190 protein-coding genes and 2 tRNA genes (1 of these 192 running past the window's edge) are annotated in these 210,403 nt (G+C 60.7%); 85 read left to right on the forward strand and 107 right to left on the reverse strand.

The annotated features are described in order from the left end of the window. Positions 1–394, forward strand: partial view of an ABC transporter substrate-binding protein gene (locus tag BUC04_RS05995; protein ID WP_067659297.1) — the end only. It extends 452 nt beyond the left edge of the window; the window shows 394 of its 846 coding nt (coding positions 453–846); its start codon lies beyond the left edge, outside the window; its stop codon occupies positions 392–394. A 60-nt stretch (positions 395–454) separates the two neighbouring features. On the opposite strand, the gene dbpA is transcribed toward BUC04_RS05995, so the two are convergent. The 3 genes from dbpA to BUC04_RS06010 form a co-directional block, all read right to left on the reverse strand. Then, positions 455–1,843: an ATP-dependent RNA helicase DbpA gene (gene dbpA / locus BUC04_RS06000; protein ID WP_067659300.1), complete on the reverse strand. Its 1,389-nt coding sequence runs from the start codon at positions 1,841–1,843 to the stop codon at positions 455–457. Between the two features lie 184 nt (positions 1,844–2,027). Then, on the reverse strand, positions 2,028–2,768 hold the full coding sequence (locus BUC04_RS06005) for a hypothetical protein (RefSeq protein WP_143165551.1): 741 nt from the start codon (positions 2,766–2,768) through the stop codon (positions 2,028–2,030). Positions 2,769–2,957: 189 nt separating this feature from the next. Continuing rightward, the gene (locus tag BUC04_RS06010; RefSeq protein ID WP_067659305.1) at positions 2,958–3,863 is read right to left on the reverse strand and encodes a LysR family transcriptional regulator; all 906 of its coding nucleotides are present in this window, start codon (positions 3,861–3,863) and stop codon (positions 2,958–2,960) included. Positions 3,864–3,963: 100 nt separating this feature from the next. Here BUC04_RS06010 and BUC04_RS06015 point away from each other — a divergent pair, with 100 nt between their 5' ends. Continuing rightward, positions 3,964–4,728 (forward strand): type 1 glutamine amidotransferase domain-containing protein, encoded by a 765-nt coding sequence (locus BUC04_RS06015; RefSeq protein ID WP_082766649.1) that lies wholly within the window; start codon positions 3,964–3,966, stop codon positions 4,726–4,728. Positions 4,729–4,832: 104 nt separating this feature from the next. Here BUC04_RS06015 and BUC04_RS06020 read toward each other — a convergent pair whose 3' ends face one another. Then, entirely contained in the window at positions 4,833–5,144 is a 312-nt protein-coding gene (locus BUC04_RS06020) for a hypothetical protein (RefSeq protein ID WP_073325643.1), read from the reverse strand. Between the two features lie 125 nt (positions 5,145–5,269). On the opposite strand from BUC04_RS06020, the gene BUC04_RS06025 reads away from it, so the two are divergent. Continuing rightward, a complete protein-coding gene (locus BUC04_RS06025) occupies positions 5,270–5,764 on the forward strand; it encodes a GFA family protein (RefSeq protein WP_067659309.1) in 495 nt (164 codons plus the stop codon). Between the two features lie 90 nt (positions 5,765–5,854). Here the strand turns inward: BUC04_RS06025 and BUC04_RS06030 are convergent, their stop codons facing one another. Beyond that, on the reverse strand, positions 5,855–6,916 hold the full coding sequence (locus tag BUC04_RS06030; RefSeq protein ID WP_067659311.1) for a linear amide C-N hydrolase: 1,062 nt from the start codon (positions 6,914–6,916) through the stop codon (positions 5,855–5,857). 161 nt (positions 6,917–7,077) lie between these two features. Here BUC04_RS06030 and BUC04_RS06035 point away from each other — a divergent pair, with 161 nt between their 5' ends. The 11 genes from BUC04_RS06035 to BUC04_RS06080 all read left to right on the forward strand — a co-directional run bounded on the left by BUC04_RS06035 (position 7,078) and on the right by BUC04_RS06080 (position 22,651). Further along, complete coding sequence (locus tag BUC04_RS06035) at positions 7,078–7,968, forward strand: LysR family transcriptional regulator (RefSeq protein ID WP_067659314.1); 891 nt, start codon at positions 7,078–7,080, stop codon at positions 7,966–7,968. A 443-nt stretch (positions 7,969–8,411) separates the two neighbouring features. Next, the gene (locus BUC04_RS23550) at positions 8,412–9,008 is read left to right on the forward strand and encodes a hypothetical protein (protein ID WP_143165552.1); all 597 of its coding nucleotides are present in this window, start codon (positions 8,412–8,414) and stop codon (positions 9,006–9,008) included. Between the two features lie 3 nt (positions 9,009–9,011). Beyond that, positions 9,012–10,565: a P-loop ATPase, Sll1717 family gene (locus BUC04_RS23555; protein WP_143165553.1), complete on the forward strand. Its 1,554-nt coding sequence runs from the start codon at positions 9,012–9,014 to the stop codon at positions 10,563–10,565. 452 nt (positions 10,566–11,017) lie between these two features. Then, a complete protein-coding gene (locus BUC04_RS06045) occupies positions 11,018–12,109 on the forward strand; it encodes an efflux RND transporter periplasmic adaptor subunit (protein WP_067659321.1) in 1,092 nt (363 codons plus the stop codon). After that, positions 12,106–15,288, forward strand: a complete 3,183-nt coding sequence (locus BUC04_RS06050; protein ID WP_067659324.1) for an efflux RND transporter permease subunit — start codon at positions 12,106–12,108, stop codon at positions 15,286–15,288. Before BUC04_RS06045 ends, BUC04_RS06050 begins: the two co-directional genes overlap by 4 nt. Before the next feature lie 71 nt (positions 15,289–15,359). Further along, positions 15,360–15,596, forward strand: coding sequence for a hypothetical protein (locus tag BUC04_RS06055; RefSeq protein ID WP_067659327.1), 237 nt, complete (start codon positions 15,360–15,362; stop codon positions 15,594–15,596). A 107-nt stretch (positions 15,597–15,703) separates the two neighbouring features. Next, complete coding sequence (locus BUC04_RS06060; RefSeq protein WP_067659330.1) at positions 15,704–16,009, forward strand: hypothetical protein; 306 nt, start codon at positions 15,704–15,706, stop codon at positions 16,007–16,009. Positions 16,010–16,043: 34 nt separating this feature from the next. Continuing rightward, positions 16,044–16,889 (forward strand): DUF6498-containing protein, encoded by an 846-nt coding sequence (locus BUC04_RS06065; RefSeq protein ID WP_067659334.1) that lies wholly within the window; start codon positions 16,044–16,046, stop codon positions 16,887–16,889. Between the two features lie 247 nt (positions 16,890–17,136). Beyond that, a complete protein-coding gene (locus tag BUC04_RS06070; RefSeq protein ID WP_067659337.1) occupies positions 17,137–19,074 on the forward strand; it encodes a S9 family peptidase in 1,938 nt (645 codons plus the stop codon). Positions 19,075–19,299: 225 nt separating this feature from the next. Further along, complete coding sequence (locus tag BUC04_RS06075) at positions 19,300–19,689, forward strand: hypothetical protein (protein ID WP_067659340.1); 390 nt, start codon at positions 19,300–19,302, stop codon at positions 19,687–19,689. Positions 19,690–19,981: 292 nt separating this feature from the next. Then, complete coding sequence (locus tag BUC04_RS06080) at positions 19,982–22,651, forward strand: FG-GAP repeat domain-containing protein (RefSeq protein WP_067659343.1); 2,670 nt, start codon at positions 19,982–19,984, stop codon at positions 22,649–22,651. Between the two features lie 463 nt (positions 22,652–23,114). Here BUC04_RS06080 and BUC04_RS06085 read toward each other — a convergent pair whose 3' ends face one another. The 4 genes from BUC04_RS06085 to BUC04_RS06100 all read right to left on the reverse strand — a co-directional run bounded on the left by BUC04_RS06085 (position 23,115) and on the right by BUC04_RS06100 (position 28,139). Next, the gene (locus BUC04_RS06085; RefSeq protein WP_073325648.1) at positions 23,115–24,359 is read right to left on the reverse strand and encodes a hypothetical protein; all 1,245 of its coding nucleotides are present in this window, start codon (positions 24,357–24,359) and stop codon (positions 23,115–23,117) included. Continuing rightward, on the reverse strand, positions 24,359–26,647 hold the full coding sequence (locus tag BUC04_RS06090; RefSeq protein ID WP_073325708.1) for a putative bifunctional diguanylate cyclase/phosphodiesterase: 2,289 nt from the start codon (positions 26,645–26,647) through the stop codon (positions 24,359–24,361). Before BUC04_RS06090 ends, BUC04_RS06085 begins: the two co-directional genes overlap by 1 nt. A 46-nt stretch (positions 26,648–26,693) precedes the next feature. Continuing rightward, positions 26,694–27,341, reverse strand: a complete 648-nt coding sequence (locus BUC04_RS06095; protein ID WP_159437658.1) for a methylamine utilization protein — start codon at positions 27,339–27,341, stop codon at positions 26,694–26,696. A gap of 459 nt (positions 27,342–27,800) precedes the next feature. Further along, a complete protein-coding gene (locus BUC04_RS06100) occupies positions 27,801–28,139 on the reverse strand; it encodes a hypothetical protein (protein WP_234977353.1) in 339 nt (112 codons plus the stop codon). Positions 28,140–28,555: 416 nt separating this feature from the next. On the opposite strand from BUC04_RS06100, the gene BUC04_RS06105 reads away from it, so the two are divergent. Beyond that, a complete protein-coding gene (locus tag BUC04_RS06105; protein WP_067659397.1) occupies positions 28,556–29,995 on the forward strand; it encodes a YfcC family protein in 1,440 nt (479 codons plus the stop codon). A 101-nt stretch (positions 29,996–30,096) separates the two neighbouring features. Here the strand turns inward: BUC04_RS06105 and ablB are convergent, their stop codons facing one another. From ablB to BUC04_RS06120, 3 genes are read right to left on the reverse strand one after another with little or no spacing between them, the layout of a single operon-like run. Then, complete coding sequence (gene ablB, locus BUC04_RS06110; protein WP_234977356.1) at positions 30,097–30,969, reverse strand: putative beta-lysine N-acetyltransferase; 873 nt, start codon at positions 30,967–30,969, stop codon at positions 30,097–30,099. Then, positions 30,966–32,405: a sodium:solute symporter family protein gene (locus tag BUC04_RS06115; protein ID WP_067659358.1), complete on the reverse strand. Its 1,440-nt coding sequence runs from the start codon at positions 32,403–32,405 to the stop codon at positions 30,966–30,968. The genes ablB and BUC04_RS06115 overlap by 4 nt, the downstream gene beginning before the upstream one ends. Before the next feature lie 8 nt (positions 32,406–32,413). Next, the gene (locus BUC04_RS06120) at positions 32,414–33,616 is read right to left on the reverse strand and encodes a KamA family radical SAM protein (RefSeq protein ID WP_067659361.1); all 1,203 of its coding nucleotides are present in this window, start codon (positions 33,614–33,616) and stop codon (positions 32,414–32,416) included. A 473-nt stretch (positions 33,617–34,089) separates the two neighbouring features. On the opposite strand from BUC04_RS06120, the gene BUC04_RS06125 reads away from it, so the two are divergent. The 3 genes from BUC04_RS06125 (at position 34,090) to BUC04_RS06135 (ending at position 36,493) form a co-directional block, all read left to right on the forward strand. Then, positions 34,090–34,566 carry a MarR family winged helix-turn-helix transcriptional regulator gene (locus BUC04_RS06125; protein ID WP_067659364.1) on the forward strand — a complete coding sequence of 159 codons (477 nt, stop codon included), beginning with the start codon at positions 34,090–34,092 and terminating at the stop codon, positions 34,564–34,566. Positions 34,567–34,849: 283 nt separating this feature from the next. Beyond that, positions 34,850–35,389 (forward strand): DnaT-like ssDNA-binding domain-containing protein, encoded by a 540-nt coding sequence (locus BUC04_RS06130; protein WP_143165555.1) that lies wholly within the window; start codon positions 34,850–34,852, stop codon positions 35,387–35,389. A gap of 54 nt (positions 35,390–35,443) precedes the next feature. Next, a complete protein-coding gene (locus BUC04_RS06135) occupies positions 35,444–36,493 on the forward strand; it encodes an ATP-binding protein (protein WP_067659370.1) in 1,050 nt (349 codons plus the stop codon). Positions 36,494–36,611: 118 nt separating this feature from the next. Here the strand turns inward: BUC04_RS06135 and BUC04_RS06140 are convergent, their stop codons facing one another. Both BUC04_RS06140 and BUC04_RS06145 read right to left on the reverse strand, forming a co-directional pair. Then, the gene (locus BUC04_RS06140; RefSeq protein ID WP_143165556.1) at positions 36,612–37,415 is read right to left on the reverse strand and encodes a hypothetical protein; all 804 of its coding nucleotides are present in this window, start codon (positions 37,413–37,415) and stop codon (positions 36,612–36,614) included. A 41-nt stretch (positions 37,416–37,456) separates the two neighbouring features. Further along, positions 37,457–38,176, reverse strand: coding sequence for a transposase (locus BUC04_RS06145; protein WP_073325650.1), 720 nt, complete (start codon positions 38,174–38,176; stop codon positions 37,457–37,459). Between the two features lie 518 nt (positions 38,177–38,694). Here BUC04_RS06145 and BUC04_RS06150 point away from each other — a divergent pair. After that, positions 38,695–39,111, forward strand: a complete 417-nt coding sequence (locus BUC04_RS06150; protein WP_067666211.1) for a hypothetical protein — start codon at positions 38,695–38,697, stop codon at positions 39,109–39,111. Between the two features lie 136 nt (positions 39,112–39,247). Here the strand turns inward: BUC04_RS06150 and BUC04_RS06155 are convergent, their stop codons facing one another. Next, positions 39,248–39,460, reverse strand: a complete 213-nt coding sequence (locus BUC04_RS06155) for a transposase (protein ID WP_200804665.1) — start codon at positions 39,458–39,460, stop codon at positions 39,248–39,250. A gap of 250 nt (positions 39,461–39,710) precedes the next feature. Here BUC04_RS06155 and BUC04_RS06160 point away from each other — a divergent pair, with 250 nt between their 5' ends. The 3 genes from BUC04_RS06160 to BUC04_RS23560 all read left to right on the forward strand — a co-directional run bounded on the left by BUC04_RS06160 (position 39,711) and on the right by BUC04_RS23560 (position 42,035). Continuing rightward, positions 39,711–39,890, forward strand: a complete 180-nt coding sequence (locus BUC04_RS06160) for a hypothetical protein (protein ID WP_067662891.1) — start codon at positions 39,711–39,713, stop codon at positions 39,888–39,890. 374 nt (positions 39,891–40,264) lie between these two features. Next, complete coding sequence (locus BUC04_RS06165) at positions 40,265–41,419, forward strand: AAA family ATPase (protein ID WP_073325652.1); 1,155 nt, start codon at positions 40,265–40,267, stop codon at positions 41,417–41,419. A gap of 1 nt (position 41,420) precedes the next feature. Continuing rightward, positions 41,421–42,035: a hypothetical protein gene (locus BUC04_RS23560; RefSeq protein ID WP_143165557.1), complete on the forward strand. Its 615-nt coding sequence runs from the start codon at positions 41,421–41,423 to the stop codon at positions 42,033–42,035. A gap of 406 nt (positions 42,036–42,441) precedes the next feature. Here BUC04_RS23560 and guaA read toward each other — a convergent pair whose 3' ends face one another. Together guaA and guaB are read right to left on the reverse strand one after the other, a co-directional pair. Next, the gene (guaA, locus tag BUC04_RS06170; protein ID WP_067662892.1) at positions 42,442–44,016 is read right to left on the reverse strand and encodes a glutamine-hydrolyzing GMP synthase; all 1,575 of its coding nucleotides are present in this window, start codon (positions 44,014–44,016) and stop codon (positions 42,442–42,444) included. 95 nt (positions 44,017–44,111) lie between these two features. After that, the gene (gene guaB / locus BUC04_RS06175) at positions 44,112–45,575 is read right to left on the reverse strand and encodes an IMP dehydrogenase (protein ID WP_067662898.1); all 1,464 of its coding nucleotides are present in this window, start codon (positions 45,573–45,575) and stop codon (positions 44,112–44,114) included. Between the two features lie 360 nt (positions 45,576–45,935). Here guaB and BUC04_RS06180 point away from each other — a divergent pair, with 360 nt between their 5' ends. The 3 genes from BUC04_RS06180 to xseA all read left to right on the forward strand — a co-directional run bounded on the left by BUC04_RS06180 (position 45,936) and on the right by xseA (position 48,467). Further along, complete coding sequence (locus BUC04_RS06180; RefSeq protein WP_067662901.1) at positions 45,936–46,304, forward strand: hypothetical protein; 369 nt, start codon at positions 45,936–45,938, stop codon at positions 46,302–46,304. A 48-nt stretch (positions 46,305–46,352) separates the two neighbouring features. Further along, positions 46,353–46,991: a hypothetical protein gene (locus tag BUC04_RS06185; RefSeq protein ID WP_067662904.1), complete on the forward strand. Its 639-nt coding sequence runs from the start codon at positions 46,353–46,355 to the stop codon at positions 46,989–46,991. 129 nt (positions 46,992–47,120) lie between these two features. Further along, positions 47,121–48,467 (forward strand): exodeoxyribonuclease VII large subunit, encoded by a 1,347-nt coding sequence (gene xseA / locus BUC04_RS06190; RefSeq protein ID WP_067662906.1) that lies wholly within the window; start codon positions 47,121–47,123, stop codon positions 48,465–48,467. A 184-nt stretch (positions 48,468–48,651) separates the two neighbouring features. On the opposite strand, the gene BUC04_RS06195 is transcribed toward xseA, so the two are convergent. The 10 genes from BUC04_RS06195 to BUC04_RS06240 all read right to left on the reverse strand — a co-directional run bounded on the left by BUC04_RS06195 (position 48,652) and on the right by BUC04_RS06240 (position 60,396). Then, a complete protein-coding gene (locus tag BUC04_RS06195) occupies positions 48,652–50,037 on the reverse strand; it encodes an FAD-binding oxidoreductase (protein WP_067662909.1) in 1,386 nt (461 codons plus the stop codon). Positions 50,038–50,165: 128 nt separating this feature from the next. Then, on the reverse strand, positions 50,166–51,296 hold the full coding sequence (locus BUC04_RS06200; RefSeq protein WP_067662912.1) for a GGDEF domain-containing protein: 1,131 nt from the start codon (positions 51,294–51,296) through the stop codon (positions 50,166–50,168). A 315-nt stretch (positions 51,297–51,611) separates the two neighbouring features. Then, on the reverse strand, positions 51,612–53,096 hold the full coding sequence (gene der, locus BUC04_RS06205) for a ribosome biogenesis GTPase Der (RefSeq protein WP_067662915.1): 1,485 nt from the start codon (positions 53,094–53,096) through the stop codon (positions 51,612–51,614). Between the two features lie 70 nt (positions 53,097–53,166). Further along, complete coding sequence (bamB, locus tag BUC04_RS06210; protein ID WP_067662918.1) at positions 53,167–54,354, reverse strand: outer membrane protein assembly factor BamB; 1,188 nt, start codon at positions 54,352–54,354, stop codon at positions 53,167–53,169. A gap of 12 nt (positions 54,355–54,366) precedes the next feature. Further along, positions 54,367–54,987 carry a YfgM family protein gene (locus BUC04_RS06215; protein WP_067662920.1) on the reverse strand — a complete coding sequence of 207 codons (621 nt, stop codon included), beginning with the start codon at positions 54,985–54,987 and terminating at the stop codon, positions 54,367–54,369. 9 nt (positions 54,988–54,996) lie between these two features. Next, positions 54,997–56,274, reverse strand: a complete 1,278-nt coding sequence (hisS, locus tag BUC04_RS06220) for a histidine--tRNA ligase (RefSeq protein ID WP_067662922.1) — start codon at positions 56,272–56,274, stop codon at positions 54,997–54,999. A 75-nt stretch (positions 56,275–56,349) separates the two neighbouring features. Further along, positions 56,350–57,468, reverse strand: coding sequence for a flavodoxin-dependent (E)-4-hydroxy-3-methylbut-2-enyl-diphosphate synthase (gene ispG, locus BUC04_RS06225; protein ID WP_067662925.1), 1,119 nt, complete (start codon positions 57,466–57,468; stop codon positions 56,350–56,352). Between the two features lie 14 nt (positions 57,469–57,482). Next, on the reverse strand, positions 57,483–58,475 hold the full coding sequence (locus BUC04_RS06230) for a RodZ domain-containing protein (RefSeq protein ID WP_067662928.1): 993 nt from the start codon (positions 58,473–58,475) through the stop codon (positions 57,483–57,485). Continuing rightward, complete coding sequence (pilW, locus tag BUC04_RS06235; protein WP_067662931.1) at positions 58,475–59,248, reverse strand: type IV pilus biogenesis/stability protein PilW; 774 nt, start codon at positions 59,246–59,248, stop codon at positions 58,475–58,477. The genes BUC04_RS06230 and pilW overlap by 1 nt, the downstream gene beginning before the upstream one ends. A gap of 29 nt (positions 59,249–59,277) precedes the next feature. Continuing rightward, a complete protein-coding gene (locus tag BUC04_RS06240) occupies positions 59,278–60,396 on the reverse strand; it encodes a dual-specificity RNA methyltransferase RlmN (protein ID WP_067662934.1) in 1,119 nt (372 codons plus the stop codon). Between the two features lie 265 nt (positions 60,397–60,661). Between BUC04_RS06240 and BUC04_RS06245 the strand changes: the two genes are divergently transcribed. Further along, positions 60,662–61,732, forward strand: coding sequence for a CNNM domain-containing protein (locus BUC04_RS06245; protein WP_067662938.1), 1,071 nt, complete (start codon positions 60,662–60,664; stop codon positions 61,730–61,732). A 71-nt stretch (positions 61,733–61,803) separates the two neighbouring features. Here BUC04_RS06245 and ndk read toward each other — a convergent pair whose 3' ends face one another. The 11 genes from ndk to trmJ all read right to left on the reverse strand — a co-directional run bounded on the left by ndk (position 61,804) and on the right by trmJ (position 69,878). Next, positions 61,804–62,235, reverse strand: coding sequence for a nucleoside-diphosphate kinase (gene ndk, locus BUC04_RS06250; RefSeq protein ID WP_067662941.1), 432 nt, complete (start codon positions 62,233–62,235; stop codon positions 61,804–61,806). 146 nt (positions 62,236–62,381) lie between these two features. Continuing rightward, positions 62,382–62,921 (reverse strand): hypothetical protein, encoded by a 540-nt coding sequence (locus BUC04_RS06255; RefSeq protein WP_067662945.1) that lies wholly within the window; start codon positions 62,919–62,921, stop codon positions 62,382–62,384. Positions 62,922–63,327: 406 nt separating this feature from the next. After that, positions 63,328–63,528 carry a Fe-S cluster assembly protein IscX gene (iscX, locus tag BUC04_RS06260; protein ID WP_067662948.1) on the reverse strand — a complete coding sequence of 67 codons (201 nt, stop codon included), beginning with the start codon at positions 63,526–63,528 and terminating at the stop codon, positions 63,328–63,330. 17 nt (positions 63,529–63,545) lie between these two features. After that, positions 63,546–63,884 carry an ISC system 2Fe-2S type ferredoxin gene (fdx, locus tag BUC04_RS06265; protein ID WP_067662951.1) on the reverse strand — a complete coding sequence of 113 codons (339 nt, stop codon included), beginning with the start codon at positions 63,882–63,884 and terminating at the stop codon, positions 63,546–63,548. A 9-nt stretch (positions 63,885–63,893) separates the two neighbouring features. Continuing rightward, entirely contained in the window at positions 63,894–65,744 is a 1,851-nt protein-coding gene (gene hscA / locus BUC04_RS06270; RefSeq protein WP_067662954.1) for a Fe-S protein assembly chaperone HscA, read from the reverse strand. Positions 65,745–65,761: 17 nt separating this feature from the next. Further along, entirely contained in the window at positions 65,762–66,277 is a 516-nt protein-coding gene (gene hscB, locus BUC04_RS06275; protein ID WP_067662957.1) for a co-chaperone HscB, read from the reverse strand. 2 nt (positions 66,278–66,279) lie between these two features. Further along, positions 66,280–66,603, reverse strand: coding sequence for an iron-sulfur cluster assembly protein IscA (iscA, locus tag BUC04_RS06280; protein ID WP_067662960.1), 324 nt, complete (start codon positions 66,601–66,603; stop codon positions 66,280–66,282). A gap of 14 nt (positions 66,604–66,617) precedes the next feature. Next, complete coding sequence (gene iscU / locus BUC04_RS06285) at positions 66,618–67,001, reverse strand: Fe-S cluster assembly scaffold IscU (protein WP_067662966.1); 384 nt, start codon at positions 66,999–67,001, stop codon at positions 66,618–66,620. A gap of 71 nt (positions 67,002–67,072) precedes the next feature. Beyond that, positions 67,073–68,287 (reverse strand): IscS subfamily cysteine desulfurase, encoded by a 1,215-nt coding sequence (locus BUC04_RS06290; protein WP_067662968.1) that lies wholly within the window; start codon positions 68,285–68,287, stop codon positions 67,073–67,075. A 59-nt stretch (positions 68,288–68,346) separates the two neighbouring features. After that, a complete protein-coding gene (gene iscR, locus BUC04_RS06295) occupies positions 68,347–68,814 on the reverse strand; it encodes a Fe-S cluster assembly transcriptional regulator IscR (RefSeq protein WP_067662971.1) in 468 nt (155 codons plus the stop codon). A 314-nt stretch (positions 68,815–69,128) separates the two neighbouring features. Beyond that, a complete protein-coding gene (gene trmJ / locus BUC04_RS06300; RefSeq protein WP_067662974.1) occupies positions 69,129–69,878 on the reverse strand; it encodes a tRNA (cytosine(32)/uridine(32)-2'-O)-methyltransferase TrmJ in 750 nt (249 codons plus the stop codon). Between the two features lie 190 nt (positions 69,879–70,068). On the opposite strand from trmJ, the gene suhB reads away from it, so the two are divergent. Next, positions 70,069–70,872: an inositol-1-monophosphatase gene (suhB, locus tag BUC04_RS06305; protein WP_067662977.1), complete on the forward strand. Its 804-nt coding sequence runs from the start codon at positions 70,069–70,071 to the stop codon at positions 70,870–70,872. Between the two features lie 117 nt (positions 70,873–70,989). Here suhB and BUC04_RS23565 read toward each other — a convergent pair whose 3' ends face one another. Beyond that, positions 70,990–71,172 carry a hypothetical protein gene (locus BUC04_RS23565; protein WP_143165558.1) on the reverse strand — a complete coding sequence of 61 codons (183 nt, stop codon included), beginning with the start codon at positions 71,170–71,172 and terminating at the stop codon, positions 70,990–70,992. 178 nt (positions 71,173–71,350) lie between these two features. Between BUC04_RS23565 and BUC04_RS06310 the strand changes: the two genes are divergently transcribed. Continuing rightward, the gene (locus BUC04_RS06310) at positions 71,351–71,782 is read left to right on the forward strand and encodes a phosphate-starvation-inducible protein PsiE (RefSeq protein WP_067662980.1); all 432 of its coding nucleotides are present in this window, start codon (positions 71,351–71,353) and stop codon (positions 71,780–71,782) included. A gap of 64 nt (positions 71,783–71,846) precedes the next feature. Here BUC04_RS06310 and BUC04_RS06315 read toward each other — a convergent pair whose 3' ends face one another. Beyond that, positions 71,847–72,086: a YecH family metal-binding protein gene (locus BUC04_RS06315; protein ID WP_067662983.1), complete on the reverse strand. Its 240-nt coding sequence runs from the start codon at positions 72,084–72,086 to the stop codon at positions 71,847–71,849. A gap of 118 nt (positions 72,087–72,204) precedes the next feature. Here BUC04_RS06315 and BUC04_RS06320 point away from each other — a divergent pair, with 118 nt between their 5' ends. The 4 genes from BUC04_RS06320 to BUC04_RS06335 all read left to right on the forward strand — a co-directional run bounded on the left by BUC04_RS06320 (position 72,205) and on the right by BUC04_RS06335 (position 76,743). Next, on the forward strand, positions 72,205–73,881 hold the full coding sequence (locus tag BUC04_RS06320) for a LytS/YhcK type 5TM receptor domain-containing protein (protein WP_067663227.1): 1,677 nt from the start codon (positions 72,205–72,207) through the stop codon (positions 73,879–73,881). Then, the gene (gene btsR / locus BUC04_RS06325; protein ID WP_067662986.1) at positions 73,878–74,591 is read left to right on the forward strand and encodes a two-component system response regulator BtsR; all 714 of its coding nucleotides are present in this window, start codon (positions 73,878–73,880) and stop codon (positions 74,589–74,591) included. The genes BUC04_RS06320 and btsR overlap by 4 nt, the downstream gene beginning before the upstream one ends. Before the next feature lie 94 nt (positions 74,592–74,685). Next, positions 74,686–74,976 carry an integration host factor subunit alpha gene (locus BUC04_RS06330; RefSeq protein ID WP_067662989.1) on the forward strand — a complete coding sequence of 97 codons (291 nt, stop codon included), beginning with the start codon at positions 74,686–74,688 and terminating at the stop codon, positions 74,974–74,976. Positions 74,977–75,288: 312 nt separating this feature from the next. Next, complete coding sequence (locus tag BUC04_RS06335; RefSeq protein ID WP_067662993.1) at positions 75,289–76,743, forward strand: carbon starvation CstA family protein; 1,455 nt, start codon at positions 75,289–75,291, stop codon at positions 76,741–76,743. A gap of 314 nt (positions 76,744–77,057) precedes the next feature. On the opposite strand, the gene BUC04_RS06340 is transcribed toward BUC04_RS06335, so the two are convergent. From BUC04_RS06340 to BUC04_RS23870, 8 genes are all read right to left on the reverse strand, one after another. Then, positions 77,058–77,975, reverse strand: a complete 918-nt coding sequence (locus tag BUC04_RS06340; RefSeq protein ID WP_067662996.1) for a precorrin-2 dehydrogenase/sirohydrochlorin ferrochelatase family protein — start codon at positions 77,973–77,975, stop codon at positions 77,058–77,060. Continuing rightward, positions 77,975–78,283 (reverse strand): putative signal transducing protein, encoded by a 309-nt coding sequence (locus tag BUC04_RS06345; RefSeq protein WP_067662999.1) that lies wholly within the window; start codon positions 78,281–78,283, stop codon positions 77,975–77,977. The genes BUC04_RS06340 and BUC04_RS06345 overlap by 1 nt, the downstream gene beginning before the upstream one ends. Positions 78,284–78,434: 151 nt before the next feature. After that, entirely contained in the window at positions 78,435–79,379 is a 945-nt protein-coding gene (gene secF, locus BUC04_RS06350; RefSeq protein ID WP_067663002.1) for a protein translocase subunit SecF, read from the reverse strand. Positions 79,380–79,391: 12 nt separating this feature from the next. Continuing rightward, positions 79,392–81,236 (reverse strand): protein translocase subunit SecD, encoded by a 1,845-nt coding sequence (gene secD, locus BUC04_RS06355; RefSeq protein WP_067663005.1) that lies wholly within the window; start codon positions 81,234–81,236, stop codon positions 79,392–79,394. 68 nt (positions 81,237–81,304) lie between these two features. Further along, positions 81,305–81,631, reverse strand: coding sequence for a preprotein translocase subunit YajC (gene yajC / locus BUC04_RS06360; RefSeq protein WP_067663008.1), 327 nt, complete (start codon positions 81,629–81,631; stop codon positions 81,305–81,307). A 27-nt stretch (positions 81,632–81,658) separates the two neighbouring features. After that, the gene (gene tgt / locus BUC04_RS06365; RefSeq protein WP_067663011.1) at positions 81,659–82,783 is read right to left on the reverse strand and encodes a tRNA guanosine(34) transglycosylase Tgt; all 1,125 of its coding nucleotides are present in this window, start codon (positions 82,781–82,783) and stop codon (positions 81,659–81,661) included. Positions 82,784–82,915: 132 nt separating this feature from the next. Further along, the gene (gene queA / locus BUC04_RS06370) at positions 82,916–83,977 is read right to left on the reverse strand and encodes a tRNA preQ1(34) S-adenosylmethionine ribosyltransferase-isomerase QueA (protein ID WP_067663017.1); all 1,062 of its coding nucleotides are present in this window, start codon (positions 83,975–83,977) and stop codon (positions 82,916–82,918) included. 113 nt (positions 83,978–84,090) lie between these two features. Further along, a complete protein-coding gene (locus BUC04_RS23870) occupies positions 84,091–84,255 on the reverse strand; it encodes a hypothetical protein (RefSeq protein ID WP_156480029.1) in 165 nt (54 codons plus the stop codon). Between the two features lie 92 nt (positions 84,256–84,347). Between BUC04_RS23870 and BUC04_RS06375 the strand changes: the two genes are divergently transcribed. Next, entirely contained in the window at positions 84,348–84,947 is a 600-nt protein-coding gene (locus BUC04_RS06375) for an acyl carrier protein phosphodiesterase (RefSeq protein ID WP_067663020.1), read from the forward strand. Positions 84,948–85,087: 140 nt separating this feature from the next. Here BUC04_RS06375 and BUC04_RS06380 read toward each other — a convergent pair whose 3' ends face one another. The 6 genes from BUC04_RS06380 to BUC04_RS06405 form a co-directional block, all read right to left on the reverse strand. Further along, entirely contained in the window at positions 85,088–88,228 is a 3,141-nt protein-coding gene (locus tag BUC04_RS06380; protein ID WP_067663022.1) for an efflux RND transporter permease subunit, read from the reverse strand. Between the two features lie 2 nt (positions 88,229–88,230). Next, positions 88,231–89,352, reverse strand: coding sequence for an efflux RND transporter periplasmic adaptor subunit (locus BUC04_RS06385; protein WP_067663025.1), 1,122 nt, complete (start codon positions 89,350–89,352; stop codon positions 88,231–88,233). Positions 89,353–89,628: 276 nt separating this feature from the next. Beyond that, positions 89,629–91,224, reverse strand: coding sequence for an isocitrate lyase (locus tag BUC04_RS06390; protein ID WP_067663028.1), 1,596 nt, complete (start codon positions 91,222–91,224; stop codon positions 89,629–89,631). 20 nt (positions 91,225–91,244) lie between these two features. Beyond that, positions 91,245–92,870, reverse strand: coding sequence for a malate synthase A (aceB, locus tag BUC04_RS06395; RefSeq protein WP_067663031.1), 1,626 nt, complete (start codon positions 92,868–92,870; stop codon positions 91,245–91,247). 595 nt (positions 92,871–93,465) lie between these two features. Beyond that, positions 93,466–96,588: an efflux RND transporter permease subunit gene (locus BUC04_RS06400; protein WP_067663034.1), complete on the reverse strand. Its 3,123-nt coding sequence runs from the start codon at positions 96,586–96,588 to the stop codon at positions 93,466–93,468. 9 nt (positions 96,589–96,597) lie between these two features. Continuing rightward, a complete protein-coding gene (locus BUC04_RS06405) occupies positions 96,598–97,737 on the reverse strand; it encodes an efflux RND transporter periplasmic adaptor subunit (protein ID WP_067663037.1) in 1,140 nt (379 codons plus the stop codon). A 139-nt stretch (positions 97,738–97,876) separates the two neighbouring features. On the opposite strand from BUC04_RS06405, the gene ppk2 reads away from it, so the two are divergent. Then, a complete protein-coding gene (gene ppk2, locus BUC04_RS06410; RefSeq protein WP_067663040.1) occupies positions 97,877–98,653 on the forward strand; it encodes a polyphosphate kinase 2 in 777 nt (258 codons plus the stop codon). Between the two features lie 60 nt (positions 98,654–98,713). Here the strand turns inward: ppk2 and BUC04_RS06415 are convergent, their stop codons facing one another. From BUC04_RS06415 to BUC04_RS06425, 3 genes are all read right to left on the reverse strand, one after another. Further along, complete coding sequence (locus BUC04_RS06415; RefSeq protein WP_067663042.1) at positions 98,714–102,220, reverse strand: zinc-dependent metalloprotease; 3,507 nt, start codon at positions 102,218–102,220, stop codon at positions 98,714–98,716. Positions 102,221–102,235: 15 nt separating this feature from the next. Continuing rightward, positions 102,236–103,096 (reverse strand): hypothetical protein, encoded by an 861-nt coding sequence (locus tag BUC04_RS06420; RefSeq protein WP_067663045.1) that lies wholly within the window; start codon positions 103,094–103,096, stop codon positions 102,236–102,238. Between the two features lie 77 nt (positions 103,097–103,173). Next, positions 103,174–103,521 (reverse strand): hypothetical protein, encoded by a 348-nt coding sequence (locus BUC04_RS06425; RefSeq protein WP_067663048.1) that lies wholly within the window; start codon positions 103,519–103,521, stop codon positions 103,174–103,176. Between the two features lie 269 nt (positions 103,522–103,790). Here BUC04_RS06425 and BUC04_RS06430 point away from each other — a divergent pair, with 269 nt between their 5' ends. The 4 genes from BUC04_RS06430 to BUC04_RS06445 are packed head-to-tail and all read left to right on the forward strand — an operon-like array spanning position 103,791 to position 107,435. Further along, positions 103,791–104,489 (forward strand): spondin domain-containing protein, encoded by a 699-nt coding sequence (locus BUC04_RS06430; RefSeq protein WP_067663051.1) that lies wholly within the window; start codon positions 103,791–103,793, stop codon positions 104,487–104,489. A gap of 12 nt (positions 104,490–104,501) precedes the next feature. Continuing rightward, on the forward strand, positions 104,502–105,230 hold the full coding sequence (locus BUC04_RS06435) for a spondin domain-containing protein (protein WP_073325656.1): 729 nt from the start codon (positions 104,502–104,504) through the stop codon (positions 105,228–105,230). 56 nt (positions 105,231–105,286) lie between these two features. Further along, positions 105,287–105,985, forward strand: a complete 699-nt coding sequence (locus BUC04_RS06440) for a response regulator transcription factor (RefSeq protein ID WP_067663057.1) — start codon at positions 105,287–105,289, stop codon at positions 105,983–105,985. Further along, the gene (locus tag BUC04_RS06445; RefSeq protein WP_067663060.1) at positions 105,972–107,435 is read left to right on the forward strand and encodes a HAMP domain-containing sensor histidine kinase; all 1,464 of its coding nucleotides are present in this window, start codon (positions 105,972–105,974) and stop codon (positions 107,433–107,435) included. The genes BUC04_RS06440 and BUC04_RS06445 overlap by 14 nt, the downstream gene beginning before the upstream one ends. Here BUC04_RS06445 and BUC04_RS06450 read toward each other — a convergent pair whose 3' ends face one another. Genes BUC04_RS06450 through BUC04_RS06460 form a run of 3 tightly spaced genes read right to left on the reverse strand, consistent with a single transcriptional unit; the run spans position 107,436 to position 110,608 of the window. Then, complete coding sequence (locus tag BUC04_RS06450; RefSeq protein WP_234977358.1) at positions 107,436–108,302, reverse strand: DMT family transporter; 867 nt, start codon at positions 108,300–108,302, stop codon at positions 107,436–107,438. Beyond that, complete coding sequence (locus BUC04_RS06455) at positions 108,295–108,921, reverse strand: MarC family protein (RefSeq protein WP_067663066.1); 627 nt, start codon at positions 108,919–108,921, stop codon at positions 108,295–108,297. Before BUC04_RS06455 ends, BUC04_RS06450 begins: the two co-directional genes overlap by 8 nt. 58 nt (positions 108,922–108,979) lie before the next feature. Next, positions 108,980–110,608, reverse strand: coding sequence for a glycoside hydrolase family 43 protein (locus BUC04_RS06460; protein ID WP_234977360.1), 1,629 nt, complete (start codon positions 110,606–110,608; stop codon positions 108,980–108,982). 162 nt (positions 110,609–110,770) lie between these two features. Between BUC04_RS06460 and BUC04_RS06465 the strand changes: the two genes are divergently transcribed. The 4 genes from BUC04_RS06465 (at position 110,771) to BUC04_RS06480 (ending at position 114,232) form a co-directional block, all read left to right on the forward strand. Next, a complete protein-coding gene (locus tag BUC04_RS06465) occupies positions 110,771–111,622 on the forward strand; it encodes a putative selenate ABC transporter substrate-binding protein (RefSeq protein ID WP_067663069.1) in 852 nt (283 codons plus the stop codon). Beyond that, positions 111,619–112,275 carry an ATP-binding cassette domain-containing protein gene (locus tag BUC04_RS06470; protein WP_200804666.1) on the forward strand — a complete coding sequence of 219 codons (657 nt, stop codon included), beginning with the start codon at positions 111,619–111,621 and terminating at the stop codon, positions 112,273–112,275. The genes BUC04_RS06465 and BUC04_RS06470 overlap by 4 nt, the downstream gene beginning before the upstream one ends. Then, entirely contained in the window at positions 112,272–113,696 is a 1,425-nt protein-coding gene (locus BUC04_RS06475; protein ID WP_067663075.1) for a hypothetical protein, read from the forward strand. The genes BUC04_RS06470 and BUC04_RS06475 overlap by 4 nt, the downstream gene beginning before the upstream one ends. A gap of 173 nt (positions 113,697–113,869) precedes the next feature. Then, entirely contained in the window at positions 113,870–114,232 is a 363-nt protein-coding gene (locus BUC04_RS06480) for a C40 family peptidase (RefSeq protein WP_234977361.1), read from the forward strand. Positions 114,233–114,235: 3 nt separating this feature from the next. On the opposite strand, the gene BUC04_RS06485 is transcribed toward BUC04_RS06480, so the two are convergent. Continuing rightward, the gene (locus BUC04_RS06485) at positions 114,236–114,739 is read right to left on the reverse strand and encodes a GrpB family protein (RefSeq protein WP_143165560.1); all 504 of its coding nucleotides are present in this window, start codon (positions 114,737–114,739) and stop codon (positions 114,236–114,238) included. Positions 114,740–114,885: 146 nt separating this feature from the next. After that, positions 114,886–115,866 carry an acrylyl-CoA reductase (NADPH) gene (gene acuI / locus BUC04_RS06490; RefSeq protein WP_067663081.1) on the reverse strand — a complete coding sequence of 327 codons (981 nt, stop codon included), beginning with the start codon at positions 115,864–115,866 and terminating at the stop codon, positions 114,886–114,888. 301 nt (positions 115,867–116,167) lie between these two features. On the opposite strand from acuI, the gene BUC04_RS06495 reads away from it, so the two are divergent. The 3 genes from BUC04_RS06495 to BUC04_RS06505 all read left to right on the forward strand — a co-directional run bounded on the left by BUC04_RS06495 (position 116,168) and on the right by BUC04_RS06505 (position 118,629). Next, the gene (locus BUC04_RS06495) at positions 116,168–116,380 is read left to right on the forward strand and encodes a hypothetical protein (protein ID WP_067663084.1); all 213 of its coding nucleotides are present in this window, start codon (positions 116,168–116,170) and stop codon (positions 116,378–116,380) included. Between the two features lie 2 nt (positions 116,381–116,382). Further along, complete coding sequence (locus BUC04_RS06500) at positions 116,383–117,591, forward strand: MFS transporter (RefSeq protein ID WP_067663087.1); 1,209 nt, start codon at positions 116,383–116,385, stop codon at positions 117,589–117,591. A 96-nt stretch (positions 117,592–117,687) separates the two neighbouring features. Further along, positions 117,688–118,629, forward strand: a complete 942-nt coding sequence (locus tag BUC04_RS06505) for a LysR family transcriptional regulator (protein ID WP_067663091.1) — start codon at positions 117,688–117,690, stop codon at positions 118,627–118,629. Positions 118,630–118,659: 30 nt separating this feature from the next. On the opposite strand, the gene BUC04_RS06510 is transcribed toward BUC04_RS06505, so the two are convergent. The 5 genes from BUC04_RS06510 to BUC04_RS06530 are packed head-to-tail and all read right to left on the reverse strand — an operon-like array spanning position 118,660 to position 124,493. Next, positions 118,660–119,040: a hypothetical protein gene (locus tag BUC04_RS06510; RefSeq protein ID WP_067663094.1), complete on the reverse strand. Its 381-nt coding sequence runs from the start codon at positions 119,038–119,040 to the stop codon at positions 118,660–118,662. A gap of 16 nt (positions 119,041–119,056) precedes the next feature. Then, positions 119,057–119,764 (reverse strand): phosphate signaling complex protein PhoU, encoded by a 708-nt coding sequence (phoU, locus tag BUC04_RS06515; RefSeq protein ID WP_067663097.1) that lies wholly within the window; start codon positions 119,762–119,764, stop codon positions 119,057–119,059. Between the two features lie 16 nt (positions 119,765–119,780). Beyond that, a complete protein-coding gene (gene pstB, locus BUC04_RS06520) occupies positions 119,781–120,599 on the reverse strand; it encodes a phosphate ABC transporter ATP-binding protein PstB (RefSeq protein ID WP_067663101.1) in 819 nt (272 codons plus the stop codon). Positions 120,600–120,611: 12 nt separating this feature from the next. Further along, positions 120,612–122,261 (reverse strand): phosphate ABC transporter permease PstA, encoded by a 1,650-nt coding sequence (gene pstA, locus BUC04_RS06525; protein WP_143165561.1) that lies wholly within the window; start codon positions 122,259–122,261, stop codon positions 120,612–120,614. A 12-nt stretch (positions 122,262–122,273) separates the two neighbouring features. Then, entirely contained in the window at positions 122,274–124,493 is a 2,220-nt protein-coding gene (locus BUC04_RS06530) for an ABC transporter permease subunit (protein ID WP_067663107.1), read from the reverse strand. Between the two features lie 422 nt (positions 124,494–124,915). On the opposite strand from BUC04_RS06530, the gene ppk1 reads away from it, so the two are divergent. After that, positions 124,916–127,012 carry a polyphosphate kinase 1 gene (gene ppk1, locus BUC04_RS06535; protein ID WP_067663109.1) on the forward strand — a complete coding sequence of 699 codons (2,097 nt, stop codon included), beginning with the start codon at positions 124,916–124,918 and terminating at the stop codon, positions 127,010–127,012. Positions 127,013–127,051: 39 nt separating this feature from the next. Then, positions 127,052–128,563, forward strand: coding sequence for a Ppx/GppA phosphatase family protein (locus tag BUC04_RS06540; RefSeq protein WP_067663111.1), 1,512 nt, complete (start codon positions 127,052–127,054; stop codon positions 128,561–128,563). Here the strand turns inward: BUC04_RS06540 and BUC04_RS06545 are convergent. From BUC04_RS06545 to BUC04_RS06565, 5 genes are all read right to left on the reverse strand, one after another. Continuing rightward, on the reverse strand, positions 128,560–129,948 hold the full coding sequence (locus BUC04_RS06545; protein WP_067663113.1) for a S41 family peptidase: 1,389 nt from the start codon (positions 129,946–129,948) through the stop codon (positions 128,560–128,562). The genes BUC04_RS06540 and BUC04_RS06545 overlap by 4 nt on opposite strands. 184 nt (positions 129,949–130,132) lie before the next feature. After that, a complete protein-coding gene (locus BUC04_RS06550; protein ID WP_067663116.1) occupies positions 130,133–131,101 on the reverse strand; it encodes a PstS family phosphate ABC transporter substrate-binding protein in 969 nt (322 codons plus the stop codon). Between the two features lie 82 nt (positions 131,102–131,183). Continuing rightward, the gene (gene phoR, locus BUC04_RS06555; RefSeq protein WP_067663119.1) at positions 131,184–132,479 is read right to left on the reverse strand and encodes a phosphate regulon sensor histidine kinase PhoR; all 1,296 of its coding nucleotides are present in this window, start codon (positions 132,477–132,479) and stop codon (positions 131,184–131,186) included. A gap of 85 nt (positions 132,480–132,564) precedes the next feature. Next, the gene (phoB, locus tag BUC04_RS06560) at positions 132,565–133,254 is read right to left on the reverse strand and encodes a phosphate regulon transcriptional regulator PhoB (RefSeq protein ID WP_067663122.1); all 690 of its coding nucleotides are present in this window, start codon (positions 133,252–133,254) and stop codon (positions 132,565–132,567) included. 249 nt (positions 133,255–133,503) lie between these two features. Continuing rightward, entirely contained in the window at positions 133,504–134,418 is a 915-nt protein-coding gene (locus BUC04_RS06565; RefSeq protein ID WP_073325713.1) for a porin, read from the reverse strand. Positions 134,419–134,774: 356 nt separating this feature from the next. On the opposite strand from BUC04_RS06565, the gene rdgC reads away from it, so the two are divergent. Next, entirely contained in the window at positions 134,775–135,689 is a 915-nt protein-coding gene (gene rdgC / locus BUC04_RS06570; RefSeq protein ID WP_067663128.1) for a recombination-associated protein RdgC, read from the forward strand. Between the two features lie 452 nt (positions 135,690–136,141). Here the strand turns inward: rdgC and BUC04_RS06575 are convergent, their stop codons facing one another. Beyond that, positions 136,142–137,917 carry a M61 family metallopeptidase gene (locus BUC04_RS06575; protein ID WP_067663131.1) on the reverse strand — a complete coding sequence of 592 codons (1,776 nt, stop codon included), beginning with the start codon at positions 137,915–137,917 and terminating at the stop codon, positions 136,142–136,144. Between the two features lie 87 nt (positions 137,918–138,004). Between BUC04_RS06575 and BUC04_RS06580 the strand changes: the two genes are divergently transcribed. The 6 genes from BUC04_RS06580 to BUC04_RS06605 all read left to right on the forward strand — a co-directional run bounded on the left by BUC04_RS06580 (position 138,005) and on the right by BUC04_RS06605 (position 145,106). Beyond that, positions 138,005–140,128 carry a tetratricopeptide repeat protein gene (locus BUC04_RS06580; RefSeq protein WP_067663134.1) on the forward strand — a complete coding sequence of 708 codons (2,124 nt, stop codon included), beginning with the start codon at positions 138,005–138,007 and terminating at the stop codon, positions 140,126–140,128. 157 nt (positions 140,129–140,285) lie between these two features. Beyond that, on the forward strand, positions 140,286–141,851 hold the full coding sequence (locus BUC04_RS06585) for a GGDEF domain-containing protein (protein WP_067663137.1): 1,566 nt from the start codon (positions 140,286–140,288) through the stop codon (positions 141,849–141,851). Positions 141,852–141,904: 53 nt separating this feature from the next. Next, complete coding sequence (gene ppnN, locus BUC04_RS06590) at positions 141,905–143,263, forward strand: nucleotide 5'-monophosphate nucleosidase PpnN (protein WP_067663140.1); 1,359 nt, start codon at positions 141,905–141,907, stop codon at positions 143,261–143,263. After that, positions 143,260–144,024 (forward strand): flap endonuclease Xni, encoded by a 765-nt coding sequence (gene xni, locus BUC04_RS06595; RefSeq protein ID WP_067663142.1) that lies wholly within the window; start codon positions 143,260–143,262, stop codon positions 144,022–144,024. The genes ppnN and xni overlap by 4 nt, the downstream gene beginning before the upstream one ends. Then, positions 144,021–144,713: an SDR family oxidoreductase gene (locus tag BUC04_RS06600; protein ID WP_067663145.1), complete on the forward strand. Its 693-nt coding sequence runs from the start codon at positions 144,021–144,023 to the stop codon at positions 144,711–144,713. Before xni ends, BUC04_RS06600 begins: the two co-directional genes overlap by 4 nt. A 12-nt stretch (positions 144,714–144,725) precedes the next feature. Beyond that, positions 144,726–145,106 (forward strand): DUF3192 domain-containing protein, encoded by a 381-nt coding sequence (locus tag BUC04_RS06605; protein WP_067663148.1) that lies wholly within the window; start codon positions 144,726–144,728, stop codon positions 145,104–145,106. A gap of 54 nt (positions 145,107–145,160) precedes the next feature. On the opposite strand, the gene BUC04_RS06610 is transcribed toward BUC04_RS06605, so the two are convergent. Both BUC04_RS06610 and BUC04_RS06615 read right to left on the reverse strand, forming a co-directional pair. Further along, positions 145,161–145,997, reverse strand: coding sequence for a class I SAM-dependent methyltransferase (locus BUC04_RS06610; protein WP_067663151.1), 837 nt, complete (start codon positions 145,995–145,997; stop codon positions 145,161–145,163). 441 nt (positions 145,998–146,438) lie between these two features. Then, positions 146,439–149,117 carry an alpha/beta hydrolase family protein gene (locus tag BUC04_RS06615; RefSeq protein WP_067663154.1) on the reverse strand — a complete coding sequence of 893 codons (2,679 nt, stop codon included), beginning with the start codon at positions 149,115–149,117 and terminating at the stop codon, positions 146,439–146,441. 168 nt (positions 149,118–149,285) lie between these two features. On the opposite strand from BUC04_RS06615, the gene BUC04_RS06620 reads away from it, so the two are divergent. Beyond that, positions 149,286–150,290 (forward strand): isocitrate dehydrogenase, encoded by a 1,005-nt coding sequence (locus BUC04_RS06620; protein WP_067663158.1) that lies wholly within the window; start codon positions 149,286–149,288, stop codon positions 150,288–150,290. 60 nt (positions 150,291–150,350) lie between these two features. On the opposite strand, the gene BUC04_RS06625 is transcribed toward BUC04_RS06620, so the two are convergent. From BUC04_RS06625 to BUC04_RS06645, 5 genes are read right to left on the reverse strand one after another with little or no spacing between them, the layout of a single operon-like run. Then, positions 150,351–150,554 (reverse strand): hypothetical protein, encoded by a 204-nt coding sequence (locus BUC04_RS06625; RefSeq protein WP_067663161.1) that lies wholly within the window; start codon positions 150,552–150,554, stop codon positions 150,351–150,353. Between the two features lie 15 nt (positions 150,555–150,569). Then, on the reverse strand, positions 150,570–151,637 hold the full coding sequence (gene rlmM, locus BUC04_RS06630) for a 23S rRNA (cytidine(2498)-2'-O)-methyltransferase RlmM (protein WP_067663164.1): 1,068 nt from the start codon (positions 151,635–151,637) through the stop codon (positions 150,570–150,572). Beyond that, the gene (locus BUC04_RS06635) at positions 151,630–152,016 is read right to left on the reverse strand and encodes a DUF423 domain-containing protein (RefSeq protein WP_067663167.1); all 387 of its coding nucleotides are present in this window, start codon (positions 152,014–152,016) and stop codon (positions 151,630–151,632) included. The genes rlmM and BUC04_RS06635 overlap by 8 nt, the downstream gene beginning before the upstream one ends. A gap of 3 nt (positions 152,017–152,019) precedes the next feature. After that, positions 152,020–152,661 carry an alpha/beta family hydrolase gene (locus tag BUC04_RS06640; RefSeq protein ID WP_067663170.1) on the reverse strand — a complete coding sequence of 214 codons (642 nt, stop codon included), beginning with the start codon at positions 152,659–152,661 and terminating at the stop codon, positions 152,020–152,022. A 1-nt stretch (position 152,662) separates the two neighbouring features. Further along, entirely contained in the window at positions 152,663–153,580 is a 918-nt protein-coding gene (locus BUC04_RS06645) for a transcriptional regulator GcvA (RefSeq protein WP_067663173.1), read from the reverse strand. A gap of 125 nt (positions 153,581–153,705) precedes the next feature. On the opposite strand from BUC04_RS06645, the gene BUC04_RS06650 reads away from it, so the two are divergent. Beyond that, positions 153,706–153,924: a hypothetical protein gene (locus BUC04_RS06650; protein ID WP_159437659.1), complete on the forward strand. Its 219-nt coding sequence runs from the start codon at positions 153,706–153,708 to the stop codon at positions 153,922–153,924. 42 nt (positions 153,925–153,966) lie between these two features. Here the strand turns inward: BUC04_RS06650 and BUC04_RS06655 are convergent, their stop codons facing one another. The 6 genes from BUC04_RS06655 to hemA form a co-directional block, all read right to left on the reverse strand. After that, positions 153,967–154,233, reverse strand: coding sequence for an acyl-CoA-binding protein (locus BUC04_RS06655; RefSeq protein WP_067663179.1), 267 nt, complete (start codon positions 154,231–154,233; stop codon positions 153,967–153,969). Positions 154,234–154,327: 94 nt separating this feature from the next. Further along, positions 154,328–155,179: a 3-deoxy-8-phosphooctulonate synthase gene (gene kdsA / locus BUC04_RS06660; RefSeq protein ID WP_067663182.1), complete on the reverse strand. Its 852-nt coding sequence runs from the start codon at positions 155,177–155,179 to the stop codon at positions 154,328–154,330. Positions 155,180–155,322: 143 nt separating this feature from the next. Next, positions 155,323–155,703 (reverse strand): SirB2 family protein, encoded by a 381-nt coding sequence (locus BUC04_RS06665; RefSeq protein ID WP_067663185.1) that lies wholly within the window; start codon positions 155,701–155,703, stop codon positions 155,323–155,325. A 33-nt stretch (positions 155,704–155,736) separates the two neighbouring features. Then, entirely contained in the window at positions 155,737–156,585 is an 849-nt protein-coding gene (gene prmC, locus BUC04_RS06670; RefSeq protein ID WP_067663188.1) for a peptide chain release factor N(5)-glutamine methyltransferase, read from the reverse strand. 1 nt (position 156,586) lies between these two features. Beyond that, on the reverse strand, positions 156,587–157,666 hold the full coding sequence (gene prfA, locus BUC04_RS06675) for a peptide chain release factor 1 (RefSeq protein ID WP_067663191.1): 1,080 nt from the start codon (positions 157,664–157,666) through the stop codon (positions 156,587–156,589). Between the two features lie 70 nt (positions 157,667–157,736). Continuing rightward, positions 157,737–158,987 (reverse strand): glutamyl-tRNA reductase, encoded by a 1,251-nt coding sequence (gene hemA, locus BUC04_RS06680; RefSeq protein ID WP_067663194.1) that lies wholly within the window; start codon positions 158,985–158,987, stop codon positions 157,737–157,739. A 150-nt stretch (positions 158,988–159,137) separates the two neighbouring features. On the opposite strand from hemA, the gene lolB reads away from it, so the two are divergent. The 7 genes from lolB to BUC04_RS06715 all read left to right on the forward strand — a co-directional run bounded on the left by lolB (position 159,138) and on the right by BUC04_RS06715 (position 165,628). Next, entirely contained in the window at positions 159,138–159,731 is a 594-nt protein-coding gene (lolB, locus tag BUC04_RS06685; protein WP_067663197.1) for a lipoprotein insertase outer membrane protein LolB, read from the forward strand. Between the two features lie 6 nt (positions 159,732–159,737). Further along, positions 159,738–160,580 (forward strand): 4-(cytidine 5'-diphospho)-2-C-methyl-D-erythritol kinase, encoded by an 843-nt coding sequence (gene ispE / locus BUC04_RS06690; RefSeq protein ID WP_067663200.1) that lies wholly within the window; start codon positions 159,738–159,740, stop codon positions 160,578–160,580. Between the two features lie 185 nt (positions 160,581–160,765). Further along, positions 160,766–161,713 carry a ribose-phosphate pyrophosphokinase gene (locus tag BUC04_RS06695; RefSeq protein ID WP_067663203.1) on the forward strand — a complete coding sequence of 316 codons (948 nt, stop codon included), beginning with the start codon at positions 160,766–160,768 and terminating at the stop codon, positions 161,711–161,713. A 186-nt stretch (positions 161,714–161,899) separates the two neighbouring features. Beyond that, positions 161,900–162,535, forward strand: a complete 636-nt coding sequence (locus BUC04_RS06700) for a 50S ribosomal protein L25/general stress protein Ctc (RefSeq protein WP_067663206.1) — start codon at positions 161,900–161,902, stop codon at positions 162,533–162,535. Between the two features lie 2 nt (positions 162,536–162,537). Continuing rightward, complete coding sequence (gene pth, locus BUC04_RS06705; RefSeq protein ID WP_067663209.1) at positions 162,538–163,134, forward strand: aminoacyl-tRNA hydrolase; 597 nt, start codon at positions 162,538–162,540, stop codon at positions 163,132–163,134. Positions 163,135–163,162: 28 nt separating this feature from the next. Then, the gene (gene ychF, locus BUC04_RS06710) at positions 163,163–164,254 is read left to right on the forward strand and encodes a redox-regulated ATPase YchF (RefSeq protein WP_067663212.1); all 1,092 of its coding nucleotides are present in this window, start codon (positions 163,163–163,165) and stop codon (positions 164,252–164,254) included. A 102-nt stretch (positions 164,255–164,356) separates the two neighbouring features. Beyond that, on the forward strand, positions 164,357–165,628 hold the full coding sequence (locus tag BUC04_RS06715; RefSeq protein ID WP_159437660.1) for a DUF945 family protein: 1,272 nt from the start codon (positions 164,357–164,359) through the stop codon (positions 165,626–165,628). A 60-nt stretch (positions 165,629–165,688) separates the two neighbouring features. Here the strand turns inward: BUC04_RS06715 and sohB are convergent, their stop codons facing one another. Continuing rightward, positions 165,689–166,717 carry a protease SohB gene (gene sohB / locus BUC04_RS06720; RefSeq protein WP_067663218.1) on the reverse strand — a complete coding sequence of 343 codons (1,029 nt, stop codon included), beginning with the start codon at positions 166,715–166,717 and terminating at the stop codon, positions 165,689–165,691. Between the two features lie 94 nt (positions 166,718–166,811). Then, on the reverse strand, positions 166,812–169,310 hold the full coding sequence (locus BUC04_RS06725; RefSeq protein ID WP_067663221.1) for a VolA/Pla-1 family phospholipase: 2,499 nt from the start codon (positions 169,308–169,310) through the stop codon (positions 166,812–166,814). A 260-nt stretch (positions 169,311–169,570) separates the two neighbouring features. Here BUC04_RS06725 and BUC04_RS06730 point away from each other — a divergent pair, with 260 nt between their 5' ends. Further along, positions 169,571–170,341 (forward strand): YciK family oxidoreductase, encoded by a 771-nt coding sequence (locus BUC04_RS06730; RefSeq protein ID WP_067663224.1) that lies wholly within the window; start codon positions 169,571–169,573, stop codon positions 170,339–170,341. A 163-nt stretch (positions 170,342–170,504) separates the two neighbouring features. Here the strand turns inward: BUC04_RS06730 and rluB are convergent, their stop codons facing one another. From rluB to rnm, 5 genes are all read right to left on the reverse strand, one after another. After that, positions 170,505–171,374 (reverse strand): 23S rRNA pseudouridine(2605) synthase RluB, encoded by an 870-nt coding sequence (gene rluB / locus BUC04_RS06735; RefSeq protein WP_067664330.1) that lies wholly within the window; start codon positions 171,372–171,374, stop codon positions 170,505–170,507. Positions 171,375–171,385: 11 nt separating this feature from the next. Next, complete coding sequence (gene scpB / locus BUC04_RS06740) at positions 171,386–171,970, reverse strand: SMC-Scp complex subunit ScpB (RefSeq protein ID WP_067664332.1); 585 nt, start codon at positions 171,968–171,970, stop codon at positions 171,386–171,388. Further along, the gene (locus BUC04_RS06745) at positions 171,967–172,770 is read right to left on the reverse strand and encodes a segregation and condensation protein A (protein WP_067664334.1); all 804 of its coding nucleotides are present in this window, start codon (positions 172,768–172,770) and stop codon (positions 171,967–171,969) included. The genes scpB and BUC04_RS06745 overlap by 4 nt, the downstream gene beginning before the upstream one ends. Positions 172,771–172,928: 158 nt before the next feature. Further along, positions 172,929–173,549 (reverse strand): L-threonylcarbamoyladenylate synthase, encoded by a 621-nt coding sequence (locus tag BUC04_RS06750; RefSeq protein ID WP_067664336.1) that lies wholly within the window; start codon positions 173,547–173,549, stop codon positions 172,929–172,931. A gap of 3 nt (positions 173,550–173,552) precedes the next feature. After that, positions 173,553–174,383: an RNase RNM gene (rnm, locus tag BUC04_RS06755; RefSeq protein WP_067664338.1), complete on the reverse strand. Its 831-nt coding sequence runs from the start codon at positions 174,381–174,383 to the stop codon at positions 173,553–173,555. A gap of 355 nt (positions 174,384–174,738) precedes the next feature. On the opposite strand from rnm, the gene aroF reads away from it, so the two are divergent. The 12 genes from aroF (at position 174,739) to BUC04_RS06815 (ending at position 186,922) form a co-directional block, all read left to right on the forward strand. Further along, entirely contained in the window at positions 174,739–175,752 is a 1,014-nt protein-coding gene (gene aroF / locus BUC04_RS06760) for a 3-deoxy-7-phosphoheptulonate synthase (protein WP_067664340.1), read from the forward strand. Continuing rightward, positions 175,752–177,308, forward strand: coding sequence for an anthranilate synthase component 1 (locus BUC04_RS06765; RefSeq protein WP_067664342.1), 1,557 nt, complete (start codon positions 175,752–175,754; stop codon positions 177,306–177,308). Before aroF ends, BUC04_RS06765 begins: the two co-directional genes overlap by 1 nt. After that, complete coding sequence (locus BUC04_RS06770) at positions 177,308–177,901, forward strand: aminodeoxychorismate/anthranilate synthase component II (protein ID WP_067664398.1); 594 nt, start codon at positions 177,308–177,310, stop codon at positions 177,899–177,901. The genes BUC04_RS06765 and BUC04_RS06770 overlap by 1 nt, the downstream gene beginning before the upstream one ends. Then, a complete protein-coding gene (trpD, locus tag BUC04_RS06775; RefSeq protein ID WP_067664344.1) occupies positions 177,895–178,914 on the forward strand; it encodes an anthranilate phosphoribosyltransferase in 1,020 nt (339 codons plus the stop codon). The genes BUC04_RS06770 and trpD overlap by 7 nt, the downstream gene beginning before the upstream one ends. Further along, positions 178,911–180,332 (forward strand): bifunctional indole-3-glycerol-phosphate synthase TrpC/phosphoribosylanthranilate isomerase TrpF, encoded by a 1,422-nt coding sequence (trpCF, locus tag BUC04_RS06780; RefSeq protein WP_082766783.1) that lies wholly within the window; start codon positions 178,911–178,913, stop codon positions 180,330–180,332. The genes trpD and trpCF overlap by 4 nt, the downstream gene beginning before the upstream one ends. 26 nt (positions 180,333–180,358) lie before the next feature. Next, the gene (gene trpB, locus BUC04_RS06785; RefSeq protein ID WP_067664346.1) at positions 180,359–181,546 is read left to right on the forward strand and encodes a tryptophan synthase subunit beta; all 1,188 of its coding nucleotides are present in this window, start codon (positions 180,359–180,361) and stop codon (positions 181,544–181,546) included. After that, on the forward strand, positions 181,543–182,349 hold the full coding sequence (gene trpA, locus BUC04_RS06790) for a tryptophan synthase subunit alpha (RefSeq protein ID WP_067664347.1): 807 nt from the start codon (positions 181,543–181,545) through the stop codon (positions 182,347–182,349). Before trpB ends, trpA begins: the two co-directional genes overlap by 4 nt. Positions 182,350–182,466: 117 nt before the next feature. Beyond that, positions 182,467–183,018, forward strand: coding sequence for a septation protein A (locus tag BUC04_RS06795; RefSeq protein WP_067664349.1), 552 nt, complete (start codon positions 182,467–182,469; stop codon positions 183,016–183,018). Positions 183,019–183,730: 712 nt separating this feature from the next. Continuing rightward, a complete protein-coding gene (locus BUC04_RS06800; RefSeq protein ID WP_067664351.1) occupies positions 183,731–184,957 on the forward strand; it encodes an L-lactate MFS transporter in 1,227 nt (408 codons plus the stop codon). Positions 184,958–185,079: 122 nt separating this feature from the next. Next, a complete protein-coding gene (locus BUC04_RS06805) occupies positions 185,080–185,379 on the forward strand; it encodes a YciI family protein (protein WP_067664353.1) in 300 nt (99 codons plus the stop codon). Next, complete coding sequence (xthA, locus tag BUC04_RS06810) at positions 185,379–186,185, forward strand: exodeoxyribonuclease III (protein ID WP_067664355.1); 807 nt, start codon at positions 185,379–185,381, stop codon at positions 186,183–186,185. The genes BUC04_RS06805 and xthA overlap by 1 nt, the downstream gene beginning before the upstream one ends. A gap of 407 nt (positions 186,186–186,592) precedes the next feature. Beyond that, positions 186,593–186,922, forward strand: coding sequence for a helix-turn-helix domain-containing protein (locus BUC04_RS06815; RefSeq protein ID WP_073325660.1), 330 nt, complete (start codon positions 186,593–186,595; stop codon positions 186,920–186,922). Positions 186,923–186,974: 52 nt separating this feature from the next. Here the strand turns inward: BUC04_RS06815 and panF are convergent, their stop codons facing one another. Both panF and BUC04_RS06825 read right to left on the reverse strand, forming a co-directional pair. Further along, the gene (gene panF, locus BUC04_RS06820; RefSeq protein WP_073325662.1) at positions 186,975–188,402 is read right to left on the reverse strand and encodes a sodium/pantothenate symporter; all 1,428 of its coding nucleotides are present in this window, start codon (positions 188,400–188,402) and stop codon (positions 186,975–186,977) included. Next, complete coding sequence (locus BUC04_RS06825; RefSeq protein ID WP_067664359.1) at positions 188,395–188,604, reverse strand: DUF997 family protein; 210 nt, start codon at positions 188,602–188,604, stop codon at positions 188,395–188,397. The genes panF and BUC04_RS06825 overlap by 8 nt, the downstream gene beginning before the upstream one ends. A 605-nt stretch (positions 188,605–189,209) precedes the next feature. On the opposite strand from BUC04_RS06825, the gene pflB reads away from it, so the two are divergent. From pflB to BUC04_RS06840, 3 genes are all read left to right on the forward strand, one after another. Then, complete coding sequence (pflB, locus tag BUC04_RS06830; RefSeq protein ID WP_067664361.1) at positions 189,210–191,492, forward strand: formate C-acetyltransferase; 2,283 nt, start codon at positions 189,210–189,212, stop codon at positions 191,490–191,492. Between the two features lie 201 nt (positions 191,493–191,693). Beyond that, entirely contained in the window at positions 191,694–192,434 is a 741-nt protein-coding gene (gene pflA, locus BUC04_RS06835) for a pyruvate formate lyase 1-activating protein (protein ID WP_067664363.1), read from the forward strand. A gap of 108 nt (positions 192,435–192,542) precedes the next feature. Further along, positions 192,543–193,187, forward strand: coding sequence for an energy-coupling factor ABC transporter permease (locus tag BUC04_RS06840; protein ID WP_067664365.1), 645 nt, complete (start codon positions 192,543–192,545; stop codon positions 193,185–193,187). A gap of 306 nt (positions 193,188–193,493) precedes the next feature. Here the strand turns inward: BUC04_RS06840 and yfbV are convergent, their stop codons facing one another. Further along, positions 193,494–193,931 (reverse strand): terminus macrodomain insulation protein YfbV, encoded by a 438-nt coding sequence (yfbV, locus tag BUC04_RS06845; RefSeq protein WP_067664367.1) that lies wholly within the window; start codon positions 193,929–193,931, stop codon positions 193,494–193,496. Positions 193,932–194,198: 267 nt separating this feature from the next. On the opposite strand from yfbV, the gene BUC04_RS06850 reads away from it, so the two are divergent. Both BUC04_RS06850 and pta read left to right on the forward strand, forming a co-directional pair. Beyond that, positions 194,199–195,392, forward strand: coding sequence for an acetate kinase (locus BUC04_RS06850; protein ID WP_067664369.1), 1,194 nt, complete (start codon positions 194,199–194,201; stop codon positions 195,390–195,392). A gap of 57 nt (positions 195,393–195,449) precedes the next feature. Continuing rightward, positions 195,450–197,588, forward strand: coding sequence for a phosphate acetyltransferase (gene pta / locus BUC04_RS06855; protein WP_067664371.1), 2,139 nt, complete (start codon positions 195,450–195,452; stop codon positions 197,586–197,588). Between the two features lie 173 nt (positions 197,589–197,761). Here pta and BUC04_RS06860 read toward each other — a convergent pair whose 3' ends face one another. Genes BUC04_RS06860 through BUC04_RS06875 form a run of 4 tightly spaced genes read right to left on the reverse strand, consistent with a single transcriptional unit; the run spans position 197,762 to position 199,969 of the window. Then, a complete protein-coding gene (locus BUC04_RS06860) occupies positions 197,762–198,151 on the reverse strand; it encodes a CBS domain-containing protein (RefSeq protein ID WP_067664372.1) in 390 nt (129 codons plus the stop codon). Beyond that, positions 198,148–198,498 (reverse strand): P-II family nitrogen regulator, encoded by a 351-nt coding sequence (locus BUC04_RS06865; RefSeq protein WP_067664374.1) that lies wholly within the window; start codon positions 198,496–198,498, stop codon positions 198,148–198,150. Before BUC04_RS06865 ends, BUC04_RS06860 begins: the two co-directional genes overlap by 4 nt. A gap of 8 nt (positions 198,499–198,506) precedes the next feature. Further along, positions 198,507–199,256, reverse strand: a complete 750-nt coding sequence (locus BUC04_RS06870; RefSeq protein ID WP_143165563.1) for a DUF1538 domain-containing protein — start codon at positions 199,254–199,256, stop codon at positions 198,507–198,509. Further along, on the reverse strand, positions 199,247–199,969 hold the full coding sequence (locus BUC04_RS06875) for a DUF1538 domain-containing protein (protein WP_234977363.1): 723 nt from the start codon (positions 199,967–199,969) through the stop codon (positions 199,247–199,249). The genes BUC04_RS06870 and BUC04_RS06875 overlap by 10 nt, the downstream gene beginning before the upstream one ends. 147 nt (positions 199,970–200,116) lie before the next feature. Here BUC04_RS06875 and BUC04_RS06880 point away from each other — a divergent pair, with 147 nt between their 5' ends. Next, positions 200,117–200,542 carry a hypothetical protein gene (locus BUC04_RS06880; protein WP_073325665.1) on the forward strand — a complete coding sequence of 142 codons (426 nt, stop codon included), beginning with the start codon at positions 200,117–200,119 and terminating at the stop codon, positions 200,540–200,542. Here the strand turns inward: BUC04_RS06880 and ggt are convergent. From ggt to BUC04_RS06895, 3 genes are all read right to left on the reverse strand, one after another. Beyond that, positions 200,539–202,260 carry a gamma-glutamyltransferase gene (ggt, locus tag BUC04_RS06885; protein WP_067664383.1) on the reverse strand — a complete coding sequence of 574 codons (1,722 nt, stop codon included), beginning with the start codon at positions 202,258–202,260 and terminating at the stop codon, positions 200,539–200,541. The genes BUC04_RS06880 and ggt overlap by 4 nt on opposite strands. A 514-nt stretch (positions 202,261–202,774) precedes the next feature. After that, the gene (locus tag BUC04_RS06890) at positions 202,775–203,677 is read right to left on the reverse strand and encodes a class I SAM-dependent methyltransferase (protein WP_067664385.1); all 903 of its coding nucleotides are present in this window, start codon (positions 203,675–203,677) and stop codon (positions 202,775–202,777) included. Next, positions 203,674–204,762, reverse strand: a complete 1,089-nt coding sequence (locus BUC04_RS06895; protein WP_067664387.1) for an AI-2E family transporter — start codon at positions 204,760–204,762, stop codon at positions 203,674–203,676. Before BUC04_RS06895 ends, BUC04_RS06890 begins: the two co-directional genes overlap by 4 nt. A 39-nt stretch (positions 204,763–204,801) precedes the next feature. Between BUC04_RS06895 and folX the strand changes: the two genes are divergently transcribed. Continuing rightward, entirely contained in the window at positions 204,802–205,170 is a 369-nt protein-coding gene (gene folX / locus BUC04_RS06900) for a dihydroneopterin triphosphate 2'-epimerase (RefSeq protein ID WP_067664389.1), read from the forward strand. A gap of 10 nt (positions 205,171–205,180) precedes the next feature. Beyond that, a complete protein-coding gene (locus BUC04_RS06905; protein WP_067664391.1) occupies positions 205,181–206,074 on the forward strand; it encodes a TIGR01777 family oxidoreductase in 894 nt (297 codons plus the stop codon). Positions 206,075–206,099: 25 nt separating this feature from the next. Here the strand turns inward: BUC04_RS06905 and BUC04_RS06910 are convergent, their stop codons facing one another. Next, the gene (locus tag BUC04_RS06910; RefSeq protein ID WP_067664392.1) at positions 206,100–208,571 is read right to left on the reverse strand and encodes an ABC transporter permease; all 2,472 of its coding nucleotides are present in this window, start codon (positions 208,569–208,571) and stop codon (positions 206,100–206,102) included. Continuing rightward, on the reverse strand, positions 208,568–209,254 hold the full coding sequence (locus BUC04_RS06915; protein WP_067664394.1) for an ABC transporter ATP-binding protein: 687 nt from the start codon (positions 209,252–209,254) through the stop codon (positions 208,568–208,570). The genes BUC04_RS06910 and BUC04_RS06915 overlap by 4 nt, the downstream gene beginning before the upstream one ends. On the opposite strand from BUC04_RS06915, the gene BUC04_RS06920 reads away from it, so the two are divergent. Then, positions 209,253–209,861, forward strand: coding sequence for an arylesterase (locus tag BUC04_RS06920; RefSeq protein WP_067664396.1), 609 nt, complete (start codon positions 209,253–209,255; stop codon positions 209,859–209,861). The two genes, BUC04_RS06915 and BUC04_RS06920, sit on opposite strands and share 2 nt — an antisense overlap. Positions 209,862–210,021: 160 nt before the next feature. Here the strand turns inward: BUC04_RS06920 and BUC04_RS06925 are convergent. Together BUC04_RS06925 and BUC04_RS06930 are read right to left on the reverse strand one after the other, a co-directional pair. Beyond that, a tRNA-Val gene (locus BUC04_RS06925) sits at positions 210,022–210,097 on the reverse strand. Positions 210,098–210,317: 220 nt separating this feature from the next. Further along, positions 210,318–210,393 (reverse strand) — tRNA-Val (locus BUC04_RS06930). Positions 210,394–210,403 lie beyond the last annotated feature (10 nt).

The raw sequence follows: 210,403 nt of genomic DNA on the forward strand, positions 1-210,403 counted from the left end.
GGGAACTCATAAAAAGGAGCTGTCTATCTGGAAGATGGCGGCCGAACAGCCCAAAGGCAGTTGGTACAAGGAGACCCAGGACTTCATGCTGGCCACCCTGCTCCAGGCCGACAAGCAAGCGGCCTACTTCATGACCGACAGCAGCACCTGGGTAGTGGGCCAGTCCGAGCTGAAAGACACCCAGATCCTGTTCCGCGGTGATACCTACCTGGTCAATACCTACAACGGCCTGGTTCAGCCCAAGGGCGCTACCCCGGCTCAGCCCTACGCTGAGAAGCTGCTGGCGTTCATCGCCTCTGATGCGGGTCAAACCGTGTTCCGCGGCTTTGGTGCCGAGCGCTATGGAGAAGCCATGTACAACGATGCAGTGTACGCCGAGCAGTACGCGGACTGAGTGATTGGCGTCCGACCAATAAAAAGGGCCCTCGCTTGAGGGCCCTTTTTGTCTGCAATCTTAGTCTCGGATCAAGCGCGCCTTGAAGCTGCGACCTTTGAGCTTGCCCTTGCTGATCTGGTTCACCGCCTTGTTGCCGCTGCGACGGTCCACCGCCACGAAGGCGCGGATGTCGGTCACCTGGATCTTACCTATCTTGTCGCCAGCCACGGCGCCATCGCGGGTCAGGGCACCGACGATGTCCCCCGGGCGCAGCTTCTGCTTCTTACCGCCATTGATCTCCACCGTCACCATCGGCGCCGGGGCCGGCTGCTGATTGAGCACGCTGGCCGGCGGCAGCGCTTCGCCGTCGATCTTGATGCCCAGGTAGTCTTCCAGTCGCGCCACCTTGGCCGCTTCCTTGACGCTGAACAGGGAGAACGCCATGCCACGGCTGCCAGCCCGGCCGGTACGACCAACCCGATGCACGTGCACCTCGCTGTCGTGGGCGATGTGGTAGTTGAACACCGCATCCAGATCGTCGATATCCAGGCCACGGGCCGCTACGTCGGTGGCCACCAGCACCGAGGCACTCTTGTTGGCAAAGCGGGTCAGCATCTGGTCGCGGTCGCGCTGGTCCAGATCGCCGTGCAGTGCCAGTACGCTAAAGCCATAACGATGCAGCTCACCGGCCACCGCCTTCACCTCTTTCTTGGTGTTGCAGAACACCACGCTGGATTGGGGCTGGTGCTGCAGCAGCAGTCGGGTCAGGGCCGGGGTGCGCTCGTCGTTGTCCGCCACCTCGTAGAAGTGCTGTTCGATGTCGGCGTGGGTGGCCTGGCCCGCCACTTTCACCATCACCGGGCGCAGCATGAAGCTGTCGGCGATCTGCTTGATCTCCTCCGGGAAGGTGGCACTGAACAGCAGGGTCTGACGCATCTCCGGCAGCCGTGCCAGGATGTAATCCAGCTCGTCCTGGAAGCCCATCTCCAGCATCCGGTCTGCCTCGTCCAGCACCAGCGCGCTGATCCCGCTCAGGTCCAGGGTTTCCCGGCTGATGTGATCCTGGATGCGCCCCGGCGTGCCCACTACGATGTGCGCACCGTGCTCCAGCGAGGCCGCCTGCGGCCCCAGCGGCGAGCCGCCACAGAGGCTCAGGATCTTGATGTTAGGGATGGCACGGGCCAGTCGGCGCAGCTCCGCCGCCACCTGATCCGCCAGCTCGCGGGTGGGGCACAGCACCAGGGATTGCACCTGGAACTGCTTGGGCTGCAACCGGGCCAGCAGCCCCAGACCGAAGGCAGCGGTCTTGCCGGAGCCGGTGCGGGCCTGGCCCACCAGATCGGCACCGGCCAGGATGCTGGGCAGCGCCTGCTGCTGGATCGGCGTCATCTGCCGGTAACCCAGGGTGTCCAGGTTGGCCAGCAGGGCCTCAGACAGATTCAAATTGGAGAAGGCGGTATCGGACATGGTCGCAGCTCACGGTGGCGCCGGGTTCACACCCAGCATAGGGACGAAATGCGCAGCTCGCCCCTACCATCGAGGTGCCCAGCGCAACAAAGCCGGCGAGTCTACCACAGACACCCGCCCTCTGCTGCTCTGCCTCGCCAGGATGTGGGATGTGGCGCGGTCGCCACCTACGAGCAAAGTCCACCTACCGCAGCTCGCCGGTCTCCAGGTAGAGGGTCTGCAGTTGTAAGGCCTGGAATGAAACGCCGCTGTTTGGTTCAGCCAAAGCGTCGGGACCGGTGAGCAAGACCTGCCGCAGTGACGCCTCCGAGGCCGCCCCCTGGTCATCCACCGCCACCGGTAAACATCCCGTCGGTGAGCCTGCGGCACCATCAAGCCGGATGAAGTGGTCCGCCTCCGGCCGCTGCCCCAGCCGTTTATAGAGGAATTGGCTATCACCGATGCTCAGCGTGCAGTAGTGGCCCACGGCTCGATTCGGCTGCGCCGGCTCCAGCGACAGCAGGGCAAACCGCTCTATAAGCTCCACTTCCACCCACACCGACGAGTATCGCCGCTGGCCACCCCGCTCGAAGTGGTCCTGGTACAGGTCCGCCTGGAAGCGACGCAGAGGCTCGGGGTGATCCGGGGCCAGCCGCATCAGATCAAAGGGCTTAGGCACCAAGGTCCAGTAGCCGTCGTAGCCATCCAGTGTCTGTCGCAGCTTGGCATCTAATGTCTTATCGGAAAGGGAGAGGCGTAGCAGCACCTGGGCATTGTGGGGAACGTGGTACATCGGCAGATGAGAGGCAACCAGCCCCGCTTCGCCACCGAACAGCAGCATGCCATGGGTCCCCATGTGGCTGTGTGGCGCAGCGGTCAAGAAAGAGGAACAAAGCAACAGGCACGCCATCAGTGCGGCGCGCAACAAAGAGAAAGAGTGAGCCATCCTGGCCTCGAAAACTTGGGATAGCGGGGTCGTCCCCGTCATAAGGTGCTGCCCCAACCCTCGGAGCAGATCGGGGTCGTCCCCGATGGCGAACAGTAAATCGCTTTGCCGATGGGGATTCAATCTTCACTGGCAACTCACCGAGTCGCTACCGTAAAGCCAACACACCAGCTGCCGCCCGCTCTGCCTCTACTCTGCCTGGGCCTTGAGCTGGGCCCGAAGCCAGCGTCGCAGTGGGTCGCGATGGGTCCGTTCATGCCAAATCTGCACGATCTGCACCGGTGCCAGCTCGATGGGGCAGGGGTAGATGGCCAGCTGCGGGTTGGCTGCCACCGCGCGCTGAGCCAACGAGGCCAGACAGGTGAGCACGAAGGGCTGGTTCACCAGCATCAGCGGCGGGGTCATAAAGCTACTGAGGCCCGCCACAACCCGACGCTGCCGGTTCTGGCGGCGCAGCGCCTTATCCACCAAGCCATCGAGATCGCCGGTGAGCGTGGTCACCAGGTGCGGACAGTCCAGGTAGGCTTGCAGGCTCATCTTGCCCGCTAAAATCGGGTTGTCGCGGTCCGCCAGCACCACAAACTCATCCTGCCAAAGCGCCTGCTGGTAAAAGCTCTGCGGCAGGTCTTGGTAGAACCCGGCAATGGCCAGGTCACACCGGCCTTGCTGCAGCGCCTCTTTGGGCAGCTCGCCGGTGGTGGGGTGCGTCACCAACTGTACCTTGGGCGCTTGCTGTTCCAGTGTGGCCAGCAGTCCCGGTAACAGATGCTGCTCCATGTAGTCGGTGGTGTAGAGCCGCAACAGCTCCTGGCTATGCAGGAAGTCACTGGCATCCGACTGCTGATAGAACTGCTCCAACTGTGCCATCAACGCACCGATCTGAGGCGCCAGCGTGTGTGCCAGCGGTGTCGGTGTAAGCCCCCGCGGTGCCCGCACAAACAGCGGGTCATCAAACTCATGTCGCAGCTTGGCCAGGCGATGGGACAGCGCAGGCTGGCTGATCATCAGCTCCTTGGCGGCAGCGGAGAGGGAGCGGAGTCGATAGAGCAGATCGAACAGGCGCAACAGGTTGAGATCCCGACCCTGGATATTCATTTTCTGAATGGACTTTATAGATGCAATAGAATTCTCATGATACTGCCCGCCGCCTAGACTGGCCAACAATCGCTATCCAACTCATCAAAAGGAAGATGCCATGAGCCGAATCACCTCCGTCCTGGCCGCTGCCAGCCTTACCTTGGGTGCTGCCGCACTCCCCGCCAACGCCGCCGATAAGGTGCTGCTGGTCTCCACCAGCCACGACACCATGGGCGACACCGCCAAGCCCACCGGCCTGTTCCTGTCCGAGCTGGTCCACCCCTACTTTGTCCTGACCGAGGCCGGCTACCAGGTCGACGTGGTGAGCATCGCCGGCGGCGACATCCCGGTGGATCCCTCCAGCTTTCGCGAAGCCGATGCCGGGGTGGATCGCTTCCTGGCGGATGACCAGCTCAGCGCCTTGCTGAAGAACACTAACGCGCTGGCCAGCGTCGACAGCGCAGATTACCAAGCCGTGGTATACGCCGGCGGTCACGGCACCATGTGGGATTTTCGCCAATCCGAGGCGGTACAGCAGGTGAGTACCGAGGTCTACCAGGCCGGTGGGGTAGTGGCGGCGGTTTGTCATGGCCCGGCCGCGCTGGTGGATGTGCAGCTGGCCGATGGCCGCTACCTGATCGACGGCGTTAAGGTGACCGGCTTCAGCAATAAAGAAGAGGAGATGGTGCAGCTGACCGACGTGGTGCCCTACCTGCTGGAGGATGCCATGCAACAGCGCGGTGGCCAGTTCAGTGCCGCTGCTCCCTGGAATGAGCACGTGGTGGTGGACCAACGCGTAGTCACCGGGCAAAACCCGCAATCCGCCCACGCCCTGGGCGAGGCCGTGGTGCAACAGCTCAAAGCGCTCCAACCCAAGTCGTAACCTGACCCGCCCCAACCCACGTCGGACCGAGTTCGCCATTCACTCAGATGAGCAGCTCGGTCCGCAGCAAAGCCGATAAACCTAGGTCAGTACATCAGCCCAGCTCAGTACATCAGGGATTTCGCGTTCGCTTGGGGGCGGTGGTGTACCCAACTGGTGAGCACGTACATCCAAGCCATCAGCCCCAAAAGCGGGCCAAACAGCAGCCAAAACACACAATCCAATGCAGGCCAGCTCGAGCGAGGCAGTTTCCCCTTCAAGCAGCCATAGACTCCGGCCAACGCGGCAGCAAAACCAATCAGCAGGTGGGAGTTCAGCACGCCAAAGCAATTAACGATAAGGCCGGACTGGAGGGCGATAAGGGCAAAGAAGGCAAACAACGCCAGATATAAACGGTTGTGAGGAATCAGACTCATCGGAAATGTTCGCTATTATTATTGTTTTTGAGGGAGTTTAACCGAGGCAACAGGTCACAAGGTGACAATCTCGCCGCAAAAAAGCGATCGGCCCAATCGAGTCAAATGATCTCTAGGAGAGCCCCATGCATCTCACCGGTTCCTGCCACTGCGGCAAAGTGCGCTTTGCCGTCGACTCGCCTCACCCCTGCCCCTTCAATCGTTGTTACTGCTCTATCTGTCGCAAGGTGGCGGGCAGTGGCGGTTATGCAGTGAACCTCAGTGGTCACTACCCCAGTCTGAAGGTAGAGGGCCAGGAACACGTCAAGGTGTACCAGGTGGAGCACGAAGGGCAGCGCAGCCCTCTGCAGCGCCACTTCTGCGGCCACTGCGGCAGCATGCTTTGGGTGTATGACCCACGCTGGCCGGAACTGGTGCACCCCTTTGCCTCCGCCATCGACACCGAACTGCCCACCCCGCCGGAGTACACCCACCTGATGCTGGGCAGTAAAGCCAACTGGGTGCAGGTGGAGGGCAATCCGGGCGACCCCTGCTTTGCCGAATACCCCAAGGAGAGCATCGCCGCCTGGCATGACCGGCTGGGCCTGACCCACCCTATCGAAAGCCCAGACAACGACTGAGCTCCCCCTAACACCACAACGCAAAAGCCCCGGGAGCGATCCTCTCTGATCACCCCCGGGGCTTTTCTTCGATGGCAACGCCTTGCGCTGTTAGCCGTCGATGCGGAACTGGGCCATCACCCCATCGCGCTGCTCCATCCGCTCGGTGACATCGCCAAACAGGTCCGGGCGATCCGCCGGAATGCTGTAGTTGTGGCCGTCGTTCAGACGCTTCAGATCCACACTGAAGTGGGTGAAGGTGTCACCAAACTGGTAGCGCATGTTCAGCACCTGCTGGTCGAGGTTGTACACCACCCCGTAGATGGTGGCATAGCCGGTCATCACTCCACCCAGCTCGCGGTTAGCGGCATCCAGCGGGATCTTGTAGGTGACGCTGTCCAGCTTGGCCAGGCCGTTGGTGTAGCTGCTGGGCTGCTCCAGTTGCTCGAACATGTAGCGGTTCCAGATGAAACGCTGGGCCGAATTGATGTTGCCCGGCAGCGCAAAGTTGCCATGCACATCGGCTTTGCTCTCAGGCTTTGATGATTCCCAGTTGGCCAGGTGCTCGGCAAAGGTGGGGCTGTTGGTCATCACGTTGTACTGCTTACCGTGGTAAACCTGCCACTGGCCATCGATGTACTCCAGCACCGCCGCATCACCGCTGGCGTCCTGCAGCGAGTAGTGGCCGCGCATTGCCATGCCGTCAACACTGAACTGCTGGATCTGCAGACTCTCGATGTTCTCCAGCGCCTCTTTCACCGTGGCGAAGCTGTCCAGCAGGTAGGCAACAAAGCGGGCGTTGACGATCTGATCCTTGCCGGCCTGCTTCTCCCCCGGGACCTCTTCGTCCAGGTAGAGTGCATTGGCGGAGAAGCCCACCTCGTTAAAGCCATCCACCAGGCCAACACCATACAGGGTGGCGCCGATGGAGGCGTACTTGGCGGTCCACTCCAGGGCGTCGTCACCGTCGTAGCCGCGGTAGCTCTGGCCCTTGGCACGCACGTCGATGGTGGGCTGGTTCTCCTCCATCCAATCCATGGTGCGGGAGACGAACACGCCGTGCTCTTCGGTCTCCCAAACAATGCGGGAACAGGCGGAGGCAGCAGTAGAAAAGCCAGACAGTGCAGTGGCAACGGATGCCACCAGCAGCAGCTTTTTAGAGAATTGGGCCATGGGATAGCACCTTTGTAACTGTGAAGGTTGGCCCTATTGTAGGAATCCCATCCCGCATGTAACCTCGCCTTTGTTGGAAATTTTCCAACACAATAAGACAACTACTGGCTGAGTCATTGGCATAACCCATCCGCCAGACCAGCCTATAACCGGAGTGTGGGATGCCCAGAACCAGCCTTGATCAACTCAACGCCTTCGTTGCAGTGGCGCAGCATGGCTCATTCAGCCAGGCCGCCCGGGTACTGAGAAAGGACCGCGCCACCTTGCACTCCCAGGTGGGGGATCTGGAGATCGACTGGGGCGTCACCCTGTTTGATCGCAGTGGCCGCTCACCCTCGCTCACCGCCGAGGGCCACAGCCTGCTCAGCCAGGCTCGTCATATCCTCTACCAGCTCAATGCGCTGGAAAACGCCTGCGATGCCATCGCCCAGGGGCACGAGCATGAGCTCACCGTGCACCATGATATGTCGATCCCCTGCGAGATGATCCGCAGTTTGGATGCGCAGGTTCGCGACGCCTTTCCCCACACCCAGCTCAACTGGCTGCATCGCAGCCGGGAGGAGTCGGCAGCGGCCTTACTGCGCAAGGAAGCGGATCTGGCCGTGATGCTCACCGCCGGACAGGTGGTACCCACCGAGGGCTTGAGCTTCACCAACCTTGGCTATCCCCGCTTTGCCTTCTTTGCCTACAAGGATGCGCCGCTGGCCCAGCAACAGAGCGTGTCACTGGCGGATCTGGAGCGCCATCGCCAGTACCTCGCCGAGAACTTTGCCGACATCCTCAAAACCCCGCTGGCGATGTCGGCCCAAACGGTACGGGTGAGCAACACCGACGTGCTGCTGGCGCTGCTCAAAAACGGTGGTTATGCCCTGCTGCCCTACCACCTGTTGGACGCCGAACCCTATCGCGACCAGTACCGACCGTTGCCGCTGGACTTCATGGTGCAGGATGGTCGGGTCGGCTACGTGCTGCTGAGCCTCAGCCGCAGCGGCGGGCCAGCTAAGGCATTCCTGCAGCAGCGTATTGAGGAGGCTTTTAGGACTATGTGCTAATCCCCAACAACTAACTAAAAAAATAATCAGGCAGCACACGATTCACTCAAATTACAGCTTTTAATCACAGTTTTCACTGAGTTGCACAAAAACTGTTCTATCATGTTGATATATATTGCTCATCTGATAAGTTCAAGCTAGCAAGTTATCGCTAGGATACATCAATTTTATGATGTAACGCTGTATTGCTAGCTCTTAGAGAGTCATCTTATCAAAGTACTTCACTTGATATCTTCGATGAGAGTGATGTGAAAATGAGTCGCCCGAATACAATGTACCTACACAGTAAGCGATTTATAATTAATTTATATTTTTCCACATCCAAACCCTCTTCTTTAATATGGTAGAAAAGCAATCTTAAGCAGTATATTGGATTAATTTAATTTTATAAGTAAACAACCACAACCAAGATACATGGCCACGTAAAAAAACAGGCATATAAAATGTATGAAACAATATCCACACTACCACAAACAGTATATATTGGAATCGGAACTGTAATAGCCGCATTTGTTGCCGGGTTAATATCGGTGGTTAATACAACGATATCCAAAGAAAACAAAATATCAGAATTTAGACAGGCTTGGAGTGAAGCTATTATCGATGAGGTATCGACATATATAAGCCTAGTTTCAAAAATTCATGTCTCATGGTTAACATCAAGATCTAAAGGAATATCAGGAGCAACATTCTTAGAGAGTGAAGTAAATACTATAAGAGAAATGCAGGCTTTACAGCACAAAATAACCCTTAGATTACATGAAGAAAAACATGCCAAAATAATAGAGCATTTAAAGAGAATTGACTTAATAATATGCAACAACAATATAGAGCAAAAAGAAGCAGACCTAGAACATCTAATTGAGTCACTCTCATCAGATACAAAAACAACAATTAAGCAAGAATGGATAAAAGTTAAGCTAGGAGAAATTCATTTTATTTGGCTTAGAAGAATAGGGTACTTCCTTTCAGTTTCTTTAGCATCTCTAATATTCTCAACTTGCTTGTTATATATTTACTTTATGATTAAACAGGGTTAAGAAATGAACAACCTAAGAAGCTTGAGTAATCTTTTCTTTGGCGATTCAGCGGAAAAAGAAGCCAGAATCAGAAACGAGGTTTTTGTAGAACCCAGACAATTTAAAAAGTTGCTTAAATTTCCTAGATCCAATCACAAAATTATTGTTGGAGACAAAGGTTGTGGTAAATCTATGCTGCTCAATGTCATAAATGAGTCAGTTCTTGACTCAAATACACTATCGATGCTGATAACGCCACACAATATAGTTTGTGATCCTATAGGTGAGCAGTCTACTATATCTGACAAACAGTCAGTCGCTTATGATCTTCTTCTCGAACTTGCAGTTAAAGAGATAGATAGAATCTGTAATACATCAGAGACAAATATCATAAATAATGAGCAAAACAAAGAGGTTAAGGCAGCAAGATTTAGAGCATTCCTTGAGGAAAAAGGAAATGTATCTGATTATTTCAATGACCATTCCGAAGGAATAAGCTTTAAGAGAAACAATCGAAGCCGGCTTGCCAATAAACTAAAGAACATGTTGGTGGAAAAAGATGACAACATATGGATCATGATTGACGATGTAGACACTGCATCGATACTAAAAAGCACCTCCAATTCGTATGATTACTCAGTTTGCTGGGCGATAATAAGTGCCGCAATTAAATTATCAAATGATTTTTTTAAAATCAGGGTTTTGATATCTGTGAGAACGGATATATGGCACATAATGGAAAAGAATAAATTCCTTGGTCGAGACATAAGAGACAAAATAACCAACCCTTTCAGACTAAACTTCACTGAAGAGGAGATTGAAGCCATCTTCCTAGTTCGGCTTAATAGAGCTGCTTTAGACCTCGATCCAAGCTACATCATAGGTGAGGGACGAGTTCCATATCGACAATTTTTTGCTGATAGTAATTATAACCTACCAGGTAAGAAAGGTAGCAAGAAGTATTGGTCAAAATGGATTGCCCAACAGTCAAGAAATAAGCCTAGGGACATGGTTCAGTTAGTACAAAATTTAATTGAATCAGCTGAGGATGAAGCTGAAAAAAATGGAGTTAATGGTGAAGCTCTTATAAATGACGAATGTGCTAACAAAGTAATTCTTGATTTTGCTAAAAGCAGGATTGATAATCTTGAGACAGAATTTCAAGAGATTTGCCCTCAAATAGGATATCTCGTTAAAGATGTCTCTAAGCACATGTGTATACTTAGAAAACAATACAGAGGACAAGGAAGAGACTATAGTTTTTCGTATCAAGAAATCATAGAGTATTTATCAAAGTACCCGTCAAGACGAAAAATAACTATTGATAAAATTTCAATGTCATCAGGAAAAAACACTGATGCCATCAAACTACTCGGGTTGCTTTATATGTCTAATTTTATAAATGCAAGAAAGCTAGTGGACTCAGGGAAAAGTGACCTTTACACACATGAGACCTATAACGAGTATCCAGACCTAATTAGTGAAGACAAGATTAACGATCTACAAAGTTATCGATGGGAAATCCATCCTGTTTTTCGCTCTTACCTTGATTCTATCAAAGATGACCTTACCGCTTAGCCGATGGAAAAACCATCCCATAATAGGAATAGCCGCAGAATAGAGAAGCATTAATATTCTGCGGTATCAATTCCCTTATTGAAAATTAAAATATTCAAAGGGCGACCGCAATGCCAAAAACACATTTTAAGTATATTTGCAAATACTTACGTTAACTGTTTTTGCTCTGCTAGCTAGATGAGTGGCTTGTATTTTTTTTGGCGCAGTCTAACCATTAAATATGCTCACAGCCTTTAATTACTCTAGACAACTTACAAGAGCCTTTCTTTTGCTGCAAGAAGGAAACAAACTGCCAAGTCTTACCCTTCTCTGCGAAAACCGAACGGGGTAATCGCTTCACCACACTTCCGCTTGCGCATCTTTCTCAGCCATAATCAGGTTAACTGATTGTTTTAATGATGACTTGCGCTGAAGGTTCAGGTCATCGCAAGCACCTACTGAGGTCGATACCGATGCATCGCACGCTCAACAAACTGGTTTCCACCACCCTACTGGCCAGCGCCCTGTTCGTGGGGCCGCTGGCCAGTGTCTTCGCCGAAGAGGCCACGCAGGTCGACGTCTACTACCCCACCACCGACCGCCACCAGCGTAGTCTGACGCTCACCGGCACGGTTGAGGCAGTCCAGCACTCCCAGCTCGCCACCCTGCGCGATGGTGTGGTGGCGGAGATCTACGTCGACCGGGGCGACCGGGTGGAGAAGGGCCAGAAGTTGCTCAAGCTCGATGCCCGATTGATGGAGCTGGAGATCGAGCGCTACCAGGCCGAGGTGCGCTCCGCCAAGGCGGCCAAAACCGAGGCCACTCGCCTGTACGAAGAGGTGCTGGGGCTGTCGGAGCAGCAGTTGATCCCCAAAACCCAGATGGAGGAGCGGCTGTCGGCGGCGGTGGTGGCGGACGCCGAGCTTAACCGGGTCGAGGCGCTGCTGGCCCTGCGTGAGGAGATCCTCGACCGGCATATCCTGTACGCGCCCTTTGCCGGGGTGATCTCAGAGCGCCAGATCAACCTGGGGGAATGGGTTACCCCGGAGGCGAGCGTGTTTACCCTGGTCGACCAACAAAACCTGCGCCTCTCGTTGCAGGTGCCGCAGGAATACTACGCCCGCCTGGCGGATGTCTCGGACGCCACCGTCACCCTGCTGCCGGAAACCCCCACCCAACAACCCAGCGAAGCCAAACTCAGCACCCTGGTTGAGGTGGTGAACGACAACAGTCGAACCCTGACCGCACTGGTAGACCTGCCGCCCAACTCCGGCTGGCTGGCCGGCATGTCGGCACGGGCGGTGATCCAGCTGCCCCGCAGCGATCTCAGCATCAGCTGGATCCCCCAGTCCGCAGTCAAATCCCATCCCGATGGTGGCGCCAGCGTGTTCGCGGTTGAGCAGGACACCGCCAAGCGCTACCAGGTGACCATCATCGAACGCCAAGGCGAGCGCCTGGCGGTACAGGGCCTGCCGATTGGCCCCGGCGTGGTGATCACCGGCATCGAGCTGCTCAACGACGGCGATCCGGTGCAGATCCAGAACATCACCGGTAACTCGCTATGATTGCCGCTGCCGTCAAACACAGCACCCTGGTGGTGGTGATCACCCTGATCGCCACCGTGCTGGGCGTAGTCGCCGCGATCAATATCCCGGTGCAGATGATCCCGGACTTGGAGGTGCGCACCATCACCGTCCAAACCGGCTGGCCCGGCGCGACCCCCCAGGACGTGGAGAAGGAGATCCTGATTGAGCAGGAACGCTACCTGCGCAGCCTGCCCAACCTCAATCGTATGGTCTCTTACGCCCGCATGGGCCAGGCCACCATCGAGCTGGAGTTTCCCTTCGGCGTGGAGGTGAACGATGCCCTGATCCGGGTGAACAACGCCCTGAGTCAGGTGCCCGCCTACCCGGAAAACGTCGACCAGCCCCGGCTCTATTCCAGCGCCTTCTCCTCCAACGCCTTCATGTTCTTTGTGCTGCAACCCCTGCCGGGCAATCCGCTGCAGCTGGATGTCGACATGCTGCGGGATTTCGCCGATGACTATGTCCGGCCCCGGATGGAGAGCGTCGAGGGCGTCTCCGAGGTCAGCGTCAATGGCGGGGCCGAGCGGCAGCTGCAGATCCGGGTCGATGCAGCCAAGCTGGCCAAGCGTGGCATCAGCCTGACCGAGCTGCGCAGCGCCATCCGCAGTCGCAATAACGACACCTCGGCCGGAGACATCGAAAGCGGGTCCAGCCGTTACCTGCTGCGGGTGATCGGCCGGTTTGAGCAGGTCAGTGAGCTGGAGAACCTCATCATCAGCCGCCGCGGCGACGCCAACATCCTGCTGCGCGATGTCGCCACCGTCACCCTAGACCATTTTGAAACCCGCTCCATGGCCTACTACAACGGCCAGCGCTCGCTGAGCCTGCGGGTGATGCGGGAGAGTGGCTCCAACGTGCTGGCCATCAAGGAGGCGATGGTGCCACTGGTGGCCGAGATCAACGAGCAACTGCTGCAGCGCAATGGCCTGGAGCTGAAGCTCACCTCCGACGACGTACGCTACGTGCAAAGCTCGCTGAAAAACGTCTGGATCAACCTCTCCCTCGGTGCTCTGCTCGCTACCCTGGTGATGTACCTGTTCCTGCGCTCCGGCCGCGCCACCCTGGTGGGGGTGATCGGCATCCCCATCTGTACCATCGCCGCCTTCTTCGCCCTGATGATGACCGGCCGCACCATCAACGTGATCTCCCTGGCCGGCATCGCCTTTGCCATCGGCATGACGGTGGACAACACCATCGTGGTGCTCGAGTCCATCATGCAGGCCCGGGCCAAAGGGGTCAGCAAGGTGCAAGCGGCCATCGACGGCGCCAAAGAGGTGTGGCCGGCGGTGCTCGCCTCCACCGCCACCACGGTGATGGTGTTCGCCCCCATCCTGTTTGTGGTGCAGGAAGCGGGGCAGCTCTACTCCGACATCGCCATCGCCATCTCCGGCGCCATCATCGCCTCCATGCTGGTGGCGATGTTCCTGGTGCCGGTCGCCCTGGCCCACTTCACCCGGGAAAACGGCGCCAAGCAGCTCAAGGAGATGAAGCTATCCAGCCGCTTCCTTAGCTTGGCCAGCTTCTTTGCCCAGTCCCGCCGCCGGGCACGGCTGTGGTCGCTGGGCTTTATCGTCCTAATTTTGGGTGGGGCCTACCTGCTGATGCCCGCCGCCGAGTACCTGCCCGAGGGGGAGGAGCCCAAGGCGTTCTCCATGATGATTGCGCCGCCAAGCTACAACCTCAGTGAGATGGCGGTGATCGGGGCCGAGCTGCGGGAATACTTCGAGGGCCATCTCAATGCCGATGAGGCAGACTTCCGCGCCGGCAAAACCGACATGCCGCCACTGGCCTACTACTCCATGGACGTCTCCATTGGTCGCATCTGGTTCTTGAGCGCACCGGTGGACTCCGCCCACATCACCCAGATGATGAAGGCCATCACCGAGAAGTTTCAGAGCTACCCCAACATGCGCGCCTTCTCCTCCCGCGGTTCCATCATCTCCAGTAACGATGGCGGCACCCGGGCGGTGGTGGTCGACCTCTCCGGCAGCGAAACTGTGCCGCTGTACCAGGCGGCGGATGCGGTCTACCGCAAGGCTGACGAGCTGTTTGACGACCCCCAGCTCAACTCCGCCCCGGGCTCGCTCAGCCTCGACCAGCCGCTGATTGAGATCTTCCCCCGCTGGCACCGCCTGGCGGAGCTGGGCATCGACAGCAGCGACTTTGGCTACGCCATTGCGGCGATGAGTGACGGTGCCTTTGTCGACGAGTTCATCCTCGGTGACGACAAGGTGGATATCTTCCTGTTCAGCGGTGCCGGCAACGAGCAGAGCATCGACCAACTGGCGGAAACCCCGCTGGTGACCCCGGCGGGCAACGTGCTGCCGCTGCACGCCCTGGCGGATCTCAAGCGCAGCCGCGACAGCAACTCGATTCGACGGGTTGGCGGCAACAAGACCGTCAGCGTCTACATCATCCCGCCGCGGGACATCGCGCTGGAAACCGCCGAGCAGATGGTGCGTGAGCAGTTGCTGCCGGAGCTGTGGAGTGAGGGCAAGATCCCCCAGGGCATTCGAGTGGAGATCAGCGGTGCCGCCGATCTGCTCGACGCCACCCGCGCCTCGCTGTCGAACAACTTCGCCGTGGCGCTGATCCTCATCTACCTGCTGCTAGTGGCGATCTTTACCCACTGGCGCTATCCGCTGTTTATCCTCGCCACCGTGCCGCTGGGCATGGCCGGCGGCCTGCTCGGGCTGGTGCTGGTGAACACCATTAACCTGGGCTTTGCCGCCATCGGCCTCAACAGTACCCACCAGCCGTTCGATATGATCACCATGCTCGGCTTCCTGATCCTGTTGGGGACCGTGGTCAACAACCCCATCCTTATCGTCGACCAGACCCGGCGCAACGTGGTGGAACAGGGCATGGCGGTGCGAGAGGCGGTGGTCAATGCCGTCAGTAAGCGGCTCAAACCCATATTGATGTCCAGCGCCACCACCATCTTTGGCCTGGCACCGCTGGTATTGATCCCCGGTGAGGGCACCGAGCTGTATCGCGGCGTGGGCGTTATCGTACTGTCCGGGATCTTCGCCTCGGCGCTGCTGACCCTGACCTTCCTGCCGGCGCTGCTGGTGGCGGTACTGAAGGACCCGCCAATCCGCCAGGTCGCATCGGCAGAACAGGAGATGCCCGAACAACGGGTGGCTAACCATGGTTAGTGTTTTGGTGTGAAACCTGTCGATGAAAGAGGTTAGAGTGGAGTGAAACCCAAGCCCACAGGAGTGCTGCAGTGACCGACGCCAGGCTCATCGTGATCCTCAAAAGCTGCATCACCCTGGGGCTTATCCTGATTTTGCTTGGGATCTACCTGCACAACTTCAGCGACACCATCGATGCCATGGGCGTCACCGGCATCATCATCAGTGCCGTCTGTGTCGCCATCGGCATGGTGCTGTCCCTGCCCACCAAGATGTACCTAACCTTCCTACTGGTGAAGCGCGAAGCCGACAAGGCCGAAAAGAAGTAGTCCGCCAGCGCCTCATTCGACTCAGTAACCCCGCTCAGCGGATGTATCACGGTCTGGGTTTGATGGTTTGTTAGCTTTAGTGGTTTCCCCGTCGCTTGAAGACTGCCATGAGCTTCAGATTCTCTGTCCGGGCACTGTGCCCCTATACCCACATTTTCCGGCTTATCCGCCAGGCCATCCGCACTCGCTCACTGCCCGCCAGCGCTCGCAGCGGTGCCTTAATCACCCTGCTTGGTCTGTGCTGCCCACTGTTCTGGTACGCCCTGTTCACTGGCGCCAGCAAGGCGGAGCTGATCCTTCATGCCATTCACTCCGGCCTGGTGATGCTGATTGGCGTTGCCCTGACCATATCGGGGTTGCTTAAAGAGGCAGAAACACAGGAAGCTGGTAAACCGCAGACCAAGAAGGCCTGAACAATCCCCCATACGGTTCAATGAGAAGGACATCATGAGACCCACCACCGACACCCTCGCTGCCGGTCAGCACTCGCAAACGGCCGCCATTGCACGAAACCTGCTGATCAACCTGTTCGCCTTTGCGGTGGGACTGGGCAGCGCCTACCTGTTTGATTGGCAGATTACCGATCTGGTCTGGGGGCTGTGGCTTTGCAGCCTGGTGCTGGGCTACCTGACGATTCTTTCGGCAATCGGCGGTGGGGCTGTCGCGGCCTCGCAGCTCATTCGCTCCGGAGACTTCGACAAAAAGATCAGGACAGTGGCCACCATTGGCGGTATCGCCTTCGGCACCTTTTTGCTTGGCTTCTTCACCGTCCACTTCTTTGGCTTTCACGCGGCCCACGCACTGTTTCTGAGCATGTTCTTCCCGCTGGGTGAAACCACCGAGACCGCCAACGATCTGTTCGGACATCTGCCCTTCTCGTCTATGGCCACCTTCCAACAGCTGGTGGCCAGCTACGGCATCTTCCTCTTTGCGGTACTGATCGCCGAGCGCAAGCAGGTGTTTGGCCCCCTGCTCGACGCGCTGCGAAGTGTGCGCCAGAACGCTAGCCCCACCCAGCTCAACAAACCAGACCGCCACTCAGGGAAGCGGCCAACGCGCACCGCCGCGCCAGAGCTGGAACTTCTCGCCTCCCAGTGCGTGGGGGATGCGATGAAACGCCCCTACGTCAACGTGATGCGCATGCACATGCTGATCTTCTTTTTTGCCTTCTGCCATATCGCCAGCGTCGACTCGTTTGCCGTGTACGCCGTTGTCTCCCTTGTCTACTTCTTTCCCTGGAGTGAGCTGGCCAATATTCGCAGTGCTATCGGTGCCAATCCTTCAACAAGCTAGACCACCGAGAAGCTAGGCCGTCAATCAGCCAGACACACACTCCAGGCTGGCCAGGGCAGCAGCGGCTTACCCTTTACCGTGCAAAAATACATCGGTAGTTTAGTCACTTACATGGAAGCAGCTTGGGCGATGGGGCACTGACTATCGAGGCGAGAGGCACCCGTTTGGGAAAGGTCATCGGATGGCCTCCCCTGCCCTTCCAATCCTGCCCCCTCATTGGATTAACATGGAGCTAAAAGGAATTCACATGGGTAAACACCACACTACGGCCCTGGCACTGATCCTCAGTGGCGGCCTCTTTGCGTGTTCCAACGCACCGGAGCAAGCCAGCAGCGCGCCGGCTCCGGAGAGCACCGTCGCCGAGTTTAAGCAGTACTCAGCCGCCGACTTTTTTGAGACCACCACCGTCTATGGCAGCTCCATCAACCACGATGGCAGCGCCGTGCTGGTTACCAGCGACGCCACCGGGGTATTCAACGCCTACCGCTACCCCATTGATGGCAGCGCACCGACCCAGCTGACCCAGTCCAGCAATGACGCCAACCACGGCGTGAGCTGGTTCCCCAAGGATGACCGCATCCTGTTCACCGCCGACCAGGGCGGTAACGAGCTGAACCACCTCTATGTGCTCAATGCCGACGGCAGCACCACCGATCTCACCCCCGGTGAGGAACATCGTGCCCTGTTCTATGGCTGGCACGAGAACGACATGCAGTTCTTTGTCGCCACCAACGAGCGCGACAACAAGGCGATGGATCTCTACCTCTACAGCGCCACCGATTTCTCCCGGGCCATGATGTTCGAAAACAGCGATGCCGAGAGCCTGCAAGGCATCAGCCCGGACGGCCGCTGGGTGGTCACCCAGGTGGTGCACAGCAACGCCGATAACGATCTCTACGTCATCGACCTGAGCGCCGAGGTGCCCGTTCGCACTCACGTTACCCCCCATGAGGGCAACGTCAGCCACACCACCTTCACCTTTACCCCCGACAGCCAGCAGCTGATCTACGGCAGCAACGAAGGCAGTGAGTTCGAGAAAGCCTACCGCTACGATCTGATCAGTGGCGACACCAGCGAAGACTTCAGCGCCGATTGGGACGTGGTGTTCTACTACTTCTCCGAGAACGGCAAGTACCGTGTTGCTGGTGTTAACGCCGATGCGCAAACCGTGCTGGACATCATCGATACCAGTACTGGCGAAAGCCTGAGCCTGCCTGAATTACCAGCGGGCGATCTGCGCGGCGTGAACTTCAATAAGAGCGAAGACGCCTTGGTGTTCTACATCAACTCCGACGTCTCCCCCTCCAACCTGTTCAGCTACACCCTGGGGGACGAGGCCGCCAAGCGCCTGACCAACACCCTGTCGCCCTCGATGAACGAGGCGGATCTGGTTACCAGCGAGGTGGTGCGCTACCCCAGCTTTGATGAGCTGGAAATCCCCTCCCTGCTGTTTAAGCCCAAGCAGGCCAGCGCCGACAACAAGGTACCGGCGATCATCTTCATCCACGGCGGCCCCGGCGGCCAGACCCGCAAAGGCTACTCCGCCCTGCTGCAGCACCTGGTCAACCACGGCTATGGCATGCTCGGCGTGAACAACCGTGGCTCCAGCGGCTACGGCACCACCTTCTACCATCTGGACGACAAGCGTCACGGCGAGGATGACCTGCAAGACATCGTCTACGGCAAGAAGTACCTGCAGAGCCTGGATTGGGTCGATGGCGACAACATCGTGGTGATGGGCGGCAGCTACGGCGGCTACCTGACCATGGCGGCCATGACCTTCACCGATGAGTTCCAGCTGGGCATCAACATCTTTGGCGTAACCAACTGGGTTCGTACCCTGGAGAGCATCCCGCCCTGGTGGGAGGCCTTCCGCCAGTCGCTGTACGACGAGCTGGGCGACCCGGCAGTAGATGGTGAGCGCCTGCGCCGTATCTCTCCACTGTTCCATGCCAGCAACGTGAAGAAGCCGGTGCTGGTGGTCCAGGGCGCCAACGACCCCCGCGTGCTGCAGGTGGAAAGCGATGAGATGGTGGCCGCCATCCGCGCCAACAACGTGCCGGTGGAGTACGTGTTGTTCGACGACGAGGGCCACGGCTTCCGCAAGAAGGCTAACCGCATCACCGCACAGGAAGCCTACCTGTCATTCCTGCAGACCCACCTGGGCAGCGAAGCTGCCCAGTGATGGCTCTGGCTTAGGCCGGCACTCAGTTCAATCTGAGGCTTAAGCACAAACACAACCGCCGTCTCCAATTGGAGACGGCGGTTTTTTATGGAAGCTTTTCAAAAGCCAACTTGGCCATTGGAGGTTGTGCCCAATGGGCTTTTTTGCGAAGTTCTATACATTAGCGCCACGGATTGGCGCAGTAACTAAGCGCAGCTTAATCTGGTTTGTCCATGGAGTGGCCCATTGCCCCAATCTGCCCTATACCAAGCGCCCGATTACACCAAATACGACAACCAAGCACTGCTCGAAGCCTTCGACGGCATCGATGGCAAGCGCTTCCCCGCGCGTAAGGCCTCCATCGCCAAGGAGTTGCACCGGCGCAAGCTTTGGCGGCGATACTGGGCCTGGCACAAAGCGAATCAGCGCGCGGAAGAACAACTGGAGCAAGAAGCGGCGAACGAACTGCCCGGCCTGCTGTTACGCGCTGTATTGTGGATTGCCACCAGCAGCACGGTTTTTACGATACTAATCGACTGGCAGCAAAGCCGAGGCCTCTACATCGGCCTTGCCATCATCGCTGGCCTGGTGGGATTTATCTGGCTGGCAGGGAAGAAAGCCCCGAGTAATCAATAACAGCCTGTTTCAGCCAAAACAGAGCGAATATCACGGTCAGAGTCCGTCAGTGCAACTCAAGGAATGATATCCGTACAAAGGCGAAGCTGACTGAATATTTTTCACTCCAAGCCCACATGTTGAATTGAGAGCCAACAAAAGGTTATCGGAAAGTAAGGACGGCCAAGGGGTAGCGGGCCTATTTCAACGGCTCCGCCCCCCTGAAGCCAATTTGTTAAATTCACCTATCCATCGATACCAATCTCGTGGTGTCGTATTGGGACAGGGTGATATGCGATTCAGGGAAGACGCAATGAAACTCATACCAGTAACCCTCCTGAGTATTTTCCTTCTCACTGCCTGTGGTGGGGGTGGCGAAGGCGGAAGCAACGAAAACAATGGAAGCAATGGAAGCAATGGAAACACAGGGGATAAGTCATCTGTGACCGAAAACATCGATGGACTCTGGTACATCGAGTACGAAAACTGCTTAGAAACTATTCAATTTGATGATGACGGAACGTTTCGACTGGACTCCGGAGAGTTTTATGCGCATGGGGATTACCAATTTGAGCAGACCGTTTCCGCCGGCGATCGGCACCGTCTCGATTTGAAACTGACCCAATGGAATGGTGGTGAAGATTGTATCATTGAACCCGGAACAATCGAGAGGGAAGTCACCGCTCATATTAGTTTTCCCAATGGTATGACCATGACTTGGTATGAAGACGAAGAGACAGAATCGGCCGTCGGAAGTTATACCCGAGACAATCCGCTACAGCTGGATCAAACCGAGATCACTGTAACGGGTGAAGAAACCATTCAGTTGGCGATACAAGGAAAGTTCGCACCTGCAGTCAATCCTAAACTACTTTATGGCCCCGACGGAGCGTCGCTGAACGAAAAGGGTGAAGTCATCTGGGCAGCGAAAACCCCATTATTTGGCCCCCAGCAGTTCCGGCTGGGAGTTTCAAGTGACGACAGCCTATCTTCCGCGGAATTAGTCCTAACCGTACAGCCACCACAAGCCAAACTTCCAACCACCCGTGTCACTCCTCAAATCAACCATCGTGCTCACTCAATCTTTGTCGGTGACTTTGTCGGAAATGGCAAGAAACAGGTTTTGCTATCCGGTGCCCAACGGCAACTTACCATTTTGGAATACCAAGGAGGTGACTACCGGCAGATCTGGAGTTACCCATTTGATTTTGAAACCATCTATGGGGATATCTTGGTTCAAACAATTGATCTCGACGGCGATGGGAAAAGCGAAATCCTGCTACGAAATCAGGAGGGAATCTATCTGATCACCGATCTGAACGAACCCGCCACACTGCTGCTCCCCTTAGAGGATAGCGCGTTTGGTCACTTTGAGATTGCTACACATAAGGACAGCAGCCACTCACTGGTGGTTGGAGAAGGATATAAACTCCAAGTCTGGTCACTGGAAGAGCTCACATTGTCCCATGAGTTCAGCGTCAATAGTAATGGGCTTTTTCAACTCGGTGATGTAGTTGGCGATCAACAACTGGAAGCCGTCTTTGCTAACGGCCAAGTATACAGATTGGCCGATGGAAACCTACTGTGGCACCACTCCGAAGAGTTTGGCAAACAGTTGGTACTGGCCGACGCCAGTGGCAATGGCCGCCTAGACATCATCGGCGCGCCAGATTGGGGTGACATTGTAATATACGATGCACTACAACAGAGTGCAGTACAGACGATCCCCGGTTATAACAACTGCGGACTCCAAACAGCTGATCTTACAGGCAATGGAGATCTGGAAATCGTAATCGGATTTTGCCAAGCGGGGACAGCCAAAGCTTTTGTTAAGGGTACCGACGGTTACAGCGAGTTGTGGCACAAAGAAGATGCGCTTCGTGGCCGGGACATTCAGTCCATCACCGTCGCTGACAGCAACAGTGATGGCGAACAGGAATTACTCTGGGGCTCTGATAGTAAACGTCTCTCTATCTTCAAACAAATCTCCTCTCCAGAGCTTGCTTGGAGCACTGGCTCTTCTCCAAAAGCCGAATCTTTTATGGCTGCCGGTTGGGGGCAAATCCGCCCAGGTTATGAAGCCGCTGTATTCATCACGCCTCGTAGTCACTTCCCCATCACACCCGATGATCCTCATAGCAGAGAGGGGCAACGCTACATCCAAATGAACGAGCAGGGGGAACTAACCTTTAGTGGTCCGTTAGGAGATAGCTGGGATGACCTGTTAGCTGGAAAGTTGGCGGACATTGATCATGACGGATTTACCGAACTTGTATTTGCCCACGGAGAAAATTACGACTCCCAAGTGCTTGCCCATGAAGTAGACTCGAATACGGTGCGTTACAGTGAACCGCTTAGCAGCTACTCTAAAATCAGCCATATCCTGCTGCACGATCTCAATAACGATGGTTTTATGGATGCCATTGTCGCAGGCGAAAAAACAATACGGTTTATCGATATTAAAAACCATGTGGAGTTAGGCCGGTACGAATTTCCCGATAATATCTCCGCAATCGCTCTCCAAACAGTGGGTGAAGAAATACAGATCGCAGTCTCCCTATACTACTCCAACCTAATGATGCTATCAGGGCAATCCGGAAGCTATCGACAATCAGCGAATCTGAACAATCGCACCTGTGAACAACTGGCTTTTAAAGGCGGCCAACTTATCTGTGCACAAGGTAGCGTAATTTATCGCTTCGACGCCGGTCTTAGCCCTATTTCAGAAACAGACTTTCGAACAGTGCAACTTGGAGATATACGCAAGATCATCCCCTTAGAACACGGCAACCTGATACTGGCGGCCACCCTAAATGAGCAGTACAAGATTGTTGAAGTCAACGAAGCTGCGCAAAAGGTAATCTGGCAAAGTCCACCATTGCTGGGGCGCGTGCTATCTGACTCTATGCACCTGATCAAGTCTGAAGAGGGACGCCATCGCTTACAAATAGGTACTGAGTCAGCTATGTATCTCACCCACTGATTCACTCAAGAGAATAGTTAGGTAGTACGACTCGCTGTCTTAAGCACACTAAGGAGCAGTGGGGAGGAGCGACCCAAATCCGGTGCTCCACCCACTTTTACTTTTGGGCAAGATTTGGGTTTGCAGTAGTCGCTACTATCCGAAACCAACAGCGAGGCATAGGGGATACCAAGGAGCCTAAAGGAGTACAAGAGGGACTCAGAGGCGAAGGCGCGAACACGCTAGAGAATCGGTCGCCGGACCACTGCCGGCAAAGTGAAGATGCAAACCTAAGAGTCTCGCAGCTCTGCCGCCTCTCTCTCCCTACCCAAGACTCAGCACCTAAGACTCAGCGCCTACCGCACCGCGCCTGGCATTCGGCATCTAGCAATCAAAGGGGCGACAAAGTAAGTGGCCGGCAACGCCAAATAAGAGTGAGCTAGCCAGGGCCAACCTGAGTTAACAGCTCTGACCCCCGGTTCTTCTAATAGATGCCACTCAACACCAGTTGCCATTGGTTACGGCTTCCTTGTTGAGGCCAATCGAAACCCTGGTGACCAAGCTGCGCCGTGCTCATCCGATTGGCATTCCAGCTGCTGGCATATAGATATTCCAGCGCCACCTCAATATGTTGGGAAGCCTGGTAACGCCAGGCAAAGGTCCAAGCTTTGCCATGACTGTCGTTGATATCAACCGGGTTTTGGTCGGTGTCGACGGTTTTGAAGTCGTCATAACGCAGGCTGAACCGATGTTGGTGATGTTTGTAGCTGGTGAGCACATACCAGGCATCGAAATCGACGTTTACCCCTTTGCTATCCCCCATCACGGTGCTGCCATCCATCCACTGGGCGAGGATACGCCATTGTCGATTCAGCAGGTGTTTAGCAGAGACCGTCCAAAATTTGGTGTGCCAAGCGTATTGGCCCTCATCATTGACAGCGAACGGGTCAGCTCGATTGTCATACCGGTACAGGCGTACCTCGGTATTGCGCCGGTGACGCCAATGGCCACCGAGGTAGTAGCCAACGCGGTTGTCTGTTTCTATAAATGGCTCTACCCAGTTAGGTTGCAACTCAATGGGGCCGGTGATACCGGGATAATCAGCGAAGGCAACACGTTCGCCCAATAGTGTTTGCCGGTTATGCAGCGCCCAGCCACGCCAGCTGAGCAGCGTCCCGGCGCCGTCATTGGCGCCGAAAACCGAAGACACAAAACTCAGGGTGTGATTGGAGTGATATAACTTGCCGGGAACGGTGATCTGCCATTCGCCGCCGATGGCCCGAACCTCTTCGGCAATCCAGCTGTTTATCGCGGAAAAGGTATAGGTATAGGGCGATTGCCAGCCGGGCTTGGGGTTCTCAAAGCCAAAGTTAGGGTAGAACGCGCCGACACGAACTTTGTGCTTCACGCCCGAAGTCAGCGGCTGGAAGGTCAATGCCGCCTCGGTGAATCCCAGATGCTTTTGACCGTCGGGATAGTAGTAAGCGGTTGCCTGGAGTTGCCAAGGGTTATCGAAATCGATCTGCGCCTCCAGCATCGCTTGCGACAGGACAAGCCCATCCGAGTGGGGATCGTAGCGTGTGATCCCGGTGCCTTCCCTAATCCAGCTTTGCATCCAAGGTGCATCATTGCTGGTTTGGACCCAGGCAACATCGGCAGCCGCCTCAACACTGAACTCCGCCGCCAGAGAAATGGGGCTGAACAGAAAAAGGAGCGCCAATCTTCTCATTATGCCGGGGTCCTCTGGTGCGAGAACTCTTCGAGCCAGGCGCTGAAATCGGCAGGCTTCAATGGTCGGCTCATCCAATAACCCTGGGCATATTCCACCCCATAACGCTTGAGGATTTGGAGTGATGCTTCATCCTCAACGCCCTCAGCCACAACCGAGAGCCCCAGGTTATGTGCCAGCTCAACACAGGCTTTGACCAGGATGCAGTCCTGTTGATCCGAGGCGAGGTTGAGCACAAAGGATTTGTCGATTTTCAGCTCGCTCACGGGCATTTGCTTAAGCTGGCTCATGGAGGAGTAGCCAGTGCCAAAGTCATCAATGGACAGCGCAATCCCCATGTAACTGAGCAGGCTAAGGGCGCTCATGGCTTGCTCAGGCTCAGCCATCAGTGCGCTTTCGGTTACTTCAAACGTCAACACGGAAGGCGACAGCCGCCGTTTGGACAACGCCTCACTGACGAAAGCCGGCAGCTCGTTATCGACCAGGTCCAAAGCTGAAATATTCACGGCGACTTGAACGTCTATGCCATCTGATCGCCACCGCAGATGCTGATCAAGTGCGGTAAGGATCACCCATTTAGTCAGTTCCCGAATCGCCCCGCTTTGTTCAGCCAGGGGGATAAACTCATCGGGCCCTACCAAGCCATGCTCCGGGTGGTACCACCGAACCAGACACTCCGCTTTGCTAACCACACCCTCCGAGATGTTGAGCTTGGGTTGGTACAGCAGCTGAAGCTCGTCTCGTTCAATCGCTCCGCGTAACTCCGTCATTAGGCTCAGGCGCTGTACCGAGTGCTGATTAAGCTCTTCACGGTAGAAGACCACCTTGTGGTGAGAGCGCTTGGCGTGCCCAAGCGCGATATCAACGCTCTGCATCATGCCACCGACGTCCTGCGCATTCTTGGGATAGAGGGAAACACCGAACCCCGCTTCGATATCAATCAGTACACCATCGATGTCAAACGCAGGCTCAAAAAGCTTACGGTATTGATCTACGTCGTCACTTAACCGGTGCTCATGGATATCGGTCAGCAGGATCATAAATTCGTCCTCACCAACGTGCGCAGAATAGGCATTGGCATCAGCCTGATTTTTTATACGCTGGGCCACTAGCTGCAGCAACTTGTCACCCACATCGTGACCCAAGGTGTCATTGATTTCTTTAAACCGATCAAGGTCTAAGGTGAGCACCGCGAAAGCTCGACCAGGCTGCATCTCAATCAACCTGGCCATGTACTTAACGAACGCATTTCGGTTGGGCAAGCCACTGAGACTGTCGAAATAAGCGAGTGTATTAATTTCCTGCTCGCGCTGAATAATGCCCTGTTGCATCGACTGAAACGCACTGCTCAAGCTTTGCACTTCGGTTGTTTCATAGGCCGGCAGGGAACTGGAATAATCACCACGCTGGATCAACTCCGCCTTCGCTACCAACTGGCGCAAAGGCCGACTGATGCTGTTAGCGACATACACGCTCACCACACTTGCAATGATTGCCACAATGATTAAAACAAGCACGAACTCATCGAGCAGATTAATAAAATTCAGATAGGCCGTATCACTGGGCAAGACATAAGCGAATTGGAGATCAGAGCCAGACACGGCGTCGGTATGAAAGCGCCAGATCAAGTGCTCTTCGGGTAACAGTATTTTGCCAATGCGATGTTCGGCATGATCTAGATAGTTTTGTTCTTGTTGCTGATCCAGCAATGACTTGAGTGTACTAGAGATGGTTTGACCTGCTTTGAATGCCACCAGATCCAAACCAAGCAGCTGGCGGGTCTGCTGGCTGACCAGATTGCGCTCAAGCGCCTCACCGATCACCAGCCAACCATCGGGGGTCGGTTTTTGTTCCAAAAATCGATAAGGTGCCGCTGTCACCAGAAAGGCTTTGTTATTGAGGGTAATGAAGCTATACCCCGGGCGGCTTAACCTAGCGGGCAGATCGTCAGGTAGCGCAATGGAGCTCCCGGCCAAACGCCGATACTCGGCGTCGTAAGCAACGATGAAGTCCGTTTGACTGCGTTGTTGCAGGTTATACAGAGCAGCATTGAGTGACGCGGGATCATCTTGCGCATCGCCCAGTAGCTGTTTGGTATTGAAGTCTTTAGCGAACGTCGTCAGCGCATTTATTAAGCTGCTGGCCTGGTTATCTATCATCAACAGAAAGACGGAACTGGCCACGTTAAGCCGCGTCTCAAGTTGGTTGTTGGTATGACGAAAGGCAGCGTTCAGCGTTGTGATGGATACCAAGGTCAGACCGAGAAACAGCACCAGGGCAAAGGACAACAAAATCCGTCGCCGTAGGCTGGTTCCGCTCGAACTTGATCCCCGATTAATAATCATCAAATTCGTCTGCTAAGCCACCAAAGTTCGGGGAGTGTAAAGGTGCTTTGAGCATCCATTCTTGTTGAAGCGCTGCACCAATGGTGACGTCTTGCTCGCGCTGTAAGTCGATCTCTTGCATCAATGGATGCCATACCTTCAATCGGTACTCACCCGCTGGCAGGTCAATCCCGATCTCACCATCGGCTGCGCTGATCCCGAACCAGGGTGATTCGGCCACATAGATATAGCCAATCATCCAATCATGGATGTTGCAGCCCAGCGCCACAATCCCAGGGGTTTCGAACTCCAAGGGTTCCGGGATCTTGTCTTTATACAGTCGCAGCTCAAAGGTCTTGGGATCCGAAAACGAATAAACGTGGTGCTTAATGGAGTCCGAGTTGGGGAAACTGACGCGCTGTCCGGCCTGGATCGCCAATACATAGGGCTTGAACTGCCGGTCAATTTGGTCGAGCACGGCGGGCTCTGATGGAATAAGCGGCGGGATCGTCGTGCTGTCTTTGGGGATTAACGCAGCGACGGCATGCTCAATGGGCTCTCCTTTCGAAGTAAGCACCTTGATACCAAAGCGTTCCGCTTGCGCCCCGGTTGAGACAACAAGACAAAATATGGCAATCATCGCTGTTTGAGCTGACATGTCCCAGGTCACGTTTTTTTTATTTATGTTATCTGGATTTAGCTCTAGGCAACAACCTGTATTTTATCGACTTTATCAGTCCAGCCTGGGCAGCTAGCCCGCGATTAGATGCTCGAGTATCAAGCCAAAAACGGCCCATACCTTTGCTTCAGTGGGCTGCCGCTGGGTGAGCGAAGCGAAGGTACTAGAAAAGCGCTGTCGCTGTTGCCATGGTTGAGTACCCACAACAAATCACCCGTCGGCAAAAAAGGGAACTTGGCAGCAGGGGAGATGCGCACCTCGCCGTCCTGTCATGTGGCGGTGAATCCCTCAGGCTCCCCCCGTCTCAACGACAAAAAGCCCGAAGGCTTCCACCTTCGGGCTTTTGTGTTCAGTCACCACAGGTTAGCACCGGCTCATGTTCTCCTGGCGCCAAAAAGCGTCGCTACCAAGCGGTGGGTCTGGCTGGGTATCCAAGCACTAAAGAGCGTCGCTGGCTGCCGTTACCCACTGTACGATGTTGGCCTCACGCAGCACGGCCCGGTCTCTCTCCAGCAGCTCGCCAGAGGGCGAAAACAGCAGGATGTCAGAGGAGGCAGCCCGGTAGCGGGTCTGGAACTGGTCACCGGCCGGGGTACCGACTCGGGCAATCAGGAAGAACGCGGCATCGCCTACCTGGCGTCGCGCGGCATTCATCTGCTCGGTTTGGGTGTGGCTCGAGGTAAAGTTGGGGTCGTACACGAACACCACCGCCGGCTTGCCGGTGCCAATCTCTTCGTGCGTGGTCTTGAACCCTTTCGGGATCACGTTGAAGACCACGACGACCACCAGAACCAGGGTGGCGATGACGCCGATCTTGAACCAAGGGCTACGGCGAGATGATGTGGCAGTCTGATTCTGTTTGATAGTGGGATCCTCTTATCTGGGTTCATTAGCCGCTGTTTAATATACATAAACAGCGGCAAGCTTGCTTCGACTCTGTCTCAGTTCTCTTGACCGACATCGCGATTCAACAGTACGACGCCTGCCGTACTCGCAGATCAGACCCGCAGATCAGGCCCAAAGTTCAGGTGCACGACAACCCCACTCCTTCCGGGTGCAAATTCAACTCACCCACACCTCACAAAAACCTACTAATGCAGGGTGAAAATCCCGTTTACAAAAAGCCTTTTCATATTTTTTTAACCGATTACACTGGCGATTCGCTCGAAAAGCAGTTTTTGGACAAAGAGAACATGGAAAAAACAACAAAAACAAAGAAAGTTCCACATACCCTTATCTTGCTCCTGGGCATGATGCTGGTGGCCTACATCGCCACCTGGCTGGTGCCGCAAGGGGCATTTGAGATGGTGGCAAACGACGCCGGCCGCCTCTCCGTTGTGCCCGGCACCTACCATGCCGTTGAAAGCACCACCAGCATGACCCCATGGGATCTGCTTCAAGTCATCCCGCGGGCCTTTGCCGCCGCCCAAGACGTGATCTTCTTTGTCTTGATTGTGGGTGGTGTACTGGCAGTCGCGCGGGCTACTGGCACTGTGGATGCGCTGATTGGCCGCATGCTTGAGCGCTTTGGTGACTCGCCGCAGAAGCTGATCTTTGCCGTGGTGTTTGTCTTTGCCATGGCCTCCAGCAGCATCGGCACCGCCGGGGAGTACATCCCCTTCGTGCTCATCCTGGTGGCGCTGTGTCGGGCGATGAAGCTGGATGCCATGACCGCAGTGGGGATGATCGTCGCCGGCTACGGCATCGGCTACGGCGTGTCGGCGTTTAATCCCTTCACCGTATTGATTGCCCAGCAGATCGCAGAGATCCCGGCCTACTCCGGGCTCGGCCTGCGCCTGGCCATCTTCGTCCCCTTCGTGCTGATTGGCTTCCACCACGTGTGGCAGTACACCAAGAACGTTCAGAACAACCCGGGCGCCTCAATGATGGCCGGTATCCCCTGCCCACTGGGTGACAAGCCAACCCACAACTACCCGCAACTGAACGGCCGCCACAAGCTGATCCTGGCCAGCTTCGTTGCCACCCTGGCCATCGCTGTGGCCGGTATCGCCACCCAGGGCTGGTACCTGTACGAGCTGGGCGCAGTGTTCATCGCCTGGGGCATCCTGGTGGCCATTATCGGCAAACTCAGCCCGGATACCGCCGCCAACAAGTTCATCGAAGGCACCTCCGAACTGGTGATGACCGCGGTGCTGATTGGCGTGGCCCGAGGCATTGCCCTGGTAATGGAAGATGGCCAGATCCTGCACACCCTGGTGCACGGGATGAGCCTGCCGCTGTCCTACGTTAGCGCCGAACTCTCCGCAGTAGGCATGCTGGTGATCCAGACCCTGCTCAACACCTTTATCCCCTCCGGCTCCGGCCAGGCCTTTGTCACCATGCCGCTGATGGCCCCGCTGGGTGACTTGGTGGGTGTGCCGCGTCAGGTAGCCGTATTGGCTTACCAGTTTGGTGATGGCTTCTCCAACATGATCATCCCGACCAACGCGGTACTGATGGGGATCCTCGGCATGGCCGGTGTGCCCTACAGCCAGTGGTTCAAGTTCTGCCTGCCGCTGCTGGTTAAGTTGATGGTGGCCGCCGCGCTGGTGCTGGTTGGCGCTACCATGTTCGGCTACGGCCTCGACGTACAGCCACAAGTTACTGCCATGATGGAAGCAGCCAACGGCTAAGCAGATGCTGTAGCGCTAACAGTCAGAGAGCTTTAATGTCGACACGAAAAACGCGCCCAAATGGGCGCGTTTTTTACAAAGCAAAAGGGGCACCTTTGGTCTTATAAAGGCTTATACCAAACGTTCATCGACTCAATCTGGCCACCAATCTGCGTGTTGTTGATCAACCGACCAGCCATGCTGTATTGCCGCTGAGCAAAGGTTCGATTCATCCCCGTGGAACCCGCTCGAGCGATGGTATAGGCCATATGATGCCCTGCCGCTTCCATATCCTGCTCCATATGGGCCAAAAGGCGTTGAGCCCAGCCCTGGCCCCGCGCAGAGGGCGCTGTCGCAAAGTCGGTCATCTCGACCGTTTTGGTCTCAAAACACTGCTCCGCCGAGGCCAGCGCGACCAACTTGCCCTCCCGTACTCCCCCAAAGTACGCCACATTGTCAGCCATCGTCTCCAGCAGAAATTGGGGGTGGGTGATCGGAAATGGGTAGCTGGGAAACACCTGAGCATAGAGTTGCGCCATGGCATCGACGTCACTGGGCGCCATCCGGCAGATATCGAGATCAGGCTCTACCTTGTTAACCAGGCTGAGCCCGGATGTCGCTGCCGTCAGTACCTGGTCAAGGTGAGCACCCTCGGTGGCCTGGGCGCGGTCGTTGTCTGCGTAGAACGCCAGAAACAGCGCATCGGCATCCCGGTAAAAGTTCGGGATCCGAGCTTCAATCCGATAGCCCTGGCTTAGAAAGAGCTCACTTTGCGTGTCGCGCACCTTGGCGAAAACCTTGCCGTAGCCGTGCTGGTCAACCAGGTGATGCGCTTCGTACAGCACCTGTTGCGGATCCGAGCTACCCAAGGACATCAGGTAAACCCGGTCGTTGTTGGGGCCATGTTGCAGTGTGGCGCCCAATCGCTGCTCCACCTTATCAAAAAGAAAATCCGCTTGAGTGGGGTTCTTGGGCATGACAGCTTGGGAGTTCATTCCATTACCTCAACAACGTCGGTTCGGCGAAAAAGACTGAGCCTATGGGCCAGGCCCAGGGTCAACAAAGAAAGAGCAAGGCCATACACGCTGGGTTCCAGCCCCCATCGCTGAAGTGGCTCCGGCAGGGAAACCCACTGCAGCATCAGCAGGGTCACGGTCACGCACCCCACCAGCATGGCGGCCATCGCGGCACCAGCTTGGATCCTGGGCCAGAACAAACAGGCCAATGTGGGGGCCACCAATCCAGACACCATCAGGCCGTAGGCCATCAAGATGGCGTCCAACACCGAAGTGGCTTTGGATGCCAGTAATATGGCGACCAGCCCCAGCGACAAAGTAAACAGCATCGATAGGCGAACGGTGCGGGGTGAGTCATCGCGGATCCCCAGCAGATCGTTGAGCAGGTTCCCCGAGCTGGCCATCAGGCAACTGTCAGCCGTCGACATGATGGCCGAGAAATAGGCGGCGATGACAATGCCCGTCAGCCCCAAGGGCAACACATCCCGGATCATTATCGGCACCGCACTCTCCGCATCGGCCTCAGGCAGCAAAACCCGGGCACACATCCCCAGCAGGACACCGGAAAAGGCCATCAATGGGTATTCCAGAAACCCTGCCAGATACCAGGCGCGCTTGGCTGTGCGGATGTCCCTGCAGGCATAGATCCGCTGATAAAGGGTCATCGCCACCAGCCAGATAGGGGTAATGGTGAGCAACCAATTGAGCGCCGTCGCCGGGGCCAGCTGAGTCAGTGAGCCATGGCCCTCTGGCAGGGCCACGAACAACGCTGTCAGGCCGCCAATCTCAGCAAGCGCAAAGGGCAGCGCCAATGCTCCCAACCCCAATAGCAGGATGAGCCATTGCACGCTGTCGGTGTAGATCACCGCTTTAAGCCCGCCAAAAGCGGTATAGAGGATGGTGGCGCCGCCGATCAGCCAAAGTGCCAGGTTCATCGGTTCGACGGTACTGAAGTCGGGGGAAATCAGGGTATTGGCCGCCAGCTTTGCCCCCGCCAACAGCTGCGCGGCGGTAAAGCCCAGGTAGCCAATGGCGGAGATCGCCGCGGCCACCATAGCAACCCGCCCACCGTAGCGATGGCGCAGCAGATCCGGGTAGGTAAAGAAGCGCTGACTCGCTTCCCGTGACTTCACCTTGGGGATCATCCACACCGCGGCCAGCCAGGCACCGAGCAAGCCGGTAAAGAGCAGCCAACTGGCGGAAAGGCCCATGGTGAAGCCCAACCCCGCCAGGCCAATGGAAAAGCCACCACCAACGTCGGTGGCGGCGATGGAGAAGCCGACGTGGCGCGCGCCCAGAGCGCGCCCGGCCAGGAAGAAGTCCTCGCCGCCACGATGGCGCCGATAGAAGTAGTACCCCACCCCGACCAGCGCCAGAAGGTAGGCGGCAAACAGCGCGTAATCCAGCGGATGCATGACAGCGCTTAAAGCAGGAAGGAGACGTCAGCCGTGCGGCCTTCAAAGTTGGTGGCCATCAGTTTGGTTTGCCCATCCTGCTCCACCTTCTTCACATACTCGGGCTGCACCGGCATCTTGCCCAGGCCGCCGATCCCATCAACGATGAAGGTGGGAATGGCAGGGCCGGATACCCAACCGCGGATCCCATGGTAGATCTCCAACATACGGTCATAGCTGACCATAAACTTGCTGTTCCCCGGTGCCGGATCCATGGAATAAACGTAGTAAGGACGGATCCCGTTGGAGACCAAGTCCATCACCAGATCTCGCATCACTGCCACGTCGTCGTTCACCCCCTTGATCAGCACACTCTGGTTGCCCAGCATGACGCCCGCACGGCGCAGCATGCCGGTGCGCTCGATGAACAGCGGGGTGATTTCACGGGGGTGATTGACCTGGGTGTTGATCAGGGTGACACGGTTTTTCACCAACACGTCCACCAGCTCCGGTGTGACACGGGTGGGCAGCTGAGCCAGCAAGCGGCTGCCGATGCGGAGGATCTTCAGGTCCGGACGGGCCTGGCGGATCATCGACAGGATCTCATCCAATTTGCTGTCGGTCAGCAGTAAGGGATCGCCCCCCGAGAGCAGCACATCTTGCACCTCTGGATGGTCTCGGAGGTACTCGACCGAGCGGCGGATCCGAGCCATATCGATCACGTTCAGCGGATCAGACACCATGCGTTTGCGGGTGCAGTGACGGCAGTAGGCACCACAGATGTTGTGCACCAGAAAGAGCACCCGATTGGGGTATCGATGCACCAGGGAAGTCCCCTCCGGCATCATGTCATCCTCCGCCAGCTGGTCGCCCATTTCGTGGGGCGCGACATGCAGCTCGTCCTGCTCGGGCACGTACTGGAGACGAATGGGGCAAGCGGGATCGTTCTTGTCCATCAATTGAGCCACGTAAGGCGTGACACGGGCAGCGATAACGTCGTAGACCTCTTCATCAACCGGACGAATCCCGTGCAGCACCTTAGCCAAATCCTTATCTGTCTTAAAGGACTTGGCTAAGGTCTCACGCCAGGAGTGGTTGGCAACGTCAAACGCCATCAACTCATCGTGGTTATTAAAGTGGAATGGGGCTTCTGGTTGGGTATCCACCAGTTTCAGTGGAATGGACTGGGCAGAGGGTACTTCATGGCGTACAGGAGCCAATGTGGAAGACATGGTGAAACAATCCTTCGTCTAAGCAATAGAGTCAATACCATTAGAATGCGAACGATCCTAACGCCAGCTTTAACAGAAAATCAACCAGACGCCGCCATTGCAGATACAAAGCTAAGGCTCAATTGCTGTAAAGCATCTGTAACGTGTAGATAAAAGATCGCATTGAGTAGCTAAAGGTGGGCAGATACGTATTTGCGCCAGCTCAGAAAAAAGAATGTGCACTAACTATTTTCCCTGACAGCGCCAAGGTAATCATTAGAGTCCAGCGCAAGTGAAGCCCCCGGGCAAGAGAGGTCCTGAGCTGGATAAGCAGGCAACCCAATTCGTCGCTCTTATACCGGGTGAACTCGCGAAGCCGCCCGTCGTGGTTCTCACCAGCAACCCAGCTCCCAACGGGCCTCTTGGGCCGACGGCTCCGGTACTGGCTTGAGGGCGGATTTTTGTTACAGTACCGGTGATTAACTGGAGCAACTATGGACAAACACGAGCAACTGCTGATCTCCCTGCGCAAGGTGATACGTGCGATCGATCTGCACAGCCGGAAACTGAGCAAGGAATCAGGCCTGACCGGCCCACAGTTGGTGGTAATGCAAAAGATCCGGCAACTGGATGGCCCCATCGCCCGCCAGATCGCTTCCGAGGTCAATCTGAGCCCGGCGACGGTCACCTCCATTGTCGACCGCCTGGAATCCCGAGGCCTGGTAACCAGGGTCCGGGACGACGCAGACAAACGCCGCGTGCAGTTATTCGTCAGCGAGGCCGGCAAGAGCCTACTGGCTACCGCACCTCAGCCTCTGCAAGAGCATTTCATACAGCGCTACCAATCCCTTGAAGAGTGGGAACAGAGTCTGCTGCTCTCCTCCGTTGAACGGATCGCGGCCATGATGGACGCCGAAGAGCTCGATGCCGCCGCCATGCTGATGGTGGGTCAGATGCAGGACTCTCATTGAGCCCCAGCGGCAGCCATTGAACGGCAGCACCCCTGGCAATACCCGGTAAAAAAGCCCTGAGCCCGATCCTCGCAGATCCGGCTCAGGGCTTTTTAGTTCATGGGGCGCTGGTTGGACATAGGCATCGTCTGCTGTTTACGATGGGGAATGGTGTGATGCGCTTCCGTGCTGGGCCAACCGGAACCCGCAATAAAAGCGGGATCCGTCCGGTTTTGCGTGAGCGAGCAACTTGTTTGCCGGCGGCCCCTTTGCGAAAATCGCCTCCACTTATCAGGAGCGCTATGTGAACCAGTTAGAATTTGAGCTGTTTGACCAGAATCGGTCGGTGTCGTTGATGGCCCGGCAGGCCTATGCCTTCGCCCTGGCCCGAAAGGCGGTGCGCGGTCGGATCCGCGGGTTGGATTTGCTCGATCTGCAGCGCTTACTGGTCATCGAGGTCGACGGTAAGCCCCGGACCCCGAATCAACAACAGCTCCAGGGTTACCTGGATGAGCTGAAGGCGCTGGGTCTGTTGGTTAACGAAAGCGGATCTGCACAGTGGCAAGGTGCCGATGTGGCGCTGCCAATGCGACTGCAGGCCGACCCCGAGGGGCACGTCTTTGAGATGACCCCTGACTGGAAGCCAAGCTCAGACGTGCTGCTCCACCTGCGTCTGCAAGGTATCCAGGCGGAGGGAGCAATCCAAAACTCGGATCTCTACGACTTCATCAGCTACTGGGTTAGCCAACCCCACAAGCAGTGCACCCAATCCGAGTGGGACCACCAGTTTGCCAAGAACATTGCCCGACGCCGTAACCGTGCGACCGGCATCAACCGCCGCTGATGTTGAGCTGGCGCAACAACACTAAGTGCAACGCTCCGCGTTGAAGGGATAAAGATGAGCATCAAAAAGGTTCAACCCAGCCTTGCCGACTTGCAAGAAAAGCTCAACAAGATGAAGGCAAAGCAACAGGTCGAGAAGGACGCTGCTGCCAGCAGTGCGCCGCAGCCTGCGGTTGCCGTTCAACCCTCACCGGTGCAGCAAGCCCCGGTTAAGAGCGAACAGCGACCCGTGGTTAAGCCCTCAGGTGGTGCTGCCCGTCGGCCCAGCGATGGCAAGAAACGCTCTGGCCCGGTTGATATCACTCAGTTCATCGACAAGATCGGCAAAGGCCGCCGGATGGGTAAAGAGGAGTTGGCGGCAGCCATTGCCGCTCAGGACCGCAAGGCTCAAGAAGAGCTCGATAAAGAGAACGCGGATCGCCGCGCCCGTGTGACGGAAGAGCTATTGAAAGGCTCCGATGTTGATCCAAGCTGGACGCTGGAGAACTGTTACGCCATTGCCGCCACCGGCGATGCCAGTGAGGACTTTGAGAACGCCATCGCGGCCTTGCAGGTGATGATCCCTCGGGTCTTGACCTCACATGAGCAGGATGGGTACGCCCTCGGAGCCCTGTTCATGGGGGCCTACGGCTGCGGTAAGAGTACCGTTGCCGGAGCACTGCACCACGAGGTGATTGCTGCCGGAAAAAGCTCGATGATGGTGCAGTTCAAGCGCTTTGTAGACACCGTGTTTTACGACAAAGAGAACGGTGAGGCGCTGCGCGAACGGGCCAGTAAAGTCGATCTGCTCATCTTCGACGAAGTGGGCTTCGATGAGCAGATGCTGACCCCACCGATGAAGACGGCGATCGGCACCATGATCCGTAGCCGCCAGTCTCAGGGTCGCTCCACCGTGCTGGTCACCAACCACAAGCCCAACTCACTGCGCTCTGCGATTGGCCATGCCTCTATGGAAGGTCTGCTGCAGTACCAGGGCATGATCACCGTGCCTTTCCGTGGGCAAAGCAAGCGCCAGCAGCAGCTCACCGACCACCTGGGTCGTCCGGTCGAATTCGGCGAGAGCGATAGCGGCTTGTCTTGGATGCCCGGTGGTGACCCAGTTTGAGGTAGCGGCCTGAGAGGCATCTCCCCTTCTGACATCCAGCGCCTGCCCCCTACCTGGGGCAGGCGCTTTCTTTTGGCCTACTGCTGGGGCCAAAGCGGACCAAAGAGTTCAGGAAATGTTAACTCGCCAGTTTTGCCTCAATAGACTCTAACTTTGCCAATATCTCTTCATTCTGACTCTTGATGGCTTTGTTACTAAAAGATTCGTAATTCCAGCCTTCGCCCATTCGTGAGTATTCTTCTTCAACCTCGTTACTGAGGGTCGGAATATCCTCGTGCCACAGTCGTTCGAAATCAAACGCTAATACACCGCAGCCGGTCAGCAAAGCCTGCATCAATTCAGTAGTGAGATGATTAAAATCGTTAAAAACAGTTATCTGCCCTTCTTGGATAGCCTCACTAGAAGCGCCAAGTTCTTCTAGTACGGCATTTTCAATGCTCATGGCCGCCAGGTTAGGAGTAATTTGTAAGAGCTTGGCCACGGCCTCTGTTTCCGCCTTGGTGCAGATCGGAGCATACTCAGCAGTGATAGTGAGTAGGCGAGAAGTGACGATGTAGCTGTAGCTGATGGCCTCGACCAACTTTGGCAGCCTTTCATCTCCTTTATCAGCGGGAAATTTTGCACCACAGGCCACCATCATTTCTATGCAGGCCTTGCGCAGGGCCTTCATGCCTTTATCGCCTTTCAGACTCCCACCCTCATAACTGTGACGTTCATCCAGATAGGACATAAATGTCTTTCGCTGCTTGAGCTCCTCTTCAACTAGCTGCCATTGCGCCAAGTGAGGACCCATTACGGCCTCGTCAAAGGTAAGTTCACCTGATACTAGGGCCAGTAATTGGTCAGCACGGTCATCGGGCATGTCCTCAAAGTTGGCCCAGCGGGACAGCTGTGATCGGCTAACGCCGATCGCCGCCGCCATCTGTGACTGGTTCACGACCAAAGGGGTCAGAGTGGATTGAATCATTTCCCCTGACGGAACTGCTCAGAACGATGGTCTCCTCCACGGGGCAAGGGTGACAGTCGCCGCGCCGTTTGGCGCTGGATCTCTGACTCAAAATGGCCATCCCCAAGCACCCAAAGCTTGTTGGTCGCCTCACGGATTTCTGCAAGGGTACGCTCAGGGATCTGACCATCAAACAGGGAGCGATAAGCTGCTGTACGCTGCTCGTTGCAAGGGCCCAAAGACAGGTAGCTAGCGTGTGGCTGGATAAGTGAATCGGTCTGACTCGAGCCTGCGCCAGTTGCGTTCACTCGGTAGCTCGACCATGGATACTCCGATGGATGCTCTACCATGGCGGCACGCACGGGATTCAATTCGATATAACGACTCACCGTCAGAAAGTAGCGCTCTGAATCCACTAGTGTTGATTTGAATCGCCCTTCCCACAGGGAGCCGGTTCTTCGATAAGTCTTGTTGATGTAGTGGACATAGACCCGGCCAAGACTCTGCATCATCCGGCCGACTCCACCCTCCTCGCCAGGAGTCACCAACAGATGGACATGGTTGGTCATCAGAACATACGCGTGGATAGCCACATCGTACTTACCACTCGCCTCGCGAAGCTTATTGAGGTAGCAGTGCCTGTCTTCGTCCCCGAAGAAACAGGCCTGACGATTGTTGCCTCTCTGTATGACGTGCTGCGGGATCCCCGCCAAATCCAATCGACGTAACCTAGCCATCCTAACTTCCCTGTTATCAAGCTTGGACAGGTAAGCCTAGCAGGCTGGGTATCACAGCCAGCGTACGATCAATCCACTCTGACCCCTTTGGTCACCATGACAAGAGTCACGCGACGCGCCTAAAGGAGAGTGAATGAAACTCAACGCTTTGTCAGTAGATCTGACTTTGATAAAGTCGATCACTACAAAATCGAGACCCGTCAGAGCCACCAGCCATCCTGCTGGAGTGCGGAGCGTATCTGAGATTCAGAGTCATAATTTGGCTGAATTGGTAAATGACTGGCCCCACGGGGTTAGTAGCTACTAACCAAACCACTCTGACCCCTTTGGTCACAAAGGGCGGTATCAGCTTAGATAAAGCGCCTGTGCCAAGGGTACGCAGCGCTACGCTTGAGACATTGAAACAGCACCGGCAGAGCGTAGTGGATGAAGACTATCGTATGGTTGGAATTTACGAGTGATACCGAGTAATACGCCGATTAACCAAGTAATACATAGATGTACAGAGAATTACAATAATGAACAAACTTAGCAAGATTACGATTGCAGCGGTGATTGCCGCTAGTACGTACAGCACTGCGGCGGCAGCAGCTTACAGTGATTACAGCTGCAGTCAGTACCTGTCTGATTCATCTAGCAGTAACGCTATGCAGTACGCTCGGGGACAGGAGGCGTGGAACAGCGCCACCGACCGGCTTAAAGACGATGCTTTCTATGAGCTGGTGGGGTCCGTATGGGACTTCGATCAGGCGTACGCGAAGGCGTTGATTCGTATCAGTGCTGTATTCACAAACGAGAGTTGTCGTGAGGATACCAGCGCCACTCTGTACGATGCAGCGCAGTACGCTAGGGCAACCGCAGCGAGTGCGTTTATCGATGGGAAGATCGACGATCTGCTTGAAAACATGGCGCAGCATTACAGGGTTGGAGAGTAAGTACAGCCCGGTGAATTAAAGACGAATGATCAATCCACTCTGACCCCTTTGGTCAAATAGCCAATAGCCAATAGCCAATAGCCAATAGCCAATGGATACCACGGCCCACCTGATCAATCCACTCTGACCCCTTTGGTCACTCCTCGCCAGGAGTCACCAACAGATGGACATGGTTGGTCATCAGAACATACGCGTGGATAGCCACATCGTACTTACCACTCGCCTCGCGAAGCTTATTGAGGTAGCAGTGCCTGTCTTCGTCCCCGAAGAAACAGGCCTGACGATTGTTGCCTCTCTGTATGACGTGCTGCGGGATCCCCGCCAAATCCAATCGACGTAACCTAGCCATCCTAACTTCCCTGTTATCAAGCTTGGACAGGTAAGCCTAGCAGGCTGGGTATCACAGCCAGCGTACGATCAATCCACTCTGACCCCTTTGGTCTTGAGATTCAGAGCGATGATTTAGCCAAACTGGACACTGACTGGTACCACGGAGTTAGCGATTGCTAACTAAACCGCTCTGATTCCTTTGGCCCTCGTGGCCCCCAAACATGGGGCAGCCGCACTGGCCGACCCACCACCGACAAGGAGTCGAGATCATGACCTTTGGACAAAAATACCTAGTTACCCTAAACGCCATCTGCCTGGCCGTGGTGCTGTTCATCGTGTGCATGGGCGGCAAAGCCGGTTTCTTCTTTGGTTGGTATGCCCTTTGTGTGGGCCTGCCCACCGTACTGGCCTTCTGGCCCCAGATCCGCGCCAAACTCATAGGCCAGTAGCCCGTAGCCCGTAGCCCGTAGCCCGTAGCCCGTAGCCCGTAGCCCGTAGCCCGTAGCCCATGGATACCATGTCCCACATGATCAATCCACTCTGACGCCTGTGGTCCGCTGACCATGACAAGAGTCACGCTACCCGCACTAAGAAAAATGTATGCAACTCAGAACTTTGTCAGAAAACCCGATTTTGATAAGGTCGATCACGACAAGATCGAAACCATTCAGAGCCACCAGACATCGTGCTGGAGAGAGTCGCGTATCTGGGATTCAAAGCCATTATTTGGCTGAATTGTACACTGACTGGCACCACGGGTTAGTGACTACCAACCAATCCACTCTGGCCCTTTGGTCCCCCATATTAGAATAAGTAGGAACGTATGAAGATTACAAAGTTAAAACTAAAGAATTGGAGGAACTTCGATGAAGTCGAAGTTTCTTTGGGAGACCGGGTTTTTATTGTTGGACCTAATGCGTCAGGAAAATCTAACCTGCTTGATGCCCTCAGATTTCTGAGAGACATCGCTAACACCGATGGCGGTGGCTTTCAAAAAGCCGTGTCCACTCGGAGAGGCGTTAAAAAAATTCGCTGGCTAGGTGCAAGACGGAGCCCACAAGTAGGAATTGAAATAGAATTATTCGATGGGGATACAAAATGGTCGTATTCATTGGAATTTATACAGGAGACCTATGGAACAAGGCGCACACTTGTTACCAAAGAAAAGGTCGTAAAGAATGGAAAAACTGTTTTAAATAGACCCAATAAGGACGACAAGTCAGACTCTGATCTACTGACACAAACTCATCTGGAACATACATTCTTAAACAGAAAATTTAAATCAATCGCAGAATGGCTAGGCGAGGTCAGTTATCTTCATTTGGTTCCACAAGTATTAAAACATCCTGACTTATTTTTACAACATGAAGAAACAACTGCAGACTCCTTTGGCCAGTCTTTTCTTTCAAAAATATCTAAATCAACTAAGTCAGTATTAGAGAGCCGCCTAGGAAAAATTGAAAAAGCTCTAATGGTTGCAGTTCCAAATCTAAAAGAACTTGGGTTTGAAAGAGATTCAATTACGGGCAAGCCTCATTTAAAAGCACGCTACGCTCATTGGCGCCCTAGGGCAGGCTGGCAACGTGAAGATCAATTTTCTGATGGCACGCTTAGACTGATAGGATTGTTTTGGTCTCTACTGGAGAACAAAGGACTGCTTCTTCTTGAAGAACCAGAATTATCACTTAATCCTAGTATATCAAGAAAATTACCAAGTAATTTCTCTCAGCTCACCAAAAGAAAGGGGGGGAGCACACAGGTTTTTATAACTACCCATAGTAATGACATGCTGGAAGATAAAGGCATTGATACTAGCGAAATAATCTTAGTTACGCCAAGCAATGAAGGTTCAAATGCCTGCAATGTTAATGAGATAGAGGACATTACATTGTTGATTGAGGCAGGGTTCAGCCCGGCAGATGCCGTACTGCCAAGAACATCACCGAGAGAAATTGATCAGCTCAACCTAGATTATTAGCATGTACAAAGTATTTTTAGCTGTTGAAGATGAACCCAGCAAAGAAGTTGCTCTAAAAATATTAGATTATTGTAGAGAAGACTTTGTTCTCAACCACTTATTCCCTATGAGAGGTTGTGGTGACCTAAAGAAAAATATGGTGAAGTTTAACAACATTGCCAATAACTGCTTTATGTTCGTACTAGCAGATTCCGATCAGCAAGAGTCAGTTTTCGATTTTCAGAATATGTCTCTTAATTGGCTAAGTCATCGCCATAATCAAGGTCTAGCATTTTGTATTGCCGTTTCTGAGGTAGAATCGTGGATACTTGCAGACATAGATAGTGTTAAGAGCTACTTCAATGTAGCAAATATTTCATACGATAATTACGTCGACAATATTCGAGACCCAAAGCTAGAGTTAATAAATTTATCCAGACGTTCTCGAAGCAAAGAGATTGTTCAGGGAATGATACCAATAGGAAATGCACCAATAGGCCCGTCATATAACGCTTTACTTTCTGAGTTTATCAGGAATTATTGGGATATTTCAGAAGCCATCTCTAGAAGCAACAGTCTTAGAGCAACTATAGAAAAAATTAATAGCATGAATCTGAATGGCTTGATGAAAAATTAAAGCAGAGTTTTTCAAGCTTGATTTGTTGTTAAGAGCAACTCGGCAACTTTCATGCCGTATTTACGAGACGCAATCACCACTACAACCAAGAAAGCGAATCTAAAAAGCAACATAATTCCAGATAAATGAGGTAGTTTGTGTGTCTCTCTGGCATGACCTCAACCTTGGGATATTAGCTCTTTATAGAAAAGTACACTCTCCAAGCATATTTTCTGCGGTAGGCGTAAGGCCGATGCTCCACTGCTCTTGCTCTGCCCTTTCGTTGATTTCTAAGAGTGTAGGGAAGCGGTTAGGCAAGGGGGAGTCATGAGGAATGCAGCCTCCTCCTCTTCATCAAAAAAGCCCTGAGCTCAACGCTCAGGGCTTTTTTACATCCGGCCGTTAGGCCGCTAAACCGTGTGGGAGATTATTCCCACTCGATGGTCGCCGGCGGCTTGCCGGAGATGTCGTACACCACGCGGGAGATGCCGTCGATCTCGTTGATGATGCGGTTGGAGACGCGACCCAGGAAGTCGTAGGGCAGCTGGGCCCATACGGCGGTCATGAAGTCGATGGTCTCTACCGCACGCAGGGAGACAACCCAGTCGTACTTACGACCGTCGCCCATCACGCCCACGGAGCGCACCGGCAGGAACACGGTGAAGGCCTGGGAGGTCTTGTTGTACAGGTCGGCCTTGTGCAGCTCCTCGATGAAGATGGCATCGGCACGGCGCAGCAGATCGCAGTACTCTTTCTTCACTTCACCCAGTACACGCACGCCCAGACCCGGCCCCGGGAAGGGGTGGCGGTACAGCATGTTGTAGGGCAGGCCCAGCTCCAGACCAATCTTGCGCACCTCGTCTTTGAACAGCTCAGTGAGCGGCTCAACCAGGCCCAGCTCCATGTCTTCCGGCAGGCCACCCACGTTGTGGTGAGACTTGATGACGTGGGCCTTGCCAGTGGCGGCACCGGCGGACTCGATCACGTCCGGGTAGATGGTGCCCTGGGCCAGCCATTTCACGTTCTGGATCTTGGACGCTTCCTCGTCGAACACCTCGATGAAGGTGTGGCCGATGATTTTACGCTTGGCTTCCGGATCCGCTTCGCCTTCCAGCGCAGACAGGAAGCGCTGCTCGGCATCGACACGAACGATGTTGAGACCGAAGTGGTCACCGAACATCTCCATCACCTGGTCGCCTTCGTTCAGACGCAGCAGGCCGTTGTCGACAAACACACAGGTCAGCTGGTCGCCGATGGCGCGGTGCAGCAGCATGGCTACTACGGAGGAGTCGACACCGCCGGACAGGCCCAGGATGACCTTGTCAGAGCCGACCTTCTCTTTGATGCGAGCGATGGCGTCATCGATGATCGCCTCGGAGGTCCACTTGGCCTCGCAGCCACAGATGTTCAGCACGAAGTGCTCCAGCATCCGCTTGCCCTGCTTGGTGTGGGTCACTTCCGGGTGGAACTGCACGCCGTAGAACTGGCGAGACTCGTCCGCCATGGCGGCATAGGGGCAGGTCTCGGTCTTGGCCACCTGGGTGAAGCCTTCCGGGATGGCGGTAACCTTGTCACCGTGGCTCATCCACACGTCCAGCAGCGCGTTGCCGTCCGCTGCGATGGCGTCTTCGATGTTCTCGAACAGCTTGGTCGCTTCCAGCACTTCCACCTGGGCGTAGCCAAACTCTTTCTTGTCGGAGCAAGACACCTTACCGCCCAGCTGCTCGGCCATGGTCTGCATGCCGTAGCACACGCCCAGTACCGGTACGCCGGCGTTGAACACGTACTCCGGTGCACGGGGGGAGCCGGCTTCCGCCACGGACTCCGGGCCGCCGGACAGGATGATCCCGGTGGGGTTGAACTCGCGGATCTTCTCTTCGGAGACGTCCCAGCCCCAGAGTTCACAGTAAACGCCGATCTCACGGGTACGGCGGGCAACCAGTTGGGTGTACTGGGAGCCGAAGTCCAGGATCAGAATGCGGTGGTCATGGATATTGCTCATGCGCTTTGCTTCTCTTTGTTCGTTATATAAAGCGGCAGGTGCCACGCTTGCTCTTTCGATGAGCATGGCACCTGCCGCGTAGGGATGGGGCGAGCTTAGCCCAGACGGTAGTTCGGGGCTTCTTTGGTGATGGTCACGTCGTGAACGTGGCTCTCTTTGATGCCGGCACCGGAGATGCGAACAAACTCCGCCTTGGTGCGCAGATCAGTGATGGTCTGACAGCCGGTCAGGCCCATGCAGGAGCGCAGGCCACCCATCTGCTGATGGATGATCTCTTTGAGCAGACCTTTGTACGGGATACGGCCTTCGATGCCTTCCGGCACCATTTTGTCGGCGGCGTTGTCGGACTGGAAGTAACGGTCGGAGGAGCCTTTGCTCATCGCCGCCAGGGAGCCCATGCCACGGTAGGATTTGAAGGCACGACCTTGGTACAGCTCAGTCTCACCCGGGGCTTCCTCGGTACCGGCGAACATGCCACCGGCCATGATGCAGGAAGCGCCGGCCACCAGGGCCTTGGCGATGTCACCGGAGAAGCGGATACCGCCATCGGCGATCACCGGGATGCCGTACTCGTCGGCCACGGAGGCGGCTTCGTTCACGGCGGTGATCTGCGGTACACCTACGCCAGTCACGATACGGGTGGTACAGATGGAGCCCGGGCCGATGCCCACTTTCACGGCGTCCACACCAGCGTCGATCAGCGCCTTGGCACCGGCCGCAGTGGCCACGTTACCACCGATGATCTGCACGTCCGGGAAGGCCGCGCGGGTTTCGCGGATGCGCTGCAGCACGCCTTCGGAGTGGCCGTGGGAGGAGTCGATCAGGATGACGTCAACGCCAGCGGCTACCAGGGCAGCGACGCGCTCTTCGTTGCCGGCACCGGCGCCAACGGCGGCACCCACACGCAGGCGACCCAGCTCGTCTTTACAGGCGTTGGGCTTCTCTTCGGCTTTCTTGAAGTCTTTAACGGTGATCATGCCTTTAAGGGTGAAGGCATCGTCTACCACCAGCACCTTCTCAATACGGTGCTTGTGGATCAGCGCTTGGGCTTCGGTCAGCGGGGCGCCTTCCTGTACGGTCACCAGACGCTCTTTCGGGGTCATCATCTCGGACACGGTGGCATCCGGAGTGGTGACGAAGCGCACGTCACGGCCAGTGATGATGCCCACCAGCTCGTTGTTGTCGGCTACCACCGGGAAACCAGCAAAACCGTAGTTCTCACGCATCTCCCACAGCTGACGCATGGTCATCTCAGGGGAAACGGTCACCGGGTCCTGCACGATACCGGCTTCGTACTTCTTCACCTTGCGGACCTCGTTGGCCTGCTGTTCGATGCTCATGTTCTTGTGGATGAAACCCAGACCGCCTTCCTGTGCCATGGCAATGGCCAGACGGGCTTCGGTCACGGTGTCCATCGCAGCAGACAGCAGCGGCAGGTTCAGACGGATCTTTTTGGTCAGTTGGGTACCGAGCTCGGCGGTGTTAGGCAGAACGGTAGAGTGGGCAGGGACGAGCAGAACGTCGTCGAATGTCAGGGCTTCTTGCTTGATACGTAGCATGGCAACATTCCACCTAAAGTAGGGTTTTGAGGTTTGAAATATTGCGGCGAGATTATAGCGACGTCGCCTTGCTTCGGCAATCGGAAATTGATACTTCTAATGGATCCTTCTCACAGAGTCTCGCCCTGCAGCACCTCCTGCTGCCGACTCAGCTTCATCGCCACCACATCCTCTCAGTTCCACTTGCGACCACATCCACTGCCCCAATCTAGTAAGAATTTTCAATAATAAACAGGCCGTTGTGTCATCAACGACGGCGCGATAAAGTCTATGCGCTCGCCCACACACCTTGGTCAGCCGACCCGGGCGTGTGACCCCATAGGTGCCGCTTTTGGCCCATGTCGTTATGGAATGACGTTGATGTACCTGCAATTTGCTATTGAAGTCACCCTAATGGTCTCACTGCTGTGGTTAATGACCCGCCGTGATCTCTCTTTTCCCAGCGTGTTGCTGGCGGTGGTAGCCGCCATCGCCGCAGACATAGCCATCGGCTTTTCCGGTCTGTCTTCGCAGCTGCCCGTTAGCCTGATGCCGTACTACAACAAGATGATCCTGAGTCTGTACGTGATCGTCCCACTGGCTGTCTGGTCGTTCCGGCCCAAAACCGATCTGCTGGTTCGCCTGTCCTACGCCTTCTGTCTGCTGGGGCTCAACCTCACCATCTTCGCACTGCGAGGCCTTGGCCTCACCGATGCCCTGATGGATCAGATCGCCCACCTTCCGGTATGAGCCGGCTTTTAGGCCGACCCATCAAGATACAGACAGCAAGGATACCCCATGGACCTGTTTAACCATCGCAAGAGAACCCTGGAGTTCTGGGCTCGCACCGGCGAAGTGCTGAGCCAGGAGAAGCATTCACAAACCCACGTGTCCGGCAGCGGCACGGTGCACGAGGGCAATGGCCAGATCAACATCCACTCTGAGACCACCACCACCCAAGAGATCTGGATCCGAGACGACCAGGGCAAAGAGCATCAGATCAACTTGATCAACAAATCGGTGCCGATGCGACCGGGCCACCGGGTCACGGTGCTGTTCGCTGGTCGCACCGACAAGGGCTTTGGCTACCCTGCCCGGGTGATCAATCACACCACTGGCAAGCAATACACTGCAGCCAATGGCCACGAGCTCAATGGCAAGATCAAGATTGACCAGCTCACCGGCAAATCCCTGCTGATCGCCGGCGCGGCTTGGGGCCTGATGTATTACGGCTACGGCATGCAGATGCCTCCCTCTGAGCTTTTGTGGCTGCCGGCCTACTGGCTGGGCATTCGCGCCTTCTACAAGTTTGCCCGCATCCAGGCTATGGCCAAGCGGCTCGATCTACACCTGAGCGAGCTGACTAATCGACAAGCTAATCAACAAGCCAGTCAACAAGCGGCTGAACAAACCACTCAGCAGCCCAGCCCGGCCTGATCTCGGGTAACCCCTGTTCGGCTACCTGCACCAGACAAGGGAGCCGAACAGGGGACTCATCCAAACTTGCTCATACCGGCAAAAGCTGGCACCGTAATCGCACCCTCTTTCGTACCCCCTGCCCCGCCTGTGAATGCCAACATCCTTACCGTTTCTGCCCTCAATCGGCAGGTCAAATCGACGCTGGAGCAAAACTGGAGCCGCGTCTGGCTGACCGGCGAGATCAGCAACCTGGCCACCCCGGCCTCCGGCCACATCTACTTCACCCTGAAGGATGACCGCAGCCAGATCCGCTGCGCCATGTTCCGCAGCCGCGCCGGCCGCCTCACCTTCCGGCCGGAGCACGGCATGCAGGTGCTGGTACGGGCCAACGTCACCCTGTACGAACCCCGTGGCGACATGCAGCTGCTGGTGGAGTCGATGCAGCCCGCCGGCGATGGTTTGCTGCAGCAGCAGTTTGACGCGCTGAAGATGCGCCTGGCCGGTGAGGGGCTGTTTGCCCAGGAGGCCAAGCAGCCACTGCCGGACAACATCCGCAAGCTGGGGGTGATCACCTCCCCCTCCGGCGCCGCCATCCGCGACGTGCTGTCGGTACTGAAGCGCCGTGATCCGACCCTCGAAGTCGTCATCTACCCCTCGCTGGTGCAGGGTGCCGAGGCAGTGGAGAACCTTATCGCTATGCTGCGCACCGCCGATGAGCGGGACGAGGTGGACTGCCTGCTGCTGACCCGCGGCGGCGGCTCGCTGGAGGATCTCTGGTGCTTTAACGATGAACGGCTGGCCCGGGCGATTTACGAGGCCCGTCTGCCCATCGTCAGTGCGGTGGGCCACGAGGTGGACACCACCATCTCCGATTACGTGGCGGATCTGCGTGCGGCTACCCCTTCCGCCGCGGCGGAGCTGCTCTCCCGCGACAGCAGCCACCATCGCCAGCAGCTGATGCAACAGCAGCAGCGTTTGGGCCAGGCCTTCACCAGCCACCTGCGTCATCAGCGCCACGCCCTGGCGCTGCTGCAATCGCGGCTGGAGGCCACCCATCCCCGTACCCAGCTGAGCACCCACAGCCAGCGGCTGGATGAGCTGAGCCTGCGTCTGGAGCGCGCCATGCAGACCCGCCTGCTGCACGCCGGCCACGCCCAGCAGCGGCTGAGCCAGCGACTGGAGCATCAACACCCGGCGCCGCGGATCCAGCGCTCCGGCCAGCAGGTGACTGAACTGCAGCATCGGCTCAAGCGGGCCACCGATGGCCTGGTGGGCCGTGCCCGCCTGCAGCTGCAAAGCCAGGTGGCGGCGCTGGATGCGGTCAGCCCGTTGGCGGTGCTGTCCCGTGGCTACAGCATCCTGCAGGATGAGAGCGGCAACACCATCAAGGACGCCGGCCAGGTCAGTCCGGGTCAATCCCTCAGTGCCCGCCTACACCGGGGTAGCCTGGCGCTGACGGTGGAGCACCCTAAGGACAGCGCAGAGCAAGCCTGAGCGGCGCAGTGAGTGCTAACGCTGATTCAATCGCTAACATAACCACTGGGCAACCACTGGTGCAATCGCTAAGCAGAGTGAGCACTAACCTCGATATCTGCATGGCAGTGCAAAACGTAAGAAGCGCAAAAAGCCCGCCAATTGGCGGGCTTTTTCTATATCTCTTTCGTGTCTTTTCGCAGTGCTAATCCGGCCGGATGTTCTGGTTCAGGTGCAGCCGGTTGTCGGGGTCATACTGGCGCTTCACCGCCACCAGCTTGTCGAAGTTGTTGGCGTAGGCATCCTGCACCCGGGCACCCTCTTCGTCGGTCATGAAGTTGACGTAGGCACCGCCAGAGGCAAAGGGACGGGTAGAGGCAAACACCGAGCGGGCCCAGTTGATGCAGGCATCGTCATCTGAGGCCTCCTGCCAGCGGGCGTGCACGTTCATCACGAAACGGGCATCCCGGGCGTTCCAAGCCATGGCGTCGGCGGAGACACGGTTAGCCACCCCGGCGATGCAGGCGAAGAACACCTCGCACTCCGGCCCAGCCAGGCCGTTTGCCTCCTTCACTGCTGCCTGGATCAGGCCATCCTCCATCGCGGTGAAGTTGTGGGTCTTCCAATAGTTGCGTGCGCCTGGGGCCAGCAGTGGGTCGAACGCCTGCTGCCAGTCAACAAAGGGCATCATGCCGATGTGCTCCCCCACCGGCTGGCCAAAGCCGCGCAGCTGCTTGACCAGCGCCTCACCCTCGGCCTGCTCACCGGTGTGACACACGGCTAACACGGCCACCTTGGTGCCGTGTACAGACTCGTCCAAAAACGGCAGCGGCGGCGCATGACGCATCACCACCCAGGTGTTGAACTCCACCGGGGTCTTAAGGATCCAATCGCGGTACTGGGTCAGTACCGATTCCGCCTGCTCCAGCGGGAACACCATCAGCCCGGCCATCACCTCCGGCCCCAGCGGGTAGAGCTCGAAGTCGAAGCGGGTAACGATACCGAAGTTGCCGCCACCACCGCGCAGGGCCCAGAACAGCTCAGCGTTGTCTTGCTCGCTGGCGTACAGGATCTCACCGTCCACGGTGATCACCTCGGCCCCGCGCAGGGCGTCGACGGTCATGCCGTAGCGACGGCATAACCAGCCAAAGCCGCCACCCAGGGTCAGCCCGGCGATCCCGGTCGTGGAATTAATCCCAACCGGCACCGCCAGCCCGTGGGCCTGGGTTGCGGCATCCAGTTGGCCCAGGGTCACACCAGGTTGAACCCGGGCCATGTTGGCTGCCAGATCGACCTCCACCGCATCCATGGTAGAGAGATCGATCATCATGCCGGCATCGCAACTGGCGTTGCCGGCGATATTGTGGCCGGCACCGCGCACCGCGATCTCCAGCTTATGGGTTTGTGCGAAGGCCAGGGCGGCCACCACATCGGCGCGATCGTGACAGCGCACAATCAGCGCAGGGCGTTTATCCACCATGCCATTCCACAACGCACGAACTTCATCGTAATCGGCGTTGTCGGCGGTCAGAACCGGGCCTGCCAGGGTGGAGCGAAAGTCGGAGAGATCCGCATGGTCAACCGGAGACATAATGCATCCTCATCGTTGCCAGCCCCCAAAGCCGTCCCGGGGGCAAAACGCACAGGGATCCAAGCATAGACGAGCTGTTCCACACCGGGTGGGGATGGGCAAATAAAGGAGTCAGGCGGGTGTGTGGATCAGTAGATACACTCGATCCTGTCCCGCCCCATCGACTTGGCGCGGTAGAGGGCGTTGTCGGCCCGACGGTAGATGGCAGGCAGGCTGTCTTCGCCGGGGCGCCAACGGGTGACGCCCACGGAGAAGGTGATGGGCAGCTGCAAGCCGTGGTAGCTGACAAAGGGCTCTGCCCCAATCTCCTGTTTAATCCGCTCGGCCCGCTCCGCCAACAGGCTCATCGCCGGTACTGGCATCAGCAGGGCAAACTCCTCGCCGCCGATACGGGCCAGCAACGCCTCGCTGTCGACACACTGAACCAGACGGTTGCCCAGGTGCTGCAATACCTCATCGCCCACCGGGTGGCCGTGCTGGTCGTTGATGGACTTGAAGTGGTCGACGTCCAGCAACAGCAGCATCATGCTGCTGCCCTGGGCAGCGGAGCGCTGGATAAAGCCCTCGGAGTGTTCGAAGAAGCGGCGGCGATTGCCAAGACCGGTGAGCGGATCGGTGAAGGCCATCCGCTTGTACTGCTCTATCTTGGCCTGCTGGGTGGAGACGTTGCTGACCAGGGTGCACACCGCCGGCTCGCCGTCCCAGTTGAGCACGAAGTCCACCAGCTGGGCCTGCAGCCGGGTACCGTTAACGGCATGGTGCTCCTCCACCTGGATCTTATCCAGGCGGCCGTGCTTCATCAGGGTACGGTAGTTCTCCTGCGCCATCGGCCAATGCTCTTCGCCGATGATGCTGCGCAAGGAGTCCAGCTCAAGCACCTCACTGACCGAGTCAAAGTGAAACAGATCGGCGAAGGCCTGGTTGGTGAACAGCGGCTTGAACCAGCGGTGCACCACCAGCGCGGTGGGCAGATGGGCAATCAGTTGCTGCAGGTCCTGGTGCGCCGCCGGCAGCATCAGGGTGAGCATCGCCTCCTGCTCTGGCACCGCCTGGCTGGACAGGCACCACAAGACACCATCCCGATCCACCACCAGCTGACGCTCACCGCTTTGGCAACGCCCCAGTGAGGAGAGCAGGTTGGCATCCTCCAGCAATCCGCCCAGCCCCAGGTTGTGGCTCAGGATCTGGCCACGTCGATGCAGCAGCGCCTTCTCAGGCAGCCAGCTCATCCAGGGGTTGGTATCGGCAGCGGATTGCATTTAAGTCTCAGTGTTTGTTGAAGTTATTCGCTTAAGTTTACCGCAGCCCCTAAGCCAGAAAAGAGTCAATATGATGAAATAAACTTCCAGTAATAGCGTGTCGATACAGCGTGACTGACTGGCTATCCACAACAAATCGCAGATATCACCAAGGAAGGTTAAATTGACCAGCATATCTATTCAGTTAGAGCTGATTTCTAGCCCGGAAACGGCGGTTCTGATTGGCCAGTTTTTCACCAGGCTGACGCTGACTTTTTCTAGCCCATCAAAAAAGGAGCCCCTAAGGGCTCCTTTTTCTCGCGCTTAGCGGCCAGCTTACTTGCTGCCGCGGCTCTTGATCTGGTTGATCAGGCGGCGACGCTTGCGCTGCTGCAGCGGGGTCAGCTTCTCGCGCTTGCCCTCGAACGGGTTGGCGCCCTCCTGGAACAGCACCTTGATCGGGGTACCCATCACCTGCAAAGAGCGGCGGTAGTAGTTGATCAGGTAGCGCTTGTAAGAGTCCGGCAGGTCCCGCACCTGGTTGCCGTGCACCACGATGATCGGCGGGTTGTAGCCACCGGCGTGGGCGTACTTCAGCTTAACCCGACGACCGCGCACCATCGGCGGCTGGTGGTCATCCTGGGCCATGTGCATGATACGGGTCAGCATGGCGGTAGAGTGGCGCTGAGTGGCGCTGTCGTAGGCTTCCTGGACGGATTCGAACAGGTGGCCCACACCGGTGCCATGCAGTGCGGAGATAAAGTGCAGACGGGCAAAGTCGACAAAGCCCAGGCGACGGTCGATCTCACGCTTGATCTCGTCCTTCACCTCGTTGTCGAGGCCATCCCATTTGTTCACTGCCAGCACCACGGCACGGCCCGCGTTCAGGGCAAAGCCCAGCAGGGACAGATCCTGGTCGGACAGACCGGCACGGGCGTCGACCACAAGCAGCACCACGTTGGCGTCTTCAATCGCCTGCAGGGTTTTGATCACGGAGAACTTCTCTACCGCCTCAAACACGCTCTTACGGCGGCGTACCCCGGCGGTGTCGATCAGCACGTATTCGCGCTCATCGCGCTCCATCGGGATGTAGATGGAATCGCGGGTGGAGCCGGGCATGTCGTACACCACCACCCGCTCCTCACCGAGGATGCGGTTGGTCAGGGTGGATTTGCCCACGTTGGGACGACCGATGATGGCCAGCTTGATCGGCTGGTTGCGCAGACGCTCCGCTTCCTCCGCGGCGCTCTCCTCGGTGTGCTCGACTACCTCTTCCTCGGCCCACTCGTCTTCCTCAGCCGCCTCTTCGCCGTGCTCTTCGGCAAACTCCTCGGCCCAGGGGGTCAGGGCGTAGTCGATCAGGCTGGTGACACCGCGGTTCTGGGCGGCGGCGATCTGGTGGATGTCGCCCATACCCAGGGAGTAGAACTCGCCCACCGCCGCATCGGCATCGATGCCATCGGTCTTGTTGGCCACCAGCAGGGTCGGCTTCTCGCGGCTACGCAGGTGTTTGGCGATGGCTTCATCGGCGGCGGTGAGGCCGGCGCGGGCATCCACCATGAACAGCACCACGTCCGCTTCTTCGATGGCCACCAGGGACTGCTCGGCCATCTTGGTCTCGATGCCCTCTTCGGTGCCGTCGATGCCGCCGGTATCGATCACGATAAAGTCACGGCCACCCAGGTGGGCTTGGCCGTACTTACGATCCCGGGTCAGGCCAGGGAAATCCGCCACCAGAGCATCTCGGGTGCCGGTCAGGCGGTTAAACAGGGTGGACTTACCGACGTTCGGACGTCCTACCAGGGCAACCACTGGGATCATGCTATCGATACCTCATAAATCAAACGAAAACGCCCCCGAACATTCGGGGGCGCCATAGTGTACAGGGTGTTTAGGGAATTGTCACCGCAGCGACGCGTCCCGAACGGGTCTGTAGGTAGAGCTTGTCGCCATCCCGCAGTGGCTGCGCGTACAGCCCGCTGGAGTCAATCTGAGTGTAGCCCAGCAGCTCCCCGGTCTGACGGTCCAGCACATGGAGGTAGCCTTCGAAGTCGCCCACCACCAGGTAGTTACCCAGGGTTTGCGGCCCGGTCAGCAGACGGCCGGTCAGCTCGGTGTTGGCCCAGTTCTCCAGACCGTTACGACGGTCGATGGAGTACACGGCACCGCGAGAGTCGGTCATGTAGATCTGGAAGCCCTGGATCGCCAGCGGGGTGTAGCTGGAGTACTTACGGCTCCAGGCGATACGACCGCTGCGCAGCTCGATGGAGGCCAGGTTGCCGTTGAAGGCCGCGGAGTACACGTTGTCACCACGAACCACCGGCTTAACGTCCACGTCCACTACCCGCTCCAGTTCGTTGGAGCCGGTGGCTTCCGCCAGGCGCGCTTCCCAGATGGGGGCACCGCTGTCGGCAAACAGGGCGCTGACCTTACCGTCCGGGGTGCCGAAGATGGCGGCCCCTTGGGAGCTGGCGACGCCGGAGCTGCCACGCAGCATCAGCGGCGGCATGGTCAGGTCCATCTGCCAGACAAACTCACCGTTATCGACGTTGAAGGCCTGCACCTTACCGGCGGCGGTGTTGGCCACCACCATCCGGCCGATGATGGCCGGATCGGACAGCACTTCACCCACGGTAGTGGTTTCCCAGGCAACGCTGCCGTCTTCGGCATTGAGCGCGAAGATGGCGCCGTTTTCACTGCCGACGAACACCTTGTTAAAGCCGGTAGCAACACCACCGGACAGGCGAGCGCCCTTGTTCTTCTTCAGCATGCCGTCGCTAAAGGCGCGACGCAGGTTGGTGCTCCAGATCTCCTTGCCATCTTCCGGCGACAGCGCCGAAACGATGCCATGGCGCTCGGCTACGAACAGCTTGTCGTAGGCGATCGCCGGGGAGAGGGAAGACCAGTAATCTTCAATCCCCTTACCGACACGCTCCTTCCACTGGACGTCCACCTTCAGGTTTTGGTCCAGCTCCGGCAGCGGGGAGATCTGTTCTGATTCGTCATCGCTGGATGCACAGCCTGCCAAAACGGCAACGCTCAACAGGCCAGCCAGCCATCCTTTTCTTGCCAGCAACATCGATGGCACCCCTTATCCGGCTTGCGCCAGGTCGTCCAGCTTCATCTGCAGGCCCGGGTTGGTCAGCGCACCGCCGGCGTCCAGGGCAGATTGGTAGGCTTCACGGGCAGCTTGCAGCTCGCCCTTCTGCTTGAACAGGTCGCCCTTGAGCTCATCACGCTGGACCACGAAGGCCTCGTTGCTGATGGTAGCCAGGGTGGCTTCGGCAGCGGCCAGGTTGTCCTGGGCGATCTGCACGCGAGCCAGACGCAGTTGCGCCAGCGGGGCCACGCTGCTGTCCAGCTGACCGATAGCACCGCTGAGCAGGGATTCGGCGCGGGCCAGATCGCCGCTTTCTACCGCGGTGCGGGCTTCCAGCAGATCGGTCAGGGCAAGGTAACCGGCGTTGCCGTGCTCGGCACGGAAGGCATCGGCAGCGGCGCGCACTTCGTCGGCGCTGGCGCTGCTTTCAACGATCTTGGCGAAGTCGGTGGAGGCGGATTCACGCTGGGTTTCCTGGTGATCCTGGTAGGCGTTCCAGCCAAACAGGCCACCCAGGCCCAGTACAGCGCCACCGATGATGGACATGCCGTACTCTTTCCAGAATGTTTTGATCGCTTCTACTTGTTGTTCTTCGGTGCTGTAAATTTCCACAGGTTCCCCTTACGCGTTCAGCAACGCGGCTAACTCTTCCATCAGCGCGTCTTTGGCCAGTTGACGCTGTTCACCGCCACGCAGCGGTTTCACGGTCACCAGCCCTTGTTGTATTTCGTCTTCACCCAAGATCAGGGCAAATTCCGCCCCGCTCTTGTCGGCGCGCTTCATCTGTTTCTTAAAGTTTCCGCCACCGCAATGGGTCATCACCTTAAGCCCTGGCAGCGTCTGGCGCAACTCCTGCGCCAGCTGCAGTGCGCTGGCCAGCGCGCTGTCGCCCATGGCACAGACATAGACGTCGGTGTTGCGCGGCAGGTTGTCGAACTTGCCCAGGGTATCCAGCAGCAAAACCAGGCGCTCGATGCCCATGGCGAAGCCCACCGCCGGGCTGTCTTTGCCACCGAGCTGGTTCACCAGGCCGTCGTAGCGGCCACCGGCCAGTACGGTGCCCTGGGCACCCAGGCTCTCGGTCACCCACTCGAACACGGTGCGGTTGTAGTAATCCAGTCCACGAACCAGACGCGGGTTAACGGTGTATTCGATGCCAGCGGCGTGCAACAGTTCACACAAGGTATTGAAATGTTGCTTAGATTCTTCGCCCAGGTAGTCCATCAGCTCCGGCGCATTGACCAGCAGCGCCTGCACACCGGCGTCTTTGGAGTCCAGCACCCGCAGCGGGTTGCTGTGCAGACGACGCTGGCTGTCTTCGTCCAGCTTATCGATGTGCTGCTCCAAGAAGGCCACCAGCGCGTCGCGGTAGGCGGCACGCTCATCGCTGTTACCCAGGGTGTTCAGCTCCAGGCGGACGTGGTCGGACACGCCCAGGGCGTCCCACAGCGCCGCGGACATCATCAGCACCTCGGCGTCGATGTCGGCGCTGGCCAGGCCATACACCTCAACACCGAACTGGTGGAACTGACGGTAGCGGCCCTTCTGCGGACGCTCGTGACGGAACATCGGGCCCATGTACCACAGGCGTTGCTCCTGGTTATACAGCAGGCCGTGCTGGTTGCCGGCACGCACGGTGGAGGCGGTGCCTTCCGGACGCAGGGTCAGCATGTCACCGTTGCGGTCTTCGAAGGTGTACATCTCCTTCTCGACGATGTCGGTCACCTCACCGATGGCCCGCTTGAACAAGCCGGTCATCTCCACGATGGGGGTGCGGATCTCCTGGTAGCCGTAGCTCGCTACCAGTTGGCGCAGGGCGTTTTCCACCTGCTGCCACTTAACGGTGTCCGCCGGCAGGCAGTCGTTCATGCCGCGGATCGCTTGGATCTGTTTAGCCACTAATAAACCTGTTTGTTAGTAACGAAAAAAGGGGGTTCCAAAAACGGGAAATCCCGCCCAAGGGGGCGGGTTCCATTACTCGACGTCGGTTTCCTTGACGTCGATCCGCTGAGCCCGCATCGCAATCTGTTGTCGAATGCGGGTCTCCAGCAGGTTGACCAGGTCGGTGTTGTCGAGCCGCTCCTTCTGGCGCTTGCCATCGATGTAGAAGCCGCTCTTACGGTTGCTGCCCGCCAGTCCCAGATCGGACACCAGCGCCTCACCGGGGCCGTTCACCACGCAACCGATGATGGACACGTCCATCGGCGTGATCACGTCTTCCAGGCGCTGCTCCAGCGCGTTGACGGTGTTGATCACATCGAACTCCTGACGTGAGCAGGAGGGGCAGGCGATGAAGTTGATGCCACGGGCACGGATGCGCAGGCTCTTGAGGATATCAAAGCCCACCTTCACCTCTTCCACCGGATCCGCCGCCAGGGAGACCCGCAGGGTGTCGCCGATCCCTTCAGACAGCAGCATGCCCAGGCCGATGGCGGACTTGACCGCACCGGCACGGGCACCACCGGCTTCGGTGATCCCCAGGTGCAGCGGCTGCACGATCTGCTGGGCCAGCTGACGGTAGGACTCCACCGCCAGGAACACGTCGGAGGCTTTAACGCTCACCTTGAACTGGTCAAAGTTGAGGCGATCCAGGATGTCGACGTGGCGCATGGCGGATTCCACTAGGGCCGCCGGGGTCGGCTCGCCGTACTTCTCCTGGATCTCCCGCTCCAGTGAACCGGCGTTGACGCCGATGCGGATCGGGATGTTCTTATCGCGGGCGCAATCCACCACCGCACGGATGCGGTCCTCGTGGCCGATGTTGCCGGGGTTGATGCGCAGGCAGTCCACCCCGTACTCCGCCACTTTGAGGGCGATGCGGTAATCGAAGTGGATGTCGGCGACCAACGGGATGTTGGTCTGCTGCTTGATCAGACGGAAGGCTTCCGCGGCTTCCATGGTCGGCACGGACACACGCACGATGTCGGCACCGGCACGCTCGATCGCCTGGATCTGCGCCACGGTGGCTTCCACATCGGTGGTGCGGGTGTTGGTCATGGACTGCACCGAGATGGGGGCATCGCCCCCTACCGGCACGTTGCCCACCATGATTTGGGTCGACTTGCGTCGTTGAATTGGGGATTCCTGGTGCATGTCTTTTTAACTGCTTACTGAGGTAGGGTCAGTCGGGCAACACGGCCTGGGCGGAAGCCAGACAGGTCGACCTGATCACCATTGAAAACCAGATTGGCCGCTTCCGGCGCGCCCAATCGAATGCTAAACGGTGCCTCACCCTGGACGTCGGTCTGGTAGCCATCGCTCTTCAGGCCTTCCACCAGCACCCGACCATTGGCGTCCTGCACCAGCATCCAGCAATCGGCGCTGAGGCGGATGCTGAGGCTGTCTTCGCTGGCCACCGCCGGCGCGCTCTCTTCGGCGGCTTCTGCCACCGGCTCGGCCGCACTCGGTGCGGTCACCGGTTGAGCGGCGCTACTGGCCAGCTCATCGCTTTGGCTTTGGGACTGGGCGGGCAGGCTCGGCTCAGGCTGAGCAGGCTCGCTGCGCTGAACGGCAGCCGGCTCGATTATCTCAGGCTCAGCCGTTTCGAAGGCGTCGCTGGACTCGGTCAGGCTGGGCGCTTCGACGGCAGGCTCTTCCAGAGTCGGGGCATCCAGGCTGGGGCTTTGCGGCTCAGCGCTGCTGGGAGATTCAATGGTCACGGTGGGCGGCGCCACGGTGTCGCTGCTGTCATCGCTGCGACCAAACAGGCCCCAGATGATCACTACGGCCAGGGCCAACAGGATCACCCAGGTCAGCATCATCCAGCGGCTGTCGTGTTTTTCCCGGTGGGTTCGGCCGGAGAAGCTCTGCATCTCCTTGGTGGGTTCCGGTTGGTGCAGGCGATCCAGTGCGTCGTTGAGGCGTTGCTCATCCAGGCCCACCAGGCGGGCGTAGTTGCGGATGTAGCCTCGGATGTAGGTGATGGACATGTCAGGCTCAAAGCTGTCCTGTTCCATCCCGACCACAACCGAATGACGCAGGTTAAGGCGCTGGGCCACCTGCGTTGTGGTCAATCCTGCCCGTTCACGGGCTTGTCGTAGCATCGGGCCCGGTGTTTCTACCAACTCCGGGCTTGCGTCGTTCTGTTGTTCGTCTGTCATCAGTAATACTTCATTCGGTACGTTTTCGCCTGCTCTGAACCAGGGTACTTCGCCAACAATAATACCCCATAGCGACGGGCCGCATCCGTATTCTGAACGCTATATTCCAACTCTGCCCCCAACAGCAAACTGGCTGGGGATTCGTTGCCACCTTGATGGTAACGCTCGAGATACCGGCGCGTTTCATCCCATTGCTGAGCAACGAAGCTTAATTCTGCCACTTCCAGCAAGGTCGCGGCTCGGCGGGGATCATAATTGAGAGCCCGCTCATAATACAGTCTGGCTTTGTCGTCCCATCCGGCCTGACGGGCACACATCCCAAGGTTTTCATAGGTTTGGCTCATGCGGATGTAGCCGGGAATGTCCACGGCCCGATTCATCCACTTGTCGGCATCCTTGTAACGCTGCTGCCGACAGAGAAACACCCCGTAGTTGTTAGCCGCATCGGCACTGTTCGGGTGAACCGACACCGCCCGCTTGTAAAACTGTTCGGCCCGCGCTTCGTCCTTGACCACATCGTAGTAGTGCGCCATGGCCAGCAGCGCTTCATCCAGATCCGGCGACTGTTCCAGCGCCCGCTCCAGGTTGTACTTGGCCTGTTCGTTATCGCCACGATTGAGGTAAGCAAGCCCCAGTGACACCCGTTCACGGGCGGCCGCTGAGGGCACGTATTCTCGTTCAGCAACCCGAGTGTCGGTGCCGCTGTAGGTGGTGGTCTGAACGCAGCCGGACATTAACAACGGTAGCAGGATGACCAGGCCAATGCGCTTCATCGTATCCCTGATGTTTTACAAACAAATACTTAGCTCATTGTGACCGAAATGGACTTCTCTTGCATACGTTTTTTTACCAGTCGCTTGGTGCGATCCCGCACGTCACCGACCAGCTGACCGCAGGCAGCGTCGATGTCGTCGCCTCGGGTTTTACGCACGATGACGGTCAAACCGTAGTCCATCAGCACCTTGGCAAAGCGGTCGATGCGCGAGTTGGAGCTCTTGCCGTACGGGCTGCCAGGGTAAGGGTTGAAGGGGATCAGGTTGATCTTACACGGCGTGTCCTTCATCACCTTGGCCAGCTCGTGGGCCTGCTCAGTGCTGTCGTTGATGTGGTCCAGCATCACGTACTCCACCGTCACCCGGCCCTTGTTGGCCAGCGACTTGCCCAGATAACCGCGTACCGAGGCCAGGAACATGTCGATGTTGTACTTCTTGTTGACCGGCACCAGCACGTCGCGCAGTGCATCGTCCGGGGCGTGCAAAGAGATGGCCAGGGCCACGTCGATCTGATCGCCCAGCTTGTCCAGCGCCGGTACCACACCAGAGGTGGACAGGGTGACGCGGCGCTTGGACAGGCCAAAGCCGAAGTCATCCAGCATGATGTTCATCGCCGGCACCACGTTACTGAGGTTGAGCAGCGGCTCGCCCATGCCCATCAGAACCACGTTGGAGATGGGACGCTCACCGGTCTCGGTCTTCAGACCCAGGTAGGTGGCCACACGCCACACCTGGCCGATGATCTCGGACACGGTGAGGTTGCGGTTGAAGCCCTGCTGAGCGGTGGAGCAGAAGCTGCATTCCAGCGCACAGCCTACCTGGGAGGAGATGCACAGGGTGGCCCGATCCGCTTCCGGGATGTAGACAGTTTCGACCTGCTGGCCGTTGCCCACATCGATGGCAAACTTGATGGTGCCGTCGGAGGAGTGCTGGCTGGTGGCGATCTCCGGAGCAATCACCTCGGCGCGCTCCTTGAGCTTGGCGCGCAGGCCCTTGTTGATGTTGGTCATCTGGTCAAAGTCAGCGCAACCAAAGTGATAGATCCACTTCATTACCTGATCGGCGCGGAACGGCTTCTCGCCGATCTCCACGAAAAACGCGCGCAAGCCGTCGCGATCCAGGTTAAGCAGGTTGGTTTTCTCTGTCATCGGATGCCTCATCTACCAGCCGAAAAATGGCGCGCAATTGTACAGGGTTCATCGCCCCGCCGTCCAGCCCGGAAAGGGCTGGGCCATCCACCGTTGCAGGCCAGGGCGCTGCCTCTTTTTTGTTCAGACGGTTCAAGCTTGGCCTAATGCACTCTGAACAGGCCACTTTCCTTGTTACAAGGGACTAATGAAAAACTGACAAACCCCGTTATTATTGGCACATCGCCATGTTGGCGATTTTGTTGAACAGGAGTATGAATCCAAAATGTTGCTGCTTTCAGTGTACATTGCCCTGGCCATCGGGGTGTCTTTCATCTGCAGCGTGCTGGAAGCCACCTTGCTGAGCATCACCCCAGCCTACATCAAGGGCCTCAAAGCCGATCACCCCAAAGCAGCGGATCGGCTGGAGAAGCTCAAGGCCAATATCGAGGCGCCACTGGTGGCGATCCTCACCCTCAATACCGTGGCCCATACCGCCGGGGCCGCCGGTGCCGGTGCCCAGGCCGCCGCGGTGTTTGGTAGCCAGGTGCTGGGGCTGTTCTCCGCCATCCTGACCCTGGCGATCCTGTTCCTGTCCGAGATCATCCCTAAGACCCTGGGTGCCAACTACTGGCGTCAGCTGGCACCGCTTTCTGCCCGCCCGCTGCAGGCGCTGGTGACCCTGACCAAGCCGCTGATCTGGCTCTCTGCCAAGATGACCAGCCTGCTGGGCAAAGAGGGCAGCGGCCAGTACATCCGCTCTGAGATGTCCGCCATGGCCGACATCGGTGCCGAGTCTGGTGAGCTCAATGACCAGGAGTCCAACATCCTTAAGCAGATGCTTAAGGCGCGGAGTATCCCGGTATCGGCGATCATGACTCCGCGTACGGTGATCTTCGCCCTGCCCCAGAGCCTGACCCTGGCGGAGTACGCCCATGAGCACAGCCGTAAGGGCTTCAGCCGGATCCCGATCTACGCCCACGACCCGGACGACATTGTCGGTTACGTGCAGAAGGCGGATGTGCTGATGGCGGAGAAAGCCCAGCCGGAAGCGCCGCTGCGTACCCTGCGACGCAGCATGACGGTGATCCCGGAGAACACCCAACTGATGCGGGTGTTTGAGTTGCTGCTTAACAAGCAGAACCCGATGGCGATGGTGGTGGACGAGTACGGCAGCGTACGCGGCCTGGTGACCATGGAGGACGTGCTGGAGTCACTGCTGGGGCTGGAGATCGTCGAGCGCGACGACCCGGCCGAGGACATGCAGCAACTGGCCAAGAAGCTGTGGGACCACCGCCAGAAGCAGCGCAAGTTCCGGGTCAGCCACGACGAGGAGCCGGACAACAAGGCGGAATAAGCCTTATCGGTGTCCAATCGCAGAAACAAAAAAAGCGCCCCTCGGGGCGCTTTTTCATGACTCAAATCAGCTTAGCGGGTGCGCGGGCAGATCTCGTCAGCGGTAAAGAAGTAAGCGATCTCACGCTCAGCAGAAGCCAGGGCGTCGGAGCCGTGAACTGCGTTGGCGTCGATGCTGTCAGCGAAGTCGCTGCGCAGGGTACCGCGAGCCGCTTCAGCCGGGTTGGTGGCACCCATGATTTCACGGTTGGCCAGAACGGCGTTTTCGCCTTCCAGTACCTGCACCATGATCGGGCCGGAGGTCATGAACTCAACCAGCGCCGGGAAGAAAGGACGCTCTTTGTGCTCAGCGTAGAAGCCTTCGGCTTGCTCTTTGCTCAGGTGTACCATCTTGCTGGCAACGATCTTCAGACCAGCGGCCTCGAAGCGGCTGTAGATGGCGCCAATCACGTTCTTAGCGACGGCATCCGGCTTAACGATAGAAAAAGTGCGCTCAATGGCCATTGTCTGTCCACTCCATGTTGTTTTAAGGACGTCTATTTTGTCGCGCGGATTATATGGCATCCGGCAGCAAAAATCCCACCCTAATCACATGATGTGACGACTTTAGGTGCGCTATCGCACATTTTTCTGCAATGACGGGATGGCCGTCAGTTGCCGTACTTTACCCCAACCCAGGCGCAGTGCTTATCGCAGCAGCGGCGATAGCGGCTGACGAAGCCCCGTTTGCGGGCTTGTTCCATCAACCGATGCAAGACAGCGCTGTTGTCATCGGACTCGGGCAGGGCCAGCAGGATGCGGCCACCGGAGCGCAAACGACGCCAGGCTTGGTCGAGCAGAGGTTCGAAGGGCTCATTAACGCGGTTGGGCAGGACCACCACCACATCACACTGCTGCGGCGCACTGGAGGGGCCGGTGCGGCGACGTTCGATCTGAGGGTACTGCTGTGCCATCTGATCGACGAATGCGATGCGGTCGTCTTCCTCGAGGATCACCACACTGCCCTGCTCACTGACGGAGCCAGCCAGGGTGGTGAGAACGTCACGGTCGGGTTGGCCATACACCAACACCTGTTCGTTGCGACGGATGCTCAGCTTGCGGAGCAGAAAATTCAGTTGCCAGTCAGCCAGGCAAGGTTCGCCAGCAACGGGCTGGCTATCAGGTAGGATACTGCGGACGCTTTGTGTCATTTTTGGTCACCGCAAATCAGGTAAGAAGTCAGAGGATGCCGCTCGGTAGCCCTGTAAGATTTGGACTACATCTTAGTAGGCGACATTCCATTGACAAAACTAAAATGATTGTCTAAGAAAAGAAACCCCATAGCGGCAAAGAATGATTATTATTTGTCCCGGGATAACTGATTATGCGGTGAGCATCACAAACGGGCATGGTTCTGCCGCCACCCAGTCCCCCTTCCCTGCTGCAAATATTACCGTTTTGTGAATCGGACAAAAAACACGCTGCAGCTGCCCTAACAGAGAATTCCATGAGGTGAAAGTGGGAGTTTTCCCCGCTGAAACCAACCATTGGATGCGCCAGCTCTCGACCAGGTCTTTCTGATACCCATAAAAAACGCGACCCTGAGGTCGCGTTTATTCAATCCACTTCGTCTATCCAGGCCTGTTGAATGGCCTCCAGCACCCGCTCGCCGCTGTGGTTGGGATCGTCGTCAAACTCCTCCAATGCCAGCACCCAAGCGCGCAACTCGGTAAAGCGCAACTGGGTTGGGTCCTGCTCAGGGTGTTGTTCCGCCAGTTCAATGGCGATGTCCTGCACGTCAGTCCACTTCAATCCCATGTTGCGCCTCCGTTTGCTTAGTGGTGTTCAGATACCTGGTTAATGGTATAGCGGGGAATGTCGATCACCAAGTCCTCGTCCGCAACCTTGGATTGGCAGGAGAGTCGGGACTCCGGCTCCAGGCCCCAGGCCTTGTCCAGCATGTCGTCTTCCAGCTCGTCGCTCTCTTCGAGCGAATCAAAGCCTTCGCGAACCACCACGTGGCAGGTGGTGCAGGCACAGGATTTTTCACAGGCGTGCTCGATGTGGATGCCGTTTTTCAGCGCCACATCCAGTACGGTTTCACCGCTTTGTGCCTCTACTTCCAGCCCTTCCGGGCACAGCTCCTGATGGGGCAGGAATACAATCTTCGGCATGCTGTCCTCTTATACGTTGTCCACCGACTGGCCCGACAGGGCACGGCGGATGGAAAGATCCATGCGCAGGGCGGCGAATTCGCTGCTGGCGTTGTCCAGCGCTTCGATGCCCTGCTTAATCACTTCGCCGTCCGTGCCTTCGCACAGGGCGGCCAGGTCTCGCATGCGCTGCTCCAGCGCCTGTCGAGCTTCCGGCGCCAGCAGGATGTCGCCATCCGCTTCCAGCGCCTTGGTCAAACTTTCGATCACCCGGCCGGCCTCGATGCGCTGCTCGGTGAGCATCCGCTTATCCAGGTCTTCCCGGGCGTGGGTCATGGAGTCGGTGAGCATCTGGGTCACTTCCGCATCACTCAGGCCGAAGGCCGGCTTGACCTCGATGGAGGATTGTACCCCAGTGGTCTTCTCCATGGCGGTGACGCTGAGTAGGCCGTCGGCGTCGACCTGGAAGGTCACTCGCACCACCGCGGTACCGGCCGCCATCGCAGGCAGACCGCGCAGCTCAAAGCGGGCCAGGGAGCGGCAGTCTGCCACCATCTCGCGCTCGCCCTGGACCACGTGGATCGCCATGGCCGACTGGCCGTCCTTGTAGGTGGTGAACTCCTGGGCACGGGCCACCGGGATGGTGGTGTTACGCGGGATCACCTTCTCGGTCAGGCCGCCCATGGTCTCCAGACCCAGCGACAGCGGCAGGACGTCCAGCAGCAGCATCTCGGAGTCGGGCTTGTTACCCACCAGGATGTCCGCCTGGATGGCGGCACCGATGGCGACCACACGGTCCGGATCGATGCTGGTCAGCGGGGTACGGCCAAAGTAATCGCCAATCTGGTTGCGTACTGCCGGCACTCGAGTCGAGCCGCCGACCATCACCACTTCCAGCACCTCGTCGGCGGCCACGCCGGCGTCTTTCAGACAGCGGCGGCAGGCCATCAGGGTGCGCTTGATCAGCGGCTGGATCAGCTCATTGAAGTGATCCACGTTGATGGTTTGCTGCCAGTCACCCAGCTGCGCTTGCACGCTGTCCTGATCAGACAGTGCCTCTTTGACCCGGCAGGCCTCGTTGAGCAAGCGGCGCTGGTTGGCCGGATCGCGAGCGTCCAGACCAGACTGTTCAGCCAGGTAATCGGCCAGCAGGTGGTCGAAGTCGTCGCCGCCCAGGGCGGAGTCGCCACCGGTGGCCAGCACCTCGAACACCCCTTTATTGAGGCGCAGGATGGAGATATCAAAGGTGCCGCCACCCAGGTCGTAGACCGCGATAACCCCCTCCTGGCCGCTATCCAGGCCATAGGCGATGGCGGCGGCGGTGGGCTCGTTGAGCAGGCGCAGCACCTTAACGCCCAGCAGCTCGGCGGCGTCCTTGGTGCCCTGGCGCTGGGCGTCATCGAAGTAGGCGGGTACGGTGATCACCGCACCGGACAGGTCGCCGCCCAGGGTGGCTTCGGCACGCTGGATCAGCGGGCGCAGCACCTCGGCGGAGATCTGGATGGCGTTCTGCTCGCCCTGGCGGGTGACAAACAGCGGCAAGCCGTTGTCGGAGGCCTTGAGCTGGTAGGGCTGATTGGGGTAGCGGGCGGTGACGTCCTCAAGGGAGCGCCCCAGATAGCGTTTCACCGAGATGATGGTGTTGTGCGGGTCTTGCACCGCCTCGGCTTTGGCAGCGTGGCCGGTGACCACCTGCTCATCGGCAAAGCGCACCACGGAGGGCATGCGGTGACGGCCCTGTTCGTCCGGCAGGGTAGCGGCTTCGCCACTGCGAACCGCGGCCACCAGCGAGTTGGTGGTGCCCAGATCGATGCCCACCGCGAGTTTGTGCTGATGGGGAGCCGCAGCTTGGCCCGGTTCCGCGATCTGAAGTAATGCCATGTTGTGTTATCCGATGCTCACAGTTCCCACTGCTCTTCCAGCAGTGACAACTCCTGTTCCAGTTTGTCGACGAATTTGAGCTTGCGCAGGGTATCGGCTGCTTGCGGCCAGTTGGCCCCGTCCAGGTGACTGGCCAGTTCAGCCAGCATCGTCTTGCGAAGGTCAACGAACTCCCGCTCCAGGGCCATTGCGCCCTCCATAGGATCGGCGTTGCCCGGCAACTCGGCCAGGGCTTCTCGCCATTCCATCTGTTGCATCAGGAAGAGGGGGTCTTTGACCGTGGCGGTCTCGCCACGCAGTTCGATGCCGTTCAGGCGAAGCAGGTATTCGGCGCGGCTCAAGGGGGACTTGAGGGTCTCAAAGGCGTCGTTGATTTCGGCGGTCTTGTGTACCGCCAGCATCCGCTCCCGATCACTGGCAGCGGCAAATTTGTCGGGATGCACCGCCCGTTGCAGCTCGCGGTAGCGGCTGGCCAGGGCGGCCCCGTCTAGCTCAAACCCTTGGGGCAGAGCGAAGAGTTCGAAGTAGTTCATGCTCAGACGGTGAAGCTCTCACCGCAACCGCACTCACCGGTTGAGTTGGGGTTCTCGAACTTGAAGCCCTCGTTGAGGCCTTCCTTGACGAAGTCCACCTCGAGCCCTTCCAGGTACACCAGGCTCTTGGCGTCGATGATCAGGTTTACACCCTGCTCATTGAACACCTCGTCGCCCGGCTCCAGTTCATCAACGAACTCCAGCACGTAGGCCAGACCGGAGCAACCGGAGGTCTTCAGCCCCAGGCGCAGCCCGAGGCCCTTGCCTCGATTAGCCAGGTAGGATTTGACGCGTTCTGCGGCGGCTTCGGTCAGGGTAATGGCCATGTACTACTCCAGTCTTACTTGTCTTGCTTGCTCTTGTAATCGGTGATGGCCGCCTTGATGGCGTCCTCAGCGAGGATAGAGCAGTGGATCTTCACCGGCGGCAGGGCCAGCTCTTCGGCGATGGCGGTGTTCTTGATCTCCGCTGCCTCGTCCAGGGTTTTCCCCTTGACCCACTCGGTCACCAGGGAGCTGGAAGCGATCGCGCTGCCACAGCCGTAGGTCTTGAACTTGGCGTCCTCAATCACCCCACCGTCGGAGATCTTGAGTTGCAGTTTCATCACGTCACCACACGCCGGGGCGCCCACCATACCGGTGGCTACGTTCGGGTCGTTCTTATCGAAAGAGCCAACGTTGCGCGGGTTTTCGTAGTGGTCGATTACTTTATCACTGTAAGCCATAACTGAGCTCCAAAGCTTGCTTCATTCTGTGAAGCCAACCCCGCCGCAAAAGCGACGGGACACAATTCCAATTAGTGCGCTGCCCATTCCACTTTGGACAGGTCTACACCGTCTTTGAACATCTCCCACAGCGGGGACATGTCACGCAACTTGCCGATCGAGTCGTTGATGATCGCGATGGCATGGTCCACTTCTGCCTCGGTGGTAAAGCGGCCGATGCTGAAACGGATGGAGCTGTGGGCCAGCTCATCGTTCAGACCCAGGGCGCGCAGTACGTAGCTCGGCTCCAGGGAGGCGGAGGTACAGGCACTGCCGGAGGACACGGCCAGGTCTTTCAGGGCCATGATCAGGGACTCGCCTTCAACAAAGTTGAAGCTGACGTTGAGGTTACCGGCGACACGCTGCTCGGCGTCACCATTGAGGTAAACCTCTTCCATCCCCTTGATGCCGTTCCACAGACGGTTGCGCAGGGACAGGATGCGATCGTTCTCGCTGGCCATCTCTTCTTTGGCCAGGCGGCAGGCTTCACCCAAACCAACGATCTGGTGGGTCGCCAGGGTGCCGGAGCGCATGCCGCGCTCGTGACCGCCACCGTGCATCTGGGCTTCCAGACGAACACGGGGCTTACGGCGTACGTACAGGGCACCGATGCCCTTGGGGCCGTACATCTTGTGGCCGGAGATGGAGATCATGTCGACCTGCATCGCCTTCACGTCCAGCGGCAGCTTGCCGGCGCTCTGGGCCGCGTCCACGTGGAACAGGATGCCCTTGCTGCGACACAGCTCGCCGATGGCGGAGATGTCGTGGATAACGCCGATCTCGTTGTTGACGTGCATGATAGACACCAGCACGGTGTCGTCACGCATGGCCGCCTCGATGCGCTCCAGCGGGATGATGCCGTTGGCTGCCGGCTCCAGGTAGGTCACCTCGAAGCCTTCACGCTCCAGCTGACGACAGGTGTCCAGCACGGCTTTGTGCTCGGTCTTGCTGGTGATGACGTGCTTGCCGCGCTTCTGGTAGAAGGTGGCAGCGCCCTTGATCGCCAGGTTGTTGGACTCGGTGGCACCGGAGGTGAACACGATCTCACGGGGGTCGGCGTTGAGCAGTTCGGCGACGTTGTTACGGGCCACGTCCACGGCCTCTTCGGCTTGCCAGCCAAAGCGGTGGGAGCGGGACGCCGGGTTACCGAAGTTACCGTCCAGGGTGAGGTGCTGCATCATCGCTTCCGCAACACGGGGGTCCACCGGCGTGGTGGCAGAGTAGTCAAAGTAGATCGGGAGTCTCATTACTTTCTCCACATACGAGCCGGTCACTATGGTTCCGGCGTAAAACAGACTGCCTGCAATCAGGCCCGGGCACGGGCCTGGTTGCGTACCTGGGCCTCTTCCTGGCGCAGGCTGACGACTTTCACTTGCCGATCCTCCATCAGATCCGCAAGGCTGATACCGTTAAGAAAACTGGCAATACGATCACTCAGGTCGCCCCACAGCGAGTGGGTCAGACAGCGGGCACCGCCCTGGCAGTTGCTCTGGCCGTGGCAGCGGGTGGCGTCCACCGACTCGTCCACTGCATGAACCACCATGCCTACCGAGATCTCCTCCGCGGCCTTGCCCAGCAGGTAACCGCCACCGGGACCACGCACACTGGAGACCAGGCCCTGCTTGCGCAGCTTGGCGAACAGCTGCTCCAGGTAGGACAGGGAGATCCCTTGGCGTTCGGAGATGTCCGCCAGAGGGACGGGCCCTTCCGGGGTATGGAGGGCGACATCCAGAATCGCGGTTACCGCATAGCGGCCTTTCGATGTGAGTCTCATTGCCAGTTTCCTTCCGTAATTCTACGGCCCAGTCTATATACCCGACCAATTTAGTCAAGTATAAAACCAACCAATCTGGTCAGGTATTAATTTGGGACCGTCACCGAGGGGAATAACCCAGTTCGGCGCAGCGGTATTTAACCCTAACGTCCAGTCGGGATCAACGACCCTGATCGCACCTTTGTCGCTGCCTGGTCTGCTGCGGCGTTCACGGGCTAGGCAGGCAATGGCTCAATGACCAGCTTTTGCCCGGCTTTTGTGCTTTTTAAACCATTTTTTCGCCAGAAACCGACTTCAGGAACACGCTCAAAAAATTAGCGATTAGCCTCATCGTCCGCTTGATTTCGCGGCGAAGGCCGTTCGATGGAGGTGAGGATCCCACGGAGGATATTGAGCTCCTGCTGCTCCGGCCGGGCCCGGTTAAACAGCCGGCGCAGCTTGTTCATGATCTGCCCCGGGTGGGCCTGGATGATAAAGCCGGTCTTGAGCAGCACCCGCTCCAGGTGACCATAGAAGGAGGCCATCTGTTCGGCATTGGGGTACTCGGTGTCGTCCGCCTCGGTCGGTGCCTGCTGCATCGCCAGGTGGGCCATGCGGGTCTCGTAGCTCAGCAGCTGTACCGCCTGGGCCAGGTTCAGCGAGCTGTACTCGGGGTTGGCGGGGATGCAGACATGGTAGTGGCACATCTGCAGCTCTTCATTATTAAGGCCATGGTTCTCCCGGCCAAACACCAGGGCCACCGGCCCCTTCTGCCCCTCCTGGGCCAGCTTGGTGCCCGCTTCTCGGGCGTCCAGCATCGGCCAGCTCAGGGTGCGGCTGCGGGCACTGGTGCCGATCACCAGGCTGCAGTCGGCGATGGCGGAGGGCAGATCCTCGGTCACCACCATGTTCTTCAGCACATCACTGGCGCCGGCGGCCAGGGCCATGGAGTGGCCATCCACCTCGGTGCGCGGCGCGGCCAGCACCAGCTGGGACAACCCCATGGTCTTCATAGCTCGGGCGGCGGAGCCGATATTGCCGGAGTGGGAGGTGCCCACCAGCACGATGCGGATGTTCTCTAACATGGGAGTTCTCTGAATGTCGTTAGGGCGGCGATGTTAGCACAGCCAGCGGCTATGCTTTAACTCCCATTGAACGCCTAGGCGACTGCGATTCTCCTTGCCAAGCGACGGGGTTCTGATAGAATCTCGCGCCTTGACTCCCGGGGTTCGCCCCGTGGCTAGCCGTTCTTTTACATCCCTGGGGTATCGTCTTATGCATCCGATGCTGAACATCGCCGTGCGCGCTGCGCGCAACGCAGGCAACCTGATTGGTCGCGCTTTTGAAGATCTGGAAAAGGTGGAAGCCGAACAGAAAGGCTTGAACGACTACGTGACCAACGTAGATCGTGACGCCGAACAGGCCATTGTCGCCACCATCCGCAAATCCTATCCGGAGCACACCATCATCGGCGAAGAGTGCGGCACCTTGACCGGTGAGCACGATGAGTTCCGCTGGATCATCGACCCCCTGGATGGCACCACCAACTTTATGCGCGGCATCCCCCACTTCGCCGTGTCCGTCGCCCTGCAGATCAACGGCAAGATTGAACACGCCGTGGTTTACGATCCGATCCGCAACGAACTGTTCAGCGCCAGCCGTGGCGCCGGCGCCCAACTGGACGGCCGTCGCCTGCGCGTTACCAACGCCCGCGAACTGAACGGTACCCTGCTGGCCACCGGCTTCCCGTTCAAGCAGCGTCAGCACACCGAAAGCTACCTGGCGATCTTCAACGACCTGTTTGCCGACGTCGCAGACATGCGCCGGGCCGGCTCCGCCGCCCTGGACCTGGCCTACGTGGCTGCCGGTCGTCTCGACGGTTACTGGGAGATCGGCCTCAAGCCGTGGGACTTCGCCGGTGGCGAACTGCTGGTACGTGAAGCCGGCGGCATCGTCTCCGACTTCACCGGTGGCCACGGCTTTGTCCAAAGCGGCAACCTGGTGGCGGGAGCCCCCAAGGTCACTGCCGGCATCGTCAGCAAGATGCGCGGCCACCTGACCGAAAGCCTCAAGCGCTAATAAGCGGTCTAATAAAAAGCGCAGCCCCAGGGCTGCGCTTTTTTGTGCCTTGCTGCCAGCAACGTGCTTGAAAACGGCAAGGGATGTCAGGGGCTGCTGGAGACAACCCCAATGGTGTCAGCGCATCAGTCGCTGCAGCCACTGGCCAATCTTGGCGAACACGAAGTAGACCCCCAGGCCCAAAGCCACGAACGGGGCGGACAGCACGCACAGCAGCAACACGCCAAAATAGGAGAGGCGCTTGGGGTGTAACCAGCGCTGATGCCTTGGGCGTGCCGCTGGGGCGTTTGCGGATGACACCGAATTTGTCGAAACCACCTGACTGTCCTCTCTCTTACTGACCATTACCTGTCACAAAACCGAGCCACTCTGAGACCACCCAAAGCGTGACGCCGCGCCCATTTTAAACCTAAATGGCTGCCTCGGCACCCTCCCTGCCCCTAAACTGGGGGCAGGTCAATAGAATGGATAAGAATAAATGAACTCCCTCTACCAGAAATATGGCATAAAAAGTTTGAAGATCTGTGAACATGCCATCCTGATCATCATCGCCGTTGCCACCCTGTTCGCCATCGGCGAAGAGGTGATGCTGATGCTCGACCGCGGCAGCGTCACCCTGGCGGATCTGCTGCTGATGTTCATCTATCTGGAAGTACTGGCGATGGTGGCCAACTATGCCGAGGTGGGCAAGCTGCCGATCCGGATGCCGATCTACATCGCCATCGTGGCACTGGCTCGCTACATGATCCTGGATATGAAGTCGATGGATGACTGGCGTGTACTGGCGGTGTCGGTTTCCGCCCTGGTTCTGGCCGCCACCGTGGTGGTGATCCGCTTCGGTCAGATCAAACTGCCCTACCCGGTAGCTGACCAGAGTAAGGCGACTGGCGACGATAAGCCGGCTAAGTAAGCCAATGGATATAAAAAAACCAGGGTCCGTGACCCTGGTTTTTTTTGGCTTAGTGGCTGCAGCCTTAGTGATTGCAGACGCGGGCCCGGTTGAGCACGTAGCCTTCCCCCTCGGGGACAATCTTGCCGGCCTTGTTGAGGAACGCCAGCAGGTCTTCAATGGCCAGGTCCTGCAGCTTGCAGGTGTGGAACCGGGCGGCCTCGCCAAAGTGCTGCTCAGACAGCGCTGCCAGTTGCACCAGGGTCTTGGGCTCGGCAGACTCGGCCAGTAAGGCCATAAATTCATGGGCATGTACACTGGACATGATCCGTCTCCTGTTTTCTAAAGTTGCATCATATTAGCATCTTTAAAAACGGGTACCATGATCCATTCGATCTTTTTCACCCCTTTGGAGACCCGCCCTTTCCCGCGCTATGGACACCATTGACCTGATCATGAAGCTGACTCAGCAGATGAGTCTCTACCTGGTGCTGGCTTACCTGCTGACCAAGACGCCGGTACTGCGGCCAATGGTGGACCTGGCGGTGCACCTGCCCCATAAGCTGATCCTCTATGTCACCTTCTCGGTGTTCTGCATCATGGGCACCTATTTTGGTGAACAGACCCAGGGGGCGATCGCCAACACGAGGGCGATGGGGGCGATCCTGTCCGGCCTGCTGGGCGGCCCGGTCACCGGTTTCTTTGTCGGCCTCACCGGCGGCCTGCACCGCTACAGCCTGGGCGGCTTTACCGATCTGGCCTGTGCCATCTCCACCACCTCCGAAGGGCTGTTTGCCGGCCTGATGCACCTGAAACTGCGCCGCTCCCACCAGCTTGAGGCGTTGTTCGACCCGTTCCGGGTGTTCGCCATCGCCCTCACCGCCGAGGTGATGCAGATGGGGCTGATCCTGCTGATCGCTCGCCCCTTCGTCGATGCCTGGGCGCTGGTGCAGACCATCGCCATCCCGATGATGCTGGTCAACTCCCTGGGTGCGGCCCTGTTTATGAGCATGATCCGCGACCAGCGCACCATGGCGGAGAAGCTGTCCAGCTCCCACTCGGCCAAGGCATTGAAGATCGCCGAGCGCAGCGTTGGCATCCTGGCCGGAGGCTTCAACCAGGACACCACCGCCCGCATTGCCCGCATCATCTACGAAGAGACCAAGGTCAGTGCGGTGGCGATCACCGATCGCGACAAACTGCTGGCCTTTATCGGCACCGGTGACGATCACCATATTCCCGGCACCCCCATCTCCTCCGGGCTCACCCTGGAGGCGATCAAGCAAAACCGGGTGGTGTTCGCCGATGGGGTGCAACGCCAGTACCAGTGCTCCATCTCAGATCAGTGCCAGTTGGGCTCCAGCCTGATTGTGCCACTGCGCGGCGATAACGAGGTGATTGGCACGGTGAAGCTGTATGAGAAGAAGAAGCGGATCTTCCTGAACCTCAACTACACCCTGGGCGAGGGGATCGCCCGGGTGCTGTCCAACCAGATTTTGCACGGCCGTTATGTGGAACAGAAATCCCTGCTGACCCAGGCTGAGCTGAAGCTGCTGCACGCCCAGGTCAGCCCGCACTTTCTGTTCAACGCCCTCAATACCCTGGCGGCAGTGACCCGCCGCACTCCGGACAAGGCGCGGGCGCTGATCCTGGACTTGGCCTCCTTCCTGCGCACCAACCTGAAGCGGGGCACAGGCCAGGTTACCCTGGCTGAGGAGCTGGAGCATATCCGCACCTATCTGACCATCGAGCAGGCCCGCTTTGGCGACCGGCTGCAGGTGGAGATCGACGTCGACGAAGCACTCAAGGGGCAGATCCTGCCCACCTTTACCCTGCAGCCGCTGGTAGAAAACGCCATCAAGCACGGTACCTCCACTTTGCTGGAGCCCGGCCGGGTCAAGATCTGGTCGCAGACGGACCAGGACGACCTGCTGCTGATCGTCGAGGACAACGCCGGCGCCTATCCGGATAAGCCTAAGCGCTCCGACGGCCTGGGGCTGAACATCGTTGACCGCCGAATCAAAAACCTCCATGGTCAGGAGTACGGCCTGGAGACCCAGAGTGAGCCCGGCATCGCCACCCGGGTGTTTGTACGTTTGCCGAGGAAACAGGAAGGATGATCCGCACCCTACTGATTGACGATGAACCCCTGGCCCGGGATGAGTTGGCCATGCTGCTGGAAGAGTTCGACGACATCGAGGTGGTCGGCGAGGCCAATAACGCCCTGGAGGGGATGAGCCAACTCAATGCCCTGCGACCGGACCTGGTGTTCGTCGATATCCAGATGCCCAAGATCACCGGCATCGAGATGCTGGCGATGCTGGACCCGGACACCATGCCTAAGATGGTGTTCGTCACCGCCTACGACGAGTACGCCATCAGCGCCTTTGAGAAGAACGCCTTCGACTACCTGCTCAAGCCGGTGGCGCCGGAGCGGCTGGCCAAGACCCTGGAGCGGATCCGGGCGCTGCAGCAACCCCAGGACCCCGCCCCGCTGCTGTCCGAACCGCTGCGCCACCTGCCCTGCTATAGCGGCAAAACCCTTAAGGTGGTGCCTATCCATGAGGTGGAATACGTCTATTCCGACCTCAGCGGTGTGCATGTGGCCACAGGTCAAGGCACCTTCCACACCCAGCTGACCCTTAAGACACTGGAAGAGCGAAGCGAATTAATGCGTTGCCATCGACAGTACCTGGTGCAGCCCGGTGCCATCGCCGAGATCCAGCTGCAGGAGGGCGGTGGCGGTGAGATCTTGACCCGTGCCAACCAGCAGGTACCAGTGAGTCGGCGCTACATGAAAGCCATCAAACAGCGATTTGGGTTTCAATAGTGTGATTTTTTAGGCACATCCGCTACCGCTTACTACACTTGATCCGAACCCGTTTGGGGATTGAATTCACTGTAGGTTAACGAGGGGTAGCGGCATGTCTTTGACGAAAGCCGATCTGACCAACCATCTGGTCAACCAACGTCAAATGAAGGTCACCGATGCCAGGGACCTGGTAGACACCTTCTTCGAGGAGATCCGCCACACGCTGGAGGCGGGAGAGGAGGTCAAACTCAGTGGCTTTGGTGTGTTCCATCTGCGCACCAAGAACGCCCGGCCAGGACGGAACCCAAAGACCGGCCAGGAGCATGAGATCAGTGCCCGTCGCGTGGTCACCTTCTCTGCCGGCGGTAAACTGAAGGGGCGGGTAGCCACCCTGAAGGCCTAACCCGGTCTGTTGACGGCGCTCACATGAGCGCCGTTTTTGTCTGTCTGTAATATGCCAAACACACCTTTTTAACACCCCTGTTTTTAGACCGCCATCCCACTTTGGTCGAGTAGCGTTACCTGCCGCACAGGCCGCGCCAGCACTGGGTTTAACGCCGTTCAGCCGAACCCTCGACCGCTCACTTCTGCGGGCAACCGCTTAACCAGATTATCGACCGCTTAGACCCGTCCAGCTACCGTTCAGCAAAGAGTGAAAAACCGGATAGGCGACTTGGTTAGAATCGTCTCCGTTGTTTGCCCGAGGAAAATTACAATGCTTTGGTTCTTTACCTGTGTCGCCCTGCTGATCGGCGGCTACTTCATCTACGGCGCTTTCGTTGAGAAAGTGTTCGGTATCAATGAAAACCGCAAAACCCCTTGTATGACCAAGGCGGATGGCGTTGACTACGTCGCCCTGCCTAAGCACAAGGTTTACCTGGTTCAGCTGCTGAACATCGCTGGTGTCGGTCCGATCTTCGGCCCGATCATGGGTGCCCTGTACGGCCCGGCTGCCATGCTGTGGATCATCGTTGGTTGCGTGTTCGCCGGTGCGGTACACGACTACTTCTCCGGTATGCTGTCCGTACGTAACGGCGGTGCGTCTGTACCGACCATCGTAGGTAAGTACCTGGGTAACGGTGCCAAGCACTTCATGAACCTGTTCGCCATCGTCCTGCTGCTGCTGGTTGGCGTTGTGTTCGTATCCGCTCCGGCGGGCATGCTGGCCAACCTGATCAACGATCAGACCAGCATGACTGTCACCCTGGGCACCATGGTGGCGATCATCTTCACCTACTACGTGATTGCTACCATCGTACCGGTGGACAAGATCATCGGTCGCTTCTACCCCTTCTTCGGCGCCCTGCTGATCTTCATGTCTGTTGGCCTGATTGCCGCCCTGATCGTTTCCAGCGAGCACACTCTGCTGGGTAACTACGAAGTGGCTGACATGTTCACCAACCTGAACCCGAACGACATGCCGCTGTGGCCTGCCCTGTTCATCACCATCGCCTGTGGTGCCATCTCCGGCTTCCACGCCACTCAGTCTCCGCTGATGGCCCGCTGCATGGACAACGAGAAGAACGGCCGTTTCGTATTCTACGGAGCCATGATCGGTGAAGGCGTTATCGCCCTGATCTGGTGTGCCCTGGCACTGTCCTACTTCGGTACCATGGAGTCTCTGGCAGCTGCTGTTGCTGACGGTGGCCCGGGTAACGTGGTTTACTCCGCTTCCTTCGGCCTGCTGGGCGTATTCGGTGGCATCATCGCCTTCCTGGGTGTGGTCATCCTGCCGATCACCTCCGGTGACACCGCGTTCCGTTCCAGCCGTCTGATCCTGGCTGAGTACTTCAACATGGACCAGGTACAGATCAAGAACCGTCTGATCATCGCCGCTCCGCTGTTCGCTATCGGTGCCATCCTGACTCAGGTTGATTTCGGTGTTATCTGGCGCTACTTCGGTTTCGCTAACCAGCTGACCGCGGTAATGATGCTGTGGACCGCCACTGCCTACCTGGCCAAGGCCAACAAGCTGCACTGGATCACCACCATCCCGGCCATGTTCATGACCTCCGTGGTAGTGACCTTCATCCTGAACAACGCCACCCTGGGCTTTGGTCTGCCGATGAACATCTCCACCGCTTGTGGTGTAGTCACCGCCGCCGTAGTCGCTTTTGTTGTCGTCGGGGTACTGGGCAAACAGGAACTGCCCGCCGACGCAGAAGCCTAAGTCTCTGACTTAGACAGCGTGCACAAAAAACGGGACCTTCGGGTCCCGTTTTTTTATGCCTGCGATTTGGGCTAGGGGCTAGGGGCTAGGGGCTAGGGGCTAGGCAGCAAGCCTAGAACCTGACCCATGATGGTCAACGCTTTTCCTTGGCTTTTCCTAGCTCCCAGAAGGGCTTTGCCCGGCCTAGTACCTGCTCTCCAAGGCTTTTCCTAGCCCCTAGAAGGGCATCGCCCGCCCCAGCACCTAGAGCCTGCTCTCCTTGGCTCTTCCTAGAACCTAGAAGGGCTTCGCCCGCCCCAGTACCTAGAACCTGTTTAATCCGGCACCTGCCCCGGAGCCAACACCTGCAGCTGCGGCCAGTGAGCCTGCCAGGGGGATTGGGAGGCGGCGACCAGCAGCAACTGCTCGCCCTGTGCCAGCCAGGCATTAACCTGCTCGGCGCCACATTCACCGATGCGATGGACGCTGGCGTCGCGGCGCCACAACTCGGTGAGACGCTCGCTGGGCTCATCCACCAGCACCACCCGGTCAAGCCGCTGCAACTGCGGCAGCGCATCGATGGGCAGCAAGCCCGCTTCCACCCCAGCGGCAACCCACCAGATCCGTCCCGATTCGGTCTCGCTGTCCACTTGCTGCTCCAGCTCGGTCAACAGCGCCGGAGATGTCTCATTCCAGCTCAGGCCGTTGCGGGCGACAAAACGCTCCCACAGCGCCCGGGGCTGCGCCACCGCCTGCTGCACCCGCTGACGTTGACCGCCGATAAACTCGGCCAGTTGGCCCAGACTGGTGGGCAGCAGTGTTTCCAGTTGGGCGCGCAGGGTACGTACCAATACCGGTGCCGCCCCTTCACTGCCGATGGCCACCACGATGGGGCTGCGGTCAACAATGGCCGGGGTAATCACACTGCAGGCTTCGGGGTCGTCCACCACGTTAACCCATTGGCGTCGAGCCCGGGCCCAATGGGCGACCTGGCGATTGAGCTCAGCGTCGTCAGTGGCCACCACCACGCCGTCCTGGCCGTCGAGGTGCTGTTCAAGGATAGGGCTGGGGATGTGGTTCACAGTGCCGTTAGCGACCCGCTCAGACAGGCTGGGCACCAAGGCAGGAGAGACTATCGTGATGGTGGCCTGGGAGCGGGCCCAGAGTGCCACCTTGCGGGCGGCTACTTCGCCGCCACCAACCACCAGCACCTTGAGGTGCCGGGTGTCATGAAAAAGGGGCAGGTAACGCATTAATTGCCGGACTCCCCGCCGCAGCGCCAGCACACCTCGAAGTGGCCGTCGTTCTGCTCACCGCAGTCGCTGCAGTACCAGGGGGCCAGGTTCTGCTGATAGCGGCGCAACACCGCACCAGCGCGGTCAAGGTGACAGCGCTGCACCAGCAGACGGATCTCCTGGCTGTCGATAGGCAGCTCACCCGCGGCGCCTCCCAGGGCCTCCCCCAGCAAGCGTACCAGGATCCCGTCCTGCTCCAGTGCGCCCTTGATGGCATTGGCCTCCATCAGATTCCCGGCGCGATACAACTCAATAAAACTATCCATGGCCGACCCTTCCTCCCTGTCAGATGGATAACTGCGTTTTAGGGCAGTGTAGATGCCCGAACGGAGATCGGCAGATCTTTCCGGATCCCGTTGCTTTTGGCCTAACAAAAAGCCACCCCGAGGGGTGGCTTGTCAAGTAGATTTGGAGCGGTTAGGGCATCAGGGGATCCTGATCGGCGCCCTCTTTGTCCACCACCACCGGCATCATGTGCTCTTTGGTGATGCCCAGTCGGATGGATGTATAGCTGGCCACGTAGATGGAGGAGTATGTCCCCACCGCGATGCCCATCAGCAGAGCTGTGGCAAAGCCGTGGATCATCGAGCCACCGAGCATGAACAGGGAGACCACCACGAACAGGGTGGTGCCCGTGGTGATGATGGTCCGGCTCATGGTCTGGGTCACCGAGGTGTTGACGATGTGCTCCGGGCTGCCCTTACGCATCTTGATGAAGTTCTCCCGCACCCGGTCGAACACCACGATGGTGTCGTTGAGCGAGTAACCCACTACCGCCAGTACGGCGGCCAGTACGGTCAGGTCGAACTCCAGCTGCAGGAAGGAGAACAGCCCCAGGGTCAGCAATACGTCGTGCACCAGGGCCGCGACGGACCCCACTGCCAGACGCCACTCGAAGCGGAACGCCACGTACATCAGGATACAGATGATGGCGGCAATTACTGCCAGGCCACCCTGCTCGGTCAGCTCCTGGCCCACCTGGGGACCAACGAACTCAACCCGCTTGATGACGGAGTCGGCACCGACGCTTTTGGCGGCGGCTTCCACCTGGCTGACCAGGGCGTTGCCCTCGCCGGCCTTGGGCGGGACCCGCACCAGCACGTCACGGGCGCTGCCGAACTGCTGCACCACGGCACCTTCGATGCCCTGCTGCTCCAGTGCGTTGCGCACGTCGGACGGTGAGGTGGCCTCGCTGTAGGCGATCTCCACCACGGTACCGCCGGTGAAGTCCAGGCCCCAGTTGATGCCACGTACACCCAGGCTGACGATGGAGGCCACCATCAGCACCACGGAGAGGATGGACACCCACTTGGCGTGCTTGAGGAAGTCGACGGTGCCTTTGAGATTTAGGATCTGAAACATAACGAAGGCCCCTTAGATATCCAGCTTCTTCAAACGCTTGCCGCCCCAGACCGCGTTAACCACGGCACGGGTACCGACAATCGCGGTGAACATGGAGGTGGCGATACCGATCATCAGGGTCACGGCGAAGCCCTTCACCGGGCCTGTGCCCACGGAGAACAGGATCAGCGCGGTGATCAAGGTGGTAATGTTGGCATCGGCGATGGTGGAGAAGGCGTTGGCATAGCCTTCGTTGATCGCCTGCTGGATGCTGCGACCGGCCCGGAGCTCTTCCCGGATCCGCTCGAAGATCAGCACGTTACCATCCACCGCCATACCCACCGTCAGAACGATACCGGCGATACCCGGCATGGTCAGGGTGGCACCCGGAATCATCGACATCACGCCCACGATCATCACCAGGTTGGCCATCAGGGCCCCGACGGCGATCATGCCGAACTTGCGGTAGTAGATGGCCATGAAGATCACCACGGCCAGCATGCCCCACATCAGCGCGGCCTTACCGTTGTCGATGTTCTCCTGACCCAGGGACGGACCGATGGTGCGCTCCTGAACGATGGTGATCGGTGCGATCAAGGCACCGGCCCGCAGCAGCAGCGCCAGGTTCTGGGCTTCGGCCGGGGAATCGATGCCGGTGATGCGGAAGCTACGACCCAGGCGTGCCTGGATGGTGGCGACGTTGATCACCTCTTCGATCTTGTCGAACTTGGGGCTGCCGTCAGGGTTACGGTCTTCCAGCGCCTTGTATTCGATGAAGACGGTGGCCATGCCCTTGCCGATCTTGTCACGGGTCCAGTCGGCCATCTTGTTGCCGCCAGCAGCATCCAGGTTGATGCTCACCTGGGGACGACCGTTCTCGTCAAAGCCGGACTGGGCGCCGGTGATGTGATCACCGGTCAGGATAACCTGCTGCTCCAGCAGCACCGGACGGCCGTTACGATCTTCGTAAAGTTTGCTGCCAGCGGGCACCAGGCCACGCACGGCGGCACCGATATCACCGTTCTCGCTGAGCATGCGGAACTCCAGGGTGGCAGTCGCCCCCAGGATCTCCTTGGCGCGCGCGGTGTCCTGGACACCCGGCAGCTCCACGGTGATACGTTCGGCACCCTGGCGCTGAACCACAGGCTCCGCCACACCCAGCTCATTCACCCGGTTACGCAGGATGGTGATGTTCTGGTTGAGGGCGTATTCCTTGATTTCACGCAGGTAGGCTTCACTCAGGTCCGCCACGAAGGTGGTGCTGTCGCGGCTGGTGAACTCCAGGTTGGCGTTGCGCTGACGCAGGAACTGCAGCGCCTCGGCGGCCACCTCGGCGTCACGGAAGCGCACCTCAACCCCGTCCGGGGCGACGCGCACGCCGGAGTAGCGCAGGCGCTCCTCCCGCAGATCGCTGCGGAAGTCGGTGACAATCTGGTCTTTCTGCTTGCTGATCGCCTCGTTCATGTCCACTTCCATCAGGAAGTTAACGCCGCCGCGGAGATCCAGACCCAGCTTCATCGGGTTGCCACCCAATGCCGCCAGCCAGCCAGGCTGAGCCGGTGCCAGGTTGATGGCAACGATGTAGTCGCTGCCCAACTGTTCGGAGACCAGGGCCTGGGCCCGGCTTTGATCCTCGGTGTTGCTGAAGCGGGCCTCGATCAGGCCATCGTTCATCACCACGCTCTTGCTGTTAAGGCCTGCTGCCTCCAGGGTCTCGGTCACCTGGTCCACGGTGGTGGCGGTGATCTCGGCGTTGCGGCCTGCAGAGATCTGCAGCGCCGGGTCTTCCCCGTAGAGGTTGGGCAGGGCATACAGCGACCCAACAGCGATGACCAGCACCACCATCAGGTTTTTCCACATCGGGTATTTGTTCAACACGCCGCTGTTCCCTTAATTAAACGTTCAATCAAAAAGCCGCCGTCCTTCCCGGACAGCGGCTCGATACATCACAGAGACTGAATGGAGCCTTTCGGCAGCACCGCGCTGATGAAATCTTTCTTGATGGTGATCTCGGTCTGCTCGTTCAGCGCCAGTACCAGGTAATCGTTGTCCGCGTTTACCTTGGCGATCTTGCCTACCAGGCCACCGTTGGTCAGTACTTCATCGCCTTTAGACAGGGATTCAACCAGGTTCTTGTGCTCCTTCACCCGCTTGTTCTGAGGACGCAGGATCATGAAGTAAAAGATCAGGCCGAACACCGCCAGCATGATGATCATCTCGAAACCACCACCCTGCTGCGGGGCGGTGCTGGCATAGGCATTAGCGATAAACATAAGGTGTCACTCTCTCTCTTTATTTAATCAGTCGTTCAGCGGAGGTACGTCGCGACCTTGCTTGGCATAAAACTCAGCCACAAAGTCGTCTAGATTACCCTTCTCAATGGCCCCCCGCAAACCTTCCATCACCCGCTGATAGAAGCGCAGGTTGTGGATGGTGTTGAGGCGAGCCCCAAGGATTTCGTTGCACTTGTCCAGGTGGTACAGGTAAGCGCGGCTGTAGTTCTTACAGGTGTAGCAATCGCACTCGGCATCCAGCGGCGAGGTGTCGTCGCGATGCTTGGCGTTACGGATCTTCACCACCCCGGTGGTGGTGAACAGGTGGCCGTTACGGGCGTTACGGGTGGGCATCACGCAATCGAACATGTCGATGCCGCGGCGCACGCCTTCTACCAGGTCTTCCGGCTTGCCCACGCCCATCAGGTAGCGCGGCTTCTCTTCCGGGATCTTGGGGCAGATGTGCTCAAGGATGCGGTGCATGTCCTCTTTCGGCTCGCCCACGGCCAGGCCGCCGACGGCGTAGCCATCAAAGCCGATGTTGAGCAGCCCTTCCAGCGACTCATCACGCAGGTGCTCGTACACACCACCCTGGATGATGCCAAACAGGTTGTTGGGGTTACCCAGGCGGTCAAACTCGTCGCGGGAGCGCTGGGCCCACCGCAGTGACATGCGCATGGAGTCCGCCGCTTCCTTCTCGGTGGCCGGATAGGGGGTGCACTCGTCGAAGATCATCACCACATCGGAGCCCAGCGAGTACTGGATCTGCATCGACTTTTCCGGGTCGAGGAAGATCTTGTCGCCGTTGATGGGGTGGCGGAAATGCACACCGGCCTCAGTGATCTTGCGGATGTGGCCCAGGGAGAACACCTGGAAGCCGCCGGAGTCGGTCAGGATCGGCTTGTGCCAGTTCATGAAATCGTGGAGGTCGCCGTGCTTCTCCATGATCTCGGTGCCCGGGCGCAGCCACAGGTGGAAGGTGTTGCCCAGGCAGATCTCGGCGCCGGTGGCCTCAACCTCTTCCGGGGTCATGCCCTTGACGGTACCGTAGGTGCCCACGGGCATAAAGGCCGGGGTCTCGACGGTGCCACGTTCAAAGGTCAGGGTGCCTCGACGGGCGCGGCCGTCGGTGGCTTTCAGTTCAAACTTCATAGGATCCTCTTACCGGAGAAACAGTCCGATGATGGAATGAGTCTAGCGACTCTTTGCGTAAACATGGGGATGGCCGGGCCACGCTTCAAGCGTGGCCCGGAATTTGGGGCTGGAAGCGTGAGCTGGATTGGCTTAGCGGCTTTCCTGCTCGATATCGCGACGGGTGATGAACATGGCGTCGCCGTAGCTAAAGAAGCGGTAGCGCTGCTCCACCGCATGGCGGTAGGCGTTCATCACGTTGTCCTGGCCGGCAAAGGCGGACACCAGCATGATCAGGGTGGACTCCGGCAGGTGGAAGTTGGTCACCATGGCATCCACAAGGTGGAAGGTCTTGCCGGGGTACAGGAAGATGTCGGTCTCGGCGGCGTAGGGCATCAGCGCCTCGCCGTGTTCGCGGGCGGCCAGGGCGGCGGACTCCAGCGAGCGTACCGAGGTGGTGCCAACGGCGATCACCCGGCCGCCACGGGCACGGGTGCGCTTGACCGCTTCCACCACCTGGCTGTCTACCTCGGCAAACTCCGAGTGCATCTTGTGCGCTTCGACGGTATCGACCCGCACCGGCTGGAAGGTACCGGCGCCCACATGCAGGGTTACAAAGGCGGTCTCCACCCCCTTCTGCTTCAGCGCCGCCAGCATGGCGTCGTCAAAGTGCAGTCCGGCGGTGGGGGCAGCAACAGCACCGGGGCGCTGGTTGTAGACGGTCTGGTAGCGCTCGCGGTCGCTGTTCTCGTCCGGCCGGTCGATGTAGGGCGGCAGCGGCATATGGCCGATACGCTCCAGCAGGCTCAGTACGGTTTCGCCGCCATCAAAGGCCAGCTCGAACAGGGCATCATGACGGGCCACCATCTGGGCCGTGACGCCCTGGTCGAACTGCAGCTCGGTGCCCGGCTTGGGGGATTTAGAGCAGCGTACGTGGGCCAGCACCCGACGGCTGTCCAGCACCCGCTCTACCAGCACCTCCAGCTTACCGCCGCTGGCCTTCTGGCCATGCAGCCGCGCCGGGATCACCCGGGTGTTGTTGAACACCATCAGATCGCCCGGTTGCACCAGATCCAGCAGATCCGGGAACTGACCGTCGACCAGGTGGCCGCTGTTGCCATCCAGGTGCAACAGACGGGAAGCCCGGCGCTCCTCGGTGGGATAACGGGCGATCAATTCATCGGGGAGGTCAAACTGGAAATCGGCTACCTGCATCTTACTTTGGGTCTCAACGCTTGCACCTTTCGCGGTGCGGGGGCGCTAGTCTAAGAAGAGGTTGGCACAGATTCAAGCAAAGTGGCGAGATGGCTCGCCACGGCAGGGATTTATCAACGATCTTTGGTGTGGTCTTCGCCGCTTTCGGCCTCGTACTGCTCCAGTACCTGGGTCAGCTCCGACGGTACCTCATGGCTTTCTATCGGTATACTGGGCGAGTCGTCGGCGACCTTGTTGTCGTCGGTGCCCAGCTTCTTCTGGATCCACTTAATCGGCATGAATGAAACATCCTTTGTTTAAATTCAATAAGTAACACCACTCCTTGGTGTTAACACGAGCATAACAGCACGGTACAAATGGGCAAGCGATTTTGAATTACCTCAGCCACCTCTACCTGGCGGACCGAACCCGAACCGAGTTGGCCGGTGCCATCGCCGCCGACTTCCTGCGCGGCCCCCTGCCCGAGCAACCCTCTGCCCGCCGTACTGCGCTGGCGCTGCACCGCTTTGTTGACAGTACGGTGGACCAGCACCCCGAGGTTCACTCGCTACGTCAACAATTTACCCCGCAGCATCGACGCATGGCGGGGATCCTGCTGGACCTGGCCTTCGATCACCAGATGGCCAAGCGCTGGGGCGACTATCACCCTGCCCCACTGCCCCAGTTCACCCGACATTGCTACCAATCGCTGCATCAGGCCGAAGACCTGCCGGCTGGACTGAACCGGATCCTCGGGCCGATGAGCCAGAACGACTGGCTGTATTCGTACCGACGCCCGGAGATCATCGAAAAGGCGGTGTACAACATCGCCAACCGGCTGTCACAGCCCGAGCGACTGCGCCGTGCCTCGGATGAGATCTGGCGGCTGGAGCAGCCTATCGAGCAGGCCTTTACCGCGCTGATGCCGGATCTGCTGGCCCGCAGCGAGCAGTTCCTGGCGCAACAGGGAATGGTTCCGGCCCCGGAGTGATGTCTTCATTCATAGGCTCAATAGCCAGGGCATCGGGCGTGACAAGGCACTCTAGTAGTTAGGTTGAATACGACCGGGTCCAAACGAAAAAAGCCCGGCACTGATTGCTCAGTGCCGGGCTGTTAATAGAGTGCCTTAGCTTACTCTGCGGTTACCGCTTTCGGTGCGGCGGTGTTGCCGCCCTTCGCCTTCTCCCGCAGGCGCTGGAACAGGGCGAAGAAGCCTGGGATGAAGCAGGTACCGATCACCAGCACCATCATCAGGCCACCGGCCAGGGTCCAACCCAGTGACCACTGGGAGATCTCACCGGCACCGGAGACGAAGATCAGCGGGATCATGCCGCAGATGAAGGACCAGGAGGTCATGTTCACCGCGCGGAAACGCAGCTTACCGGCTTCCACCGCGGCCTGCTCGATGGGCAGCCCCTCGTCTTCCCGCTTGGCCCGGGCGAACTCCACGATCAAGATCGCGTTCTTCGCCGCCAGCGCAATCAATAGCACCAGACCCATCTGGGCGTACAGGTTGAGCGGCAAGCCGGAGTACAGCAGCGCCAGCATCGCCCCCAGTACCGCCATGGGCACCACCAGGATGATGGCGGTGGGCATGGTCCAGGATTCGTACTGGGCCACCATGAACAGGTAGATGAACAGCAATGCCAAACCGAAGGCGTAGAGCGCCAGGTTACCGGCCTCCTTCTCCTGGTAGGCCATGCCGGTCCACTCGTAGGCGTAACCATCCGGCAGCATCTGATCCGCCAGACGCTCCATCGCTGCCATCGCCTCACCGGAGCTGTAGCCCGGGGCCGGCTGGCCAGAGATGGTGGCGGCGTTGTACAGGTTGTAACGCCAGGCCACGTCCGGGGCCAGGGTCGGCTCCAGCGACACCAGGGTGGAGAGCGGGATCATCTCACCGCTGCCACTGCGCACGTGGAAACGGCCCAAGTCGGCGGTATCACGACGGAACTCCGCCTTGGCCTGCATGTTAACCCGGTAGGACTTGCCGTACAGGGTCACGTCGTTGACCCGCATGGCGCCCAGGTTGGTCTGTAGCGAGGCAAAGATGTCGGTGATCGGGATCCCCAGCTGACGTGCCTTGAGGTAGTCCACATCCACGTAGTAGTGCGGCACGTTGGCACGGAAGAAGGAGAACACGCGGTCCAGCTCAGGCTGGGCATTGGCGGCCATGATGAAGTCCTGCATCACGGTGGCCAGCTCGGTGCGCGGACGCCCCTGGGTGTCCTCCAGCATGAACTCAAAGCCGTTGCTGTTACCGATGCCCGGGATCGCCGGGGAGCCAAATGCCATCACTTGGGCGTCGTTGTACTGCATCGCCGCCCACATGTTCAGGCGCATGGTGATCTCAGACAACTTGGCGTCACGGTCAGCCCAGTCCGCCAGCTTAACGAACATGGTGGCGCCGTTGGACTGCAGTGAGAAGGAGAGCAGACCGAAGCCGCGGGCGGCACCGACAGATTCCACCTCGGGGTAGCTCAGGATTACCTGCTCCAGCTCATCCACCACCTGGTTGGTACGGGCCAGAGAAGCCGCATCCGGCAGCTGAACGTTAACGATCATCACGCCCTTGTCCTCCTCCGGTACGAAGCCGGTGGGGATGTTTGGAGTGATGTAGGTCAGCGCGGCGATACCGACGGCGAACATCGCCAACAGCAGGCCGGACTTACGTACCAGCACCGCGGCGACGTTACCGTAGCGCTCGGTCAGGTTGTCGAAGAAGCGGTTGAACGCCACGTACCAGCGAGGGCCCGCCTTGGTGCTGGGCTTAAGCAGCAGCGAACACAGTGCCGGCGACAGGGTCAGGGCGTTGACCGTGGACAGACATACCGAGATCACGATGGTGACCGCGAACTGGGCGTACATCTGGCCGGTGATCCCCGGCAGCAGAGATACCGGGATAAACACCGCCAGCAGTACCAGGGTGGAGGTGATGATGGGGCCAGTCACCTCCTTCATCGCCACGATGGTGGCCTGGGCACCGGTAAGCTGAGGGTTTTCGCGCATGTTGCGCTCAACGTTCTCGATCACCAGGATGGCGTCATCCACCACGATACCGATGGCCAGGATCAGACCAAACAGGGTCACGGTGTTGATGGTGAAGCCCATCGCCAGCATGGCAGCGAAGGTACCGATCAGCGAGACCGGGATAGCTACCAGCGGTACGGTGGTGGCACGCATGGAGCCGAGGAACAGGTAGGTCACCAGCACCACCAGCAACACCGCCTGGACCAGAGTCTCAATCACCGAGGCGATGGACTCCTCGACGAACACCGTGGTGTCGTAAACGACATCGTAGGCCATGTCCTCGGGGAAGTTGGCTTCGATGTCCGCCAGCAGCTCCTTCACCAGCTCACCGGTGGCCAGGGCGTTGGCATCCGGCTGCAGCGAGAGGGAGATCATAGAGGCCAACTGACCGTTACGGGTGGCGGTAAAGTCGTACATCTCCTTACCCAGTTCCACTTCGGCGATGTCCTTGAGGAACAGGGTGCTGCCGTGGTTGTCCGCCCGCACGACCACGTGCTGGAACTCCTCCACGTCCTTCAAGCGGCCGCGAGTCACCAGCGGTACGGTGGTGGCGGGCTGATCCAGGTCAGGCGCGCCGCCAAGACGACCGGCGGGCATCACGATGTTCTGCTCCGCCAGGGCGCCATAGACGTCGTTAGTGGTCAGGCCATAGCGGGCCATCCGCTCCGGATCCAGCCAGACCCGGATGGAGTAACGGGCACCACCGAGCAGGGACACATCAGAGATCCCCGGCACCCGCTTGAGCTGCTCTTCGATGTTGAGCGCCACGTAGTTGGTGAGGAAGATGTCGTCGTGGGTGCCTTCAGGCGAGTAGAACGCCATCGCCATCAGCAGGTCTGGTGACTTCTTGGCCACCTTAACACCGCGCTCACGCACGTCCGCCGGCAAGCGAGGCAGCGCCTCGTTCACCCGGTTCTGAACCTGTACCGTGGCCATGTCCGGATCGGTGCCGATGTCGAAGGTCACCTCGAGGAAGTAACCACCGTCGTTGGCCGCACGGGAGCGCATGTAGAGCATGTTCTCTACGCCGTTGACCGCCTCTTCAATCGGCTGGGCCAGGGTCTGCTCCACCACCTCGGCGTTGGAGCCGGGGTACATGGCGGAGACCTGGACCACCGGCGGGGTGATCTGCGGGAACTCGTTCACCGGCATGGTGCGCATGGCGATGGTGCCCACCAGCACCATCACCAGCGCGATCACGATCGCGAACTTAGGTCTGTGGATGAAAAACTTGGAGATCATGCTTAGTTACCTGCGGCTTGAGCCACGTCGCCGGCCACCTGAACCTGGGCACCGACACGGGCACGGTGCAGACCGGCGGTGACGATGCGTTCGCCCTCGGCCAGGTTGCTCAGCACCACGATCTGCTGGCCCAGGCGCTCACCCAGGTCGACGTTGCGGCGCTCAACGGTGTTGTCGCCGTCCACCACCATGACAAAGCTGCCCTGCTGATCGGACTGGACTGCGGCATTGGGGATCACCAGGCCGTTGAGCGGCTGATGAGGACGCACCTGAACCTGAACGAACTGGCCAGCGGCCAGCATATGCTCCGGATTGGCGAAATCGGCGTGCAGCGCCAGGGTACCGGTGGCCAGATCGATGCGGTTATCGATAAAGCTCAGGGTGCCTTCGTGGTCGTAGTGCTTGCCCTGACCCAGGTCCAGGGTGATGGCCATCTTTTCATCGCTCATCAGGTTGTTGGTCACCATCGCCAGACGCTCGCGCTCGGAGATGCGGAAGCTGGTACGGACCGGATCCAGTTGCACCAGGGTGATCAGCGCACCGCTTTGCGGGCTGACCAGATCACCGACGCCGGCGTTGGCGGCGCCAACCTGACCGGCGATGGGGGCAGTCACTGTGGTGTGGGACAGATCCAGCTCCGCCTTCTCCAGTCCCGCTTGTGCCTGCATGACCCGGGCATCGGCCATCGCCAGGGTGGCGGTCAGGTTATCGATGTCGGACTGACTGACGCTGCCCTTACCCAGCAACTCCTTGTTGCGCTTCAGGTTGACCTGGGCGATATCGCGGGAGGCCTTGGCTTCAGCCAGGGTGGCCTTGGCGGCAGCCAGGGCAGCCTGGTAGGGGCGCGGATCGATCTCAAACAGCGGGGTCCCCGCCTCAACAATCTGACCATCCTCCACCAGGCGCTGGGTCAGGTAACCGGAGACCTGGGCGCTGATGTTGATGTCCTCGATCGCCTCGATACGGCCGGAGTAACGCTTTACCGGCTGGTAATCCTGTGCGGTTACGGCAGCAACCTCAACGGTGGGGGCCGGCATCGCCGGCGCCTGGGCAGCTTGCTCGCAGCCGGTCAGGACGACCGCAGCCAGGGCAATGGCCACGGGCAGTTTGCGGAAAGTAGTCATGGCAATAGGGATCCTATGTTTCAGCCTGCATGCACTCCGAGTGCACAGTCATGGAAGTTTGCCGGGCATTCTACGCGCGGGAAGCTGAACCGAGCCACAACAGCGCTGCGCTGAGATAGGATTGAAAACGTAATAAAAACCAATATTTAACCTCAACCAAACAAGTCACCAAAGTTACCAACAGGTACACAAATCGAGGTCAAAAAAAGGGGCGACCTGAGGTCGCCCCAAAAACCATGTCATACAAGACACGACGGGTAGGAAGGGTTTGGGCCCTTAGCCGAACTGGTTCATGGTGTTGTCCTTGCCCGAGGCCTTCAGCGCCGCGTCACCGGAGAAGTACTCCTTGTGATCGTCGCCGATGTCCGAGCCGGCCATGTTCTGGTGTTTGACGCAGGCGATGCCCTGACGGATCTCCTGACGCTGCACCTTGGCCACGTAGCCCAGCATGCCCTGGTCACCGAAGTACTCCTTGGCCAGGTTGTCGGTGGACAGTGCCGCGGTGTGGTAGGTGGGCAGGGTGATGAGGTGGTGGAAGATCCCCGCCTCGCGTGCCGCATCCTGCTGGAAGGTGCGGATCTTCTCATCCGCTTCCTTGGCCAGGTCAGTGTTGTCGTAGTCGGCACTCATCAGCTTGGCGCGGTCGAAGCCGGACAGGTCCTTGCCCTGCTCGCTCCAGGCATCGAACACCTGCTGGCGGAAGTTGAGGGTCCAGTTGAACGACGGGCTGTTGTTGTAGACCAGCTTGGCGTTGGGGATCACCTCACGGATGCGGTTGACCATGCCGGCGATCTGGCCGACGTGGGGTTTTTCGGTCTCAATCCACAGCAGGTCGGCACCGTGTTGCATCGAGGTGATGCAGTCCAGTACCACCCGGTCTTCACCGGAGCCCTTCTTGAATTGGAACAGGCCGCTGGCCAGGCGCTTGGGCTTGAGCAGCTTGCCGTTGGCCTTAACCACCACATCGCCGTTGGCGATGTCGTCGGCGCTGTTGACGTAGTCGCCGTCAAGGAAGCTGTTGTACTGGTCACCCAGGTCGCCGGGCTCGTTGGTGACGGCAATCTGCTTGGTCAGGCCGGCGCCGAGGGAGTCGGTACGGGCCACGATGACACCGTCGTCCACGCCCAGCTCAAGGAAGGCATAACGAACCGCACGGATCTTAGCGAGGAAGTCGGCGTGGGGCACGGTTACCTTGCCGTCCTGGTGGCCACACTGTTTCTCATCGGACACCTGGTTTTCAATCTGGATGCAGCAGGCACCGGCTTCGATCATCTTCTTGGCCAGCAGGTAGGTGGCCTCCTCGTTACCAAAGCCGGCATCGATGTCGGCAATGATCGGCACCACGTGGGTCTGGAAGCCATCGATCTTGGCCTGAACCTCGGCAATCTTGGCGCTATCACCGGCCTCTTTGGCGGCATCCAGCTCGCGGAAGTAGCCGCCCAGCTCACGGGCATCGGCCTGGCGCAGGAAGGTATACAGCTCTTCGATCAGGCCAGCCACCACGGTCTTCTCGTGCATCGACTGGTCCGGCAGCGGGCCAAAGTCGCTGCGCAGGGCCGCCACCATCCAACCGGACAGGTAAAGGTACTTGCCCTTGGTCTCGGTCAGGTGCTTCTTGATGGCGATCAGCTTCTGCTGGCCAATGAAGCCGTGCCAGCAGCCCAATGATTGGGTGTACTTGGCGGGATCGGCGTCGTAGGACGCCATGTCCTCGCGCATGATCTTGGCGGTGTAGCGGGCGATGTCGAGGCCGCTTTGAAAGCGGTTTTGCGCCTTCATCCGGGCCACGTTCTCTGCACTGACCCCCCAGGTGCTGCCTTGTGTTTCGATCAAGCTGGTTGCGGCATCAATATCGGCTTGGTAAGTGGGCATAATGCAACTCCTTTCGTGGATCATCCGTTAGACGTGTTTTTGCTGAGGATCTCGTAACCGGGCAGGGTCAGGAAATCGGTCAATTGTTCGGCGCAGGTGATGGCCCGGAACAGCTCCGCGGCCTGCTCAAAGCGGCCGGAATCAAAGCGCTGGCCACCCAGCTCCTGGCGCACGGTCTCCAGTTCCTGGTTCAGCATCTGCTCAAACAGGGCCTGGGTTACCAGCTGGCCGTTGTCCAGCACGGTACCGTGGCGGATCCATTGCCAGATGGAGGCGCGTGAGATCTCGGCGGTGGCGGCGTCTTCCATCAGGCCGTAGATGGGCACACAGCCGTTGCCGGAGATCCAGGCCTCGATGTACTGCACCGCGATGCGGATATTGGCGCGCATCCCCTGCTCGGTGGCCTGGCCTTCACAGGGTTGCAGCAGGTGTTCGGCGGTAATGGGGGCGTCGCTCTCCCGGCTGACACCCAGCTGGTTGGGGGCGTCACCGATGTACTGGTCCATCACGCCCATGGCGGTCTGGGCCAGACCAGGGTGGGCGATCCAGGTGCCGTCATGGCCATTGCGGGCCTCCAGCTCCTTATCGGCGGTCACCTTCTCCAGCACCTTGGCCTGGGTTTCCGGGTCCTTGGCGGGGATAAAGGCTGCCATGCCACCCATCGCCAGCGCACCACGGCGATGGCAGGTGCGGATCAGCAAGCGGGAATAGGCGTTAAGGAAGGGCTTCTCCATGGTCACCACCTGGCGATCCGGCAGGACCCGGTCCGGGTGGTTCTTCAGGGTTTTGATGTAGCTGAAGATGTAATCCCAGCGGCCGCAGTTGAGGCCAACGATGTTGTTGCGCAGCTCATAGAGGATCTCGTCCATCTCGAACACCGCCGGCAGGGTCTCAATTAGGCAGGTCACCTTGATGGTGCCCGGCTGCAGGCCGAAGCGCTCTTCGCTGTAGGCAAACACCTCGGCCCACCAGCGCGCCTCCAGGTGACTCTCCAGCTTGGGAATGTAGAAGTAGGGGCCACTACCCTTGCTCAGCAGGGCCTGATGGTTGTGCAGGAAGTAGAGGGCGAAGTCCACCAAGGCACCGGGCAGGGCCTGGCCATCCTGTTGCAGGTGCGCCTCGTCCAGGTGCAGACCTCGTACCCGGCAGATCAGTACCGCCGGATCCTCATCCAGGGCGTAGTGCTTGCCGTTGGCGGGGTTGGTGTACTCGATGGTGCCGGCCACCGCGTCCATCAGGTTGGCCTGGCCCTGCACCACCTTCTCCCAGCTCGGCGCCAGGGAGTCTTCAAAGTCCGCCATAAACACCCGTACCTGGGCATTGAGGGCATTGATCACCATCTTGCGGTCGACCGGGCCTGTGATCTCCACCCGACGGTCCTGCAGATCCGCCGGGATCCCCAGGATCTGCCAGTCCTCTTTGCGGATGGATTCGGTTGCCGGCAGGAAGCCCGGCAGGGCGCCGGCGTCGATCTTCTCCTGGCGCTGACGGCGGGCCTGCAGCAGCTGCGCGCGCGGCGCGGCAAAACGGGCGCCCAGTTCGGCCAAAAAGGTCATCGCCTCGGTGGTGAGGACACGTTCGCTGTCCGGTAGTGTCGCCCCGCGCAGCTCGATTGGTTGTACCGCTTCTGCCCCTAACATGGTCATGCCAGCCTCCCTGTCAACTTACGGATGTAATTTTCAAACCATCAACTTTCAGAACCCTGACGGAATTGCCGCAATAGAGTCGCCGGTAATTCCTTTATAAAGCTGCGCTATAGGCGCATAAAAATCAAGCACAAAACCTGGGTGTTTATATAAAAATGCAACATATCCCTGTTATTTCGGGCCGTTGCAGAATAAGCATGATTGGAACGCTCGATTTAAACGTGCGTTTTACCCAGCCTCAGCAATTAGCTAGTGCAAAACCTCTAACGGTAATTAAATTACGAACTTTAATTACCAAAAGAGATGTTGCGTGAGGCCTTGTCTCGCCCTCTAAGTATGGCGAGTATTACCGGGTCCAATAGCCCTTCTGTTTATTATTTATTCAAGAGTTGGGCAATAAGTCAGTAATCCCAAGGTCTGCTTGCGGATCGTTAAACAGTGGACTAGGTGAAGGGTGTTTAAAATGCGAGGTGGGGATAACGCTATCCCAAGCGCAGGGGTCGGGTATTGGGGCTGAAAGCAAAATGACGCAGAGTAAGGAAACAACAACAAAGCCGGCCCGAGGGCCGGCTTTTGGCTAAGGGATCAGACCGGTTCAGGCGGGGTTGCCCTGCCCTTTGACCCGCTCACGCAGGCTCTGCAGCACCACGTAGAACAGCGGTACCAGCAAGGTGCCCACCACCCCGGCGGCGATCATGCCACCAAATACCGCATAGCCCAGGGCGTTACGACTCTCGGCCCCGGCGCCGCTGGCCACCACCAGGGGGAATACCCCGAGGATGAAGGAGAAGGCGGTCATCAGTACGGCACGAAAACGCAGCTTGGCGGCCATCTTGCCGGCGTCGACGATGCTCAGGCCGGCACTCTCCCGCTGCTGCTTGGCAAACTCGACGATCAGGATGGCGTTCTTCGAGGCCAATCCTATCAACAACACCAGGCCAATCTGGGTGTAGAGGTTGATCTCACCGCCGGCGATCCAGACATTGAGGAAGGCCCCCAGGATCGCCACCGGCACCGCCAGCATCACCGCCAGGGGGATGGTCCAGCTCTCGTACTGGGCGACCAGGAACAGGTAGGTGAACACCAGCGCCAGCGAGAAGATGATGGGGGCCAGGTTGCCCGCTTCGATCTCCTGGTAGGTCTGACCGGTCCACTCGAACTGGTAACCACTGGGCAGTGAGCTTTGGGCCACCTCCTGCATCGCCGCGATCGCCTCACCGGAGCTGTAGCCCGGCGCCGGTACCCCGTTGATGGTGACCGAGCTGTACAGGTTGTACTGGCTGACCACCTCCGGGCCGAGAATAGGCTCCACCGTCACCAGGGTGGACAGCGGCACCATCTCACCGGCGGCGGTACGCACGTAGAAACGGTTGATGTCCCGCTCCGAGTTACGGAAGTCTGTCTCGGCCTGGACCATAACCCGGAACACCTTACCAAAGCGGTTGAAGTCATTGACGTAGTTGCCCCCCAGCATGGTCTGCATGGTGGCGAAGATCTCGGTCAATGGGATCCCCAGTGCCTTGGCCTTGTCACGATCCACCTCGACGTACATCTGCGGCACATCGGCGCGGAAATTGGAGAACGCTGCAGCGATGGCCGGCTGTTCATTGGCTTCGATAATCAAGCCACGCATCACCGAGGCCAGCTCCGCCGGGGAGCGGCCCATGGTGTCCTGCAGCACAAACTCGAAACCGCCGACGCTGCCCACCCCGGGCAGGGGCGGCAGGGCGAAAGCCATGGCATTGACCAACGGGTTAGCCGAGTACTTGCCCTGCAGACGCTGCAGGATCGCCTTATCGCTGAGGTTGGGATCGTCCCGCTCCTCCCAGCTGCTCAGCGACACGATCATCAAGCCGCCATTGGAGGAGATGGAGCCGGACAGGATGGAGAAGCCGGAGGCGTGGATCACGTGCTCCACACCGGGCTCTTCCAGGGTCAGCGCCACCAGGTCCTTCATCACCGCTTCGGTCCGGTTCAGTGAGGCGCCGTCCGGCAGTTGCAGATCCACCAGGAAGCTTTTCTTATCCTCTGAGGGCACAAAGCCGCTGGGCAGGCTCTTACCCAGCATGCCGGTGACCACCAGGGCCAGCACAAACAGGCCCATGGCCAGCGCACTGCGACGAATAAGCATGCCTACCAGGTTGGTGTAGCGACCTGTGAGGCGTTCGAAATGGCGGTTAAAGGCGGCGTGGAAGCCCTTGTCATGCTGCTTGGGCGGACGCAGCAGCGAGGCGCACAACGCCGGCGACAGGGTCAGGGCATTGATGGAGGAGATCAGCACCGCGATACAGATGGTCACCGAGAACTGGGCGTACATCTGGCCTGTGATCCCCGGCATCACCGCTGTTGGCCCGAACACTGCCAGCAGCACCAGGGTGGTGGCGACGATGGGGCCGGTAACCTCTTTCATCGCCTCGATGGTGGCCTCGGCGGGGCTCAGACCCTGCTCCTCCATCAAACGGGTGACGTTCTCCACCACCACGATGGCGTCATCCACCACGATGCCGATGGCCAGAATGAGGGCAAACAGCGACACGGTGTTGATGGTCATGTCGAACAGCAGCAGGAATACGAAGGTGCCCACCAGCGAGACCGGAATGGCGATGGCCGGTACCAGGGTGGAGCGCACGTCCTGCAGGAATAGGTAAACCACCAGGATCACCAGACCCACAGAGATGAACAGGGTCTGCACCACTTCGTTGATGGAAACCTCAACAAACTCGGTGGTGTCGTACAGTACCTCGTAGGTCAGATCGTCCGGGAAGTTGGCCGCCAGTCGCTCCATCTCGTTGTGGATCCCGGCGGAGACCTCCAGCGCGTTGGCGTCGGGGCTTTGGTAGATCGCCATGATGGCGCTAGGGGCGTTGTCCAACTTGCCCTGGGCATCGTAGGTCTGGCTACCCAGCTCGATGCGGGCCAGATCCCCCAATACCACCTTGGAGCCATCCGGGTTGGAGCGCAGCACCACCCGTTCATACTCCTCCGGCTGGCTCAGCCTGCCCTTGGTCTGCAGGGTGTACTGGAACTGCTGGTCCGGATCCACCGGGGCAGCACCGATACGACCCGCCGCCACCTGGATGTTCTGCTCCTGTAGTGCCTGCACCACGTCGTTGGCGGTGATGGCGTAGCTGGCCATCAGGTCCGGGTTGAGCCAGATCCGCATGGCGTAATCCAGGCCACCGATGATCTGCACCTCGGAGACGCCGTTGACCCGGGCCAGGGTGTCTTTGATGTTAAGGCCGGCGTAGTTGGTCTGGAACAGCGCATCGAAGGTGCCGTTAGGGGAGTAGAGGTTCACCACCATCAGGAAGTTGGGGCTTTTCTTCTTCACCTTGACCCCTTGCTGGGTCACCTGGGCCGGCAAGCGGGGCAGCGCCTGCTGCACCCGGTTCTGCACGTTGACCTGGGCCATGTCGGCGTCGGTCCCCACGCCGAAGGTCACGGTAAGGCTGTAGGAGCCGTCGTTGGCCGACTTCGACTCCATGTAGATCATCTCCTCCACCCCGTTGACCTCGGCCTCGATCACCTGGCCGATGGTGTCCTTAACCACCTCGGCGCTGGCCCCGGCGTAGCTGGTGCTGACGGCGATCTGGGGCGGTGACACATCGGGGAACTCCGCCACCGGCAGCACCGGGATGGAGAGCAGCCCCATCAGGGTCAGCACGATGGAGATAACGAAGGCGAACTTGGGCCGGCGGACAAAAAACTGGCTAATCATGCTGGCCCCCTAGCGCTGGGTGTCAGACTGGAAGGGTTGCACCTCCTGGGTCACCGGTGTCACCACGGCGCCGGGGCGGATTTTCTGCAGCCCCTCGACCACGATCTGCTCCCCCACTGACAGGCCGCTCTTCACCGCCCAATCGACACCAAAGCGATCCCCCAGCTCAACGATGCGCTTCTGCACCGTGTTGCCCTCGGCCACCACCATGACGTAGCGGCCCTGCTGATCCTCCTGCACCGCGGACTGAGGCACCAGCAAGCGAGTTTCCTCCTCCGGCGAGCCGATCTCGATGCTGACGTACATCCCCGGCACCACCAGCAGATCCGGGTTGGGGAAGCGGGCGCGAATATTGATGGTACCGGTGGCGGCATCCACCCGGTTGTCGACGAAGTCGATGGAGCCGATCTGCTCGAACCGCTCACCGTCCGGCAGGATCATCTCCACCGGCAGTGCATCCAGGCTGATGGTCGATTCATTGCGCACCAAGCGCCGGGCCCGGGTCATCTCCCGCTCAGAGGATTGGAAGAAGACGTAGATGGGATCGGCCTGCACCAGGGTGGCCAGGTCAGTCTGGGGACTGACCAAATCGCCGGTGGCCACCAGCGACGCAGAGATGCGGCCACCAATGGGGGCGCTGACCTGGGTGTAGGAGAGCTGCAGCTGAGCACGCTCCAGTGCCGCCTCCTGCTGCACAACCTGGGCCTCGGCCTGCAGTTTGCGGGAGGTCAGCTGGTCCATATCGTTGTCGGAGATCATGCCATCCGGATGCAGCCGTCGGCCCCGCTCCCAGTTAAGCACCGCGGCGTCCCGTGCCGCCACGCCCTGGGCCAGCACCGCCTGGGCCTGTTCCACCTCGGACTCGTAACTGGCAGGGTCAATGGTGAACAGCAGATCACCGGCTTCCACCTTCTGGCCATCATTGAAGTGGCGTTGCAGCACCTGGCCTGTGATCTGCGGCTGCAGGGTGACATCCTCAAACGCCTGGGTACGGCCGACAAACTCCGCCTTGGGCTGCACCATGCGCTCAGCCACCGCCAATACCTGGACGCTGGGCGGCGGTGCCTCCACCTGGACCGGGGCCTGTTCGCAGCCGGTCAAACCCATCATTACCAAGCCCAGCAGACCCCAACGCTTTGTTCCATCCATGACTCGCACTCGCTCTCAACATCGTATTGCCTTCAGGCTACCACACGAGCAGTACATTTTGTTTACCAATCAACAACCTCTTCGCGACCTGGGTTCAATGGGCTAAGCTGCGGAGAGCGTTGAAAAAGGTGAACTCCCAATGGATAAGAAAAAGTACGAGAAAGAGCTGGAACGCCTCCAGGTGGAGCTGGTTGCCCTGCAGGAGTGGATCAAGCAGGAGGGGCTCAAGGTGGTGGTGATCTTCGAGGGTCGCGACGCCGCCGGAAAAGGGGGCGCCATCAAGCGGATCACCGAGAAGCTCAATCCCAGGGTATGCCGGGTCTCCGCCCTGCCCGCCCCCTCGGATCGGGAGAAGACCCAGTGGTACTTCCAACGCTACGTTTCCCACCTGCCCGCCGCCGGTGAGATGGTGCTGTTCGACCGCAGCTGGTACAACCGGGCCGGGGTGGAGCACGTGATGGGGTTCTGCACCGAGGCGGAGTACAACGACTTTCTGCGTAGCTGCCCGGAGTTCGAACGTATGCTGATCCGCTCCGGCATCATCCTGATCAAATACTGGTTCTCAGTGTCCGATGAGGTGCAGGAGAAGCGTTTCCTCGAGCGCATCAATGACCCGCTCAAGCGCTGGAAGTTCAGCCCGATGGATTTGGAGTCGCGCAGCCGCTGGCAGCTCTATTCCCAGGCCAAGGACCGGATGTTCAACCACACCGACACCCGCCACAGCCCCTGGTTTGTTGTCGACGGCGACGACAAGCGCAAGGCCCGACTCAACTGCATCGGCCACCTGCTCAAGCAGATCCCCTACCAGCGTATCGACTACCCGGAGATCACCCTGCCACCGCTCGATACCCGCGGCTACGTGCGCCCGCCGATGGAGGAGCAAACCCAGGTAGAAGACGCCTACAAGGACGACTGACCAAAAAAAGCCCCACCGAGGTGGGGCAAAGATTGGCCAAGCTCGCCAATAGGGTGTGGTTCAGAGCACCGGAAGATCGCCCAGCACCTGCTTGTCGTGGGCCAGCTGGGCTGTGAGCAGCTCACCCACCAACTCACCGCTGGACAAGCGGGCTCCCATCAAGTCGGCGTTGGTATCCATGAACTGCTCGACCCGCTTGATCTGAGCCATCAGCTTAGCCGCCAGCACGTTCTCCTCGGTGGCCACCAGCACCCGGCCATTGAGGCTCAAACGACTGGCCTCGGCCAGGCCCGGGCTGGCGTAGTGAACCCCCACATACTCTCGCCACCGGCGGGCTTTCTGCTCGCCCTGGTAGTCGCTGTCCACCGAGGCCAATACCACCTGGCGCAGCATCATCTGCAGCAGGTTGCTCTCTCCCTTGGGTTGACCATTGACGGTATCGAAGCCGAAGTAGCGAGAAACGCTGCGGTCGTAGTTGACCAGCGGCTCGATGCTCTCCTGCGCGGCATCCAGGTAGGGCGACAGGTACGGGCTTTGGCTATCACACTGGCTGCCGACGATGGACTCGCCACCGAAGTTGAGCCCAGCGGTGTCCACTACAGTCATCTGGCACAGCATCGCCTTGAATGCCTCGCCCACCTTGGGATCGTCCACCAATGCCAGGTGGGTTCGACCGGTGGTGCTACGCGGAGTGGTTCGGGTCACCAGGGCCCGGACCGCCAGCAGCTTGTCCGGCCACACCCCCAGCACATCCCGTTCGTTGACGTACGGGTGGTTGGGATCGGTCACCGCGCTCTTCATGCCGTTGAGCATCCGGCCTGAGAAGGTGATGTCGGCGTGCAGTTGGTCCCAGTAATCCGGCACGATGCCGAACTTGAGCACCAGGTCCTTCAGCAGATCCGGCCGGTCCTGCAATCGGGTCACCAACTCACCGGGTGCCAGCGGGGTGGTCTCGCCGTCCAGCTTCTCGGCATTGCTGCGATAGGCTGCCAACAGATCCGCCAGCTTATAGTCGCGAGTCAGGGCCGGGCTGCCATCGTCAAAGCGGAACACGGTGTGCAAGGTGGCATCGGACTCCCCGACCAGGGTCAGGAAGAAGTCACCGGCCTTGTCCACTGCACCGGTGTAGGCACAATACCAGGCGCTGTCGTCATCCAGGCACCACTGGCTCAGGCTGCCCATCGGCAGGGTGTTCTGCCGTTCGATGCTGGCCGGGTCCTCAACGAACTGACGGATGTCGCGCATAAACAGCTCATTGCGCTTCACCGCGTAACCCAGGATGTGGTCCTCGTAGAAGGCCTGGCGGTTGTGACGCAGGTTGTCGGTGTCGTAGCTGTCCCAGTACTTGTCGATGTAGAACTGGACGATGGCGTCATTGTCGGCCCCAGCATCGCCGCGGTTGCAGTTGCTGTTGAGGCTGACGTGGCCGTCGGTGCAGTAGCTGTAGAAGCGCAGATCGTGCTGCTGCTCGACGTTGTAGAGCACGCCGTAGCGGTGCTCACCATCAAGTTCCCCCTTAGCCAACTCCTCCCGACGCTGCGTATCCGCAGCCTGCAGCGAGACAAACTCACCGGCCTGGGTTTCCACCTGACGGCCATAACCAAAGCGCAGCGCCGCCAAATCGTAGGGTTCAAAGGTGGTGGCAAAGCGATTGACGTTGTAGTCCATCTGGCTGGAGAAATCCGACTTGGCGGACAGGGTCGGATAGCCAGCCGCGGCAAAGGCACCGTGCTGGTGCTCCAGCTCCTGGTCAGTAAACAGGTTGTCGTGGTCGCGGCTGCCGGCGAAGTTGTGGCGCAGACCCAGGTTGTGGCCCAGCTCGTGGGTCAGGGTGCCGGAAAACGCCTGGGCAGCCAGCTTGGTGGTCAAATCATCCTGCACTGCCACTGGCATCTGGTCGATCGCCTTCAACTGGCCTCCCACCTGACCGTCGAGCCAGTATTGCGGGTTATCCCAGTCGATCAAGTGGCCCTTTACGCCGCGGGGCAGCTGGCGCACACCGGGTCCGGTGGCGTACACCACGTCCACGTGCATCAGGCTGTGCTCGGCCCAGAAGTCCTGGGTGGCTTGATCAAACTCGGCAAAGCGATCGAAGTCCTGGGCATTGCCCTGGGCCACCGGCAGGCTCGGGACCTGAGTAGCGACCTGGCTCAGTTGCGCCGGGGCCTGTACACCATCGACATAATCACCGGCCTGAGGCATCCCCTGGCGAGCGCTCGGTTGCGACGCTTTGCCATTGCTCTGGCCGTCCACTACGGCAGCGTAGACCGACTGGCTCACCGCGTCGCCCAGGGCTGCCGCGACTGACGCGGGCTCCAGCTTACCCCGGTTGTAGTCGAGCATCAGCTGACGGTAGTAGCGTACCGCGCCCTGCTTGAGGTTGGAGCTGTACTGGTTGGTGCGGGCGCTGACGATCTCACCGGTCAGCGGATTGGCGGCGGAGGGGCCGTAACCGGCCAGACCGTTGTCCAGCGGCTCATCGAACAGGCTGATGAAGCTGTAGCGCAGATCGCCATGACGCTTGTCACCGGCACGCTCGAGCACGATCGGCGGTAAACCGGTATGGAAGATCCGGTTCTGAATGTTGATGGCATCCACCGTCTCCTTAGCGGAGTCCAGGTAGGCCTGGTTCTTCGGCAGGTAAAAGTTGTTGCTCAGGTAGTAGGTGATCTGAGGCAACGCCGGGTTAAAGCGGTTGAGGTAGGTACGCACGTAGCCGTCGCTGCCGGCGGCGTGATTGGCGTCCCGGTAGCGATGCTCGGTGGTGAAGAAGCCAAAGGTGCCATCCTCATTCTGGGCATAGGGCACCGGCTGGTAATCCGGCGACGCCAGCTGGTCCACCGCCACGATGGAGATGAACTCGGTGGTGGTGAAGGAGAAGTTGTCGAAGTTGCCTTGGTAGTAGGCATCCAGGCAGCTAGGCGAGACCCGGTAGGTGTGCTCGATCTCCAGGTTGATCACCCCCTTGTCCAGGTCCATCTCATGGCCCCGCCAGTTGCCATCCTGCACCAGCCGCGGTGCCTCGGACTCACTGACGCAGGTCTTATCCAGGGCAAACAGGTCATTGACGCTGAGCTCGGCGATCTGGGTGGCGGCAAAGTCCGGCACAAAGTAGCCCTTGTCGTACCATTTCTGGTCCGCATCGGTATTGAGCTGCTCTACGTTGACGCAGTCGCCCCAGCGATCCTCAGTGCAGCGGTAATCCACGTACTGACCCGGGATGGTCAGCACCGGCGCCTGGTTGTAGCCGTTGTCGCTGAACCGGCTGTCGTGATCCAGGCCGATGGTATCTCTATCCACCTGGCGCACCTGGATGCCGTTCTCGGTGCGGTGCAGGGTCACCAGCTTGGGGGTGCCCTGGAAGAAGCCGCGGATGTTAGCGGCGTAGCGCGGCGCCTTGCCAACGCTGCGAATGTACATGTACTGCCGGTCGGTGGCCTGATCGATGGCCTGAGTGGTCACCTGATCGACGTCTTTCGGTAACTCCCGGTAGGGCTCGTCACCAGCGCCACAGGCATTCAGCAGGACGAGGCTCCCTGCCAGGGAGAGGATTCTAAACAGCTTCATAATCAGCCTCCTTGATTAGAACGAAAAGGTGGTGGCGAGGTAGAAGGTGGAGCTTCGACGGTCGTACAGCTCGAAGCCCTGGCCGGGGCCGTACTCCGGGTCGTAGAACCGGCCGGCGTTGCTGTGGCCAAGAGCCAGGCTCCAATGGGGCGTCACTTCCCAGCCCAGCTCCTCGCTCGCGGTAAAGCGGGTGTCCAGGCTGCGGCCATAGAAGTTGCGGGCCCAGCCCAGGCTGCCGTTGACGTCCAGGTACCAATCCGGACGGAAGTGCCACAGGGCATCCACCGCCACGCTGGCCTGGTGCTCGGTCAGCACTTGCTCACCGGCGGTCTGGTAGCGGTACTGGTTGTAGCGATAACGCGGCGACAGATAGAACTGCCAATCGCCCTCCGGCCGCCAGAACAGGTAAGCCCGGGCCTGGGGGGCGTACTCAAGCCGATCTTTGCGACTGGTGCGGCTGGCGGGCAGGTAGACCCCGACGCCGCCCTGCCAGCTCAGACTGTCGGACAGAGCCCAGGTGGGGGTGCGGTACTCCAGCAAGGGGTCAAACCAGCTGGACTGTTCGCCGTGCAACAGCTCCTGCTCGCCACCGAAGGTGAGGCGCAGCTGGCCCCAGTCCTGGCGGTAGCGCAGCGAGCCATCAACGGTGACCGCCTGGTAGGCGGCGTAGGCCGAGGCATCGTAGCTGTTGCGAAAGTAAGACAGGGTGGCGGCGCCGGAGAGGGGCGAGGCCTGGCGGCTCAGCTCCTGCTCCAGCTCCAGCTCCGACTCAGCCCTGAGCTGGGGGCTGGCCACCAGCCCCAGCAGCAGGAGCACAGCGGCACCCTGGCTTGACCAGGCCGGATAAAACCGGCACGGATGCGCACGAGATTGCATAACAACCTCCTGTAGAGTGAATAGTTATCTTTTTGGGTGGTGCGATAGCGCTTGGGCGCCCGGGCGTGACAACCCGATTAAGAGGGGGTGCCGACGATCGGCTTGATCCAGTCCTGGACCAGGGAGTAGCGGCTTTGCGCAGGGCGCGGGGCGATGCCAGCGGGACGCTGGGCATAGGGTTGGGTGGCAAACATCACCACCAGGAAGAGGCAGACCGGCAACATCTCAGCTTCAGCGATGCGCTGTTCCGCCGCCTGGGAGGCCCACTGCTGCAGGGAGATCGCAGCATAAGTGTCGGCATCAGCATTACACTGAAGGGCGAACACCGGGGCCAGGTCAGCGGCCATAGGTGCAGTATTACCCTGGGGTTCAGCCGCCGTCTGGGCCAGCAGCAGGGTGATCAACATCACAAAGAGGTAACGCATGGGCTCACCTCCTGTTTGTGAGTTGCGTTGTGTTCTTTCTCATCGGACCACAGGCTGTGGCCTCAGTTCCACCATAGCCAGACTGAATGCATATTCAAAATGCATCTTTGGCAATCTGTGCGACACAGCACACTTTTCCACCAGCGGATGTAAAAGGCAGGCAATCGATTATTGAGTCATTCGTGATACTTTCTTGATAACTCCGTGAAGCCCCCTTGATAAAGCCTTCTTAGACTGGCTAGGACTTGGTAACCACGGAGAGCAACACCATGAACCTGCGAGCCCTGACCCTGGCCACCCTGGTGGCCGCCCCACTGAGCCAGGCACAAACCCTCACCATTGACGTCACCAACCTGACCCAGGGGGTTTACTTCACCCCGCTGCTGCTGACCGCCCATGATGCCCAGTACAACCTGTTCCGGGTTGGCGAAGCGGCGATCCCCGAGCTGCAGGCGATGGCCGAGGGCGGCGACATTGCCGGCCTGGTCACCATCGCCGACAGCATCGGCGCGGTGTCCGCGGCCAATCCGGCTGAGGGCTTGTTGGGCCCAGCAATGACCACCCAGGCTGTGCTGGAGGACGTGGTGGCTGGCTCTGTGCTATCGGTCACCGCCATGGTGCTGCCCAGCAACGATGGCTTTGTCGGTCTGGACAGCTGGACCGTGCCGGAGGAGCCGGGCACCTACATGGTGTATCTCAACGCCTACGATGCCGGCACTGAGGCCAATGATGAGCTGCTGATCGAGGGCGGCGGTGCCCCGGGCATGGCGGGTATGCCGGCTATCCCCGGTGACTTTGGCGGTACCGGTGGCACCGGGGTGACCACCGAGGAGCCCAACGCCACCGTACACATCCACCGCGGCACCCTGGGGGACACCGATCCCGCCGGTGGCCTGAGTGACGCCGACGCCCGGATCCACCGTTGGCTCAACCCGGTGGCCCGACTGACCATCACCGTGGCGGAATAACGGGAGGCTGGCATGAAGATGCGATTAATGATGCTGCCGCTGTTCGCTGCGGCTTTGCTTACCGGGTGTGATGATGACGACAACGGCACGGTCACGGTGGAACCCAGTCCGGCCCCGCCGGCGCCGGCGGCCGAACCCGCCAGCTTCGACATCACCGTGGTGAACCTGACCTCCGCCCAACCGATGTCGCCCCTGGCGGCCTACCTGCACGCCGGTGACGTCTCCGGCTGGACCTTTGGCATGCCCGCCAGTGAAGGCCTGGAGATCCTGGCCGAAGCGGGGGATGGCAGCCAATGGTTGACCATGGCCGACGAGGCCGGCGCCCTGGCCAGTGGCAGCGGTGACGGCATCCTGATGCCCGGCGCCAGCCAGACCCTGACCCTGGAGCTGGAGGCGGAAGGGATGGCCTACCTCACCCTGGCCACCATGCTGGTCAACACCAACGACGCCTTTGCCGGCATCAATGGCAAAGACCTGATGGCGTTAGCGGTGAGTGAAAGCATGACGATGAACCTGCCGGTGTACGATGCGGGCACCGAGGGCAACTCGGAGTTGGCCGCGACCATTCCCGGCCCGGCCGGCGGTGGTGCAGGCTACGACGCGATGCGGGATGACGTGGATTACGTGGCGCGCCATCCCGGTGTGGTTACCGCCGATGACGGCTATGTCGACTCGGCCCTGGCGTCAATCCATCGTTTTGATGCGCCAGTGGCTAGGCTGGTTGTAACACGCACCCGTTAGCCCCGGTCTGATGTCAGGGCACCAGGAGGGTGCCCTGACAGACCGAGGATAACGCCATGGCCGATTTGCTGGTGATCGAGGACGAGCAGGACATCAACGCCCTGATCACCATGAACCTGGAGTCACTCAATCACCGGGTGACCAGCTGCGACGACGGACGCCGCGGCTACGAGCTGGCCTCGAACCAGCGCTTTGACCTGATTGTGTTGGACCTGATGCTGCCGGGGATGGACGGGCTGAGCCTGTGCCAGCAACTGCGGCAGCACGGCTGCCATACCCCGATCCTGATGCTCACCGCCCGCAACAGCGAGCTGGACCGGGTAGTGGGACTGGAGAGTGGTGCCGACGACTACCTTACCAAGCCGTTTAGCGTGAGGGAGCTGCAGGCCCGGGTGAAGGCCCACCTGCGTCGAGCCCAGCTGACCGTGCCGCCCCCGGAGCCGGAACCCGCCGCCCTGCGGCGTGGCCCGCTGACCCTGGATGCCGGCCGACGGGCCTGTGAGCTCAACGGCAAGGCGGTGGAGCTGACCGGTACCGAGTTCGACCTGCTCTGGTACCTGTCGCAGCACCCCGGCCGGGTCTATCGCCGCGACGACCTGCTTAGCGCCGTCTGGGGCTACCAGCACAACGGCTACCAACACACGGTGAACTCCCACATCAACCGGCTGCGGGCCAAGCTGGAGCAGGATCCGGCTCACCCCGAACTTGTCCTCACTGTCTGGGGCGTAGGATACAAATTTAATGACCAGATTTAATTCGCTGTTTGCCCGACTGGCCTGGGTGTTGCTGGCCACCTTTCTGTTGCTGGGCCTGGTGCTGGTGGCGGTCAGCCGCCAGCTGGACTCCGGCTACGAGGATGAGATCACCCAGCGGCTGCACTACGCCCTGGCCCAACACATCGCCATGGAAGGCCCCATCTTCCAAGGCGGCGAACCGGACCCGGCGGCGGTAGAGAAGGCGTTTCACAATATGATGATCCTGGGTAAGGGCTTCGAGTTCTACCTGCTAGATCCCCAGGGCCGCCTACTCAACTATTCGGCGCCGGAGGAGAAGATCCAGCGGCGCCAGATCTCGATGGACGCGATCCAAAGCTACCTCAGTCCCAACCCTACCCTGCCGATGCGCGGCCCGGATCCCCGCTCGCCGGACCGGGACAAGATCTTCTCGGTGGCGCCGCTGTACGAGAACGAGGCGCTGACCGGCTACCTCTACATCATCATCAATGGCGAGATCTACGACAGCCTGGCCGCCCGGGTGCATCAGAAGCACTGGTGGGATCTGCCCGCCCTGGTGGTGGGGCTGGCCTGCCTGTTTGGCCTGCTCTCCTCGCTGGGCCTGCTGGCCTGGCTAACCCGGCCGCTGCGCCAGCTCACCGGTGAGATCGAAGGGCTGCAGCGCCAGGGCTTTACCGGCCAGCTGCGCCTGCGCGAGCACGGACCGGACGAAACCCAGCGGCTCAGCCATGCCTTCAACGCCCTTTCAGAGCGACTGGAGCAGCAGTATGACCGGGTCCGCAGCGTCGACGAGATGCGCCGGGAGCTGCTGGCCCACGTCAGCCACGACCTGCGCACCCCGTTGGCAGCACTGCAGGGCTACCTGGAGACCTGGCAGCTGCAGCACAAGCAGCATGGCGAAGCAGACCCGCGCTACATCACCATCGCCCACCAAAACGCCGAGAAGATCCATAAGATGGTGGACCAGCTGATGGAGCTGGCCCGGCTGGAGAGCGACCAGGTGCCGATGCAGATCGAGCCGATCAACATTGCCGAATTGGTGCAGGATGTGCTGCAGAAGTACCAGCCGGCGGCGGAGGCCAAGCAGGTGCTGCTGGACGTGCAACCCAAGGATCCCAGCCTGCAGGTGGCCGCCGACATCGAGAAGCTGGAGCGAGTGTTTACCAACCTAGTGGACAACGCCCTTCGCCATTGCCAAAGCGGCGATACCATCACGGTACGACTCTCAGCCCGGCCTGAGCACCTGCACGTCACCGTGTGCGACAGCGGCATCGGTATCCCCGCCTCGGATCTGCCCCACATCTTCGATCCCCACTACAAGGCCGCCAACAGCGTCCGTGGTGACAGTGCGCATAGCGGTTTGGGGCTGGCGATCACCCGCAAGCTGCTGTCGCTGCACAACAGCGAGATCGAGGTGGCCAGCCAGGTTCAGGAAGGGACGGAGTTTCGCTTTAACCTGAGCTGGGCCTGATCACTTGGACCTGATCACCAGGGCCAGGCCGCCCAGTACCAGCAGCGAGGCCAGCAGCAGGGTCAGGGTCAGCGGCTCCTCGGCAAACAGGCTGCCGCCCAGGGCCGCCAGGATCGGCACCAGCAACTGCACCGTTGCCGCGGTGCTGGTGCCCAGCCCCGGCAGCACCCGGTACCAGAGGGCGTAGCCCAGCCCGGAGGTCACCGCCCCTGAAATCAGCGCCAGCACTATCCCCTCGGTGGTACCCTGCCAGTAGGGCCAGCTCAGCAGCGCCAGGCCCAGACACCAGGGCAGAGTGCGAAAGAAGTGCCAGGCGGTATCACCCAGGGGATCGGCACTGCCCCGCCCCAACAGGGTGTAGCCCCCCCAGGCTGCACCGGCGAGGATCATCAGGCCACTGCCCAGCAGTCCCGGCAGGGACAGATCCGGCCACACCAATACCACCAGCCCCAGCAACGCCAGGCCACTGCCCGCCAGTTGGCGCACCGTCAGCGCCTGGCCACGCCAGCGGGCCAGCGCCAGCATGGTGATCTGCACCGAGCCGAACAGCAGCAGCGCCCCTGTGCCGGTATCCAGGGTGATGTAGGCAAAGGAGAAGGCGATGGCGTAGAGAAACAGCAAGGCGCCGCCTAACGCCCGCCCTTGGGGGCGACGGAGCCCCTGGCGCCAGGCCAGCAGTAGCCCCAGTGTCAGCGCTGCGGAGATCAGTCGCACCAGGGTGAAAGCGGCGGGGTCGATCGCCTCCGACTTGAGCGCCAGGCGGCACAGCACCGAGTTACCGGCAAAGGCCAGCAATGCCAATAGGGTCAGGCCAATGCGGGTCAGGCCGGCGCGGGTCAGCGTCGAGGCGGTATTAGACTCAGCCACCGGCATTGGGCAGCGCAGCGATGGCGCCGGCTATCCCCTCCAGCGCCATCTGGGTGCCGATCACCGCCAGGATCAGCCCCATCAGGCGGGTGATGATGGTCATGCCACTCTCGCCAACGAAGCTGACCAGCCGGTCGCCCATCATGAAACAGGCGTAGCTGATGACGCAGAGCAGGGCGAACATGGCGATGGTGACGCTCACCGCTCCCAGCCCGCCCTGGGCGGAGAAGCTCATGGCGGTGGCCAGGGTACCGGGCCCGGCCAGGATCGGCACCGCCAGCGGCGACAGGGCGATGTCGTTGTCCGGCTCCTCGCCCTTGTGCAGATGGGAGCTTTGGCCCTGCAGCATGTGAAAGCCGATCAAGAACACCAAGATCCCGCCGGTGATCCGCAGCGCCGGCAGGGTGATGCCAAACAGGTGGAACAGCGCCTTACCCACCAGGGCGAACACCGCGACGATGCAGAAGGCGATCAGCAGCGCCCGAAAGGCGCTTTGGCGGCGCTGCTGGGGCGCCTGCTCGGCAGTCAGGCCGAGAAACACCGCGGTGTTGGCCAGCGGGTTCATGATGGCAAAAAAGCCCAGAAACACCGTGATCATGGTGTTGAACAGATCGCCCATCCCGCCTCCTGGCCCCGTTGTGTTGCTCTGCAATGGCCCCAAGGATAGCGTAACTGCCCTATTTGGCGTCGAATTCCTGGTACTCAAACCAATCAAAATCGGCGTGCTGCCCCTGCCCGGTCAGGTCACAGGCAAACAGCCCCACCATTGTGCCGGTGAAGCGGAACACGTCGTTGCCCCCCTCATCGGACAGCGGGGTGCTGTTCAGCGCCGGTCCGATCGACTGCCAGTGCTCACCATCCAGGGAGTAGCGGAAGCGGTACCACTGGTGATCCAGGGTCACCTCCAGCTGGACCGGGCCGGTGGCAGGGACTGACACCGCTGGGTGCTCGTCGTACTGATCGCCGACGAACTGCACCAGTTGCAGCAGCGCCTGGCCCTGATCATCGACACTCTGTTTCAGCAGGTAGTGGCCGCCGCGGGCGTAATAGACCACCAGCCCCGCCATCTGCATCGGATGCTCGGGGGCAAAGCGCATCTCGGTGCGGGCCCGGGCATGAAATGCCTGCCAGCGCCGGGCTACCAGGCTCTGCTGATAACGGGAGTAGAGGTAGTGGCGGCCAATCAAGCGCAGATGGCCGGGATTGGCACTGAGGCTGAGCCAGTCGGCGCTGACCGGCTCGCGCAGGGTCTGCCAACATAGCGCCAGCTCCGGGCCATTAAACTCATCCCGAACAGGCTCGACCGGCCAGGGGTGAGGCGGCAGATCCGGCCCTTCGACCCAGCGCTGCGGGGTACGGCCGCCTGCAGCCAGGTAGGGCCAGCCGTCGCGCCAGCGGATCCGCTGCAGCGCCGACTCCCGTCCGAGGATGCTGAACCCCTCCCCTTGCGGATGGGGCGTGCCTTCGGGGTCTGCCAGGGGGCGACCACACAGGTGCGACAGATACCACTCACCGCCCTGGGTCTCAACCAAGAAACCATGGCCGGCGCGCTGCAGCTTCGCCTGGGGCTGATGATGGGAGGTCAGCAGCGGGTTGTCGGGGTGCACCTCATAGGGGCCCCACACCGAGCGACTGCGAGCCACGGTCACCGCATGGCGGTACTCGGTGCCCCCTTCGGCGGTGATCAGGTAGTAGTAGCCATCCTTCTTGAGGATCTGCGGCCCCTCGGTGCAGCCCAGCTCGGTACCGGCAAAGATGGTCTTTACCGGGCCAACTAAAATGCCCCGCTCGGCGTCAAACTGCTGCAACAGGATACCGGCAAAATGGTTGTGGTCCTTGCGGCCGTCCCACTGCATGTTGACCATGTATTTGCGGCCATCGTCGTCGTGAAACAGCGAGGGGTCAAAGCCGTAGTTTCCAAAGGGCACCGGGGCACTCCAGGGTCCCTGGATATCCTCGGCGCTGGTGACAAAGCAGGGGGTGGCCATCCAGGAGAAGCCGCGGCAGCTGTGCACATTGGAGAAACAGAGCCAGAAGCGGCCATCGGCGTAGCTCAGCGCCGGGGCATAAACCCCCTCGGAGTTGTCCATGCCACGCATATCCAGCAGCTCGGTGGTGGTCAGCACCCGGGTCAGCAGGCGCCAGTGCACCAGGTCTTTGGAATGGTGGATCTGCACCCCGGGGAACCACTCGAAGGTGGAGGTGGCGATGTAGTAGTCGTCGCCCACCCGGCAGATGGAGGGATCCGGGTTGAATCCTGGCAGGATGGGATTGTCGATCAGCGCCATGGTCACGTCCTGTGTCATTGTTACGTATCCTGACAGGATACCTTGGCCACACACCGGCCCTGGGTGCGTTATTTGGTTCCCAACGTACGTTTTTGCGTCAGCCAATACCAGTGCCAAGTGCACCTGGGCGCTATCAGCATTACACTATCGACACTCTGATTTTTATAAGGAAATTCACCGATGTTCCGAGCTCTTTTGGCCACCGTACTGGCTGCCCTGACGCTGTCCGTCAGTGCCGAGACCCTCACCTTCACCGCCATTCCGGACCAGGACGAGAGCCAGCTGCGCACCCGTTTTGAGCAGGTGGGCCAGTACCTCAGTGCCGAGCTTGGGGTGGAGGTGCAGTACCTGCCGGTGAAGTCCTACGCCGCCGCGGTCACCGCCTTTCGCAACAACCAGGTCCAGCTGGCCTGGTTCGGCGGCCTTTCCGGGGTCCAGGCCCGTCGCCTGGTGCCCGGCTCCCAGGCCATCGCCCAGGGGGTGGAAGATCCGGAGTTCAAGACCTACCTGATCGCCCACCACAGCACCGGCCTGGCACCGATGGCGGAGCTGAGCCGCGACGCCCTGGCCGGGATGACCTTCACCTACGGCTCCAAGGGCTCCACCTCCGGCCGGCTGATGCCGCAGTACTACCTGACCCAGAGCCTGGGCGAGCCGGAGCAGGTGTTCAGCCGGGTAGGCTTCTCCGGCGATCACAGCCGCACCATCAGCCAGGTGGAAGCCGGCGCCTACCAACTGGGCGCGGTGAACTACAAGGTGTGGGAGCAGGCGGTGGCCGATGGCAAGGTGGACACCGACAAGGTGCAGAAGGTGTGGCAGACCCCGGGCTACCCGGACTACCACTGGACGGTACGCGGTGATCTGGACCAGCGCTTTGGCGACGGCTTTGCCAAGCGACTGCAGCAGGCGCTGCTGGAGCTGGATGATCCGGCCATCCTCGGCGCCTTCCCCCGCAAGGGCTTTATCGAAGCCAGCAACGCCGACTACGCGCCGGTGGAGCAGGTGGCCAGCGAGCTGGGCCTGATCCGTTGAGTTTGTTGCAACTGCCGTCGCAGGTGCTGAGCCGCGGCGGCAAACCGGTTCTGACCCTGCCGGCACTAAATATCGATGCCGGCGAGCGGGTGGCCCTGCTGGGCCACTCCGGGGTGGGCAAATCCACCCTGCTGGAGGCGCTGTACCGGCTCCAGCCCAAACAGGTGGCCTGGTGCCCACAACGATTGGGGCTGGTGGAGCCCCTGTCGGTCTACCACAACGTCTACATGGGCCGACTGCCACGCTACTCGCTGCTCTACAACCTGGTCAACCTGGTACGGCCCTGGCGCAAGCGCCAGCAGGAGGTACTTGAGCTGCTGACGCCACTGGGGCTGGATGACAAGCTGACCACCCCGGTCAGCCAGCTGTCCGGCGGCCAGGCACAACGCACCGCCTTAGGCCGGGCGCTGTACCAGCAACGCCCCATCTTCCTCGGCGACGAGCCGGTCACCGGCATCGATCCCAGCCAGAGTCGACGGCTGCTGACCCAGCTGCTGCAGGCCCACCAGACCGCGGTGGTTGCCCTGCACGATGCCGAGCTGGCACTGGCCTGCTGCGACCGCATCCTGGGGCTGAAGCAAGGCCAACTGCAGTTTGACCTGGCCAGCAGCCAGGTGACCCCAGACCATCTCGAGCAGCTGTACGGCCAATGAGCAGCGTCAAACCCTTCACCCTGGGGCTGGCCCTGCTCAGCCTGCTGGCGCTGCTCGGCGGTGACTGGCAGCTGACCGCCACCGACGCCAGTGCCGAATGGAGCCGCTTCCTGCAGGGCCTGGTGCTACCGGATTTTGCCGCCATCGAACACCCCCTGGATGCGCTGCTGACCACGGTGGCCATCGCCCTGCTGGGGGTGATCCTGGGGGTTGTGCTGGCCATCGCCCTGCTGCCGATCTACCACTGGGCCCCGATCCGCTGGCTCTGCACCGCCACCCGCTCGGTGCACGAGCTGTTCTGGGCCATGCTGTTTCTGCAGCTGTTTGGTTTGTCGACCCTCACCGCCCTGCTGGCCCTGGCGCTGCCCTACGGCGCCACCTTCGCCCGCATCTACCACGACATCCTGCAGCAGGCCCCCAAGGCGGTGCGCCAGGCACTGGCACCGGGCACCGGCTGGTTGATGACCCTGCTGTATGGCCAGATCCTGCCGGTGTGGCCGCAACTGGTCAGCTACACCCGCTACCGCTTCGAGTGCGCCCTGCGGGCCTCGGCGGTGCTGGGCTTTGTCGGCCTGCCGACCCTGGGCTTTCACCTCGAGACCGCCTATCGCCAGGGCCAGTACGCCGAAGGCGGTGCACTGCTGTGGATGCTGTTTGTGATGATCGGGACCCAGAACCTGTGGCTGCGGCGCTGGAGCTGGCCGTTGCTGGCGCTGCTGTCGCTGTTGTGGCTGCCCTGGTCTTTGCATTTCGAGCCGGCCTGGGCCTGGCAGTTCGTCAGCCAGGAGATCTGGCCCCAGACCCAGTACAGCAATGACTCGCTGTGGCAGTGGCTGCAGCTTTGGGGGCCGGAAGCCCTCCATGGCCTTTGGGGCACCCTGATGATGGCGCTGATGGCACTGGCGCTCAGTGCCGTGCTTTGCCTGCTGCTATGGCCCTTTGCCACCCCCCGGCTGTTTCCCCGCGCACGCTGGCTTGGCCACGGGGTGCTGCTGGTGGGGCGCTCGCTGCCGGAGCTGCTGCTGGCCTTTTTGCTGCTGATGCTGCTGGGCCCGTCGATGCTGCCGGCGGCGCTGGCCCTGGCCCTGCACAACGGCACCCTGATCGCCCACCTGCTGGCCCAGAGGGCGCAGGATCTGCCCCAGCGGCTGGATAACGGCACCACACCGTCGGACTGGCTCTATCACTACCTGCCCCGGCTCTACCCCGGGGCGCGGGATCTGCTCACCTACCGGTTCGAGATCATGGTGCGGGAGACCGCGATGCTGGGGATGCTCGGCGTGGCCAGCCTGGGCTTCTACGTCGACAGCGCCTTCGAGCTGTTCCATTTCGACATCGCCTTCGCCCTGATCCTGGTCACCGCCACCCTAAACCTGACCATCGCTGCGCTGTGTCGCTGGGCGCTGTACCGGGGGGATTGAATTTGATTGAAGGACGGTCGCCTATCTGTGGCAGTATCCCCCGGAGAACCGCCATGTTTCGCTGTTATTGGCTGTTGCTGGTCCTGCTGACCGGCTGTGCACAGACCCCTGATTCATCACTCACGGCTAAGAGCCCGCTCACCACTCAGGCCCCTCATAAAAACGAGGCCACGGTGAGCCAGACCCTGCTGAGCCAACATCAACAATGGCAGGGGGTGCCCCACCGCTGGGGTGGCGAGGACCGCCGCGGCCTGGACTGCTCGGCGCTGGTACAACTGACCTACGCCCAGCACTTCGCCCTGGCCCTGCCCCGCACCACCGCGGGCCAGGCACTTGTTGGCCAGGCCATCCCCCGCCAGCAGGTGCAGGCGGGGGATCTGGTGTTCTTCAAGACCGGACCCAGCCAGCGCCATGTGGGCATGATGGTGGATCAGCAGCGCTTCCTGCACGTCTCCAGCAGCAAGGGGGTGATCCTGTCCCAGCTGGACAACCCCTACTGGCGCCGCCACTACTGGCAGATGCGCCGGGTGCTCTAGCCGCTACACTGACTCGCCAAGCTCGGTGCTGACCTCGCCCGCCAGCACCGCTTCGACAAAGCGCCGCTTATGGCTTCGGTACTCGTCCGCAGCCATCCCCTGGCAACGCCATTTCAGCGCGCTGTACTGCTGACACAGCGCCGGTGAGGCGCGCAGGGCATCGCGAAAGCGCAGAAACCCCACCGGATCCCCCGCCACCAACTGCAGCGCGATATCCTCACCGCCCTGGAATTCCAGCATGCACAGGTTCGGTAACCTCAGGGTGTCGGCCTTGATGGCAAAGCCCAGCTGGCATAGGGGCTCGATGGCCGCGGCCAGCGCCGCCTCGTCCGCCAGCGCCACCAGCATGTCCAGATCGCCCTTGGACACCAGTCCCGGTACCGCCGAGGCACCGATATGCTCAACCTGGGCCTGGGGACAGCAGCGCAGGATCTCACCCTTTAGCTGGTCGAAACGGCCATTGGCCCATTCCTGGTACTGCTCTGCGGTAACAAACACCATGCCCATGCGCCAACTCCTTGTTTGAAAAGGCAACCTTGTGCCCGGACGCCCCAGCCTAACCGACAAGCATCAACGAATACAGTAAGTTAGCCATGTAAGGCACAACAAAAAAGGCCACCCTAAGGGTGGCCTTTTTGTGTGTCGCTAACGGCTTACAGGGTGATCACCACCCGGCCGGTAACCTGGCCGCGGGTGATGGCATCGGCGAACTCCGGCACCTGCTCCAGGCTGATCTCCTGGCAGGCCTGCTGGTAGAAGCTCTCGGGCAGCAGGGTGACCAGACGCTGCCAGGCCTGCTGACGCTGCTCGAACGGGCACATCACCGAATCGACCCCCAGCAGGGCCACGTTGCGCAGGATAAAGGGCATCACCGTGGTGGGCAGGTCGAAGCCACCGGCCAGGCCACAGGCCGCCACCGCACCGTTGTAGTGGGTTTGTGCCAGTACGTTGGCCAGCACGGTGCTGCCGACGGTGTCCACCGCCCCGGCCCAGCGCTGCTTGTCCAACGGACGACCCGGCTCGGCCAGTTCGGCACGGTCCACCAGGGTGGTGGCCCCCAGCGCCTTAAGCATCTCACCATTCTCCTCCACCCGACCGGTGAGAGCCTCCACCTGGTAACCGAGCTGCGCCAGCAGGGTGACCGCCACCGAGCCGACACCGCCACTGGCGCCGGTGACCAGGATCGGGCCGCGCTCCGGGGTCAGTCCAGCCCGCTCCAGCGCCTGGACACACAGCATGGCGGTGAGGCCGGCGGTGCCGATCATCATCGCCTGCTTGCCGGACATGCCGTCCGGCAGCGGCACCAGGTGATCCGCCTTAAGCCGGGCCTTTTCCGCCATGCCACCCCAGTGGTTTTCGCCCACGCCCCAGCCGGTCAGTACCACGGCATCGCCGGCCTGGTAGCGGTTATCGCTGGACTCCAGCACCTCGCCGACCAGGTCGATGCCCGGCACCATGGGGAAGTTGCGCACGATCTTGCCCTTGCCGGTGATGGCCAGGCCGTCTTTATAGTTCAGCGAGGAGTGCGCCACCGCGATCAGCACCTCGCCCTCCGGCAGCTGGGCCTCGTCGATGGTCTCGACGCTGGCCAGGGTCTTCTTCTCTTCTTGGTTCAGGATCAGTGCCTTAAACATGGCTGGAACTCCATAGCTGGAAAATGTCTGGGAAACCAATGGGGTGCAGTCTAGTCGCCGGACCAACATGAACCCAGTGATATCTCTTCATAAAAACCATGCGTCATACGCATATGTGAACTCAATCGCCCTCTCACTTAACCACGGTCGAGATCACAACCCCATTCGACCTATGGGTAGGCCCGGTGGGCACGAGTGGGCAGCTCATGCAGATAATTCATGCCTGCTCTGAGCAATACTCATTTGAATCATGAACTCCCTGCCGGTAGGCTTGCCGCTCCCAATTTCCAGGAGCGACGCCGTGTTGTCCCAATCCCTGCCCGCCCAGCTGGCCCGTTGGCTGCTGCTGTTGCTGCTGACCCTGGTGGCGGTACACCACTGCCAGCCGTTGCTGGACGCCCTGGCCCGTGATGCCGTCAGCGCCGGTTGTCACAGTATGGAGCCGGGCCAGGAGCACGCCCAAGAGCACGCCACGGATCATCATCACCATCATCACCACCACGGACACCACTGAGTATGAGCATCTTTCGTTTTCCCCTGTTGGTCTGGATGGGGATCGCCGTCCTGATCGTGAGCCTGGGGATCCGTCAGTCCTTCGGCATCTTTATGCTGCCCATCAGCGACACCTTCGGCGGTGGCCGTGAACTGTTCAGCCTGGCCATCGCCCTGCAAAACCTGCTGTTTGGCGCCTTTCAGCCCTTTGTTGGCATGGCGGCAGATCGCTTTGGTGCCCGCCGGATCATCGGCCTGGGGGCAGTGGCCTACGCCGCCGGTCTGGCCCTGACGGCGGTCACCAGCGACGCCAACATGCTCTACCTCTCCCTCGGGGTGTTGGTGGGCCTGGGCCTGTCCTGCACCAGCTACGTCATCATCCTGGGCGCGGTGGCCAAGGCGGTGCCTGCCGAGCACACCGCCAAGGCCTTTGGCCTGACCACCGCAGCCGGCTCCTTCGGCATGTTCGCGGTGATCCCCGGCGCCCAGTCGCTGCTGAACCAATTTGACTGGCAAACCGCGTTCTGGGTGTTTGCCGCTGCCTGTGCCCTGATGATCGCCTTCTCCGCCTTTATCCGCACTGCGTCCAGCGACAACTCGGCCGATCAGGCTGAGCCGGAGCAGAGCCTCAAGCAGGCGCTGCAGGAGGCCTTTGCCCACAAGGGTTACTGGCTGATCCACGCCGGCTTCTTCGTCTGTGGCTTCCATGTGATGTTCATCGCCACCCACCTGCCCAGCTACCTGGCGGACAAGGGGATGCCCGGCTCTGCCGCTGCCCTGGCCCTGGCCTACGTGGGGATCTTCAACATCTTCGGCTCCTACTTCTGGGGCCTGATGGGAGATCGCTTCGACAAGCGCCACGTGATGGCGGTGCTCTACCTGCTGCGGGCGCTGGTGATCGCCGCCTTCGTGGTGCTGCCGGTGAACGAACACACCGCCACCGCCTTTGGCGCCGCCATCGGCTTCGTCTGGCTGGGGACGGTGCCGCTCACCTCCGGCCTGGTGCGGCAGATCTTCGGTGCCCGCTACCTGTCGACCCTTTATGGCCTGGTGTTCTTTACCCACCAGCTGGGCTCCTTCCTCGGTGCCTGGGTCGGCGGTCGGGTGTTCGACGCCACCGGCAGCTACGAGCCGATCTGGTGGGCCACCGTGGTGCTGGCCACCGCCGCGGCGCTGCTGCACCTGCCGATCAACGCCAAACCTGTGCCACGACTGCAGCCCCAGCCTGCTTGAAGCGGTATAAACCGGCCTGAATCGCCGGGGTGTGGTCCCCCCGCTGCCGTGCTAACGTCAAGGCGGGGGCCAATGGCGGCCCGGCGGGGAGAGACTATGGATCTGGATGCGATCTTTCGAAAGGACCTGAATCTGCTGGTGGCACTGAAGATCCTGCTGGAGGAGGGCAGCGTCAGCGCTGCGGCCGAGCGGCTTAACCTGAGCCAGTCCGCCGCCAGCCGGATCCTGGGGCGGCTACGCAGCCTCACCGGCGACCCGCTGTTTATCCGCCAGGGCCAGCGACTGGTCCCCACCGAGCGGGCACTGCAACTGGGCCAGGCGCTGGGGGAGCCGCTCTCCACCCTGGGGCAACTGCTCACCCCGGACAGCTTTGACCCCGGCCAGTGCCAGCAACGTTTTACCATCGCCGCCACCGACTACGCAGTGCAGACCATCCTGCCCTTCGCCCTGCCCCGCCTGTATGACGCCGCCCCCAACATCGAGCTGGACTTTACCCCGGTTCAACATGATCGCTTGCTGGAACAGCTGACCTCCGGCGGCGGCGATATGGCGATTTGCCGCAAGAACCGCTCGATTGAGCCACTGCAATCGGTGGACCTGGGCCCGGTGGGGGTGTTCTGCCTGCTGGCGCCGGATCACCCGCTGGCGAACGAGCCCCTCACCCTGGAGGGCTACCTGCACTACCCCCATGCCCTGATCGCCATCAGCGACGGGGTTAAGGCGCTGCTGGACGACGCCCTGGCCAGCCATCCGCCGCGCAAACTGGTATTGCGTGCCTATCACCTGCAGACCGCCCTGGCGGTGCTGGACACCCTGCCGCTGATCCTGACGGTGCCGGCAGACCTGGCCTACCTGGTGGCGAAGGAGCATGGCCTGTTGATCCGGCCGCTGCCGTTTGAGTTTCAGCCGTTCCAATACTCGTTGATCTGGCACCCGCGCTGTGAGTTCGCCCCGGCCCAGGCCTGGCTGCGAGGCGAGCTGCAGAGCGCCTGTACTGAGCTGATTAACGATCGGATCCGGGCGATGGGACTGGCGTAAGCAAAAGAGTAAGGCTGAATGAGCCCAGGTTCAGAGGGTCTTGTCAGCAGAGGCCGGAACAGGCGTTGAGGTGGATGCATTCCCCGTTGCAGGAATGGTTGCCGACGATTCGTGATCGGCCGGGTTTTCTCGAGTTACCTGTCGCTGGGCCTGCAGCTGCTCGGCGGTGTGCCGGGCCATCAGGTTGTAGCCCCGACGCTCCAAGGAGGCCAGAAGCTGGATCTCCAGCTCCCTGGCCTGCGCTTGCCCGTCGGGCTGTTGCTGCAGCTGTTGGATCTGCTCCAGCAGGTGGGATTCCATCCGCTTGCGCGGAGGTGGGGCGGAGGATAGAGATTGCTCTGGCTGCGCCGGCTTGAGCCGGGCCAGCCAGTCGCGGATCTTGCTTTCGCTAAGCAGGTCGAACAGCCCCATTACGCCCGCTGTCCGGTTACTTCAGCAGGTCTTCCACCTGGGTCATATCCAGGTGGCGGATGTCCTTGCCCTTGACGTAGTAGATGACGTATTCGCAGATGTTCTGACAGCGGTCACCCACCCGCTCCAGCGACCGGGCCGCCCAGAGCACGTCCAGGATCTCAGGGATGGAGCGAGGGTCCTCCATCATGAAGGTCATCAACTGGCGCACCACCCCTTCGTAGGCGTCATCCAGCTTGACGTCCTCCTTGTGGATCCGCATCGCCGCGTCCACATCCATCCGGGCAAATGCATCCAGCACGTCATGCAGCATCCGCTGGGTCTGACGCCCCATCGCCTCCATCGCCACCAGCATGCCGCGGTGGCGCTTGCCGTGGGATTCCGCCGCCAAACGGGCAATGCGTTCGGCGGAGTCACCGATGCGTTCCAGATCCGTCACCGCCTTGGAGATCGCCAGCACCAGGCGCAGATCCGAGGCCGCCGGCTGGCGCTTGGCGATGATGCGGGTGCACTCCTCGTCGATGGCCACCTCCATGGTGTTGACCTGGCGGTCCCGGGCTACCACCTTGGCCGCCAGCTGTTCGTCACAGCTGGCCATCACCTCCAGCGCCTGGGCCAGCTGCTGCTCCACCAGCCCGCCCATCGCCATCACCTTGTTTCGCACGTCCTCCAGCTCAAGGTTGAACTGGCCGGAGATGTGTTTGCTGATATTGAAGTTGTCCATTGTGCTTATCTCGGTGCTAGCCGTAACGGCCGGTGATGTAGTCTTCGGTCTGTTTCTTGCCGGGCATGGTGAACAGGGTGTTGGTGTCGCTGTATTCGATCAGTGAGCCCAGGTACATAAAGGCGGTGTTGTCCGAGACCCGGGCCGCCTGCTGCATGTTGTGGGTGACGATCACCACGGTGTACTTGCGCTTGAGCTCGGTGATCAGCTCCTCGATGGTGAGGGTGGAGATCGGGTCCAGCGCCGAGGTGGGCTCATCCAGCAGCAACACCCTGGGTTCGATGGCGATGGCCCGGGCGATCACCAGACGCTGCTGCTGACCGCCGGACAGGCCATAGGCGTTATCGCCCAGTCTGTCTTTCACCTCATCCCACAGCGCCGCGGCCTTCAGCGCCTTCTCTGCCGCCTCATCCAGGCGGCGGCGGTCGTTGATCCCCTGCAGGCGCAGGCCGTAGACCACGTTCTCGTACACCGATTTGGGGAAGGGGTTGGGGCGCTGGAACACCATGCCGACGTTGCGCCGCAGTGCCGCCACATCCACCGCCTTATGGTGGATATCGTCCCCCTCGAGCAGGATCTTACCCTCAATACGACAGTCGTCGATCAGGTCATTCATCCGGTTGAGGCAGCGCAGCAGGGTGGACTTGCCACAACCGGAGGGGCCGATAAAGGCGGTCACCTGGTTTTTGGGGATCTTCATGCTGATGTCCGTCAACGCAGCCTTGTCGTCGTAGAACAGGTTCAGCCCCTGGATCTCAAAGGCGGTCTGCTCCGGCGTTAAGGCACTCAAGTCGGGCACATCAGGACGCAAGGTTTGGGTGTCAATCGACAGCATGGTGGCCTCAAATCAATCTTCAAAGTGGCGGAAGCGCTGGCGCAGGTGGTTGCGCACGCCGATGGCGGTCAGGTTCAGGGCGACAATAACGCTGACCAGCAGGAACGAGGTCGCGTACACCAGTGGCCGCGCCGCCTCCACGTTGGGGCTTTGGAAACCCACATCATAAATGTGGAAGCCCAAGTGCATAAATTTACGATCCAGGTGAACAAAGGGGAAGTTGCCGTCCACCGGCAGCTGCGATGCCAGCTTCACTACCCCCACCAGCATCAGCGGCGCCACCTCGCCGGCGGCCCGGGCTACCGCCAGGATAAGCCCGGTCATGATCGCCGGGCTGGCCATCGGCAGCACGATGCGCCACAGGGTCTCCGATTGGGTCGCTCCCAGGGCCAGGCTGCCCTGGCGTACCGATTTGGGGATCCGCGCCAGCCCCTCCTCGGTGGACACGATCACCACCGGCAGGGTCAGGATCGCCAGGGTCAGGGCGGCCCACAGCACGCCGGGGGTACCAAAAGTGGGATTGGGCAGCGCCTCGGCGTAGAACAGCTGGTCGATGCTGCCCCCCAGCATGTAAACGAAGAAGCCCAGGCCAAACACGCCGTAGACGATGGAGGGCACCCCGGCGAGGTTCACCACCGAGATGCGGATAAAGCGGGTCAGGGCGTTGTTCTTGGCGTACTCGTGCAGGTAGACCGCCGCCAGAACGCCGAAGGGGGTGACGATCACCGCCATCAGCATCACCATAAAGACGGTGCCGAAGATGGCCGGGAACACCCCGCCCTCGGTGTTGGCCTCACGGGGATCGTCGCTGACGAAGGCGGCAATGCCCTTGGCCCAGTGCTTCAGCTTCTGGCCCAGCCCCATCCGGTTGGGAAACTGGACCGTCAGTACCTGGTCAAGACGGATCCGCACCCGTTCGCCGTTCATCTCCCGCACCATCAGGTAGTCCCGGGCCGCTTCTTCCCGCAGGTTAAACAGTCGCTGCTCCAACCCCTGGTACTGCTGTTCCAGCTGTTCGCGCTGGGCGGCGATCGCCGCCAGCTGCTCCGGTGTGTCCCGTCCCTGCAGCTCCAGCTTGCGCTGCTGCAGGCGCAGTCGCTCCAGCTGGTGATTGATGCGGCCGATCTCAACCTCTTGCAGCTGAGAGCCTTCCTCACTGAGCAGGTTCGACAAGGCAACTGCCTGGCTTAGCTCGGCCTCCAGGGTGGCCCCCTCGATCACCTGCCCATCCAGTACCAGCTGCTCAAGGTAGCCGTAGAAATTGCCGTTGCGGCGACGCTCGATCACCGCCAGGTCCGCCGGGGTCTGCTCCGACACCACCCAGGGCTGCCAGACCCAGCGAAAATCCAGCGGGACCCGCTCCCGGTTACCGGTTTTGACCAGGAAGCGGGTGACAAACTCACCCTCCACCTCGAAGCTCAGCCCGGCATCCTCGAGCCGCTCCCGCGGCACCGACTCGCGGTCGTAGCGCTCGCCAATCACGGTGCTGAGCTGGCCCTGGTCGTCCATCACCTGCCACTGGTACACCGGTGCCGGCCAGAAGTAGGTCAGGCCGCGGCTGGCGATCAGCAGCAGCAGGCCCAGCACCGCGATCAGCGACAGGCTGACGGCGCCGCCGGTCATCCAGATCCAGGGTGAGCCCGATTTAAACCAATTTCTCACGCAGCACTGTCCCTATAACGACGAGTAACGACGCCGCAGACCCAGACGGATGTATTCGGCGAAGGTGTTAAAGATAAAGGTGAAGACAAACAGCACGAAGGCGGTCAGGAACAGCACCCGGTAATGGGTACTGTCGATGGCCGACTCCGGCATCTCCACCGCAATATTGGCGGCCAGGGTGCGCATCCCCTCGAAGATGTTCCACTCCATCAGTGGGGTATTGCCTGTGGCCATCAGCACGATCATGGTCTCCCCGACGGCACGGCCAAAGCCCATCATCACCGCCGAGAAGATCCCCGGGCTGGCGGTCAGCAGCACCACCCGGGTCAGGGTTTGCCACTGGGTGGCACCCAATGCCAGTGAGCCTGTGACCAGGTGGCGGGGCACCGAGTAGACCGCGTCCTCAGCGATGGAGAAGATGGTGGGGATCACGGCAAAGCCCATCGCCATCCCCACCACCAGGGCGTTGCGCTGGTCGTAGGCGATGCCCAGCTCGTTGGTGACGAAGCCGCGGGCATCGCCATCCATCAACACCAGCTCCAGCCAGGGACTGACAGCCAGACAAGCCCAGCCGGTAAACAGCAACAGCGGAATGAGCAGCAGCTCGCGGTACTGGCCCAGGCGGGAGTGGGACCAACGCTCAGGCAGGCGGTGCCACAGGTAGGCACTGAGCAGCATCACCAGCGGCAGCACGATCAGCAACAACAGGATCCCCGGCAGGGTCTGCTCAACGATGGGAGCCAGCCACAAGCCTGCCAGGAAGCCCAGGATCACCGTTGGCAGCGCTTCCATGATCTCCACCGTGGGCTTCACCATCGCCCGTACCTTGGGCGACATGAAGAAGGCGGTGTAGATCGCCCCGGCCACCGCCAGCGGCACCGCAAACACCATGGCGTACAGCGCCGCCTTAAGGGTGCCAAACACCAGCGGCATCAGGCTGAACTTGGGCTCAAAGTCGTCGGAGCCAGAGGTAGACTGCCAGATGTAGTCGGGCTCGGGATAACCCTCGTACCAGACCTGTTGCCACAGTGCCGACCAGGACACCTCAGGGTGGGGATTGTCCACCGCAAACAGCTTGATGGCCGCACCGCTCTCGACGATAAAACCATTCCCCGCCGGGGCGAAGGCCGCCTGGGCAATGCGGGCGCCGGACAGCTGAATCTGGGCCAAAGAGCGTTCAGAGGTAGTGTGGTAGAGGCTCAGGCCCCCCTCGGCGTCCCCGGCGATAAAGCCCCGGCGGTAATGCTCCGAGGCCAGGGCGGTCACCGGCCGGTCGTGGCGGAATTGCCGGGCCTGATGGTAGCGGCGCTCGCCGTCGATGCGGGACTGAAACCACTGCCCCACCTCGCCGTTGTCGTGGCCGATCAACAAGGAGCTGGCACCGGCCATCAGGGCGATGTCAGTGATGCGGGCACCGGACTGGGCCTCCAGCACCTGGCGCAGCTGCGGGTGGCCGGGCTCGTCGATCTGCCACACCTCCACCCGGTTGTCGGCCCACAGGAACAGCTGACGCTGATCAGGACTGATCAGCATCTCCTGCTGGCCCCGGGGCAACGCGCTGAGGGTGAAGTCCCGGCGCAGCCACTCCACCTCATCAGTGAGAAAGTCGAGCTCCGCCCAGTACTGGGTCAGGGTCAGCGGGCCGTCACTGGGGCCCCATACAAGGGTGGTGGACTCCGCATCCGCCTCAAACACCAGCCGTTCAATCGGCTGGCCCAGTGGCGACAGCGCTAACCGGCTGCTGCCCATGGGATAGACCAGCTTGGGGGTCACAGTACGAACATCATTGGGGTAGCTGACGTCAAATCTGGGCTGGCTGATCAGCACCTCACCGTTATCCAGCCCCAGGGCCAACAGATCACTGGAGAGATGGGCGGAAGCGGCGCTGACGATGCTCGCCCCGTCGGGCATATCCAGCCCCATCGACTGGTGCTCGCCATTGCGCTGGTAAAACTCCACCGTACCCATCTGGGTATAGCGGTAGCCGTACTGGCGCGACTCCTCCACCCCCAGCTTGAGGGTGGCCGCCGGTGACAGCGGCTGAGCCTGGAACAGCGGCTCGAAGCGCGCCCCCTTGAACATGGGGGTCACCACGTAGAGCAGATAAAAGAAGATCAGCAGTAACGCCACCAGCACCATCGACCCACCGATCACGATGCCGGTACGGGCGATCCGATCCTTCCATAGTCGGTGTTGGCTACTTTTAAAGCGATTGGATTCAGCGATTTCCATTGCTCTCCGGTGGGGTTTAGCGGCTGGCGTTACAATTCAAGGGCGCACATTATATGTCGTTTTTATGACACCTCGGTTACAGCGTTCATTTCCCGCCCGCTGAGGCATTCAATCCAGCCTGACATCCTCTCAAGGATCTCAGGGCGACCAAAATACTCGACTGACCAAGTCCCACCACCTAGCTGTCCTGCTCACTGTGACGCCATTTTTATGACAACGTGGTGACAACCGAGGTCGGAGTGATCCAGATCACAACTGAAACCTGGGCATTACGCATAAAATATTGGTTTACTGAGACTTTGCTACGATTTTCGTGGATTGGGTCCATACTCAGTAGCGCGACAACAACACCCTAACTCCTCGCACTCAGCCCGGCATGTCATTTCCATGACATCTTGTTGACCCAGACTGTGGCGCCGCGAATGACGACCGTTCAAAGGATCTTTACCGTGCAGACCGCGTTTCCCTACCTAGAAAAAGAACTCAGCTGGCTCAGCTTTAACGAACGCGTGCTGCAGGAAGCCGCCGACAGCGAAAACCCGGTGATCGAACGAGTTCGCTTTCTCGGCATCTTCTCCAACAACCAGGATGAGTTCTTCCGGGTGCGTGTGGCCGGGGTACGTCGCCGCATCCTGATCGAGGAGTCCCGCGGTGGCGGCGAGGCCTCCCGCACCCTGCTGGCCCAGATCAACCAGAAGGTGCTGGCACTGCAGACCCGCTTCGACGAGATCTATCGTCAGCTGCTGTTGGACCTGGCCCGCCGTAACATCTTCCTGGTCAGCGAGAGTCAGCTGTCCGACTACCATGGCAAGTGGCTGAAGAAACACTTCCGCGACAAGATCCGGCGCCACATCATCCCGGTGCTGCTGGGGCCCGATACCAAGCTGGACCTCTGCCTGGAGGATGGCCTCACCTACCTGGTAGCGGAGCTGCGCAAAGACGACCAGATCCAGTACGCCTTTATCCCGGTGCCCTCGGACAAGACCGCGCGCTTCACCCAGCTGCCAGCGGAGGAGTCCAAGAACCGCAAAACATTGATTCTGCTGGACAACATTATCCGCCACTGCGTGGACGAGCTGTTCAACGGCATCGTCGAGTTCGACAGCGTACGTTGCTACTCGATGAAGCTGACCCGGGACGCCGAGTACGGCCTCTCCAACGAGATTGACCTGAGCCTGCTGGAAAAGATGTCCTCCGGCCTGAAGCAGCGCCTGACCGCGGAGCCGGTGCGGTTGGTGTACGACCGGGAGATGCCGCAAAGCATGTTGGAGATGCTGGTGGAGCAACTGGGCCACACCAACTACGACAGCCTGATGCCCGGCGGCCGTTATCACAACTTCCGCGACTTCATGTCCTTCCCCAACCCGGGCCGCAAGTACCTGGAGAACAGCAAGCTGCCGGCCATCTCCAGCAACCAGTTCACCCGCTACAGCACCGCGTTCGAGGCGATCAGTGCCGGCGACATCCTGCTCAACTACCCCTTCCACAAGTTCGCCCACCTGACCGAGTGGCTGCGCCAAGCCGCCTACGATCCGGCGGTGCGCAGCATCAAGATCAACATCTACCGGGTGGCCAAGGACAGCCAGGTGATCAACGCCCTGACCGAGGCGGTGAAGAACGGCAAGGACGTTACCGTGGTGGTGGAACTGCAGGCCCGTTTCGACGAGGAGGCCAACATCGAGTGGGCCAAACTCCTCACCGATGCCGGGGTGCGGGTCAGCTTCGGTGTGCCGACGCTGAAGATCCACTCCAAGCTGGCACTGATCAGCCGCATCGAGGAGGGCGAGCTGGTGCACTACGCCCACGTCGGCACCGGCAACTTCCACGAGAAGACCGCCAAGATCTACACCGACTACGCCCTGTTCACCCGCCATCCGGAGATCACCAAAGAGGTGGAGATGGTGTTCGACTTCATCGATCACCCCTACCGCCGCTTCAAGTTCCAGCACCTGCTGATCTCGCCGGTGGATAACCGTCGCAAGCTTTATTCGCTGATCGACCGCGAGATCCAGAACCGTCTGGCAGGCAAACCGGCGGGCATCACCCTCAAGGTCAACAACCTGGTGGACTCAGGGCTGATCAAGCGCCTTTATGATGCCTCCCGTAACGGGGTTAAGGTGCGGCTGATCATCCGCGGCATGTGTTCGCTGGTGACCGAGGTGCCCGGGGTGTCCGACAACATCCGCGCCATCTCGGTGGTGGATCGCTTCCTTGAGCACCCCAGGGTGATGGTGTTTGAGAACGGCGGCGACACCCGGGTATTCATCACCAGCGCCGACTGGATGGGCCGCAACATCGACAGCCGCATCGAGGTGGGCTGCCCCATCTACGACCCGAGGCTGAAGCGGGTCATCCTCGATACCCTGGAGATCCAGTGGAACGACACCCAGAAGGCCCGGGTGCTCAACCGGGCCCAGGACAACCCCTATGTGAAGCGGGGCAACCGGCGTAAGTTGCGAAGCCAGCTGGAGATTTACGAATATCTGCTGGAGATGGAACAAGCGCTTTTGGCAAAATAGACCACACTTAGCCCCAGTGTGAACAGCTGCCAAGCGTTTATGAGTATTGAAAAAGCCCGGATCGGTGACACCATCGCCGCCATCGATCTGGGCTCCAACAGCTTCCACCTCGCCATCGCGCGGGTGCTGGAGAACCGGGTGCAGATCCTGCACCGCATCAAGCAGCGGGTCCAGCTCGCCGAAGGGATGGACCGGGCCGGCAACCTGGCAGAAAGCGCCATGGAGCGCGGCCTCGACTGTCTCGCCCAATTCGCACAACACCTTCAATCCAGCCAGATTAATCAAGTCCGTGTGGTGGCCACCTACGCCCTGCGCCGCGCCCCCAATCGCCACAAGTTCGTCAAGCGAGCCAACAAGATCCTGGGCACCCAGATCGACGTGATCCCCGGACGGGAGGAGGCGCGCCTGATCTACCGCGGCGTCGCCCTCAGTCGCGAGCTGGACCAGGGCAACCTGGTGATCGATATCGGCGGTGGCAGCACCGAGCTGATAATCGGCCAGGGCACGGATCCGGTGCTGCTGGAGAGCCTGGACATGGGCTGCGTCAGCTACCAGGACCGCTTTTTTGACGAGGGTAAGCTCAGTGCCAAGCGGTTCCAACGCGCCATCCTGGCAGCCCAGCAGCAGCTTGAGCCCTTGCTGGAGCGCTACCGAAACCAGGGCTGGCAACATGCCATTGGCTGCTCCGGCACCATCAAGGCTCTGACCCTGCTATGCCACGGTGATACCGAGGCCAGTCTGAGCCGGGATGACCTGGAGCAGCTGCGCGAGCGGATCATCGACCAGGGCCTCAGCGGCAAGGGCTTTGAAACCATGAGCGAGGCGCGACTGCGGGTTCTGCCCGCCGGCCTGTCGGTGCTGCTGGCCTGCTTCCGCAGCCTTAAGATTGACCAGCTCCAGTTCTGTGACTCCGCCCTGCGCGAAGGGGTGATCCTGGAGATGAGCGGCGAGCAGGCGCAAAGCTCAGTGTGCGCCGAGACCGTAGCGGCGATGGAGCGACTGCACCATGTGGACACCCACCATGGCCAACAGGTGGCGGCCACCGCCCGGGGCTTGTTCAGTCAGCACCCGGAGCAAAGCCCCGAATGCCTGGCACTGCTGGGCTGGGCGGCCCGGCTGCATGAGGTGGGCCTGTCGCTGAACTTCAAGGGGATGCATCGCCATACCGGCTACATCCTCGGCAACAGCAACCTGCCGGGCTTCACCGTCGAGCAGCAACAGCTGCTGGCCTTCTTGGGACGCTATCAACGCAAGAGGCTGGATGAATGCCAGCCGCTGGTGCTGCAACTGGCTTCAGGCCAGGTGCAGTTGGCGATGCTGTTGTGCCTGCGCCTGTCGGTACTTTGGCACCTGGGCCGGCGCCACGATATCCCGGTACCGCTGCCAACGTGGGCCACACACTCCCTGACCCTGGCGCTGCCTGAGAGCCTGGTGTCGGACCCCTTGCTGCGGGCTGATCTGCTGCAGGAACAGCAGTACCTGGAGGGCCTGGGCTGGCAGCTGGAGCTGCAGGACGAGCAGGGCCAGGTCCTGACACCGCTCGAGCCTTAGAGTCCCGCCTCGTCGGTCGCCGCCAACGCGGCGGCCAGATCCCCATCCGCTTCCCCTGGCATGCTGGCCGCGACCCGGATATCCGGTGCCAGTCCGTCGTTCTCCGCCGTGTCCGGGCCGAAGTAGCCGATCAGTGGCAGGTCCAGCTCCAGTCCACTATTAGGCAGGCGCAGGAACAGGATCTGCCCTCCGTTGATGCCGCGCAGGTTGCCGCCGGTGGTGCGGCCCACCAGGGTCGCCCTGCCCCACTGCTTGAGCTGCTGAGCCAGCAGCAGGGTAGCGGAGCGGTTAGCCCCGTCCACCAGCAGACTGATGCGGCCAGCAAAGCGATTGGGGTTTGGGGTCAGCATTGGGCCCAGGGTCGGAGGCAGGATGTAGTAGCCGTCATCGCCGGGCTCGGCCTGCTGACCCAGCTGGCGCCAATCGTCCTGCCAGCTGGACAGGTGGGGCAACAGGGTATCGGGTACCGAGCTAAAACGCAGGCGCTGCTGCCAGGGCGTCAGCTGCACCGGCTGCTGGATCAGGTAACGCAGCAACACCTCCACCACCTCAGTAGTGCCACCGCCGTTGCCACGGATGTCGAGTACCAGGTGTTCGGCATCGGACTGACTGATCTCGGTAAAGGCCCGGTTTAGAAAGGCACGCCAGTCGAAGTCAAAGTTCCAGGTGGTGAAGCTGGAGAGCCGTAACAGTGCGGTCTGGGGATGGGGAAAGCTCAGCGCCCAAACCTCGGGCTGGGGTGCCAGCTGAGCCTGGCGATCTTCTCGGCTCATCCCCGCCACCGTGACCTGGCGGCCATCGACCAGCTGCAGACGGTACTGCTCGGCACCGAACAGCAGGGGAAAATAGACATCAAAGGGCTCGTAACGACCGTAGCCACTGAGCTCCAGCTGTTGCCAGCGCGCGGCCTGGTTGGCCCCATCCGCCGCCATCAGCGGCAGCAACGCCGACCAGACCACGGTTAACGGCATCTGGTTTATTAGCTGCACCCGGTCGCCCTGCTGTAAGCCACTGTCGGCCAGGGCCAGTTGATCGATCACCATCTGGCCCTGCTGCAGGCGGAAGGTGAAGGGCAGGCTGAGGTGCTGATCAAACAGCTGGGCCTGGACCGCTTCGTCCTGGTTCCAGAAGTTGGGGTAGGTGTGGCCGCACTGCAGCTGTGCACTCCAGCGGGCCAGGGCGAGGAAGGTGTCGGTCTGGCTCGCGCCGCGGGCCAACTCGGAGCGAAGCTGTGACAGGCTGTGGTTAAGCTCCTCCTCGCTGAGGTAGCGATACAGCCCCGGATGAAGCGCCCGAACCGCCTGCTCCAGCAGGTCCACGTCCTTCAGTAGTGCCTCGCCATCCAGCTCCACCGGTGCCGGCGCGGCCCAGGCTGTGAGCGACAACCAAACCACTCCCAACCAACGCCAAGCCACTCTACCCACCATGCCACGCTCCCTGTGCCGGATCCTGCCCGTTGTTTAGCCTAGTGCAGATACGGTGCCAAGGCAGGGCGATGATCACTCCCGGGCGATGGATAACATAGTCGGGGCCAAAAGCAGCGACCCCGCCATTGGCGGGGTCGTTAAATTAGAGGGGTATCCCCAGCGCCGCCAGGTCCCGGGCGATCACCGTTCGGGGCAGCGATACGTAGCCATCCCGGGCGACGATGGCCTGGCCCTGCTCGGACAAAACGTAACGCAGGAATTCAGCCACCAGCGGGTCTAACGGCTGATTGGGGTGCTTGTTGACGTAGACATACAGGTAACGACTCAGCGGGTAGTTGCCGGTGGCCGCATTGGCGGCGGTGGCTTCGATGAAATCCCGGCCACGCTTGGACAGCGGCACCGCTCGCACCCCGGCGGTCAGGTAGCCGATGCCGGAATAGCCCACCGCGTTGAGGGAGGTGGATATCGACTGCACCACGGAGGCGGAGCCCGGCTGCTCATTAACCTTGGCCTTGAAGTCGCCGTTGCACAGCGCCCGCTTCTTAAAGTAGCCATAGGTGCCGGATACCGAGTTGCGGCCATACAGCTGCAGGTCCCGCTGCTGCCAGCCACCGCTCAGGCCCAGATCGCCCCAGCGCAACACAGGTTCGCCACCGCAATTCTGGTTGGCGGAGAAGATCCCATCCACCTGCTGGAGGGTCAGCCCCTCGATGGGGTTGTCCTTGTGAACAAACACCGCCAGGGCATCGATGGCCACTCGCACGGCAGTGGGCTTGTAGCCGTAGCGTTTCTCGAACGCCTCCACCTCGTTGGGCTTCATCTTGCGACTCATCGGGCCTAGCTGGGAGGTGCCCTCGGTCAGCGCCGGTGGTGCGGTGGAGGAGCCTGCCGCCTGGATCTGCGGGTTGATGTTGGGGTAATGGTTGCGAAACCCTTCGGCCCAGCGAGTCATCATGTTGGCCAGGGTGTCGGAACCCACTGAGGAGAGGTTGCCAGAAACGCCACTGACCTTTTCATAGCGTGGCAGTTCGGTTGACTCCGGCGCCGACCAGGCCGGGGCCAGCAGGCCCAGCCACAGGGCCAGCAGGGAACGTCGGGCGGCAAACTTCATCTTGGGGCTCCTGTCCTTTGGCGCGATGCCATCCAGTGTGGCGGGGATTTGTGACCCCCTATCGACGGTTGCGTGACCGGCCTCAGCTCTCGGCCACCAGGGCGGTGGGCAAACGGAAGCTGAAACGGCTGCCCTGCCCCACCTCGGACTCAATGCTCAGCTGGCTGTTGTGATGGCTCAGGGCATGCTTGACGATGGCCAGGCCAAGGCCACTGCCGCCGGTTTCCCGGGAGCGGGCCTTGTCCACCCGGTAGAAGCGCTCGGTCAGACGGGGCAGGTGCTCCGCTTCGATCCCCTCGCCCTGGTCGGTCACCAGGAAGTTGGCCCCCTCGGCGTCGTTGCGCCAGCGAACCTGGATCTGGCTGCCCTCCGGACTGTAGCGGATGGCGTTCTGCACCAGGTTGGCGCAGGCACTGTGCAGCTGCATCTCGTCACCATACACCTTGAGCTCGGGGTCGATATCAAACTGCAGCTGGTGGCGTCCAGCGGACAGCTCCAGCGCCTCCTGCTCGACGGTTTTCAGCAGCGCCGGCATGTCCACCACATGGGCAAAGTCGATGTCGGTGGAGGACTCGATGCGCGACAGGGTCAGCAGCCGCTCTACCAGGTTCTTCATCCGCTCGGACTGGTCTTCCATCGCCTGGTACTGCTTGGCCACCATGGAGTCCGGCTCGCAGGTCATCTGCATCATCTCGACGTAGCCCTGCAGCACGGTCAATGGGGTCTTCAGCTCATGGGAGACGTTGGCAACAAAGTCGCGGCGCATCTGCTCCAGCTGGCGCAACCGGGTGACGTCCCGGGCGATCAGCAGGCGCTGGTTGTCGCCGTAGGGGATGATCCGGATCTCGAGCTGGCGCTCCTCGTTGGTAGGAGAGACCAGCTCGAGGGGATCGCTGAAGCGGCGGCGATTCCAGTATTTTACAAAGCGGGGGTGGCGCAGCAGGTTATGGATGCGGTTGCCGGAGTCTTTGGGCCAGCGGATCCCCAGCAGGTGCTCCGCCAGGCGGTTGCTCCACAGGATCTGCCCTTGCGGGCCCAGCACCAGGGTGGCATCCGGCAGTGCCTCGGCCCCCTCGCGGAAGCGGGACAGCATCCGCGCCAGTTGCGCGCGACGACGGCGATTCTTGCCCTGCAGTCGATAGATGCCATTGAAGATCGGCTCCCAGCTGCCACTGCCGTGGGGCGGTGTCAGGCTGCGGTCGTGCCAGAGCCAGTGGGCCAGGCGGGTCAGGTGCCGATAGTGCCAGAACATCAGTGCCCAGGTCCCCAGCAGCAGCATCCAGGCCAGTTGCTCAAACACCAGGCCCAGGATCAGGAAGGGGACAAACCACAGCACCAGCCGCAGCATCAATCGTGGACCGGAGTATTCTTCAAACATCTAAAGACTCTAACAAAAACAAATCCGCCACGCGCTCACAGGGTCGAACCCGGTGTACTGCATGGCGGACATTAACTTGGACGACTCAGGTCTTGGTGGAGAAGCGGTAGCCCGCTCCGCGCACGGTCTGGATCAACTTATCGTGGCCCTTGAGCTGGATCGCTTTGCGCAGACGACGGATGTGCACATCGACGGTGCGGTCCTCTACGTACACGTTGGTGCCCCAGACGTTATCCAGCAGCTGCTCACGGCTGTAGACCCGCTCAGGGTGGGTCATAAAGAAGTGCAGCAGGCGGAACTCGGTGGGGCCCATGTCCAGGCTCTCCTCATCGACGGTCACCCGGTGGGACACCGGATCCAGGCGCAGGCCATGCACCTCAACCGCTTCCTCCAGACGGGTCGGGGCCGCGCGGCGCAGTACCGCCTTGATGCGGGCCACCAGCTCCTTGGGGGAGAACGGCTTGGTGATGTAGTCGTCGGCACCGACCTCGAGGCCACGGACACGATCTTCCTCTTCGCCGCGGGCGGTCAGCATGATGATGGGGATCTGACGGGTGTGCTCCTGCTGGCGCAGGGTCTTGGCCAGCTGAATGCCGCTGCCACCGGGTAGCATCCAGTCCAGCAGGACCAGGTCCGGGTAGGGCTCATTGATCGACTCCAGACCCTGATCATAGTCGGCGGCACTGGTAGTACGGAATCCGTGCTGATCCAGCACAAAGGTCAACATCTCGCGGATAGCAGATTCGTCTTCAACAATCAGGATATTGGCAGTCATAGGTCTCGATATGATCCACAGGCTTTGGTTTCGCCGCAGATTATCTGGCAGTTTGATGACAGAAATATGATAACCCCATACTTGAGCCAGGTAAAAATCAAGAAATAGACAGGGGAATCATGGGGCTAACCACCAAGCTGGTAACATGATGGCTACAAGCAGGGCGGTAACAGGGCAACAAGACGCAAAAAGGGGCCGCAAGGGCCCCTTTGTATTGCATGGCATCACCGCGAAGGGCGACAGCCAGGCTTAGAAGTCGTAGCGTACGCCAACAGCGAAGTAGGAGTCGTCGTCGGCACCGTCAAACTCCAGACCGGTGTAGTAGGCGTTCAGACGCATGGCGGAGGAGAGCTTGTGCTCGGCGCCCACGCTGTAGGAGGTGTTGGCCTTGCCCGGGACGTCACCGTCGACAAACTGGGCTTTCAGCTTGGTGTTACCCAGACCGTAAGCGGCGGAGACCAGGATGGCGTCGCCGGAGGCACCAGAGGAGACCACCTCTTCGTCGGAGAACATGAAGCCCAGCTCGACGCCGGCCAGCTTACCGCCAGCGGTGACACGCAGGATGTCACGGTCGGAGACTTCACTGTCGTAACCGATGGCGGCGTAGAACGGCTGCGCCTTGTAGTTGGCGTCACCGGCCATGGCAGCAACGGAGAAACCGTTCTCGCCGTTGCCGTTTTCGGTCAGGTAGGTCACCTCACCTTTGAACATGCCAGCGATGGTCGGGGTGGCGTAGGACACCTGTTGGGAGGCACGAACCTCACCGCCCATCACCTTGCCCAGGTCACCGTCGAAGTCGTTGAACTGGTCAACCTTACCCTGGGACAGCTTCAGCGCGGTGTCACGACGACCGATGGTGGTGGAACCGAAGTCTCCACGCAGGCCAATGAACTGGTTACGGTTGGAGAAGGGGTCGCTACCGGTAACGCTCAGGCCCCACTCGGCCTGGTAGAAGGCTTCCAGGCCCGCGGAGATCTCATGGCTACCCTTTACGCCGAAACGCGAGGAGTGGCTGGCCACTTTGGTCTCGCTTTCGCCAGCTACGTCGGTAGCTTGCAGGGTCAGGTTCAGACGGCCGTAAACGTCAACGTCGTTGGCGGATACCGCGGCAGGCAGGGTGGCAGCGGCAACAGCGGCAGCCAGGACAGTACGCTTGATAGACATGGTGTTCATGTTCCTTGTTAAATTCGGGTGTTTTCCGGGTTCAGGAGAAAACGAGGCGCAGTGTGACAACTGTATGTGACAGTTATATTTCATGTTTCCGTGACATTTTTATTACGTGGAGAAACCATGTTCAACCGGTAACAGTGCGTTTACCGACGGGTGATCGCCGTCACACCAACGCTCGATACTGAGAGCAATCCCCTGCCAAAAAGCCCCACTGCAGCGGAAGTTAAAGCACACCAAACAGACTGTTCTTTCTGCAGAACGGTGGCCGGCGCGGGGTTTCAATTGAACCGCTGCGGCCTTTTCCCTAAACTGCCGCTCCGCAATCACGCTAATCGATATCAGGTGCATCCATGTGGTTTAAGAACGCGCAGCCCTACCGGCTCACCAAACCCCTGAACTGGCAAACCGAGGAGCTGGAACAGCAACTCGAGTCCCTGGCCTTCGTCCCGGCCAACAGCCAGGAGGTCAGCAAACTGGGCTTCGTCGCCGCCCTGGGCAACAAGGCCGGCCGCTCCCTGGTCCACGAAGTGGAAGGCAGCCTGCTGATCGCGATCGAGAAAGAGGAGAAGATGCTGCCGGCCTCGGTGATCCGCGAAGAACTGGAAGAGCGGGTCCGCCAGCTGGAAAGCGAGCAGGGCCGTCCCGCCCGTAAGGCGGAGAAGGAAGCGATGAAGGAAGATATCGTCGCCGTGCTGCTGCCGCGGGCGTTCAGCCGCCGCACCCAGATCCGTGCGCTGATCCTGCCCAAGGCCCAACTGGTGCTGGTGGACACCTCCAGCGCCAACCGCGCCGAAGAGCTGCTGTCGCTGCTGCGCCAGGCGATGGGCTCGCTGCCGATCGCCCCGCTGATGCCCAACACCCTGCCGGAAGAAGCGATGGCGGACTGGGTTCGCACCGGCGCCATCGGCAACAACCTGACCCCGCTGGAAGAGGCGGAGCTGAAGAGCCTGGCGGAAACCGGCGGCAGCGTGAAGCTGAAGGACCTGCCGCTGGACAGCGACGAGGTGCGCGCCTACCTCGACAGCGGCCTGCTGGTCAGCAAGCTGGGCCTGGACTGGGCCGACAGCCTGACCTTCGTGCTTAATGCCGACATGTCCCTGAAGCGCATCAAGTTCTCCGATGTGATCCAGGAGCAGAACGACGACATCGATAAGGAAGACCTGGCAGCGCGCCTGGATGCGGACCTGGTGCTGATGGCCGGCGAGTTCAACCGCCTGTGGCCGGATCTGCTGGACGCCATGGGTGGCGTTGACGACACCATCTGAGTCGTCGGAGAGAAAAAGCGGGCCCCTGGGGGCCCGCTTTTTTGTTGATTCTTTTCATATTTTGCGGGGTTAGCTCTCACTCGTGAGAGTCTCCCCTCTCTGCTTCGTAACTTTGTCGCGTTGGCGACAGCAACCAAAGGGGCGCTCCGCCCCCTTGGAACCCCCGTTGCCTCCAATCGGTGCTGAATCCTCGCATCGACGGCATCGACTGGCGGCAATGACCAGAGTCGGCTTCCATGCCTCCGCTGGTCACTCGGGCCGTCCTGGCCCTCAGCCTTGCCAATGACGCCTCTACTCGGGCACCTCAAAGTCGGCGCAAGAGTCATTGCTTCATCATGCCTGGGAGGGCAAATCAAGCTTGGCTTCGCGGATTTAGCTTACTGCAAGAGCTTCAGTGTGCTGTTGCCCCTGGAGTTCCGCAGTGAAGCTTTTTTAATGCTTGGCTATGTGCCTCAAAGCTGCTCGAACGGCCAGGCGACGCCACTCCAAAGGGCAAAGCGCTGACGCTGGGCCTCGGTCGCTGACTCCAGAGGTACAATCTTGGGGGTGCCCTTGGGGCGCTGCTGCAGGGTCAAAGGCAGTTCCATCAGGCGCTGACGGCGAAACAGGCTGAGCATCACCTGCTGCCCCGCCTCGGCCTGGGCCAACAGGCTGGGCCAGTCGCTGCCAAGCCAGCGACGTCCATCCACCGCCACCAACTCATCCCCTACGGTCAGTCCGGCCTGCCAGGCCGGGCCATCCCGGCGCACCTGAACGATCTTGCCGCTGTCCTTCTCCGTGGTCAGTCCCAGGTCCCACTCCTGCTCCTCGGGCCACTGCAGTTGCAGGCCGGTTTGCGCCAGCAGCGCGGCCAGGTCCAGTTGCAGCGGACCGTCGATGTGCTGCGACCACCACACACTGGGATCCCGCCCTACCAACTCCGTTAAGCGCTGTTGCAACCGGGCGCTGTCGTAGCTGCCGGGCAAGGGGTCTTGCTGGTACAGGCTCTGGTGCAGTGCCTGGATCCCCACCCCATCGCGGGAGCCCATGATGAAGTGATCCAGCGCCCAGGAGGCCAGGTAGCCCTCACTGTAGAAGCTGACGCTGTGATTGAGGCCATAGTCGCCGCCGCGGGCGATCCAGCCGTCGAAGCTGGCCTGGGCCACGCTTTGCCAATCCCGGCCGGGCCGATTCAGGTGGCTGTTGAGCCGCTTGGCCAGATCCGCCAGGAACTCCTCCGGGGTCATTAGCCCGGCCTGCAGCAACCAGCGGTTCTGCAAATAGCTGGTACCGCCCTCGGCAAACCACAGCAGCGGGGTGTAGTTGTCCTGCTGGTAGCGATAGGGGACCAGGCCGGCGGGACGGTAGGCCTTGACGTTCCAGGTGTGGATCAGTTCATGGGCGGCGGTAGCGAGAAAGCTCAGGTAGTCTGCCCGCTCGGCAAAGCGCCAGCGGGGGCGCTGGATCACCGTCGAGTTGAGGTGCTCTGTGGCCCCTCGAGCTCCGTCGGTGGCGTGGACAATAAACAGGTAGTAGTCGTAGGGGTACTGATGGTCGTAGTAGGCACCGCCCACCTCCACCAGCGCCTTAAGATCGGCCACCATCTGCTCGGCGTCGTAGTTGCCCTCGCCCCAGATCACCAGCTCATAGTCCCGTCCCCTGACCTGGAACTGGAAATCCTGGTGGATGCCGGTTTCAATCGGGCTGTCCACCAGCACGTGGTAGTCCTTAGCGGCAAAGCGGTGCGGTCCCAGTCGCCGCATACCGGAGACCGAGCGCCAACCCTTGGGCACGGTCAGTGCAACCTCAAGCGGCCGGTCGATACCGTCCAGGTCGTACATCAGCACCCCGGAGGCGTCCAGGTAGGCGTGGCTGTCGTCGATATGGCGGCTGCGGTCCCCCAGCTCGGTGGCGTGCACCTGGTAGCGTAAACGGACCTCCCCCGGCTCGGTGACCTGCACCTGCCAGGTGGCGCGGCGTACCTTCTGCCAGGCCAGGGGGCGGCCCTGACTATCCACCGCCTCGAAGGCGCGGATCCCATCCGCCATCGGCAGGATCTGGTAGCGGCCGGTGCGCCAGTTGGGTAGGGCCAGCTGCAATGGGCCGGGCTCGATCTGGGGTAACACCATCTCCACCTGGGCGATGTGATGCCCGGGTTCACTCAAATCGATGTGGTATTGGGTCGTGGCGGCAGCCACGGAGGTACTGACGAACAACCAGAAAATGGCCAGCAGCTCCCTTAGCTTCATAGCAAATCCTTTTGTTTGAATTATTGTTATGTCATTGGTGGGCTGGCAGTATATCAAGCCGATAACAAAAATAGGGAAGGAGACGGGATGAGATCTGCCATCCTCGGCCTGCTTTGGGTGTGTGCGTTGCCTGCCCTGGCCTTTGACAGCAAAGATCTGCAGCTGGCTCGTGAGCAGCTGGTGGACAACCCGCAAGCCCTGTTGCAACGCTACGGCACACAACCCTCCGAACTGCCCGCCCTGGAGACCGAACGCCTGCTGCTGGTGGGCTTCGCCCACCTGGAACTCTCCAACCAGCCTGAGCTGGCCCTAGCCATCGAGCAACTGCACCAACGCCCGCTGACCCCGATACAACAGAATCGATTGCTGCTGCTCGAGGGCAGTTACGTCGGCGCCATGCTCAGCGAGTTTGAGCACGCCCTGGAGCTGTTTGCCAGTGCCAACCTGGCCCTGGCAGCGATGTCGGAGCCCGAAGCCCTGTCGCTGCACATCGACGTGCTGCTCAAATCCGGCTCGCTACTGCGCTACCTGCGTCGCACCCCCGAGGCGATCGAGGTGCTGGGTAAGGCCCGCAAACGGGCGCTGCTGGCGGGGGACAACGCTCGTCTGGCCAAGGTGGAGCATCACCTGGGGCGCAGCTACCGGCTCAGCCAGATGCACGGTGAGGCGGTGGAACACTACCGCTCTGCCATCAGCCTCTCCAACGAGATCCGCGACCCGGACTTCCCGGTGATGCTGTCGATGGAGCTGGCCCGACTGCTGCGCGAAACCGGTGAGTACGAGGAGGCGCTGGATTACGCCCACCAGGCGGCCCAGCAAGCCCAGGAGATCAACGAGCGCCACCTGCTGGCCAACGCCCTGTCCGAGGTGGCCTATGTGCATGAGCGCCGCGAAGACCACTCCCAGGCCCTGCATTACCACCTGCTGGCACTGACCAACCTGGAGCGGATCGACACCCCGCTTGGGGTCGCCGCCGCCCGTCACGACATCGGCCGGGTCTACCTCGACAGCGCCCAGGCGGAGAAGGCGCTGGAGTATTTCAACAAGGCGCAGCCGGTGTTCGAGCAGCGCGGCCACCGTCGCTATCTGTTCGTTAACGGCCTGCGCATGGCCCAGGCCCATGTCAGCCTGGACCAGCTGGAGCAGGCCCAACGGGCGGCAGCGCCGCTTAAGGCGATCGCCGAACAGCAGCAGGAGCGCGACCTGCAGCGGGAGTTCTGGCACACCCTGGCCACCATCAACAAATTACTGGGCCAGGATGAGCTGGCCTGGGGCCAGCTGAGCAAGGCCCTGAACATCCACGTGCCCACCACCGACATCACCGGGGTGCAGTCCTCCAAGGCACTCTCCTCCCAACAGCTCAAATCGGATCTGAGCCAGCGTGACCGCCAGTTGGCCCAGCAGGGGCTGGAGCTGCAGCGCTTGCAGGTGCAGCGACAGATTGGCGGTGCCAGCTTGGTGCTGCTGGTGCTGATCCTGCTGACCCTGTGGCGCCGTCATCACCTGCAGGGTCGCCACCTGAGCAAAAGCCGCGCCGCCCTGCTGACCGAGCCGGTCAGTGGCGCCGGCAACCGCCAGGCGCTGGTGCAGGCACTGGATCAGACCCCTGCCGGTGCCCTGGTGCTGCTGCAGCTGGGCTCGCTGGCCCAAGGGGAGCTGGAGGTGGGTCAGCATCGCCACAGCCTCGACCGACGTGCCCTGACCCGCCAACTGGCGGAGATCCAGGGAGTCAGCCAGGTGTTGGAGATCAGCCCCGGCGCCTTTGCCCTGGTGGTCCAGACCGGGGCGATCCAGGAGTGGCTACCCCTGCTGCTGAGCCGGGCCCAGGCCTGGCCGGAGCTGAGCCGCTATCGTGACCTCCCCATCGCCGCCGGCAGTATCCCCCTGCCGTTCCAGCCCGGCTCGATGCTGCGCCTGGCCGCCAGCCAATCGCTCGAGCTGTGTCAGCTGGCGTTGTGGTCGGCCATTCGTGCGGCGCAAGAGGCTGGGCAACCGCGTTATGTGCTGCTGCAGCCCATCGCGCTCAATGCACCGCTGCTGCAACCGGACCAGGTGTACGAAAGTGCCACCAAGTGCATCCAGAACGGGGTGATCCGCTGCATCAGCAACCACCAGCAGGAGCTCTCACTGCCCAACCCTGCGGAGCAGGACAGTGTGATCACGCTAACAAATCCATCGCCGAACCCTGCGCTCAAACGAGCCGGGCTCTAAGCTATAGGCGTTGCCGCTACCCTGTGTTATAACCATCGCATATGTACTTGAATCCCTTTACTGTTCTTAAGGCCAAGCAAGGCCTTCGCAATCTGGCATCGGGAGACGGCTTGAACTGCACCACCCGCCGACAGGGGCACCACGAGGACACCGAGGCATGAGTGAAACCTCTACCCAGCCCCTCGAGCGCAGCATGCTCGAACAACAACTGAAACGGGCCCAGCAGGCACAACGCAAGTTGCTGGAGCTCAACGAGGTCAACCAGCGGCAGATCCGCGGACTGGTCGAGTGTGTCCATCATCTCAGCATCAGCTGCAAAGGGCAGAACCTGGAGCTGGACAATCGGCTCGCCAAACTGCGATCACGACTGGCCAGTGAGAAGCAGGTCGACGCCCTGCTGCCGGAGTTGGCGGCGCTGTGCCGCACCCTGCAATCCCAGGCACAACATTCCCAGCGCGAGGTCAAAGGCAGTCAGGAAGCGATGGCCAGCCTGGCCAAGCGCCTGACCCAGCTGGCCGACCTGCCCGAGGGACTGCAGCGGGAGCTCACCTTCTTCCAGCAGGAGATGAAGAAGCCGGTCTACAGCATCTGGGAGCACCTGCCGCAGCTGCGTCGCCTGGTCGGCTACTACGAGGCGCTGCTTAGCGAGCGCCTGGCCAGCAACACCCCACTGGAGGTCAGCCCCAAGCATCAGCAGATGGCCCACGAACTGGCACAACTGCTGTCGGAGCTGGAGTTCCGCCCGGAGAACCGCTCCACTATCGCCGCCGTCAAGGCGGAATTGGCTGGCGAGATCGGGGTTGAGAGCCTGCTGGACGCCTATCAGCAGGTACTGGATCTGCTCACCGGTGAGATTGTCCGCGAGAAAAACTCCTCCCAGCAGTTCCTGTTTGCCATCAACGACGCCCTCAACGTGGTGCGCGAAGCGGTATCGGACAACTGGAACCTGACGGTCCGCAACTTCGGCAACCAGCGCGAGCTCAATCGCAAGCTGTCCAGTCAGTGCAACGCCCTGGGTGACTCGGTCGCCAACGCCACCGAGCTGGAGCAGCTTAAGCAGCACGTCAGCAAGGAGCTGGCGCAGTTGCGGGGGATGCTGGAGAAGCGGGAGCAGGAAGACCAGCGCGAGTTTATGAAGCTCAAGGAGTCGATGGAGCAGATGCGCAAGGAGCTGTCGGCCATCACTAACGAGGCCAGCAGCTATAAAGAGAAGCTGGTGGAGCAGCAGCGCCTCAATATGCTCGACGCCCTGACCCAACTGCCCAACCGGGCGGCGCTGGAGGACCGGCTCAAGCGGGAGTATCGCAATGTCCGGCGCTACGGCAGCAAGCTGTGGGTGGCGGTGGTAGATATCGATCACTTCAAGTCGATCAACGACAACTTCGGCCACACCACCGGCGATAAAACCCTCCAGGTGATCGCGATGGCGCTGAAAAACGCGTTGCGAAAAGAGGAGTTTGTCGCACGCTACGGCGGTGAGGAGTTTGTCCTATTATTGCCAGAAGTGGACGAAGAACACGTGGCGCTGATCCTCAACCGGACCCGTGAGCGGATCAAGGCCATCCCCTTCAAGTTCCGTAATGACCGGCTGACCGTCACCATCTCGGTGGGGGCTGCGCTGGTGGCGGGCAACGAAACCATCCAGGAAACCTTCGAACGGGCTGACGCGGCGCTCTACCGGGCCAAGCGCCAGGGCCGCGACCGGGTGGAAATCGATAACTGAGACGCGTGCGCCGTGCCACTGCGGCGCACCCGTTCCTGTCAGGAGTGCCGACGATGCAGATCCAGGTACGTCCCCGGGGCAGCCTGGACCAGCTGTCTCAACTGGAGGTGGAACGGCTGCGGGAAAGCGCCGCCTCCGATCTCTACCAACTGTTCCGTAACTGCTCCCTGGCGGTATTGGCCGCCGGGGTCAAAAGCGACGACAGCGAAGCGCTGTTTCAGCGCTACCAGGATTTCCAGATCCGGGTGCTGCGCCAGGAGCGCGGCGTCATCCTTGAGCTGACCAACCCGCCGGAAGAGGCCCTGGTGGATGGCAAGCTGATGCGCAGTATCCAGGAGCACCTGTTTGCGGTGCTGCGCGACCTGCTCTACATCAACGACCGCTACGAGAACCTGCGCCACATCAACCTCACCAACGCCACTCACATCACCAACGTGGTGTTTGAGATCCTGCGAAACGCCAAGGTGATCCCCACCGGCGGCAAGACCAACCTGGTGGTGTGCTGGGGTGGCCACAGCATCAACGACAGCGAGTACCAATACACCCGCGAGGTGGGCTTTGAGCTGGGGCTGCGTGATCTCAACATCTGTACCGGCTGTGGCCCGGGTGCGATGGAGGGGCCGATGAAAGGGGCCGCCATCGCCCACGCCAAGCAGCGCAACAAGGACGGGCGCTTCCTGGGGCTGACCGAGCCCTCCATCATCGCCGCCGAGCCGCCAAACCAGATCGTCAACGAGCTGGTGATCCTGCCGGACATCGAGAAGCGGCTGGAGGCCTTCGTTCGCCTGGGCCACGGCATCGTCATCTTCCCCGGCGGGGTGGGCACCGCCGAGGAGCTGCTCTACCTGCTGGGGATCCTGCTGCACGAGCAAAACGCCGCTGAGCCCTTGCCGGTGGTGCTCACCGGGCCGGAATCGAGCCGGGCCTACTTCGATGAGATCAACGCCTTTATCGGCGCCACCTTAGGTCCCCGGGCCCAGGCCCGCTACCACATCATCATCGACGATCCCGTCGCGGTAGCTCGCTGCCTCAAACACCACATCCCCACGGTTAAGGCCCACCGGCAACAGACCCACGATGCCTTCGCCTACAACTGGGGCCTGAAGATCGAACCGGAGTTTCAATTGCCCTTTGAGCCCAGCCACGAGGCGATGGCCAATCTGCCTCTGCGCCCACAAAAGAACCTGTCCCAACTGGCCGCCACCCTGCGCAAGGCGTTCTCCGGCATCGTCGCCGGTAACGTCAAGGCCCAGGGGATCCGCGCCATCGCCAAACAGGGGCCGTTCCAGCTGCAGGGGGATCCAGCCTTGATGCGGCGGATGGATGCCCTGCTGCAGGCCTTTGTCGACCAGGGACGGATGAAGCTGCCCGGCAGCACCTACACCCCCTGCTACGAGATCCGCCACCCATGACGCTGCGGTTGTTACTGGTCGATGCCCTCAACCTGGTGCGTCGTATCCACGCCGCGGTGCCCGAAGGCGACGGTGATGCCCTCTGTCTGCGTTGCCAGCAGGCACTGCGTAAGGCCCTCAACCTGCACCAGCCCAGCCACGCCATCCTGGTCTGGGATGGCGGTCATGAGCAGAGCTGGCGGCGCCGCCTCTACCCGGACTACAAGGCCCAGCGCAAGCCGATGCCGGAGGATCTGGCCCAGTTGCTGCCGCGGCTGAGGGCAGAGATGGAGGCCACCGGGATCCGCTCGGTGCAGCAGGCGGACGTGGAAGCGGACGACCTGATCGGCACCATCGCCCACAAGGTGGCGCAGCACGGCGGTCAGGTCATGATCCTCTCCACCGACAAGGGCTTTGGTCAGCTCCACTGTGACGCCATCGGCCAATGGGACCACTTTGCCGGCAGCGCCATCGATGCCGACAGCCTGCAGTCGCGGGTCGGGGTGGCCCCAGCTCAGCTGCTGGATTTCTGGGCCCTGGCCGGCGACAGCGGCAACGGTATCCCCGGAGTACCAGGCATCGGCAAGAAAACCGCTCAGAAGCTGCTATCGGAGTACGGCAGCCTGGCCCAGCTGTTTGCTGGCCCCCTGCCAGAGGGTAAGCTGGGGGAGAAACTGGCACACCATCAACAACAGGCCCGAATGAGTTACGCCCTGGTTCGACTGCGGCGTGACCTGCAACTGGGGCTGGATCTCAAACAGTTCAGAAGGGAGACACCATGACACAAAGGGTTTTGATCACCGGGGCCAACCGCGGCATCGGCCTGGCATTCTGCCACCACTACCTGGCACAAGGGGCGGAGGTGATCGCTTGCTGCCGCCAGCCGGAGCAGGCGGAGGCGTTGCTGGCCCTGGCGGAGTCCCACCCTCATACCCTGTCACTGGTGGGCCTGGACCTGGCAAAACCGGAGCAACTCAGCGCGCTCTGTGCCTTTGTCCAGGACCAGCCGCTGGATCTGTTGATCAGCAATGCCGGCGTCTATGGCCCCAAGGGGATCGCCCTGGGGGATTACCAGGCGGCCCCGTTCGATGAGATCATGCAGGTTAATGTGCTGGCGCCACTGCTGCTGGTGCAGGCGCTGCAGCCCCACCTGGCCCCCGGGGCCAAGGTGGCCCTGCTCAGCTCCAAGATGGGCTCGATGACCGACAACGGCAGCGGCGGTGCTTACTTCTATCGCGCCTCCAAGGCGGCGGTGAATGCCATCGGTCGCAGCCTGGCGGTTGACCTGGCTCCGCAGCAGGTGGCGGTTGCCCTGCTCCACCCCGGCTGGGTGAAAACCGAGATGGGCGGGGCCCATGCTCTGATCGACACAGATACCTCGGTACAGGGGATGAGCCAGGTGATCGCCGAACTTAACCTCGAGCGCAGCGGTCAGTTCTACAATTACGACGGTCAGACGATCGGCTGGTAAGCGGAGGGGCAGATGAAGCAACAAGGAAAGAGCAAGGTACTGCCCATCATGCTGGGGCTGCTGGCGGCCTACCTGATGTTCGCTGCGGTGGTGGTGCTCAACTGGGAGCCGGACTCGCTGGAGCAGATGGACTGGGATGATCGCCAGCGCCATAACGCTGCCACCATTGCCCAGCTGGAGCCGGGCATGGCCAAGGCCGAGGTGATGGCCAGCCTGGGTCAGCCGGATTTCTCCGAGGCCCACCAGCGGGATGGCATCACCATCCAGGTGCTGCGCTATCGCACCCACCGCACCAAGGGCGACGGTGAAACCACCCTGGATGAGACCACGCCACTGCTGTTCCACGATGGGGTCCTCACCGCCTGGGGCGAGGCGGCTCTCGCCTCCCAGTAGACCATCCCATAACGAAAAAAGGGGCCTTATGGCCCCTTTGTTGTGGGTTAGCGGTTACTTCTCAACGATGCAGGTCAGCGAAGGAATGAAATACTTGGCGGCCTCACGCACATAGCGCTTGGGCACCGTACCCAGTACCTGCTCACACAGCGAGAAATAGAGATAGGGCAAACGGAAGTCGATCCCCTTACCGTTCCAGTGGGTGGTGACACTGGAGAACTTCAGCTCCTGGATCAGCGTCTTGATCTCGGCGTAGGTCCACTCCTTGAGATGGAAGCACTGGGGCTCATCGGAGAAATAGCGGGACACATCGTGGGGCCCGGTCAGGGAGTGGGGAGTACGGAAGATGTAGCGCCCACCCGGTCGCAGGATCCGGTGCACCAACTGAAAGTGCTGCTTGGTGTCATCGGGATGAAAGTGTTCGATCAGCTGGTCGCTGAACACCAGGTCGATCGATTCATCCGCCACCGTATCCAGGTTGTAGCCGTCATATACAATCAGCTCAAAGTTGTCCGGCGTGCCATCCTCCGGGTTTTGTTGATCCGAGATGTCCACCCCGATCGCCTTCTCAACGTGCTGAGCCACCTCCTTAACGAAGCGGCAATCCCCCGGCGCAAACTCGAGAAAATGGCTGGTGGGGGTGAGAAACTTGCTGACGGAGGCCAGTTTGACCTTGGTGGTTTTGCTGGAAAGATCGAGCGATTCCCGTCGTGTCAGTCGGGGGTGATCCGGCACCTTGGCGAACAGCTCATCGTACATGGTGGAATAGATCCGTTTCCGCTCCTCCCAGTTGGACGCCTTGAGGCGTTCGGCGATCGCCTTCTCGACCAGGTAGTGGTTGGTTACCTGCTCAAGGCTGCGACTGGGGGGCAGTGTCCGCTTTAACTCCATTGGGTTCTCCGATATGGCGTGATGCTGCTCGGACGACACTTCCCTCTCTGAGTGACGTCCGCACTACGATAAAACCGTCCCTAAATCATGGAGAACACTGAGCCTGGACCGGCACAACGCACCGGCGTCCCATTACCCCGACGCAACCGTCCCCTGGTGAGTAACCTGATGTTCAGTTTGGCTCTTCGGCCATAGGGTTACTCAACCACCCACAAGGGCACGGCAGCCCGGAGCCTGCCAAGCAAAGCGGCTTTAAGCCTAGTACAGGCCAATGGGGTCGATGCGACTAATTAGCATTTGAATCCGGGTAAAGCCGCAGGATGGATAAGCACTGGTTATCGATGCTTCTGCTGGATTCCTGCCTAACCCCTTCACAAAAAAGCCCCTTTGTTGGCAGCGCATCGGCGACAGCAACAAAGGGGCTTGGAGTTAAATGGGGTGCTACTCCGACTCGGGGTCTGGCTGCTTGTAGGGCTGGCCATGCAGCCACCACTCCGGCGCGGCCTCCCCTTTGAGGGTGTGGTTGAAGAAGTCCATCATCTTCAGGCTGTAATCCACCTTGTTGGGGTAGCGCTTGAGGTGGTGGGGTTCGCCCTGGTACTGCAGCATCACCACCGGCTTGCCCAGCCGGCGCATCGCCAGGTAGAGCTCGATACCCTGTTCATAGGGCACCGCATCGTCCTCGTCACCGAACATGATTACCATCGGCGTCTGCACCTTGTCGGCATGGAAGATGGGGCTGTTCTCGATGTACAGCTCCGGCGCCCGGTACAGGCTTTGACCGATGCGGCTTTGGCCCGCTTCGTACTGGAACTGACGGGCCAGGCCACTGCCTAAGCGAATGCCGGTGTAGGCCGAGGTCATGTTAGACACCGGGGCACCGGTGACGACGGCCTTGAAGGCGTTGCTTTGGGTCACCAGATGGGCGCTTTGGTAGCCGGCCCAGGAGTGGCCCTGCAGTCCTACCGCGTTGGGATCGGTGATCCCCAGCTCCACCAAGCGCTCGACCCCGGGCAGGATCGCCTGGCCGGTGGAGCGACCCGGGTGGCCGATCTCAAAGCGGATGTCCGGCAGGAAGATGGCGTAGCCCTCACTGGCAAACCAGGGGAAGTTAGGGCGGTGATTGAGCGCCATCTGCGGGAACTGGTGCAGGCGATCGCTCATAAAGCGGTAGAAGTAGACGATGGTGGGCAGCGGGGTACGACCGTCCCATCCCGGTGGGGTGATCACCACCCCCTGCAGGTTCTGACCGGTCTGGGAGCGCCAATTGACCATCCGGGACTGACCCCAGTCGAGGTTGTCCAGCTGCTTGCCCAGGTCGGAGGCCTGCTGCCACTCGCCGCGCCAGCCCTGACTCAGCTGCAGATCGGGATACAGGTCATAGCGCTCCTGGGTAAACAGGGCCGCCTCACTGTTGCTGGCCTTGGCAACAAAGCGCAGGCGAGCGTCACTCTGGCGCCAGGGCACCAGGGTGGCAGTGATCACCTGCATCCGGTGCAGCCCTTCATTACGCTGACGCTCATCGATGGTGTGCACCAGCAGGTCCTGCCCCATCGGCGCCCACAGTGCGTCCGGGTCGGTTTCCACCACCCGGTGGATGATGCGATCCCGTCGGCCCAGGGTCAGGGCCTCGATCTTACCGGCCTTGGCGCGCCAGATGTCGTACTTGTCGTACAGCAGCACCCCTTCGCCGGCATCCAGCCAGGGGCCAAAGCCATAGCCGGGCGCCGGGCTTGGGTAGTCGTGATCCTCGTTGGCAAAGCCGTTGGCAATGCTGCGGGTGCTGTTGGCGCGAACGTCATGCCAGAACAGCTCTCCGCGCACGTGCCAGACCACCGCGTCATCGTGGGGTGACAGGGTGGGCTTGTCCTCGGACAGGGTCTGTACCACCAGGCGTCGACGCTGGCCATTGCGCAGGTCTACCAGGTACCAGTCGCGGTAGAAGCCGGCCCAGGTGATCATCTTGCGGTAGAGCACGTCGCTGGAGGCAAGCAGGTAGCGAGCATTGTCTGCCAGCTCCAGATCCGGCACCACCGGGTCCGCCAGCTGAATGAAGCGCTCGCCATCCAGGTGCCAAACCCCCTGGTATACCCGCTTAAACTCGTCGTCGTAGCGCTTCTGTTCCTGCGGCTTGATGTGGGCATCGTCACCGTGCCAGAGCACCAGGTCCGCGTGGGCTTCCAGTTGTGCCCGGTTGGTCAGACTGTCCTGGGTGTAATCCTCCGGGGCCTTGATCTCAGGCTGGCGGGCCTGGCGGCCGATAAACAGCCGCTGGCCATCACGGGAGAACTGCAAGGTGCTGAAGGCACTCACCATAAAGTCGGCGTGGTTGAGCTCCTGCCAGCGCAGCTTATCGTCCTGCCAGTGGCCTACCTTGTGCTCTCGCTGGCGTGCGGGCTGCTCTGCCAGGCCCCAGCTGAAGGCCAGTTGCTTACCATCGCGGCTCAGGCTCAGGGTTGCGGCACGCCAGTTGGCCTCCTGGTGCACCGGCAGCAGCTCACCGCTGCGCTGCAGCAGGAACACGCCGTTTTCACCGCTGGGGGTGCGGGTGGCCAGGGCAACGGCGTCCCCCTGCTCTGCCAGCACCAGCTGGTCGACGTGCTCAATGCGCAGCTCGGCACCGCTGCGCAGTTCGCGCCGCACCAGGGTGGAGCCGATGTTCCCCTCCTGCTCCTCCTCCGGCTCCAGCCAGAGGTAGAGGTAGCGGCCAGCCTGGCCAAACTCGGCCTGCTTGACCCGCTCGAACTCGGTCCGTTTGCCGGTGCGGGTATGGATCAGCACCCGGCCGCTTTTCAGCGCTTTGCGCTCCTTGGCGCCGGCGTTCTCCCGCTCCAGCAAGCTGGCGGGACGCTCAAACAGGGCGTGCAGGCCATCGGCAGAGAGCTGCGGCTTTTCCGCCCCGCGCAGGCGAAACAGTTGTCCATCCGGGCGGCGGACATGGCCGACCGGATCGCCCCGGTCCGGCATTGCCGTGTACGCCACCACTTCACCGTTGTCGGCGATCACCGGCTGTTTCAGGGTCTGGAATGCCATCACCGCCTCCGGGGTAACCGGTGCGGCCTGCAATGCCAGGCTGAACCATGCCAGGGGCGCCAACAGCCAAGCTGTATACTTCTTCAACACTTCACCTCACAAAAATCCGTTTTTTGCGACTACGACCTTCCGACAACTGTAAGTGGCCTGTGAAAAGCGGTAGACTCTGCTCCGCAACATGCTAACAAAGCCCCCATCCTCTGTCACAGGAACAAGAAGGGCTTGGATTTCAACGCCAACGTGGAAGGAAGTGCGATGTCCACCACCATTACCGTGATCCCCGGAGATGGGATCGGCCCCGATATTGTCGAGGCAACGCTCAAGGTCCTGGATAAGGCCGGGTGCGACTTCAACTACGAGTTTGCCGATGCCGGTCTGACGGCCCTGGAGAAGCACGGTGAACTGGTCCCGGAAGAGACCCTCAAGCTGATTGAGAAGAACAAGGTGGCACTGAAAGGCCCCCTGACCACGCCCATCGGCGAAGGCTTCACCTCCATCAATGTCAGCCTGCGCAAAACCTTTAACCTCTACGCCAACGTCCGTCCGGTGCTGTCCCTCAAGGGGACCCGCGCTCGCTACGACAACGTCGATATCATCACCATCCGGGAAAACACCCAGGGGATGTACTCCGGCGCCGGTCAGAAGGTCTCCGAGGATGGCACCACCGCCGAGGCGATGAGCATCATCACCCGGGAAGGCGCTGAGCGGATCTGCACCTTTGCCTACGAGCTGGCCCGTAAAGAGGGTCGCAAGAAGGTGACCGCGGTGCACAAGGCCAACATCATGAAATCCACCTCAGGCCTGTTCCTGAAGGTGGCCCGTGAGGTCGCTGCCCGTTACCCGGACATCGAGTCGGAAGAGATGATCGTGGACGCCACCTGCATGAAGCTGGTGATGGACCCGAGCCAGTTCGACGTGATTGTCACCACCAACCTGTTTGGTGACATCCTGTCGGATCTGTGTGCCGGCCTGATCGGCGGTCTGGGCCTGGCCCCGGGCGCCAACATCGGCCAGGACGCGGCCATCTTTGAAGCGGTGCACGGCAGTGCCCCGGACATCGCCGGCCAGGACCTGGCCAACCCCACCGCGCTGATCCTGGCGGCGGTGCAGATGCTGGAGTACCTGGGCATGGCGGACAAGGCCAGCCAGATCCGTGACGCGGTGCGTGACACCATCGCCGCCGGCGACAGCGTTACCCGCGACCTGGGTGGCAGCGCCGGCACCGTGGCCTTCACCGACGCCATCCTGGCACGGCTGTAAGGCTGACCCGAGCCCGGATCTTCAGGCACAAAAAAGGCGTCGCTGTTGCGACGCCTTTTTTTACAACCGAATCTCGAGGCAGTGGCAGCGCCGCTGCATCCGATAGACCCACCAGGCCGGATAGGAGAAGCTGAAGGCCGCCAATGCCCAGCCCACCTGGCGCCAGCCACAGCGGCGGGGGTCCCGCAGTACCAGGTAGCCTGGCAGCATCCACAGGGTCATCAGTAGCAGCATCACGCTCAAGCTCAGGGTCAAACTCAGCACGGCCTCGTCTCCAGATCAGTTCAACCGACGCAGGTAGACGGTGATCTCCTCGCGGTCGTGGTAAAGGTGTTTGGCTTTGAGCTCACACCCTACCCCAGCGGATTGAAGGATGTCTGTTAACTGGTTCAAACAATCGCACACGCTGGCGTAACGTTGTTTCATCGGCAGCTTGAGGTTGAAGATGGCCTGCTCACACCAGCCCTTGATCATCCAGCGCGCCATCAGCTGGGCCACCCGGTCCGGCTTCTCCACCATGTCACACACCAGCCAGTGGTTGCCGGGCTTCTCTGGCTCGAACTTGAAGCCATCCACCGGGTGGTGGCTGACCTGGCCGGTCTCCATCAGGCTCTGGGCCATGGCGCCGTTGTCCACCGCCGCCACGAACATGCCACGACGCACCAGTTGATAGGTCCAGCCGCCGGGACAGGCGCCCAGGTCCACTGCCCGCATGCCGGAACGAACCCGCTGCTCCTGCTGCTCCGGGGTCAGGAATACTGAGAACGCCTCATCCAGCTTCAGGGTGGAGCGGCTGGGGGCGTCGGCAGGGAACTTCAGCCGTTCGATCCCCATATAGAAGGGCGAGCCGTTGTCGGAGCGGCTGTAGCCCAGGTAGCCGTTGGCGCTGTCGGTGAGAAACAAGTGGATGCGGGGCATCTTGTCCTTCTCATTCTTGGTCAGCAGGCCGTTTTGGCGCAGCGCCTGGCGCAGCGGCACGGTGAACTTACGGCAGAAGGAGAGCAGTGAGCGGTAATCGTCGCCATCGCCGCTCTCCACCCACAGCTTACCCGCCTTGGGCAGCCCCTCGGCGGCGGCCATCACCGCGCTGATCCGATCCTCCGGATCCATCTGGGCCAGCTCGGCGGTCACCACGAACCAGCTGCGGGCGAAGATCAGCTGGTCAAACGCCAGGGTCTGCATCAGCTGCTCACCGTCGTTCTCACCGTAGCCCTCGAACAGCACAAAGCCACTGCCGTTTTCCAGCCGAGGGTAACCGTAAACCCCGGCCTCGGCGGCCAGGGCCTGGATCTCCGCCGCACAATCTTTCTCAAAGCCAGGACGGCAATGCAGCAAGATCTTATTCATTCACGCTCTCCCAACGCCAGGCGCCGACCATCAACAGCGCCCAGCCAATCATCAAGGTCATGCCCCCCATCGGGGTGATGGGGCCAAAAAATTTGTTACCCACCAGCACCAAAGCATAGATGGAGCCGGAAAAGCCCAGGCTTCCGACAATAAAGCAGGCCCCTGCCCCCTGCAGCCAGCGCTCGCCGCCGCGGCCACGCAGAGCCAGGGCTACCCCGAACAGGGCCAGGGCATGGAAAAACTGGTACTGCACCGCGGTCTGAAAGCTCTCCAGCAAGCTGGCAGACACCCGTCCGGGCAGTCCGTGGGCGCCATAGGCACCAAGAATGGTCGCCAGCAGCGCAGAGGCGGCGGCGATCATGGCATAGAGTCGAGCCATGGGTTACTCCCTGTTAAGAAAGGTCTGACAGGCCCCGGCGGCCTGTTCAATAAGCTGTTGCTGGGTAAAGCCACTGCGCTTGGTGGGGACCAGGCTGTGATCGCCACTGTCGAGCCAGTGCAGCCCGACGGTCTCGGGCAGGGTATGGGCTGCCAGCTCGGCCTGGCTGCCAAAGTTGTCCCGGCTGCCCTGACAGATCAGCAGTGGCACCGGACACTGTTGCAGCGGCTGCCAACGCCAGCGCTCCGGCTCGGTTTTACCCACCGGGTGAAACGGGTAGCCAAAGGCCAGCACCGCCTGGGCATCGACCTGCTGGGCCACCAGGGCGGCAGCGCGGCTGCCCATGGACTTGCCTGCCAGCACCAGCTGGGCCTGGGGGTGGGCTATCTTAGCGGCCTCGGCCCAGCGTTGAAAGCATTCAACCAGTTTGGGCAGGCGATCCGGTGGTCGGCGCTTGTCCAGCGCCCGGGCCTGCACCATGTAATCGAACTCGAACCGCACCACCTGGGTCTGGTCATCCGCCAGGGCGCTGGCCATGGCCGCCATAAAGGGGTGGTCCATGCCCGCCCCGGCCCCGTGGGCCAGCAGGATCAGCCGTTGCGGTTGCTCGGCACCGTCGTGCCGGGCTAACTCAGGCCAGGCCATGCTACTCCACCCCCGGGATCAGATCGCTGTGGGCTTCCTCGGCGAAGCTCTGGATCAGCCAGTCGCGGAACGCCTGGATCTTGCCCAGATCTTCCTGGCTCTGGTGACACACCAGGTAGTAGGCGTTCTTATTGAGCAGCACCTTATCGAAGGGACACACCAGGCGGCCGGCTTCCACCTCGGGACGGGCCAGTACCGAGGAGCCCAGGGCGATCCCCTGGCCATGGATGGCGGCCTGCAGCACCAGCGATGAGTGGCTGAAGATCGGGCCGGTGTTGACGCTGGGCAGCACCTGCTCGTGCTGCTTGGCCCAGGCCTTCCAGTTGTGTCGGCTCATGTCGTGCAGCAGGGTGTGTTTACTCAGATCCTCGATGCTGCGCAGCGGCTTGGCGCCATTGAGCAATCGAGGGGAGCAGACCGGCACCAGGCATTCACTGCGCAGCTTATCGGCACGCAGCCCCGGCCAGTTGCCCCGGCCAAAGTAGATCGCCACGTCCACGTCTTCGGTTAAGGATCCCTCATCCTGGTCCACCGCCTTGATCCGCACATCGACCTCCGGGTGCAGCTCGGAGAACCGGGCCAGCTTGGGTACCAGGGATTGAATGGCAAAACTGGGGGTCATACTGACGGTGAGTGAGCCGGTGGCACTGCGCGCCAGCAGTCGTTCGGTGGCGTCCGCCAGCTGGGTGAACAGATCCTTGATATCGAGGAAATACCCTTGCCCTTCCTCGGTTAACAGCAAGGAGCGGTTGCGACGTCGGAACAGCTTCAGGCCCAGGTGTTCTTCCAGCGCCTTGATCTGATGACTGACCGCCGCCTGGGTCACAAACAGCTCCTCCGCCGCCCGGGTAAAACTGAGGTGACGGGCAGCGGCTTCAAACGCCTTGACCGCATTTAGGGGCGGTAAACGACGGGACATGATCCACCTCACACTATTAGAAAAACTAATAATGGATTGTACATTAACTCGTTTGTTGACAACACCCTGCATGGCTAAAGTTTGAGCCATCAAAAGCTTCCTTAACCAACGCATCTTGGAGTGTCATGATGTCTGCCATGCTGATTTTGTCCTCCGCCCTGGTTCTGCTGCCACTTAGCCCAGAGCCGGTCACTGTCGACAGCGCCAGCCTGCATCAGCAGGTCAACCAGGGTCTGCAGCAGGACCGTGAAGAGCTGTACCATTCATTCGAGTCGATGGAACTGGGCACCCCGCTGCTGCTGGCCCAGGAGCAGGACAGCGACGACAAAGAGTCTGCCGAGTAAGATCAAACAAGCCGCCCAATGGGCGGCTTGTTGCGTTTCGGCTCAGGCCCTGTCGGTCAGGGCATCCACCAGCTGGATATAGCGCGTCATGGCGTCGTCCTCCGACATGCCCCGCAGGTTCTCCCAGGCGGCGTACTTGGCCCCGGCCTTGAAATCAAAGAACCCGGGGCGGTCGCCCTGAACATCCCCCTCGGTGGCCTGCTTAAAGGCACCATAAAGGTTGAGCAGCTGCTCGTCGGTGGGTCGTGCGCTGAGCGCTTTCACCCGGGCTTGGGCCTGCTCAAAGGCCTGGGGCAGTGGTGTCGTCATCCTGACTCTCCTTTTTGAACACTACCCCGACCCTAACGGCCGCCGGAATTTTGCTCAACCCTGGCGGCCATAACCCGGATACCGATCGCGAAGATCAGTCAATCTGCAGGGTGGGCTGCGCCTTGATCAGGTCATCCAGTGCCTTCATCTGAGCCAGGAACGGCTCCAGCACCGCCAGCGGCAGCGCCGAGGGGCCATCGCACTTGGCTTGGTCCGGATTGGGGTGCGCCTCGAGGAACAGCCCGGCCAGGCCGGTGGCCAAGCCCGCTTTGGCCAGCTCCACGGTCTGGTGACGACGGCCACCGGAGGCCGCCCCCAGCGGATCGCGACACTGCAGCGCGTGGGTGACGTCGAAGATCACCGGCATGCCGCCACTGCACTCCTTCATGGTGCGGAAGCCGAGCATATCCACCACCAGGTTGTCGTAGCCAAAGTTGGCGCCGCGCTCACAGAGGATCACCTCCTCCTTGCCACACTCACGGAACTTCTCAACGATGTTCTTCATCTGGCCGGGGCTGAGGAACTGCGGCTTCTTAACGTTAACCACCGCATCGGTCTTGGCCATGTCGGCCACTAGATCAGTCTGTCGGGCCAGGAAGGCGGGCAGCTGGATCACATCCACCACCTCGGACACCGGCTTGGCCTGACCCACCTCGTGCACGTCGGTGATCAGCGGCACCTTGAAGGTCTGCTTGATCTCCTCGAAGATGCGCAGGCCCTCCTCCAGGCCGGGGCCACGGTAGGAGTGGATGGAGCTGCGGTTGGCCTTGTCAAAGGAGGCCTTGAACACATAGGGGATCCCCAGCTTCTCGGTGACCTGGACATAGTGTTCGGCGATCTGCATCGCCAGGTCCCGGGACTCCAGCACGTTCATGCCGCCAAACAGCACGAAGGGCTTGTCGTTGGCCACGTCGCATTGACCGACCTTGATGGTGACTGCGTTCATCCTTTCCTCATCTGGGTTGTGTAACCGGAAAGTGGGCATCATAGCCGATGGGCACGGGGGATCTACCCCCTACCCCGGCTTTTGCCCACAGCGGCAGAAAAAAACCGGAGCCAGGCTCCGGTTTTTGTTCAGAAAGACAAGTACTAACCCAGTAACAGCGGCGTCTTGGTCTGGGCCAGCACAAACATGTAGTAGACCCAGCCCAGCGAGCCGAGGAAGGCAAACACCCGGAACAGGGTGCCGCGCTGCGCCTTGAAGGTGATCACCCCAAGGATGATGTAGGCCACCAGGGCCAGCATCTTCTCGGTCAGCCAGGGGTCTCGGATCGGGTTCCAGCCGGTGGCCATGATCAGCGCCACCCCGGACAGCAGCAGCAGGGTATCGATGACGTGGGGCAGCACCTTGGCCCATTTGCGCTGCAGCACACCGGACTGCAGCATCAGCAGCACAAAGCGCAGGATGAACAGGCCGACGCTTGCGCCGATCAGTGTCAGATGGATGTGTTTCAGGGCGACGTAAGGCATGAGAGGTCCTTTCTCTATCAGATTGAGGCTATCTTAGCGGGGTGCCCGCCCGATTGTATAGCGATCCCGCCGACCCAGGTCCTGACCGGTGCTGACCTGCACCAGTCCCGCCTCGGCAAAGATCCCCCGCACCGCCTCGCCCTGGTCATGGCCATGCTCCACCATCAACACCCCGCCGGGATGGAGGTGGGTCTGGGCCTGCTGGGCCAGGTGACGGATGTCCGCCAGCCCCTGCTGGGGCGCGATCAGCGCACTGCGCGGCTCGAACCGCACGTCCCCCTGGTCCAGGTGGTGATCCACAGGATCGATGTAAGGGGGGTTGGAGACCACCAGGTCAAAGCGCTGGCCCTGCAGCGGCTGATACCAGCTGCCCTGGTGCACCGGCACATCCAGGCCGTGGCGCTGGGCGTTGCGCCGGGCCAGGGCGGCGGCCTCGGCACTGTACTCCACCGCACACACCTGCCACTGCGGGCGTTCACTGGCCAAGGCCAGGGCGATGGCGCCGGTGCCGGTACCCAGGTCAACCACCCGGGCCGACTGCGGCAACGGCAGCGCCAGCGCCGCCTCCACCAGTGACTCGGTGTCCGGCCGCGGGATCAGGGTACTGGCGTTGGTCTCCAGGGTCAGGGTCCAGAACTCGCGGTGGCCGGTGATGTGGGCCACCGGCTCGCCGTCAAAGCGGCGCTGCAGATCCTCAGCCAGCTGCGCCTGCAGCGCTTCGCTGAGCTGCTGATCCGGCCAGGTAAACAGGAAGCTGCGGGGCTTGTCTAAGCGGCTCAGCAACAGCACCTCGGCGTCGATACCGGGGCTGTCCGGATCGCTCTGGCTGCCCGCCTCCGCCAGTTTGGCACTGGCTAGGCGCAGCCACTGGTCAATGCGCATCTCAGTCTTCCGCCAGCGCCGCCAGTTGATCGGCCTGGTGCTCCTGCAGGATCGGCTCCATCAGGGCATTGAGATCCCCCTCCATCACCTCGGCCAGGCGGTAGAGGGTCAGGTTGATACGGTGATCGGAGACCCGGCCCTGGGGGTAGTTGTAGGTGCGGATCCGCTCGGAGCGGTCACCGGAGGCCACCAGCGAGCGACGGGTGTCGGTCTCCTCGGCCTTGCGCTTCTCATCTTCAGCCTGCTGCAGCCGTGCGCCCAGCACCGCCATCGCCTTGGCCCGGTTCTTGTGCTGGGAACGGTCGTCCTGGCACTCCACCACGGTACCGGTGGGGATGTGGGTTATGCGGATGGCGGAATCGGTCTTGTTAACGTGCTGACCACCGGCACCGGAGGCGCGGAAGGTGTCGACCTTGAGATCCGCCGGGTTGATGGTGATCGCTTCCGCTTCCGGGATCTCCGGCATCACCACCACGGTGCAGGCGGAGGTGTGGATACGACCCTGGGATTCGGTGGCCGGTACCCGCTGAACCCGGTGACCACCGGATTCGAACTTCATCTTGCCGTAAACGGCGTCGCCGGAGATCTTGGCGATCACCTCTTTGTAGCCACCGTGATCGCCCTCGTTGGCGGACATCATCTCCACCTTCCAGCCCACGGTTTCGGCGAAACGGCTGTACATCCGCATCAGATCACCGGCAAAGATGGCGGCCTCGTCACCGCCGGCACCGGCACGGATCTCAACAAAGCAGTTGTTGTCGTCCTTGGGATCCCGGGGCAGCAGCAGGATCTGCAGCTCGCCCTCGAGTCGCTCGCAGTTGGCCTTGGCCTCGGCGAGCTCTTCGGCGGCCATCTCAGCCATGTCCGGATCGCTGAGCATCTCCTGGGCGGTCTCGATGTCTTCCTGGCCCTGCTGGTAGTCCTGGAACGCCTTAACCACGTCCTCAAGCTGGGCATATTCCTTGTTCAGGTTGCGAAAGCGGTCCTGATCGGCAATCACGTCGGGCTCACTCATCAGCGCCTGAACCTCTTCATAGCGCTCGACCAGGCCTTCCAATTTTGCGTAAACGGAGGGTTTCATTGTCTACCTTGATAATGCAAAACGGCCCGTTTAAACGGGCCGTTGTCGTAAAGTTTGCGGTGCGTCTGGGTTAATTGTCGTTGATACCCAGTGCCGATCGCAAGAGCTCAAGGCTATCGAGGTCACCACTGCGGGCGGCCTTGGACAACGCCTGGGTCGGCGAGTGGATCAGTTTGTTGGTCAACTTGTTGGCCAACTCATTGACCACCGCTGAGGCCTCGTCGCCCCGCTCCAGTCGCTCTACCGCCCGCTGTAAGGCCTCAACCTTGAGCTGTTCGCTCTGGCTGCGGTAGGCACGAATGGTGGCGACCGAATCGAGGCCACGCAGCCAGTTGAGGAACTCCACCGATTGCTCCTGGGCAATCAGCTCCGCCTGCTCCGCCGCTTCCAGGCGTGAAGCCATGTTTTTCTCAACGATGCCCTGCAGATCATCGACGGTGTAGAGGTAGGCATTCTCCAGATCCCCCACCTCGGACTCGATATCCCGGGGCACCGCGATGTCCACCAGCAGCATCGCCTGCTGGCGGCGCTGCTTCAGCGCGTTCTCCACCATCCCCTTACCGAGGATCGGCAGCGGTGATGCGGTGGAAGAGATCACGATGTCACACTCGTGCAGGTGCTCCGGGATCTGCGGCAGGGTCACGGCGGTGGCGCCAAACTCGGCGGCCATCCCCTCGGCCCGGGCCAGGGTCCGGTTGGCGACGATGATGTCCGTTACGCCGCGCTCGGTGAGGTGACGAGCCACCAGCTCGACGGTCTCACCGGCCCCCACCAGCATCACCTTGGACTTGGACAGGTCATCAAAGATGTGTTTGGCCAGGTTTACCGCGGCGAAGGCGACAGATACGGCAGAGGTGCCGATCTCGGTCTCGGTGCGGATCTGCTTGGCCACTTTGAAGGTGTGCTGGAACAGACGGTCCAGGGTGTGGGCAATGGTGCCGGTATCCCGGGCATCGAAGAAGGCTTTCTTGATCTGGCCGAGGATCTGGGGTTCACCCAGGACCAAGGAGTCCAAACCGGAGGAGACGCGCAGCAGGTGCTGCACCGCCTTTTGGCCGGTGTGGAGGTAGATGGAACGCCGCAGCTCCGCTTCATCGAGGTTGTGAAACTGACTGAGCCACTGGACCAGTGCTTCACTTTCCACCTGATTGGTGTACAACTCGGTACGGTTACAGGTAGAGACGATCACCGCCTCACCAGTGCGGGTTTGTGCCGCCAAGCTTTTTAGGGCATCGGCGAGAATGTCCGGCCCGAAGGCGACTTTTTCTCGCAGCGATACGCTGGCGGTCTTGTGATTGATCCCAATTGCAACTAACGTCATGGCTTAAATTAGCTTATTCGCCCCGTTTCTTTTCAATCCTTTGGCGCAGGGCAATTCTATGCACAAAGTGTGTCACGGGGAAACACAATCTCGGACACACGGGCAGCATTCCCTTCATGATTGCGGAGCAGCGCACAAAGTTGGATAAAAATGTTTAACCATCCGTTCAAACTCACCCTCTCCTTGTTACTCCTGACATTGCTGGCTGGTTGTGCCAGCTATCAGGCAGCGGATGCCGACGACCCGCTGGCGCAGACCCCCAACTGGCACCTGCGCGGCAAGCTGGGGATCATCACCCCGGAGGAGCGGGTCTCCGCCAGCCTGCACTGGCGCCACCTGGGGCGCACCGGCCAGGACGATCTGCGCCTGACCGGCCCGTTCGGCCAGACCCTGCTGGCACTCAATGCCCGCCCGGGCTTCGCCGAGGTGGAGCTGGATGGTCGTCGCCACCAGGGCGACAGCCCGGAGCAACTGATCCAGCGCCTGACCGGCTGGCAGTTGCCGCTGTCGCAGCTGAGCCGTTACCTGCTGGGGGATACCGCCAGCAATCCCACCACCAGCTACGACGAGCAGGGCCATCCTGTACGGCTCGACCTGGTCCACCCCGGCACCGGAGAGCAGTGGCAGCTGACCTACAACGGCTGGCAACAACTGTCTCAGCATCGCCTGCCGCGCGAGTTGGAGTTGCGCCAGGGCCCGCAACGAATAAAATTGGCCATCTCTCACTGGCAACCCGAGTTGTAACCTTCGATGACCCAAGCCCCCTGGTGGCCCGCCCCCGCCAAGCTCAATCTCTGCCTGCACATCAATGGCCGCCGTGAAGACGGCTATCACGAACTGCAGACCCTGTTCCAATTCCTGGATTGGGGCGACCGACTGCGTTTCACCCCGCGGGATGACGGCCTGGTTACCCTCAGCCCGGCGCTGCCCGGCGTGGCGGACGAGGACAACCTAGTGGTGCGTGCCGCCCGGCTGCTGCAACAGGCCAGTGGCACCACCCTGGGTGCCGACATTGAGCTGGATAAGCAACTGCCCATGGGCGGTGGCATCGGTGGCGGCTCCTCCGATGCGGCCACCACCCTGGTGGTGCTCAACCACCTTTGGCAAACCGGCCTGGACGAGGACGCCCTGGCCGAGCTTGGCTTGAGCCTGGGCGCGGACGTGCCGGTGTTTGTCCGAGGTCGCGCTGCCATGGCGGATGGCGTCGGTGAAGCCCTGCGTCCGGTGGAGATCGCCGAGCCCTGGTACCTGTTGCTGGTGCCCGAGGTGGAGGTCAGCACCGCCGAGGTGTTTGGTCACCCGCAGCTGACCCGGGACACACCTAAGATCCCAGGGCTGGAAAGCCAGCCCCAGCGCTGGCAAAACGACTGCCAGGCAGTGGTTTGCCAAGCCTATCCTCAAGTTGCAAAGGCTTTAAGCTGGTTGCTAGAATATGCGCCGTCAAAAATGACCGGCACCGGCAGCTGCGTGTTTGGCGAATTTGCCAACCGGGCTGATGCCGAAGCCGCAAGGGCGGGATTGCCCGAAGGGTGGGTGGGCCAAGTGACCCAAGGCCGCAACCAGTCACCCCTTCTGGCCATGCTCGGCCAATAATAAATCAGCCGGCGACGCCTTCGGGTTCACGCCGGCCTGTGTTTGTCCCGTCCGAGGACGGACAATTGTCCCGCTTTACAGCGGACAACAGATAGAACTGTGCCAACATAACAACTGGTTCTTCGCCGGTTTGGTCTGGGCAGGGTCCCGGCCAAACCAAAGCAAACAAGCCTGAGGTTCATCCCGTGCCCGACATTAAGCTGTTTACCGGTAATGCCAACCCGGAACTGGCAAAACTGATTGCCCAACGCCTTTACTCCGCCCTTGGCAGCGCCGAAGTTGGCCGTTTCTCTGACGGTGAGATCAGCGTTCAAATCAACGAAAACGTGCGTGGTTCTGACGTCTTCATCATCCAGTCCACCTGTGCCCCCACCAACGACAACCTGATGGAGCTGGTGGTGATGGTGGATGCCCTGCGTCGCGCCTCTGCCGGTCGTATCACTGCGGTGATCCCCTACTTCGGCTACGCCCGTCAGGACCGTCGTGTCCGCTCCGCCCGGGTGCCGATCACCGCCAAGGTAGTGGCTGACTTCTTGTCCAGCGTAGGCGTTGACCGGGTACTGACCTGCGACCTGCACGCTGAGCAGATCCAGGGCTTCTTCGATGTGCCGGTAGACAACGTGTTCGGCAGCCCGGTGCTGCTGGAAGACATGCAGCGTCGTGATCTGGACAACCCGGTGGTGGTTTCCCCGGACATCGGTGGTGTGGTTCGTGCCCGTGCCGTGGCCAAGCTGCTGGACGACAGCGACCTGGCGATCATCGATAAGCGTCGCCCCCGCGCCAACGTCTCCCAGGTGATGCACATCATCGGTGACGTCAAGGACCGTGACTGCATCATCGTTGATGACATGATCGACACCGGCGGCACCCTGTGCAAGGCGGCAGAAGCGCTGAAAGAGCACGGCGCCCGTCGCGTGTTTGCCTACGCTACCCACCCGATCTTCTCCGGCAACGCGCCGAAGAACATCAGCGAGTCCGTCATCGACGAGGTGATCGTCACCGACACCGTGCCGCTGTCTGACGCGATGAAGGCCACCGGCAAGGTGACCCAGCTGACCATGTCCGGTGTGATGGCCGAAGCGATCCGCCGGGTCAGCAACGAAGAATCTATCTCGGCGATGTTCGAGCACTAAGCTGCCCGACGCTGAGAACAACGCCCCGTTTGCCGACGGGGCGTTTTTTTTGCGCCTTGATCCAGACTGAGGCGAATTTGAGCCAATCGGCGTCAAAGTGGTAAACTGTCGCGCCTTTGTCTACAAGGAAGAGGTCCGTTTCTGGTCGCGGAGACGGCAACCACACCAACAAAAGGAGTTACAACCATGTCAGATTTCGAGTTTGACGCTGAGATCCGTACCGATCTAGGCACCGGAGCGAGCCGCCGGTTGCGTCGGGAAGGGCTGGTGCCCGCGGTGTTGTACGGTGGAGACAAGGAGCCAGTGTCACTGACGTTGGCCCACAACAAGATCAACAAGGCACAGGAGAACGAGGCGTTTTACAGCCACGTGCTGACCTTGAACATCAACGGCCAGGCGGAAGAGGCGATCGTGAAGGCGATCCAGCGTCACCCCTACAAGCCCAAGCTGATGCACCTGGACTTCCAGCGAGTGGTCCGTGGCACCGCCATGACCGCCACCGTGCCGCTGCACTTCGTCAACGAAGAGGACAGCGCCGGGGCTCGCGCCGGTGGCACCGTGATGCACCTGCTTAACGAGGTGGAAGTCCGTTGTCTGCCGCGTCATCTGCCGGAGTTCATTGAGGTGGATATCCTCAGCCTGGACACCGGTCATAGCCTGCACCTCAGCGATATCCAGATGCCCGAAGGGGTCGAACTGGTGGCACTGAGCAAGGGCGACGACAGCCAGGATCTGTCCGTAGTCACCATCAAGCCGCCTAAGGGCGCCAGTGACGACGAGGCCGAAGACGGCGAAACCCCAGAGCAACCAACAGAAGAGTAACGGTGAGCAGTAACATCCGTTTAATCGTGGGCCTGGCAAACCCAGGCCCCGAATACGCCCAAACCCGCCACAATGCCGGCGAGTGGCTGGTTAACGAACTGGCCCGACAACACAACGTCAGCCTCAAGACCGAGAGCAAGTTCTTTGGTAAGACCGGTCGGATCCAGGCCCCGGGCATGGACCTGCGACTGTTGATCCCCACCACCTTTATGAACCTCTCTGGCAAGGCGATCGGTGCCATGGCCAACTTCTACGGCATCGCGCCGGAGGAGATCTTGGTGGTGCACGACGAGATGGACCTGCCCCCCGGGGTGGCTCGCTTCAAGCAAGGGGGTGGCCATGGCGGCCACAACGGCTTGAAGGACACCATTGCCCGACTGGGCAACAACAAGAATTTTTACCGGCTGCGCGTCGGCATCGGCCATCCGGGCGATCGCAACCGCGTGACCGGCTATGTGCTGGGCAAGGCCCCGGCCAATGAACAGCGCGCCATGGACGAGGCGATCGACGAGGCGTGCCGCTGCATGGATCTGCTACTCAAAGAGGGCATGACCAAGGCACAGAACCGCCTCCATACTTTTTCGGCCCAACCGGCCTAACAGACGATCAAGAAAGGTTAACACTACCATGGGTTTTAAATGTGGCATCGTGGGTCTGCCCAACGTCGGCAAATCCACCCTGTTCAATGCACTGACCAAGGCCGGCATCGAAGCCGCCAACTTCCCGTTTTGCACCATCGAGCCGAACACCGGCGTGGTACCGGTGCCGGATCATCGCCTCAATGCGCTGGCCGAGATCGTCAACCCGCAGCGCGTGCTGCCCACCACCATGGAATTCGTCGACATCGCCGGCCTGGTGAAGGGTGCCTCCACCGGGGAAGGCCTGGGTAACAAGTTCCTGGCCAACATCCGTGAGACCGACGCCATCGGTCACGTGGTGCGCTGCTTCGAGAACGACAACATCGTTCACGTCGCCGGCGGGGTAAACCCGGCCGAGGACATCGAGGTGATCAACACCGAGCTGGCCCTGGCGGATCTGGACGCCGTCGAGAAGGCGCTGCTGCGCCTGGCCAAGCGTGCCAAGGGCGGTGACAAGGACGCCAAGGCGGAGATCCTGGTGCTGGAGAAGATCCTGCCGACCCTGGAAGCCGGCGGCATGGCCCGCTCTGTTGAGCTGGATAAGGATGAGAAAGCCCGCATCCAGTACATGGGCCTGCTGACCCTCAAGCCGACCATGTACATCGCCAACGTCAATGACGACGGCTTCGAGGACAACCCCTACCTGGACCAGGTACGGGCCATCGCCGCCGAAGAGAACGCCGTGGTGGTGCCGGTGTGTGCCGAGATCGAATCCGAGATCGCCGAGCTGGAAGCTGAAGAGCGCGACGAGTTCATGGCCGATCTGGGCATCGACGAGCCGGGGCTGAACCGGGTGATCCGCTCCGGTTACGAGCTGCTCAACCTGCAGACCTACTTCACCGCCGGGGTGAAGGAAGTGCGCGCCTGGACCGTCCCGGTGGGTGCCACCGGCCCGCAGGCCGCCGGTAAGATCCACACCGACTTCGAGCGTGGCTACATCCGCGCCGAGGTGATCGGCTACGACGACTACATCGAGCTGGGTGGCGAGAACGCTGCCAAGGAAGCCGGCAAGAAGCGCTCTGAAGGCAAGGACTACGTGGTTAAAGACGGCGACGTCATCCACTTCCTGTTCAACGTGTGAGCCACCCCGCTTAACAAAAAGCCCGACATCTCGTCGGGCTTTTTTTTGTGCGCTGATCTGGCATAGTCAGCCAGGACTGATTATCCGACTGGAAAGTACATGATGAATAAAGGATTTTTGGCTGCTGCCCTGGCCACTGTGGTGGCTATCCCGGCCGCAAGCTGGTACACGGGCCAGCAATATCAGAAGATCGTCGAACAGCAGATGGCGCTGGCTTCTGAGATGCCCAACGTCGAGGTGACGCTAGAGGTGATGGACGATTCCCTGTTTGGCCGCACAGAGCGCTACCTGTACCTGATGGACGATCCCAGCCTGGAGATAGCGCTGGAGTTTGCCGCCACCCAGACCCTGAGCTTCTGGCCGCTTTTTTTGCGCGGCGAGGTGGCGCTGGACTTTGAGCATGGCACCCTGGCGGAGTTTGCCCAGCAGCTGGAGACGCTGCCCCAGATGCGGGGTGGCTGGAGCGCCTTTATCCCTGGCGGCAAGGCCAAGGTCGACCTGCAGCTGGATGCCATGGCGCTCACCCTGCCAGACGGCGAGGCCCACCTGGCACTCTCCCCCATCCATTACCGGGGAGACTTTGCCCTGGACCTGTCGACCAGTTACGGCGAACTGAGCCTGGCCAGCCTGACTTTCCGCGTGCCAGATAACGACGGTGAACTGCTGATCACCGATCTGCACTTTTCCGGTGATGCAGTGATGACCGACGGCATCGCTGAGATGCAAAGCATGGCGTTCCAGCTCGGTGAGTTTCGCTTTGATGATGGTCACGACGTCTCTTTGGTGATGACCGCACTGACCATGAGCGGGGAAACCCAGGAGCAGGAGAGCACACTGGATTTGGTCAGCCTGTGGTCAGTGCAGGAGCTGCAGTTTGCCTCTGCGCTTGATGGCAGCAAGACGGGGCTGAGCAATCTGCGCTTTGATACCGTGTTCAAGGGCCTCGACAAGGCGGCCTATCGCCGCCTCCAGCAGTTGGAGCAGTCCGACCCTATCCAGATGGAGCATGAACTGATAGAGGCCCTGGACGCGCTGTTAGCGGCAGGGATCCAATGGCAGCTTAGCGACGTCAGCGCCGATCTGGACGTTATGATGCCGGGCCAGACCCTTAAGGGGCAGTTCCAGACCCAGGGCCAACTGAGCATGGCCCCCACCAGCATTCAGCAACTGATTGGCCCGATGGCGATCGCCCAGTTCAGCGCCCAGCTCGACATCAACTTCTCAGAGAGCCTGTTTGCCCAGCACCCGCTGGCGCCGGTGCTGGAGCAGCTGACGGAAACCGGCATGTTCACCCTGGAGCAGGAGCGTTTCCGCACCGAGTTGCAATTCGAGCAGGGGATGATCCAACTCAATGGCCAACCGCTGCCGATGTAAGCCAGTGAACCAGGCACAAAAAAGCCGGCCCTGGGGCCGGCTTTTTCATCTAACTGAGGCTTAGCGCTTGCCGGGCATGCCCAACTCCGCCAGCTTGAGGCTGGCACGCTCCACCATCGCCTCGGCACCACGGCCCAGTCGCTTGGCCAAGTTCTTCTTCTCCACGTACTGCAGCTGCAGCACCTGGCGCTCCTTGGCCGCCACCATCAGGTAGTCGTCAGAGGTCTGCAGCTTGTCCACCAGCCCCAGCTCCAGCGCCTGCTGGCCGAACCAGTGCTCACCGGTGGCCACCTTGGCCAGGTCCAGCGACGGCCGGTAGTTGGCGACAAAGCCTTTGAACAGCTCGTGGGTCTTCTCCAGCTCCTCACGGAACTTCTCCCGGGCCTCGTCGGTGTTCTCACCAAACACCGTCAGGGTGCGCTTAAACTCACCGGCGGTGTGCTGCTCAAACTCGATGTCGTTTTTCTTCAGCACCTTGCTGAAGTTGGGCAGCTGGGCAATCACGCCGATGGAGCCGACGATGGCAAAGGGAGCGGCGATCACCTGGTTGGCCACGCAGGCCATCATGTAGCCGCCACTGGCAGCCACCTTGTCCACTGCAATAGTCAGCGGGATCTCGGCCTGACGGATGCGGTCAAGCTGGGAGGACGCCAGGCCATAGGCGTGCACCATGCCGCCGCCACTCTCAACCCGCACCAGCACCTCGTCCTGGGCATTGGCCACGGTCAACAGGGCGCTGATCTCTTCACGCAGGTTGCTGACCTCGGCGGCGTCGATGCCGGCCTTAAAGTCGATGACAAACAGCCGGCCATCGCGCTCACTGCTGTCCTTCTGCGCCTTCTGCTTGGCCTTCTCTTCCGCCTTGAGGGCCTTGCCCTTGGCCTTGAGCTGGGCCTCGCTGAGCAGCTCATGATCCAGCTGCTGCTCGTAGTGATGAAGCTTGTCGCTGAGATCGTGGATCTTCAGGCTGCCCTTCTGGCTCTTGCCACTGCGATTGGCTATCGCCGCGGCTACCAGAATGGCTACCACCGCCAACACCAGGGTGATCGCCTTGGCCAGGAACAGGCCGTATTCGTATAAGAACTCCAAGATCTTCTCCAATCTAGAAAAACTGACCTTAGTGTATCGGATCAAAAAGGCCCGGCAACCGCCGGGCCTTGAAAACTACGAGCCAATGAGTGGATTACTGCTCGCAGGCACCGCCCTGGATCAGGCAGCCATTGCCGATGCTGATCTTACGACCGTCGGTGAGGGCGAAATCCGCCGCCTGCACCTGCATCTCTTCGGTGGCGATGTCGGGGCTAATCAGCGAGCTGTGGGCACCCAGGCGGAAGCGCACTGCGCCACTGACGGTACCAGCAGAGTCGCTGACGGTCTCAGTGACGGCCTGCAGACCCAGGGCGCTGATCAACGGCTCGGTGCCGGACAGCGGGAAGCCCGGTACGGTGTTAGGCAGCACCAGATCCGGCGGATTGTCACCGCCCTCCTCCAGGTTACCCACCACCTCAATCAGGTGAACCGGTACGTTGCTGCCCGCCAAGATGGCGGCATGGTTGATGGGGTCCATGGAGTCCACTGCGGTCTGCACCGCGAAGGCGAACGGCGGTAGCACCTCAGTCTGGACCTGGGCCACCACGGCTTCACACTCGGGGCTCTCAACAATACCACCGGTCATCGGATCGATGCAGTCCGGTGCCAGCTCACCCACCAGGGTGGTGATCAGGATGGGGCCGAAGGTGGCGGAGCCTGCAAAGGAGCCGGCCAGGCCACCCGCCGGGGCCACCAGCGAAGCGGCGGTGAGGCGGTAAGGGTTGGCCTCGCCCAACAGGCCATCCAGCAGGCCGGCATAGGCCGCAGCGCTGGTACCGACGATGCCGCCCAGGCTCAGGCCCTGCATGGAGACACGGGTCGCGTCCACGGTGGGCATCATCCCCATGCTTGCCTCAAACGCCGCCCAGGTGCCAACAGACAAACGCAGGGCCAAGTTATCGGCAATGGCCTGGCGGAAGTTATCCCGTACGGTCAGGCTGCTGGCGATGTTGACGAAGGCCAGCGGGTTACCGTTGACGTAGCGCGGGTCGCCCAACAGCTCACCGACACTGGGATCGGTAGCGGAGACATCGAAGATCATATCGCCATTGAGGTCCACCGAGCGCTCGCCGTGCAGCGGCATATCGATGGAGATGGTAGCGATGCCCTTAACCGCGTACACCCCGGCGTAGGCCAGATTGAGCTCCTTGACGCCCCCCAGGCCGTGCATGGTGACGCTGATGGGCCAACCGGCCGCCGGCGGGGTATAGGGTGCGCCCTGGCTGGCGTAGAAGGCGATCAGCTTCTCCGCGTTGGGCACCGTCACCTGTACCGGCACGGTCAGCTTGTGCGGCACAGCCCCTGGCATCTCACCCTCTGCCAGGTTCTGGAACGGGTTGGGCAGCGGGTTAAAGCGGGTCAGGTGTTTTTGCGGATCCACCGGGCTGCCATCGGCCAGGAAAAACTGGGCACCCACCAGCAGACTGGGATCCATCAACGCAGCACCGGGGTCGATACCCTGGGCCGCTGCCTGGGTAGCGTATTCTTCCTGGCTGAGTACACCAGCCTCCAGCAGCTGCAGCACTGCCACTGGGCTGTCACCCAAGGCACCAAAGCGTCCATTGATGTCGACACCGGCCTCACCCACGGTGGGCAGCATCTGGTAATAGGGCAGTGCCAGTTGACCAACGTAGACGTCCGCCATGTCAGCGAAGACGTAAGCCAAGCCATCTTCCGGGGTCAGCCCCAACAATTGAGCTGCCGTCTGGTTGATGGGGGTTGGCGGCATCAGCCAATCCGGGGTAAAGAAGGGCGATACCGGAACGGTGGGGCCGGCAGGGTTAAAGCCATCGGCCATCAACTGGGCCACGGTGGTGACCACGTCCGGCACCGACTGGGTGGTGAAGACACCACTGTAGGTGATGCCCGCCTTGTCCACCGAGTGGGCGCTGGCCAGCTGGTTTTCGTAGTTGTTGGTCAGTCGTTGCAGCAACAGCTGGGACGGGGTCACCAGGGGATCGGTGTTGATGTCCAGCTTGAGCAGCTCGTAGGTGGTGGAGGCGGCGATGGCATCGCCGTTGCTGTCCATCAGCTGCGAGGTGGTGATCACCGCGTAGCTGGTCACCGGCGGCAGTGGCTTAAGCGGCACCAGGTTGATGCTATTACCGCTGGCCTGGGTGATGAAGTCCTCGCCCCACATCAGCTCCTCGCCCACCTTACAGATGGAGAGGGACTCACTGTCCATGCACTCCGGATCCGGCGACAACGGGCCACCGAGCACTACCTCGAACATCCGTACCGAACCGGCGGCGGAGGCGGAGGCGGGATCCACCATCACCCCGTCACTGCCGGGCACCACATCGATGCTCATCGGCATGATGGTGGACCAGCCGTCCAGGGCGCCCAGGGCAATCTGGGGATCGGTGTAATCCATGCTTTCAGCTTCACCCGGGATCTCCAGGGTGCCATCCAGCGTGCCGGAGAACAGCAGATCATTGGGCAGCGGCAGCACGCCAGCGCCGGGATCGAAGGCGATGCGCGATAGCGGCGTGGGTGTCCCAGTATCGTTGATGATGTCTTGGTGGCTGTCGCCACTGCAGGCCGTCAGGCCAAAAATGGAGGCAATTGCTGCACTTAACAACAAGTGTTTCATCTTCTCTCCCCAGTCCTTTGCTTTTATTTTGTCTTCCAGTCCGAACTTGGTCACAATACCGGGTCGTATCGTGACAAAACCGCCTGTCGGATAGGCTCTTCCTTATGGGAAAGTAACGCAGATCCGTATGCTTAGCTACAGTTTTGCAACAATATCCCCAGCCATAAGTCCGGATTTTTCACTCGAGCGTTTAAAACATCGGACTGAATGGGGTTTTGGCGATACAGATCAATCAGTTAGATCTTGAACAGGAAGTTGTGATGTTGGAATACCAGGTTCAGGCCAATGCTCTGAAAAACAAAGTGATTCTAGTTACCGGCGCCGGCAGCGGCATCGGCCGGGAAGCGGCACTGCAGTACGCCCAGGCGGGTGCCTCGGTCATCCTGCTAGGCCGAACCACCAACAAGCTGGAGCAGGTCTACGATGCCATCGTGGCGGCGGGGGGGCCGGAACCGGCCATCGTACCGCTGGATATGGAAGGCGCCAGTGAGCAGAACTACCAGGACCTGGCCGCCACCATCGAGGAGCAGTTTGGTCATCTGGATGGGGTGCTGTTCAACGCCTCGGTGCTGGGCGCCCTCACCCCCTTTGATCAGATGGAGCTGGAGATGTTCCAGCAGGTGATGCAGGTCAATGTCACCGCCCAGTTCCTGCTGACCAAGGCCCTGTTGCCGGTGCTGCGTAAGGCCCCCCAAGGCTCCATCGTCTACACCTCCTCCGGGGTCGGCCGCCAGGGTCGGGCCTTCTGGGGTGTCTACGCCATCTCCAAGTTCGCCACCGAAGGGATGATGCAAACCCTGGCGGATGAGCTGGCAGGCAGCAACGTGCGCGCCAACTGCATCAACCCCGGCGCCACCCGCACCAAGATGCGCGCTACCGCCTTCCCGGCGGAGGACCCGCAGACCCTGCGTACCGCCGAAGATCTGATGCCGCTCTACCTCTACCTGATGAGCGACGACAGTGCCGAGGTCAACGGCCAGAGCCTGGATGCCCAGCCGGACCGTATCCCTGGTGCCAGCGTATCGCGCTAAACTCCAGGTGCTCGATGCTAGGTGCTAGGTGCTAGGTGCTAGGTGCTAGATGCTAGGTGCTAGGTGCTAGGTGCTAGGTGCTAGGTGCTATGTTTAAAAGCAAGTAGCTGGTTGAGCACCAACAAAAAAGCCCCGCAGTTGCGGGGCTTTTTGCTGTCGAGCCTTACTTGGCACGCTTGCCCGGCGTACGGGCGCGGTGGCGATGCACGGCGCGACGGATCTTGTTGGTCTTGATCGACTTGTGGCGACGGGCGCCGGCCTTGTCCTGAGCGATCAGCGAGCGGGTCTCCGGATCCATCTGCACCAGCTGACGCAGGTAGTTGACCTGGTCCAGCGGCAGCTCCATCCAGCCGCCCCGCGGCAAGCCCTTGGGCAGCTCAATAGCGCCATAGCGGATCCGCATCAGGCGGCTGACCTGCACCTCCTGGCTCTCCCACATGCGGCGCACCTCGCGGTTACGACCCTCGCTGAGCACACCGTGGTACCAGGTGTTGATCCCTTCGCCACCGGCGCGGCCCAGGCGCTTGAACTGGGCCATGCCATCCTCCAGCTCCACCCCTTGGCGCAGACGGTTGAGCATGGCGTCATCCACCTCGCCGAAGACACGGATGGCGTACTCCCGCTCCACCTCGTGGGAGGGGTGCATCAGCCGGTTGGCCAGTTCACCATCGGTGGTGAACAGCAGCAGACCGGAGGTGTTGATGTCCAGTCGGCCCACCGCCACCCAGCGGCTGTCTTTCAGCTTGGGCAGACGCTGGAACACCGTCGGACGCCCCTGGGGATCGGTACGGGAGCACAGCTCCCCCTCGGGCTTGTAGTAAGCCAATACCCGGCAGACCACGTCCTCTTCGGACTTCAAGGAGACCACGTGGCCATCGATGCGGACCTTGTGCTCGGCACTGCCTTCGATCCGATCGCCCAGCTTGGCCACCTGGCCATCGATGCTGATCCGGCCTGCGGCGATCATGGCCTCCATCTCACGACGGGAGCCATGGCCTGCTCGAGCCAATACTTTCTGTAGTTTTTCGCTCATTAATCTCTTCTTTAGTGGGTCTGGGAGGGTTCGGCGGCCGTGGCCCCATCCAACAGGGTGGTCAGGGCCTGCTCGTCCTCAAGGCTAGGCAGGTCTGCCAAGCTGTCCAGACAAAAGTATTGCAAAAATTCGTCGGTCGTCGCGTACAACGCCGGTCGGCCGGGCACTTCTTTGTGGCCGATAATGGCGATCCAGCCCCGATCGCTGAGGGTGCGCATGATGTTGGCACTGACCGACACCCCGCGTACCTTCTCGATCTCGCCCCGGGTCACCGGCTGACGGTAGGCGATCAGCGCCAGGGTCTCCAGCAGTGCGCGGGAGTAGCGCGGTGCCCGCTCCTGCCACAGCGCCCCGAGGAAGGGGCTGAGCTCCGGGTGACTCTGGAAACGGTAGCCGCCGGCCACCTTGACCAGCTGGATGCCGCGGGGGCGGTAGTCCAGCTCCAGCTCATCCAGCACCTCGTTGATGCGGCCGGTGGAGACGGCAAACTCCGCCAGCACCGTTTGCTTGAGGCCACGGGCGCTCATCGGCCCATCGGCCACGAACAGCGCCGCCTCGATCAGCTGCTTGAGTTGGTCGTCATTGATTCGGCTCATGCCCGCGCCCTCACATGGATCTGGCTGCCCGGTGCTGCCTGCTGCAGCTCGATCAGCCCCTCTTTGGTTAACTCCAGGATCGCCAGGAAGCTCACCACGACGCCGGCCCGCCCCTCCTGCTCGGTGAACAGGGCCTGGAACGGGGTAAAGCGCTCCCGGGTCAGCAACGCCAAGATGCGGCTCATCCGTTCCCGGGTAGAGAGCGCTTCTCGCTCGATCTGGTGGTGTTCAAAGTGGTCGGCCCGCTGGATCATCTGGCGCAGCGCCAGCATCAGCTCCTCCATCGACACCTCCGGTGGCACCACCACCGGCGCCAGATCGGCGGCCTTGGCGGCCTGGGCTCGCCAGCTGTCCCGCTCCATCCGCGGCAGCTCGTCCAGCCCCTGGGCCGCCTGCTTGATCACCTCGTAGGCCTGCAGTTGGCGGATCAGCAGGGTACGGGGATCCTCCTCCTCGTCCTCCTCTGCCACCTGACGGGGCAGCAACAGACGGGATTTGATCTCCGCCAGGGTCGCCGCCATCACCAGGTACTCCGCCGCCAGCTCGAACTTCATCTGCTCCATCAGGGCGATGTATTCCATGTACTGGCGGGTGATGGTGACCACCGGCAGGTCGAGGATGTCCAGCTTCTGCTTGCGGATCAGGTAGAGCAGCAGATCCAGGGGGCCTTCAAACGCCTCCAGGATCACCTCAAGGGCCTCCGGCGGAATGAACAGATCCGCTGGCGGATCCATCACCGGATCCCCTCGCACTATGGCCAGGGGCAAAGGTTGCTGAACGGTTGGGGCCGACTGGGTCATGATCACCGCTTCACAGAAAAGGTAATGGGTTCAATCAGGTGGCCACGGCATTGGCCGCGCTCGCACCCTGGAGATCCGCGCAATTCACCCTCTGTCACAAGACGCGGTGCTCGACAAAAACGCGACATTATAGGGCCGCTTGCGCACTTTGTCAGCGCTTATTCAAACGGAGTGGGATCGCCGCCACCGACCCGCACCAGAACCGGGTCATCGTCGGTGAAATCCACCACCGTGGTGGGCTGCTCCGCCAGGATGCCGCCGTGGATGATCAGGTCCAGCTGCTTACCCAGCAGCTGCTCGATCTGCTCCGGATCCGCCAGCGCCTGCTCCTCACCGGGCAGGATCAAGCTGGTGGACATCATCGGCTCGCCCAGCGCCTCCAGCAGCGCCAGGGCGATGGTGTTGTCCGGAACCCGGATACCGATGGTCTTGCGCTTGGCATTGAGCAGTCGCCGCGGCACCTCCTTGGTGCCCTTGAAGATAAAGGTGTAGGGCCCCGGGGTGTTGTTCTTGAGCAGGCGAAAGGCGGTGTTCTCCACCCGGGCATAGAGCGACAGCTCGGACTGGTCACGGCACATCAGGGTAAAGTTGTGGTTGGCGTCCAGTCGACGAATGCGGCAGATCCTATCCAGCGCCCGCTTGTCACCGATATGACAGCCCAGGGCATAGCCGGAGTCTGTGGGGTAGGCGATGACGCCACCTTTATGGATCAGGGCCACCGCCTGATTGATCAACCGGGCCTGGGGGTTGTCCGGATGCACGTGGAAAAATTGACTCATGCGCTATACCCATCCTCGCTGGTGCCAGACGCCGGCAGGTTCCTCTGGGCGATGCAGGCCACGGCCAAGCTCCACCCAGCGTCCGGGAAAATGAAAATCGGAGCCCGCCGAGATCAGCAGGCGGTACTCCTTGGCCAGGGCCAGCAGAAACTGGCGCTGTTGCGGGTTCTGTTGGCAGTGGATCGCCTCCATCGCCTCCCCGCCGGCTTCCACAAATTCCGCCAATAGCCGTCTCAACCATTTGTTTGATAACTGATATTTGCCCGGATGAGCGAGAACTGCAAGGCCGCCTGCAGCCTGAATGGCTGCCACTGCCTCGGCGATGCTGCACCATTGGTTGGGCACATAGGCGCTCTGCCCCCGCCCCAGGTAGCGATCAAACGCCTGTTGCGAAGCGCTCACTATCCCCCGCTGCAGCAACACCCGGGCAAAGTGACTGCGACCGATGCAGCCGTTGCCCGCCAGCGCCATCGCCTCCTCCAGGGTGCCCTCGATGCGGCGCTTGCTCAGCTTGGCAGCGATCGCCTCGGCCCGCTCAGTGCGACGTTGGGCTTGCTGGGCCAGCAATGCCTGCAGGCCCGGGTGGTCCGGGTCAAAGTCCAGTCCCACCACGTGGATCTCGAAGCTCTCCCAGCGGGTGGAGATCTCCACCCCATTAATCAGGGTCAGCGAGCTGCCCTCGGCAGCGGCCCGGGCCGGGGCCAGGCCCGCGGTGGTGTCATGATCGGTGATCGCCAGCAGGTCCACCTGCTGATTGAGGGCCCGCCCCACCAGCAGCTCAGGGGTCAGGGTGCCATCGGAGGCTTTGGTGTGGCAGTGCAGATCGATCTTCATGGGTGCCTGGGTTGCAGGATGGAACGGGGGTTGCCAACGCACTGGGGCGAGGACACCATGGTGAGTGACTGAATCGCATTGTACTTCAGTTCACCGAGAAAATCTGTCCGCGGCCAATTTGGCCTTGACAGGGTGAAAAGCAAACCGGTACTCTCCGGGTGTAAAGTAAAAGCGTCAACCAAACATTACAGGTTTACAGTCACATGAAATTCAACGTCAACAACACTGCATGGTGGTGGCACTCGCTGACATAGCGGGGGTACGTTGAGCTGTACCTAACTGAAAATCCCAGATTCAGAGAACCCGCTTTCGACCAACGAAAGCGGGTTTTTTCATTTTTAAGGAAGCGAAGCCCATGATCATCATCCTCAAGCCTGGCGTCAGCGAAGCCCAAGCCCTGGAACTGGTTGGCAAGATCGAAGCCACCGGCCTTAAACCCCTGTACATGCCTGGCGTAGAGCGCACCGTGCTGGGTGCCATCGGTGACGAACGCGTCCTGCAGGGTCTGCACCTGGACAGCGATCCCCGGGTGGATGAGATCAAGCCGATCCTGTCCAAGTACAAGCTGGTATCCCGCGAGCTCAACCCGGTGGACAGCCACGTGATGCTGGGCAAGCACGCGGTGGGCGGCGATCGCTTTACCGTCATCGCCGGCCCCTGCGGGGTGGAAAGCCGCGACCAGCTGCTGGGGGTGGCGGAGATGGTCAAGGGCCAGGGCGTCGCGGCCCTGCGTGGCGGCGCTTTCAAACCCCGTACCAGCCCCTACAGCTTCCAGGGCCTGGGTGAAGAGGGGCTGAAGCTGCTCAAGGAGGCCAATCAACTCACCGGCCTGCCCACCGTCTCCGAGGTGGTGGACGCCGCTGACGCCGAACTGATGGCCAACTACGTGGATTGCCTGCAGATCGGCGCCCGCAACATGCAGAATTTCCGTCTGCTGGAAGCGGTGGGTCGGCTGGGTCTGCCGGTATTGTTGAAGCGCGGCATGAGCGCCACCCTTGAAGAGTTGCTGCTGGCAGCGGAATATATTGTCAATGCAGGCAATAATCAGGTGATCCTGTGCGAACGCGGGATCCGCACCTTTGAAACTGCCACCCGAAACACACTGGATCTGAATGCTGTGGCCTATCTCAAACGCAAGACCCACCTGCCGGTGCTGGTAGACCCCAGTCACGGCACCGGTGTGCGTGAGCTGATCGCCCCGCTCTCCTACGCCAGTGCGGCAGTGGGCGCCGATGGCATCATCGTCGAGGCGCACCTGAATCCCTGCGAAGCGCTGTCCGATGGCCACCAGGCCCTGGACGCCGACCAGTTTGCCGGCCTGATGGCTGGCCTCCGTCCCTTTGTTGAAGCCGCCGGGAAGCAGCTCTAATGACATCCACTTTGCCGCCGGGCCACGCCCGCACCCTGACCACCGCGGTCCAGTACCACAGCGAACCTGCCGAGGTTTACCAGGCGCTGTGCCAGGACCGCCCCCATACCCTGCTGCTGGAGTCGGCGGAGATCGACTCCAAGGCCGGGCTCAAGAGCGTACTGCTGATCGATGCGGCACTGAGCATCCGCTGCATGGGCCGCACCGTCACCGTCGAGGCACTCAGTGCCAACGGCGATCAACTGCTGCCCTTTGTCGCCGAGCAGCTTGCGCTCTTCAACGCCCAGCAACAGGGTCGCAGCATCGAGGTGACCCTGCCCCAGCCCGCCGCCGGGCTGGACGAGGACAGCCGCCTCAAGGCCCCCTCGCCGCTGACGGTACTGCGCCTGCTGCAGCAATCCCTGCACAGCGACGATGCCCTGGCCGAGACGGTGATGCTGGCGGGCTGCTTCGCCTTTGACCTGGTGGCCAGCGTCGAGCCGCTGCCGGCGGTGACCGAGGGCGCCAACATCTGCCCCGATTACCAGTTCTACCTGGCCCAGACCAGCCTGGTGCTGGACCATCAAACCCGCACCGCGCGGCTGATCGGCACCCTGTTCGGCGGCGAGCAGGCCGAGCGGGTGGAGAACGACTTGCGCCTGCGCCTGGGGGCGCTGAGCCAGCGTCTGACCCAACCGCTGCAGCCGCTGCCCGAGGAGCGCCCGGAGGCCACCGAGGTGGCGGAGAACCAGAGCGATGCCCAGTTCCGCCAGGTGGTGGAGGATCTTAAGGAGCACGTCCGCGCCGGCGACATCTTCCAGGTGGTGCCCGCCCGTCGCTTCTCCCTGCCCTGCCCTTCGCCACTGGCGGCCTACGGCCGGTTGCGTCAGCTCAACCCCAGCCCCTACATGTTCTACATGCGCACCAAGGCCTTTACCCTGTTCGGCGCCTCACCGGAGAGCGCGCTGAAGTACGAGACCACCACCAACCAGGTGGAGATCTACCCCATCGCCGGTACCCGTCCCCGCGGTAAGTTCGCCGATGGCCACATTGACGCGGATCTGGACAGCCGCATCGAGCTGGGCCTGCGCCAGGATCAGAAGGAGCTGTCTGAGCACCTGATGCTGGTGGACCTGGCCCGCAACGACATCGCCCGCATCGCCGAGCCCGGCAGCCGCAAGGTGGCGGATCTGCTCAAGGTGGACCGCTACAGCCATGTGATGCACCTGGTCTCTCGGGTGACCGGCCAGCTGCGCAGCGATCTGGATGCCCTGCACGCTTACCAGGCCTGCATGAACATGGGCACCCTCACCGGTGCCCCCAAGGTCAGCGCCGCCAGCCTGTTGCGCCAGGCTGAAGGCGAGCGCCGCGGCAGCTATGGCGGCGCCGTGGGCTACCTCAATGGCCGCGGCGACATGGACACCTGCATCGTCATCCGCTCCGCCCTGGTGGCGGAGGGCATTGCCCATGTCCAGGCCGGTGCCGGGGTGGTGTACGACTCCGATCCGCAATCCGAGGCCGACGAAACCCGCAACAAGGCCCAGGCGGTGCTGCGCGCCATTGGAGGTAAGGCATGATCCCCGTTACCCTGCTCGACAACTTCGACTCCTTCACCTGGAACCTGGTGGACCAGTTCCGCAGTGCCGGCCACCCGGTGACGGTTTACCGTAACGACATCGACGCCCAGGTGCTGGCCGACAAGCTACTGAGCCAAAGCGAGCCCGGCGTACTGGTGCTCTCCCCCGGCCCCGGCGCCCCCCACGAGGCGGGCTGCCTGATGGCACTACTGGATAAAGTGGCGGGCAAGCTGCCGATCCTGGGGATCTGCCTGGGCCACCAAGCGCTTATTGAACACTACGGTGGCAAGGTGGGTCGCGCCGCCCAGGTGATGCACGGCAAATCCAGCGCCATGGCCCATGATGCCTCGCCACTGTTTGCCGGCCTGCCCAACCCGCTGACCATCGCCCGCTACCACTCACTGGTGGGGCTGACCCTGCCGGACTGCCTGCATGTGCCAGCCCAGGTCGACGGCATGGCGATGGCGGTGGTGCACCCGCAGGACCGGGCGGTGGGCTACCAGTTCCACCCGGAGTCGATCCTCACCGAACACGGCGCGGCGCTGCTAAGCCAAACCCTTTCTCTTTTGACCCAGGACGTTGCCCTATGCTGACCCCAACCCAGAAAATGATGGCCCAACTGTTTGATGGCCAACCCCTTAGCCGGGAGCAGGCCAAGAAGCTGTTTGGCCAGGTGGTCACCGGCCAGATCAACGAGGTGGAGCTGGCCACCATACTGATCGCCATGAAGCTGCGCGGTGAGAGCATCGAAGAGATCACCGGGGCTGCCGAGGCGCTGCGCGAAGCGGCCCTGGCCTACCCCCGACCCCAGGGCGATCTGCTGGACATCGTCGGCACCGGCGGCGACGGTGCCAACACTTTCAACATCTCCACCACCGCCACCTTTGTGGCGGCGGCGGCGGGGGCCAAGGTATCCAAGCACGGCAGCCGCAGCGTCTCCTCGCTGTCCGGCGCCTCGGATCTGCTCAGCCAGTTCGGTATCAACCTGACCATGACCCCGGAGCGCTCCGGTCAGTGCCTGCAGCAGCTGGGGGTCACCTTCCTGTTCGCCCCGTTCTACCACGCCGGTATGAAGCACGCTGCGCCGGTGCGCCAGCAGCTCAAGACCCGCACCCTGTTCAACCTGCTGGGGCCGCTGATCAACCCGGCCCGCCCCAACCAGATGCTGCTGGGCGTCTACGACCCGGCCCTGGTGCGCCCCATCGCTGAGGTGCTGCAATCCCTGGGAGTGGAGCGCGCCCTGGTAGTCCACGGCAGTGGCCTGGACGAACTGGCCGTGCACGGTGACAGCACCGTGGTGGAGCTTAAGGACAACAGCCTGAACGAATACACCCTGACCCCGGCCCAACTGGGGGTAGAGCAGTATGACCTGGCCGAGCTGCGTGGCGGCGAGCCGGCGGACAACAAAGCCATCAGCGAGCAGCTGCTGTCCGGTGGCGGCACCGAGGCCCAGCGCGCCGCGGTGGCGGTCAACGCCGGTGCCGGTCTCTACCTGGCGGGTAAGGCCGACAGCCTCAAAGCCGGCACCGAGCTGGCCCTGGCCACCATGGATTCCGGCCAGCCAATGGCGCTGATCCAGGCCTTTGCGGAGGCCAGTCAGCAATGATTCAGCAGCAGGGTTCTAATGTGCATGGGCTGGACATCGCCGGTCTGCGTCAGACCGGCACGGTGCTGGACAAGATCGTGGCGACCAAGCCGGCCCAGATCGCCCAGCTTAGCGAGCAATACGGCGAGCTGCTGGAGCAGCGGGCGGCACCGTCGGACCGCAGCCTTTACCAGGCGCTGAAGCAGGCACCCACCGGCTTCATCCTGGAGTGCAAGAAGGCTAGCCCGTCAAAGGGGCTGATCCGACCCGACTTTGATCCTGTCGCCATCGGCCGGGTGTATGACCGGTATGCCGCCGGCATCTCGGTGCTCACCGACGAGCAGTTCTTCCAGGGCAGCTTCGAGTACCTCAAGGCAGTGCGCGAAGCGGTCTCGGTGCCGGTGCTGTGCAAGGATTTTATCATCGACGTGCGCCAGCTGCGGCTGGCCCGCCAGTTGGGGGCGGACGCCGCCCTGCTGATGCTGTCGGTGCTGGAGGATGACCTGTACCAGGCGCTGGCGGAAGAAGCCGACGCCCTGGGGCTGGATATCCTCACCGAGGTGAGCAACGAGGCGGAGCTGGAGCGTGCCATCGCCCTAGGCGCCAAGATCATCGGCATCAACAACCGTGACCTGCGTGACCTCAGCGTCGATCTGACCGCCACAGAGCGGCTGGCACCAAAGATCCCCGCAGACCGGGTGGTGATCTCCGAGTCCGGGATCTACCACCACGGCCAGGTTCGTCGCCTGGCGCCCCATGCGGATGCCTTCCTGGTGGGCTCCAGCCTGACCGAGCAGGATGATGTGGATCAGGCCTGCCGCGAGCTGATCTACGGCCCGGTGAAGATCTGCGGCCTGACCCGGGAGCAGGATGCCCAGGCCGCGGCATCAGCGGGCGCCAGCTTTGGCGGGCTGATCTTCGCCGAGCGCTCGCCCCGCTGCGTCAGCCCGGAGCAGGCCAAGCGCATTGTCGCCAGTGCACCGCTGCGCTTTATCGGCGTGTTCGTCGACCAGAGCAAGCAGCAGATCGCCGCCCTGGCCAAGGAGCTCAAGCTGTGGGGCGTGCAGCTGCACGGCAGCGAGGACGAACGCTATGTTGACCGGCTGCGCCACGCACTGGAGCAGGAAGGCTGCCAGTGCCAGATCATCAAGGCGGTCAAGCCCGACGGCAGCAACGACGTGAGCAACGCCGATCGGCGCCTGTACGACAGCGCCAAAGCCGGCCAGTTCGGCGGCACCGGCGAGACCTTTGCCTGGGACGCGGTGGGCGAGCAGCGCCAGGACGCCTTCCTGGCGGGAGGCCTGGGCCCGGACAACATCGCCGAGGCGGCCGCCGCCGGCTTCTTCGGCCTGGACATCAACTCCGGTGTGGAAACCGCACCGGGGCAAAAGGATCCGCAACTGCTGGCCGACTGCCTGCAGCGGATCCGTCAATACTGAACAAGACACACTTGAGAGCAACGCCTATGAGCACCCTGAATCCCTATTTCGGCGAGTTTGGCGGCCAGTTTGTGCCGCAGATCCTGATGCCGGCCCTGGACCAGCTGGAGCGCGCCTTTATCGAGGCCCAGCACGATCCGGAGTTCCAACAAGAGTTTGCCGCCCTGCTGAAGGACTACGCCGGTCGTCCCACCGCGCTGACCAAGACCCGCAACTTCAGCCCCAACGACAAGGTCACCATCTACCTCAAGCGGGAAGACCTGCTGCACGGGGGTGCCCACAAGACCAACCAGGTGCTAGGCCAGGCCCTGCTGACCAAGCGGATGGGCAAGAAAGAGGTGATCGCCGAGACCGGTGCCGGCCAGCACGGCGTGGCCGCCGCCCTGGCCTGTGCCCTGCTGGGCCTCAAGTGCCGGGTCTACATGGGTGCCAAGGACGTCGAGCGTCAGAGTCCCAACGTGTTCCGCATGCGCCTGATGGGCGCCGAGGTGATCCCGGTGCACAGCGGCTCCGCCACCTTGAAGGACGCCTGTAACGAGGCGCTGCGCGACTGGAGTGCCAACTACGATACCGCCCACTACCTGCTGGGCACCGCCGCCGGTCCGCACCCCTTCCCCACCATCGTGCGGGAGTTCCAGCGGATGATCGGCGCCGAAACCAAGGCCCAGCTGATAGAGAAAGAGGGGCGTCTGCCGGATGCGGTGATCGCCTGTGTCGGCGGTGGCTCCAACGCCATCGGCATGTTCGCCGACTTCATCGACGAGACCGCGGTAAAGCTGATCGGCGTTGAGCCGGCCGGCCACGGCATCGACAGCGGCGAGCACGGTGCGCCGCTGGCCCACGGCAAGCTGGGGATCTTCTTCGGCATGAAGGCGCCGCTGATGCAGGACCCCCACGGTCAGATCGAGGAGTCCTACTCGGTTTCCGCCGGTCTGGACTTCCCCTCGGTGGGCCCGCAGCACGCCCACCTGGCCGCCACCGGCCGCGCCGAGTACCCCTCGGTCACCGATGACGAGGCGCTGGAGGCGTTCCAGCTGCTGGCCCGCACCGAAGGGATCATTCCGGCGCTGGAATCCGCCCACGCCCTGGCCCAGGCCTACAAGATGGCGGAGCAGGCCACCGAGGAAACCCTGCTGGTGGTTAACCTGTCCGGCCGAGGCGACAAAGACATCTTCACCGTGTACGACATCCTGGAAAAGGAGGGCAAAGTATGAGCCGCTATTCCACCCTGTTTGCCCGCCTGAACGAGCGCAATGAAGGCGCCTTCGTGCCCTTCGTTACCCTGGGCGATCCCAACCCGGGCCAGAGCCTGGCGGTGATCGACGCCCTGGTGGCCGGCGGTGCCGATGCCCTGGAGCTGGGCTTCCCCTTCTCCGATCCCAGCGCCGATGGCCCCACCATCCAGGGTGCCAACATCCGTGCCCTGGACGCCGGCACCACCCCGGAGCACTGTTTCGAGATCCTGGCCCAGGTCCGCCAGAAGTACCCGGACCTGCCCATCGGTCTGCTGGTGTACGCCAACCTGGTGTTCGCCCCGGGGCTGGACAACTTCTACCGCCGCTGCGCCCAGGTCGGGGTCGACTCCGTGCTGGTGGCGGACGTGCCGGTGCAGGAGTCCGCGCCCTTTGCCGATGCGGCCCGTGCCGCCGGTGTGGCGCCCATCTTTATCGCCCCGCCCAACGCCGATGACGCCACCATGCAGCGGGTGGCCGAGTCCGGTGAGGGCTACACCTACCTGCTGTCCCGTGCCGGGGTGACCGGCACCGAGACCAAGGCGGGCATGCCGGTGGAGCACCTGCTGGCCGGCCTGGCCAAGCACAATGCGCCGCCGGCGGTACTGGGCTTTGGTATTGCCCAGCCGGAGCAGGTTCGGGAGGCGATCGGCGCCGGTGCCGCCGGGGTGATCTCCGGCAGTGCCGTGGTCAATATCCTGGCCGAGCACTGCGAGGATCCCGCCGCCCAGGTGGCGGCACTGACCGAGTTCTGCCAGGGGATGAAGGCGGCGACCCGACGCTGAATCCCCGCTGTACTGGCGCCCAACCGGCTTGCACCGGGGCGCCAGTACAGTAGACTGTCGACTCGCTTTGGCGGCTCGGCCTTCGGTCCGCCCGGTTCATTCCAGCTTGAGATCCCGATGAAACAACTGCTCGACTTCCTGCCCCTCCTGGTGTTCTTTGCCGTCTACAAGTTCTACGGCATCATCCCCGCCACCGGCGCCATCGTGGTGGCCTCGGCGGTGCAAACCGGCCTGATGTACGCGCTTTACCGTAAGGTGGAGAAGATGCACCTGGTGACCTTTGGCCTGCTGGTGGTGTTTGGCGGCCTGACCGTCGCCTTCAATGACGATGCCTTTATCAAGTGGAAGGTGACCATCGTCTACGGCCTGTTTGCCGCGGCGCTGCTGATCAGCCAGTGGATGGGCAAACCGGTGATGAAGGCGATGCTGGGCAAGGAGATCACCCTGCCGGAGATCATCTGGGCCCGTATCGGCTACGCCTGGGCGGCGTTCTTTACCTTCTGCGCCGGCCTCAACCTCTACGTGGCCTTCACCATGAGCCAGGACACCTGGGTGATCTTCAAGGTGTTTTACCTGATGGGGATGACCTTCGCCTTCCTGATCCTGACCATCGTCTACCTCTACCGGCACATGCCCAAAGAGGACGAGCAGGAGCAAGACAAGCAGTAATCGAAAAGGCGCCGGGCGGCGCCTTTTTTGATTCCCTTCTTTTTTCTGTTTTAGCTCACGCTAGTGAGTAATCCGTTCATCACTTCCAAGCTTTGTCGCGTTGGCGACGGCAACCAAGGGGGCGACTCGCCCCCTTGGAACCCCCTAGCCTCCCATCGGTGTTGATCCCTCGCACTGACAACATCGACTGGCGGCACAGACCAGAGTCGACATCCATGTCTCCGCTGGCCACTCGGGCCATCCTGGCCCTCGACCTGGCCGATGGCGTCCTTGCTCGGACACCTCGAAGTCGGCACAAGAGCTGGCGGCTCATCAAGCCTTAGAGGCCAAATCAAACTAAGCAGTTAAATGTTTGCTTGGCGTAAAAGCTGCGCTGGGAGATATACCAAGAGACTATTTGAAGAACCCTTTCCTAGCTTCCAATAACTGTCCGGGCGGCAGGCGTGATCCGGATCACCCGACCGGCACGGAAAAAGTGTGCGCCCCGTCATTGTCGAAAAACTTCCCCGCCCCGGCTTGGCCCCCTCTCGTTTTTACCCGGACAAGGTTCTATAGTACGCCCGCTTTAAAATTGGACTGACCAACTTACCCGCCACCTGGCCAAAGTGTGAGCAATCCGCTTTCTTTCTCGCCAGGCGCTGGTAGACTGCGCCGCCTTTCCTACGGGCCAACCCTTCGCCATCCAAACTGGCGACCGTCGAAGAGAAGAGTGATGAATCGAGCCGTGAAGATCCTGATTGCCGGTGTCGCAATCAACCTGTGTATGGGCGTGCTGTACGCCTGGAGTGTGTTCAGCAAGGCACTGGTGAGCGAGATGGGTTGGTCCAACGCCGACGCTGGCCTGCCCTACACCGTGGCCATCGTGGTATTCGCCGCCTCTCTGCTGGTATCCGGCATCCTGCAGGATCGCATGGGTCCCCGTCGCATGGTGATCCTCGGCTCCACCATGGTGGGCCTGGGCCTGATCGCCTCCTCCTTCGCCACCTCCGTGGTTGCCTTGGTACTGACCTTTGGTGTGCTGGTCGGTTCCGGTATCGGCTTCGCTTACGCCTGCCTGACTCCGGCGGCAATGAAGTGGTTCCACAGCTCCAAGAAGGGCCTGGTCAGTGGCCTGATCGCCGGTGGCTTCGGCATGGCACCGCTCTACCTGGCCCCCACCACCACCGCGCTGATCAGCGAGTTTGGCATCAACAACGCCTTCCTGGCGCTGGGCGTCGGTGTACTGCTGCTGGCCCTGCCGCTCTCCTTCACCATCGTTAACCCGCCGGCGGGCTACACCCCGGCCACCCCGAAGGGCTTTGTTGCCAACAACAAGGGCAGCGATGCGGTGGACTTCAGCTGGCGCGAGATGATCAAGACCAAGCAGTTCTACATGCTGTGGGCGATGTTTGCCCTGGCCTCCTCCGCCGGCCTGATGCTGATCGGCAACATCGTCAGCATCGCTGCCGTTCAGGGTGGCATCGCCAACGCGGCTTTCCTGGTGGGCGCCCTGGCGATCTTCAATACCTTTGGCCGCATCGGTATGGGCATGCTGTCTGACAAGATCGGTCGCATCCAGACCCTGCTGGTGGTGTTCCTGCTGCAGGGCCTGAACATGGTGCTGTTCCCGATGTACACCACCGAGCTGGGCTTTATGCTGGGTGCGGCGCTGGCGGGCGTGGGCTACGGTGCGCTGCTGTCCGTGTTCCCCACCATCACCGCCGACTACTACGGCCTGAAGAACTACGGCACCAACTTCGGCGTGCTCTACACCGCCTGGGGGATCTCCGGCTTTATGGGCCCGGTACTGGCCAACCTGGTGGTGGATGCCACCGGCTCCTACGCCATCGCCTACACCGCCTCCGCCGTGGGCCTGGGCATCGCTGCTGTGCTGGCGCTGATGATCAAACCGGTCAACGCCCAAGCCGAAGGCGAGACTGGCAAGGTGGCGACCGCCTAAGCCTGCCTGAACGGAAAAAAGCCGACGCCGATGCGTCGGCTTTTTTGATCCCGCCGTCCATGGTAACTTGCCTGCCAGTGCCTTTCGGCCCAACCGCCATTCACCCAAAGGGATCTCAAGTCATGTGGTATATGATCTGCTCAACCGACGTCGAAAACAGCCTGCCGCTGCGTCAATCCGTTCGCCCCGCTCACCTGGCCCGGCTGCAAGCCCTGCAGGATGAGGGTCGCCTGCTCACCGCCGGTCCGATGCCCGCCATCGACAGCAACGACCCGGGTGAAGCCGGCTTCACCGGCTCCCTGGTGGTGGCCGAATTCGACTCCCTCGAGCAGGCCCAGGCCTGGGCCGATAAAGACCCTTACATCGATGCCGGCGTGTACGCCAACACCATCGTTAAGCCATTTAAGCGAGTCTTCGGCTGATGAAACTGGTCTCCTTCAACATCAACGGGCTGCGCGCACGCCTGCACCAGCTGCAGGCGCTGATCGACAAGCACCAGCCGGACGTCATCGGCCTGCAGGAGATCAAGGTGGACGATGCCCAGTTTCCCCGCGAAGCGGTGGAAGCGATGGGCTACCACGTGGTGCATCATGGCCAGAAGGGCCACTACGGTGTGGCGATGCTGACCAAGCTGGCCCCCGAGGCGGTGCAGTACGGCTTCCCCACCGACCAGGAAGACGCGCAAAAGCGGATGATCATGGTCACCCTGACCCAGGCCAATGGCCAGCCTATCCGCATCCTCAACGGCTACTTCCCCCAGGGGGAGAACGTCGCCCACGAGACCAAGTACCCGGCCAAGCGTCGCTTCTACGCCGATCTGATGAGCTACCTCGAGGGCCACTGTCAGCCGGATGAGGCCCTGGTGGTGATGGGTGACATCAACATCAGCCCCACCGATCTGGACATCGGCATCGGCGACAACAACGCCAAGCGCTGGCTCAAGACCGGTAAGTGCTCGTTCCAGCCGGAGGAGCGCCAGTGGTTGCAACGCCTGTTGGATTGGGGCCTGCAGGACAGCTTCCGCCAGCTGCACCCGGATGTCAGCGATCGCTACAGCTGGTTTGATTACCGCTCCAAGGGCTTTGACGACAACCGCGGCCTGCGCATCGATGTGATCCTCACCAGCGCCTCGCTGACCGAGCGCGTGGTGGCCGCCGATGTGGACTACCCGCTGCGGGGGATCGAAAAGCCTTCGGATCACGCGCCGATCTGGACCGAGCTGAACTGATCCTGACGCACAACAAGAAAGGGCACCCCAGGGTGCCCTTTTTCTTTGCTGGCAAATCTCTTACAAAGTGACGGGCGGATCACACAATGGAATGACGGGCATAAACCCAGTTCACACCGCGCACGCCACAGCAACAACTACACAACCCTGATCAACAACCAAAAAACAGCAAGAAAACAGTTCAACCCCCTGCTGATTGCAATTTTGTAAGGATATGATTGCCCACGATATTTATTGCAAGTTTACTGTGCGCGAGTTCATGTTTTTAGCCGCTCTCGCTGGCAGGAATGAGCCGCTACTGATATCAATGTGCTGCGTACAAAGGAGGTGTTACGGCATGGTCGCCTGTGATCACACGCGGATCACCCTCCCTACAAAAATCTGTTGAGCAGAGGAAAAACAGAACAATGAGTCAGGCTCAATTAAACAAAATCATGGAAGCCGTCGAGATCTTCCGCGAAGTGTACAGCGAAATTCCGCCGCAAACCTGTCTGATGTTTATGCAGGTATGCCAGGAAGAAGGGTGCTCCATCAAGGAGCTGCAAGAACGTTTCGAGATGTCCCAAGCCAGCGCAAGCCGCAATGCCCGTCTGCTCTCCGAGCGCGTGCACTCCGGCCGCAACGGTCTGGGTCTGGTCGAGCTGCGCGTTGACGAGCAGGACTACCGCATCAAGCGGGCGTTCCTGACCGAACGTGGTCGCGAGATCCGTGACCGTCTGGCCGTTATCATGCACTGATAGCACCAGCGAGAAAAAAGGCTGACCTCCGGGTCAGCCTTTTTTTGTGCCTTTAGCCCTGCTCTCTGTGCTGTCCTCTGCCGTTGCAGACCAGGAAGGCAAGCAGTGACAGCGCCAGGGCTGGTACGATGGGGTGCAGCTCCCAGGGCCGGATCTGGGCCACGGTCCAGCCAACAAAGCTGAGGCTGCCGGTCAGCATCGCCGCCAGGGCTCCCCGGGCGTTGGCGCCGGGCCAGAACAGCCCCAGAATCAAGGGCCAGAGGAACACAGCCTGCAACACCCCAAAGGCGGTCAGGTTGAGCCAGACGATCATCTGCGGCGGATCCAGCGCCAACAGGGCACAGCCCATCACCAGCACCAGCATCACGGCGTGGCTGAAGCGCTTCTGGCTTCGCTCGCTCATCGGCCGATGGCGCTGCACCAGGTCTTTCACCAGGGTGGAACCGGCCTGCAGCAACATGGAGTCCACCGAGGACATGATCGCCGCCATCGGTGCCGCCAGCAGCAACCCGGCCACCAGCGGCGGGAACAGGGTTACCATCAGGGTCGGCAGCACCTCATCGGGGCTGCTCAGCTGGGGCAGCAGCGGACGCCCCAGGGCGCCGGCCAGGTGGGGGAGCAGGATGACCAGGCCGGAGACCAGGGTGCCGAGGATCATTGCCTTGCGCAGCGCGCCCTCATCACGCACCGCCATCGCCCGCAGCACGGTATGGGGCAAGCCCAGGGTGCCGATCCCCACCAGCACCCAGAAGGAGAGCAGGAAGGGCCAGGAGAGAAACTGGTCCGGCCCCTTTGGGTCCAGCAGCGCCGGATCGATGGCGCTCATCTGGCTGGTCAGGTTGGCCAGACCGCCACCGTGGTGGATCACTCCCAGCAACAGCGCCAGCATCCCCAGCACCATGATCACCCCCTGCAGGGCATCGGTGTAGGAGACCGCACGGAAGCCGCCCCACAGGGTATAGAGCAGCACAGTGGCGACAAACAGTGACAGTGCCAGCTCGTAGCTGACCCCGGTCATCACCGACAGCAGTCGGGCGCCGCCGGTAAACTGCACCACCACCATGCCAACAAAAGCCAGCACCAGGCTGGCCCCCGCCAACAACAACAGCAACGGGCTGCGATAGCGATGCTCCAGCACATCCAGAATGGTGACTGCCTGAGTCTGTTTAGCAATTTGCCAGATCTTGGGGCCGATCACCCCCAGGGTCAGCATCGCCACCGGCACCTGGATCACCGCCAGCAACACCCAGCCGAGGCCAAACTGGTAGGCCGCACCGGGTCCACCAATAAAGGAGGAGGCGCTGGTGTAGGTGGCGACCAGCGCCAGGGCCAGCAGCGGGCCGCCCATAAACTGCCCACCGAGGAAGTAGCGCTGGGAGAAGTTGCCATCCGCGGCACTGCGACGGGCGGCCAGGCGGGCCAGCACCATGGTGGCCAGCAGGTAACCCAGGATAGGCCAGAGCAGGGTCAGATCACCCACGGGCACCTCCGCGCAGCCACCACCAGACCAACAGGCACAGCAGCAAAGGGGCAAGGATGCAGGAGCACCAGAACCAGATGGGCAGGCCAAACCAGAGGCCGGCCTCGGCCAACAGCAGTGGCCCCAGGAGCCAGGCGACAAAATAGAACAGGGTGAGTGCGACGGCCCCCTTGGCCAGGGAGTTCGCGTTAATTGGCTGCATCAAAGGTAACGGGATTGAGTTAAAGCAAGGGGGCAATGGTATTGCAAAGCCAGGGAGGAGCCAAGCCCAAATCCCCCGCCCCAATAGCGGATGAAGACAGCCACCCGCATTGGTCAGACCAATCTGGCCAGGTCGAAAATACCGAGTCCAGCGCCTCGATTCCCCGAGTCGGGAACACGCCGACGATCACGACAAACCTCGCTCAAAATGGACCAGGATCACAGAACCTGAATATTTCTTGCACAATCGCCTTTTCGCGCACCCACATCGATGCAGGGCCAAAACCCCTGTGCTAACCTGCTGCATGTCATTTGGTATTACCAATGGCAACAGGTTGGGCCCGGTGCATTTTTCAGCCAGGGCATCGCAACATCGATCCCCGTCACACAAACCAGAGTGAGCAAGATATACTCTCTGATGTGACTGCACTTAGGGCAATAGGGGGGTTAATGCGAGCCTCCCTGATCAGGCCAATGTGCCTGCCCAGCCATCGCACCATCATTTAGGCCAACGCCGCTGGCGCTGGCCGTGGCCTTAGGGGCTGCACATTTTCGGCCATCTGGCCGACACCGGTTAACCTCGGAATGTACGAGAAGGTAGATCTCATGACTGATAAAACCGAACTGTTCTCCCAAGCCTGGGACGGTTTCGCCGCTGGCGACTGGAAGACTGAAGTCAACGTTCGTGACTTCATCCAGCAAAACTACACCCCTTACGAAGGCGACGAAGCCTTCCTGGTCGGTGCCACCGACGCCACCAACACCCTCTGGGAAAAGGTGATGGAAGGTATCCGCATCGAGAACAGCACCCACGCTCCGGTGGATTTCGACACTGACAAGGTGTCCACCATCGATTCCCACGACGCGGGTTACATCAACAAGGATCTGGAAACCATCGTCGGTCTGCAGACCGAAGCACCGCTCAAGCGTGCCATCATCCCCAACGGCGGTATCCGCATGGTTCAGGGTTCCTGCAAGGCCTACGGCCGTGAGCTGGACCCGACCATCTCCAAGATCTACAGCGACTACCGCAAGACCCACAACGCCGGTGTGTTCGACATCTACACCCCAGAGATCCTGGCTTGCCGTAAGTCCGGCGTACTGACCGGTCTGCCGGATGCCTACGGCCGTGGCCGTATCATCGGTGACTACCGTCGTATGGCCCTGTACGGTGCCGATTTCCTGATGGCCGACAAGAAGGCCCAGTTCGCCTCCCTGCAGGACGACTTCGAGAACGGCGTTGACCTGTCCTACACCATGCAGCTGCGTGAAGAGATCGCCGAGCAGCACCGTGCCCTGGGTCAGATGAAGACCATGGCTGCGGCCTACGGCTACGACATCTCCGGCCCGGCCACCAACGCTCAAGAAGCGATCCAGTGGACCTACTTTGCCTACCTGGCGGCGATCAAGTCCCAGAACGGTGCGGCCATGTCCCTGGGCCGTGTGTCCACCTTCCTGGACATCTACATCGAGCGCGACCTGAAGAGCGGTGTGATCACCGAAGAGCAGGCGCAGGAGATGGTTGACCACTTCGTCATGAAGCTGCGTATGGTTCGCTTCCTGCGTACCCCGGAGTACGACGAGCTGTTCTCCGGCGACCCGATCTGGGCCACCGAGTCCATCGGCGGCATGGGTCTGGACGGCCGTACCCTGGTGTCCAAGACCGCGTTCCGTTTCCTCAACACCCAGTACACCATGGGCCCGTCTCCGGAGCCGAACATGACCGTACTGTGGTCTGAGCAGCTGCCGGAAGGCTTCAAGAAGTACTGTGCCAAGGTGTCCATCGATACCTCCTCCATCCAGTACGAGAACGACGACCTGATGCGTCCGGACTTCAGCTCCGACGACTACGGCATCGCCTGCTGTGTATCCCCGATGATCATCGGTAAGCACATGCAGTTCTTCGGCGCCCGTGCCAACCTGGCCAAGACCCTGCTGTACGCAATCAACGGCGGTGTGGACGAGAAGTCCAAGGCCCAGGTAGGTCCGGATCTGGGAGCCATCACCGACGAGGTGCTGGACTACGAGACCGTTTACGCCAAGCTGGACACCTTCATGGACTGGCTGGCCAAGCAGTACGTCACTGCCCTGAACAGCATCCACTTCATGCACGACAAGTACAGCTACGAGTCCGCTCTGATGGCGCTGCACGATCGTGACGTGATGCGCACCATGGCCTGTGGTATCGCCGGTCTGTCCATCACTGCCGACTCCCTGGCGGCCATCAAGTACGCCAAGGTGAAAGCGGTCCGTGACGAAGACGGCATCGCCACCGACTTCGAGATCGAGGGTGACTACCCGAAATTCGGTAACAACGACCCGCGCGTAGACGACATCGCCTGCGAACTGGTAGAGAGCTTCATGAACAAGATCCGTTCCCTGAAGACCTACCGCAACGCGGTTCCGACCCAGTCCGTTCTGACCATCACCTCCAACGTGGTGTACGGTAAGAAGACCGGTAACACCCCGGACGGCCGTCGTGCCGGCCAGCCGTTTGCCCCGGGCGCCAACCCGATGCACGGCCGTGACGAGTCCGGTGCGGTTGCCTCCCTGACCTCCGTGGCCAAACTGCCGTTTGCCCACGCCAAAGACGGGATCTCCTACACCTTCTCCATCGTTCCCGGTGCCCTGGGCAAGGACGACAACGGTCGTCGTGCCAACCTGGCTGCCCTGATGGACGGCTACTTCAAGCACACCGACAGCCGTGAAGGTGGTCAGCACCTGAACGTCAACGTGATGAACCGCGACATGCTGCTGGATGCCGTTGAGCACCCGGAGAAGTACCCGCAGTTGACCATCCGTGTTTCCGGCTACGCCGTTCGCTTCAACGCTCTGACCAAAGAGCAGCAGCAGGACGTGATCACCCGGACCTTCACCCAGTCCATGTAAGACTGAACCGAAGGACAACAAGCCCCGCCCGCTGGCGGGGCTTTTTTTCGCCTGCACGGTGTCGCTGGTGAAAATTGCGGCGCTCACCACGTTGGCGGGAAAAATCTTATAGTAGGATGAGACCAGGCTTCGCTATCATGCTCGCACTCTTGCCACTTTCATGATGCAAGTCACTAAATAACATAGGTTCTGGAGCGGATTATGGGCGTCATCGGACGCGTACACTCTTGGGAAACCTGCGGCACCGTCGACGGCCCGGGGATCCGATTTATCGTCTTTATGCAGGGCTGCCTGATGCGTTGCCAGTATTGCCACAATCGCGATACCTGGGATCTCGAAGGGGGCAAAGAGGTGACCGTGCCTCAGCTGATGGAGCAGCTGGTCAGCTACCGTCACTTCTTCGAAGCCAGTGGTGGCGGTATCACCGCCAGCGGCGGCGAGGCAGCACTGCAACTGGAGTTTGTCCAGGAACTGTTTGCCGCATGCCGGGCCGAGGGGATCCACACCTGCCTCGACACCAACGGCATGGTGCGCAAGTACACCCCCATCGTTGACGAGGCGTTGGCGGTGACCGATCTGGTGTTGTTGGACATCAAACAGATGGACGACGACGTGCACCAGAACCTGGTCGGGGTCTCCAACAAGCGTACCCTGCAGTTCGCCGAGTACCTGGCCAAGATCGGCAAGCCCACCTGGATCCGCTACGTGGTGGTACCGGGCTTTACCGACGATGACGACTCCGCCGAGGCCCTGGCCCAGTTCCTGGCACCGATGGCGAACGTTGAGAAGGTGGAGATGCTGCCCTACCACGAGCTGGGCAAGCACAAGTGGGAAGCGCTAGGCGAGACCTACCCGCTGGACGGCGTCGCGCCACCCAAGAAGGAAACCATGGAGCGCCTCAAGGGGATCTTTGAGCGCCATGGCCTGACGGTCAGCTACTAAATACTCCCCTATTAAAAAATCGCCGGCCACCGCCGGCGTTTTTTTTGCTGGGTTTCCCATTGCTTGCTGACTTACACTCAGCCTTGAGTGGTAGCGATGGAGTGCGGTATGGGGACGGAACTGAATCTGATTGCGGTGGTGCTGTTTGCGCTGCTGCTGGGCTGGGCCGGCAGGGACAGTGCCCTGTGGCACAACTGGCGCACCTCCCGTTACTTCCATCTCACCATGCTGGTGGCGGTCGCTACCCTCTGCCTGTGGCGTATCCGCGCCGGGATCTACGAAGGGCTGGATCTGCACTTTCTGGCGATCACCCTGGTCACCCTGATGTTTGGCTGGCGCACCGCCTTGCTGGTGCTGTCCGCCGCCCAGACCGGCCTGTTGCTGGCGGGGGTGGACCTGTGGCAGCACGCCGGCGCCCTATTCTGGCTGGGCATCGCCCTGCCGGTGGGCTTCAGTTACCTGTGGCTGTCGCTGTGCCACAACCTGCTGCCGAAAAACCTGTGGGTCTATGTCTTCGTCGGTGCCTTCCTCAATGGCGCCCTCACCTTCGTGATCCGTACCCTGGGCCTGGCCCTCTACTACCAGGGCAGCTACGACTGGTCCCTGGTGATGGACAACTACGTGGTGCTGATCCCGCTGTTCATGTTTCCCGAGGCGATGCTCAACGGCTTCCCCACCACCATGCTGGTGGTCTACAAACCGGACTGGCTGGCCACCTGGGATGAGCGTCGCTACATGCAGGACAAGGACTAACACCCCACCGAGTAAGCTCGACTCTCCTCCCGGATGGTACCCCTGCCCCTGGCTCGACCCCGCCGGCTTGAACCTGCTGCGACTTCATTGGCGCAATGGGGCCAGCGCCGAGCCAGCACGGCTCAGCCCAGGATGAGAGCAACCAGCGGACACGACCCGTCATCCGGGTGTCTGGTTAACTGAGCAGGGAATACCCGCTGGGGCAAAGGCCTGACCGGGTTGGCGAGGTGTTTACACAAGGGGATAAAGGGGCAGAAAAAATGAACGCCGCCTCAAAGGGCGGCGCCTGGTCACGACACGGCGGCCTCAGTGGTCACACCAAAAGGCGTCGTCGAGGCGTCGGAACGCTCGTTCTAACAGACACGCCATGTGTCGATATTGGGACTGTGGCATTAATGGTGCCACCTCACAGCCGGCTTCCACCAACCGTGCTCTGACCTCCTTACACCAGTTGAGGACCGGTAGCGGCAGGGGTTGTACCGACCGCCACCCTAACCAGTATAGACCCTGCAGCGGGATGCTGATGATCAACATCGCCTGGGCCAGCGCCACTGGCAGGATCTCGCTGCCCATGGCACTGATCTGGAACGCCAAGCCCAGCATCGCCACCACCGGCAGCCAGCGCAGGCCAAATCGGGTTGCCCGAATGACGCGCTCCTCCGGGAAGCGACCCGCCAGCACCGGGTGCAGCGGCCACGCTTTCATGTAGCGATGCCCTTCGTGAAGGCGTTCGATCAGTTGCATAGGAAAAAACTACCTCTGGTGAGTGAATCGGATCACAGATCCGTCATCTGTTACACCGTAGCACAATTACCCCCGCGCCGGAATCGGGTAAAATGGTCATACCTTAGTGGTGATCGCGGTCTATCTAACGGAAGCCGCGAACGAATTTGTGTGAGAGAACGCGCATTCATGCCACGACTATACTGATAGTTTTCTATCCTCCCTCGCCGCTGGCGACTGCAAATCGCGTCCGTCACCGGTGACCAACATACTCTGTTAGGTGTTGAAATAATGAGCAAACTTGTTCTGGTTCTTAATTGTGGTAGCTCCTCTCTGAAATTTGCCGTGATCGACGCGCAAAGCGGTGACGAGCATCTGTCCGGTCTGGCTGAGTGCTTCAACCTGGTCGACGCTCGCATCAAATGGAAGATGGATGGCAACAAGGAACAAGCCGAACTGGGTGCCGGTGCAGCCCACCGTGAAGCCCTGGACTTCATCGTAAACACCATCCTGGCCTCCAAGCCGGAACTGAAAGAGCAGTTGGTTGCCATCGGTCACCGTGTAGTACACGGCGGCGAGAAGTACACCAAGTCCGTACTGATCGACGACGCCGTGGTTGCCGGCATCGAGCAGTGCGCCTCCCTGGCCCCGCTGCACAACCCGGCTGCGCTGATCGGTATCCGTGCCGCCCAGGCCTCCTTCGGGGCCCTGCCGCAGGTTGCCGTGTTCGACACCGCCTTCCACCAGAGCATGCCGAAGCATGCTTACGCCTACGCCATCCCGCAGAAGCTGTACCGTGAGCACGGTATCCGCCGCTACGGCATGCACGGCACCAGCCACCTGTTCGTTTCCCGCGAAGCAGCCCAGGCTCTGAGCAAAGACGTGAACGACACCAACGTCATCACCTGTCACCTGGGTAACGGCGGCTCCGTCACCGCGGTACGCGGCGGCAAGTCCGTTGACACCTCCATGGGCATGACCCCGCTGGAAGGTCTGGTAATGGGCACCCGCTCCGGCGACCTGGACCCGGCCATCATCTTCCACCTGGTGGACAACCTGGGCTACACCCTGGACGAAGTGAACAACATGCTGAACAAGCAGTCCGGTCTGCTGGGCCTGTCCGAGCTGACCAACGACTGCCGTGGCATCGAGGAAGGCTTCGAAGAGGGCAACAAAGGCTGTACCCTGGCACTGGAAGTGTTCTGCTACCGTCTGGCCAAGTACGTTGCGTCCTACACCGTTCCGCTGAAGCGCGTTGATGCCATCGTCTTCACCGGCGGTATCGGTGAGAACTCCGATCTGATCCGCAAGAAGGTGCTGGAGCACCTGGCCATCTTCGGTTACCAGGTTGACGATGAGAAGAACCTGGCGGCGCGCTTCGGCGGTGAAGGCGTAATCACCAAAGACGGCACCCCGGTGGCGATGGTGATCCCCACCAACGAAGAGTTCGTTATCGCTTCTGACGCTCTGGGCCTGATCTAAGACCCTAGTGACCATCGGGCTCCTTCGGGAGCCCGTTTTCCGTGATAAGAGGAATGTATGTCTCGTTCTATCATGTTGATCCCGGTAGGTACCGGGGTTGGGCTGACCTCCGTCAGCATGGGCATGGTCCGTGCCCTGGAGCGCCAAGGCGCCAAAGTAAACTTCTTCAAGCCGATCGCCCAACAGCGTCCCGGTGACCATGGTCCGGAGCGTTCCACCACCATCCTGGGTACCTCCCCCACCATCAATCCGCCGGAGCCGTTGGCGATGAGCTTCGCCGAGCAGTGCATCACTGCCGGTGACACCGACGTGCTGCTGGAAGAGATCGTGGCCGCCGCCAAGCCGACCGAAGCCGACACCGAGGTGCTGGTGGTCGAAGGCCTGGTACCCACCTCCAGCCACCCCTTCGCCAACACCCTCAACTGGCGCATCGCTAAGGCGATGGACGCCGACATCGTGCTGGTGATCAACCCGGGTGCCGACAGCGCTGCCCAGGTACAGAGCCGCCTGGAAGTGGCGGTCAACAACTTCGGTGGTAAGGGTAACAAGCGTATCCTCGGCGCCATCGTCAACAAGATCGGTGCCCCGGTGGACGAGTCCGGCCGTGCCCGCCCGGACCTGTCCGAGGCGTTCGATCACGACAACGTGGTGCGTGGCAGCCAGTCTGAGATGTTCCACCTGTCCGCCAACAGCCCGGTGCCGATCCTCGGTGCGGTGCCCTACAACCTGAGCCTGGTGTCGCCCCGCGCGTCCGATCTGGCCAAGCACCTGGGTGCCCGCATTGTTAACGCCGGTGAGATGAACACCCGTCGCCTGCGTCGCGTCAGCTTCTGTGCTCGCTCCATCCCCAACATGATCGGCCACCTGCAGGCCGACTCCCTGCTGGTGACCTCTGCCGACCGTGAAGACGTGGTGGTTTCCGTCTGTCTGGCGGCGATGAACGGCATGAAGCTGGGCGCCCTGCTGCTGACCGGTGGCTACGAGCTGGACGAGCAGGTTGAAGCCCTGTGCCGTCAGGCCTTCGACACCGGCCTGCCGGTGTTCATGGCGGACACCAACACCTGGCAGACCGCGCTGAACATCCAGAACTTCAACCATGAGATCCCGCTGGACGACATGGGTCGGATTGAGGAATCCCAGAACTTTGTGGCCTCCCACATCGACCGCAAGTTCATCGAGAGTCTGACCGACAACTCCAAGCGTGAGCGTCGTCTGAGCCCGCCAGCGTTCCGTTACCAGCTGACCGAGCTGGCCCGCCAGGCTGGCAAGCGCGTAGTGCTGCCGGAAGGGGACGAGCCGCGTACCATCAAGGCCGCCGCCATCTGTGCCGAGCGTGGCATTGCCGAGTGTGTGCTGCTGGGTAACCCGGCGGAGATCCGCCGCGTGGCCGAACAACAGGGTGTGACCCTGGGCGAAGGGATCGAGATCGTCGATGCCGAAGCGGTTCGCGAGCGTTACGTTGCACCGATGTGCGAACTGCGTCGCAACAAGGGCCTGACCGAGGTGGTTGCCCGTGAACAGCTGCAGGACACCGTGGTGCTGGGCACCATGATGCTGGCGCAAGGCGAGGTCGATGGCCTGGTCTCCGGTGCCGTGCACACCACCGCCAACACCATCCGTCCGCCGCTGCAGCTGATCAAGACCGCACCGGGTTCCTCCCTGGTGTCTTCCATCTTCTTCATGCTGCTGCCGGACCAGGTGCTGGTCTACGGTGACTGCGCCATCAACCCGGATCCGAACGCCGAGCAGCTGGCAGAGATCGCCATCCAGTCCGCCGATTCCGCCAAGGCCTTCGGCATCGAGCCCAAGGTGGCGATGATCTCCTACTCCACCGGCAGCTCCGGCTCCGGTGCCGACGTAGAGAAGGTGCGCGAGGCCACTCGCATGGCCCAGGAGAAGCGTCCGGACCTGGTAATCGACGGTCCGCTGCAGTACGACGCCGCGGTGATGCCCAACGTGGCCGCCTCCAAGGCGCCGAACAGCCCGGTTGCCGGCCAGGCCACGGTGTTCGTGTTCCCGGATCTGAACACCGGTAACACCACCTACAAGGCAGTACAGCGCTCCGCAGACCTGATCTCCATCGGTCCGATGCTGCAGGGCATGCGCAAGCCGGTGAATGACCTGTCCCGCGGCGCCCTGGTGGAAGACATCGTCTACACCATCGCGCTGACCGCGATCCAGGCCAACGCCGAATGATGAAAAAGCCGGACTGATTCAGTCCGGCTTTTCTCTTTCTGGGCCATTCGTCCGCCCCTGGCGCAATTCTGAACTCTTGATTTAATCTGTTTAAGTTCATAGAGTTAAGGATTATCCAAAGGCGTTTCAACAGGCTTGTCCACAGATTCTGTGGATAACCCCTCGCTGCACCCTCAGGTTACGCTCTTCAGCACCAAGTCCCGGTAGCTCACCAATCCCAGGATCTTGCCATCCCAGCTTACTGGCGCCTGGTTGATGCCAAAGCGTTCAAACAACCGAGCGCAATAGCGCACATCCATGGTCGGGGCCACCGAGATCACCGGCTTGGACATGATCTCGTACAGATTGACCCGCTCCGGCGCCCGATCCCGGGCCACGACCTGTTTGCCGATGTCCGAAAGCAGCACCAAACCAAACTCGTCGCTGTCATCCCGCTTGTTGACGATGATCGCCTCAGCCCCACTGGCCACCAGGGTATCCAGTGCCTCCTGCACCGTCGCCAGACCATCCATCCCCTGCCAGCGCTGGGTCATCACCTGCTGCACCTGCGTCCTTGCGGTCATAGTGCGTCCTCCACTTTCTCACTTAAGCTCTGGATCTGGTGAGCGACCCCCACCGCATCCTCCACGTCGATCTGCAGCGCAATGCCGGTGCCCGGGGTGTGGTCAAACTCCCCTACCTCCGCCAGGGTCTGCAGTATGGTTCTTGCCAGGTGCTGCTCCACCACAAACAGCAGGACGTCCCGCTGCAGCTCCAGGTTCAGGCCAAAGAAGGTCTTCTTCGGGGTGATCCCCTCCCCCCGGGCGTGATTGATCAGGGTCACTCCGGTGGCGCCGGCATCTCGGGCGGCGCGGATGATCCCCGGGGTCTGTTGATCGTCCACAAAGGCGATGATCAGTTTGAAGCGCATGGTTCACCTCATCCGGTTGAGCGGCGCTGACGCCACTGGTTGAGTTGGGCATAGCCCATCACGGTCATGATGGGAAACAGGCTGGCAAAGGCGATCAGGCCAAAGCCATCGATCAGTGGGCTGCGGCCGGGAATGGTACTGGCCAACCCCAACCCGAGGGCCGCCACCAGGGGGACGGTGACGGTCGAAGTGGTGACCCCGCCGGAGTCGTAGGCCAGGGGCACGATAGCGGGTGGGGCGAAGCGGGTCTGGATCACCACCACCAGATAGCCGCTGAGGATGTACCACTGCAGCGGATCCCCCACCACAATGCGGTAGCTGCCCAGGGCGATGCCCACCGCCACACCCAGGGCCACCGCCAGCCTCAGCCCCAGGGCACGGATGGTGCCGCCGCTGATCTCCTCGGCCTTAATCGCCACGGCGATGAGCGAAGGCTCGGCGATGGTGGTGGCGAAGCCGATGGCAAAGGCAAACAGGTAGACCCAGTAGTAATCCCACCAGTCCTGGCCCTGGATAAAGTCCGGGGCAGTCAGCTGGCTGGCCATCAGCTCCCCCAGCGGAAACAGTGCCTGCTCCAGCCCCACCAGGAACAGTGCCAGCCCCACCACCACACAGGCCAGCCCCACCAGGATCTGGGGAAACTGGCGCAGGGGCTGACGCAGTACCCCGTACTGGAAGCCAAACAGCACCAACACGATGGGGGCCACATCGGCCAGGGTATCCAGCAGGGTGCGCCACAGCTCCAGCATCAACTCCATGCTTGCAGGATCCCGAACAGCAGCACGAAGATGATCGGCAGCAGGGAGGCGAAGGCGATCAGGCCAAAGCCATCGAGCATGGGGTTGCGCCCCTCGATGCTGCTGGCCAGCCCCACCCCGAGGGCGGTCACCAGGGGTACGGTGATGGTGGAGGTGGTGACCCCGCCGGAGTCATAGGCGATGCCGATGATGGTCTGGGGGGCGAACAGGGTCAGCAGCATCACCAGCAGGTAGCCGACGATGATCATCGCCGGCAATGACCAGCCCAACAGGATCCGCAACACCCCCAATACAATAGAGGCCCCCACCGCCAGGGCGACGGTCAATCGCAGTTGGTCAGCGTAGGCCTGCTGGGCGGCAGCCTCGGTGGCGATCTGACCGGCCATCGCCGCCACCTCGGCGGCCTCCTCTGTCACCGCGATCAGGGCCGGCTCCGCCACCGTTGTGCCAAAGCCCAGCAGAAAGGCAAACAGCAGCAGCCAGAACAGCGAGCCGCGACGGGCAAAGGCCCTCGCCAGGGTCTCACCAAGAGGGAACAGCGCCAGCTCCAGGCCATAGATGAACAGCGTCAGGCCCAGCACCACCAGCAGCAGGCCCACCAGGATGGTGACAATGCCGGGCAGCGGCTGCTCCAATACCAACAGCTGGAAAAATGCCACCACCAGCACGATGGGGGCCAGATCTCGGCAACTGCCCAGTAAGGTTCGCAACATCGGCAGCGCCATCGCCTATTCCCCAGGTTCATTTCGTTACATTTATTTAACCTAACAGAGCCGGGCAACACTTTGACAGCGATCAATTCGGCTTGGCTTGATCTGCCATAGGGCCGAGGCATACTGGGGAAAAAACAAGGAGAGACAATGAGACACTGGCTATTGCTGCCACTGCTGCTGTCGCTGATGGCCTGCGGCCCCAGCCCTCAACAGCAACGACCGGAGCGCACCGCCATGCGCTTCTTCCAGGCGCTGTACGTAGACGAGGACGTGGCCACGGCCCAGAGCCTGGTGGCCCCGCATCTGGCGGAACTGATGGCCCACTATCGACTGCCCAGCCAGATCCAGCGCAACCTGTTTGGCCTGCGCATGACCGAGGTGAGCCTGGACATCACCGAGATCAACATCGATTTCTTCCGCCGCAACAGCGACGGAGTGGAGGTACTGGTTCAGCTGGCCGGCTACCGGGGCGACCAGTACCTGGTGGAGGATCGGCGGGTCAAACTGGAACGGATCGACAACCGCTGGCTGATCAGCGAGTTCTTCGACGACCCCTTCAACAGCGGCGGCTAGCCCCCCGCCGCAGTCCCCTCTCGGCGCGGATCCGCCGCGCCGACCCAACCCTGCTCGGTCCGCATCAACAGCTGGATACCGCTATTGAGGGCGCCCTGCCTGACCTCGTACCCCATCGCCTCCATCGCCTTTGGCAAGGCCGGATCGGTGCGCTCCGATTCCAGCATCAGGTAATCGTTACGGTGGCTGATCCGGGGCAGTGCCAGCGCCTCAGCGGGGGAGAGCTGGAAGTCCATTAACGCCACCAGCGCCTGGCTGACGTAGCCGATGATGCGGCTGCCGCCGGGGGAGCCGATGGCGAGCCAGGGCTCACCGGCGGGGTTAAGCACCAGGGTGGGCGACATGGAGGATCGGGGACGCTTACCCGCTTCAACCCGGTTGGCCAGCGGCGCGTTGGCCGGCCCTGGGTCCCGGGCAAAGTCGGTCAGCTGGTTGTTGAGCAGGAAGCCTCCCACCATCACCGTGGAGCCAAAGCCCATCTCGATGCTGCTGGTCAAACTGACCACGTTGCCCGCCTTGTCTGCCATCACCAGGTGTGTGGTGGAGCTCAGCTCTTCGGTGCTGTCCGGGGCGCGCTGCTGCTGGAACTGGCCCGGCAGGGCGGTGCCACCGTCCCTGGCCGCCGTCAGTGCACTACCGCGGCCCTTGAGGTAGTCGCGGTCCAGCATCTGGCGCACCGGCACCGGGATAAAGTCTGGATCGGCGGCGTAGCGATTGCGATCGGCATAGGCGATACGTGAGGCCTGACTGAACAGGTGGGTGAAATCGGCACTGGTGGGGGAGATGCCGCTCAGATCGTGGGGCTCCAGCAAAGTCAGGATCTGGGCGATGGCAACGCCACCGGAGCTCGGCGGTGCCATGCCGCACACCTGGTGGCGTCGATAGGCGCTGCACAGCGGCTGACGCCACTGGGGGCGATAGCTGGCCAGGTCCTCCAGGGTTAGCAAGCCCGGGCGATCCGGATCCTGCTGCACCGCGGTCACCATCTGCTGCGCCAGCTCGCCCTGGTAGAACCCCTTGGGCCCCTGGGCGGCGATCCGCTTGAGGGACAGCGCCAAAGCAGAGTTGGTCAGGGTATCGCCGGCCCGCAGCCACTGGCCGTTGGGCGCGAAGTAATCATGGGCAACCCCGGGACGCTTCAGCCCGGGGTTGAACTCCCGGGCCAGCAGGCCAGCCAAACGGGGGGACACCTCAAAGCCCTGCTCGGCCAAGGTGATGGCCTCGTCAAACAGGCTGGACCAGGGCAGCTTGCCGTAGCCCAGGTGCGCTTCATAGAGGGCAGCAACGGCACCAGGTACACCTACGGCCCGGCCCCCCACCACCGACTCGACCCAGCTCAATGGCTGGCCCTTTTCATCGAGAAACAGCTCGGGACTGGCCTTGGCCGGAGCCACCTCACGGCCATCCAGGCTCAATACCTGCTCGGCCTTGGCGTCCCACAGCAGCATAAAGAGTCCACCACCGATGCCGGAGGATTGCGGCTCGGTCAGGGTCAGTACCATCTGGGCAGCAATGGCGGCGTCCACCGCGGAACCGCCCTTGGCCAGGATCTCCGCTGCAGCCCGGGTCGCCAGGGGATTGGCGGTGGCTGCCATGTACTCAGCCCCCTGGGCCTGCCCCCGGGCCTCAAAGCCCGTTGCCGCCTCAGGTTCGAGCTCTTCGGCCGCCAGGCCGACTGCCGTCACCCACCCCAGAACTGCCCACCAACGCCACTTCATCCGGTTACTCCACCGCCACATTCAGGACCCACAGTCTGCGTCAATGCTGGCCATGGTCGCAACCATTTCAGCCGCTGAGAAAACAGAAACAGCGGCCATAGGCCGCTGTTTCTTCTGTACTTCTTCGATTAATCGAGGAAGGACTCTTCATCCAGATCGGTCGGCAGCTCTTCGGCCACTTCGTCCTGCAGCTGGTAGTAGGCGTCCTGATACTCTTGTACTTCCATTTCGGTGTCCTCTGCCGTAGATCACGCTTCTCAAACCACAGGCGAATGATAGCAGCAAGCGCAAAATGTTGCTACTAAGCTGTTGTTTTTATTGAATTTGTAGTTTATTTACAGCAGAAATTACATAACCGGCTGATCACTGGTCAGCTTTGACATGGAATGTTGGTAATAGCACGTAGAAAATCCCCTGGCCGGTACCGCCCTGAATGGGCTGTAGGCCACTGCGGGCACAAAAAAGCCCACCCGGGCGACCCGGGTGGGCGGTCATCATCGGCAGGGCATCGACCCTAGGGCTGGCGATAATGCAGCACCTTGAGGGCCCGGTCTGGATCCACATCGGGAAAGCTGGCCGGGTTGGCCAGTTGTTGCTGGTATTGCAGCGACGGCGCCACCTCCGCCACCTGCTGCTTGAGAAAGGCCCGGGACAGCTCCGGGGCATTAAGGCAGAGCAGCACATCACCCTGGGGGGCGACCAGCTCGGGCAGGCGACGCAACAGGCGGGCATAGTCCTTGGTGGCCACGAAGCTGCCCTTTTGAAAGCTCGGCGGATCCACCACCACCAGATCATAGGGGCCCAGTTTGTTGAGCTTACCGAAGCTCTTGAACAGGTCGTGGCCAAGGTAGCGGACGCCGTGGTCAAAGCCGTTGCGCAGATGGTTACGCTTGCCCTGCCCCAGTGCCGGCTTGCTCATGTCCAGGTTGACCACCTCCTTCGCCCCCCCGGCCATGGCAAACACCGAAAACGCACAGGTGTAAGCGAACAGATTCAGGACCCGCCGCCCCTGGGCATGCTGACGCACCCAGGCCCGGCCCTCGGCCATGTCCAGGAACAGGCCATGGTTCTGACCCCGGGCCAGGTCGACCTCAAAGGCCAGCCCGCCCTCCTCCACCCAGTGGGACTGCGGCGGGGCCTGGCCTACTACATCGGTTTGCGCCGGTGAGGTATGGCGGTCTTGCCAGACCAGGCTGAAAGGGGCATCGGACACCCCCTGCCACCAGTGTTGCAGCTGACTGATCAGCGCACTGCGCTGCTGCGACTCGAGCGGGACAAAGTGGGTGAACAGCAGGCTTGGGGGAAACCAGTCCAGGGTGATCCCCTCCAGCCCCGGGAAGCAGTAACCCCGGCCATGGAGCAAGCGACCACAACCTGCCTCCGGCAGGGCGCTGGGCAGATGTTCAAGCAGGTTCACGCGGAGGTCTCCGAGCTGGCTTCAGAGGTGTCGCCACGGGGCACCACCGGCTGGGGCTCCCCCTCCAGCAGCACGGCAAACCAGCGACCGGAGTTGGACGACTCCAGGCCAATCTTGACGATCATGGTCAAGGGCACCGACAGCAGCATCCCCACCGAGCCCAGCAACCAGCCCCAGAAGATCAAGGAGAGGAACACCACCAGGGTCGACAGACCCAGGGTGCGCCCCATCAGCCGGGGTTCCACCAGGTTACCCATGATCATGTTGGCGGCCACATAGATGGCGGCCGCCGCCGCTGCAGAGCCAAAGCCGAACTGCAGGAAGGCCAGGATCACCGCCGGCACCGCGGCAATGATGGAGCCGATGTTGGGGATGTAGTTAAGCAGGAAGGCCACCAAGCCCCAGAGCAGGTAGTAGTCCACCCCAATGAGGTAGAGGCCCAGGCCGCAGAACACCCCGGTGGCCAGGCTGACCAGGGTCTTTATCGCCAGGTAGCGATTGACCGACTCAAGGAAGCGATCGATCTGCTGCAGGCGCATCTCGGGGTCATCCAGGGCATAGTGCAACTTTCGATTGATCCCGTTGCTCTCCAACAACATAAACACCACTGCCAGGACAATCAGCAGGGTATTGGCCATCAACCCGCCTAAACTGGTGAGGATATCGGTGGCCAGGCTCATGATACGACCGGGGTCAAATTGCTCTCGCACCTGCTCAGTGGAGAGATGGATGTTGAACTGCTCCAGGAACATGACCAGGGGGTGAAGCTGGCCGGTGAGCTGGGCCCGGTACTCGGGCAGCTGGGAGCGGAAATCCACCACGGAGCTGCCCACCAGCGCGCCCATCCAGACGCTGAGCAGCACGACCACGACCATCACCAGCAGGATGGCCAGGACGCGGGGGATCTTGACCCGGGTCAGCAGTTTCACCAGCGGGCTGCAGATGATGGCGATGAACATCGCCAGCAGAAAAGGCACGACAACGGTGCTGGCGGCCTTGATGCCGGCCAGGATCACCATCACAGAGGCGAGAAAAACGGCAGTGCGAGTTGCTACCGAGGCTTGATCAAAGGGCGATGGAGCCATTAGCTTGATAACCATAAACCATGGAAAGAGTAAAACATTATGAAGCAAAACCAGGCGGTTATTCGAATTAAAAATTTGCGGTTGCGCACCTACATCGGCATCAACGAGGACGAAATCAAGAACAAGCAGGACGTGGTGATCAACGCCACCATCTACTATTGTGCCGACCGGGCCAGCAACAGCGACAACATGGACGACGCCCTGAACTACCGCACCATCTGTAAGGCGATCATCCAGTTGGTGGAGAACAACCGCTTCGGCCTGCTGGAGAAACTGACCCACGATGTCCTGAGTCTCTGCACCGAGCACCACTGGGTGGAGATGGCCACGGTGGAGATCGACAAGCCCCACGCCCTGCGCTTTGCCGACTCGGTGTCACTGAGCCTGAGCTGGCACAAACCCGAATAAGGAGTGCGTCATGCAGATCCTCATCACCGGAGCCACCGGCTTTATCGGCAGCACCCTGGTTGCGCGACTGAGCGGCCACCGCCTGACTATCCTCAGCCGGGACCCTCAGCGCGCCCAGCAGCAGCTGGGTGACCAGCATCGCTACCTGCGTGCCCTGGCCACCCTGACGGATCTGAACGAGTACGACGCGGTGATTAACCTGGCGGGAGAGCCCATCGCCTCCGGTCGCTGGACCGCCAGTAAGAAGCGGGCGATCTGCGACAGCCGTTGGGAGATCACCAAGAAGCTGGCAGCGCTGCTGGAAAACAGCACCGAGCCGCCCAAGGTGTGGCTCAACGCCTCCGCCATCGGCATCTATGGGCCGCGGGATGCCACCCCGGTGGATGAGAGCACCACCCTGCTGCCGTTGGATTTTGCCGCCCAGGTGTGTGAGCACTGGGAAACCTTTGCCAAGCGGGTCGAGCAGCATACTCGGCTGTGCATCATCCGCATCGGCCTGGTGCTGCACCCAGAGGGTGGCGCGCTGAAAAAGATGTTGCCACCGTTTCGACTGGGGCTGGGTGGCCCCATCGGCAACGGCGCGCAGATGATGTCCTGGATCCACCGGGATGACCTGATTGGCCTGATGCTGCATCTGCTTGAGCACGACTCTGCCGCGGGGATCTTCAATGGCACCGCCCCCAACCCGGTGAGCAACCGGGATTTCAGCAGTGCACTGGGCAAGGCGCTGGGTCGTCCGGCGATCTTGCCGGCCCCTGCTTGGGCGATGAAAGCCGCCCTGGGGGAAATGAGTGAGTTGTTACTGACCGGCCAGGCGGTGTTGCCCAGGGCGGTGGAGGCCAGCGGCTACCAGTTCCAATACCCGGAACTGGAGGCGGCGCTGGCCAACCTGTTCAGCCGCTGATTGTCGACATGCGTTGGCCGTGGCGTTAACCACTGGCCAGCAGCGCAGCACAGCGGTTGTGCAGCAGACGGCGGCAAGCCCAGCGGCCCAGCACACCGATCAGCAGAGCGCCCCCTAGCGGGATACTCCACCACCAGTTCCAGTGGGGTTGCACCACCAGCTGGAAAAGCTGGGTCTTAACCAGGAACAGCACCAGCTCTGCCACTGCCACCGCCAATATGCCGGCCAATGCGCCCAGTAGGGCAAACTCCCAACTTACCGCCCGTTTCAGCAATGAGCCTGACGCCCCCAGGGTGCGCATGATCGCCAGCTCCTGGCGACGGGATGCCATCCCCGCCTCGGTTTGGGCAAACAGCAGCAGGCTGGAAGCGGCCAGTACCACCAGCAAGACAAAGCCCAGCGCCGCCGCCACCTGATCAACCACCTGACGCAGCTGCTCAATCATGGTGCCCACGTCCAGTACCGACACGGTAGGGAAGCGCTGCGCCATCTGCGGCACCAGGTCAGGCTGCCCCTCGGGATGAAGGAAACTGGCGATGTAGGTCGAGGCAAAGGGGGCCAGGGTCTCCGGTGGGAAGATCATGAAGAAGTTGGGCTGCATGGTCTCCCAGTTGACCTTGCGCAGGCTGGTGACCCGGGCGGTAAAGGTTTGCCCCTCGACAGTGAAGGAGAGGGTATCGCCGAGGCCAATTCCCAGTCGCTCAGCCACCTCCAGCTCCACCGAAACCTCATCGGTGGCATCGGGGCTGTACCACTGCCCTGCCTCGATGGGGTTGTTGGGCGGCAGCTCGATGCGATAGGTCAGGTTCAGCTCGCGGCCGATGCCCCGGGGCCCTTCCGGCTCCGGGTCTTCCTTGGTTACCCGGCGCTGTACCGTCTCACCGTTGATGGCGGAGAGTCGGCCACGCACCACAGGGTAAAGATCGGTAGCGACCACATTGCGCTCGGCTAAAAAGGCGTCCATCGCCTCGGTCTGGTCCGGGGCAATGTTAACCAGGAAGTGGTCCGGGGTGCCCTCGGGCAGCTGGGACTGCCAGTCCTGCAGCAGGTCCTGGCGCAGGGCCAGTACCGTCAGCAGCAACATCAGCGCGACAGAGAAGCCCACCAGTTGCAGCACGTTGTCGTTGGCGCGTCGGCGCAGGCCCGCCAGGGCCAGCTGCAGCGGCGAGCCGGTACGCATGCCCAGGGTTCGGCCCCAGCTGAGCATGCCCCAGGCCACCGCGGCCAGCAGCAGGGTCAACAGGCCGGCCCCAGCCAACAGGATCCAGGTCATTACCCAGCTGCCGCTGTAGAGCCAGGCCAGGCTGGCCAGGGCAACAATAGACAGCGCGGCATTAAGCCCCATGCCCAGATGGGCGGGTTCGATATCACGACGCAGCACCCGCAGTGGCGGTACCGACATCAAGCGCAGCATGGGGTAGAGGGTAAAGCCGATGGCCGCCACCAGTCCGGTGGTGCAGCCCAGGGCGACCGGGCGCCACAACTGGGTGGGTGCCAGGGTATCCCGCAGGGTCTCGGGCAGGGCCCAGATAAGCCCTTGGGCCATCAACAGGCCGCTGGCCAAGCCCAGGGCGATCCCCAGCAGGGTGGTCAGGCCCAGGTGCAGGGCGAAGATCCCCCGGACCTGGCGATGACTGGCGCCCAGGGTCTTGAGCATCGCCACCACGTCGTAATGACGCTGGCAATAGCGTCGGGCCGCCACCCCAACCGCGGCGCAGGCCAGGGCGATACCGAACAGGGTAGCCAGCAACATAAACTGCTCAGCCCGCTGAATAGCCCGGGCCAGTGGTGTTTCCTGGTTACGAACATCCTGCCAGCGCTGGCTGGTGGTCAGGGTTGGCAGCAGCTGGTCCTCGAAGGCCTTGAGCGCCGTAGCGCTGCCAGCGAACTGGTAGCGCCAGGTCAGACGACTGCCGGGTTGGACCACGCCGGTGGCTTCGACATCGTCCAGCCGCATCAGCACGGTCGGGGCGGAGGCAAAGACATTGAAGCCGCCATCGGGCAGACGAGCGAAGGCGCCGGTGATCTCAAGCTCACTGTTGCCGAGCTCAACTTGTTCACCGTTGGCCAATTGATTGTGCAAGCGACCATCGATCCACAATGCCCCGGCGGCCGGCAAGAGTCCGGGTAGGGGCAGCAGGGGGTCAATCTGCCCACGTAAGGGGTAGCCATCGCTGACCGCCTGGACAGACACCAGCTGCAGGCCCGTATCGGTAAACAGCATCGATTGGAAGCTCAGGGTCTGGGCGGTTTCCAGGCCCAGATCCCGAGCCTGTTGCAACAGCGTCTCGTCGACTGGTTGTGGGGAGACCAGCACCCGGTCTGCAGCCAGAAACTGGGTTGCCTCGCTGAGTAACCCCTGCTTTAACCGCTCACTGATCAATCCCAGGCTGGTCACCGCTAACACCGCCAGGGCCAGGGCGGCGGTGATCAGCTTCAGCTGCCCGCCAAACAGCTCGCGACGGAACAACCGCCATGCTAGAGGCCAATGCTTCATGCCACCTCCAGCTGACCGCTGACCATCTCGATCTGGCGCTGACAGCGTTGGGCCAGAGCCAGGTCATGGGTGACCAGCACCAGGGTGGTGCCCTGCTCACGGTTCAGCTCAAATAGCAGCTCCTCGACCCGCTGACTGTTGGCGTGATCAAGGTTGCCGGTGGGTTCGTCGGCAAACAGGATGTCGGGGTGGCTGGCGAAGGCACGGGCGATGGCGACGCGCTGCTGCTCCCCGCCAGAGAGTTGGTTAGGAAAGTGGTCCTGACGATTGGCCAGACCGACCCGACGCAGCAGCGCCAGCGCCTGTTGCTGGGCATCGTCTCCACCGGCCAGTTCGATGGGCAGCATCACGTTCTCCAGCGCCGTAAGGCTGTCGACCAACATAAACGACTGAAAGATGAAGCCAACAGAGCGCCCGCGCAGGGCAGCACGCTGCTCCTCGTCCAGCTGGTGCAACGGCTCGCCGGCGAGCCAGATCTCACCGCTGCTGGCGCGATCCAATCCGGCCAGCAGGGATAGTAAGGTGGATTTGCCAGAGCCCGAAGGGCCGATGATCGCCACCGACTCCCCCTGCTTGACATCCAAATTTACCCCGTTGAGGATCGTGAGGTTTCCGTCCAACGTATCTACACGGCGAAACAGGCTGTTTACCGTGATTACTGAACTGTCCTGGAGAGAGGTCATGTTGCGATCCTTGCTGAGGTTTGTCTTTGTCATTGTCTTGGTGTCGGCGTCGGCAAATGCGAAGCCGGTCTCTATTCTAATACTGGGCGATAGCCTCAGCGCAAGTTATGGAATGACAGAGCAGGAAGGGTGGGTGCATCTGTTGCAGCAGCGCCAGCCGGATCTGCGTCTGATTAATGCCTCGATCAGTGGCGAGACCACCGACGGGGGCTTGCGACGTTTACCGGGGTTGCTTACGCGACATCAGCCGGACTGGATCTTCGTAGAACTGGGTGGCAACGACGGTTTGAGAGGCTTTCCGCTGACCCTAACCGAGCAGAACCTGGAGCAGATTGTGGCGCTTGGACTGGACAGTGGCAGCCAGGTTTTGCTGTCAGAGATCCTGCTGCCGCCGAACTACGGTCGTCGCTACACCGAGGCGTTTCAGGGGATTTTTGAGCAGCTGAGCGACCGCCACCAGGTTCAGCTGGTGCCCTTTTTTATGCGCGATATTGCCATCGACCCCGAGCTGATGCAGGCGGATGGCATTCACCCCAATCAAAGCGCTCAGCCGCTGATCGCTGACACCCTGGAGCCCTGGTTTTTAAAGACGTTACCGGCGCAGTAAAGGAAGGCTATCCGCTGTTAGGGTTGAGTTGGCCAAGCCGACGGAGCCCGTCCGGAGCAAGGCTTGCATCACGGGGCAAGAATCGGCCTGGGTTAAACACAAAGCCACCGCAATGCGGTGGCTTTTTGGTGTTCGCTGGCCGAAAGACAGCAACATAAGATGGTGGGCGATACCGGGCTTGAACCAGTGACCCCCTGCTTGTAAGGCAGGTGCTCTCCCAACTGAGCTAATCGCCCCAACACTGCAAAGGTGCTAAGCCTTGAGTGGTGCCAAGCCTGACGTGGCGGCAAGGAACCACTGCAAGACACCAACTATAGTGGCTACCGGCGTGGATACCCAACCACTGGCGGCCCCTTTACAGCAAGCCAGATTTGGTCGGGCTTAAAATCAGATACAAAAAAGCCACCGCAATGCGGTGGCTTTTTCATGAGCTGCCGTAAAGGCAGCATCTTAAGATGGTGGGCGATACCGGGCTTGAACCAGTGACCCCCTGCTTGTAAGGCAGGTGCTCTCCCAACTGAGCTAATCGCCCCAATCCTGGG

Origin of the sequence: Ferrimonas marina, from assembly GCF_900129905.1 — a bacterium.
In the GTDB taxonomy this organism is placed as follows: domain Bacteria; phylum Pseudomonadota; class Gammaproteobacteria; order Enterobacterales; family Shewanellaceae; genus Ferrimonas; species Ferrimonas marina.

What these genes read in the sequence shown, in the direction of transcription:
- dbpA (WP_067659300.1), bottom strand. Translation starts at nt 1,843, where the DNA reads ATGTCCGATACCGCCTTCTCCAATTTGAATCTGTCTGAGGCCCTGCTG.
- BUC04_RS06005 (WP_143165551.1), bottom strand. Translation starts at nt 2,768, where the DNA reads ATGGCTCACTCTTTCTCTTTGTTGCGCGCCGCACTGATGGCGTGCCTG.
- BUC04_RS06010 (WP_067659305.1), bottom strand. Translation starts at nt 3,863, where the DNA reads ATGAATATCCAGGGTCGGGATCTCAACCTGTTGCGCCTGTTCGATCTG.
- BUC04_RS06015 (WP_082766649.1), top strand. Translation starts at nt 3,964, where the DNA reads ATGAGCCGAATCACCTCCGTCCTGGCCGCTGCCAGCCTTACCTTGGGT.
- BUC04_RS06020 (WP_073325643.1), bottom strand. Translation starts at nt 5,144, where the DNA reads ATGAGTCTGATTCCTCACAACCGTTTATATCTGGCGTTGTTTGCCTTC.
- BUC04_RS06025 (WP_067659309.1), top strand. Translation starts at nt 5,270, where the DNA reads ATGCATCTCACCGGTTCCTGCCACTGCGGCAAAGTGCGCTTTGCCGTC.
- BUC04_RS06030 (WP_067659311.1), bottom strand. Translation starts at nt 6,916, where the DNA reads ATGGCCCAATTCTCTAAAAAGCTGCTGCTGGTGGCATCCGTTGCCACT.
- BUC04_RS06035 (WP_067659314.1), top strand. Translation starts at nt 7,078, where the DNA reads ATGCCCAGAACCAGCCTTGATCAACTCAACGCCTTCGTTGCAGTGGCG.
- BUC04_RS23550 (WP_143165552.1), top strand. Translation starts at nt 8,412, where the DNA reads ATGTATGAAACAATATCCACACTACCACAAACAGTATATATTGGAATC.
- BUC04_RS23555 (WP_143165553.1), top strand. Translation starts at nt 9,012, where the DNA reads ATGAACAACCTAAGAAGCTTGAGTAATCTTTTCTTTGGCGATTCAGCG.
- BUC04_RS06045 (WP_067659321.1), top strand. Translation starts at nt 11,018, where the DNA reads ATGCATCGCACGCTCAACAAACTGGTTTCCACCACCCTACTGGCCAGC.
- BUC04_RS06050 (WP_067659324.1), top strand. Translation starts at nt 12,106, where the DNA reads ATGATTGCCGCTGCCGTCAAACACAGCACCCTGGTGGTGGTGATCACC.
- BUC04_RS06060 (WP_067659330.1), top strand. Translation starts at nt 15,704, where the DNA reads ATGAGCTTCAGATTCTCTGTCCGGGCACTGTGCCCCTATACCCACATT.
- BUC04_RS06065 (WP_067659334.1), top strand. Translation starts at nt 16,044, where the DNA reads ATGAGACCCACCACCGACACCCTCGCTGCCGGTCAGCACTCGCAAACG.
- BUC04_RS06070 (WP_067659337.1), top strand. Translation starts at nt 17,137, where the DNA reads ATGGGTAAACACCACACTACGGCCCTGGCACTGATCCTCAGTGGCGGC.
- BUC04_RS06080 (WP_067659343.1), top strand. Translation starts at nt 19,982, where the DNA reads ATGAAACTCATACCAGTAACCCTCCTGAGTATTTTCCTTCTCACTGCC.
- BUC04_RS06085 (WP_073325648.1), bottom strand. Translation starts at nt 24,359, where the DNA reads ATGAGAAGATTGGCGCTCCTTTTTCTGTTCAGCCCCATTTCTCTGGCG.
- BUC04_RS06095 (WP_159437658.1), bottom strand. Translation starts at nt 27,341, where the DNA reads ATGTCAGCTCAAACAGCGATGATTGCCATATTTTGTCTTGTTGTCTCA.
- BUC04_RS06105 (WP_067659397.1), top strand. Translation starts at nt 28,556, where the DNA reads ATGGAAAAAACAACAAAAACAAAGAAAGTTCCACATACCCTTATCTTG.
- ablB (WP_234977356.1), bottom strand. Translation starts at nt 30,969, where the DNA reads ATGAACTCCCAAGCTGTCATGCCCAAGAACCCCACTCAAGCGGATTTT.
- BUC04_RS06115 (WP_067659358.1), bottom strand. Translation starts at nt 32,405, where the DNA reads ATGCATCCGCTGGATTACGCGCTGTTTGCCGCCTACCTTCTGGCGCTG.
- BUC04_RS06120 (WP_067659361.1), bottom strand. Translation starts at nt 33,616, where the DNA reads ATGTCTTCCACATTGGCTCCTGTACGCCATGAAGTACCCTCTGCCCAG.
- BUC04_RS06125 (WP_067659364.1), top strand. Translation starts at nt 34,090, where the DNA reads ATGGACAAACACGAGCAACTGCTGATCTCCCTGCGCAAGGTGATACGT.
- BUC04_RS06135 (WP_067659370.1), top strand. Translation starts at nt 35,444, where the DNA reads ATGAGCATCAAAAAGGTTCAACCCAGCCTTGCCGACTTGCAAGAAAAG.
- BUC04_RS06140 (WP_143165556.1), bottom strand. Translation starts at nt 37,415, where the DNA reads ATGGCGGCGGCGATCGGCGTTAGCCGATCACAGCTGTCCCGCTGGGCC.
- BUC04_RS06145 (WP_073325650.1), bottom strand. Translation starts at nt 38,176, where the DNA reads ATGGCTAGGTTACGTCGATTGGATTTGGCGGGGATCCCGCAGCACGTC.
- BUC04_RS06150 (WP_067666211.1), top strand. Translation starts at nt 38,695, where the DNA reads ATGAACAAACTTAGCAAGATTACGATTGCAGCGGTGATTGCCGCTAGT.
- BUC04_RS06155 (WP_200804665.1), bottom strand. Translation starts at nt 39,460, where the DNA reads ATGGCTAGGTTACGTCGATTGGATTTGGCGGGGATCCCGCAGCACGTC.
- BUC04_RS06160 (WP_067662891.1), top strand. Translation starts at nt 39,711, where the DNA reads ATGACCTTTGGACAAAAATACCTAGTTACCCTAAACGCCATCTGCCTG.
- BUC04_RS06165 (WP_073325652.1), top strand. Translation starts at nt 40,265, where the DNA reads ATGAAGATTACAAAGTTAAAACTAAAGAATTGGAGGAACTTCGATGAA.
- BUC04_RS23560 (WP_143165557.1), top strand. Translation starts at nt 41,421, where the DNA reads ATGTACAAAGTATTTTTAGCTGTTGAAGATGAACCCAGCAAAGAAGTT.
- guaA (WP_067662892.1), bottom strand. Translation starts at nt 44,016, where the DNA reads ATGAGCAATATCCATGACCACCGCATTCTGATCCTGGACTTCGGCTCC.
- guaB (WP_067662898.1), bottom strand. Translation starts at nt 45,575, where the DNA reads ATGCTACGTATCAAGCAAGAAGCCCTGACATTCGACGACGTTCTGCTC.
- BUC04_RS06180 (WP_067662901.1), top strand. Translation starts at nt 45,936, where the DNA reads ATGTACCTGCAATTTGCTATTGAAGTCACCCTAATGGTCTCACTGCTG.
- BUC04_RS06185 (WP_067662904.1), top strand. Translation starts at nt 46,353, where the DNA reads ATGGACCTGTTTAACCATCGCAAGAGAACCCTGGAGTTCTGGGCTCGC.
- BUC04_RS06195 (WP_067662909.1), bottom strand. Translation starts at nt 50,037, where the DNA reads ATGTCTCCGGTTGACCATGCGGATCTCTCCGACTTTCGCTCCACCCTG.
- BUC04_RS06200 (WP_067662912.1), bottom strand. Translation starts at nt 51,296, where the DNA reads ATGCAATCCGCTGCCGATACCAACCCCTGGATGAGCTGGCTGCCTGAG.
- der (WP_067662915.1), bottom strand. Translation starts at nt 53,096, where the DNA reads ATGATCCCAGTGGTTGCCCTGGTAGGACGTCCGAACGTCGGTAAGTCC.
- bamB (WP_067662918.1), bottom strand. Translation starts at nt 54,354, where the DNA reads ATGTTGCTGGCAAGAAAAGGATGGCTGGCTGGCCTGTTGAGCGTTGCC.
- ispG (WP_067662925.1), bottom strand. Translation starts at nt 57,468, where the DNA reads ATGCACCAGGAATCCCCAATTCAACGACGCAAGTCGACCCAAATCATG.
- BUC04_RS06230 (WP_067662928.1), bottom strand. Translation starts at nt 58,475, where the DNA reads ATGACAGACGAACAACAGAACGACGCAAGCCCGGAGTTGGTAGAAACA.
- pilW (WP_067662931.1), bottom strand. Translation starts at nt 59,248, where the DNA reads ATGAAGCGCATTGGCCTGGTCATCCTGCTACCGTTGTTAATGTCCGGC.
- BUC04_RS06240 (WP_067662934.1), bottom strand. Translation starts at nt 60,396, where the DNA reads ATGACAGAGAAAACCAACCTGCTTAACCTGGATCGCGACGGCTTGCGC.
- BUC04_RS06245 (WP_067662938.1), top strand. Translation starts at nt 60,662, where the DNA reads ATGTTGCTGCTTTCAGTGTACATTGCCCTGGCCATCGGGGTGTCTTTC.
- ndk (WP_067662941.1), bottom strand. Translation starts at nt 62,235, where the DNA reads ATGGCCATTGAGCGCACTTTTTCTATCGTTAAGCCGGATGCCGTCGCT.
- BUC04_RS06255 (WP_067662945.1), bottom strand. Translation starts at nt 62,921, where the DNA reads ATGACACAAAGCGTCCGCAGTATCCTACCTGATAGCCAGCCCGTTGCT.
- iscX (WP_067662948.1), bottom strand. Translation starts at nt 63,528, where the DNA reads ATGGGATTGAAGTGGACTGACGTGCAGGACATCGCCATTGAACTGGCG.
- fdx (WP_067662951.1), bottom strand. Translation starts at nt 63,884, where the DNA reads ATGCCGAAGATTGTATTCCTGCCCCATCAGGAGCTGTGCCCGGAAGGG.
- hscA (WP_067662954.1), bottom strand. Translation starts at nt 65,744, where the DNA reads ATGGCATTACTTCAGATCGCGGAACCGGGCCAAGCTGCGGCTCCCCAT.
- hscB (WP_067662957.1), bottom strand. Translation starts at nt 66,277, where the DNA reads ATGAACTACTTCGAACTCTTCGCTCTGCCCCAAGGGTTTGAGCTAGAC.
- iscA (WP_067662960.1), bottom strand. Translation starts at nt 66,603, where the DNA reads ATGGCCATTACCCTGACCGAAGCCGCCGCAGAACGCGTCAAATCCTAC.
- iscU (WP_067662966.1), bottom strand. Translation starts at nt 67,001, where the DNA reads ATGGCTTACAGTGATAAAGTAATCGACCACTACGAAAACCCGCGCAAC.
- BUC04_RS06290 (WP_067662968.1), bottom strand. Translation starts at nt 68,287, where the DNA reads ATGAGACTCCCGATCTACTTTGACTACTCTGCCACCACGCCGGTGGAC.
- iscR (WP_067662971.1), bottom strand. Translation starts at nt 68,814, where the DNA reads ATGAGACTCACATCGAAAGGCCGCTATGCGGTAACCGCGATTCTGGAT.
- trmJ (WP_067662974.1), bottom strand. Translation starts at nt 69,878, where the DNA reads ATGTTAGAGAACATCCGCATCGTGCTGGTGGGCACCTCCCACTCCGGC.
- suhB (WP_067662977.1), top strand. Translation starts at nt 70,069, where the DNA reads ATGCATCCGATGCTGAACATCGCCGTGCGCGCTGCGCGCAACGCAGGC.
- BUC04_RS06310 (WP_067662980.1), top strand. Translation starts at nt 71,351, where the DNA reads ATGAACTCCCTCTACCAGAAATATGGCATAAAAAGTTTGAAGATCTGT.
- BUC04_RS06315 (WP_067662983.1), bottom strand. Translation starts at nt 72,086, where the DNA reads ATGTCCAGTGTACATGCCCATGAATTTATGGCCTTACTGGCCGAGTCT.
- btsR (WP_067662986.1), top strand. Translation starts at nt 73,878, where the DNA reads ATGATCCGCACCCTACTGATTGACGATGAACCCCTGGCCCGGGATGAG.
- BUC04_RS06330 (WP_067662989.1), top strand. Translation starts at nt 74,686, where the DNA reads ATGTCTTTGACGAAAGCCGATCTGACCAACCATCTGGTCAACCAACGT.
- BUC04_RS06335 (WP_067662993.1), top strand. Translation starts at nt 75,289, where the DNA reads ATGCTTTGGTTCTTTACCTGTGTCGCCCTGCTGATCGGCGGCTACTTC.
- BUC04_RS06340 (WP_067662996.1), bottom strand. Translation starts at nt 77,975, where the DNA reads ATGCGTTACCTGCCCCTTTTTCATGACACCCGGCACCTCAAGGTGCTG.
- BUC04_RS06345 (WP_067662999.1), bottom strand. Translation starts at nt 78,283, where the DNA reads ATGGATAGTTTTATTGAGTTGTATCGCGCCGGGAATCTGATGGAGGCC.
- secF (WP_067663002.1), bottom strand. Translation starts at nt 79,379, where the DNA reads ATGTTTCAGATCCTAAATCTCAAAGGCACCGTCGACTTCCTCAAGCAC.
- yajC (WP_067663008.1), bottom strand. Translation starts at nt 81,631, where the DNA reads ATGTTTATCGCTAATGCCTATGCCAGCACCGCCCCGCAGCAGGGTGGT.
- tgt (WP_067663011.1), bottom strand. Translation starts at nt 82,783, where the DNA reads ATGAAGTTTGAACTGAAAGCCACCGACGGCCGCGCCCGTCGAGGCACC.
- queA (WP_067663017.1), bottom strand. Translation starts at nt 83,977, where the DNA reads ATGCAGGTAGCCGATTTCCAGTTTGACCTCCCCGATGAATTGATCGCC.
- BUC04_RS23870 (WP_156480029.1), bottom strand. Translation starts at nt 84,255, where the DNA reads ATGCCGATTAAGTGGATCCAGAAGAAGCTGGGCACCGACGACAACAAG.
- BUC04_RS06380 (WP_067663022.1), bottom strand. Translation starts at nt 88,228, where the DNA reads ATGATCTCCAAGTTTTTCATCCACAGACCTAAGTTCGCGATCGTGATC.
- BUC04_RS06385 (WP_067663025.1), bottom strand. Translation starts at nt 89,352, where the DNA reads ATGACTACTTTCCGCAAACTGCCCGTGGCCATTGCCCTGGCTGCGGTC.
- BUC04_RS06390 (WP_067663028.1), bottom strand. Translation starts at nt 91,224, where the DNA reads ATGCCCACTTACCAAGCCGATATTGATGCCGCAACCAGCTTGATCGAA.
- aceB (WP_067663031.1), bottom strand. Translation starts at nt 92,870, where the DNA reads ATGACCATGTTAGGGGCAGAAGCGGTACAACCAATCGAGCTGCGCGGG.
- BUC04_RS06400 (WP_067663034.1), bottom strand. Translation starts at nt 96,588, where the DNA reads ATGATTAGCCAGTTTTTTGTCCGCCGGCCCAAGTTCGCCTTCGTTATC.
- BUC04_RS06405 (WP_067663037.1), bottom strand. Translation starts at nt 97,737, where the DNA reads ATGGATGGAACAAAGCGTTGGGGTCTGCTGGGCTTGGTAATGATGGGT.
- ppk2 (WP_067663040.1), top strand. Translation starts at nt 97,877, where the DNA reads ATGGATAAGAAAAAGTACGAGAAAGAGCTGGAACGCCTCCAGGTGGAG.
- BUC04_RS06415 (WP_067663042.1), bottom strand. Translation starts at nt 102,220, where the DNA reads ATGAAGCTGTTTAGAATCCTCTCCCTGGCAGGGAGCCTCGTCCTGCTG.
- BUC04_RS06420 (WP_067663045.1), bottom strand. Translation starts at nt 103,096, where the DNA reads ATGCAATCTCGTGCGCATCCGTGCCGGTTTTATCCGGCCTGGTCAAGC.
- BUC04_RS06425 (WP_067663048.1), bottom strand. Translation starts at nt 103,521, where the DNA reads ATGCGTTACCTCTTTGTGATGTTGATCACCCTGCTGCTGGCCCAGACG.
- BUC04_RS06430 (WP_067663051.1), top strand. Translation starts at nt 103,791, where the DNA reads ATGAACCTGCGAGCCCTGACCCTGGCCACCCTGGTGGCCGCCCCACTG.
- BUC04_RS06435 (WP_073325656.1), top strand. Translation starts at nt 104,502, where the DNA reads ATGAAGATGCGATTAATGATGCTGCCGCTGTTCGCTGCGGCTTTGCTT.
- BUC04_RS06440 (WP_067663057.1), top strand. Translation starts at nt 105,287, where the DNA reads ATGGCCGATTTGCTGGTGATCGAGGACGAGCAGGACATCAACGCCCTG.
- BUC04_RS06445 (WP_067663060.1), top strand. Translation starts at nt 105,972, where the DNA reads ATGACCAGATTTAATTCGCTGTTTGCCCGACTGGCCTGGGTGTTGCTG.
- BUC04_RS06455 (WP_067663066.1), bottom strand. Translation starts at nt 108,921, where the DNA reads ATGGGCGATCTGTTCAACACCATGATCACGGTGTTTCTGGGCTTTTTT.
- BUC04_RS06460 (WP_234977360.1), bottom strand. Translation starts at nt 110,608, where the DNA reads ATGACACAGGACGTGACCATGGCGCTGATCGACAATCCCATCCTGCCA.
- BUC04_RS06465 (WP_067663069.1), top strand. Translation starts at nt 110,771, where the DNA reads ATGTTCCGAGCTCTTTTGGCCACCGTACTGGCTGCCCTGACGCTGTCC.
- BUC04_RS06475 (WP_067663075.1), top strand. Translation starts at nt 112,272, where the DNA reads ATGAGCAGCGTCAAACCCTTCACCCTGGGGCTGGCCCTGCTCAGCCTG.
- BUC04_RS06485 (WP_143165560.1), bottom strand. Translation starts at nt 114,739, where the DNA reads ATGGGCATGGTGTTTGTTACCGCAGAGCAGTACCAGGAATGGGCCAAT.
- acuI (WP_067663081.1), bottom strand. Translation starts at nt 115,866, where the DNA reads ATGTTTAAGGCACTGATCCTGAACCAAGAAGAGAAGAAGACCCTGGCC.
- BUC04_RS06500 (WP_067663087.1), top strand. Translation starts at nt 116,383, where the DNA reads ATGAGCATCTTTCGTTTTCCCCTGTTGGTCTGGATGGGGATCGCCGTC.
- BUC04_RS06505 (WP_067663091.1), top strand. Translation starts at nt 117,688, where the DNA reads ATGGATCTGGATGCGATCTTTCGAAAGGACCTGAATCTGCTGGTGGCA.
- BUC04_RS06510 (WP_067663094.1), bottom strand. Translation starts at nt 119,040, where the DNA reads ATGGGGCTGTTCGACCTGCTTAGCGAAAGCAAGATCCGCGACTGGCTG.
- phoU (WP_067663097.1), bottom strand. Translation starts at nt 119,764, where the DNA reads ATGGACAACTTCAATATCAGCAAACACATCTCCGGCCAGTTCAACCTT.
- pstB (WP_067663101.1), bottom strand. Translation starts at nt 120,599, where the DNA reads ATGCTGTCGATTGACACCCAAACCTTGCGTCCTGATGTGCCCGACTTG.
- BUC04_RS06530 (WP_067663107.1), bottom strand. Translation starts at nt 124,493, where the DNA reads ATGGAAATCGCTGAATCCAATCGCTTTAAAAGTAGCCAACACCGACTA.
- ppk1 (WP_067663109.1), top strand. Translation starts at nt 124,916, where the DNA reads ATGACGACCGTTCAAAGGATCTTTACCGTGCAGACCGCGTTTCCCTAC.
- BUC04_RS06540 (WP_067663111.1), top strand. Translation starts at nt 127,052, where the DNA reads ATGAGTATTGAAAAAGCCCGGATCGGTGACACCATCGCCGCCATCGAT.
- BUC04_RS06550 (WP_067663116.1), bottom strand. Translation starts at nt 131,101, where the DNA reads ATGAAGTTTGCCGCCCGACGTTCCCTGCTGGCCCTGTGGCTGGGCCTG.
- phoR (WP_067663119.1), bottom strand. Translation starts at nt 132,479, where the DNA reads ATGTTTGAAGAATACTCCGGTCCACGATTGATGCTGCGGCTGGTGCTG.
- phoB (WP_067663122.1), bottom strand. Translation starts at nt 133,254, where the DNA reads ATGACTGCCAATATCCTGATTGTTGAAGACGAATCTGCTATCCGCGAG.
- BUC04_RS06565 (WP_073325713.1), bottom strand. Translation starts at nt 134,418, where the DNA reads ATGTCTATCAAGCGTACTGTCCTGGCTGCCGCTGTTGCCGCTGCCACC.
- rdgC (WP_067663128.1), top strand. Translation starts at nt 134,775, where the DNA reads ATGTGGTTTAAGAACGCGCAGCCCTACCGGCTCACCAAACCCCTGAAC.
- BUC04_RS06575 (WP_067663131.1), bottom strand. Translation starts at nt 137,917, where the DNA reads ATGAAGCTAAGGGAGCTGCTGGCCATTTTCTGGTTGTTCGTCAGTACC.
- BUC04_RS06580 (WP_067663134.1), top strand. Translation starts at nt 138,005, where the DNA reads ATGAGATCTGCCATCCTCGGCCTGCTTTGGGTGTGTGCGTTGCCTGCC.
- BUC04_RS06585 (WP_067663137.1), top strand. Translation starts at nt 140,286, where the DNA reads ATGAGTGAAACCTCTACCCAGCCCCTCGAGCGCAGCATGCTCGAACAA.
- ppnN (WP_067663140.1), top strand. Translation starts at nt 141,905, where the DNA reads ATGCAGATCCAGGTACGTCCCCGGGGCAGCCTGGACCAGCTGTCTCAA.
- xni (WP_067663142.1), top strand. Translation starts at nt 143,260, where the DNA reads ATGACGCTGCGGTTGTTACTGGTCGATGCCCTCAACCTGGTGCGTCGT.
- BUC04_RS06600 (WP_067663145.1), top strand. Translation starts at nt 144,021, where the DNA reads ATGACACAAAGGGTTTTGATCACCGGGGCCAACCGCGGCATCGGCCTG.
- BUC04_RS06605 (WP_067663148.1), top strand. Translation starts at nt 144,726, where the DNA reads ATGAAGCAACAAGGAAAGAGCAAGGTACTGCCCATCATGCTGGGGCTG.
- BUC04_RS06610 (WP_067663151.1), bottom strand. Translation starts at nt 145,997, where the DNA reads ATGGAGTTAAAGCGGACACTGCCCCCCAGTCGCAGCCTTGAGCAGGTA.
- BUC04_RS06620 (WP_067663158.1), top strand. Translation starts at nt 149,286, where the DNA reads ATGTCCACCACCATTACCGTGATCCCCGGAGATGGGATCGGCCCCGAT.
- rlmM (WP_067663164.1), bottom strand. Translation starts at nt 151,637, where the DNA reads ATGAATAAGATCTTGCTGCATTGCCGTCCTGGCTTTGAGAAAGATTGT.
- BUC04_RS06635 (WP_067663167.1), bottom strand. Translation starts at nt 152,016, where the DNA reads ATGGCTCGACTCTATGCCATGATCGCCGCCGCCTCTGCGCTGCTGGCG.
- BUC04_RS06640 (WP_067663170.1), bottom strand. Translation starts at nt 152,661, where the DNA reads ATGGCCTGGCCTGAGTTAGCCCGGCACGACGGTGCCGAGCAACCGCAA.
- BUC04_RS06645 (WP_067663173.1), bottom strand. Translation starts at nt 153,580, where the DNA reads ATGTCCCGTCGTTTACCGCCCCTAAATGCGGTCAAGGCGTTTGAAGCC.
- BUC04_RS06650 (WP_159437659.1), top strand. Translation starts at nt 153,706, where the DNA reads ATGATGTCTGCCATGCTGATTTTGTCCTCCGCCCTGGTTCTGCTGCCA.
- BUC04_RS06655 (WP_067663179.1), bottom strand. Translation starts at nt 154,233, where the DNA reads ATGACGACACCACTGCCCCAGGCCTTTGAGCAGGCCCAAGCCCGGGTG.
- kdsA (WP_067663182.1), bottom strand. Translation starts at nt 155,179, where the DNA reads ATGAACGCAGTCACCATCAAGGTCGGTCAATGCGACGTGGCCAACGAC.
- BUC04_RS06665 (WP_067663185.1), bottom strand. Translation starts at nt 155,703, where the DNA reads ATGCCTTACGTCGCCCTGAAACACATCCATCTGACACTGATCGGCGCA.
- prmC (WP_067663188.1), bottom strand. Translation starts at nt 156,585, where the DNA reads ATGCGCATTGACCAGTGGCTGCGCCTAGCCAGTGCCAAACTGGCGGAG.
- prfA (WP_067663191.1), bottom strand. Translation starts at nt 157,666, where the DNA reads ATGAAACCCTCCGTTTACGCAAAATTGGAAGGCCTGGTCGAGCGCTAT.
- hemA (WP_067663194.1), bottom strand. Translation starts at nt 158,987, where the DNA reads ATGACGTTAGTTGCAATTGGGATCAATCACAAGACCGCCAGCGTATCG.
- lolB (WP_067663197.1), top strand. Translation starts at nt 159,138, where the DNA reads ATGTTTAACCATCCGTTCAAACTCACCCTCTCCTTGTTACTCCTGACA.
- ispE (WP_067663200.1), top strand. Translation starts at nt 159,738, where the DNA reads ATGACCCAAGCCCCCTGGTGGCCCGCCCCCGCCAAGCTCAATCTCTGC.
- BUC04_RS06700 (WP_067663206.1), top strand. Translation starts at nt 161,900, where the DNA reads ATGTCAGATTTCGAGTTTGACGCTGAGATCCGTACCGATCTAGGCACC.
- ychF (WP_067663212.1), top strand. Translation starts at nt 163,163, where the DNA reads ATGGGTTTTAAATGTGGCATCGTGGGTCTGCCCAACGTCGGCAAATCC.
- BUC04_RS06715 (WP_159437660.1), top strand. Translation starts at nt 164,357, where the DNA reads ATGAATAAAGGATTTTTGGCTGCTGCCCTGGCCACTGTGGTGGCTATC.
- BUC04_RS06725 (WP_067663221.1), bottom strand. Translation starts at nt 169,310, where the DNA reads ATGAAACACTTGTTGTTAAGTGCAGCAATTGCCTCCATTTTTGGCCTG.
- BUC04_RS06730 (WP_067663224.1), top strand. Translation starts at nt 169,571, where the DNA reads ATGTTGGAATACCAGGTTCAGGCCAATGCTCTGAAAAACAAAGTGATT.
- rluB (WP_067664330.1), bottom strand. Translation starts at nt 171,374, where the DNA reads ATGAGCGAAAAACTACAGAAAGTATTGGCTCGAGCAGGCCATGGCTCC.
- scpB (WP_067664332.1), bottom strand. Translation starts at nt 171,970, where the DNA reads ATGAGCCGAATCAATGACGACCAACTCAAGCAGCTGATCGAGGCGGCG.
- BUC04_RS06745 (WP_067664334.1), bottom strand. Translation starts at nt 172,770, where the DNA reads ATGACCCAGTCGGCCCCAACCGTTCAGCAACCTTTGCCCCTGGCCATA.
- BUC04_RS06750 (WP_067664336.1), bottom strand. Translation starts at nt 173,549, where the DNA reads ATGAGTCAATTTTTCCACGTGCATCCGGACAACCCCCAGGCCCGGTTG.
- rnm (WP_067664338.1), bottom strand. Translation starts at nt 174,383, where the DNA reads ATGAAGATCGATCTGCACTGCCACACCAAAGCCTCCGATGGCACCCTG.
- aroF (WP_067664340.1), top strand. Translation starts at nt 174,739, where the DNA reads ATGATCATCATCCTCAAGCCTGGCGTCAGCGAAGCCCAAGCCCTGGAA.
- BUC04_RS06765 (WP_067664342.1), top strand. Translation starts at nt 175,752, where the DNA reads ATGACATCCACTTTGCCGCCGGGCCACGCCCGCACCCTGACCACCGCG.
- trpD (WP_067664344.1), top strand. Translation starts at nt 177,895, where the DNA reads ATGCTGACCCCAACCCAGAAAATGATGGCCCAACTGTTTGATGGCCAA.
- trpCF (WP_082766783.1), top strand. Translation starts at nt 178,911, where the DNA reads ATGATTCAGCAGCAGGGTTCTAATGTGCATGGGCTGGACATCGCCGGT.
- trpB (WP_067664346.1), top strand. Translation starts at nt 180,359, where the DNA reads ATGAGCACCCTGAATCCCTATTTCGGCGAGTTTGGCGGCCAGTTTGTG.
- trpA (WP_067664347.1), top strand. Translation starts at nt 181,543, where the DNA reads ATGAGCCGCTATTCCACCCTGTTTGCCCGCCTGAACGAGCGCAATGAA.
- BUC04_RS06795 (WP_067664349.1), top strand. Translation starts at nt 182,467, where the DNA reads ATGAAACAACTGCTCGACTTCCTGCCCCTCCTGGTGTTCTTTGCCGTC.
- BUC04_RS06800 (WP_067664351.1), top strand. Translation starts at nt 183,731, where the DNA reads ATGAATCGAGCCGTGAAGATCCTGATTGCCGGTGTCGCAATCAACCTG.
- BUC04_RS06805 (WP_067664353.1), top strand. Translation starts at nt 185,080, where the DNA reads ATGTGGTATATGATCTGCTCAACCGACGTCGAAAACAGCCTGCCGCTG.
- xthA (WP_067664355.1), top strand. Translation starts at nt 185,379, where the DNA reads ATGAAACTGGTCTCCTTCAACATCAACGGGCTGCGCGCACGCCTGCAC.
- BUC04_RS06815 (WP_073325660.1), top strand. Translation starts at nt 186,593, where the DNA reads ATGAGTCAGGCTCAATTAAACAAAATCATGGAAGCCGTCGAGATCTTC.
- BUC04_RS06825 (WP_067664359.1), bottom strand. Translation starts at nt 188,604, where the DNA reads ATGCAGCCAATTAACGCGAACTCCCTGGCCAAGGGGGCCGTCGCACTC.
- pflB (WP_067664361.1), top strand. Translation starts at nt 189,210, where the DNA reads ATGACTGATAAAACCGAACTGTTCTCCCAAGCCTGGGACGGTTTCGCC.
- pflA (WP_067664363.1), top strand. Translation starts at nt 191,694, where the DNA reads ATGGGCGTCATCGGACGCGTACACTCTTGGGAAACCTGCGGCACCGTC.
- BUC04_RS06840 (WP_067664365.1), top strand. Translation starts at nt 192,543, where the DNA reads ATGGGGACGGAACTGAATCTGATTGCGGTGGTGCTGTTTGCGCTGCTG.
- yfbV (WP_067664367.1), bottom strand. Translation starts at nt 193,931, where the DNA reads ATGCAACTGATCGAACGCCTTCACGAAGGGCATCGCTACATGAAAGCG.
- pta (WP_067664371.1), top strand. Translation starts at nt 195,450, where the DNA reads ATGTCTCGTTCTATCATGTTGATCCCGGTAGGTACCGGGGTTGGGCTG.
- BUC04_RS06860 (WP_067664372.1), bottom strand. Translation starts at nt 198,151, where the DNA reads ATGACCGCAAGGACGCAGGTGCAGCAGGTGATGACCCAGCGCTGGCAG.
- BUC04_RS06865 (WP_067664374.1), bottom strand. Translation starts at nt 198,498, where the DNA reads ATGCGCTTCAAACTGATCATCGCCTTTGTGGACGATCAACAGACCCCG.
- BUC04_RS06870 (WP_143165563.1), bottom strand. Translation starts at nt 199,256, where the DNA reads ATGGAGTTGATGCTGGAGCTGTGGCGCACCCTGCTGGATACCCTGGCC.
- BUC04_RS06875 (WP_234977363.1), bottom strand. Translation starts at nt 199,969, where the DNA reads ATGTTGCGAACCTTACTGGGCAGTTGCCGAGATCTGGCCCCCATCGTG.
- BUC04_RS06880 (WP_073325665.1), top strand. Translation starts at nt 200,117, where the DNA reads ATGAGACACTGGCTATTGCTGCCACTGCTGCTGTCGCTGATGGCCTGC.
- ggt (WP_067664383.1), bottom strand. Translation starts at nt 202,260, where the DNA reads ATGAAGTGGCGTTGGTGGGCAGTTCTGGGGTGGGTGACGGCAGTCGGC.
- BUC04_RS06895 (WP_067664387.1), bottom strand. Translation starts at nt 204,762, where the DNA reads ATGGCTCCATCGCCCTTTGATCAAGCCTCGGTAGCAACTCGCACTGCC.
- folX (WP_067664389.1), top strand. Translation starts at nt 204,802, where the DNA reads ATGAAGCAAAACCAGGCGGTTATTCGAATTAAAAATTTGCGGTTGCGC.
- BUC04_RS06905 (WP_067664391.1), top strand. Translation starts at nt 205,181, where the DNA reads ATGCAGATCCTCATCACCGGAGCCACCGGCTTTATCGGCAGCACCCTG.
- BUC04_RS06910 (WP_067664392.1), bottom strand. Translation starts at nt 208,571, where the DNA reads ATGAAGCATTGGCCTCTAGCATGGCGGTTGTTCCGTCGCGAGCTGTTT.
- BUC04_RS06920 (WP_067664396.1), top strand. Translation starts at nt 209,253, where the DNA reads ATGTTGCGATCCTTGCTGAGGTTTGTCTTTGTCATTGTCTTGGTGTCG.
- BUC04_RS06915 (WP_067664394.1), bottom strand. Translation starts at nt 209,254, where the DNA reads ATGACCTCTCTCCAGGACAGTTCAGTAATCACGGTAAACAGCCTGTTT.